The sequence below is a fragment of the Cellulomonas palmilytica genome, assembly GCF_021590045.1.
GTDB classification, from domain to species: domain Bacteria; phylum Actinomycetota; class Actinomycetes; order Actinomycetales; family Cellulomonadaceae; genus Cellulomonas; species Cellulomonas palmilytica.
Genome location: NZ_CP062221.1, coordinates 3,271,534 through 3,502,219 on the forward strand (window position 1 = coordinate 3,271,534; position 230,686 = coordinate 3,502,219).

199 protein-coding genes, 1 tRNA gene and 2 riboswitches (2 of these 202 running past the window's edge) are annotated in these 230,686 nt (G+C 74.8%); of the genes, 105 read left to right on the forward strand and 95 right to left on the reverse strand.

Annotation, left to right across the window (positions count from 1 at the left end):
• The 5 genes in view from F1D97_RS14785 to F1D97_RS14805 are tightly spaced (at most 2 nt apart) and all read right to left on the reverse strand, a layout consistent with a single transcriptional unit that may run on beyond the window.
• On the reverse strand, positions 1–47 hold the beginning of the coding sequence (locus tag F1D97_RS14785) for a sulfate adenylyltransferase subunit 1 (protein ID WP_236121264.1). The gene continues 1,213 nt to the left of window position 1, outside the view; only the first 47 of its 1,260 coding nucleotides appear in the window; its start codon is at positions 45–47; its stop codon lies beyond the left edge, outside the window.
• A gap of 2 nt (positions 48–49) precedes the next feature.
• Positions 50–964 (reverse strand): sulfate adenylyltransferase subunit CysD, encoded by a 915-nt coding sequence (cysD, locus tag F1D97_RS14790; RefSeq protein WP_317618892.1) that lies wholly within the window; start codon positions 962–964, stop codon positions 50–52.
• The gene (locus F1D97_RS14795; protein WP_236121265.1) at positions 961–1,767 is read right to left on the reverse strand and encodes an inositol monophosphatase family protein; all 807 of its coding nucleotides are present in this window, start codon (positions 1,765–1,767) and stop codon (positions 961–963) included. Before F1D97_RS14795 ends, cysD begins: the two co-directional genes overlap by 4 nt.
• Positions 1,764–3,725, reverse strand: a complete 1,962-nt coding sequence (locus tag F1D97_RS14800; RefSeq protein ID WP_236121266.1) for a hypothetical protein — start codon at positions 3,723–3,725, stop codon at positions 1,764–1,766. The genes F1D97_RS14795 and F1D97_RS14800 overlap by 4 nt, the downstream gene beginning before the upstream one ends.
• The gene (locus F1D97_RS14805; protein ID WP_236121267.1) at positions 3,718–4,263 is read right to left on the reverse strand and encodes a hypothetical protein; all 546 of its coding nucleotides are present in this window, start codon (positions 4,261–4,263) and stop codon (positions 3,718–3,720) included. Before F1D97_RS14805 ends, F1D97_RS14800 begins: the two co-directional genes overlap by 8 nt.
• 155 nt (positions 4,264–4,418) lie before the next feature.
• On the opposite strand from F1D97_RS14805, the gene F1D97_RS14810 reads away from it, so the two are divergent.
• Positions 4,419–5,678 carry a polysaccharide pyruvyl transferase family protein gene (locus F1D97_RS14810; RefSeq protein WP_236121268.1) on the forward strand — a complete coding sequence of 420 codons (1,260 nt, stop codon included), beginning with the start codon at positions 4,419–4,421 and terminating at the stop codon, positions 5,676–5,678.
• A gap of 37 nt (positions 5,679–5,715) precedes the next feature.
• Here the strand turns inward: F1D97_RS14810 and cysC are convergent, their stop codons facing one another.
• Both cysC and F1D97_RS14820 read right to left on the reverse strand, forming a co-directional pair.
• On the reverse strand, positions 5,716–7,017 hold the full coding sequence (gene cysC, locus F1D97_RS14815) for an adenylyl-sulfate kinase (protein ID WP_236121269.1): 1,302 nt from the start codon (positions 7,015–7,017) through the stop codon (positions 5,716–5,718).
• A gap of 56 nt (positions 7,018–7,073) precedes the next feature.
• Complete coding sequence (locus F1D97_RS14820) at positions 7,074–9,257, reverse strand: acyltransferase family protein (protein ID WP_236121270.1); 2,184 nt, start codon at positions 9,255–9,257, stop codon at positions 7,074–7,076.
• Between the two features lie 110 nt (positions 9,258–9,367).
• Between F1D97_RS14820 and F1D97_RS14825 the strand changes: the two genes are divergently transcribed.
• Together F1D97_RS14825 and F1D97_RS14830 are read left to right on the forward strand one after the other, a co-directional pair.
• A complete protein-coding gene (locus F1D97_RS14825) occupies positions 9,368–11,224 on the forward strand; it encodes a polysaccharide pyruvyl transferase family protein (RefSeq protein ID WP_236121271.1) in 1,857 nt (618 codons plus the stop codon).
• 15 nt (positions 11,225–11,239) lie between these two features.
• The gene (locus F1D97_RS14830; protein ID WP_236121272.1) at positions 11,240–12,331 is read left to right on the forward strand and encodes a glycosyltransferase family 4 protein; all 1,092 of its coding nucleotides are present in this window, start codon (positions 11,240–11,242) and stop codon (positions 12,329–12,331) included.
• Positions 12,332–12,394: 63 nt separating this feature from the next.
• Here the strand turns inward: F1D97_RS14830 and F1D97_RS14835 are convergent, their stop codons facing one another.
• Genes F1D97_RS14835 through F1D97_RS14845 form a run of 3 tightly spaced genes read right to left on the reverse strand, consistent with a single transcriptional unit; the run spans position 12,395 to position 15,791 of the window.
• On the reverse strand, positions 12,395–14,119 hold the full coding sequence (locus F1D97_RS14835; RefSeq protein WP_236121273.1) for a glycosyltransferase family 2 protein: 1,725 nt from the start codon (positions 14,117–14,119) through the stop codon (positions 12,395–12,397).
• Complete coding sequence (locus F1D97_RS14840) at positions 14,116–14,814, reverse strand: hypothetical protein (protein WP_236121274.1); 699 nt, start codon at positions 14,812–14,814, stop codon at positions 14,116–14,118. The genes F1D97_RS14835 and F1D97_RS14840 overlap by 4 nt, the downstream gene beginning before the upstream one ends.
• Complete coding sequence (locus F1D97_RS14845; protein ID WP_236121275.1) at positions 14,811–15,791, reverse strand: glycosyltransferase family 2 protein; 981 nt, start codon at positions 15,789–15,791, stop codon at positions 14,811–14,813. Before F1D97_RS14845 ends, F1D97_RS14840 begins: the two co-directional genes overlap by 4 nt.
• 333 nt (positions 15,792–16,124) lie before the next feature.
• Here F1D97_RS14845 and F1D97_RS14850 point away from each other — a divergent pair, with 333 nt between their 5' ends.
• The 4 genes from F1D97_RS14850 to F1D97_RS14865 are packed head-to-tail and all read left to right on the forward strand — an operon-like array spanning position 16,125 to position 20,580.
• A complete protein-coding gene (locus F1D97_RS14850) occupies positions 16,125–17,381 on the forward strand; it encodes an acylneuraminate cytidylyltransferase (RefSeq protein WP_236123622.1) in 1,257 nt (418 codons plus the stop codon).
• A 52-nt stretch (positions 17,382–17,433) separates the two neighbouring features.
• Positions 17,434–18,330: an N-acetylneuraminate synthase family protein gene (locus F1D97_RS14855; protein ID WP_236121276.1), complete on the forward strand. Its 897-nt coding sequence runs from the start codon at positions 17,434–17,436 to the stop codon at positions 18,328–18,330.
• Between the two features lie 22 nt (positions 18,331–18,352).
• Positions 18,353–19,348, forward strand: a complete 996-nt coding sequence (locus tag F1D97_RS14860; protein ID WP_236121277.1) for a hypothetical protein — start codon at positions 18,353–18,355, stop codon at positions 19,346–19,348.
• Complete coding sequence (locus F1D97_RS14865) at positions 19,345–20,580, forward strand: DUF6716 putative glycosyltransferase (protein ID WP_236121278.1); 1,236 nt, start codon at positions 19,345–19,347, stop codon at positions 20,578–20,580. The genes F1D97_RS14860 and F1D97_RS14865 overlap by 4 nt, the downstream gene beginning before the upstream one ends.
• Before the next feature lie 54 nt (positions 20,581–20,634).
• Here the strand turns inward: F1D97_RS14865 and purE are convergent, their stop codons facing one another.
• On the reverse strand, positions 20,635–21,174 hold the full coding sequence (gene purE, locus F1D97_RS14870) for a 5-(carboxyamino)imidazole ribonucleotide mutase (RefSeq protein WP_236121279.1): 540 nt from the start codon (positions 21,172–21,174) through the stop codon (positions 20,635–20,637).
• A 2-nt stretch (positions 21,175–21,176) separates the two neighbouring features.
• Positions 21,177–22,430, reverse strand: coding sequence for a 5-(carboxyamino)imidazole ribonucleotide synthase (locus F1D97_RS14875; protein WP_236121280.1), 1,254 nt, complete (start codon positions 22,428–22,430; stop codon positions 21,177–21,179).
• Between the two features lie 73 nt (positions 22,431–22,503).
• Here F1D97_RS14875 and F1D97_RS14880 point away from each other — a divergent pair, with 73 nt between their 5' ends.
• The gene (locus F1D97_RS14880; protein WP_236121281.1) at positions 22,504–23,082 is read left to right on the forward strand and encodes a GtrA family protein; all 579 of its coding nucleotides are present in this window, start codon (positions 22,504–22,506) and stop codon (positions 23,080–23,082) included.
• 48 nt (positions 23,083–23,130) lie between these two features.
• On the opposite strand, the gene manA is transcribed toward F1D97_RS14880, so the two are convergent.
• The 3 genes from manA to F1D97_RS14895 form a co-directional block, all read right to left on the reverse strand.
• On the reverse strand, positions 23,131–24,327 hold the full coding sequence (manA, locus tag F1D97_RS14885) for a mannose-6-phosphate isomerase, class I (RefSeq protein WP_236123623.1): 1,197 nt from the start codon (positions 24,325–24,327) through the stop codon (positions 23,131–23,133).
• A gap of 253 nt (positions 24,328–24,580) precedes the next feature.
• Positions 24,581–25,906 carry a sensor histidine kinase gene (locus F1D97_RS14890; protein ID WP_236121282.1) on the reverse strand — a complete coding sequence of 442 codons (1,326 nt, stop codon included), beginning with the start codon at positions 25,904–25,906 and terminating at the stop codon, positions 24,581–24,583.
• Between the two features lie 12 nt (positions 25,907–25,918).
• Entirely contained in the window at positions 25,919–26,614 is a 696-nt protein-coding gene (locus F1D97_RS14895; RefSeq protein ID WP_236121283.1) for a response regulator transcription factor, read from the reverse strand.
• Positions 26,615–26,904: 290 nt separating this feature from the next.
• Here F1D97_RS14895 and F1D97_RS14900 point away from each other — a divergent pair, with 290 nt between their 5' ends.
• From F1D97_RS14900 to F1D97_RS14915, 4 genes are all read left to right on the forward strand, one after another.
• Entirely contained in the window at positions 26,905–28,155 is a 1,251-nt protein-coding gene (locus F1D97_RS14900; protein ID WP_236121284.1) for a sensor histidine kinase, read from the forward strand.
• A 115-nt stretch (positions 28,156–28,270) separates the two neighbouring features.
• A complete protein-coding gene (locus tag F1D97_RS14905; protein ID WP_236121285.1) occupies positions 28,271–29,008 on the forward strand; it encodes a response regulator in 738 nt (245 codons plus the stop codon).
• A 256-nt stretch (positions 29,009–29,264) separates the two neighbouring features.
• A complete protein-coding gene (locus F1D97_RS14910; RefSeq protein ID WP_236121286.1) occupies positions 29,265–30,053 on the forward strand; it encodes an ABC transporter ATP-binding protein in 789 nt (262 codons plus the stop codon).
• Positions 30,053–32,572: an ABC transporter permease gene (locus F1D97_RS14915; protein WP_236121287.1), complete on the forward strand. Its 2,520-nt coding sequence runs from the start codon at positions 30,053–30,055 to the stop codon at positions 32,570–32,572. Before F1D97_RS14910 ends, F1D97_RS14915 begins: the two co-directional genes overlap by 1 nt.
• A gap of 51 nt (positions 32,573–32,623) precedes the next feature.
• Here F1D97_RS14915 and F1D97_RS14920 read toward each other — a convergent pair whose 3' ends face one another.
• A complete protein-coding gene (locus F1D97_RS14920; RefSeq protein ID WP_236121288.1) occupies positions 32,624–33,175 on the reverse strand; it encodes a hypothetical protein in 552 nt (183 codons plus the stop codon).
• A gap of 422 nt (positions 33,176–33,597) precedes the next feature.
• Between F1D97_RS14920 and F1D97_RS14925 the strand changes: the two genes are divergently transcribed.
• Complete coding sequence (locus F1D97_RS14925) at positions 33,598–33,846, forward strand: WhiB family transcriptional regulator (RefSeq protein ID WP_013883096.1); 249 nt, start codon at positions 33,598–33,600, stop codon at positions 33,844–33,846.
• Positions 33,847–34,132: 286 nt separating this feature from the next.
• Here F1D97_RS14925 and F1D97_RS14930 read toward each other — a convergent pair whose 3' ends face one another.
• Positions 34,133–35,617 (reverse strand): sensor histidine kinase, encoded by a 1,485-nt coding sequence (locus tag F1D97_RS14930; RefSeq protein ID WP_236121289.1) that lies wholly within the window; start codon positions 35,615–35,617, stop codon positions 34,133–34,135.
• Between the two features lie 131 nt (positions 35,618–35,748).
• Here F1D97_RS14930 and F1D97_RS14935 point away from each other — a divergent pair, with 131 nt between their 5' ends.
• The 6 genes from F1D97_RS14935 to F1D97_RS14960 all read left to right on the forward strand — a co-directional run bounded on the left by F1D97_RS14935 (position 35,749) and on the right by F1D97_RS14960 (position 42,625).
• Positions 35,749–36,255, forward strand: coding sequence for a DUF2505 domain-containing protein (locus F1D97_RS14935; protein ID WP_236121290.1), 507 nt, complete (start codon positions 35,749–35,751; stop codon positions 36,253–36,255).
• A gap of 383 nt (positions 36,256–36,638) precedes the next feature.
• Positions 36,639–37,964: an ABC transporter substrate-binding protein gene (locus tag F1D97_RS14940; RefSeq protein ID WP_236121291.1), complete on the forward strand. Its 1,326-nt coding sequence runs from the start codon at positions 36,639–36,641 to the stop codon at positions 37,962–37,964.
• Positions 37,965–38,128: 164 nt separating this feature from the next.
• A complete protein-coding gene (locus tag F1D97_RS14945) occupies positions 38,129–39,166 on the forward strand; it encodes a carbohydrate ABC transporter permease (RefSeq protein WP_236121292.1) in 1,038 nt (345 codons plus the stop codon).
• Positions 39,163–40,077 carry a carbohydrate ABC transporter permease gene (locus F1D97_RS14950; RefSeq protein ID WP_236121293.1) on the forward strand — a complete coding sequence of 305 codons (915 nt, stop codon included), beginning with the start codon at positions 39,163–39,165 and terminating at the stop codon, positions 40,075–40,077. The genes F1D97_RS14945 and F1D97_RS14950 overlap by 4 nt, the downstream gene beginning before the upstream one ends.
• A gap of 113 nt (positions 40,078–40,190) precedes the next feature.
• Positions 40,191–41,240 carry a LacI family DNA-binding transcriptional regulator gene (locus tag F1D97_RS14955; protein WP_236121294.1) on the forward strand — a complete coding sequence of 350 codons (1,050 nt, stop codon included), beginning with the start codon at positions 40,191–40,193 and terminating at the stop codon, positions 41,238–41,240.
• Positions 41,241–41,383: 143 nt separating this feature from the next.
• On the forward strand, positions 41,384–42,625 hold the full coding sequence (locus tag F1D97_RS14960; RefSeq protein ID WP_236121295.1) for a Glu/Leu/Phe/Val family dehydrogenase: 1,242 nt from the start codon (positions 41,384–41,386) through the stop codon (positions 42,623–42,625).
• Between the two features lie 15 nt (positions 42,626–42,640).
• On the opposite strand, the gene F1D97_RS14965 is transcribed toward F1D97_RS14960, so the two are convergent.
• The 5 genes from F1D97_RS14965 to F1D97_RS14985 form a co-directional block, all read right to left on the reverse strand.
• Positions 42,641–43,120 carry an META domain-containing protein gene (locus tag F1D97_RS14965; protein WP_236121296.1) on the reverse strand — a complete coding sequence of 160 codons (480 nt, stop codon included), beginning with the start codon at positions 43,118–43,120 and terminating at the stop codon, positions 42,641–42,643.
• 73 nt (positions 43,121–43,193) lie between these two features.
• Entirely contained in the window at positions 43,194–43,844 is a 651-nt protein-coding gene (gene hemQ, locus F1D97_RS14970; protein ID WP_236123624.1) for a hydrogen peroxide-dependent heme synthase, read from the reverse strand.
• A gap of 127 nt (positions 43,845–43,971) precedes the next feature.
• Positions 43,972–45,120, reverse strand: a complete 1,149-nt coding sequence (locus F1D97_RS14975) for a ferrochelatase (protein ID WP_236121297.1) — start codon at positions 45,118–45,120, stop codon at positions 43,972–43,974.
• An 80-nt stretch (positions 45,121–45,200) separates the two neighbouring features.
• On the reverse strand, positions 45,201–45,716 hold the full coding sequence (locus F1D97_RS14980) for a flavodoxin domain-containing protein (protein WP_236121298.1): 516 nt from the start codon (positions 45,714–45,716) through the stop codon (positions 45,201–45,203).
• A gap of 123 nt (positions 45,717–45,839) precedes the next feature.
• On the reverse strand, positions 45,840–46,304 hold the full coding sequence (locus tag F1D97_RS14985; RefSeq protein ID WP_236121299.1) for a MarR family winged helix-turn-helix transcriptional regulator: 465 nt from the start codon (positions 46,302–46,304) through the stop codon (positions 45,840–45,842).
• A gap of 379 nt (positions 46,305–46,683) precedes the next feature.
• Here F1D97_RS14985 and F1D97_RS14990 point away from each other — a divergent pair, with 379 nt between their 5' ends.
• From F1D97_RS14990 to F1D97_RS15000, 3 genes are all read left to right on the forward strand, one after another.
• A complete protein-coding gene (locus tag F1D97_RS14990) occupies positions 46,684–47,268 on the forward strand; it encodes an NYN domain-containing protein (protein WP_236121300.1) in 585 nt (194 codons plus the stop codon).
• Between the two features lie 194 nt (positions 47,269–47,462).
• The gene (locus F1D97_RS14995; protein ID WP_236121301.1) at positions 47,463–48,173 is read left to right on the forward strand and encodes a hypothetical protein; all 711 of its coding nucleotides are present in this window, start codon (positions 47,463–47,465) and stop codon (positions 48,171–48,173) included.
• A gap of 2 nt (positions 48,174–48,175) precedes the next feature.
• Positions 48,176–50,962: a YhgE/Pip domain-containing protein gene (locus F1D97_RS15000; RefSeq protein WP_236121302.1), complete on the forward strand. Its 2,787-nt coding sequence runs from the start codon at positions 48,176–48,178 to the stop codon at positions 50,960–50,962.
• 142 nt (positions 50,963–51,104) lie between these two features.
• Here the strand turns inward: F1D97_RS15000 and F1D97_RS15005 are convergent, their stop codons facing one another.
• The 5 genes from F1D97_RS15005 to nirB form a co-directional block, all read right to left on the reverse strand.
• Positions 51,105–51,812: a sirohydrochlorin chelatase gene (locus tag F1D97_RS15005; RefSeq protein ID WP_236123625.1), complete on the reverse strand. Its 708-nt coding sequence runs from the start codon at positions 51,810–51,812 to the stop codon at positions 51,105–51,107.
• Between the two features lie 68 nt (positions 51,813–51,880).
• Positions 51,881–53,017 carry a uroporphyrinogen-III synthase gene (locus F1D97_RS15010; protein ID WP_236121303.1) on the reverse strand — a complete coding sequence of 379 codons (1,137 nt, stop codon included), beginning with the start codon at positions 53,015–53,017 and terminating at the stop codon, positions 51,881–51,883.
• The gene (gene cobA, locus F1D97_RS15015; protein ID WP_236121304.1) at positions 53,014–54,294 is read right to left on the reverse strand and encodes a uroporphyrinogen-III C-methyltransferase; all 1,281 of its coding nucleotides are present in this window, start codon (positions 54,292–54,294) and stop codon (positions 53,014–53,016) included. The genes F1D97_RS15010 and cobA overlap by 4 nt, the downstream gene beginning before the upstream one ends.
• Positions 54,291–54,734 (reverse strand): nitrite reductase small subunit NirD, encoded by a 444-nt coding sequence (gene nirD, locus F1D97_RS15020; protein WP_236121305.1) that lies wholly within the window; start codon positions 54,732–54,734, stop codon positions 54,291–54,293. Before nirD ends, cobA begins: the two co-directional genes overlap by 4 nt.
• A complete protein-coding gene (gene nirB, locus F1D97_RS15025; RefSeq protein ID WP_317618987.1) occupies positions 54,731–57,283 on the reverse strand; it encodes a nitrite reductase large subunit NirB in 2,553 nt (850 codons plus the stop codon). The genes nirD and nirB overlap by 4 nt, the downstream gene beginning before the upstream one ends.
• A gap of 230 nt (positions 57,284–57,513) precedes the next feature.
• Here nirB and F1D97_RS15030 point away from each other — a divergent pair, with 230 nt between their 5' ends.
• From F1D97_RS15030 to F1D97_RS15040, 3 genes are all read left to right on the forward strand, one after another.
• A complete protein-coding gene (locus F1D97_RS15030) occupies positions 57,514–59,226 on the forward strand; it encodes an HNH endonuclease signature motif containing protein (RefSeq protein WP_236121307.1) in 1,713 nt (570 codons plus the stop codon).
• A gap of 79 nt (positions 59,227–59,305) precedes the next feature.
• Positions 59,306–59,875 carry a DUF1697 domain-containing protein gene (locus tag F1D97_RS15035; protein WP_236121308.1) on the forward strand — a complete coding sequence of 190 codons (570 nt, stop codon included), beginning with the start codon at positions 59,306–59,308 and terminating at the stop codon, positions 59,873–59,875.
• A 541-nt stretch (positions 59,876–60,416) separates the two neighbouring features.
• Positions 60,417–61,484 carry an ABC transporter ATP-binding protein gene (locus F1D97_RS15040; protein ID WP_236121309.1) on the forward strand — a complete coding sequence of 356 codons (1,068 nt, stop codon included), beginning with the start codon at positions 60,417–60,419 and terminating at the stop codon, positions 61,482–61,484.
• 28 nt (positions 61,485–61,512) lie between these two features.
• Here F1D97_RS15040 and F1D97_RS15045 read toward each other — a convergent pair whose 3' ends face one another.
• Positions 61,513–61,662: a hypothetical protein gene (locus F1D97_RS15045; protein WP_236121310.1), complete on the reverse strand. Its 150-nt coding sequence runs from the start codon at positions 61,660–61,662 to the stop codon at positions 61,513–61,515.
• Here F1D97_RS15045 and F1D97_RS15050 point away from each other — a divergent pair.
• The 3 genes from F1D97_RS15050 (at position 61,655) to F1D97_RS15060 (ending at position 65,561) form a co-directional block, all read left to right on the forward strand.
• Positions 61,655–62,788, forward strand: coding sequence for an ABC transporter permease (locus F1D97_RS15050; RefSeq protein ID WP_236121311.1), 1,134 nt, complete (start codon positions 61,655–61,657; stop codon positions 62,786–62,788). The two genes, F1D97_RS15045 and F1D97_RS15050, sit on opposite strands and share 8 nt — an antisense overlap.
• 291 nt (positions 62,789–63,079) lie before the next feature.
• Positions 63,080–63,526, forward strand: a complete 447-nt coding sequence (locus F1D97_RS15055) for an HIT family protein (RefSeq protein WP_236121312.1) — start codon at positions 63,080–63,082, stop codon at positions 63,524–63,526.
• A gap of 403 nt (positions 63,527–63,929) precedes the next feature.
• Positions 63,930–65,561 (forward strand): molybdopterin-dependent oxidoreductase, encoded by a 1,632-nt coding sequence (locus F1D97_RS15060; protein WP_236121313.1) that lies wholly within the window; start codon positions 63,930–63,932, stop codon positions 65,559–65,561.
• Positions 65,562–65,570: 9 nt separating this feature from the next.
• Here F1D97_RS15060 and F1D97_RS15065 read toward each other — a convergent pair whose 3' ends face one another.
• Both F1D97_RS15065 and F1D97_RS15070 read right to left on the reverse strand, forming a co-directional pair.
• The gene (locus F1D97_RS15065; protein WP_236121314.1) at positions 65,571–69,878 is read right to left on the reverse strand and encodes a bifunctional nitrate reductase/sulfite reductase flavoprotein subunit alpha; all 4,308 of its coding nucleotides are present in this window, start codon (positions 69,876–69,878) and stop codon (positions 65,571–65,573) included.
• Between the two features lie 13 nt (positions 69,879–69,891).
• Positions 69,892–71,283: an MFS transporter gene (locus F1D97_RS15070; RefSeq protein ID WP_236121315.1), complete on the reverse strand. Its 1,392-nt coding sequence runs from the start codon at positions 71,281–71,283 to the stop codon at positions 69,892–69,894.
• Between the two features lie 310 nt (positions 71,284–71,593).
• On the opposite strand from F1D97_RS15070, the gene nhaA reads away from it, so the two are divergent.
• Positions 71,594–72,997: a Na+/H+ antiporter NhaA gene (gene nhaA, locus F1D97_RS15075; RefSeq protein WP_236121316.1), complete on the forward strand. Its 1,404-nt coding sequence runs from the start codon at positions 71,594–71,596 to the stop codon at positions 72,995–72,997.
• Between the two features lie 159 nt (positions 72,998–73,156).
• Complete coding sequence (locus tag F1D97_RS15080) at positions 73,157–73,900, forward strand: FxLYD domain-containing protein (protein ID WP_236121317.1); 744 nt, start codon at positions 73,157–73,159, stop codon at positions 73,898–73,900.
• A gap of 40 nt (positions 73,901–73,940) precedes the next feature.
• On the opposite strand, the gene F1D97_RS15085 is transcribed toward F1D97_RS15080, so the two are convergent.
• Positions 73,941–74,729 (reverse strand): SDR family NAD(P)-dependent oxidoreductase, encoded by a 789-nt coding sequence (locus tag F1D97_RS15085; protein ID WP_236121318.1) that lies wholly within the window; start codon positions 74,727–74,729, stop codon positions 73,941–73,943.
• Between the two features lie 121 nt (positions 74,730–74,850).
• On the opposite strand from F1D97_RS15085, the gene F1D97_RS15090 reads away from it, so the two are divergent.
• A complete protein-coding gene (locus tag F1D97_RS15090; RefSeq protein WP_236121319.1) occupies positions 74,851–75,381 on the forward strand; it encodes a DsbA family protein in 531 nt (176 codons plus the stop codon).
• Between the two features lie 182 nt (positions 75,382–75,563).
• Positions 75,564–76,631 (forward strand): DNA-3-methyladenine glycosylase 2, encoded by a 1,068-nt coding sequence (locus F1D97_RS15095; protein ID WP_236121320.1) that lies wholly within the window; start codon positions 75,564–75,566, stop codon positions 76,629–76,631.
• Here the strand turns inward: F1D97_RS15095 and F1D97_RS15100 are convergent.
• On the reverse strand, positions 76,564–77,001 hold the full coding sequence (locus F1D97_RS15100; RefSeq protein ID WP_236121321.1) for a GNAT family N-acetyltransferase: 438 nt from the start codon (positions 76,999–77,001) through the stop codon (positions 76,564–76,566). The genes F1D97_RS15095 and F1D97_RS15100 overlap by 68 nt on opposite strands.
• 576 nt (positions 77,002–77,577) lie before the next feature.
• On the opposite strand from F1D97_RS15100, the gene F1D97_RS15105 reads away from it, so the two are divergent.
• Positions 77,578–78,543 carry a DUF4349 domain-containing protein gene (locus F1D97_RS15105; RefSeq protein WP_236121322.1) on the forward strand — a complete coding sequence of 322 codons (966 nt, stop codon included), beginning with the start codon at positions 77,578–77,580 and terminating at the stop codon, positions 78,541–78,543.
• Between the two features lie 90 nt (positions 78,544–78,633).
• Positions 78,634–80,181 carry a DUF2079 domain-containing protein gene (locus F1D97_RS15110; RefSeq protein ID WP_236121323.1) on the forward strand — a complete coding sequence of 516 codons (1,548 nt, stop codon included), beginning with the start codon at positions 78,634–78,636 and terminating at the stop codon, positions 80,179–80,181.
• Here F1D97_RS15110 and F1D97_RS15115 read toward each other — a convergent pair whose 3' ends face one another.
• Complete coding sequence (locus F1D97_RS15115; RefSeq protein WP_236121324.1) at positions 80,182–81,084, reverse strand: LysR family transcriptional regulator; 903 nt, start codon at positions 81,082–81,084, stop codon at positions 80,182–80,184.
• Positions 81,085–81,154: 70 nt separating this feature from the next.
• Between F1D97_RS15115 and F1D97_RS15120 the strand changes: the two genes are divergently transcribed.
• The 7 genes from F1D97_RS15120 to F1D97_RS15150 all read left to right on the forward strand — a co-directional run bounded on the left by F1D97_RS15120 (position 81,155) and on the right by F1D97_RS15150 (position 87,990).
• Positions 81,155–82,168 (forward strand): DMT family transporter, encoded by a 1,014-nt coding sequence (locus F1D97_RS15120; protein WP_317618894.1) that lies wholly within the window; start codon positions 81,155–81,157, stop codon positions 82,166–82,168.
• Between the two features lie 25 nt (positions 82,169–82,193).
• Positions 82,194–82,267, forward strand: a tRNA-Met gene (locus tag F1D97_RS15125).
• Positions 82,268–82,464: 197 nt separating this feature from the next.
• Positions 82,465–83,757, forward strand: a complete 1,293-nt coding sequence (locus F1D97_RS15130) for an ABC transporter substrate-binding protein (protein ID WP_236121325.1) — start codon at positions 82,465–82,467, stop codon at positions 83,755–83,757.
• Position 83,758: 1 nt separating this feature from the next.
• A complete protein-coding gene (locus F1D97_RS15135; protein WP_236121326.1) occupies positions 83,759–84,688 on the forward strand; it encodes a carbohydrate ABC transporter permease in 930 nt (309 codons plus the stop codon).
• Positions 84,688–85,602, forward strand: a complete 915-nt coding sequence (locus F1D97_RS15140; protein WP_236121327.1) for a carbohydrate ABC transporter permease — start codon at positions 84,688–84,690, stop codon at positions 85,600–85,602. The genes F1D97_RS15135 and F1D97_RS15140 overlap by 1 nt, the downstream gene beginning before the upstream one ends.
• 35 nt (positions 85,603–85,637) lie before the next feature.
• Positions 85,638–86,573: a PaaX family transcriptional regulator gene (locus F1D97_RS15145; protein ID WP_236121328.1), complete on the forward strand. Its 936-nt coding sequence runs from the start codon at positions 85,638–85,640 to the stop codon at positions 86,571–86,573.
• Positions 86,574–86,742: 169 nt separating this feature from the next.
• Positions 86,743–87,990 (forward strand): cellulose binding domain-containing protein, encoded by a 1,248-nt coding sequence (locus tag F1D97_RS15150; RefSeq protein WP_236121329.1) that lies wholly within the window; start codon positions 86,743–86,745, stop codon positions 87,988–87,990.
• A gap of 113 nt (positions 87,991–88,103) precedes the next feature.
• On the opposite strand, the gene F1D97_RS15155 is transcribed toward F1D97_RS15150, so the two are convergent.
• The 4 genes from F1D97_RS15155 to F1D97_RS15170 form a co-directional block, all read right to left on the reverse strand.
• Positions 88,104–89,279: a hypothetical protein gene (locus F1D97_RS15155; protein WP_236121330.1), complete on the reverse strand. Its 1,176-nt coding sequence runs from the start codon at positions 89,277–89,279 to the stop codon at positions 88,104–88,106.
• 127 nt (positions 89,280–89,406) lie between these two features.
• Entirely contained in the window at positions 89,407–92,052 is a 2,646-nt protein-coding gene (locus F1D97_RS15160; protein WP_236121331.1) for an alpha/beta hydrolase-fold protein, read from the reverse strand.
• Between the two features lie 249 nt (positions 92,053–92,301).
• The gene (locus tag F1D97_RS15165) at positions 92,302–92,892 is read right to left on the reverse strand and encodes a hypothetical protein (RefSeq protein WP_236121332.1); all 591 of its coding nucleotides are present in this window, start codon (positions 92,890–92,892) and stop codon (positions 92,302–92,304) included.
• A 15-nt stretch (positions 92,893–92,907) separates the two neighbouring features.
• Positions 92,908–94,050 carry a zinc-dependent alcohol dehydrogenase gene (locus F1D97_RS15170; protein WP_236121333.1) on the reverse strand — a complete coding sequence of 381 codons (1,143 nt, stop codon included), beginning with the start codon at positions 94,048–94,050 and terminating at the stop codon, positions 92,908–92,910.
• Between the two features lie 205 nt (positions 94,051–94,255).
• Between F1D97_RS15170 and F1D97_RS15175 the strand changes: the two genes are divergently transcribed.
• Genes F1D97_RS15175 through F1D97_RS15185 form a run of 3 tightly spaced genes read left to right on the forward strand, consistent with a single transcriptional unit; the run spans position 94,256 to position 96,254 of the window.
• Entirely contained in the window at positions 94,256–94,951 is a 696-nt protein-coding gene (locus F1D97_RS15175; RefSeq protein WP_236121334.1) for an ANTAR domain-containing protein, read from the forward strand.
• Complete coding sequence (locus tag F1D97_RS15180; RefSeq protein WP_396022526.1) at positions 94,948–96,015, forward strand: iron-containing redox enzyme family protein; 1,068 nt, start codon at positions 94,948–94,950, stop codon at positions 96,013–96,015. The genes F1D97_RS15175 and F1D97_RS15180 overlap by 4 nt, the downstream gene beginning before the upstream one ends.
• Entirely contained in the window at positions 96,012–96,254 is a 243-nt protein-coding gene (locus F1D97_RS15185; RefSeq protein WP_236121335.1) for a CDGSH iron-sulfur domain-containing protein, read from the forward strand. Before F1D97_RS15180 ends, F1D97_RS15185 begins: the two co-directional genes overlap by 4 nt.
• Before the next feature lie 103 nt (positions 96,255–96,357).
• On the opposite strand, the gene F1D97_RS15190 is transcribed toward F1D97_RS15185, so the two are convergent.
• Complete coding sequence (locus F1D97_RS15190) at positions 96,358–97,239, reverse strand: manganese catalase family protein (RefSeq protein WP_236121336.1); 882 nt, start codon at positions 97,237–97,239, stop codon at positions 96,358–96,360.
• Between the two features lie 273 nt (positions 97,240–97,512).
• Here F1D97_RS15190 and F1D97_RS15195 point away from each other — a divergent pair, with 273 nt between their 5' ends.
• Positions 97,513–98,886, forward strand: coding sequence for an APC family permease (locus F1D97_RS15195; RefSeq protein ID WP_236121337.1), 1,374 nt, complete (start codon positions 97,513–97,515; stop codon positions 98,884–98,886).
• A gap of 105 nt (positions 98,887–98,991) precedes the next feature.
• The gene (locus F1D97_RS15200) at positions 98,992–100,059 is read left to right on the forward strand and encodes a DUF808 domain-containing protein (protein WP_236121338.1); all 1,068 of its coding nucleotides are present in this window, start codon (positions 98,992–98,994) and stop codon (positions 100,057–100,059) included.
• A 3-nt stretch (positions 100,060–100,062) separates the two neighbouring features.
• On the opposite strand, the gene F1D97_RS15205 is transcribed toward F1D97_RS15200, so the two are convergent.
• Positions 100,063–100,788 carry a DUF72 domain-containing protein gene (locus F1D97_RS15205; protein WP_236121339.1) on the reverse strand — a complete coding sequence of 242 codons (726 nt, stop codon included), beginning with the start codon at positions 100,786–100,788 and terminating at the stop codon, positions 100,063–100,065.
• 92 nt (positions 100,789–100,880) lie between these two features.
• Here F1D97_RS15205 and F1D97_RS17390 point away from each other — a divergent pair, with 92 nt between their 5' ends.
• The 3 genes from F1D97_RS17390 (at position 100,881) to F1D97_RS15215 (ending at position 102,834) form a co-directional block, all read left to right on the forward strand.
• A complete protein-coding gene (locus F1D97_RS17390; RefSeq protein WP_255701578.1) occupies positions 100,881–101,009 on the forward strand; it encodes a hypothetical protein in 129 nt (42 codons plus the stop codon).
• A 125-nt stretch (positions 101,010–101,134) separates the two neighbouring features.
• A complete protein-coding gene (locus F1D97_RS15210) occupies positions 101,135–101,968 on the forward strand; it encodes a histidine phosphatase family protein (protein ID WP_236121340.1) in 834 nt (277 codons plus the stop codon).
• Positions 101,965–102,834, forward strand: a complete 870-nt coding sequence (locus F1D97_RS15215) for an NAD(P)H-hydrate dehydratase (RefSeq protein WP_236121341.1) — start codon at positions 101,965–101,967, stop codon at positions 102,832–102,834. The genes F1D97_RS15210 and F1D97_RS15215 overlap by 4 nt, the downstream gene beginning before the upstream one ends.
• A gap of 22 nt (positions 102,835–102,856) precedes the next feature.
• Here the strand turns inward: F1D97_RS15215 and F1D97_RS15220 are convergent, their stop codons facing one another.
• Both F1D97_RS15220 and F1D97_RS15225 read right to left on the reverse strand, forming a co-directional pair.
• Positions 102,857–103,192 carry an STAS domain-containing protein gene (locus F1D97_RS15220; RefSeq protein WP_236121342.1) on the reverse strand — a complete coding sequence of 112 codons (336 nt, stop codon included), beginning with the start codon at positions 103,190–103,192 and terminating at the stop codon, positions 102,857–102,859.
• Between the two features lie 164 nt (positions 103,193–103,356).
• Positions 103,357–105,528: a SpoIIE family protein phosphatase gene (locus F1D97_RS15225; protein ID WP_236121343.1), complete on the reverse strand. Its 2,172-nt coding sequence runs from the start codon at positions 105,526–105,528 to the stop codon at positions 103,357–103,359.
• Between the two features lie 277 nt (positions 105,529–105,805).
• Between F1D97_RS15225 and F1D97_RS15230 the strand changes: the two genes are divergently transcribed.
• Positions 105,806–106,084, forward strand: a complete 279-nt coding sequence (locus tag F1D97_RS15230) for a Rossmann-fold NAD(P)-binding domain-containing protein (RefSeq protein WP_236121344.1) — start codon at positions 105,806–105,808, stop codon at positions 106,082–106,084.
• 24 nt (positions 106,085–106,108) lie between these two features.
• Here F1D97_RS15230 and F1D97_RS15235 read toward each other — a convergent pair whose 3' ends face one another.
• Positions 106,109–107,029, reverse strand: a complete 921-nt coding sequence (locus F1D97_RS15235; RefSeq protein ID WP_236121345.1) for a DUF2231 domain-containing protein — start codon at positions 107,027–107,029, stop codon at positions 106,109–106,111.
• Positions 107,030–107,651: 622 nt separating this feature from the next.
• Here F1D97_RS15235 and F1D97_RS15240 point away from each other — a divergent pair.
• The 5 genes from F1D97_RS15240 (at position 107,652) to F1D97_RS15260 (ending at position 111,058) form a co-directional block, all read left to right on the forward strand.
• Positions 107,652–108,515, forward strand: a complete 864-nt coding sequence (locus F1D97_RS15240; RefSeq protein WP_236121346.1) for an SDR family oxidoreductase — start codon at positions 107,652–107,654, stop codon at positions 108,513–108,515.
• Positions 108,516–108,581: 66 nt separating this feature from the next.
• Positions 108,582–109,046, forward strand: a complete 465-nt coding sequence (locus tag F1D97_RS15245) for a hypothetical protein (protein ID WP_236121347.1) — start codon at positions 108,582–108,584, stop codon at positions 109,044–109,046.
• Positions 109,043–110,272 carry an Nramp family divalent metal transporter gene (locus tag F1D97_RS15250; protein ID WP_236121348.1) on the forward strand — a complete coding sequence of 410 codons (1,230 nt, stop codon included), beginning with the start codon at positions 109,043–109,045 and terminating at the stop codon, positions 110,270–110,272. The genes F1D97_RS15245 and F1D97_RS15250 overlap by 4 nt, the downstream gene beginning before the upstream one ends.
• A complete protein-coding gene (locus F1D97_RS15255) occupies positions 110,269–110,682 on the forward strand; it encodes a hypothetical protein (RefSeq protein ID WP_236121349.1) in 414 nt (137 codons plus the stop codon). The genes F1D97_RS15250 and F1D97_RS15255 overlap by 4 nt, the downstream gene beginning before the upstream one ends.
• A complete protein-coding gene (locus F1D97_RS15260; protein WP_236121350.1) occupies positions 110,669–111,058 on the forward strand; it encodes a PRC-barrel domain containing protein in 390 nt (129 codons plus the stop codon). The genes F1D97_RS15255 and F1D97_RS15260 overlap by 14 nt, the downstream gene beginning before the upstream one ends.
• 4 nt (positions 111,059–111,062) lie before the next feature.
• Here the strand turns inward: F1D97_RS15260 and F1D97_RS15265 are convergent, their stop codons facing one another.
• Positions 111,063–113,600 (reverse strand): MMPL family transporter, encoded by a 2,538-nt coding sequence (locus F1D97_RS15265; protein ID WP_236121351.1) that lies wholly within the window; start codon positions 113,598–113,600, stop codon positions 111,063–111,065.
• Positions 113,601–113,777: 177 nt separating this feature from the next.
• Here F1D97_RS15265 and F1D97_RS15270 point away from each other — a divergent pair, with 177 nt between their 5' ends.
• From F1D97_RS15270 to F1D97_RS15280, 3 genes are read left to right on the forward strand one after another with little or no spacing between them, the layout of a single operon-like run.
• The gene (locus F1D97_RS15270; protein ID WP_236121352.1) at positions 113,778–114,464 is read left to right on the forward strand and encodes a TetR/AcrR family transcriptional regulator; all 687 of its coding nucleotides are present in this window, start codon (positions 113,778–113,780) and stop codon (positions 114,462–114,464) included.
• A gap of 50 nt (positions 114,465–114,514) precedes the next feature.
• The gene (locus F1D97_RS15275) at positions 114,515–115,984 is read left to right on the forward strand and encodes a 3' terminal RNA ribose 2'-O-methyltransferase Hen1 (RefSeq protein ID WP_396022527.1); all 1,470 of its coding nucleotides are present in this window, start codon (positions 114,515–114,517) and stop codon (positions 115,982–115,984) included.
• A complete protein-coding gene (locus F1D97_RS15280; protein WP_236121354.1) occupies positions 115,984–118,584 on the forward strand; it encodes a polynucleotide kinase-phosphatase in 2,601 nt (866 codons plus the stop codon). The genes F1D97_RS15275 and F1D97_RS15280 overlap by 1 nt, the downstream gene beginning before the upstream one ends.
• A gap of 51 nt (positions 118,585–118,635) precedes the next feature.
• Here the strand turns inward: F1D97_RS15280 and F1D97_RS15285 are convergent, their stop codons facing one another.
• Complete coding sequence (locus tag F1D97_RS15285) at positions 118,636–119,607, reverse strand: LacI family DNA-binding transcriptional regulator (RefSeq protein ID WP_236121355.1); 972 nt, start codon at positions 119,605–119,607, stop codon at positions 118,636–118,638.
• A gap of 201 nt (positions 119,608–119,808) precedes the next feature.
• On the opposite strand from F1D97_RS15285, the gene manD reads away from it, so the two are divergent.
• A complete protein-coding gene (gene manD / locus F1D97_RS15290) occupies positions 119,809–121,092 on the forward strand; it encodes a D-mannonate dehydratase ManD (RefSeq protein ID WP_396022528.1) in 1,284 nt (427 codons plus the stop codon).
• A gap of 2 nt (positions 121,093–121,094) precedes the next feature.
• On the forward strand, positions 121,095–123,194 hold the full coding sequence (locus F1D97_RS15295; protein WP_236121356.1) for an alpha-glucuronidase: 2,100 nt from the start codon (positions 121,095–121,097) through the stop codon (positions 123,192–123,194).
• Between the two features lie 85 nt (positions 123,195–123,279).
• On the opposite strand, the gene F1D97_RS15300 is transcribed toward F1D97_RS15295, so the two are convergent.
• The 6 genes from F1D97_RS15300 to F1D97_RS15325 form a co-directional block, all read right to left on the reverse strand.
• Positions 123,280–123,999: a DUF624 domain-containing protein gene (locus tag F1D97_RS15300; protein WP_236121357.1), complete on the reverse strand. Its 720-nt coding sequence runs from the start codon at positions 123,997–123,999 to the stop codon at positions 123,280–123,282.
• A gap of 64 nt (positions 124,000–124,063) precedes the next feature.
• A complete protein-coding gene (locus tag F1D97_RS15305) occupies positions 124,064–125,746 on the reverse strand; it encodes an ABC transporter substrate-binding protein (RefSeq protein WP_236121358.1) in 1,683 nt (560 codons plus the stop codon).
• Between the two features lie 107 nt (positions 125,747–125,853).
• Positions 125,854–126,744, reverse strand: a complete 891-nt coding sequence (locus F1D97_RS15310) for a carbohydrate ABC transporter permease (protein ID WP_236123629.1) — start codon at positions 126,742–126,744, stop codon at positions 125,854–125,856.
• Positions 126,745–126,791: 47 nt separating this feature from the next.
• Positions 126,792–127,793 (reverse strand): ABC transporter permease, encoded by a 1,002-nt coding sequence (locus F1D97_RS15315; protein WP_236121359.1) that lies wholly within the window; start codon positions 127,791–127,793, stop codon positions 126,792–126,794.
• A 221-nt stretch (positions 127,794–128,014) separates the two neighbouring features.
• Entirely contained in the window at positions 128,015–129,454 is a 1,440-nt protein-coding gene (gene uxaC / locus F1D97_RS15320) for a glucuronate isomerase (protein WP_236121360.1), read from the reverse strand.
• A gap of 125 nt (positions 129,455–129,579) precedes the next feature.
• On the reverse strand, positions 129,580–130,017 hold the full coding sequence (locus F1D97_RS15325) for a MarR family winged helix-turn-helix transcriptional regulator (RefSeq protein WP_396022529.1): 438 nt from the start codon (positions 130,015–130,017) through the stop codon (positions 129,580–129,582).
• Between the two features lie 72 nt (positions 130,018–130,089).
• Between F1D97_RS15325 and F1D97_RS15330 the strand changes: the two genes are divergently transcribed.
• Complete coding sequence (locus tag F1D97_RS15330) at positions 130,090–130,317, forward strand: hypothetical protein (RefSeq protein WP_236121362.1); 228 nt, start codon at positions 130,090–130,092, stop codon at positions 130,315–130,317.
• Between the two features lie 77 nt (positions 130,318–130,394).
• A complete protein-coding gene (locus F1D97_RS15335) occupies positions 130,395–130,583 on the forward strand; it encodes a CsbD family protein (RefSeq protein ID WP_236121363.1) in 189 nt (62 codons plus the stop codon).
• Positions 130,584–130,653: 70 nt separating this feature from the next.
• Here the strand turns inward: F1D97_RS15335 and F1D97_RS15340 are convergent, their stop codons facing one another.
• Positions 130,654–131,490: an alpha/beta fold hydrolase gene (locus F1D97_RS15340; RefSeq protein WP_236121364.1), complete on the reverse strand. Its 837-nt coding sequence runs from the start codon at positions 131,488–131,490 to the stop codon at positions 130,654–130,656.
• A 121-nt stretch (positions 131,491–131,611) separates the two neighbouring features.
• Positions 131,612–132,487 carry a hypothetical protein gene (locus F1D97_RS15345; RefSeq protein ID WP_236121365.1) on the reverse strand — a complete coding sequence of 292 codons (876 nt, stop codon included), beginning with the start codon at positions 132,485–132,487 and terminating at the stop codon, positions 131,612–131,614.
• Positions 132,488–132,638: 151 nt separating this feature from the next.
• Between F1D97_RS15345 and F1D97_RS15350 the strand changes: the two genes are divergently transcribed.
• Together F1D97_RS15350 and F1D97_RS15355 are read left to right on the forward strand one after the other, a co-directional pair.
• A complete protein-coding gene (locus tag F1D97_RS15350) occupies positions 132,639–133,166 on the forward strand; it encodes a type 1 glutamine amidotransferase domain-containing protein (RefSeq protein WP_236121366.1) in 528 nt (175 codons plus the stop codon).
• 68 nt (positions 133,167–133,234) lie between these two features.
• Complete coding sequence (locus F1D97_RS15355; protein WP_317618896.1) at positions 133,235–133,639, forward strand: Fur family transcriptional regulator; 405 nt, start codon at positions 133,235–133,237, stop codon at positions 133,637–133,639.
• Positions 133,640–133,740: 101 nt separating this feature from the next.
• Here F1D97_RS15355 and F1D97_RS15360 read toward each other — a convergent pair whose 3' ends face one another.
• The 4 genes from F1D97_RS15360 to F1D97_RS15375 all read right to left on the reverse strand — a co-directional run bounded on the left by F1D97_RS15360 (position 133,741) and on the right by F1D97_RS15375 (position 139,735).
• Complete coding sequence (locus tag F1D97_RS15360; RefSeq protein ID WP_396022530.1) at positions 133,741–134,682, reverse strand: metal ABC transporter permease; 942 nt, start codon at positions 134,680–134,682, stop codon at positions 133,741–133,743.
• Complete coding sequence (locus F1D97_RS15365) at positions 134,679–135,476, reverse strand: metal ABC transporter ATP-binding protein (RefSeq protein WP_236121368.1); 798 nt, start codon at positions 135,474–135,476, stop codon at positions 134,679–134,681. The genes F1D97_RS15360 and F1D97_RS15365 overlap by 4 nt, the downstream gene beginning before the upstream one ends.
• The gene (locus F1D97_RS15370; protein ID WP_236121369.1) at positions 135,473–136,504 is read right to left on the reverse strand and encodes a metal ABC transporter solute-binding protein, Zn/Mn family; all 1,032 of its coding nucleotides are present in this window, start codon (positions 136,502–136,504) and stop codon (positions 135,473–135,475) included. Before F1D97_RS15370 ends, F1D97_RS15365 begins: the two co-directional genes overlap by 4 nt.
• 186 nt (positions 136,505–136,690) lie before the next feature.
• Entirely contained in the window at positions 136,691–139,735 is a 3,045-nt protein-coding gene (locus F1D97_RS15375) for a UPF0182 family membrane protein (protein ID WP_236121370.1), read from the reverse strand.
• A 133-nt stretch (positions 139,736–139,868) separates the two neighbouring features.
• Between F1D97_RS15375 and F1D97_RS15380 the strand changes: the two genes are divergently transcribed.
• Entirely contained in the window at positions 139,869–140,456 is a 588-nt protein-coding gene (locus tag F1D97_RS15380) for a PPA1309 family protein (protein WP_236121371.1), read from the forward strand.
• 42 nt (positions 140,457–140,498) lie between these two features.
• Here the strand turns inward: F1D97_RS15380 and F1D97_RS15385 are convergent, their stop codons facing one another.
• The gene (locus tag F1D97_RS15385) at positions 140,499–141,716 is read right to left on the reverse strand and encodes a YlbL family protein (protein ID WP_236121372.1); all 1,218 of its coding nucleotides are present in this window, start codon (positions 141,714–141,716) and stop codon (positions 140,499–140,501) included.
• 45 nt (positions 141,717–141,761) lie between these two features.
• Entirely contained in the window at positions 141,762–142,793 is a 1,032-nt protein-coding gene (locus tag F1D97_RS15390; protein ID WP_236121373.1) for a Rossmann-fold NAD(P)-binding domain-containing protein, read from the reverse strand.
• Between the two features lie 131 nt (positions 142,794–142,924).
• Between F1D97_RS15390 and F1D97_RS15395 the strand changes: the two genes are divergently transcribed.
• Positions 142,925–144,364: a zinc-dependent metalloprotease gene (locus F1D97_RS15395; protein ID WP_396022532.1), complete on the forward strand. Its 1,440-nt coding sequence runs from the start codon at positions 142,925–142,927 to the stop codon at positions 144,362–144,364.
• Here F1D97_RS15395 and F1D97_RS15400 read toward each other — a convergent pair.
• Positions 144,352–145,044 carry a YgjP-like metallopeptidase domain-containing protein gene (locus F1D97_RS15400; RefSeq protein WP_396022533.1) on the reverse strand — a complete coding sequence of 231 codons (693 nt, stop codon included), beginning with the start codon at positions 145,042–145,044 and terminating at the stop codon, positions 144,352–144,354. The two genes, F1D97_RS15395 and F1D97_RS15400, sit on opposite strands and share 13 nt — an antisense overlap.
• A 305-nt stretch (positions 145,045–145,349) precedes the next feature.
• Between F1D97_RS15400 and F1D97_RS15405 the strand changes: the two genes are divergently transcribed.
• Entirely contained in the window at positions 145,350–145,508 is a 159-nt protein-coding gene (locus tag F1D97_RS15405) for a DUF5679 domain-containing protein (protein WP_094180598.1), read from the forward strand.
• A 149-nt stretch (positions 145,509–145,657) separates the two neighbouring features.
• Entirely contained in the window at positions 145,658–146,902 is a 1,245-nt protein-coding gene (locus F1D97_RS15410; RefSeq protein ID WP_236121374.1) for a ThiF family adenylyltransferase, read from the forward strand.
• Here the strand turns inward: F1D97_RS15410 and F1D97_RS15415 are convergent.
• The 3 genes from F1D97_RS15415 to F1D97_RS15425 form a co-directional block, all read right to left on the reverse strand.
• Positions 146,835–147,167, reverse strand: coding sequence for a WhiB family transcriptional regulator (locus F1D97_RS15415; RefSeq protein WP_317618897.1), 333 nt, complete (start codon positions 147,165–147,167; stop codon positions 146,835–146,837). The genes F1D97_RS15410 and F1D97_RS15415 overlap by 68 nt on opposite strands.
• Positions 147,168–147,307: 140 nt before the next feature.
• Positions 147,308–147,505 (reverse strand): hypothetical protein, encoded by a 198-nt coding sequence (locus F1D97_RS15420; protein WP_236121375.1) that lies wholly within the window; start codon positions 147,503–147,505, stop codon positions 147,308–147,310.
• A gap of 226 nt (positions 147,506–147,731) precedes the next feature.
• Positions 147,732–149,747, reverse strand: a complete 2,016-nt coding sequence (locus F1D97_RS15425) for an ATP-dependent helicase (protein WP_236121376.1) — start codon at positions 149,745–149,747, stop codon at positions 147,732–147,734.
• Positions 149,748–149,931: 184 nt separating this feature from the next.
• On the opposite strand from F1D97_RS15425, the gene F1D97_RS15430 reads away from it, so the two are divergent.
• Entirely contained in the window at positions 149,932–150,192 is a 261-nt protein-coding gene (locus tag F1D97_RS15430) for a mycoredoxin (protein ID WP_236121377.1), read from the forward strand.
• Between the two features lie 29 nt (positions 150,193–150,221).
• On the opposite strand, the gene nudC is transcribed toward F1D97_RS15430, so the two are convergent.
• Positions 150,222–151,241: an NAD(+) diphosphatase gene (nudC, locus tag F1D97_RS15435; RefSeq protein WP_236121378.1), complete on the reverse strand. Its 1,020-nt coding sequence runs from the start codon at positions 151,239–151,241 to the stop codon at positions 150,222–150,224.
• A 149-nt stretch (positions 151,242–151,390) separates the two neighbouring features.
• Between nudC and F1D97_RS15440 the strand changes: the two genes are divergently transcribed.
• Positions 151,391–152,374 (forward strand): phosphotransferase, encoded by a 984-nt coding sequence (locus tag F1D97_RS15440; RefSeq protein ID WP_236121379.1) that lies wholly within the window; start codon positions 151,391–151,393, stop codon positions 152,372–152,374.
• Positions 152,375–152,396: 22 nt separating this feature from the next.
• On the opposite strand, the gene F1D97_RS15445 is transcribed toward F1D97_RS15440, so the two are convergent.
• The 3 genes from F1D97_RS15445 to F1D97_RS15455 all read right to left on the reverse strand — a co-directional run bounded on the left by F1D97_RS15445 (position 152,397) and on the right by F1D97_RS15455 (position 160,257).
• Positions 152,397–155,927, reverse strand: a complete 3,531-nt coding sequence (locus tag F1D97_RS15445; RefSeq protein WP_236121380.1) for an ATP-dependent DNA helicase — start codon at positions 155,925–155,927, stop codon at positions 152,397–152,399.
• Positions 155,924–159,217, reverse strand: a complete 3,294-nt coding sequence (locus tag F1D97_RS15450; protein ID WP_396022534.1) for a UrvD/REP family ATP-dependent DNA helicase — start codon at positions 159,215–159,217, stop codon at positions 155,924–155,926. Before F1D97_RS15450 ends, F1D97_RS15445 begins: the two co-directional genes overlap by 4 nt.
• Before the next feature lie 83 nt (positions 159,218–159,300).
• A complete protein-coding gene (locus tag F1D97_RS15455; RefSeq protein ID WP_236121382.1) occupies positions 159,301–160,257 on the reverse strand; it encodes a DUF3152 domain-containing protein in 957 nt (318 codons plus the stop codon).
• A 48-nt stretch (positions 160,258–160,305) separates the two neighbouring features.
• Here F1D97_RS15455 and F1D97_RS15460 point away from each other — a divergent pair, with 48 nt between their 5' ends.
• Positions 160,306–160,971: a TetR/AcrR family transcriptional regulator gene (locus F1D97_RS15460; protein ID WP_236121383.1), complete on the forward strand. Its 666-nt coding sequence runs from the start codon at positions 160,306–160,308 to the stop codon at positions 160,969–160,971.
• Between the two features lie 194 nt (positions 160,972–161,165).
• Positions 161,166–161,390: a DUF3107 domain-containing protein gene (locus F1D97_RS15465; protein WP_236121384.1), complete on the forward strand. Its 225-nt coding sequence runs from the start codon at positions 161,166–161,168 to the stop codon at positions 161,388–161,390.
• 59 nt (positions 161,391–161,449) lie between these two features.
• Here the strand turns inward: F1D97_RS15465 and F1D97_RS15470 are convergent, their stop codons facing one another.
• Positions 161,450–162,196, reverse strand: coding sequence for a ferritin-like fold-containing protein (locus F1D97_RS15470; RefSeq protein WP_236121385.1), 747 nt, complete (start codon positions 162,194–162,196; stop codon positions 161,450–161,452).
• 317 nt (positions 162,197–162,513) lie between these two features.
• On the opposite strand from F1D97_RS15470, the gene F1D97_RS15475 reads away from it, so the two are divergent.
• Positions 162,514–164,286 carry a DEAD/DEAH box helicase gene (locus F1D97_RS15475; protein WP_396022535.1) on the forward strand — a complete coding sequence of 591 codons (1,773 nt, stop codon included), beginning with the start codon at positions 162,514–162,516 and terminating at the stop codon, positions 164,284–164,286.
• Positions 164,287–164,390: 104 nt separating this feature from the next.
• Here F1D97_RS15475 and F1D97_RS15480 read toward each other — a convergent pair whose 3' ends face one another.
• Positions 164,391–165,017 carry a MarC family protein gene (locus F1D97_RS15480; protein WP_236121386.1) on the reverse strand — a complete coding sequence of 209 codons (627 nt, stop codon included), beginning with the start codon at positions 165,015–165,017 and terminating at the stop codon, positions 164,391–164,393.
• 93 nt (positions 165,018–165,110) lie between these two features.
• Positions 165,111–165,950 (reverse strand): PHP domain-containing protein, encoded by an 840-nt coding sequence (locus F1D97_RS15485; RefSeq protein WP_236121387.1) that lies wholly within the window; start codon positions 165,948–165,950, stop codon positions 165,111–165,113.
• Positions 165,951–166,023: 73 nt separating this feature from the next.
• On the opposite strand from F1D97_RS15485, the gene F1D97_RS15490 reads away from it, so the two are divergent.
• Complete coding sequence (locus F1D97_RS15490; RefSeq protein ID WP_236121388.1) at positions 166,024–167,613, forward strand: aminopeptidase P family protein; 1,590 nt, start codon at positions 166,024–166,026, stop codon at positions 167,611–167,613.
• 4 nt (positions 167,614–167,617) lie between these two features.
• Here the strand turns inward: F1D97_RS15490 and F1D97_RS15495 are convergent, their stop codons facing one another.
• Complete coding sequence (locus F1D97_RS15495) at positions 167,618–168,286, reverse strand: stage II sporulation protein M (RefSeq protein WP_236121389.1); 669 nt, start codon at positions 168,284–168,286, stop codon at positions 167,618–167,620.
• A 137-nt stretch (positions 168,287–168,423) separates the two neighbouring features.
• Between F1D97_RS15495 and F1D97_RS15500 the strand changes: the two genes are divergently transcribed.
• From F1D97_RS15500 to F1D97_RS15550, 11 genes are all read left to right on the forward strand, one after another.
• On the forward strand, positions 168,424–169,743 hold the full coding sequence (locus tag F1D97_RS15500; protein ID WP_236121390.1) for a magnesium transporter MgtE N-terminal domain-containing protein: 1,320 nt from the start codon (positions 168,424–168,426) through the stop codon (positions 169,741–169,743).
• The gene (locus F1D97_RS15505) at positions 169,736–170,302 is read left to right on the forward strand and encodes a DUF1003 domain-containing protein (protein ID WP_236121391.1); all 567 of its coding nucleotides are present in this window, start codon (positions 169,736–169,738) and stop codon (positions 170,300–170,302) included. Before F1D97_RS15500 ends, F1D97_RS15505 begins: the two co-directional genes overlap by 8 nt.
• 88 nt (positions 170,303–170,390) lie before the next feature.
• Positions 170,391–171,539 (forward strand): Mrp/NBP35 family ATP-binding protein, encoded by a 1,149-nt coding sequence (locus F1D97_RS15510; RefSeq protein WP_236121392.1) that lies wholly within the window; start codon positions 170,391–170,393, stop codon positions 171,537–171,539.
• A gap of 55 nt (positions 171,540–171,594) precedes the next feature.
• Entirely contained in the window at positions 171,595–172,434 is an 840-nt protein-coding gene (locus tag F1D97_RS15515; RefSeq protein WP_236121393.1) for a DeoR/GlpR family DNA-binding transcription regulator, read from the forward strand.
• Positions 172,431–173,630 (forward strand): galactose-1-phosphate uridylyltransferase, encoded by a 1,200-nt coding sequence (galT, locus tag F1D97_RS15520; RefSeq protein ID WP_236121394.1) that lies wholly within the window; start codon positions 172,431–172,433, stop codon positions 173,628–173,630. Before F1D97_RS15515 ends, galT begins: the two co-directional genes overlap by 4 nt.
• Complete coding sequence (gene galK / locus F1D97_RS15525; protein ID WP_236121395.1) at positions 173,627–174,799, forward strand: galactokinase; 1,173 nt, start codon at positions 173,627–173,629, stop codon at positions 174,797–174,799. The genes galT and galK overlap by 4 nt, the downstream gene beginning before the upstream one ends.
• A gap of 131 nt (positions 174,800–174,930) precedes the next feature.
• The gene (locus tag F1D97_RS15530) at positions 174,931–175,836 is read left to right on the forward strand and encodes a CPBP family intramembrane glutamic endopeptidase (RefSeq protein ID WP_236121396.1); all 906 of its coding nucleotides are present in this window, start codon (positions 174,931–174,933) and stop codon (positions 175,834–175,836) included.
• A 5-nt stretch (positions 175,837–175,841) separates the two neighbouring features.
• Positions 175,842–177,179: a sensor histidine kinase gene (locus F1D97_RS15535; RefSeq protein ID WP_236121397.1), complete on the forward strand. Its 1,338-nt coding sequence runs from the start codon at positions 175,842–175,844 to the stop codon at positions 177,177–177,179.
• Positions 177,176–177,874, forward strand: coding sequence for a response regulator (locus tag F1D97_RS15540; RefSeq protein WP_236121398.1), 699 nt, complete (start codon positions 177,176–177,178; stop codon positions 177,872–177,874). The genes F1D97_RS15535 and F1D97_RS15540 overlap by 4 nt, the downstream gene beginning before the upstream one ends.
• 166 nt (positions 177,875–178,040) lie before the next feature.
• Positions 178,041–178,844: an ABC transporter ATP-binding protein gene (locus F1D97_RS15545; RefSeq protein ID WP_236121399.1), complete on the forward strand. Its 804-nt coding sequence runs from the start codon at positions 178,041–178,043 to the stop codon at positions 178,842–178,844.
• Positions 178,845–178,849: 5 nt separating this feature from the next.
• On the forward strand, positions 178,850–180,748 hold the full coding sequence (locus tag F1D97_RS15550; protein ID WP_236123635.1) for an FtsX-like permease family protein: 1,899 nt from the start codon (positions 178,850–178,852) through the stop codon (positions 180,746–180,748).
• A gap of 45 nt (positions 180,749–180,793) precedes the next feature.
• Here F1D97_RS15550 and F1D97_RS15555 read toward each other — a convergent pair whose 3' ends face one another.
• The gene (locus tag F1D97_RS15555) at positions 180,794–181,357 is read right to left on the reverse strand and encodes an ArsR/SmtB family transcription factor (protein ID WP_236121400.1); all 564 of its coding nucleotides are present in this window, start codon (positions 181,355–181,357) and stop codon (positions 180,794–180,796) included.
• A gap of 54 nt (positions 181,358–181,411) precedes the next feature.
• Here F1D97_RS15555 and F1D97_RS15560 point away from each other — a divergent pair, with 54 nt between their 5' ends.
• Positions 181,412–182,731: an MFS transporter gene (locus F1D97_RS15560; RefSeq protein WP_236121401.1), complete on the forward strand. Its 1,320-nt coding sequence runs from the start codon at positions 181,412–181,414 to the stop codon at positions 182,729–182,731.
• A 16-nt stretch (positions 182,732–182,747) separates the two neighbouring features.
• On the opposite strand, the gene F1D97_RS15565 is transcribed toward F1D97_RS15560, so the two are convergent.
• A complete protein-coding gene (locus F1D97_RS15565; protein ID WP_236121402.1) occupies positions 182,748–183,560 on the reverse strand; it encodes an exodeoxyribonuclease III in 813 nt (270 codons plus the stop codon).
• 236 nt (positions 183,561–183,796) lie between these two features.
• On the opposite strand from F1D97_RS15565, the gene F1D97_RS15570 reads away from it, so the two are divergent.
• Positions 183,797–184,564: a D-Ala-D-Ala carboxypeptidase family metallohydrolase gene (locus tag F1D97_RS15570; RefSeq protein WP_236121403.1), complete on the forward strand. Its 768-nt coding sequence runs from the start codon at positions 183,797–183,799 to the stop codon at positions 184,562–184,564.
• 74 nt (positions 184,565–184,638) lie between these two features.
• Here the strand turns inward: F1D97_RS15570 and F1D97_RS15575 are convergent, their stop codons facing one another.
• The 4 genes from F1D97_RS15575 to F1D97_RS15590 all read right to left on the reverse strand — a co-directional run bounded on the left by F1D97_RS15575 (position 184,639) and on the right by F1D97_RS15590 (position 188,122).
• On the reverse strand, positions 184,639–185,025 hold the full coding sequence (locus F1D97_RS15575) for a hypothetical protein (protein ID WP_236121404.1): 387 nt from the start codon (positions 185,023–185,025) through the stop codon (positions 184,639–184,641).
• Positions 185,026–185,196: 171 nt separating this feature from the next.
• A complete protein-coding gene (locus tag F1D97_RS15580) occupies positions 185,197–186,078 on the reverse strand; it encodes a bifunctional methylenetetrahydrofolate dehydrogenase/methenyltetrahydrofolate cyclohydrolase (protein WP_236121405.1) in 882 nt (293 codons plus the stop codon).
• 2 nt (positions 186,079–186,080) lie between these two features.
• Positions 186,081–187,364, reverse strand: coding sequence for a serine hydroxymethyltransferase (gene glyA / locus F1D97_RS15585; protein ID WP_236121406.1), 1,284 nt, complete (start codon positions 187,362–187,364; stop codon positions 186,081–186,083).
• A gap of 79 nt (positions 187,365–187,443) precedes the next feature.
• Positions 187,444–187,532: riboswitch (ZMP/ZTP riboswitch) on the reverse strand.
• 77 nt (positions 187,533–187,609) lie between these two features.
• Positions 187,610–188,122, reverse strand: a complete 513-nt coding sequence (locus F1D97_RS15590) for a MarR family winged helix-turn-helix transcriptional regulator (protein WP_236121407.1) — start codon at positions 188,120–188,122, stop codon at positions 187,610–187,612.
• A 39-nt stretch (positions 188,123–188,161) separates the two neighbouring features.
• Here F1D97_RS15590 and F1D97_RS15595 point away from each other — a divergent pair, with 39 nt between their 5' ends.
• From F1D97_RS15595 to F1D97_RS15620, 6 genes are all read left to right on the forward strand, one after another.
• A complete protein-coding gene (locus F1D97_RS15595; RefSeq protein WP_236121408.1) occupies positions 188,162–189,124 on the forward strand; it encodes a DMT family transporter in 963 nt (320 codons plus the stop codon).
• Positions 189,125–189,158: 34 nt separating this feature from the next.
• Positions 189,159–189,674 carry an AAA family ATPase gene (locus tag F1D97_RS15600; protein WP_236121409.1) on the forward strand — a complete coding sequence of 172 codons (516 nt, stop codon included), beginning with the start codon at positions 189,159–189,161 and terminating at the stop codon, positions 189,672–189,674.
• Positions 189,675–189,919: 245 nt separating this feature from the next.
• Positions 189,920–190,267 carry an ArsR/SmtB family transcription factor gene (locus F1D97_RS15605; RefSeq protein ID WP_236121410.1) on the forward strand — a complete coding sequence of 116 codons (348 nt, stop codon included), beginning with the start codon at positions 189,920–189,922 and terminating at the stop codon, positions 190,265–190,267.
• Positions 190,264–190,737, forward strand: a complete 474-nt coding sequence (locus F1D97_RS15610) for an SRPBCC family protein (RefSeq protein ID WP_236121411.1) — start codon at positions 190,264–190,266, stop codon at positions 190,735–190,737. The genes F1D97_RS15605 and F1D97_RS15610 overlap by 4 nt, the downstream gene beginning before the upstream one ends.
• A 40-nt stretch (positions 190,738–190,777) precedes the next feature.
• Entirely contained in the window at positions 190,778–191,263 is a 486-nt protein-coding gene (locus tag F1D97_RS15615; RefSeq protein ID WP_236121412.1) for a VOC family protein, read from the forward strand.
• A 96-nt stretch (positions 191,264–191,359) separates the two neighbouring features.
• The gene (locus F1D97_RS15620) at positions 191,360–191,680 is read left to right on the forward strand and encodes a hypothetical protein (RefSeq protein WP_236121413.1); all 321 of its coding nucleotides are present in this window, start codon (positions 191,360–191,362) and stop codon (positions 191,678–191,680) included.
• A 21-nt stretch (positions 191,681–191,701) separates the two neighbouring features.
• Here F1D97_RS15620 and F1D97_RS15625 read toward each other — a convergent pair whose 3' ends face one another.
• A complete protein-coding gene (locus F1D97_RS15625) occupies positions 191,702–192,457 on the reverse strand; it encodes an aminoglycoside 3'-phosphotransferase (protein ID WP_236121414.1) in 756 nt (251 codons plus the stop codon).
• Complete coding sequence (locus F1D97_RS15630; protein WP_236121415.1) at positions 192,454–192,948, reverse strand: GNAT family N-acetyltransferase; 495 nt, start codon at positions 192,946–192,948, stop codon at positions 192,454–192,456. Before F1D97_RS15630 ends, F1D97_RS15625 begins: the two co-directional genes overlap by 4 nt.
• Positions 192,949–192,996: 48 nt before the next feature.
• On the opposite strand from F1D97_RS15630, the gene purU reads away from it, so the two are divergent.
• Positions 192,997–193,872 carry a formyltetrahydrofolate deformylase gene (gene purU, locus F1D97_RS15635; RefSeq protein WP_236121416.1) on the forward strand — a complete coding sequence of 292 codons (876 nt, stop codon included), beginning with the start codon at positions 192,997–192,999 and terminating at the stop codon, positions 193,870–193,872.
• A gap of 147 nt (positions 193,873–194,019) precedes the next feature.
• Positions 194,020–194,598, forward strand: a complete 579-nt coding sequence (locus F1D97_RS15640; protein WP_236121417.1) for a GNAT family N-acetyltransferase — start codon at positions 194,020–194,022, stop codon at positions 194,596–194,598.
• Positions 194,599–194,629: 31 nt separating this feature from the next.
• On the opposite strand, the gene F1D97_RS15645 is transcribed toward F1D97_RS15640, so the two are convergent.
• From F1D97_RS15645 to F1D97_RS15655, 3 genes are all read right to left on the reverse strand, one after another.
• Positions 194,630–194,899, reverse strand: coding sequence for a DUF167 domain-containing protein (locus tag F1D97_RS15645; protein WP_236121418.1), 270 nt, complete (start codon positions 194,897–194,899; stop codon positions 194,630–194,632).
• Between the two features lie 31 nt (positions 194,900–194,930).
• The gene (locus F1D97_RS15650; protein WP_236121419.1) at positions 194,931–195,932 is read right to left on the reverse strand and encodes a malate dehydrogenase; all 1,002 of its coding nucleotides are present in this window, start codon (positions 195,930–195,932) and stop codon (positions 194,931–194,933) included.
• A gap of 170 nt (positions 195,933–196,102) precedes the next feature.
• The gene (locus tag F1D97_RS15655; RefSeq protein WP_236121420.1) at positions 196,103–196,843 is read right to left on the reverse strand and encodes a dienelactone hydrolase family protein; all 741 of its coding nucleotides are present in this window, start codon (positions 196,841–196,843) and stop codon (positions 196,103–196,105) included.
• 184 nt (positions 196,844–197,027) lie between these two features.
• On the opposite strand from F1D97_RS15655, the gene F1D97_RS15660 reads away from it, so the two are divergent.
• Positions 197,028–198,428, forward strand: coding sequence for an extracellular catalytic domain type 1 short-chain-length polyhydroxyalkanoate depolymerase (locus F1D97_RS15660; protein WP_236121421.1), 1,401 nt, complete (start codon positions 197,028–197,030; stop codon positions 198,426–198,428).
• Positions 198,429–198,549: 121 nt separating this feature from the next.
• Here F1D97_RS15660 and pulA read toward each other — a convergent pair whose 3' ends face one another.
• Both pulA and F1D97_RS15670 read right to left on the reverse strand, forming a co-directional pair.
• On the reverse strand, positions 198,550–205,557 hold the full coding sequence (pulA, locus tag F1D97_RS15665) for a pullulanase-type alpha-1,6-glucosidase (RefSeq protein ID WP_236121422.1): 7,008 nt from the start codon (positions 205,555–205,557) through the stop codon (positions 198,550–198,552).
• Between the two features lie 350 nt (positions 205,558–205,907).
• A complete protein-coding gene (locus F1D97_RS15670; RefSeq protein ID WP_236121423.1) occupies positions 205,908–207,125 on the reverse strand; it encodes an NADP-dependent isocitrate dehydrogenase in 1,218 nt (405 codons plus the stop codon).
• A 269-nt stretch (positions 207,126–207,394) separates the two neighbouring features.
• Between F1D97_RS15670 and F1D97_RS15675 the strand changes: the two genes are divergently transcribed.
• Positions 207,395–208,504 carry an MIP family channel protein gene (locus F1D97_RS15675; RefSeq protein ID WP_236121424.1) on the forward strand — a complete coding sequence of 370 codons (1,110 nt, stop codon included), beginning with the start codon at positions 207,395–207,397 and terminating at the stop codon, positions 208,502–208,504.
• Positions 208,505–208,573: 69 nt separating this feature from the next.
• On the opposite strand, the gene F1D97_RS15680 is transcribed toward F1D97_RS15675, so the two are convergent.
• Positions 208,574–209,173, reverse strand: coding sequence for a DUF3017 domain-containing protein (locus tag F1D97_RS15680; RefSeq protein ID WP_236121425.1), 600 nt, complete (start codon positions 209,171–209,173; stop codon positions 208,574–208,576).
• A gap of 34 nt (positions 209,174–209,207) precedes the next feature.
• Here F1D97_RS15680 and F1D97_RS15685 point away from each other — a divergent pair, with 34 nt between their 5' ends.
• A complete protein-coding gene (locus tag F1D97_RS15685) occupies positions 209,208–210,494 on the forward strand; it encodes an NAD(P)/FAD-dependent oxidoreductase (protein WP_236121426.1) in 1,287 nt (428 codons plus the stop codon).
• 84 nt (positions 210,495–210,578) lie between these two features.
• Here F1D97_RS15685 and purH read toward each other — a convergent pair whose 3' ends face one another.
• On the reverse strand, positions 210,579–212,225 hold the full coding sequence (gene purH, locus F1D97_RS15690; protein WP_236121427.1) for a bifunctional phosphoribosylaminoimidazolecarboxamide formyltransferase/IMP cyclohydrolase: 1,647 nt from the start codon (positions 212,223–212,225) through the stop codon (positions 210,579–210,581).
• A gap of 32 nt (positions 212,226–212,257) precedes the next feature.
• A riboswitch (ZMP/ZTP riboswitch) is annotated at positions 212,258–212,345 on the reverse strand.
• A gap of 93 nt (positions 212,346–212,438) precedes the next feature.
• On the opposite strand from purH, the gene F1D97_RS15695 reads away from it, so the two are divergent.
• Positions 212,439–212,972, forward strand: a complete 534-nt coding sequence (locus F1D97_RS15695) for a hypothetical protein (protein WP_236121428.1) — start codon at positions 212,439–212,441, stop codon at positions 212,970–212,972.
• A gap of 23 nt (positions 212,973–212,995) precedes the next feature.
• On the opposite strand, the gene F1D97_RS15700 is transcribed toward F1D97_RS15695, so the two are convergent.
• The 3 genes from F1D97_RS15700 to sucC form a co-directional block, all read right to left on the reverse strand.
• Positions 212,996–214,333 (reverse strand): cell division protein PerM, encoded by a 1,338-nt coding sequence (locus F1D97_RS15700; RefSeq protein WP_236121429.1) that lies wholly within the window; start codon positions 214,331–214,333, stop codon positions 212,996–212,998.
• A gap of 165 nt (positions 214,334–214,498) precedes the next feature.
• Positions 214,499–215,389: a succinate--CoA ligase subunit alpha gene (gene sucD, locus F1D97_RS15705; RefSeq protein WP_236121430.1), complete on the reverse strand. Its 891-nt coding sequence runs from the start codon at positions 215,387–215,389 to the stop codon at positions 214,499–214,501.
• A gap of 23 nt (positions 215,390–215,412) precedes the next feature.
• Positions 215,413–216,588 carry an ADP-forming succinate--CoA ligase subunit beta gene (gene sucC, locus F1D97_RS15710; protein WP_236121431.1) on the reverse strand — a complete coding sequence of 392 codons (1,176 nt, stop codon included), beginning with the start codon at positions 216,586–216,588 and terminating at the stop codon, positions 215,413–215,415.
• A 337-nt stretch (positions 216,589–216,925) separates the two neighbouring features.
• On the opposite strand from sucC, the gene F1D97_RS15715 reads away from it, so the two are divergent.
• The 3 genes from F1D97_RS15715 to F1D97_RS15725 all read left to right on the forward strand — a co-directional run bounded on the left by F1D97_RS15715 (position 216,926) and on the right by F1D97_RS15725 (position 218,969).
• Positions 216,926–217,666, forward strand: coding sequence for a hypothetical protein (locus tag F1D97_RS15715; protein WP_236121432.1), 741 nt, complete (start codon positions 216,926–216,928; stop codon positions 217,664–217,666).
• Positions 217,663–217,977, forward strand: coding sequence for a type VII secretion target (locus F1D97_RS15720; protein ID WP_236121433.1), 315 nt, complete (start codon positions 217,663–217,665; stop codon positions 217,975–217,977). Before F1D97_RS15715 ends, F1D97_RS15720 begins: the two co-directional genes overlap by 4 nt.
• Before the next feature lie 158 nt (positions 217,978–218,135).
• Positions 218,136–218,969 (forward strand): hypothetical protein, encoded by an 834-nt coding sequence (locus tag F1D97_RS15725; RefSeq protein ID WP_236121434.1) that lies wholly within the window; start codon positions 218,136–218,138, stop codon positions 218,967–218,969.
• 9 nt (positions 218,970–218,978) lie between these two features.
• On the opposite strand, the gene F1D97_RS15730 is transcribed toward F1D97_RS15725, so the two are convergent.
• On the reverse strand, positions 218,979–221,069 hold the full coding sequence (locus F1D97_RS15730) for an ABC transporter ATP-binding protein (protein WP_236123636.1): 2,091 nt from the start codon (positions 221,067–221,069) through the stop codon (positions 218,979–218,981).
• A gap of 91 nt (positions 221,070–221,160) precedes the next feature.
• Here F1D97_RS15730 and F1D97_RS15735 point away from each other — a divergent pair, with 91 nt between their 5' ends.
• Together F1D97_RS15735 and F1D97_RS15740 are read left to right on the forward strand one after the other, a co-directional pair.
• Complete coding sequence (locus F1D97_RS15735; RefSeq protein ID WP_236121435.1) at positions 221,161–221,376, forward strand: helix-turn-helix domain-containing protein; 216 nt, start codon at positions 221,161–221,163, stop codon at positions 221,374–221,376.
• A complete protein-coding gene (locus F1D97_RS15740) occupies positions 221,376–221,900 on the forward strand; it encodes a Clp protease N-terminal domain-containing protein (protein WP_236121436.1) in 525 nt (174 codons plus the stop codon). The genes F1D97_RS15735 and F1D97_RS15740 overlap by 1 nt, the downstream gene beginning before the upstream one ends.
• Positions 221,901–221,930: 30 nt before the next feature.
• On the opposite strand, the gene F1D97_RS15745 is transcribed toward F1D97_RS15740, so the two are convergent.
• The 6 genes from F1D97_RS15745 to F1D97_RS15770 all read right to left on the reverse strand — a co-directional run bounded on the left by F1D97_RS15745 (position 221,931) and on the right by F1D97_RS15770 (position 229,927).
• On the reverse strand, positions 221,931–223,985 hold the full coding sequence (locus F1D97_RS15745) for an acyltransferase family protein (protein ID WP_236121437.1): 2,055 nt from the start codon (positions 223,983–223,985) through the stop codon (positions 221,931–221,933).
• A gap of 148 nt (positions 223,986–224,133) precedes the next feature.
• Positions 224,134–226,752, reverse strand: a complete 2,619-nt coding sequence (pcrA, locus tag F1D97_RS15750) for a DNA helicase PcrA (protein ID WP_236121438.1) — start codon at positions 226,750–226,752, stop codon at positions 224,134–224,136.
• 109 nt (positions 226,753–226,861) lie between these two features.
• Positions 226,862–227,344 carry a DUF456 domain-containing protein gene (locus F1D97_RS15755; RefSeq protein ID WP_236121439.1) on the reverse strand — a complete coding sequence of 161 codons (483 nt, stop codon included), beginning with the start codon at positions 227,342–227,344 and terminating at the stop codon, positions 226,862–226,864.
• A gap of 64 nt (positions 227,345–227,408) precedes the next feature.
• Positions 227,409–227,753 (reverse strand): hypothetical protein, encoded by a 345-nt coding sequence (locus tag F1D97_RS15760; protein ID WP_236121440.1) that lies wholly within the window; start codon positions 227,751–227,753, stop codon positions 227,409–227,411.
• A gap of 57 nt (positions 227,754–227,810) precedes the next feature.
• Positions 227,811–228,527: a response regulator gene (locus F1D97_RS15765; RefSeq protein WP_236121441.1), complete on the reverse strand. Its 717-nt coding sequence runs from the start codon at positions 228,525–228,527 to the stop codon at positions 227,811–227,813.
• Complete coding sequence (locus F1D97_RS15770) at positions 228,524–229,927, reverse strand: ATP-binding protein (protein ID WP_396022537.1); 1,404 nt, start codon at positions 229,925–229,927, stop codon at positions 228,524–228,526. The genes F1D97_RS15765 and F1D97_RS15770 overlap by 4 nt, the downstream gene beginning before the upstream one ends.
• A 157-nt stretch (positions 229,928–230,084) precedes the next feature.
• Here F1D97_RS15770 and F1D97_RS15775 point away from each other — a divergent pair, with 157 nt between their 5' ends.
• On the forward strand, positions 230,085–230,686 hold the 5' portion of the coding sequence (locus F1D97_RS15775; protein ID WP_236121442.1) for a PspC domain-containing protein. Its footprint extends 1,129 nt past the window's final position; the window shows 602 of its 1,731 coding nt (coding positions 1–602); the start codon lies at positions 230,085–230,087; the stop codon falls past the right edge of the window.

Below are 230,686 nucleotides of genomic sequence, written 5' to 3' on the forward strand. Positions count from 1 at the left end.
CCGTCGTCGACCGAGCCGGCCGTCGCGAACCTCAGCAGATCGCTCATGTCTAGAAGTACCCCTCGCGCTTGCGGTCCTCCATCGCGGCCTCGCTCACCCGGTCGTCGCCGCGCGTGGCGCCGCGCTCGGTGAGCCGGGCGGCCGCGATCTCGTCGATCACGTCCTGCACCGTCGCGGCGGTCGACTCGACCGCCGCGGTGAGGTTCGCGTCGCCCATCGTGCGGTAGCGCACGCTACGACGCGTGACCGTCTCCCCCGGTCGGGGCTCGACGAACGCGTTGACGGCGTAGAGCATCCCGTCGCGCTCGACGACGTCCCGCTGCGCGGCGAGGTAGAGATCGGGGATCTCGATGTCCTCCGCGCCGATGTACGACCAGATGTCGAGCTCGGTCCAGTTGGACAGCGGGAACACCCGGATCGACTCCCCCGGGTGCACGCGGCCGTTGTAGAGCGACCACAGCTCGGGACGCTGGTTCTTCGGGTCCCACTGGCCGAACTCGTCGCGGAACGAGAACACGCGCTCCTTGGCCCGCGCCTTCTCCTCGTCGCGCCGCGCGCCGCCGAACAGCGCGTCGAAGCCGTTGCGCTCCGCGGCCTCGAGCAGGACCGGCGTCTGGATGCGGTTGCGCGAGCCGCCCTTCTCCTCGCGGACGAGCCCGCGGTCGATCGCGTCCTGCACGGACGCGACGACGAGGCGCAGGCCGAGCCGCTCGACGGTCGCGTCGCGGAACGCGACGACCTCGTCGAAGTTCAGGCCCGTGTCGACGTGCATCACGGGGAACGGGATCCGCGCGGGCGCGAACGCCTTCACCGCCAGGTGCAGCATGACGATCGAGTCCTTGCCGCCCGAGAACAGCAGGCAGGGCTTGCGCATCTCGGCCGCGACCTCGCGCATCACGTGGATGCTCTCGGACTCGAGAGCCTCGAGGTGGCTCAGCTGGTACTGCGGTCGGGTCGTGGTCACGAGACCCCATCCTCCCGGGTCGACGCCTGGGGGCGTGCATCCGCCGCGACGAGCGCCTGCGCCTTCGCGACGAGGTCCAGCAGCTCGGCGCTGCGTCCGGGCTCGCACACCAGCAGGTCGGGCAGCCACGGGTCGCGCCGGTTGTACTCGAGCGCGCGGCCGTCCACGCGCGAGCAGTGCAGCCCCGCGGCGGTCGCGACCGCGACCGGCGCGGCCGAGTCCCACTCGTACTGGCCGCCCGCGTGGACGTACGCGTCGGTCTCGCCCGTCACGACGGACGCGACCTTGACGCCCGCCGAGCCCATGGGCACGAGCTCCACGTCCGCCAGGGTCGCGAGCGCGCCGACGAGCGCCGGCGGACGCGACCTGCTGACGGCGAGCCGCAGCGGGCCGTCGTGCCGGGCGGGCCGTGCGGCGGGTGCGTCGGTCCGCAGCACGACGCCTCGGCCGGGCAGCGCGACCGCGCCCGCGACGAGCCCGTGGCCCCGCTGCCAGAGCGCGACGTGCACCGCCCAGTCGTCGCGCCACGAGCCGTCGTCGTGCCGCTCGGCGTACTCGCGCGTGCCGTCGAGCGGGTCGACGACCCACACGCGCTCCGCGTCCAGCCGGGCGAGGTCGTCGGCCGCCTCCTCCGACAGCACCGCGTCGTACGGCCGCAGGCGCGCGAGCTCGCGCGCGAGGTGGGTCTGGGCCACGGCGTCGCCGCGCGCGCGCAGGTCGGCGACGTCGCCTCGCTCGCGCTCGGCGAGCAGCACCTCGCCCGCTCCCGCCGCGAGCGCGGCGGCCAGCTCGTGGTCGGTCATGCGTCGTCCCTCCGGGAGGTCAGCGTCGTGCGCAGGAGTCGGGCCGCGCCCACGAGCCGCGGCCAGGGTGCGTCGACGACGTCGCCGGGCTCGGCGGTGCGCGGGGGCCGGAGCACGGTCGTCGGCCTGCCGACGACGGCGGCACCCGAGTCCTCGACCCGCTGGACGAGCAGCTCGGCCAGCGCCGCGACCTGCGGCTGCAGGTCCTCCGGGACGCCGAGCGGGACCTCGTCGGGACCCGTGACCCAGCGCGCGAGCGCGGTCCGCACCTGCGCGGGCGTGAGGCCGGACGCGCGGCGGCCGAGCGCGCCGGAGTTGCGCAGGCGGAGCACCGCGGCCTCGCGGTCGCTCAGGGGGCGCGGCGCACGGCCGACGCGGACCACGCCGGTCGGCAGGTCCAGCATGCGCGCGGGCGCGTCGACGAGCAGCGCGCCGTCGGACGGCCGCGGCACGAGGACCGTGACGTCGCCCGCGCCCACGCGGCGCGACCAGACGCCGAGCAGGTCCTCGCCGTCCGCCGCCGCGACCGGCACGCTCCCCGGCCCGCCCGCGGCGAGCGCCGCCGCGAGCCAGGACCGCAGCGTCCGCGTCCCGCCCGCGAGCAGGTGGTCGGCGTAGCAGCCGAGCAGCACGTCGCCCAGCGGGCGCAGCGTCACCAGCACGCGCGCTCCGCGCAGGTCCGCGTCGCGCACCGCGCCCGGGTCCAGCGCCCAGGCGTCGTCGCTCACGAACGTGCGTCGACCCGCGGCGGGCTCGTCGGACGTGAGGTCCACCCCGTGGGCGCGCAGCACGTCGGCGGACCGGGCGAACGCGGCGCGCAGGCGCTGCCCGCCCGCGTGCGGCGGCCCGACGTGGACGAGGCGACCGGACTCGGGCACGAGCCGCACCCCGTCGAGCCGGTGGCGGCGCTCACGGCCCGCCTGCGCGTCGGCGACGACCGTCTCCGCGCGCTCGAGCAGGCTCGCGAGCGCGATCGCGGCGACGTCCATCGGGACGCTCGCCGTCGTGTTCGACGCGGGCAGGTCCGACGGCACGCGCGACAGCTCGTCGAGCGATCCGACGACGCGCACGCCGGACGCGCGGACCTCGTCCGCGACGCGGCGGCCGAGCTCGGCGACGCCCTCGGCGAGCGGCGCCGGGACCGTCGGGCGCGGCGTGCCGGCGGGCGGCACCCAGTCGTGCAGCATGCGCGTCACGGGGCCGCGGTAGAGCAGGGCACGACGGCGCGCGGCGGGCACGCGCATGCCGCGCGTGCGGACGTTGAGCCGCCGCACGACCTCGCTCTCGGGCAGGGTCATGCCGCGGTTGCGCTCGCTCACCGCGAGAGTCCCCGCCGGGATCGCGAGCAGCTGCTCGAACACCGAGAACAGGCGCTCCGGTGCGGAGCGCTGCAGCACCACCACCGTGACGTCCTCCGGCCCGAAGACCTGCGCCCACCGGTGCGTGAGCCAGGAGCCGTCCGTGCGGTGGAACGTGCGCACACGCTCCGGCCGGCGCAGGCGCGCCGCGAGCCAGTCGTCGAACGCCGTGGGCTCGCCGTTGCGGACGGCCTGCTGCCACATCGACGGCAGGAACCCGCCCATGTCGCGCAGCGTGAGGACGACGTGCGAGCGCGGGCCGACGAGCTCGCGCACGCGTCGCGCCTCGTCGAGGTCGGCCCACGTGAGCTCCTCCGAGCTCAGCAGCACGCGGCTCGTCGTGTCCGCCTCGAGCGCCGCCCGCAGGTCGCCGAGCCGGTGCTGCCCGGCCGACTGCGTCTCGGCGCTCGCCCACCCGAACAGCGCGCGGAACGCGAGCGCGTGGTTGACGTCCGTGCCCGGGTACTGCACGCCGCACGCCTGCAGCTGCTCACGCTGGTCGTGGAACGCGCCCTGCACCGACGAGGTGCCCGTCTTGTGCGCACCGATGTGCACGAGCCGCGTGCCCTCCGGCAGCGGCTCGAGGGTGAGGTCAGCCACGGGCCACCTCCGCGCGGGCCTCGTCGACGAGCGCGATCGCGCGCTCGAACACCCCCGCGAGCAGGTCACCGACGAGCGCGGCGTCGACCTCGTCGGTCGCGCCCGTCGCGGCGGGGTCGCGCGGCGCGAGCCGCAGCACGTCGGCGACGACGTCCGCGCGGAGCCGCTCACGCAACGAGCCGGGCTCGCCCACGGGGAGCGCCTGGTTGACGCGGCGGACGAGCTCGAGCGCGGGTGCCGACGCCGGGAGGTCGTCGGACGCGACGTCGTCGGAGGTGACACAGGCCTCCCCGACCGACCCCGCCGACCCGACCGACCCGGAGGACCACGCCTCGAACGTGCGCGCCTCGCCGGCGAGCACGGCACGCACCCAGGCGCGGCGGGCCACGGACTCCTCCGCGAGGGCCTCGCCGGCGACCGGGTCCACCGCGACGGGCTCCTCGGTGAGCCGCGCGGCGCCCTTCGCGTCGTCGTGCTGGTGGTGACCTGCGGTGATGTCAGAACGTTCGGGGGACGTCAGTGCACTGCCTCTCGTCACGGCCCGGCGCACGCGGACCGATGTGCTCGCGGCACCCTCGGGGGACGCCGGTGGACCGGCAGCGGGTACCGACCCATACGGTAGCGTTCAGCCTCGGCCGGGCCGCGCCACGTCTCGTCGTGCCCGGGACCGAAATCCTCAGGAGGACATCCCCCATGGGTCGACTGCGATCGACAGCTGGCCGCGCCAAGCGCTCCCTCAAGCGGAGGGTGCGCAACGTCGTCGCGCCGGGCGTCGCCTCGGACGCCAAGAAGGCCAGCAAGGCCGCGCGCGACGCCGCGGCCTCCGCCGACCTCGCGGAGAGCGCGCTCGCCGAGGTGCGCCGCATCGCGGGCGGCCTGCCCGGCGGCGTCGCCGCCGCGGCTGCCCGCCCCACGACCGCGAAGGTCGCGGGCCGCAAGCCCGTCGTCGGGCTCGCCGGGTTCTTCGGCGACGGCAACTACGGCGACGAGCTGTTCCTCGAGGTGTTCAAGCAGCACCTCGGCCCGCACTTCGAGCTCAAGGTCCTCGCGGACCTGCCGACCTCGCCGTACTTCTCGCGGGACGTCAAGGACGTCGTCGCGGACGTGGACGCGATCGTCATCGGCGGCGGCGACATCCTGCAGCCGTGGAACCAGGACCCGCGCTACTTCAACCACGCGTTCCTGGCCAAGCCGGTGTTCGTCGTCGGCATCGGCGTGCCCCAGTACACGGGCCCCAACGCGCCCGAGGAGAAGGAGCACATCGTCGCGCGGCACCGCCGGTTCATGGCGCACCCGAACGTGCGCCGCATCGGTGTGCGTGACGACCAGGCCGCGCTGTGGATCCGCGAGCGGCTCGACCCGCCGGGCGAGATCCTCGTGGCGCCGGACATCGTCTCGAGCCTCGACCTGCCGCCCGCGACGAAGCCCGAGGGCGCGCCGATCCTCGGCGTCGTGACGCGCTTCCGCCCCAACCGCGCGAAGCCCGACGACTACTCCGAGGTCGTCAAGCTCGCGCAGCACGTGTCCGAGCAGGGCTGGCGCGTGCGCCAGATCATCCTGGGCACGAACAACGTAGGCAAGCGCGACCTGGCGAACGCCGAGGACTTCGTGTTCGAGGGCAAGGAGGTCGTCTACTCCGAGGACCTCGACGACCTGTCGCGCGCGATCGGCGAGTGCACGACGCTCGCGTCGATGAAGTTCCACGGCACGGTGGTCGCGACGATGTACGGCGTGCCGTCGATCGTCATGATCCCGACGAACAAGAACATCAACTTCATGCACCGCATCGGGCTCGACGCGCTCGTCTCGAGCTTCGACTCCCCGAAGCTGATCGAGAAGTTCGAGGGCCGGCCGGAGGTCGCCCCCGCGGACCTCGCGCGGATCCGCCGTCAGGCGACCGAGCACATGCGCGGCCTCGCGAACGCGATCGCCGAGGCGGTCGTCGCGCGCTGACGCCCGCACCCGCAACCCCGCAGCGGGGGTCGACGCCTCAGAGGCCGTCGACCCCCGCTGCGCGTACCGCCTCCAGCACCGTGTCGACGGCGCGGCCGATGTCGTCGTGCGACGTGTCCAGCACGACGTCGGCGTCCTGCGGGACCTCGTACGGCGAGGAGACGCCCGTGAACTCGGGCAGGTCTCCCGCCCGGGCGCGGGCGTACAGGTGCTTGCGGTCCCGCGCCTCGCAGACCTCGAGCGGCGTCGCGACGTGCACGAGCACGAACCCCGCGACGGCCTCGGTGCGGCGGCGCACGTCGGCGCGGTCCTCCTCGAACGGCGCGATCGCCGCGACGAGCACGATGCCGCCCGCGCCCGCGACGAGCGAGGCGACGTAGCCGATGCGCCGCACGTTCTGCGAGCGCGACTCGCGGTCGAAGCCGAGGCCCGCGGACAGCATGTGCCGCACCTCGTCGCCGTCGAGCACGGTGACCTGACGCGACACGGACGCCTGCAGGCGCTGCGCGACGGCCTTGGCGACCGTCGACTTCCCCGAGCCGGACAGGCCCGTGAAGAGCACCACGGCGCCGGGGCCCGAGCCCGAGTCGCGCGTCGAGGCGAGCTCGCGCGCCGCCGCGGGCGGGAACTGCGCCTCGAGCACGGCCGCACGGCGCTGCTCGGCCTCGACGTACGCCGCGCGTGCCGCGCTGGGCGCCTGCGTGAGGTCGAGGACGTCGGTCGCGCCGTACGCGCGCGCGAGCTCGTCGAGCGCGGGCTCGCCGGCCGGCCACGCGAGGCGCTCGAGGCGCGCGTCGTGCGCCCACGGGACGGCCACGACGTCGACCGGGACGGCCGTCCGGCCCGAGCGCGTGAGCTCGTCCCGCACCGCGGTGGCGGCGCGCACGACGCCCGCCGCGGTCACGTCGAGCGCGTGCGCGGGGCGCGGCGGCGCGACGAGGCACAGCAGCAGCACCGCCCCGGCGCCCGCGGCCCGCTCGACGAGCGCGTCGACCTGGTGGAGACCGAGGACGTCGTCGACGAGCACGCCCAGCACCGGTCCCGGCGCCAGGCGGTCCCGCACGTCGCGCGCGGCCAGGCGCGCCCGCGGGTCCGCGTCCTCGCCGCCGCGCAGCCCGCGCGGCCGCAGGGGCGCCAACGCCTCACCGCCGCGCTCCCGGACCGCGACCGGGGTGTTCTCGTCGTCGAGCAGCACGACCGCGCCGTCCGGCGCCGCCGCGACCACGGGGTGCCGCTCGGGCGGGATCGCCCCGCCCAGTGCGAGCTCCACCGCGTCGGCGTCCGTCGCGCCGAGGACCAGCTGGGGTAGGCCGCTCCAGCGGGTCCACTCGTCGCTCATGATCGCCCAGGCTATCTCGACCCCGTGGCTCGACTACGCCACCGCGGCCGGCGTCGTCACCCGTCCGCGGACGCGGTGCTGGGCAGCGGGTCGGGCGTCGTCGTGGTGTCTCGCCCGCCATCGGACGTGCTCGCAGGCGTGCTCGCAGGCGTGCGAGTGGGCTCGTCGTCGGCTCGCTCGTCGAGGCCCGTGGCCGCGAGGATGCGGTCGACGACGAGCGGGCCGAGCGAGCGCGAGTACGTGGCGGTGATGTGCCCCGCGGTGTCGCGGTACGCGAGCACCCCGCCGATGACCACGGGGCACCCGGTGTCCGTGCAGTACAGGTCCTGGATGTCGACGTAACGCGCCCGCGGCACGCGCTCGACGGCGAGCTCGAGCAGGTCGACGACGGCGAAGCCCTCGTTCAGGTCGATGGTGCAGCCCGCCGGGTCCTGCCCGATGCGCGCGACGCACGCGAGCGCCGCCTCGCTGACGATCGGGCCGTCGGAGACCGCGACGACCTTCGACCCGCGGCGTGCGACGTCGCGGATCATCTTCTCCATGCCCGGCACGCGCGAGAGCTTGTCGGCGCCGATCGCCGACCGGCTGCCGGACGTGATCACCAGGTCGTACGGCTCTCCCTCGAGCAGCTTCGACCGGATCTCCGCGGACGTCTCGACGCAGTTGTCGTTGACGTCGCGGCTGAGCGAGCACCCGTTGCCGACCATGACGGTGACGCGCCAGCCACGCTGGTCGGCCTGCTCGAGCAGCCCGGGCAGGAGCGCCGCGGCGTGCGAGTTCCCGACCACCGCGACGCGCAGGGAGCCGTCCGGGTCGCCGTCCTCGCACGTGCGCGCGCCGGACGTGGGCGTCGAGTAGCAGTCGTAGGCACGCTCGGTGTCGCGCTCGGCATCCTGCGGGCTCGGGACCATGCCGGCGAACGTGACGCCCGCGCACGCCTCGCGGTGCTCGAGCGAGAGCGCGCCGCGGCAGTCGGCCTGCACGGCGGGCGGCGCGGTGACGGTCGGCGTGGCGCGCTCCTCGAGCGCGCGCACCGCCGTCGCCGAGCCCGCGACCACGAGCACCGTGATCGCGGTCGCCGCGACGAGCGGCGTGCGCAGCCGCTGCAGCGTCGCGCGCGGGGGCAGCCCGCCCACGTGCCGGACGGGGTTCTCGACGAAGTGGTACGCGGGCAGCGCGAGCGCGACGCCCGCGGCGAGCGCCACGGGCACGAACCACGGCGACTCCTCGGCGAGCAGCGCGGGCAGCAGCACGACGACCGGCCAGTGCCACAGGTACAGCGAGTACGACGCGTCGCCCACGTAGTTCGCGAACCGGTTGGTCAGGGGCCACGGCCCGCGCACGCCCGGGCCCTCGCCCGCGGCGATGACGAGCGCCGTCGAGAGCACCGGCAGGACCGCCCACGGCGCGGGGAAGCCCGCGTCCTCCCGCACGACGAGCAGCGAGACGACGATGCCGGCGAGCCCCACCCACGCGAGGACCGGCCGCGCGCGTCCCAGCGTCATGCCCAGGCGCGCGGCGGCGATCGCGACGAGCGCGCCGATCCCCAGCTCCCACACGCGGGTCAGCGTCGAGAAGAACGCGTACGTCGGCTGCGCGGACGTCTGCACGACCGCCCACACGAACGACGCGCACACGACCGCGCTCATCGCGGCGAACAGCGCCCGACCGTGCCGCGCGTTGCGGTCCCGACCCGCCGCGCGGCGCGCCGTGAGCACCAGGAGGCCGAGCATGAGCCACGGCCAGACGAAGTAGAACTGCTCCTCGACCGACAGCGACCAGAAGTGCTGCACGGGCGAGGGCGGCAGGCCCTGGGCGAAGTAGTCCGTGCCCTCGCGGGCGAACCGCCAGTTCACGACCGTGAGCGCCGCGGCGATCGCGTCGCGCACCGTGCTCGCGAGGCGGCTGCCGCCCACGAGCACCGCGGTGAGCCCCACCGTCACGGCGAGCGTGAGGAGCGCGTTGGGCAGGATGCGGCGCACGCGGCGCGCGTAGAAGCCGCGGAACGAGATGGTGCCGCTGCGCCGGTGCTCGCGCAGCAGGAGCCCTGTGATGAGGTACCCGCTGATGACGAAGAACACGTCGACGCCGACGAACCCGCCGTGCGGCCACCCGATCACGTGGTCGGCCATCACGGCGAGCACGGCCACCGCGCGCAGCCCCTGGACGTCCCGCCGGCGCGCCGCCGGGGTCGGTCGCTCGGCCGAGGCGGCCACGGCCTCCGCGGTCGCCGACGTCATGCGGCCTCGTTCGTCGTGGCCATCGTCCTGGGGGCTCCCTCCCGCACGGCCCGCCTCCTGACGGCGGGCCTGAGCGCTCCGGAAAGATACCGCCAAGTAAGCAGCACCTCATGACGACGCAGGTGGGCGGGCGTCGTCCGGCACGCGCGCACGGCGGCGGTCCGCGCTCCGGTACCCTCGGCCCGGTGGACGAGGCTGGCGACTACCTGCGGCGCGTCGGTGGCGTGCACGCGTTCCAGTGGAACCCGCTGCGCGAGATCGACGGCGAGCCGCAGCTGCTGAACAACTTCGGCGACCTGCTCGGCCCCCTCGTGGTCGAGCTCGTGCTCGAGTCGATCGCGCCGGGCACCCGGCTGGACGAGACCCCCGAGCGGCGCGTCGTGTCCGTCGGCTCGGTCATGCACTTCGCGCGCCCGCGCGACGTGGTGTGGGGCACGGGCATCAACGGCAAGGTGACGAACGCGCGCGTGCACGGCGAGCGCAAGCTCGACGTCCGCGCGGTGCGCGGCCCGCTGTCCGCGGCCTACATGACCGCGCGCGGCATCGAGGTGCCCGAGGTCTACGGCGACCCGGCGATGCTCCTGCCGATGCTCATGCCCGAGCTCGCGCGCTGGGCGCGCCACCCGGTGACCGACCTGCTCGTCGCCCCGAACCTCAACGACCTCCGCTCGGCCGACCTCCCCGGCTCGACCCCCGCGTGGCCCGTGGACCGCGAGGCCGGTCAGCGCCTGCTCGTCCCCACCGACCCGGTGCGCACGGTGCTGCGCACCATCGCACAGTCCCGCTTCGTGGTCGGGTCGTCCCTGCACGCCGTGATCATCGCGGACGCGCTCGGCATCCCCGCGCGGTTCGTCGCGTCCGCGCACGAGTCCGTGTTCAAGTACCGCGACTACCTCGCGGGCACCGGCCGTCCCCTCACCCGCATCGCGGGCTCGGTCGAGCAGGCGCTCGAGCTCGGCCCGCACGAGCCCCCGGTGATCGACCTCGAGCGGCTGCTCGCGGCGTTCCCGCGCGACGTGTGGGCGCTCGGCTCGCGGCCGACCGGCTGGGCGGGGCGCGAGCTCGGCGTCGCGCGCTTCCCGGGCGTCGTCACGAGCGACCTGCTGCGCATGACGCGCGACCAGCTGTCGGCCGACGACCTGCGCGCGCGGTGGCTCGACCAGCTCGTGCCGCGTGCCGTGGCCGCCGCGACCGGCGAGGAGGTCGCCCCGTTCGTCCTCGACCCGACCGACCGCCCCGCGGGAGCACCGCCGGCCGCGGCCGAGCCCGACGACGCCCCCACCGACGAGGCGGAGCCCGACGAGCCACCCGCCGACCCGGCCGACGACGAGGTGCCCGGCGCGGGCCCGTCCGACGAGGAGGGACTCGACGAGGACGCACCCGAGGAGGCCCCCGAGGACCCGCTCGAGGTCGCTGCGACCTACCGCGAGCTCGTCGTGCCCGGGCTCGACACCACGACGCTCGACGACGGCCTGCGCGACCTCGCGGAGCTCGTGCAGCGCCGCGACGCGGCACGGCTCGCGGTCGCGGCGCGCCTGCACGGCCGCCCGGCGGCCGCCGAGCTGCGCGCGCACCGCCCGGCCGCGGGCGGGTGGGTCGTGAGCCTCACCGTGCAGGTGCCGCACGTGCGCGGCGGGATCGACGAGCTCGCGCTCGTGCTGCGCGCGCAGGGCTCGGACGCGACCGTCGTCGTGCCCGTACCGCGCTCGCCGTTCCACGCCCGGCAGTGGCACCTCGACGTCGACGTCCTCGTGCCGAGGCACGCGCTCGAGTCCGCGGCCGCGAGCGCGCCCGGCAGCGACCGCTGGGACGTGCACGTCCTGCTCGTCGAGGGCCACGGCGCACGCTCCGAGGTCCCGCTCGCGCCGCGCGGGACGCTCGGCCTGGTCATGTCCGGCGCGGGCGGCGAGACCCCGCCCCCGACCGCCTGGACGCTCGTCGTCGACCCGACCGCCGTCCCGGCGTGAGCTGAGAGGATCCGCATGCCCACGGTGCTGGCGTTCCCCGCCTGGCGCGACAACCCGTACCTCAACCTGCTGTACCTCGCGACCCGCGGCGCCGGCTGGGACGTGCAGGGCACCACCGCGTTCGACGAGCTCGTGCGCCGCACGCGCGGCCTCGGCTCAGGCGACGTGCTGCACGTGCACTGGACGTCCCCGATCTGCCAGGCCGCGCCGGACGCGAGGACGGCGCGCGAGCGGCTCGACACGTTCGTCGCGACGGTCCGCGCCGCGCGCGCGTCCGGCGTGCGGCTCGTGTGGACGGTGCACAACAAGCTGCCGCACGAGGTCGCGTACCGCGACCTGGAGCTCGAGCTCGCGCAGCACCTGACCGAGCTGGCCGACGTGGTGATCCAGCTCAACGGGCACACGGTCGAGGCCGTCGCCGACGAGTACACGCTCCCCGTGGAGAAGGTCGTCACGCTCCCCCACGCGTCCTACCTCGGCGTCTACCCCGACTCGATGACGCAGGCGCAGGCGCGCACGCGGCTGGACGTGCCGCTGACGTCCCCGACCATCGGCTTCGTCGGCCAGATCCGCCCCTACAAGGGCATCACGACGCTCCTGTCCGCCGCGGGTCGCGTGGCGCAGGAGGTCGAGGACCTCACGCTCCTGCTGGCCGGCAAGACGCGCGAGGACGTGCTGCCGCAGGTGGACGCGGCACTGCCGCGCGGCGTGCGCACGGTCCGGTTCCACGACTTCGTCGCCGACGCGGACATGCAGACGTGGTTCCGCGCCGCGGACGTCATGGTCTTCCCGTACGAGCGCGTCCTGAACTCGGGCTCGGTGCTGCTGTCCGCGACGCTCGGGCGCCCGTGCGTGCTTCCCCGCGAGGCGCACCTCGTCGCGGAGCTCGGCGACGAGCCCTGGGTGACGTTCTACCGCCCGGGCGGGGACGTGGTCGACAACCTGGCTCGCGCGATCCGGGGTGCGCTGCGCTCGGCGCGGCGCACCGCGCACGACGCGGCCGCGTACGCGCTGCGCTACCCGCCGTACGCGATGAGCCGCGACTTCCTGCGGATCCTCGACGGCCAGGCGCCCGTGGGCCCGGCACCGCGCGCACTCGCGGGCTGACCCGACCGGACCCGACGTCCCGACCCGACCGACGTCCCGGCCGGGCGACGCTGCGTTGGCCGCTCAGCGGCGACGGCGCAGCGCGCGCACCACGCGGCGGACCACCGACGGGCGGCGGAACAGCGTCGCGGGCACCGTGCCCGTGCCCTTGCCGCGCACCGTGAGGCGGCCGAGCCGCCCGCCCTGCAGGCGCACCGCGGACCGCTGCACGACGAGCGGCACCTGCACCTCGCCGTCGGGCGCGGTCACGAGCAGCTCCAGCGCCCACGTGCCCTCGCTCGGCAGCGCGCGCGCACCGACGCGCGCGCGCCAGCGGTCGCCGTCCTGCCGGACCCGGCCCACGCTGCGCTGCGTCTCGGGACGCCCGGGCTTGTACGCGCGCAGCTCCAGTGACGCGCCGGTCGCGAGGTCCGCGCGCGGCCGCAGCTCCAGCTCGGCCGAGGTCCGCCCCACGACGACCGCGTCGACGACCTGCGCCTCGCCGCCGAGCGACGCGTCGCGCAGCGCGCGGGTGTCACCGGAGACGAGCGCGGCACGCACCAGGCGGTCCTGCGGCCGCTCGACGGGCGCCACGGACGAGGCGAACCAGTCCGCGTGCGGTGCGGCGAGCGCGACGAGCTCGTCGGCGGCGTCCTGGTCCAGCGGCGTGCTGCGCCCCGCGACGTTCTCGACGACGAGCGCGTACGCGAGCCCACGCTGCGCCCGCTCGTCGAGCAGACCCGTGCCCGCGGCGGCCTGCGTGGCACGCATCGCGCGCACGGGGTCCATGGGCACCGGGTCGGAGCCGCCGTCGCCGATCGCGTCGAGCACCTCGCGCGCGAGGTCGACCTCGCCGAGCGTGCCGAGCGCGTAGACGGCCTGCTTCTCCGGACGCAGGCGCGAGAACGTGTACGCCCGGCGCAGCGACAGCAGCTCGGTGAGCAGGTGCGGGACGGCCGACGCCTCGCCGGGTGTCTGGACGCCGCGCGCGTAGCGGCGCAGGTGCACCCAGCCGTCGGCGTTGAGCACCATCTGCCAGTAGGTCGCGGCGAGCTGGTCGTCCTCCAGCGAGCCGAGCAGGCGCGCGCACAGCAGCTCCTGCGTGAGGTAGGACGCGACCGCCGCGTCGGCGCCGGCCTGCGCGGTCATGGACGTGCCGCCGGGGCGCTCGCGGTAGAGGTAGACGATGTCCGGCACGACGTCGATCGTGCGGGCCGCGACGAGCGCGGTGACCATCGGGACGATGTCGTTCGACCGCGGGACCGACGGGTACGCGATGGCCTGCTCGCGCCAGAACCGCGTGCGGAACAGCCGGTTCCAGCACGCGCGGTTGCGCACGAGCTGCGGGCGGTCCGTGAGCGACAGCCCCTGGGCCCGGTCGGCGAAGCCCGTCCAGCGCTCGGTGGGGCGCCAGGTCGCGAGCGCGGAGAACTTCAGGAAGTCCCCGACGACCATGTCGGAGCCCGACGAGCGGGCCGACGCGAGCATCGCGGCGTACGCGCCGCGCGGCACCAGGTCGTCGCCGTCGGCGAACGCGAGGAACTCCCCGCGCGCCTGCTCGACGCCGAAGTTGCGGGCCTGGCCGCCGCCCACGCCGGGCGCGCGGAACGCCCGCACGCGCGGGTCGGCCGCGGCGCGCGCCGCGACACGCTCCCAGGTGCCGTCACGCGAGTCGTCGTCGACGACGATCACCTCGAGATCCACGTCCTGGTCGTCCAGCATGCTGGTCAGGCAGTCGTCGACCCACTCGACCACGTCGTGCGTCGGCACCACGACCGAGATCGCGGGCGTGCGCTCGCCGTCCGTCAACGTCTCCTCCTCCACCCGGGCGTGGCCGCCACGGCCCGCGCCAGCATAGGCGTCCCGTCGGCGTCGCCCTGCGCGCGCAGCGCGACGAGGTCGCGCGTGGCCCGGGCGAGCACGCGTCGCTCCCACCACGGCCGCAGCGCGCGCTCGACGCGTCGGCGCAGCGCACCGGGGGCGCGACGCGCGGTGCGCAGCACGCGCCCGCGTGCGGCCTGCGCGCGTGCCGGGGTCGGGACGGCGCCGAGCCGGCCCGGCTCGGCGACGACCTCGCGTCCGTCGAGCACGCCGGTGCGCGCGTCGGGCAGGACGAGCGGGAGCACGGGCACCGGCCCCGGCGCGCACCGCACGACGCGATGCACGCCCGCGAGCGCGTCCCTCAGCGCGGGCGCGCCCGCGGCGAGGTCGCGCAGGTCCCAGACGGCCGGGTGCTGCGGTGCGACGAGCGCACCGAGGTCGAGCACGCGCGTGAACACGTCCGCGGCGCGCGCGGACAGGTCCGTCCCCGTGCTCGGTGCCGTGCCGTGGTGGCCGTCGCCGTCGCCGTCGCCCTCGAGCGGCGAGGGTGCCACCTCGGGCACCGGGGCGAGCGACGCGACGAGCAGCAGCACACCGTCGTCGTCGCGCAGCACCCCGGACGCGGCGGCGTCGCACGCGCGCGCGACCTGCCCGGCGTCGGTCGCCAGGACGAGCGTGCTCATGCGGCACCCGCCGCCCGGCCCGCGGCGCGCAGCCCGCGCAGCAGCCGCCGCCCGCCCGCCGGCGCGCCCGCGACCGCGACCTCGAACGCGTCGTCGCCACCGCGCGCGAGCAGCGCCGCCGCACCCGCCAGCAGCCGCCGCTGCAGCGCGCGCGAGAGCCGGTGCCGCTTCGACACGTGGAAGTCGACGATCCGGCACGCGCCGTACAGCGCGCGGCGCTCCACGGCCGGGTCGCCGTCGGCGAGCGCGAGGTCGAGCACCCGGTCGTACGCGAGGAGGAAGTCGAGCAGGCGGTCGGCACCCGCCTGCGTGAGCGAGCCCGAGCCCGCGGACCGCCGGTAGAAGTACCCGGGGCTGTCGACCACCGCGCACGTGAGGTCGTCCGCGAGGTGCAGGCGCCAGAACCACGGCCGGTCCGCGGCGGTGCGCAGGTCCTCGTGGAACCGCAGCAGGCGCGGCTCGACGAGCTCGCGGTCGAACGCCGCCGCCCACAGGTACGGGTAGTCGACGAGCGCGCGCCCGCCCGCGTCGCCGATGCCCTCGCGCGCCGCGAACACGACGTCGCGCGGTCCGTCCCACGGCGCGGGCTCGGCGCTGCGGCGCAGGCCGTCGACGCGCACGTGGTCGGTGCGCACCATCGCGGCCTCCGTGCGCCGCACGGCGTCGAGCATCGCGGGCAGGTGGCCGGGGGCGCACCAGTCGTCGGCGTCCACGAACGTCACGTAGCGCGCGTCCGCGACGTCGAGCGCACGGTTGCGGCTCGCGGCGACGCCGCGGTTCTCGGGGTTGGTCAGCACCTCGAGCGGCAGGGCGCGCGCCGCGTCCGCGAGCAGCCGCGGCGTCTCGTCGGACGACGCGTCGTCCACGACGAGGAACCGGATGCCGGGCGCGAGGTTGCGGCGCACGCTCGCGAGGAACGTCGGCAGGTGACGGGCGCCGTCGTGCACGGCGACGACGACGTCCAGTCGGCCCGCCATGTTCGCCTCCCGTGCCCTTCGACGACCGCGCGGCCGCTGCTCGGCCCGGGTCCTGCCCGGGGCCTCCCCCGGTCCGGCGACACGCCCGACGTCGACGGCACATGTCGGCGACAGCATAGGATGACCAGGCCGACGCGAGTGTCGGCACGGGCGGACACACACGAGCGGACACGCACGAGCGGACGCAGCCGGTCACCAGCAGGACACCACCCGGCGCCCCGTCGGGCGGCTCACGCCGAGCGGCCCCGGCCCACGTCCGGCCACGCGGTGCGCCGAGCACGACGCCCCGCACCGAGCCCCCGCCGCCCGCGGACACGACATCGGAGGACGACCCTGGAGCGCAGCGTCGCGACGAGCCCGCGCTCGGTCGCCGTCATCCCCGCCCGCGGCGGGTCGAAGGGCGTCCCGCTGAAGAACCTGCAGCCCGTCGGCGGGCGCTCGCTCGTCGCGCGCGCGGTCGAGGCCTGCCTGCCCGCCGTCGACCTGGTCGTCGTCAGCACCGACCACGAGCAGATCGCGGCCGAGGCCCGCGCCGCCGGGGCGCGCGTCGTCGAGCGCCCGGCCGCGCTGTCGGGCGACACCGCGACGTCCGAGTCCGCGGTGCTGCACGCGCTCGACACGCTGCTGCCCGAGGGAGTCGACCCGCAGGTCACCGTGCTCGTGCAGGCGACGTCCCCGTTCATCGACGCGACGGCGCTCGCGAACGCGGTGCGCCGCGTGCTCGACGACGAGGACGACTCGGTGCTCGCCGCGGCACCCACGCACGTGTTCACGTGGCGGGTCGAGGACGGCCGCGCGGTCGCCGTCGGCCACGACGCGGCGCACCGCCCGCGCCGCCAGGACCGCGAGCCCCTGTACGCCGAGACGGGCGCGTTCTACGCGATGCGCACGAGCGGGCTGCGCGCGGGCGGGCACCGGTTCTTCGGGCGCACGGGCATCGAGGTCGTCGACGAGGCGACCGCGGTCGAGATCGACACGCCCGCCGACCTCGCGGTGGCCCGGACGCTCGCGGACGAGCACGCCGAGGCCCGCACGGAAGGCGCTGGGGGCACCGGGGCCCTCGGGCTCGACGAGGCGATCGACCTCGACGCGATCGACGTCGACGCGCTCGTCACGGACTTCGACGGTGTGCACACCGACGACGCGGCGCACGTGGACGCCGCCGGGAACGAGTCGGTGCGCGTGCTGCGCGGCGACGGGCTGGGCGTCGCCCGGCTGCGCCGCGCGGGCGTGCCCGTGCTCATCCTGTCGACGGAGACCGACGGCGTCGTGTCCGCACGCGCCCGCAAGCTCCGCGTCGAGTGCCTGCAGGCCGTCGAGGACAAGGCGTCCGCGCTGCGCGCGTGGATGGCCGAGCGCGGGCTCGACCCCGCGCGTGTCGCGTACGTCGGCAACGACGTGAACGACCTGCCCGCGCTCGCGCTCGTCGGTTGGCCGGTCGCGGTCGCCGACGCCCGTCCCGAGGTGCTCGCCGCCGCCCGTGTGGTGCTGCGCTCCGCGGGTGGGCACGGCGCCGTGCGCGAGGTGGCCGACCGGGTGCTGGCCGCCCGGACCGACGACGGACCCGCCCCGGCGGGCGTGGCACGATGACAGCGACGACGACGACGCGCGCGCACGGCGCGCGTCCGAGAAGAGGACAGCGATGACCACCTCCCCCACTGCCGCCCCCGCCGGCGTGCCCTTCGGCGCGCACCGGATCGGTGCCGACGAGCCGGTCTACGTGATCGGTGAGATCGGCCTGAACCACAACGGGGACGTCGAGATCGCGAAGCAGCTCATCGACGTCGCGGCCGAGGCGGGTGCCCAGGCCGTGAAGTTCCAGAAGCGCACGCCGGACATCTCGACGCCGCTCGCCCAGCGCGACCAGATCCGTCAGACGCCGTGGGGCGAGATGACGTACCTGGAGTACCGCTACCGGGTCGAGTTCAACCGCGAGCAGTACCTCGAGGTCGGCGCGCACGCGACCGCGCGCGGCCTCGACTGGTTCGCGTCGCCGTGGGACGTGCCGTCGGTGGAGTTCCTCGAGGAGCTCGACGTCGTCGGCCACAAGGTCGCCTCCGCGTCCGTGACGGACCTCGAGCTGCTGAGCGCGCTCGCCGCGACCGGCAAGCCCGTGATCCTGTCGACCGGCATGTCGACGCTCGAGCAGATCGACGTCGCCGTCGAGACCCTGGGCACCGAGCGCCTCATCCTGCTGCACGCGACCTCCACGTACCCGCTGCCTCCCGAGGAGGCCAACCTGCGCACCATCACGACGCTGCAGGAGCGGTACGGCGTCCCCGTCGGCTACTCCGGCCACGAGCGCGGCCTGCAGATCTCCGTGGCGGCCGTCGCGCTCGGCGCCGTGGCCGTCGAGCGGCACATCACGCTCGACCGCACGATGTGGGGCTCGGACCAGGCGTCGTCGCTCGAGCCCACGGGGCTGAAGAACCTGGTGCGCGACATCCGCATCGTCGAGCAGGCCATGGGTGACGGCGTCAAGCGCGTCTTCCCGGGCGAGCTCGCGCCGCTGTCGCGCCTGCGCCGCGTCGGCGCCTGACCACCGCCGGAGCCCCGCCGTCGTGACGACCTCGAGCACCGCGCGCATGGACCTCGCCCGTGCGTGGGTCGAGTCACCCCTGCAGATGGTGTCCGCCCTCGAGGCGAGCGCGGCGGGGCTCCTGGGCCCGGCGGTGGACGTCGTCTACCGCACGGGCATCACGCCGCTCGCCGAGCTCGCGGCCCGGCTCGGCACGATCGCGCTGCCCGCCGGCACGACCGTGACCGCCGAGAGCACACGCAGCCTGTGGCGGCACGGCCAGCCGGCCGCCGTGGGCGACGCGTTCTCGGGTGCGGTCCAGTCGCGCGGGCTCGTCGGGGTGCGCCGCCCGCTCGTCGTGCTCGACGACGGGCTCGCGACGCTGCACCTGCTGCGGCTGCTCACCGCACCCGACGCGCGCCACCTCGTGCGTGCCCGTGCGCACCCCGGCCTCGCGCGGCGCACGCTCGCGACGGCCGCCCGCGCGCGTCTGCTGTCGCTCGCCGACGCCGGGCTGCTCACCGTGTTCACGGCCCTGCCCGTGCCCGACGACCTCGCGGACGCGTTCCGTGCGACCGGCGGGCAGCTCGTCGGCCACTCGTTCGCGTGGAGCGCGTCGCTGCGCGAGCCCGAGCTGCACGGCGCGGGCGTCGTCGTCGTCGGGTCCGCGATGGCCTCGGACGGCCTCATCGACCCGGCCGCGTACGCGTCCTGGGTGCACCAGGTTGCGGACGCGGGTCACGACGAGGTCGTGTACATCCCCCACCGGCGCGAGACGCCCGCGATCACGGCCCTCGTGGCCGACCGCGACACGATCCGCGTCGAGCGCGGCCCGTGGCCCGTCGAGGTGAGCCTGCGCTGCCTCGCACCCGGTTCGGTGGTGCACTGCCTGCCCTCGACGCCGCTGCTCACGCTGCGCAGCGTGCTGGCGGACGCGGGCGTCGAGCTCGTCGGCTCCACGGTCCCCGAGGCCTGGTGGACGTCGCACGCGAGCTCGCGGTTCCGTGCGTCCGTGCGGGCGATCGCGGGGCCCCGGTGACGGGAGCGGACACGCAGCGGGCGCCTCGCCGGGTCCTCGCCGTCGCCGACTCCGACTCGTACGTCAAGTGGGCGGCCGCGACGCTCGACCGGCTCCCGGACTCCGAGCCGTCGCTCGTCGTCCTCGACAGCCCCGTGCGGCCGTCCCCCGCCCAGGTCAGGGCGGCGGTCGCGGGCACGCGGCTCGCGGACGACGCCCCGCGGCTCCTGCGGCTGCGCGCGCTCGTGCGCACGCTGCGCGCCGCGCCCCCGGACGTGCTGCTCGTCGCGACCACCGGCCCCGCCGCCGAGCTCGTGCTGCGCGCGCTCGCCGGCCTGCCGCACCGTCCTGTCGTCGTGACCGGCCTGCCGGGGATGTCGCTGCCCGCGACCGCGCTCGCGCTGCGCTACCGCGCGAGCGCCGACCTGTTCGTCGTGCACTCGCACCGCGAGGCGCACGAGTTCGACGCGCTCGCCCGCACGCTCGGGACGCGCTCGCGCGTCGTCGTGAACCGCCTGCCGTTCCTCGCGGCGCGCACGGACCGCACGGACGCCGGCGGCGGCCTGCCCGAGCCGGACACCACGCCGCTGCACCGCGTGGTGTTCGCGCCGCAGGCGAAGTTCCCCGAGACGCTCGAGGACCGCGTGCGGCTGCTGCGCGGGCTCGCCGCGCTCGCGCAGGACCGGCCCGACCTCGACGTCGTGGTCAAGCTGCGCGGGCTCGTCGGCGAGGCGCAGACGCACCACGAGGCCTTCCCGTTCGACGCGCTCGCCGCGCGGCACGCCGACGAGCCGGGCGTCGCACGCCTGCGCGTCGCGACCGGCCCGCTCGACGGCTTCCTCACCCCCGGCACCGCGCTCGTCACCGTGAGCTCGACCGCGCTGCTCGAGGCCCTCGCGCTCGGCCTGCGGGCACTCGTGCTGAGCGACTTCGGGATCGGCGAGCACAACCTCACCCAGGCGTACGCGGACAGCGGCCTGGTCGGCTCGCTGGACGACCTCGCCGCCGCTCGGCTGCCCCACGCGGACCCCGCGTGGCTGCGGGAGAACTACCTGCAGGACACGCCCGACGAGCTGCCGGGCGCCGTCGACGAGCTCCTCGCCGCTCCCCTGGCGCCGCTCGCGGCACCGCCGCGCGTCGGCTCGCTGCCCTCGCACCTGCGCCGTCGGCTGCGGCTCGCGGCGCCCGCGGCGTCACGCCGCGTCATGGCGCTCATGCCGAGCGTGCGCGCGACCCGCCGCCTCGCGTCCTGACCCCGACCGCGTCCTGACCCCGACCGCGTCCTGACCCGCTCGGGTCCTGACCGGTCAGGCCGTGAAGCCCGTCGCGGGCCGTCCCGTCGCCTGCGCGCGCAGGCGCTCGCCCTTGGCGTCGGCCTGCTCCCGCAGCCCGTCCTGGAACGTCGCCATCGCGGCGGCCAGGCGCGCGGCCTCGTCGTCCGTGCCCGACGCGAGGATCCGCACCGCGAGCAGGCCCGCGTTGCGCGCGCCGCCGACCGACACGGTCGCGACCGGCACACCGGCGGGCATCTGCACGATCGACAGCAGCGAGTCCAGGCCGTCGAGGTGGCGCAGCGGCACGGGCACGCCGACCACCGGGAGGGTCGTCACGGCCGCGAGCATCCCCGGCAGGTGCGCGGCACCGCCCGCCCCCGCGACGATCACGCGCAGCCCGCGCGCGGCCGCCTCGCGGCCGTAGGCGACCATCTTGTCCGGCTGCCGGTGCGCGGAGACGACGTCGACCTCGACCGGGACGTCGAACTCGGCGAGCGCCTCGGCCGCGGCCTGCATGACCGGCCAGTCCGAGTCGGAACCCATCACGATGCCCACGCGGGCGCCTGCGGTCATGGTCACTCTCCGTCCGTCGGGGTGGGGCCGTCCTGACCGTGCTGGCCATGCTGGCCGTCCTGGCCGTGCTGGCCGTCCTGGCCGGCCTGGCCCGGCTGCTCGCCGCGCAGCAGCGCCGCCGCGGCGAGCGCACGCGCGCGGACCTGCTCCAGGTCGTCGCCGCTCACGTTGACGTGCGCGAGCTTGCGGCCCGGACGCACGTCCTTCCCGTAGAGCTGGACCTTCGCGCCCGGGTCGAGCGCCGCGACGGCCGGCAGGGCGTCGGTCAGGTCGGTGAGCGAGGAACCCAGCACGTTCGCCATGACGGTCCACGGCGCGCGCGGCGTCACGTCACCGAGCGGCAGGTCGAGCACCGCGCGTAGGTGCTGCTCGAACTGGCTGGTCACCGCGCCGTCGATCGTCCAGTGCCCGGAGTTGTGCGGGCGCATCGCGAGCTCGTTGACGAGCACGCGCGGGGCACCGCCGTCCGGGTCGGGCACCTCGAACAGCTCGACCGCGAGCACGCCGACGACGCCGAGCCCCTCGGCGACGCGGACCGCCACGTCGAGCGCCCGGTCGCGCGTCGCGTCGGCCAGGTCGGGTGCCGGGGCGACGACCTCCGCGCACACGCCGTCGCGCTGCACCGACTCGACGACGGGCCACGCGCGGACCTCGCCCGACGGGCGGCGCGCGACGAGCGCCGCGAGCTCGCGCGTGTACGGGACCTTCTCCTCGACGAGGACCGGGACGCCGCCCGGTCGCGCCGCCGCGGCGAGCCAGTCGTCGGCACCGTCGTCGGACGTCACGACGCGCACGCCCTTGCCGTCGTAGCCCCCCCGGGCGGTCTTGACCACCGCCGAGCCGTCGGCCGAACCCGCGAGGAAGTCCGCGAGGTCCTCGCGCGAGGTCACGGGGGCCCACCGGGGGCACGGCACGCCGAGCTCGGTGAGCCGGCGGCGCATCACGATCTTGTCCTGCGCGTGCACGAGCGCGCCCGCTCCCGGCCGCACCGGCACGCCGGCGGCCGCGATGCGGTCCAGCAGCGCGTTGGGCACGTGCTCGTGCTCGAACGTCAGCACGTCGGCGCCGTCGACGAGCGCGGTGATCGCGTCCTCGTCCGACGCGGCGCCCACGGGCGCGTCCACGACCACCTGGGCCGCCGCACCCGTCGCGCTCTCCACGAGCACCCGCAGGTGCACCCCCAGCGCGGTCGCCGCAGGGGCCATCATGCGGGCCAGCTGCCCACCACCGACCACGGCCACCACGGGAGCGCTCACGGGCGCCCACCCTAACCGAGTAGGACCAGGGTCCGACGAGGCGTCCACGGGGGCGCGGGATATCCTCGCGGACGTGACGACTGCCGTGCTGACGCGACTGCTCGGACCGGACCACCGCGCCCGGCTCCTCGAGCTCGCGCGGTTCCTGTCCGTCGGCGGCGTCGCGTTCGTCGTCGACGTGGGCCTGTACAACCTGCTGCGGTTCGGCCCGGGCGAGCTGCTCGCGGAGAAGCCCATCACCGCGAAGGTCGTCGCGACGCTCGTCGCGACGCTCGTGTCGTGGGTCGGCAACCGGCTGTGGACGTTCGCGTCGCAGCGCACGCAGCACCGCGGGCGCGAGCTGTTCCTGTTCGTCGTCGTCAACGGCCTGGGGCTCGCGGTCGGCGCGGCGCCGCTCGCGTTCTCGCAGTACGTGCTGCACCTCGACGGCCCGGTCCCGGACAACGTCGCGAACCTCATCGGCATCGCGCTCGGCACGGTCCTGCGGTACGTCGGGTACAAGCAGTGGGTGTTCACCGGTGCGGACGCGGCGGACGAGGCCGTCGACGAGCACGCGGCGCAGGAGGCGGCCGTGGCGCTCGCCGTGCAGCCCGTGGTCCCGCTCGGGGCCGTGGTCGCGGCCGAGGAGCACCTCGAGCACCACGACGACTGACGCCGCTCGCCCGGGCTCTGCCGGACGAGCGCGTCGGCGTGCCTCAGGTCAGGGCACGTCCGCCTGGACGACGCGGCCCATGCCGCGCGCGGTGAGCAGGCCGTCGGACGCGGGCACGAACGCCGACTGCCCGGCGACGAGCTCGAGCGTCCCGTCGTGCTCGCCGTGCAGCTCGACCGTGCCGTCGAGGCACAGCAGGATGCGCGGGCCACGGCCGGGCAGGCGCACGGTCTCGCCCGCGTCCTGCAGCGTGGTCACCGAGAGCTCGAAGTCGTCGACCGGTGCGTAGTACACCGCGGTCGCGGTGAACACGTGCTCCGGGGCGATGCGGATGGGCGGCGCGGCCACGACGTCGACGTTGTCGAGCAGCTCGGGCAGGTCCACGTGCTTGGCGGTCAGGCCCGCGCGCAGGACGTTGTCGGAATTCGCCATGAGCTCGACCGCGAAGCCCTCGAGGTACGCGTGCACCGCGCCCGCGGGGACGAACAGCGCCTCGCCCGGCTGCAGCGTCACGGGGTTGAGCAGCACGGACGTGACCGCACCCGGGTCGCCGGGGTACTGCGCGTCGAGGCGCACCACCGTGCGGTCGGTGCGCGGCGACGGCGAGCCCGCGTCGAGGCGACGCTGGCACGCCCGCGCGAGCTCGGCGACGTCGTCGGGCTGCGGGCGGGTCGACGGCGCGAGCAGCCACTCGAACGCGGTCCGCACGCCCTGCGGCGTCGGGTCGTCCGCGAGGATCTTGTGCAGCTGCTCGGCGAGCGTCGACTCGAGCCCGACGAGCAGCTCGGCGGCGCGCCGCGGTGCACGGAAGCCGACCATGGCCTCGAACCGCGAGAGGGCGAACACGAGCTCGGGCTTGTGGTTGCGGTCGCGGTAGCTGCGGTGCGGCGCGTCGAGCGGGACGCCCGCGGCGTCCTCGCGCTCGTAGCCGGTGTGCGCGCGCGAGCGCGACGGGTGGACCTGCAACGACAGCGGCGCGGCCGCCGCGATGAGCTTGAGCAGGTAGGGCAGCTGCTGGCCGAACCGCGCGACGACGTCGTCACCGAGCGCGTGGTGCGGGTCCTGCGCGACGAACGCGTCGAGGGTCTCGGTGTCCGTCCCGGTGAGCCGGGCGGGGGCGAGCGGGTGGGCGCCGAACCACGCCTCGGCGACCGGCCGGCCGTCGGGCTCGGTGCCGAGCAGCTGCGGGATCGCGGTCGTCGAACCCCAGGCGTAGTTCTGGGTCGCGGGAGCGAGGCGGTACAACACGCGTCCTTCCGGGCGGGGGCGCAAAGGCTGCCCACACCCTACCGGGCGCCCCTCACGGGCGATTCCGCCGCAGTCGTCCGCAACGCGTCACCCGCGCGGCCCGGACCGGCGGCACCGGGAGCACCTGACCCCGTTTGTCCGGGATCGCCCGTGTGCGGAACGCCACAGCACCGGACCGGGGCCGGACCGGGCGTCGGACCGGGCACCGGACCGTCGTCCGGTACGCACCGGATCCTGCGGGTCCGCCGCCTCAGCGCCGCCGGCGGTCGGGGCGCGACGAGACGACCGCACCGAGCGGGAGGACGACGTCGGGACGCAACGACGCGGGGACGCCCGAGAGGAACAGCGCGAACACCGCGGGCCGGCGCTGCGCCAGCTCGAGGCGCCCGCCGTCGGCGGACGCGAGGTCGCGGGCCAGCGCGAGACCCAGGCCGGTGCCCTTGCCGGACGTGACGTCCCGCTCGAAGATCCGCCCGGCGAGCTCGTCGGGCACACCCTCGCCCTCGTCGGCGACCTCGACCACGACCGTGCCCGACGGACCGCCCGAGCGGGACCGCACGGTCGTCGTGCCGTCACCGTGCCGCAGCGAGTTCTCGATGAGCGTCGCGAGCACCTGCGCGAGCGCCCCGGGCGTCGCGAGCACCTGCGTGGCCGGGTCGACCTCGACGGCGAACCGCCGCCCGACGGCCTCGAACGTCGCGGACCACTCCTCCTCCTGCTGGTGCACGACGTCGACCAGCCGGACCGCCTCGGTCGTGCCGCCCTGCGCGCGCCGCGACGCCATGAGCAGGTCGTCGACGACGCGGACGAGGCGCTCGACCTGCTCGAGGCTGATCCGGGCCTCCTCGCGCACCTCCTCGTCGTCGGACGCGAGCATGATCTCCTCGAGCCGCATCGACAGCGCCGTGAGCGGGGTGCGCAGCTGGTGCGACGCGTCGGACGCGAACTTGCGCTCGGCGGCGAGCCGCCCCGCCATGCGGTCCGCGCTGCGCGCGAGCTCGGAGGCGACGAGGTCGATCTCCTCGACCCCGGACGGCTCGAGCTGCGGGCGCACCTGGCCGGAGCCGAGCTGCTCCGCCGACGCCGCGAGGTACACGAGCGGGGCCGCGAGCCGGTTCGCCTGCCAGATCGCCATCGCGATGCCGGCCGCGAACGCGACGACGGCCGCGACCACGACGAGCGCGATCACGCGCGCGCCGAGCCAGAACAGCTCCCACCAGGACACGTATAGCACGACGACGGCGCCCTGGTCGGACACGGCCTGCACCGACTCGGTGCGGCCCTCGACCCGGTCCCCCGCCTGGTAGACGGTGCCGTCGGGCGCGTGCACCACGACGGACGCGGGCAGGGCGCTGCCGTCACTCGTGGCGTACGGCTCGAACATCTGGTCGTTCAGCTCGATGCCCAGGCCGACGCGGAAGTCCACGGCACGCGCCGCGTTCTGCGCGCGCGTCTCGATGCGCTGCACCTCGTTCTCGCGGACGAGCTGCGCCCCGAGGAACGCCAGGGGGAAGCCGAGCAGCACCACCGCGACGGTGACCGCCGCGATGGTCGCCTGCAGGACGCGACGACGCACGCGCCGGGCGCCTCAGCCGCCGGCGGGCACGGGGCCGGTCTCGAACCGGAAGCCCATGCCTCGCACCGTCGAGATGTAGCGCGGCGCGTTCGCGTCGTCGCCGAGCTTGCGGCGCAGCCACGACACGTGCATGTCGAGGGTCTTGGTCGAGCCCGTCGGGTCCGAGTCCCACACCTCGCGCATGAGTGTGTCCCGCGCCACGACCGTGCCGGCCGACGCGACGAGCACGCGCAGCAGGTCGAACTCCTTGGCGGTCAGGTGCAGCTCGCGCTCGCCCTGGAACGCGCGGTGCGCTGCGACGTCGACGCGCACGTTCTGCGCGTGCAGCTCGTCCTCGTCGCCCGCCTCGACCGCGGTGCGGCGCAGCAGCGCCCGCACGCGCGCGAGCAGCTCGGCGAGCCGGAAGGGCTTGGTCACGTAGTCGTCCGCGCCCGCGTCGAGCCCGACGACGAGGTCGACCTCGTCGGCGCGCGCCGTCAGGACGAGCACGGGCGTCGTGAGGCCCTGGTTGCGGATGGCCCGCGCGACGTCGAGGCCGTCCATGTCCGGGAGCCCCAGGTCGAGCACGACGAGGTCCGCGGAGGCCGCCCCGTCGATCGCCCCTTGACCTGTCCCTTGCACTCGGACGTCGTACCCTTCACGTCCGAGCGCCCGGGCCAAAGGCTCGGCAATAGCGGGGTCGTCCTCCGCCAGAAGCACCTGGGTCATTCCCCCATGCTAGGTCACGCCCTGGTATCCGCCGCCAGGACTCGCGGCCCACGCGTGCACGCCGACGGGTGTGAGATGCGCCCGGGTGTGCGTGCACACACGTGCCGACGAGCGGTCGGGACGCACGACGAGGCCGACGACCGCGCTGCCGACCGGACGCACGACGAGACCGACGACCGTGCGGCCGACCGGGCGGATGACCGACCCGCGACCGTCGTCGTAGCGCCGCACCGCCACGGTCCGCCCGCGGGGGTACGACGAGCGTGCGCGCGCCGCCCTAGGCTCGCGGGGTGAGCACGTGGGACCGGCTGCTGCGCTGGGAGGACTCGCACCGGTTCGTCGTCGACACGATCGGTGCCGTCCTCTTCTTCCTCGCGCTCGGGCCGCTGTCCCTGGTCACGGCGGTCGGGATCGCGACGGTCGACTCGACGTTCGTCTGGTCCGTCCTGCTCACCGCGCCGCTCGCGTGGCGCCGCGTGCGGCCCGTCGGGTCGGCGGCGAGCGTGTACGCCGTCGGCCTCGCCCAGCTCGTCGTCGCCCCCGCCGTCCTGCCCGCGGACCTCGCGGTGCTCGTCGCGCTGTACTCGGTCACGGTGCACGGGCCCGTGTGGGCGCACCGCGCCGCGATCGGGTGCGCGCTGGCCGCGGGCGTGATGCTGCCGCTGCGCCTCGTCGCCGACGTGAACGCGCCCGTCGTGACCGTCGCCGCGCTCCTCATCGGCACGAGCTCGCTCACCGTGTGGGCGTTCGGCCTCGTGCGACGCTCGCGACGCGAGACCCTCGAGGCGCTGGTCGACCGCGCCGTGCGCCTCGAGAAGGAGCGCGACCAGCAGGCGCAGCTCGCCACCCAGGCGGAGCGCTCGCGCATCGCGCGCGAGATGCACGACATCGTCGCCCACTCGCTGTCCGTCGTCATCGCGCAGGCCGACGGCGGCCGCTACGCCGCCGAGTCCGACCCGAGCGCCGCCGGCCGCGCGCTCGAGACGATCGCGGAGACCGGCCGCGCCGCGCTGACCGACATGCGCCGCCTGCTCGGGGTGCTGCGCAGCGAGCCCGACGGGCGGCTGCGCGCCGCCGACGGCCCGGGCGTCCTGCAGGAGGCGCCGCTGACCGAGACCGCGCCGCAGCCCGGCGAGTCCGAGATCCCACGGCTCGTCGACCAGGTCCGGGCGAGCGGCGCGCACGTCTCGCTGGTGCGGATGGGCGAGCCGCGTCCGCTGCCACCGGGCGTCGGGCTCGCGGTGTACCGCATCACCCAGGAGGCGCTGACGAACGTGCTCAAGCACGCCGGGCCCGCGCCGCGCGTCACGGTCGTCGTCCAGTGGCGGCCCGACGCGATCGAGCTCGACGTGACCGACGACGGGCGCGGCGCCTCCGCGGGCACCGACGGGCTCGGCCAGGGCCTGCGCGGGATGCACGAGCGCGCCACGATGTTCGGCGGCTCCGTCACCGCCGGTCCCCGGCCCGGAGGCGGCTACCGTGTGCGCGCGCGCCTCCCGTTCCCCGACCACCGGCCGCGCGGCTCGGCACCCGACGCCTGACACCCACGACCGGCACCCGGCTGAGACACCGACCACGACACCGACTGCGACACCGACCGAGACACCGACTGCGACACCGACTGCGACACCGATCGAGACACCGAGGAGCACGCCCGTGACCGAGCAGCCGAGCGCCCACCCGACCGACGTCGTGCGCGTCGCGCTCGTCGACGACCAGCAGCTCGTGCGCGCGGGCTTCCGCATGGTCATCGACTCGCAGCCCGACCTCGAGGTCGTGCTCGAGGCCGGCGACGGCGCGCAGGCCGTCCGCGCGCTCGACCCCGCGGCCCGCACCGCGCTCGGGCGTGTCGACGTCGTGCTCATGGACGTGCGCATGCCGACCATGGACGGCCTGGAGGCGACCGCGCAGATCATCGCGCGCGGCACGGACGCCGAGCCGGCCCCGCGCGTCATCGTCCTGACGACGTTCGACCTCGACGAGTACGTCATGTCCGCCATCCGCGCGGGCGCGAGCGGCTTCCTGCTCAAGGACGCCCCGCCCGAGGAGATGCTCACGGCGATCCGCACCGTGCACCGCGGTGACGCGGTCATCGCGCCGTCGTCGACGCGCCGGCTCATCGAGCACCTCGTCTCCGCGCTGCCCGAGCCCGTGCCGGACGGCCCGCCCAACCCCGCGCGCGCCGCCGTCGACGACCTCACCGAGCGGGAGCGCGAGGTCCTGCTGCTCATGGCGCGGGGCCGGTCGAACACCGAGATCGGGCACGACCTGTTCGTCGCCGAGGCCACGGTCAAGACGCACGTGGGGCGCATCCTCGCCAAGCTCGGCGCGCGCGACCGCGTGCAGGCGGTCGTCACGGCGTACGAGGCGGGCCTGGTCACCCCCGGCGCCTGAGGCCCACCCTCCCCCACCGCCACCTCCCTCGCCGAGTGCGCACGTCCGTGCCCGAGCGCGCACGCTCGGCGTACGCACCCGGTCCGGGACGTGCGCACTCGGCGTAGGGGCTAGTGCGCCGGGACGGGTGGGGCGCGCCGCGGGTCATGCCACGGGATGACCGCGGCACCGCACGTCGAGACCGCGGGCCGACGAGGTGGGCGCCCCGCGCTGCCTAGCGTGGTCGCGTCATCACCGGAACCTACCGAGGAGCACCGTGACCTCCATCCCCGCCCCGACGCCCGGGAGCGCGACCGCCTCGTCGGCGCGTGGCCTCACCAAGACGTACGGCTCGGGCGCCGCCGCCGTGCGCGCCCTCGACGGTGTCGACGTGGACTTCGCCGCGGGTGCGTTCACCGCGATCATGGGGCCGTCGGGCTCCGGCAAGTCGACGCTCATGCACCTGCTCGCGGGGCTCGACCAGGCCACGACCGGCTCCGTCCGCCTCGGCGAGACCGAGATCACCGCGCTCGACGACGACGCGCTGACCCGGCTGCGGCGCGACCGCGTCGGGTTCGTGTTCCAGTCGTTCAACCTGCTGCCGATGTTCACCGCCGCGCAGAACGTCACGCTCCCGCTCGAGCTCGCGAACCGCAAGGTCGACCCCGACTGGTACGAGCTCCTGACCGCGACGCTCGGCCTCGGGGACCGGCTCACGCACCGCCCGAGCGAGCTGTCCGGCGGTCAGCAGCAGCGCGTCGCGATCGCGCGCGCGCTCATCACGCGGCCCGACGTCGTGTTCGCCGACGAGCCGACCGGCAACCTCGACTCGCGCTCGGGTGCCGAGGTGCTCTCGTTCCTGCGCCGCTCGGTGCGCGAGCTGGGCCGCACGGTCATCATGGTCACGCACGACCCGACCGCCGCGGCGTACGCGGACCGCGTCGTGCTGCTGGCCGACGGGCGCATCGCGGGCGACATCGCGGACCCGACGCCCGAGTCGGTCCTCGCGGGCCTGGACGCCCTGCGCGCGCTCGAGGCTCCCGTCGCCGACGGGGTGGGTGCCTGATGCTGCGCCTCACCCTCGCCCAGATGCGCCGCAGCCTGGGCAGGCTGACCGCGGCCGCGATCGCCACGGCCATCGGCACGGGCTTCGTCGCGGCGACGCTCCTCACGGGCGGCGTCATCACCCGGGCGAGCTACGACTCCGTGACGGCCGAGCTCGCGGACGCGGACCTCGTCGTCGACGGCGACGTGGGCGAGATCCACGACGAGATCCGCGCGACGCCCGGCGTCGTCGCGGCGGACCCCCTGGTCGCGAGCGGCGCCGAGCTCCAGAAGGGCGCGCAGCGCAGCTGGCAGCTGCTGGTCCCCGTGCCGTCGGACCCGCACCTCGGCGCCCTGCGCGTCGAGGAGGGCGCCGCACCCGCGGCCGACGACGAGATCGCGCTCCCCGAGGGCACGGCCGAGCGCCTGCGCGTCCAGGTCGGCGACACGGTCGACGTCCGGTACTGGCAGTGGGACGACGACACGGAGGAGGGCACCGAGAACGTCGTGCCCGCGACCGTGACCGGTCTGACGAGCGACCCCGGTGGCGCGTGGACGCAGTTCGGTGGCGCCTCGCTCGTGACCCTCGACGCCCTGCGGACGTGGGGTGACCTCGACGAGGAGTACCTGTGGAGCGACGGCATGATCGTGCGCGCCCCGAAGGACACGGCGGCCGTCCAGGCCGCGCTGCAGGCCCTGTCCGACGGCGTGCGCGTGCTGACCAAGGACGAGGCGAGCGACGAGCGCATCCGTGAGATCGCCGACGGCGACAACGTCATCGTCGTGATCGTCCTCGGCTTCGCGGCGATCGCGCTCGTCGTCGCCGCGCTCGTCATCTCGAACACGTTCCAGGTGCTCGTCGCGCAGCGTGCGCGGATGCTCGCGCTGCTGCGCTGCGTCGGCGCGGTGCGCGGCCAGCTGCGCCGCGCGGTCCTGCTCGAGGCCGGCATCCTCGGCGTCGCGTCGTCGGTCGCGGGCGTGGTCCTCGGGACCGTGTTCGCGCAGGTGGCGCTGTCCGTGCTGCGCCGGGTGCAGCAACAGGTGCCGCTGCCCGAGTTCGTGCAGGTCACGCCGAGCGTGGTGATCGTCCCCGTGCTCGTCGGCACCGCCGTCACGCTGCTCGCGGCGCTCGTCCCTGCGCGTGCGGCGACCAAGGTGAGCCCGATCGTCGCGCTGCGTCCGATCGACGCACCGGACGTGGGCTCGCGCGCCGGCAGGCTGCGGCTCGCGCTCGCGCTCGTCCTGACCGTCGGCGGTGCGCTGGCGTTCCCGCTCGCGATCGTCGGCGCGCACACCCGCTCGGACGACGCCGTGATCTGGCTCGGGCTCGGGATGCTCGGCGGCGCGATCTCGTTCGTCGGCATCCTCGTCGGCGCCGTGTTCTGGGTCCCCCGCGTGGTCGACCTCATGGGACGGCTGCTCGGCCGGACCGGGCCCGCCGCCCGGCTCGCCGCGGTCAACTCGGTGCGCAACCCGCGCCGGACCGCCGCGACGAGCACCGCGCTGCTGATCGGCGTGACGCTCGTCGCGATGATGTCGACGGGCGCCGCGAGCGCGCGGCTGTCCGCCGCCGCGGAGCTCGACACGCACTACCTGGTCGACATCACGGTCTGGCCCACGGACGGCCAGGCGGTGTCCTCCGAGATCGTCGAGGCCGTCACGGGCGTCAAGGGGGTCGAGCGCGCCACGGTCGTGCGAAGCGCCGAGGTCACGCTGGAGGACGACCGGTGGCTGACGGCGTGGGAGGTCACGCCGGAGGCGTCGAACGTCCTGCGCGACGACCGCGTGCCCGACGCGCTGCGGGACGGCGCCATCGTGCTGCCGTTCGACAACGGCGAGCCGAGCGTCGAGGTCGACCTCGCGGAGGTCGACCCGGCGGACCCCGACGCCCCGACGCGCACGGTGACGCTCGACGCGGACGTCGTCGAGAGCCCGCGCACGGGCGACGCGTACGTCACGCCCGCCACGTTCGACGAGCTGGCGGGCGGCGCCGAGGTGGCCACCACCCTGTGGGCGATGGTCGGCTCCGACGCCTCGGCGGGCGAGGTCGTCGACGCCGTGCGCAGCGCGTTGTCGTCCGAGTCCGTCTCGGTCGAGAGCCCCGCGTCCGAGCGGGCGCAGTACGAGCAGGTCATCAACGTGCTGCTCGCGATCGTCGTCGCCCTGCTCGCGGTCGCCGTGGTGATCGCGCTCATCGGCGTGGCGAACACGCTGTCCCTGTCCGTCATCGAGCGGCGCCGCGAGTCCGCGATCCTGCGGGCCATCGGCCTCACGCGCCGTCAGCTGCGGCTGTCGCTCGCGACGGAGGGGGCGCTCATCGCGGGCGTCGGCGGCCTGTTCGGGGCGCTGCTCGGCCTGCTGTACGGCTGGGCGGGCGCGGCCATCGCGTTCGAGTCGCTGGGTGACGCGCGCCTGACGGTGCCGTGGGTCGACTTCGCCGTGATCATCGCGGTCGCCCTGCTCGCCGGGCTCGCGGCCTCGGTGATCCCGGCCCGGTCCGCCGTGCGCACCCGGCCGGTGGCGGCGCTGAGCGTGGAGTGACCTGAGCGCAGGCCGTGCTCGGCCACGGACGCCGGACCGGCGACGGTCGGGTCAGCGACGCCCCGCGGTACCCCTCGTGGTACCCGGGGCGTCGTCGTCCCCCGGGCGGGCCGTCGTGGCCGCCACGACAGAGGGCAGCAGCAGGCCGACCCCGACGACGAGCGCGACGACGAGCACGCCCCACGCCCACGGCGCCGGGTCCGCGCCGACCCAGCCGAGCGAGAGCACGACGAGCATGATCTGCCAGGTCATGACGGGCGAGCGGGCCCAGCGCCGCCCGCGCCAGAGCCCGCGCGCGGACGCGACGAGCACGAGCGCGACGGTGAGCCCGAACACGACGAGGAAGACGGTCGCGGCCGGACGCACCGACACGCCGCGCACGAGGTCCGACACCCACGCCACCGACAGGCCGACCGCGGCGGCGGCCTCGAGCAGCGTCAGCAGGCACACGACCGCGAGCATCGCGGGCCGTCGGGCCGTCGGGGCCGTGGGGGCCGTCGGGGCGGCGGGCCGGGCGGGAGCGGGGGCTGCGGGCCGGGGTGCGGCGGCGCCCTTCTTCTTGCGGGGCCGGGACGGTGTGGACGGGCGACGGGGCGAGCTCACGCGCCGAGACTACGGGGCGTGCGACGTCGTCACCGGTCCCCGGGGCCGCCGGAGCCGGCGCTCCGAACCGCGTGCGGGCCGCGTGCGGGCCGCGTGCAGGCCGCTTGCGGCGCGGAACGTGACCTGGGTCGCATTACCACATCGGCACCGCTGCCTGATCTGGACAATCGCTCAGGAACGTCGACCGCCACGCCCGAATCGTTCCGACACCGGCGTGTCGAACGGGAACCGGTGTGATGAACGCCTCATCCGTAACTGAGTCGAAACCAACTCGTAACCCCTTGTGCGAAGCGGCGGACGGGTGTGAACCTTGATGCAGCAGGTTCTTCAGCCAGCCCCCCCAGCACCCCCACGACAACGCCATGACGTCGCGTGCGCCCTCATCCAGGCGCCGTCGCTGTCGTGCGCCCAAGGAGAGTTCCATGGATTGGCGCCACCGCGCAGCATGCCTCGACGAGGACCCCGAGCTGTTCTTCCCGATCGGGAACACGGGCCCCGCCCTGCTCCAGATCGAGGAGGCGAAGGCTGTCTGCCGTCGCTGCGACGTCGTCGACACGTGCCTCAAGTGGGCCATCGAGACCGGCCAGGACGCGGGCGTGTGGGGCGGTCTCTCGGAGGACGAGCGCCGCGCGCTCAAGCGCCGCACCGCGCGTCAGCGCCGCGCGGGCTGACCCAGCCCGCCGCGTCCCTCGCCGGGCGCAGCACACGATCTCAGCGCAGGGGTCGGCCGGACGGCCGGCCCCTTCGCCGTCCCCGGGGCCCGCCGTGCCCCAGGCGGTCGTCGCACCGCGGTCGTCGCACCGCGGTCGTCGTACCGCGGTCGTCGTACCGCGGTCGTCGTACCGCGGTCGTCGTACCGCGCTCGTCGCACCGCGCTCGTCGTACCCGACGCCGTGCCGCCCGTGGGCGCGGACCGTCGGACCCCGCCGCCGGCTCACGGCGAGCCCTGCGACGAGCTCAGCCCACCTGGGCCGCGTCCCGGCCCGTGCGCAGCTCGGCGCACACCTCGACCGCGGTGCCCCCCTCGGGGCGCGGCCGCCACTCGATGGAGCCCCGCAGCTCGTTCGTCACGAGCGTCTGCACGATCTGCGTGCCCAGGCCCGAACCCGCACCGCGCCCCTCGGGGATGCCCGAGCCGTCGTCGAGCACCGTGACGCGCAGCGCGTCGTCCTCGCGCTCGACCACGATCTCGACGTTGCCCGACGTGCGCCCCTCGAACCCGTGCTCCACGGCGTTCGTGACGAGCTCGGTGAGCACGAGCGCGAGCGCGGTCGCGTCCTCGGCCGGGACGGAGCCGAACGTGCCCGAGACGGTCGTGCGCACGTGCGCACCGGCCGACGCCGCGTCCGCCGCGAGGCGCAGGCTGCGCCCGACGAGGTCGTCGAACGGCACGCTCTCGTCGATGGTCTGGGACAGCGAGTCGTGCACGAGCGCGATCGTCGCGACCCGGCGCATCGCCTCGGCGAGCGCGTCGCGCGCCTCGGGGGACGTCATGCGCCGCGACTGCAGCCGCAGCAGCGCGGCCACGGTCTGCAGGTTGTTCTTCACGCGGTGGTGGATCTCGCGGATCGTCGCGTCCTTGGTGATGAGCTCGCGCTCGCGCCGGCGCAGCTCGGAGACGTCGCGGCACAGCAGCACCGCGCCGATCCGCTGTCCGCTCTCGGTGAGCGGCACCGCACGCAGCGACAGCACCACGCCGCCGACCTCGACGTCGGTGCGCCACGGCGCACGGCCCATGAGCACGAGCGGCATCGACTCGTCGACGGTCGCGCGCTGCTCGGGGATGAGGTCCGCGGTGACCTCGACGAGCGAGCGGCCGACGAGGTCGCCGAGCGCGCCGAGGCGGTGGAAGCACGACAGCGCGTTGGGGCTCGCGTAGAGCACCTCGCCCTCGGAGTTGAGGCGCACGAGACCGTCCCCGACGCGCGGGGCGCCACGGCGCGGGCCCGTCGGGGCGTCGGGTGCGGGGAACTCGCCGTTGGCGATCATCGCGAAGATGTCGTCGGCCGCCTCGACGTAGTTCAGCTCGAGCCGGCTGGGGGTGCGCGCACCGCCGAGGTTGGTCTGGCGGGCGATGACCGCGATCGCACGACCCTCGCGGACGACCGGCACGGCCTCCTCGCGCACCGCGTACGACCCGAACCACCGCGGCTCGCGCGAGCGCAGCTGGCGCCGCTCGTCGAGCGAGCGCTGCAGCTGCGAGCGCTGCCCCTCGGGCACGCGCGAGCCCACGACGTCGTCGTAGTGCACCGTGGCGCCGGTCGACGGGCGGCACTGCGCGACCGCGACGAAGTCGCCGTCGGTCGTGGGCAGCCACAGCACCAGGTCGGCGAACGCGAGGTCGGAGGCGACCTGCCAGTCCCCCACGAGCAGGTGCAACCACTCGAGGTCCGCACCGGACAGGGATCCGTGACGCTCGACGAGCACGCTCAGGGTCGACACGGCGCTCAGCCTATGCGGCGCGCGGACCGCCGCCGGCCACGCACGGACCGGCGTGCGACGACGAGCACGGCCCCGCTCGCTAGGCTCGACGCGCCGCGCACGCGGCGCGACCGAACGAGAGGGGCCGGCTGGTGCGCCTGACCGAGACGATCGTCCTGCCGACCGACCCGCGCTCGGCCGCGCGACTGCTCGCGGACCCCGCGTTCGTCCGCGAGAAGGTCGTCGCGTCCGGCGCCACGTGCGAGCAGGCCGACGTCACTGGCGAGGTCGCGACCGACCCCGTCGGCGCGTTCACCGTCACGACGCGCCGCGCGCTGCCCGCCGACCAGATCCCCGCGCACCTGCGCGGGTTCGTGGGCGGGCGCATCGAGGTGCGGCAGGTCGAGGCCTGGGAGCAGCCGGACGACGCGGGCGAGCGCGTCGGGACGGTCCTCGTGGAGGTCGCGGGCGCGCCCGTGCGGCTCATGGCGCGCTCGACGCTCGTCGGGCACGGCGCTGGGGCGACCGCGGTGCGCTACGACGGCGAGCTGCACGCCTCGGTACCCCTGTTCGGGGGCGCGATCGAGGAGGCGACGGCGAGCGCGATCCGCGCGGCCCTCGCCGCGGAGGAGACGGCTGCCCGGCACCGTCTGCCGTGAGCGGACGGCCGCGCGCCCGGGGCACCGTTCCCGGGTCACCCGACCGGGTGGCGGGGCTCCGTGCCCTTGCGGTCACGGTACCGCTTCCACGCCGTAACGATTCGGTAACGTGGGAATCGTGGAAGTAGCCTCTGACCTGCGGAAACGGAGGCATGGGATCGCTACCACAGGCATTTCGGACGACGCGCTCCTTGACACCCCGGACCCGTCCGACGAAGGTGTCACCCAGCGCGTGGGAACGCTCCCGCAGACTGCGGAGGGGAGCGCTCCCAGGCGGGGTCTCTCAGACCCACGCCGACGCGGTACCGGAGCCTCGTGCCCGGACGCGGAGGCGACCCCGAGAGGTACGGCACGGCAGCCGTCCGAATGACAAGGGAGTCACAGTGCGCAAGACCACACGGAAGTTCCTGGCCGTCACGGCCAGCGTCGCGAGCATCGCCCTCCTGGCGACGGCCTGCTCGTCGGACGACGACCCCGCTCCCGCCGGGACCGGCGGCGAGGCGACGCCGGACACCAGCAAGCCGATCACGCTGACGGTCGCGACGTTCAACAACTTCGGCTACACCGAGGAGCTCCTCGCCGAGTACTCGAAGACGCACCCGAACGTCACGGTCAAGCAGACGATCGCGGCCAAGTCGGAGGACGCCCGCACCAACCTCACGACCAAGCTCGCCGCCGGTGGCGCGGGCCTGGCGGACGTCGAGGCCATCGAGATCGACTGGCTCCCCGAGCTCGTCCAGTCGTCCGACAAGTTCCTCGACCTGAAGTCCGACGAGGTCGAGGGCCGCTGGCTCGAGTTCAAGACGAAGCCGGCCACGGCGGCCGACGGCAAGCTCATCGGCTACGGCACCGACGTCGGCCCCGAGGCCATCTGCTACCGCTCCGACCTGTTCGAGGCCGCGGGCCTGCCGAGCGACCCGGCCGAGGTGGCCGAGCTCCTCGGTGGCGACGGCGCCACGTGGGACAAGTACTTCGAGGTCGGCAAGACCTTCGTCGACAAGTCGGACAGCGCCTGGTTCGACTCGGCCAACGCCATCTACCAGGGCATGGTCAACCAGCTCGAGGCCGCCTACGAGAACCCGGACGGCACCCCGATCCCGCTCGGCGAGAACGACGCGGTCAAGGGCCTCTACGAGACCGTGACCGGTGCCGACGTGCAGGAGCTGTCCGCGCACCTCGGCCAGTGGTCGGACGACTGGACGGCTGCGTTCCAGAAGAGCGGCTTCGCGACCATGCTCTGCCCGGCGTGGATGACCGGCCCGATCGAGCAGAACTCGGGTGGCATCACCGGCTGGAACATCGCGGACGTCTTCCCCGGCGGCGGCGGCAACTGGGGCGGCTCGTACCTGACGGTCCCGGCGGCGGGCCCGAACGCTGAGGCGGCCAAGGAGCTCGCGGCGTGGCTCACCTCGCCCGAGATCCAGATCAAGGCGTTCCTCAACGCCGGTACGTTCCCGAGCCAGACCGAGGCGCTGTCCGACCCGGCCCTCACGGGTGCGACGAACAAGTTCTTCAACGACGCCCCCGTCGGCACGATCTTCGGCAACCGCTACAAGGCCATCGAGGTGACGCCGTTCAAGGGCCCGAACTACTTCTCGATCCACACGGCCGTGGGCAACGCGATCACGAAGGTCGACGTCGAGAAGTCGGCTGACTCGGCCGCCGCGTGGCAGGGCGCGCTCGACGAGTTCAACGCGCTGGGTCTCTGACCCCGGTCGGGCCGGGCACCTCGGTGCCCGGCCCGATCAGCCGGGTGCCGGGCTGAGGAAGGCCGGCACATCGGATCCGAGCGGCGCCCGGCGGGAGCCCTTGCCCCTGTGGGAGCAGGGCACCCGCCGGGCGCCGTGTCCACTCACGCCGTCATGAGGTGGTCATGTCCGTCCAGTCACCCGTCGAGCCCGAGAGCGATCTCGCGCCGGCACCGCGGCAGCCGCGCCGCGTGGGCTTCTCCCAGACGCTGAGCCGCTGGGACGTCAAGGTCTCGCCCTACCTGTACATCTCGCCGTTCTTCATCCTGTTCTTCATCACGGGCCTGTTCCCGATCCTGTACACGGGCTACGTCTCCGTGCACAAGTGGCAGCTCCTGCAGGGCCAGGGTGACTTCGTCGGCTTCGACAACTACACCCAGGTGTTCCAGCAGAAGGACTTCTGGCTGTCCCTGCGCAACACCCTCTCGATCTTCGTCATCTCGGCCGTCCCCCAGGTCATCGCCGCGATCCTCATCGCCGCGTTCCTCGACCAGAACCTGCGCGCCAAGACGTTCTGGCGCATGGGCGTCCTGCTCCCCTACGTCGTCGCCCCCGTGGCCGTCGGCCTCATCTTCGGTCGCCTCTTCGCCGACCAGTCCGGCCTCATCAACAGCTGGCTCGGGGTGTTCGGGATCGACCCGGTGGGCTGGCACGTCGACCCCCTGGCGAGCCACATCGCGATCGCGACGATGGTCAACTTCCGCTGGACCGGCTACAACGCGCTGATCTTCCTGGCCGCGATGCAGGCCGTGCCCCGCGAGCTCTACGAGGCCGCGATCATCGACGGTGCCGGGCGCGTCCGGAGCTTCTTCTCCGTGACCATCCCGCAGATCCGCGCGACCGTCGTGTTCGTCGTGATCACGTCGACCATCGGTGGTCTGCAGATCTTCGACGAGCCGCGCGTGTTCGACAGCGCGGGTGCCGGTGGCGCCTCGCGCCAGTGGCTCACGACGACGCTGTACCTGTACAACACCGGCTGGAGCGGCCAGTACAACCTCGGTCGCGCCGCCGCCGTCGCATGGCTGCTGTTCCTGCTGATCCTCGCGATCGGTCTCGTCAACTTCGCGCTCACCCAGCGGATCGCCAGTGGATCCTCGTCGGGCCCGGGCAAGAAGGCGAAGAAGCAGTCCAGGCGCTACGACGCGAACAGGAAGTCGGCATGAACTCCATCCCCGCCATCGAGCAGATCGCCGGCCGCGGTGCCGCGCGGGCTGCCGCGCGCCGGACGAACCGCAGGGTGGGTGGCTACGACCGCCGCCCGCACTGGGTGAGCTACGTCCTGCTCGGCATCGTCGTGCTGATCGGCATCCTGCCGATCTACTACACGCTCGTCATCGGGTCCTCCGACCCGGTCGCGATCGCACAGAAGGCTCTGCCCCAGGTCTTCCCGGACGCGAGCCTGTTCGACAACTTCAAGCGGGTCATCGACGCGGACGCCTTCAGCTTCTGGAAGGCCGTCTGGAACTCGGTGGTCATCGCGGTCGTCGTCTCGGCGTCCACGGTGCTGTTCTCCACGCTCGCCGGGTTCGCGTTCGCGAAGCTGCGCTTCCCCGGCCGCCGGGGGCTGCTGGTCTTCGTCATCGCGACGATGGCCATCCCCACGCAGCTCGGCGTCGTCCCGCTGTACATCATCATGACGAAGCTCGGCTGGATCGGGCACCTGCAGGCCATCATCGTCCCGGCCCTGGTCGGCGCGTTCGGTGTGTTCTGGATGACGCAGTACCTCGAGGAGGCTCTCCCCTACGAGCTCATCGAAGCCGCCCGCGTCGACGGTGCCTCCATGTTCCGCACGTTCTGGTCCATCGCCCTCCCGGCCGCACGGCCGGCAGCCGCGATGCTCGCGCTGTTCACGTTCGTCGCCCAGTGGGTCAACTTCTTCTGGCCGTCGATCGTGCTCAACAGCCAGAACCCGACGCTGCCACTGGCGATCCGCCTGCTGCAGCAGAACTACTTCGTCGACTACTCGCTGATCATGGCGGGCGTGTTCCTCATGACGCTCCCGCTGCTCGTCCTGTTCGCGTTCGCCGGCCGCCAGCTGGTGGCAGGCATCATGGCCGGAGCAGTCAAGGGCTGATCCTCCACGGTCGGGCCGGCGACGTCGCCGGCCCGACCCGGTGGTCCACGGGCCGCCAGGCACCAGGCCCCGGGACCCGGACGACTGCCTGGCACACGAAAGGGAACTGACCGATGGTGGTCGAGAACTCTCCCCTCGCCCTCGCCGGCGACGACCGACCCACGGCTCCGACGCTCGAGCAGGTCGCCGAGCGAGCCGGTGTGTCCCGGTCGACCGCGTCGCGGGCGATCAACGGCGGGCTGCGCGTCTCACCCGACGCGCTCGCCGCCGTGGAGGCCGCGGTGGCCGAGCTGGGCTACACGCCCAACCGCGCCGCCCGCTCCCTCGTCACGAAGCGCACCGACTCGATCGCGCTCGTGGTACCCGAACCCGATGAGCGCGTCCTGTCGGACCCGTTCTTCGCCGGCACCCTCAACGGGCTCAGCGCCGCGCTCTCCGACTCCGACATCCAGGTGGTCCTGGTGATCGCCCGCCCCGGCGAGAGCGAGCGCACGGTCCGTTACCTGCGCAACGGCCACGTCGACGGCGCGATCGTCGTGTCGCACCACCGCACCGACGACCTCGACCGTGTGCTCCTGTCCTCCCGTGTGCCGAACGTCTTCGTCGGTCGGCCGCTGTCGGTCGACCCGGACGACGTGCACTACGTCGACACCGACAACGTCGCCGGTGGCGAGCTGGCCGCGCGCCACCTCATCGAGCGCGGGACGCGTCGCATCGCGACGATCGCCGGCCCCGAGGACATGTCCGCCGGTGTCGACCGCCTCGCGGGATGGCGGACGGCGGTGCGCGCGGCCGGGCTGCCGGACGACGCGGTCCTGCACGGCGACTTCACGCTCGCGTCGGGCGCGCGCCTCGCGCGCGAGCTCGTCGAGCGGTTCCCGGACGTCGACGGCGTGTTCATCGCCTCCGACCTGATGGCCGCGGGTGCGCTCGCCGCGTTCTCCGAGCTCGGCAAGGACGTCCCGGGCGACATCAAGGTCGTCGGGTACGACAACATCGGGGTGGCCGCGTCCACGACGCCTCCGCTGACGACCGTCGTGCAGCCGGTCGTGTCCATGGCGCGGGCCGCGGGTCAGCGCCTCCTGGCGCAGCTCCACGGCGAGTCGCTCTCACGCGAGCCGCTGATCTTCGCGCCCGAGCTGATCGTCCGCGCCTCCGCCTGAGTCCCGCCCCGCGCGCGAGGCAGGGGGTCGTGCGCGGGCGGGAGAGAGGTGCACGCCCGCGCAGCGGCGCGACGGCCGTGGCCGCGGCGCGCGACGGTGTGCGCCGCCAGGACGAGCCGCGACGCGGGTGGCAGAGTGGCGGCGTGACGTCACCGTTGACCACCGCCCAGGCCCAGCTCGCGTCCGCCGTCGAGATCCTCGGGTACTCCCCCGGGCTGCACGAGATGCTCGCGACCCCGCGGCGGGAGATGAACGTCGCCGTCCCGCTGCGCCGCGACTCGGGCGAGATCGTGATGTTCCACGGCTACCGCGTGCAGCACAACATCTCGCGCGGCCCCGGCAAGGGCGGGCTGCGCTACGCGGCGTCGGTCGACATCGACGAGGTCCGCGCGCTCGCGATGTGGATGACGTGGAAGTGCGCCGTGGTCGACGTCCCGTACGGCGGCGCCAAGGGCGGGGTGACGATCGAGCCCGCGCACTACTCGACCGCCGAGCTCGAGCGCGTCACGCGGCGCTACACGTCGGAGATCATGCCGATCATCGGCCCCGAGCGGGACATCATGGCGTCTGACATCGGCACCGACGAGCAGACCATGGCGTGGGTGATGGACACGTACTCGGTGAACCTCGGGTACACGATCCCGGGCGTGACGACGGGCAAGCCGTTCGCCGTCGGCGGCTCGCTGGGGCGCGCGACGGCGACGGGCCGCGGTGTGGTGCACGCGGCCGAGGCGGCCCTCGCGGACGACGGCGTGACCCTCCCCGAGGTGACCGCGGCGGTCCAGGGGTTCGGCAAGGTCGGCTCGCACGCGGTGCGCTGGCTCCACGAGGGCGGCGCCCGTGTGGTGGCCGTGACCGACGTGGACGGCGGGACCCGTGCGGACGGCGGGCTGGACGTGCCCGCGCTGCTGGCGCACGCGGCGGCCGGCGGGCGCGTCGCGGACTTCCCCGGCGGGACGCCCGTGTCCAACGCCGAGCTGCTCGCGCTGGACGTGGACCTGCTGGTGCCCGCGGCGGTCGAGGGGGTGCTCGACGAGACCACGGCCGCGGGGGTCAAGGCGCGCTGGGTGGTCGAGGGCGCGAACGGACCGACGACCCCCGAGGGCGACCGGGTGCTCGCCGACCGCGGCATCGTCGTCGTGCCGGACATCCTGGCGAACGCGGGCGGCGTGGTGGTGTCGTACTTCGAGTGGGTGCAGGCGAACCAGGCCTACTGGTGGACCGCGGAGGAGATCGCGGACCGGCTCGCGCTGCGCATGCGGACCGCGTACGACGCGGTGGCCCGCACGGCGCGCGAGCAGTCGCTCACGCTGCGGGACGCGGCGCTGACGATCGGCGTGCAGCGCGTCGCGGAGGCGCACCAGATCCGCGGGCTGTACCCCTGAGCCCGGCGGAGGCCGTCAGCCTTCGCGCGTGAGCGTGAGCCGCTCCCCCGAGGCTGCGACGAGGTCGACCCGCGCCGCGTCGGCCATGGGGTCGGCCGTGGGGTCGGCCGCAGGGCCACCCGCGGGGTCGGGACGGTCGGCGAGCGGCTCGAGCGCGGTGACCGGGGTTCCGTCGGGTGCCCGCAGCTCGAGCGGCTCGTGCAGCAGGCGCAGCAGCTCGGCCTCCTGGTGCATCGCGGCAGGCGGACCCGCCATGAGCGTGGACGCGACGGGCCCGAACGTGAGCGTGTCGCCGTCGACCGACCACGTCCCCCGTAGGCGGTTCACGCCCCCCGTCCCGTACACCTGGCCGTCGCCCTCGAACGTCAGGCTCGCGACGCGCGCGGGCTCGGGCGCGCTGTGGTCGCCGCCGGGCGGCACCGACGGGGCCTCGTCGACGACGGCGGGTGTCTGCGTGCGCACGTCCACCCGCCACTGTCCGACCAGTCGCAGCATGCGTCGATCATGGCACCGGCGCGACCGGCACGCCCGACGCGCGCCGGTCGCGGGGCCGAGGAACGGCGGGCGGTCAGCCGCGCGGCTGGCGCTCCGCCCACGCCTCGAGCGTCGTGCGGGGGCCGGTGTAGAACGGCACCTCCTCGCGCACGTGCAGGCGTGCCTCGGTGTTCCGCAGCTCGCGCATGAGGTCGACGATGCGGTGCAGCTCGGGCGCCTCGAACGCGAGCAGCCACTCGTAGTCACCGAGCGCGAACGCCGACACGGTGTTGGCGCGCACGTCCGCGTAGTCGCGCGCGGCCTGGCCGTGCTCGACGAGCATGCGGCGCCGGTCGTCCTCGGGCAGGACGTACCAGTCGTAGGACCGCACGAACGGGTAGACGCACAGGTACGCGCCGGGTTCCTCACCCGCGAGGAACGCGGGTACGTGGCTGCGGTTGAACTCCGCCGCGCGATGCAGCCCGACCACGGACCACACCGGCAGCAGGTGCCGGCCGAGGTCGCTCGCGCGCAGGCGCTGGTAGGCGCCCTGCACCTGCTCGACGGTCTCGGCGTGCCACCAGACCATGAGGTCCGCGTCGGCCCGGAGCCCGGCGACGTCGTACCAGCCGCGCACGACCAGCTCGGCGTCCTCGCCCACGGCGGCCTGCGCGTCCGCGATCAGCGCGGCGCGCTCGTCGTCGTCGGCGGGCAGCACCTCCTCGAGCGCGAAGACGGACCACATCGTGTAGCGGACGGTGGCGTTGAGGGCCTCGTGGTCGACGTCGGTCACGCGAGGTTCCTTTCCTGGTACGACGAGCGTGCGGCGGGACGACGGCGGCCCGGGGCCGGGACGCCGTGAGGGGAGGAGGTCAGCTCTGCGGGTCGACGGAGCACGCGGCGGGGCGGCCCGAGTCGACCCCGGCCTGCCGGCGGCAGCACCCGGGCGCGCACACGTCGCGCCACGCCGGCAGCGCACCGACCGTGGCGCGCACCGGGGCCTGCTCGCCCGCGGCGAGGGCGCGCTCGGTGGCGGCCCGCTCGAGGATCAGGTCGACGAGGCCGCGTACGAACGGCTCGCGCGTCCCGACCGTGTCCGCGCGCACGGCGGTGAGGCCGAGCGAGTCGGCGGTCTCCAGCGCCTCGGTGTCGAGGTCGTACACGACCTCCATGTGGTCGGAGACGAAGCCGATCGGCGACAGCACGACCGACTGCACCCCCTGACCGGCGAGCGCCGTGAGCAGGTCGTTGACGTCGGGCTCGAGCCACGGCTGGCTCGGCGGGCCGGAGCGCGAGCAGTACGCGAGGTCCCACTCGATCGCACGGCCGAGCCGCTCGCCCACCGCGGCCGCGACGCTCGCGGCGACGTCGAGGTGCTGCGCGGAGTAGGACGCGCCGCTCACGGCGGACGCCTCCTCCATGGTGTCGGGGATCGAGTGCGTCACGAACACCACGCGCGCGTCGTCGGGCACCTTGCCGAGGGCCTCGGCCACGGCGTCCACGTTCGCCTCGACGAAGCCGGGGTGGTTGAAGTAGGCGCGGAGCTTGTCGAGCCGCAGCGGCTGCTCGTCGTCGAACCCGAGCTCGTCGCGCAGCTCCTCGAGCGCCGTCCAGAAGTCCTCGCGGTACTGGCGGCAGCCCGAGTAGGACGCGTACGCGCTGGTCACGAGCGCGAGGATGCGGCGGTGGCCGTCGGCGTGCGCCGCGGCGAGGGCGTCCTTGGTGTAGGGCGTCCAGTTGCGGTTGCCCCACACGACGGGCAGGTCGACGCCGCGCCGCGCGAGCTCGTCGGTGAGCGCGCGCTGCAGCGCGAGGTTCTGGCCGTTGATGGGGCTGGCCCCGCCGAAGTGGTGGTAGTGCTCGGCCACCTCGGCCAGCCGCTCGTCGGGGATCCCCTTGCCCGCCGTCACGTTGCGCAGGAACGGCAGCACGTCGTCGGGGCCGTCCGGGCCGCCGAACGAGGCGAGCAGGAGGGCGTCGTAGGGCGCTGCCGGGCTCAGGGAGGACTCGTCGTGAGGCACCCCTCGATCATGGCACCGGGACTCCGGGACGGCTTCGCGTCACGCGTGCCGACGGGCAGTGAGATCGACCCGACAAGGTGTCAGCAACCGGTCGGCTGGTGCGCGGGCTGCAGCGCCATCGCGTCCGCGAGGGCGTTGGCCCACTCCTCCACGAGCCCGAAGTTGCGGTGGTCGCCCGCGCGCGCCCGTGCACCGGCGATGATCGCGCGCTCCGTGAACGACAGCGCCGCCATGTCGAGCCGGCCGCGGAAGCTGCGGTGACCGCGAGCGCGCAGCGCCGCGCCGAGCGCGGCGAGCTCGTGCGGCGAGTTCGCCGCGGCCGCGGGCTGCGTCGCGAGCCCGGACGAGAACAGCCAGACGAGCGACGGGACGCCACCGGCCTCGACGCGCTCCGCGAACGCACGCGCCGCGGGCAGCCAGTGCCCCGTGTAGACCGCGGAGCCCAGGACGAGCGCGTCGTACCCCTGGGCGTCGACGACGTCCTCGGGTTCCTGGAGCTCGACCGCGTGACCCCGTGCGCGCAGCACCTCGGCCACGCGTTCGCCGATCCCCCACGTCCCGCCGTGCCGGGACGCCACCGCGACGAGCACCCGCATGCGCACCTCCTGGTCCGTTCCACCTGCGTGCTGGCCCGTCCATCGTCCGCTGGACGGACGCGCAGCGGATGGGCCATGAGTCCCGAGACATGACCAGGCACGACGTCCGCGGCGTGAGCCTGCTCACCTGATCGTGGCCTGGCGCTCCCGGAGCCGTTCGGTGAGGCGGCGCAGCGCCGCGAGCTCGTCGGCGTCGAGCGCGCCGCCGACGAGCCGGTGGATCTGGTCGACGTGCCGGCGCCCGATCTCGCGCTGCACGCGGGCACCCTCGTCGGTGAGCGTCACGACGACGCCGCGCCCGTCGTCGGGCGCGGGCGACCGGTGCACGAGGCCCTGGTGCTCGAGCCGCTCGACCATGCGCGACAGGCTCGGCTGCGACAGCAGGCTCTGCGCCCCGAGCTCGCGCAGGCGAGCGGCGCGACCCTCGCAGCCCGACAGCGTGAACAGCACGTCGTACTCGCGGACCGAGAGGTCACCCCAGACGTCCTCGGCGGAGAACCGCCGCATGAGCGCGACCTGCGCGCGGAACAGCGACTCCCACGCCTCCGCGGCCTCGCGCGGGGTAGCACGGCGGGGGCTCGTCGTCATGCGCGCATCCTCCTCGACGGTCGGCGACAGGTCCGGTCAACCTCAACGATTAACCCACTCGTGGCGTGCGACGTCGTCGAGCCACGCTGGGCACGGCACGGCCGTCCAGCACCCCGGCCGCCCGCTCCGTCGTCCGCAGCACCGCCCGCGCCCACTCTGGCACGCCGGCGCGGCGCCGTCGCGACCGGCGCACGCGCGCGGCCCGGCGCACCCCGACGGCCGGCCCGGCCGGCCGACGTCCTCGACCGCGCCCGCGCGCCGGGCCGTCGTGACCCCCACTCCCGTTCCCTCGGGTCACGACGGCCCGGCGGCGCACACGGGGACCGGGGCTGCCCGCACGGGCGAGCCCCTGCCGGTCCCGTGCGTCTAGCCTGGTGCGATGAGCACAGCGAGCGACTCCGGCACGTCCGGGACCACGTACGTCGTCGTCGACGGGGAGAACATCGACGCGACGCTCGGGACCGCGATCCTCCAGGCGCGCCCCGCCCCGGACCAGCGTCCGCGCTGGGAGCGCGTGCTCGCGTTCGCGCAGAAGGAGTGGGGCCAGGACGTCAAGGGCCTGTTCTTCCTCAACGCGTCGAGCGGCTCGCTGCCCATGAGCTTCGTGCAGGCGCTCCTCGCGATCGGCTTCCAGCCGATCCCGCTGTCGGGCGAGTCGTACGAGAAGGTCGTCGACATCGGCATCAAGCGCACGCTCGAGGCCATCGCCGGGCGCGCGGGCGACGTCATGCTCGTCAGCCACGACGGCGACTTCGCGGGCGAGCTCGCGACGCTGGTCGAGGACCCGACGCGGCGCACCGGCCTCATCGCGTTCCGCGAGTTCACGTCGACCGCGCTGTCCGGGCTCATCGGCCAGGGCCTGCAGACGTTCGACCTCGAGCACGACGTCAACGCGTTCAACGTGCAGCTGCCACGCGTCCGGATCATCCCGCTCGACGAGTTCGACCCGACGCGCTACCTCTGACGCCGCCCGGCACCCTCGTCGCGCGGCACCAGGGCCCTTGGTCACCCTCCTGGTCACAGGTCCATAACGGTTACCTGATACTCGCCGGAGATTTACCTAGTACCGGATGGTCACGGTATCCGGACCGCTGGTAGACACCTCGCCACCGGAGGGCGACGGCGACCGCCGGGCCCTGGCTCACGACGAGGTGGTCGATGAAGCGGTACGTCCTGGCGGGGCTGGTCCTCGCCGTACTCACGACGGTGGTCGTCGGCACGTCCCTCCTGGGCGCCGACGGTGCACCGGTGGTCCTCCTCGGTGCCGCACTCGGCGGAGCGCTCGGGCTCGTGCCCGACGGCTCGGTCGCGGCGCGCGCCGGTGGCTTCCTCGCAGGCGCGCTGCTCGCCTGGATCGGCTACGTCCTGCGAGCCGCGGCGCTGCCCGACTCGGCCGCCGGCCGGGCCGTCGCGGCGCTGGTCGTGCTCGGCATCGGCGTCGCGGTGGTCGCCGCAACGCGCGGCCGGATCCCGGCGTGGACGCCGCTGCTCGGCGTCGCCGCCGTCGCCGGCGCCTACGAGCGCGTCTACGCCGCCGACCCGTCGGCCGTCGCGAGCACGTCGGTGGAGACCGTCACGAGCGTCCTGCTCGCGGCCGCGGTCGGCCTGCTCGCCACCGCGTTCCTCGCCCCGGCGGCCGCGCGCGACGAGACGCAGACCGAGGGACGGTCCGCCACGTCGCGCGTCGCGCACACCGACGACACCGCGACGCCCGTGCGCGGCGTCCCGGTCGTCGACCCGCGCGACGAGAGCGCGTCGGTGGCGCACCCCGTGTTCACGTCGGGCGCGCCGACGACGGTGCCCGCCGGACCCCGCACCGCGCCGCCCGCAGCCCCCCACCTGCCCTCGCACCCCCAGCCGGAGGCCTGACCGTGCGTCGTCCCCGTCCCGTCGTCGCGCTCGCGGCGGTTCCCCTGACCCTCCCCCTGCTGCTCTGCGGCACGGCGGCCACCGCCGCCGACGACGCCACCGGTGACGTCGTCGTCGCCAACACCGAGACCGTGCAGGCCCGGCTCGACGCGACCGGCGCACTGCGCGAGGCACGCGTGTACGAGCAACTCGCACTCTCCGGGCACGGCACGGCCCGCATCTCCAACCCGGTCTCGACGAGCGGCCTGCGCAACCTCGACGGCTTCTCGTCGTACTCCGTGTCCGACGGCCGCATGGTCGTCGACGTCGACGTCGACGGCGAGCGTCGCCTGCGCACCGTGAGCGACTTCGACGGCGACCTGCCGATCGGCGTCGAGGTCCGCTACACGCTCGACGGCGAGACGGTGTCGCCGGGCGACGTCGTCGGGCGCTCCGGCCTGCTCGAGGTCCGGTACACGGTCACCAACCTCACGTCCCGCGAGGACGAGGTGACGTACGACGACGGGCGCGGCGGCACCACGACGACGACCGCGACCACGGTCGTGCCGATGATCGGTCAGCTCGTCACCGTGCTGCCCCCGTCCTTCACCGCGGTCGAGTCGGCCGAGGCCGGGATCGCGGGCGACGGACGCGGCGGCACGCGGCTGCAGTTCCAGATGACCCTGTTCCCGCCGATCGGCGCGCCGACCGCCGAGTTCGGGTACTCGGCGCGCATCTCGCGCGGCGTCGTCCCGTCCGCGACGCTCACGTCGATGCCCGTCTCGCCGCTCGACTACCCGTCGTACAAGGGCGGCTCGGCGAGCTACGCGTCGGGCGCGCAGTCCGGCGTCGACCTCACGTCCGGCGCCATCCAGATCGACGACAACCTGCTGCGCCTGCACGACGGCGCGGCGGAGCTGCTCGCGGGGCTCGTGCAGCTGCGCGACGGCGCGGGCACGCTGCGCGACGGGCTCGTCGGCCGGGCCGCCCCCGGTGCCGAGCAGCTCGCCGCGGGCCTCACCGGCTCCGCGGCGCCCGGCGCGCGCACGCTGGCCGACGGGCTGAACGACCAGATCCTGCCCGGCGCGCGGAACCTCAGCCGCGGCCTGAACGGTCAGCTCGTGCCCGGCATGTCCGACCTCAACGACGGGCTGGTCGACCAGCTCGCACCCGGGGCGGCACAGCTCGCCGCGGGCCTGAACGACCAGCTCGCGCCGGGTGCGGCCGAGCTCGCCGAGGGGCTGACCGACTCCGCGGCCCCCGGTGCCGCAGCCCTCGCCGCAGGCCTGAACGACTCGGCCGCGCCCGGCGCCAAGCGCGTCGCGGCCGGGGCCGCCGCGCTCGACGCCGGGATCGCCGAGGCCCTGGCCAAGGCGCCCGCGCTCATCGACGGCCTCACGCAGGTCGACGAGGGCCTTGCCAAGGTCGAGGGCGGTCTGGCGCTGCTGTCCACGCAGATCGGCACGCTGCCGGACAAGGCGCAGCCGCTGCACGACGGGATCGCGGCGATGCGCGCGGGCATCGGCACGACGGCCCCGCCCGCCGCGGGTCAGCGCCCGAGCCTGATGTACGCGGTCAACGCGCTGCGCACGCAGCTGGGCGCGGCGTCCCAGACCGCCACGGAGACCGTCGGGTCGATCGAGGAGCTCGAGGCCGCCGTGACGAGCCCGACGACGGGACTCGCGGCGTTCACCGCGATGCTCCCCGCGGGCGCGCAGCCCTCGTACACCGCGCTGCTCGGCGGCATCAGCGGCGGGCTGGGCGAGCTCGAGGCGGGCATGACCGGCTCGGCCGACCAGCTCGGGACCGCCGCGCAGACGCTCGCGCTCGTGCAGTGCGGCCTGTCCGCCGCGTCGCTGCCGGGCGTGTGCGACACGACGCGCCCCGGGCTGCTCGAGGGTCTCGCGGGCGTCGACGCGGGCATCACCACGCTCACCGACGAGGTCGTCGCCAACGTGCAGGGCGGTGTCGGCACCGCGACCGACACCCCTGACGACGAGACGCTGCGCGGCGGCGTGAACGGCCTGCAGGCCGGCATCGGCCTGCTCCAGGACGGCGGCGACGCGCTCGCCACCGGCCTCGGCCGGCTCGGCGAGGGTGCGTCGCGGCTCAACACCGGTGCCGGCGACCTGTCGGCGGGTATCGCGAGCGCGGCACGCGGCTCGCGCACCCTGTCCACGGGCATCGCGGGCGCGGCGACGGGCGCCGGGCTCCTCGCCGAGGGCCTCGACACCGCGGCGTCGGGCTCCGCGACGCTCTCCACCGGTCTCGCCACGGCGGGCACCGGCTCGCAGCGCCTGCTCGACGGGCTGCGCACCGCCGCGACCGGGTCGAGCACGCTCGCGAACGGGATCGGCACGGCGGCGGACGGCTCGAGCGCCCTCGCCGTGGGGATCGGGACGGCCGCAGCAGGCTCGAGCGACCTCGCGGCGGGTCTGCGGGACGCGGCCGACGGCTCGCAGCGGCTCGCGGACGGCCTCGGTACAGCGACCGACGGCGCCCCGCAGATCGTCGACGGGGCCAAGCAGCTGTCCGAGCAGGGCACGTCGCAGCTCGTCGAGTCCGGAGCGGACACCGCCGCCCGGTTCGGCACGGGATACGCGGTCCTCGCCGCGGGCGCGCAGCGCGCGGCGGCCGAGGGCATGGCGTACGGCGCGCCCGAGGGTGCGTCGGGCTCGACCGCGTACTCGATCGAGATCGCCGGGGTCGACAGCGGCAACGCGACCAACGTCGGCAAGGGTGTCGCGGCGCTCGCGCTGTTCGCCGCCGCGGGCGTGATCGGCACGGTCGTGCGGCGTCGGACCGCCTGACGGCGCCGCGCGGACGCGCCCCCGGGGAGCCTCGGCTCGCCGGGGGCGCGTCGTCGTCCACGGCCCGTGACGACGCCGGTGCGACGGGCGGCCGCCCGCACGGCGCCGCCCGCCGGCCATGCCGACGGGCCGGCCCGAGGGCTCAGGCCGAGGCGGCCAGCGCCTCCTCGAACCGGCGCAGGGCCAGGTGGGCCAGGCGCGGGTCCGGCGCGAGCGGGGCGGCGACCACGTCGGCCCCGGCCTCGCGCACCCGGTCGAGGAAGTAGCCCGGCGCCAGCAGGTAGGACGCGACGACGACCCGTCGGCCGGACCCGGCGCGGACGAGCTCGACCGCCTCGGGCACGCGCGGGCTCGCACCCGCGCCGTACCCGACGACGAGCCCTCCCCCGCGCTCGTCGGGCGGCCCGACGTGCCGGCCGAGCGCGTCGGCGAGCCTGCGGGCGACCTCCTGGACCGCGAGCGCCGCGGCCGGGTCGGTGGAGCCCGCCGCGGCGAGCACGACCGCGTCGTCGGCCGTGAGCCCCGCCTCGTCGAGCCGGTCGACCAGGATCTCGACGAGCGTCGGGTCCGGGCCGAGCGGCGCGGCGGCGCGCGCGCCGGGCACGTCGACCGCCGCCTGCACGTCGACCTTCACGTGGAAGCCCACGGACAGCAGCAGCGGGACGACGACGGCCGGGGCACCGCCCGCGACCGCGTCCGCCACGACGTCGGCGACCTCGGGCGTCTGCACGTCGACGAACGCCTCGCGGACGTCGAGGTCGCCCCGGAGCGCGGCGACGCCCGCGAGGATCGACCGGATCGCGGCGCGGCCGTCGTGGTCGTCGGTGCCGTGCGAGCAGCCGACCAGCACCGGCGGCCTCGTCGTGCCCGTCGGGACGCTCTCGTCGCGCGTCACACCCACCTGCGTGGTCCCCGCGCTCACGGCAGCGCCAGCTCGAGGCGGTAGCCGCGCTTGACGACCGTGCGGATGAGTCCCCGCGAGCCCGTCGCCTCACGCAGGCGCGCGATCGCGACCTCCGCGGCGTGCGGGTCGCGCGAGTCGCCCGGCAGCGCCGTGAGCACCTGGTCCCGCGGCACGACCGAGCCGCGCGCGTGCGCCAGCAGGCGCAGGATCTCCAGGCCGGTCGGCGTCAGCGGCAGCACCCGCCCGTCGAGGACGGCCGCGCCCCGGTAGACCCGCAGGGGGCCCGCGACGGTCTCGAGCGCCTCGAGCCCGCCGTAGTGGTTGACGATGAGCCGCACGAGCGAGCCGAGACGACCGCGGTCCGGCACGAGCGGCTCGATCCCGCGCGCGACCAGCGGTGCGGCCGTCACCGGTCCCACCGCTGCCATGACGACCGACCCCTCGCGGCAGCGCGCGACGACCCGGTCGGTCACGCCCTGCGCGTCGGCCGCGTCGAGCCACGCCGCGGCGCCCGGGGCGGACGTGAACGCGACCGCGTCGACCTCGCCCGCGGCGACCGCACACACCGAAGCGGCGACGGCCGCGGGGTCGGCCGGCGGGCCCCACCGGTACACGACGAGGCTGCGCACGCGCGCACCGGCGAGGCGGAACGCGTCGTCGAGACCGTCGGAGCCGGCGCCGTGGTGCTGGACCACGATGTCGCGGCCCTTCACACCCTCGTCCAGGAGGACCTGCGCGACCTCGGCGCTCGTCTCGGACTCCGCGACCCAGTCGGGCGTGAGGCCCGCGGCCTGGATCGCGCCGCGCGCCTTGGGGCCCCGCGCGACGATCCGGGCACCCCGCAGCGCGGCCAGGAGGTCGTCCGCGATCCCGGCGGCGTCCGCGGCCTCGACCCAGCCGCGGAACCCGATGCCCGTGGTCACGACGACCGTGTCCGGCGGGTCCGCGACCAGGTCGCGCGTCGCGGCGATGAGGGCCGCGTCGTCGATGTGCGGGACCATCCCGAGCGCCGCGGCGTGGCGCACCGTGGCGCCCCGTCGCGTGAGCGCCGCGGTCAGCTCCGCGGAGCGACGGTCGGCGGTGATGAGCACGACGCAGCCCGCGAGGGTCTGGTCGATCCCCTCGTGGGTCGTGCTCGGCGCGATGCTCACCACGCCATTGTGCGGTCTGTGAGGTCCGCGGCGTCACGTCCGTCCGCAACTCGCGGCTCGAGCAGCCCCGGCGCCGCGACCTCGCCCAGCACGAGCACCGCGGGAGCGCGCACGCCCTCCGCGAGCGCGGTGGCCTCGAGCGTCGCGAGCGTCGCCCGCGTGACGCGCTGCGTCGGCGTCGTCGCGCGCTCCACGAGCGCCGCGGGCGTCGTCGGCGCGACGCCCGCCGCGAGCGCACCCGCGGCGAGCTCGCCCAGCGCCGCCACGCCCATCAGCACGACGACCGTGCAGGACGCGTCACGCAGGCCGACGAGCGCCGCGTCCGACCACCCGTCGTGGCCGTTCATCACGTGCAGCGCCCCGACCGTGCCGCGGTGCGTCAGCGGGATGCCCGCCGCGGCCGGCGCCGCGAGCGCGGAGCTCACGCCCGGGACCACCGTCACCGGCACGCCCGCCTCACGGCACGCGAGCACCTCCTCGCCACCGCGCCCGTACACGAACGGGTCGCCGCCCTTGAGCCGCACGACCACCCGGCCGCGCTGCGCGTGCTCGACGAGGATCCGGCCGATCTCGTGCTGCGGCACGGGGTGGTTCCCCGGCGTCTTGCCGACGTCGACCACCTCGACGTCCGCCGCGAGCTCGTCGAGCACCTCGACCGGACCGAGGCGGTCGGTCACCACGACGTCCGCCTCGGCGAGCGCCCGACGTCCCGCGAGCGTCAGCAGCCCGACGTCACCCGGACCCCCACCGACGAGCACGACGCGCCCCTGCCCGCCGCGGCGCCGCGCCCGCACGTCCACACGTCCCTCACGCAGGTGGTCGGCCAGGACGTCACGGACCTTCTCCGCGAGCGCGTCACGCACCACCGTCGTGCGGCCCGGGTCGGGCGTGCCGGTCGAGACGACGCCCACGAGCACGTCGCCGAGGCTCGTCGTCGCCGGTGTACGGGCCGAGCCGCCCGCGGCGCGCGCGGCGTGCACGCAGAACACCCGGCGCTCCGCAGCCCAGCGCGCCACCTCGTCGTCGCACCAGCAGTCGCCCGTCGCCGTGTGCACGAGCCACACGTCGTCCAGGTCACCCTCGAGCACCTCGCGGGCGCGCCACTCCAGCTGACCCCACCGGTGCGCGTCGCGCAGCGGCTCGCACAGCGCGGGCGCCACGACGACCACGCGCGCACCGTCGGCCACCAGCGCTTGCACGCGCCGCGCGGCCACCGGGCCACCGCCGACGACGAGCACGCGCCGACCGGTGAGGTCCAGTCCGAGCATCGTCGTCATCCGGCACTCCCCTCGTCGTCCACGACGGCCGGCGTCGCGTGCGCCGCGACCTCCACGACGCCGTCGACCACGCGCACGCGCCACGTGCGCAGGTCCGCGGGCAGACCCGCCACGGGCGACTTGCCGACCGGGTCGAGGCACACGCCCGTGCGCAGGTCGAACACCTGCTTGTGCATCGGCGACGCGACGGTCGCCACCACCTCGTCGCCCACGTGCCGGGTCCCGACGATGCCGCGCGACAGCACGAACGCGCCGCAGAACGGGTCCTGCTGCTGCACCGCGCGCACCGTGTCGTCGACGAGCCGGAACAGCGCGACCTGCTCGCCGTCGACGAGCGCCGCGGCGCCGCGCTCCGGGGCCAGGTCGACCAGGCGGCAGACCGGCGTCCACGCCGAGGCGTCGGTGTGCTGCTCGTGCTGCGGGATGTCGAGGATGGTCATGCGCGCACCTCCAGGGTGGTGCCGGCGACGAGGACGGGCTCGCCACGCTCGGCGGCGGCACGCTCGTCGGGTGTGGCGGGTCGGGCCTGACCACGCTCGGGGACGTAGGCGAGCGACGGGTCGGGCACCTCGGGGGCGTTGACGAACGACGCGAAGCGCCGCAGCTTCTCGGGGTCGTCGAGCGTCTCGCGCCACTCGTCGGCGTAGTCCTCGACGTGCCGCGCCATCTGCTCGTCGAGGTCGGCGCAGATCCCCAGCGAGTCGTCCATGACGACCGCCCGCACACCGTCGAGACCACCCTCGACGTCGTCGACCCACGGCGCCGTGCGCTGCAAGCGGTCCGCCGTGCGGATGTAGTACAGGAGGAACCGGTCGATCGTGCGGATCAGCGTCTCGGTGTCGAGGTCCTCCGCGAGCAACCGCGCGTGCCGCGGCGTGAAGCCGCCGTTCCCGCCCACGTAGACGTTCCAGCCCTTGTCGGTGGCGATCACGCCGACGTCCTTGCCACGCGCCTCCGCGCACTCGCGTGCGCAGCCCGAGACACCCAGCTTGAGCTTGTGCGGGCTGCGCAGACCCCGGTACCGCAGCTCCAGCAGCACCGCGAGCGCCACCGAGTCCTGCACGCCGAACCGGCACCACGTCGAGCCGACGCACGACTTCACCGTGCGCAGCGACTTGCCGTACGCATGGCCCGACTCGAAGCCCGCGTCGACCAGGCGCTGCCAGATCAGCGGGAGCTGGTCGATGCGTGCGCCGAACATGTCGATGCGCTGGCCGCCTGTGATCTTCGTGTACAGCCCGAAGTCCTTCGCGACCTCGCCGATCGCGATCAGGCCCTCGGGCGTGACCTCGCCGCCGGGGATGCGCGGCACCACCGAGTAGGAGCCGTCCTTCTGGAGGTTCGCCATCACGTGGTCGTTCGTGTCCTGCAACGCCGCACGCTCGCCCTCGAGGACGTGCGCCGGGGCGGTCGTCGCGAGGATCGACGCGACCGCCGGCTTGCAGATGTCGCACCCGCGGCCCGCGGCGTCCGTGCCGAACCGCTCGATGACCTCGGTGAACGACGCGACGCCCGAGACGCGGATCGCGTCGTAGAGCTGCGCGCGGGACAGCGCGAAGTGCTCGCACAGCGCCGAGGACACCGTGATGCCCTGCTTCGCGAGCTCCGTGCCGACCAGCTTCTTGACCAGCGGGAGGCACGAGCCGCAGGACGTGCCCGCGCGCGTGCACGCCTTGACCGCGCCCACGTCCGTGCAGCCGTGCTCCGTGACCGCCTCGCGGATCGCGCCCGCGGTGACGTTGTTGCACGAGCAGACGCCCGCGTCGTCGGGCAGCTCGAGGTCCGGCGCGCCCGCGCCGCCCTCCGGGAGCAGGTACGCGGCCGGGTCGCCCGGCAGCTCGCGGCCCAGCATCGGGCGCAGGCTCGCGTACGCCGACGCGTCGCCGACGAGGACGCCGCCCAGCAGCGTGCGCGCGTCGTCGGACAGGACGAGCTTCTTGTAGACGCCCGCGACCGGGTCAGCCCACACCACCTCGAGCGCGCCGGGCGTCGTGCCGAACGCGTCCCCGAAGCTCGCGACGTCCACGCCCGCGAGCTTGAGCTTCGTCGCGGTGTCCGCGCCCGGGAACTGCGCCGCCCCACCCAGCAGGCGGTCCGCCGTGACCTCCGCCATCGCGTACCCCGGCGCGACGAGCCCGACGCACGCGCCCTGGATGCACGCGACCTCGCCGATCGCCGAGATGGCCGGGTCGTCGGTCAGGCACGTGTCGTCGACGACCACGCCGCCGCGCTCCCCGATCGCCAGGCCGCTGGTGCGGCCCAGCTCGTCGCGCGGACGCACGCCGGCCGCGACCACGACCACGTCCGCGTCCACGCGGCCGCCGTCGGCGAGGTCGAGCCGACCGACACCACCGCGGCGGTGCGGGCGGATGCGCGTCGTCATCGCGTTCAGCCGCACGCCCACACCCAGGTCGTTGATCAGGCGGCGCAGCGCCTCACCGCCACCCAGGTCGACCTGCGTCGACATGAGGTGCGTGCCCACCTGGATCACGGTCGCCTGCGCGCCGAGCGCCTGCAGCGCCCCCGCGGCCTCGAGCCCCAGCAGGCCACCACCGAGCACCGCGCCGCGCACGACGTGCTTGCTCTCGCGGAGCTTCTCGACGTACCCACGCAGCGCCGCGACATCGTCGACCGTGCGGTAGACGAACACGCCCTCGAGGTCCGCACCCTCCATGGGCGGCACCCACGCCGAGGAGCCCGTCGCCAGCACGAGGTGGTCGTAGTGCTCCGTGCGGCCGCGCTCGGTGGTGACCGTGCGCGCCTCGCGGTCGATCGCGACGACCTTGTCGTCGCGGCGCAGCGTCACGAGCGGGTCGTCCCACAGCGCGGGGTCGCCGAGTGCGAGGTCGTCCGCGTCACGGCCGGAGAAGTAGCTGGTCAGGGCCACGCGGTCGTACGGACGACGCGGTTCCTCGGCCAGCACGGTGATGCGCCACGTACCGGCGGTGTCGCGGTCGCGCAGGGCCTCGACGAGGCGCTGCGCCACCATGCCGCCGCCGACGACGACGAGGTGCTTGTTCACGGGGGGCTCCGTCCGACGGGTGACGAGAACACCGCTGACGCTACGAAGCGCGTGTTTCGGGCACGCGTGCGCTCGCGTTTCCCCACCGCAACCTTTCTCGCACATCCGGGGTCGGGGGCGTGTGAGACGTCAGTCCGTACGACCGGCCTGTGGACGGACCTGGCCGGGTCCTGTCCGGATCGCGTAGGATCGAACACATGTTCGAGAATGGCGCCGTGGGCGACGGTGGGACGGTCGGCGACGGCGGTGCGCGCATGCCCTCCGCGTTCGCCGCGCGACCGCCGCACGAGTCAGCGGTGGCAGCGCTCGACCGTGCGACGCAGGCCTTGCGGGCCGTCGTGCCCCAGGCGGCGGACGCCATGGCGTGGGACGCCGCGGCACGGGCACGAGCGATCCGCGTGCTCGACGGTCTCGCCGCGCTCGTCACCGCGGTCCGCGCTCCCCTGCTCGTCGCGCAGCACACGGCCGCCTCGGAGGTGTCCGGCGAGCGGGCGTTCGTCGACACGCGGGCGAGGCTGTCGGGCACGAGCCGGGCGGTCGTGACGCGCGAGCTGGGCGCGGCGCACGCGATGGCAGTCCTGCCTCAGGTCGGGCTGGCGGTGGCCGAGCACGTCGTGCCCGTCGGGCACCTCGACGTGCTCGGGCGCACCCTCGCCGCCTCGGGTCCCCGCGCCGGCGAGGTGCTAGCGCGGCCCGAGACGCAGCGCGAGCTCGTCGAGCTCGCACGTCAGACGGACGCGAGGGAGTTCGCGCGGTCCGTGGAGGCGCTCGTCGGGCGGCACGAGCCGGAGGCGCTCGAGGACGCCCGCGAGTCCGCGCGGCGCGCGCGGTTCCTCACGCTCAGCCACGGCGCGGACGGGACCTTCCTGCGCGGACGGCTCGACCCGCTGTCCGGGCAGGTCCTCGCCCGCGCGCTCGAGGCGACCGGGCACCGGGAGGACGACGACCGCACCGGCGACCAGGCGCGGGCCGACGCGCTCACCGCGCTCGCGCAGCACGCACTCACCGGGGGGCTGCGACCGTCGGCGACGGCCTCAGGGCTCACGGCCGGGTCACCTCGGGCGGGACGGCCGCACGGGAGCAGCGACGACCCGTCACACGGCGCCTCGGTAGGCGGCTCGTCGGTAGGCGGCTCGTCGGTAGGCGGCTCCTCGGTGGGCGGCTCCTCGGTGGGCGGGTTCGGCGCGACCGCCGCGCGCGACGAGAGCCGCGTCCGACACGACGAGGCGTCGCTGCCCGACGGGGCGGTGAGCGCGCCCGCGGCGCACGTCAGCCTGCTCGTGCCCGCCGAGACCTGGCTCGAGGTACGCGAGCACACGCGGCGAGGGCGGACGACCGCTCGCCCACCCGGTGTCGGTGCACGTGCGGCACCCGGGACGCCCCCACCGGCGCCGGTCGCCACGCCGCCGGCCGTGAGTGACGACGGAGTCGTGCTCACGCGTACCGAGCTCGCGGCCGCGCTGTGCGACTGCGCGATGGCGCGGGTCGTCATGAACGCCCAGGGACTTCCCCTCGACGTCGGATGGAGTCGACGCATGTTCACGCCCGCTCAACGCCTCGCGGTCGTCGCCCGGGACAGGCTGTGCGCCTGGAACGGGTGCTCCACGCCCGCGCGGTACAGCCAGGTCCACCACATCCGGTGGTGGCACCGCGACGGTGGGCCGTCGGACCTCGAGAACTCCGTGCTGCTCTGCGGGTTCCACCACCACGAGGTGCACCGGCTCGACCTGGACGTCCGGCGGCTCGCACCGGTGGACGTCGCAGGGTCCGGACGCGATGCTGACGACCGTGACGGGCCGCGCGTCGGTCTCGACATCCCCGCGCGGTACGAGTTCCTGGACCGGTCGGCGCACGTGGTGAACGGACCCGAGCGGGACCCAGGGCGCGGTGACGCGGGGTACGGGCCGTGACCAGGTCGGCCTCGGGCGGAGTCGGGAGCGCGGTGGTGGGTGTGGCTGGACACCTGCCGAGTCGAAGGGGGTGCACGGCATGACGGGCACGGTCGTCGTGGCGTTGCTGCGCGCGGTCAACGTCGGTGGGCGCAAGCTCACGTCGGCGCAGCTGCGCACGGTCGCCGAGGGGCTGGGGTACACGGACGTGAAGACGTACGTGAACTCGGGGAACGTGGTCGTGGTCGCGCCGCACGGCGCGGACGCGGTCGCCGACGCGCTCGGGCCCGCGCTCACCGCCGAGGCCGGGTTCGACGTGCCCGTCGTGGCCCGCACGGCGAGCCGGTGGCACGCCGTGGTCGACGCGTGCCCGTTCCCCGACGAGGCTCGCGACGACCCGTCGCACCTGGTCGTGGTGACGTGGGACGGACCGGTCGACGCGTCGGCGCACGCGTTCGACGCCTCGCGGTACGGCGAGGAGCGGCTCGTCTGGGCGCGCACCGAGCTGTACGCCTACTACCCCGACGGGATCGGGCGGTCGAGGCTCACACTCCCCGTGCTGGAGAAGGCGGCCGGCCGCGGCGGGACGGCACGCAACTGGAACACGGTGCTGGCCCTCGACGCGCTCGCCCGCGAACGCGAGACCACGGCGGCGCACGGGGAGACCTGACGACGCCGGGCTCCGCGGCGGGCGCGGGTTCCAGGGCGGCGCGGCACCAGCGAGGGTTCCAGGGCGGCGAAGGGTTCCAGGGCGACACAGGTACCAGGCGCGGCACAGGGAGGCGCAGGTGCAGGCGCGGCACAGGGACAGGCGCGCGGGGGTGCAGGCGCGGCACAGGGACAGGCGCGCGGGGGTGCAGGCGCGGCACAGGGACAGGCGCGCGGGGGTGCAGGCGCGGCACAGGGACAGGCGCGCGGGGGTGCAGGCGCGGCACAGGGACAGGGCGCGGGGGGTGCAGGCGCGGCGCAGGTTCAGGCGCTGCGCCGTTGCCGGCGTGCACGACCGGCGCCAACGAGGTGGCGAGGGTGCCGCATCGGGGTGGCGAGGGTGGCGCATCGGGGTGGCGAGGGTGGCGCATCGGGGTGGCGAGGGTGGCGCATCGGGGTGGCGAGGGGTGCCGCGAAGGAACGGGTGAGGCCGGTGTCCGCAAGGTCGTTGGTGGGACGATTGCTCTGGTCACATGGGGTGACGGTCTGATCTGATCGTGCGCATGCCTGAGTTGACCATCGACTCCCTGTCCAAGGCCTACGGCTCCGTCCAGGCGTTGCGCGACATGTCGTTCTCGGTGCGCGCCGGCGAGATCTTCGGGTTCGTCGGGTCCAACGGCGCGGGCAAGTCGACGACCATGCGGATCGTGCTCGGCGTGCTCGCCGCCGACGCAGGCGAGGTGCGCTGGGACGGGCGCGCACTCGACCTGCACGTGCGCCGCCGCATCGGGTACATGCCCGAGGAACGCGGCCTCTACCCGAAGATGCGCGTCGGCGAGCACCTCGTGTATCTCGCACGGCTGCACGGCATGTCGAAGACCGACGCGGTGCTGGCCATGGAGCACTGGACGACGGTGCTCGGGATCGATGCGCGCCGCGGCGACGAGGTGCTCAAGCTGTCCCTCGGCAACCAGCAGCGCGTCCAGCTCGCCGCGGCGCTCGTGCACGGACCCGACATCCTCGTGCTCGACGAGCCGTTCTCCGGCCTCGACCCCGTCGCGGTCGACGTCATGAGCCAGGTGCTGCGCGACCAGGCGGCCGCCGGCGTGCCGGTGATGTTCTCCTCCCACCAGCTCGAGCTCGTGGAACGGCTGTGCGACCGCGTCGGCATCGTGCGCGCGGGCTCGATGGTCGCGGTCGGCGGGATCGACGAGCTGCGCTCGACGCCCGAACGGCGCTGGGTGGTCGACGGCCCCGACCCTGCCCGCTGGCTCTCGCGCGTGCCCGCGGCGCGACTGGTGAGCACCGAGCACGGTCAGGACGTCGGCGCGTCCTCGGGAGCGGCGGCGTCCGGCGTGTCGTCCGGGGGGACCGTCCCGGGCAGCGCAGTCGCCGACGGGACGGGCGCCGCGCGGCGGACCGTCGTCGAGGTGGCGGACCCCGGGCTGCGGGACGTCGACCAGGAGCTCCTGTCCGCGGCACTCGACGCCGGGCCGGTGCGGGAGTTCGCGCGCGTGCGCCCCTCGCTCGTCGAGCTGTACCGGCACGTCGTCACCAGCGACGAACCACCCGCGCCCGACGGGGTGTCGACCACCACCGGCGACCGGGCCGGGACGGAGGTGTCCGCGTGAGCAAGGACCGAGGCACGAGCGCCACGCGTCAGCAGAGCTCGAGCACACCGACGTCGAGCACACCGACGTCGAGCACTCCGACGTCGAGCACGAGGCAGACCACGGCCACGAGCGAGCTCGGGACCGCCGCGGCGATCCGGCTCGTCGCGGCGCGGGAGATCACGACCCGCGTGCGCACGCGGTCCTTCATCTGGACCACGGCGCTGTTCGTCGCGGCCGTCGTGCTCGGCGGTGTGCTGCTCGACGTGGTCGGCGGCCAGGAGCCCGACGCGACCGACGTGGGCTTCACCACCGCTGCCGCACCGGCCGCGAGCGCGTTCGAGGCGACCGCGCAGGGCATGGGTCTCACCGTCGAGACGCACGAGGTCGAGCAGGCCGCGATCGACCAGCAGCTGCGCGACGGGGACCTCGACCTCGTCGTGACGTCGGTCGACCCGACGTTCGAGGTGTCGGTGCACGACAGCGTCGGCCCGACCGTCGAGCCGGTGCTCACCGCGTTCGCGCAGCAGCTCGCCCTCGCCTCGGCCGTCACCGAGCTCGGTGGTGACCCGGCCGACGTCTCCGGGCAGATCGCGTCGGCGCAGGCGCAGGTCACCGCGCTCGAACCCGAGCCGGAGCGCGACGGCGCGCAGATCGTCGCCGGCTACATCGCCGGGATCCTGCTGTTCATCTCGCTGATGACCGCGGGGCAGCTCGTCGCGCAGGGCGTCGTCGAGGAGAAGTCCAGCCGGGTCGTCGAGCTGCTGCTCGCGAGCGTCCGGCCCGCGCAGCTCATGGCGGGCAAGGTGCTCGGCATCGGCGTCGTCGGTCTGCTGCAGGTCGCGCTCGTCGTCGGCGCGGGCGCCGGGACGGCCACCGCGCTCGGGCTGCTCGACACGTCCTCGCTGGACATCGGCACCACCGCGCTGTGGGCGCTCGTGTGGTTCGTCGTCGGGTTCGCGATGTACGCGCTCGTGCTCGGCGCCCTCGGCGCTCTCGTGTCGCGTCAGGAGGACGTCGGCTCGGTGATCGGGCCGGTCACGACGCTGATGATCATCCCGTACGTCCTCGGGATCTCGATCCTGCCCTGGGACCCGACGAACCAGCTCGCGACGTGGCTGTCGTTCGTCCCGTTCTGCTCCCCGATGCTCATGCCGATCCGCGTGGCGCTCGGTGCTGCCGAGACGTGGGAGGCGCTGCTCGCGCTCGGGCTGTCGATCGCCGTCATCCCCGTGCTGGTGTGGCTCGCGGGTCGCATCTACTCCGGCGCGATCCTGCACTCCGGGAGCCGCATGAAGATCCGCGACGCGCTGCGCCGCGCGTGAAGGACCGCCGTGCCCGGCAATGCGCCACGTGCCGGGCACGGCGCCACGCTCCCCGTCCACGGCGTCCTCCGGTCACGGCGTCCTCCCGGTCACGGCGCCATGGTGCCCGCACGTGGCCGCCGCGGTTCCGGGCGCGGCCTCGAAGCCCCCTCTCGCACGACGTCATGCTCCCGGCATCGCTGCTCAGGTCGCCGCGGCGCGGGTCGCGGTCCCCGGCCCGACCCGCGCGCGCGGTCCGCGGGGCGCCGGGGTGGCCGCTCAGCCCCTGGCCACGGCGGCTAGGTTGGGCGCATGGCCACGCTGTTCACCAAGATCATCGACGGCGAGATCCCCGGACGGTTCGTCTGGGCCGACGACGTGTGCGTCGCATTCGCGACCATCGCGCCGATCACCGATGGGCACGTCCTCGTCGTCCCGCGCGCCGAGATCCCCGAGCTGACGCAGGCGCCGGACGACGTGGTCGCGCACCTCGCGGTCGTCGCACGCACCATCGGCGCGGTCCAGCAGGCCGAGTGGGGCGCGCCGCGAGCGGCACTGCTCGTCGCGGGGTTCGAGGTCGCGCACCTGCACCTGCATGTCCTGCCGGCGTGGGACGAGTCGAGCCTGACGTTCGCCAACGCGCGCGCCGACGTCCCCGCCGAGGAGCTCGACGCCGCGACCGAGCGCCTGCGTACCGCGCTGCGCGCCGCGGGCCACGGCGACCACGTCCCCGCCGCGCTGGGCTCCCCCGCGCTCTGACCCCCTGACGTCCCGCACCGCCCGAGCTCGGATCGACCTCGGCGCGACGAGCTCGACCGCCGCACCGCCCTCAGTGCGACGACCTCGACCGCTCGCGCCGCCCCCGGTGCGACGACCTCGACCGCTCGCGCCGCTCCGGTGCGACTCGACCTGCGCGGGCGCTCCCCGACGACCGCGCGACCGTGCGGCTGCTCGGCGCCACGCGTCGACGACCACGGCGACGCGCCGTGGTGACCTGGCTCCGGGCGACGACGATCGCGGCGACCCGGCGGTTGCTCCGGCTTCGGGGCGGCACACCCGGAGGAACGACGGGGTCGGCGAGGGGGTGAGCTCGACGCCGAGCACCGCTGGTCGTTCGGCCGCGGGTCTGTTCGTGGGCTGGGCGAGGCCGCAGCATGGAGGGATGGCGGCGGTCGGGACGGCGCAGGAGCGGCCGGCAGGTCGTGAGCGGCGTGCCCGGCGCGAGCGCGCGTGGCTCGGTGCGGTCGCCGGGCTGGCCTCGGGTCTCGTCACCGTGGGGACGGCCGCGCTCGTCGCGATCGTGACCGGGACGTCGAGCGACCCGCTCGTCGCGGTGGGGGCGGCGTTCGTCGACGCGACCCCGACGTGGCTGAAGGAGTTCGCCGCCGAGGCGTTCGGGACGGCGGACAAGGTCGCGCTCGGAGTCGGCGAGGCGCTCGTGCTGGCGGGGCTCGCGGCCCTCGCGGGCGTCCTCGCGGCGCGTCGGTGGGTGTGGGGCGCGGCGGTCGTGGTCGTGCTCGGGCTCGTCGCCGCCGGTGCGGCGCTCGGCCGGCCGGGGGCGTCGGTGGCCGCAGCCCTGCCCGCCGTGGTCGGGACGGCCGTGGGGCTGTGGACGCTGCGCGCGCTCGTCGGACGCCTTCCGGGACCGGAGCGGGTCGGCTCCGCGCACGCCGAACCCGGCGGCGATCCCGCCGCGGGGCAGCTGGTCCGCGGCGTCGACTGGGCCGGGGTCGACCGGCGTGGGTTCCTGCGGGCCGTCGGCGTCGCCGGCGCGCTGGGAGCCGTGGGGATCGTCGTCGGGCGCGCCGCCGGTGCGGCGGGGCGCGCGGTGACGGCGGCCCGCGACGCGATCCGGCTCCCCCGGCCGGGCCGAGCCGCGGCGCCGGTCCCCGCGGACGTCGACGTGGGGGTCGACGGGGTCGGGCCGTGGGCGACGCCGACCGACGCGTTCTACCGGATCGACACCGCGCTCGTCGTGCCGCAGGTCGACCCCGCCACGTGGACGCTGCGCGTGCACGGGCTCGTCGGGCGTGAGGTCGAGCTCACGTGGGAGGAGCTGCTCGCGTCGGACCTGGTCGAGGCGTGGGTGACGCTGTGCTGCGTCTCGAACCCGGTCGGCGGTGACCTCGTCGGGAACCAGCGTTGGCTGGGGCTGCCGGTGCGGGAGGTGCTCGCGCGTGCGGTGCCCGACGCGGACGCGGACATGGTGCTGTCGCGCAGCGCGGACGGCTGGACGGCGTCCACCCCGATCGAGGCGCTCACGGACGACCGGGACGCGCTGCTCGCGGTCGGGATGGACGGTGCGCCGCTGCCGGTGGAGCACGGGTTCCCTGTACGACTCGTGGTTCCCGGTCTGTACGGGTACGTGTCCGCGACGAAGTGGGTCACCGAGCTGGAGGTGACGCGGTTCGCGGACACCCGGGCGTACTGGACGCAGCGCGGCTGGGCACCGCGCGGCCCGGTGAAGACGCAGTCCCGGATCGAGGTGCCGCGCGGTGGCGGCGACGTCGAGGCGGGCGACGTGGTGGTCGCGGGGACCGCGTGGGCGCAGCACCGCGGCGTGACGCGCGTGCAGGTCCGGGCTGACGAGGGCGCGTGGCAGGACGCGACGCTCGCGGCCGACGGGGGCATCGACTCGTGGCGGCAGTGGCGCTGGACGTGGCGCGCCGAGCCGGGCGAGCACGTGCTGCACGTGCGGGCGTTCGACCCCGACGGCCCGCAGACCGGGGCCGCGGCGGGCGTGCTGCCCGACGGCGCGACGGGGTACGACTCGGTGCACGTCACGGTCCGCTGACGGTGGGCGTCAGTACACGTCGCGCACGTAGCGCCTGGTCGTCGTGAGGTCCTTGACGTACGCGTCGGCCGCGTCGCGCGCGAGCCCGCCGTGCGTCATGACGATCTCGCTGAGCGCGGTGTCGACGTCCTTCGCCATGCGCGAGGCGTCCCCGCACACGAACAGCGACGCGCCCGACTCGAGCCACTCCCACAGCCGCCCGCCGTGCTCGCGCATGCGGTCCTGCACGTAGATCTTGGCGCGCTGGTCGCGGGAGAACGCGGTGTCGAGCCGGTCGAGCCGCCCGTCGGCGAGCATCGCGGACAGCTCGTCGCGGTAGTAGAAGTCCGTGGCGACGTGCTGCTCGCCGAAGAACAGCCAGTTCCGGCCGGTGTGGCCGGCGGCGGCGCGGTCGGCGAGGAAGCCGACGAACGGCGCGACGCCCGTCCCGGGACCGACCATGATCGCGGGCACGTCAGCGGCGGGCGGGTGGAAGTGCGCGCTGGTCTGCACGTGCACCGGCACGACTGTGCCGATCGGCGCGTCGGCGAGGAACGTCGAGCAGACCCCGCCGCGTGCTGCGCCCGACGGCGAGGCGTAGCGGACGACCGAGGTCGTGAGCGACACCGAGCCGGGGGTGACGCGCGGGCTCGACGAGATCGAGTACTGCCGCGGCGCGAGCCGGCGGAGCGCGCCGACGAGCGTCGCCGCGGGGATGTCGGGCGCGAGCTCGGCGACCACGTCGACGGCCTGCCGGCACCACGTCCACCGCGCGAGGTCCGTCCCGCCGTCGGGCCGCAGCATGCGCCGCAGCTCGGGGCTGCCGCCGTGCTCGGCGACGACCGTGAGCAGGTCCCGCGAGACGCGCGTGATATCGAGCTCGTCGGTGAGCGCGGTGCGCAGCGCGACCGCCCGGCCGTCGACGACGACGAGCTGCTCGGGGTCCCAGCCGGTGACGACGAACCACTCGTCGACCAGTGCGGTCGCGTTCGTCGGGCGCACGGCGAGCGCGTCGCCGGCACGGTACGTCACCTCGCGCGGGCTGTCCGTCACGTCGAGGACGATCTCGCGCACCTCCTTCGCCGAGCCCGGCAGGGAGAGCAGCCGGTTCCCGACGAGCCGCGCCTCACCCGGGTCCTGCCGCGTGGCGCCGGCGCGGGCGCGGGTCGACGACACGGTCGCGGCGCCCGACGACGAGCCCGTGGCCGGTGTCGTCGGCGCCGGTCCGACGAGCGCCGCCGACGCGGTCGTCACGCCCGTCCCGGCCGAGGCGTCGGGCCCCTCCCCGACGAGCGCCAGGACGACCGCGTCGAGCCAGGCGTGGGCGCGGTCGTCCTCGCCGGGCTCGCAGTCGACGCGGTCGACGAGGCGTGACGCACCGAGCTCCTCGAGCCGGTGGTCGAGGCGCCGCCCGTGCCCGCAGAACCGGTCGTAGCTGGAGTCCCCGAGCGCGAGGACCGCGAACCGCGTGCCGTCGAGCCGGCGCGCGTCGGGTGCGGCGACGGCCTCCCAGAACGCGGTGCCGTTGTCGGGTGCGTCGCCGTCGCCGAACGTGCTGGTGACGACCAGGAGGTCCGCGTCGGTCGGCAGGTCAGCGGGCAGGCAGTCGTCCATCGCGACGCGCCGCGGCGCGAGACCCGCACCCGCGACGCGCTCGGCGACGAGCGCCGCGAGGTCCTCGGCGTTGCCGGTCTGCGACGCCCACAGCACGACGACCTGCCGGGTGCGCACCGCGCCGACGTCGCCCCCACGGTGCGCCCGGGCCGAGTGCGGTTCGGGTGTGCGGGAGAACAGCCCGGCGAGCAGGCCGTCGACCCACAGCGCCTGGTCGGGCGCCAGCGGGGCGGTGCTCGGGAGCACGGGCGTGCCCGGTTCGCCGCCGCCGAGGCCCGCGAGGAACCCGGCGAGGTAGCGCCGCTCGTCGGCGCCGAGCGGCGGCGGTTCGAGCCCGTCGAGCCCGAGCGCGGCCCCGAGCGCCCGGATCGCGACCGCGCCCGGGGTCAGGCCGCCGCGGCTCGTCGTCCCGACCTCGCCCGTGGGACGGCCCGCCGGCTCGTCGGACGCGAGCTCGGACGCGGCCTCGGACGCCACCTCCGACGAGCGCTCGGACGCGCTGTCGCCGAGCCTCCCGACCGGGGCCGCGACGGGTGTGACCGCGACCGCGCAGACCTTGAGCTCGGGCTGGAAGGACAGCGGGTCGACCGCGTCGGACGTCACGGCGTTCACGGCGAGGTACTCCCCGAACAGGTCGTTCCAGTGGAACGGCGCGAACAGCGACCCGGGACGCACGCGGTCGGTCACCACGGCGGGCAGCACGGCCCGCCCGCGCCGCGACGCGACCTCGAGCGACGCGCCGTCGACCACCCCGAGCGCGTCGGCGTCGTCGGGGTGGATCTCGACGAACGGGCCGGGCGCGAGGCGGTTGAGCTTGGCGACCTTTCCGGTCTTGGTGAGCGTGTGCCACTGGTGCTGCACGCGCCCGGTGTTGAGCACGTACGGGTAGTCGTCGTCGGGCAGCTCCGCGGCGGGCAGGTGCGGGCGCGCGTGGAACTGCGCGCGGCCGTTCGGCGTGGCGAACCGCAGGCGCGGTCGCGTGCCGTCCTCGCGCACGAGCTCGGGCTGGCTGACGCCGTCGTTGAGGTAGCGGATCGGGTTGCGGCGCGGCCCGTCGGGCGCGACGGGCCACTGCACGGACCCGCCGCGCAGCCGCTCGTAGGACGCGCCGCGCAGGTCGTAGCCCGTGCGCGGGTTGGCGAACGCCCGCAGCTCGTCGAACACCTCCTGCGAGGAGGAGAAGTCGAACCCGTCGTACCCCATCGCCTGCGCGACGCGCGCGATGAGCAGCCAGTCGGGTAGCGCGTCGCCCGGCGGGCGCAGCGCGGCGCGCGCGAGCGTGAGGTTGCGCTCGGAGTTGATCATCACGCCGTCGGACTCGGACCACAGCGCGCCCGGGAGCACGACGTCGGCGTACTCGTTGGTCTCGGTGTCGGCGAACGCGTCCTGCGTGACGACGAGCTCGGCGCGTTCGAGCCCCTCGATCACGGTGCGCCGGTTGCCGACCGACGCGACGGGGTTGGTGCAGATGACCCAGCACGCGGCGATCTCGCCCGCGGCCATGCGCTCGTACATGTCGACGGTGCCACGACCGGTCGACTCGGCGCGGATCGTCCCCGGCTCGAGCCCCCACACCTGCTCGACGAACGCACGGTCGGCGGGGTCGAGCACCGAGCGCTGGCCCGGGAGGCCGGGACCCATGTAGCCCATCTCGCGCCCGCCCATGGCGTTGGGCTGGCCGGTCAGCGAGAACGGTCCGGACCCCGTGCGGCAGATCGCGCCCGTCGCGAGGTGCAGGTTGACCAGGGCGTTCGTGTTCCACGTGCCGTGCGTGGACTGGTTGAGCCCCATCGTCCAGCACGAGACCCAGTTGTCGGCGCCGGCGATCAGCTCGGCGGCCGCGCGCAGGTCCGCGGCCGGGACGCCCGTGATCCGCTCGACCTCGTCGGCCGGGTAGTCCTCGAGCATCGCCTCGACCGCGTCCCACCCGTCGGTGTGCTCCGCGACGAACTGCTCGTCGAGACCGCCCGCCTCGACGACGAGCCGCAGCAGGCCGTTCATCAGCGCGAGGTCCGTCCCGGGCCTGACCTGCAGGAACAGGTCCGCCTTGTCGGCGGTCGCGGTGCGCCGCGGGTCCACGACGACGAGCTTGGCGCCCGCCTTGACCCGGTCCAGCAGCCGCAGGAACAGGATCGGGTGGCAGTCGGCCATGTTCGCGCCGATCACGAGGAACACGTCCGCGTGGTCGAGGTCGTCGTACGAGCCGGGCGGGCCGTCCGCGCCGAGCGAGAGCTTGTAGCCGGTGCCGGCCGAGGCCATGCACAGCCGCGAGTTCGACTCGATCCACTGCGTGCGGACGTACCCCTTGGCGAGCTTGTTCGCCAGGTACTGCGCCTCGAGGCTCATCTGCCCCGACACGTAGAACGCCACGGCGTCCGGGCCGCGCGTGTCGATCACCTCGCGCAGCCGGCGGGCGACGAGCTCGACCGCCTCGTCGAGGTCGGCGCGCTCGGGTGCCGCGCCGCGCTCGGGGCGGACGAGCGCGTGCGTCGCGCGCCCGCCCGCCGCGAGCATGTCGGCGCTCGTCGCGCCCTTGGTGCACAGACGTCCGGCGTTCGCGGGGTGCGCCTTGTCGCCGCGCGCGCCGCGCGCGACCGGGCGGCCCTCGTCGTCGCACGCGACGTCGAGGACGATCCCGCAGCCGACGCCGCAGTAGGAGCACACCGTCGCCACCTGCTCGAGCGACGGCGTGCTCCCCTGGACCTGCGTGGTGGTGGTCGTCATCGGCTCTCGCGGCTCAGATGACCGTGTCGCCGAAGACGGAGCCGCGGCGGGAGTACACGGCCCACGTCACGGTCGCCATGACCGCGTACAGGCCGACGATGACCCACAGCGCGGCCTGGATGTTGCCCGTGACCGACGTCGAGATCGCGAACCCGCGCGGGATGAGGAACCCGCCGAACGCCCCGACCGCGCCCGCGATGCCGAGGCACCCCGCGGCGGCACGCGCCCGCCGCGCCGAGTCCGCCGCGCCGGTCGCGCCGTGCCGGAACACTGCCGGGATCATCCGGTACACCGAGCCGTTGCCGGCACCCGTCGCGACGAACAGCACGAGGAACGACCCGAGGAACATCCCGAAGCTGTGCGACCGCAGCGCGAAGATCGCGCTGACCACGCCCGCCCCCATGACCGCGAACGACGCGATCGTCACGCGCGCCCCGCCGAGCCGGTCGGCGAGGATGCCGCCGAGCGGCCGGGCGACCGACCCGACGAGCGCGCCGAGGAACGCGACCGTCGCGGTGACCTCGGGGAACGTGCCCTTGAGCAGCGTCGGGAAGGCACCCGCGAAGCCGATGAACGAACCGAACGTGCCGATGTAGATGAACGAGATGATCCACGTGTGCCGGGCCCGCGCCGCCACACCGTACGAGCGGGGGTCGGACTTCGCGTTCGACAGGTTGTCCATCCACCGCCACGCGAGGACCGCGGCGATGATGGCGAGCGGGACGAACATCAGGCCCGCCCGCTCGAGTGCGAGCGCCGCGCCCGAGCCGATGACGAGCGGCACCGCGAGCTGCACGGCCGCGGTCCCGAGGTTGCCGCCCGCGGCGTTCAGGCCGAGCGCACGGCCCTTCTCCTTGTCCGGGTAGAAGAACGAGATGTTCGCCATCGACGACGCGAAGTTGCCGCCGCCGACGCCCGCGAGCGTCGCGACGAGCAGCAGCACGCCGAACGACGTGCTCGGCTCCTGCACGACGATCGACAGCGCGACCGTCGGCAGCAGCAGGAGCAGCGCGGACACGATGGTCCAGTTCCGGCCGCCGAACAGCGGCACCGCGAACGTGTAGGGGATGCGCAGCGTCGCCCCGACGAGGCTCGGCACCGCGATGAGCCAGAACATCTGGTCGACGCTCAGGTCGAAGCCTGCCGCGGGCAGCTGCGGTACGACGATGCTCCACACCGCCCAGACCGCGAAGCCGAGGAACTCGGCGAAGATCGACAGGACCAGGTTGCGGTGGGCGATCCTGCGGCCGACCGCGCTCCACTGCGCCTCGTCCTGCGGGTCCCAGCCGTCGATCCAGCGGCCGCGACGGTGGACGAGTGGTGCTCCCGCGGCAGGCGCGAGGGTCGTGCTGGACGAGGGGGACGACGAGGGCGACTCGTCGACGGTCGCGAGCGGCTGCGCCATGGGGGCCTCCGGGGCTCGGGTGGGGCTCGGACGTCCCCGACGCTAGGAATCGGATGTTTCGTCGTGGGACGCGGGGCTGTTGCGTCCCGGGAACCTTTCGCGCACACGCCCCCCGGGGCGCGCGTGAGAAGTCTGTCCTCCGACGGGCGCGGACGGTGCGCTACCGGTCAGTACCTGTCACGTCCGGTCGAGACCGGACGTGACAGGCGCGAAACGGGTGCGGCACGCCGCGGGCCTGGCGTACGTTCACCGCTATGACAGCGGTCGCCATCCCCCGGGGCCGCACCGCGCGACGCGACCCGGGACGCGCGTGACGAGCGCCCCTGAGCGCACGGGCGTCGGCCCGGCGCTGCGCGTGCGCGTGCCCGCGCTGTCCCCGTCGCTGCGGGACTTCCTGCGCACCGAGGCCGCCTCCGCGCTCGCGCTCCTCGCCGCGACGGTCGTCGCGCTCGGGTGGGTCAACTCCCCCTGGTCCGCCGCGTACGACACGCTCTGGCACACCACCGCCGGGCTCCACCTGGGCTCGTGGTCGCTCGACCTGTCCCTGCACGACTGGGTCAACGACGCCGCGATGGCGGTGTTCTTCGCCGTCATCGGGCTCGAGATCGCCCGTGAGGCGACGCGCGGCGAGCTGCGCGACCGGCGCACCGTCGCGGTCCCCGCGCTCGGGGCGCTCGGCGGGCTCGTCGTGCCCGTGCTGCTGTACCTCGCGATGACCGCCGGGACCGACGTCCAACACGGTTGGGGCGTGGTCATGTCGACCGACACCGCGTTCCTCGTCGGCGTGCTCGCGCTGTTCGGCCCCGCGTGCCCGGACCGGCTGCGCCTGTTCCTGCTGACGCTCGCGATCGTCGACGACATCGGTGCGATCACCGCGATGGCCGTGTTCTACACCGACGACGTCGACCTCGTGGCGCTCGGCGTCGCGGGCGCGCTCGTCGTCACGATGCTCGTGCTGCGCTGGATGCGCGTGTGGCGGCTCCTGCCGTACGCGCTGTGCGGGGTCGCGCTGTGGGTGGCGGTGCACGCGTCGGGCGTGCACGCGACGCTCGCCGGAGTCGCGGTCGGGCTGATCGTGCCCGCGACGGCCGCCCGCCGCGAGGACGTGCAGGCCGTCAAGGGCTTCGCGCGCGACCTCGTCGAGGAGACCACCGCGGAGCGCGAGCGCCTCGCCGAGCTCGCCGCACGCGCCGCGGTCCCCGCGAGCGACCGGCTGCAGCGCATGCTGCACCCGTGGAGCGCGTTCGTCGTCGTCCCGCTGTTCGGCCTCGCGAACGCAGGGGTACGGCTCGACGCCGAGTCGCTCGCCGACGCCGCGCGCTCCCGTCTGACGCTCGCGGTCGTCGTCGGGCTCGTCGTCGGCAACGCCATCGGCATCACGGGCGCCGCGACCCTCGCGATCCGCCTGGGGCTCGGGGACCTGCCCGGGCGCGTGCGCTGGGGTCACCTCATGGGCGGCGCGGTCCTCGCGGGCATCGGGTTCACGATCTCGCTGTTCATCGCCGAGCTCGCGTTCGACGACGAGCAGCACCTGGCCGAGGCGAAGACCGGCATCCTCGTGGGCTCGCTCGTCGCGGCCGTCGTCGGCTCGATCCTCCTGCGCTGGCTGGGCGAGCGCCTCCCCCTGTGCTCCCCGCCCGACGACGTCCCGCCCGCACTCCCCCCGCTCCCCTGGCGCGCCCCGCAGCCCGCCCAGCAGCAGGACGCCGAGTAACCGACGCCACGACACGGGTGAGACCTTGGTCCCACCGCCGCCCCGGATCGACCGACGGTCACCCGTTTCCACCCCGCTCGGGAGCGCCTCGAGCCTCAACTGCCCGACATCGTCCGTCGGCTCACGCCTCAAGGACCCCCGGGTAGTGAGGAGTGCGAGATGAGGACACGAGCGGCTCGAACGGTGGGAGCGCTGGCCGTCATCGCGGCGCTCGGCGCCTGCGGAGTGTCGGAGGACCTCGAGGCGGTCGACCCCGAGGCGACGCGCGCGGCTTCGAGCGCGGCCGCCCAGGCCGACGACGAGGCCTCGGACGCCGAGACCACCGAGGCGGCGCAGGAGCCGGCCGCGGCTGCGGACCTCAAGGTCGTCGAGTCGGCGTTCGGCAAGGACGACGACAGGTGGTGGTACGTCGTCCTGCTCGAGAACCCCAACACGGACGCCGTGTTCGACTTCGCGTCGATCGACATCGAGGCGCTCGACGCCGAGGGCACGATCCTCGACTCCGACTCGTCCTACCTGACCATCCTTCCCGGAAAGACCGCGATCTCCGGCGTCTACTTCGACGTCGCGGACGGCACGGTCTCCGAGCTGAACGTGCGCGGTCCCGACGCCTCGACGGCCGAGAAGGTCGACGAGATCGGCGCATTCACGGTCGCCGACGTCAAGCCGACGTTCGACGACTGGTCGACGGACGTCTCCGGGACCGTCACGTCCTCCTTCGCGAAGGACCAGGAGACCGTCAAGGTCGTCGTGGTCGCCCGCGACGCTGCAGGGAAGATCATCGGCGGCGACTTCACGTACGTCGACCGCCTGCCCGCCGGCGGGAAGGCCCAGTTCAAGGTGACCTTCCTCGGTGAGACCCTGCCGAAGGACGCGACGTTCACGGCGTACGCGCAGGTGTGAGCACGACGGGTGGCCGGTCTCGCCGGCCACCCGTCGCATCTCACCCCAGCGGGTCGTCCGGGCCGTAGGCCGGGACGCGCAGGCGGCGGGCGTCGGAGGACTCGATGCGGTCCGCGGCCACCCGGAGCGTGTCGACGGTGTCCGCTCCCGCGCGCACGAACCGGCCCGAGAGGGCGTCGAGCTCGCCGTCGCCGAACGCCCGCACCAGCGCGACCACCTCGTCGAGCGACGTCCAGCGCGTGCGGTCCGCGTGCACCGGCATCGCGGCGGTCATGTCGGTCGCGACGACGCCCGGCGCGAGGTCGAGCGTCCGGATCCCGCGGTCGCGGTACTGCGCGTCGAGGAGCGTGGTGAGCCGGGCGAGCGCACCCTTGGAGATGCCGTAGCCCGTGTACGCGCCCGCCCGGCTGTAGCCCGAGCCGGAGTTGACCTGCAGGAGCCGACCCTCGCCGCGCGCGAGCATGGCGGGCAGGACCGCGTGCGCGACGAGCATCGGGCCGCGCACGTTCGTCTCGACGACGCGCCACGCGTCCTCGACGTCGTCGGACACGAAGTCGGTCTCAACGCGCTCGATCACGCCCGCGTTGTTCACGACGAGCCCGATCCCGCCCAGGCCGTCCTCGGCGCGCGCGACCGCGTCGTCGACCTCCGTCGGGTCGACGAGGTCCGCCGCCGCGACCACGACGCGCACCTGCGGGCTGCGCTCGCCGACGAGCGCCGCGACCTCGTCGAGGTGGGCGCGGGTGCGCCCGACGAGCGCGACGTCGTACCCCGCGGCCGCCAGGCCGAGCGCGACGCCCCGCCCGATCCCGCGTCCTGCACCTGTCACCAGAGCCGTCCGAGTCACGCCCCCACCCTGCCATCCGCGTCCCGGTTCACGCGCGGTGCCGGGTGCGCGGGTGCGCGCCGCCCCGGTTCACGTGCGCGCTCGTCGGGCCTACGGTGACCTCGTGCCGCCCGACGCCGCCGTGCCGACCTCCATGCCGACCTCCGGTCCGTTCCGCCACGTGTACGGGTCGCCCGACGCGCGCGTGACCGTCGTCGAGTTCGGGGACCTCGAGTGCCCGCACTGCCGCGCGGCCGCGCCCGTGCTGCGTGCGCTCGTCGACGGGTCCGGCGGCGAGGTCCGGCTCGTGTGGCGGCACTTCCCGCTGTTCGAGGTCCACCCGCACGCGCTCACCGCGGCGCTCGCCGCCGAGGCGTTCGCCGCGCACGGGCGGTTCTGGGACCTGCACGACGCGGCGTTCGCGCACCAGGACCGTCTCGCGGACCCGGACCTGCGGCGGTACGCGGTCGAGGCGGGGGTCGATCCCGACGAGGTCGTGGGCGACGCCGCCCAGCGCTGGGCGCCTGCCGTCGAGGCCGACTACCTCGACGGTCTGTCCCACGGCGTGGCCGGGACGCCCACGCTCCTCGTCGACGGCGAGCGTTACCGCGGTCCGCTCACGCTCCCGGCTCTCCGCACCGTCACCGCCACCTGACCCACGCCCCGATCCGACGACCCCGCGGATTCTCCGGCTACGAGGCGCCGAAGCCGGAGCAACCGCAGGGTCGGGGATCACCGCGCCGACGAGCCCGCGGTCGCTCCGGGTATGGGGGCTCGAGGCCGGAGCGACGGCGGGGTCGCGGGTGGCGTGTGGGTCCGGGTGGCTAGGTTGACGCGGTGAGACGAGGCGACGAGGCACGGGACCAGCCGACGGTGCGCGACGAGCACGTGGTACGGGTGCCGTTCGACGCGCGGGCGATGCTGGCCTATCTGGCGGTCCACGTGGTGCCGGGGGTCGAACGTCTCGAGCTCGACCAGGCGCTCGTCGCGTCGGACGAGCAGCCGACGGCGCCGACGCGCGGGCGCGTGGAGCGACTCGTCCGGGCGGCGGACGGGTCCGTGGCGCGGCTCGTCGTGCAGCTCGCACCCGACGAGGTCGTCGCACACGTCCGTCTGGTGTCGCTCGGCGGCGCAGGTCCCTTCGACGGCTCGTCGACGTCGGGGGCGCGCGGCGGGCACGAGGGCCTGGCGCCCGCGGCGGGCGAGGTCGCGGGGTGGCTCGGGCGGTGGTTCGGGCTCGAGGACGACGTGGCGGACGCCGGAGAGCACCTGCGGCACGACGAGGTGCTCGGCCCGCTCGTCGCCGCGCGCCCGCACCTGCGCGTGCCGGGGCACGTGGACGGGTTCGAGGTCGCGGCGCAGACCGTGCTCGGCCAGCAGGTCTCGCTGGCTGCGGCGCGGACGTTCACGGGCCGGCTCGCGGAGGCGCTCGGCACACCCGGGCCCGACGGTCTGACGCTCTTCCCGACGGCGACGGCGGTCGCGGAGGCCGACCCCGACGAGCTGCGCGGCGTGCTGCGCGTCCCGGCGGCCCGGGCGCGCACGCTCGTCGCGGTGGCCCGCGCGTGCGCGGACGGCGTCGACCTGACCCCCGGCGTGGCCGGGCCCGCGGTGCGCGAGCGACTGCTCGCACTGCCGGGTGTCGGGCCGTGGACGGTCGACTACCTGGCGCTGCGCGCGCTGGGCGAGCGGGACGCGTTCCCGGCGGGTGACCTGGTGCTGCGGCAGGCGTTCGCGCTCGTGCCCGCCGCGGAGCTCGCGCGGCGTGCCGAGCCGTGGTCCCCGTGGCGCGCGTTCGCGGCGCAGCACGTGTGGTCGGCGGCTCAGCTCGCGCGGGTCACGCGGGCAGCAGCCACTTCTCCAGCTCGAGGTCGCCGGTCGCGGACGGCGCGTCCACAGGCGTGAACCACCGCTCGCGCAGGAGCGCGAGCGCGTCGGTGCGGGACGGCTCGACGACGACGTGCAGGCGCGAGTAGCCGGCGCGGGCGGCGCTGGCCTCGAGCTCGGCGAGCGCGCGGCGCACGTGGTCGCGGCGGCGCCGACCGGGCAGGACCCACACGCCGGTGAGGTGCGCGACGCGCGCGCCGTCACCCGCGGGTGCGGGCAGCGTCGCGGTGCGGCCGTGGTACGAGCCGCCGGCGACGGCGACGTTGCGGTCGAACACGACGACGACGTCGTCCGCGCTGCGGGTGTCGTCGGCCTCGTCGACGACGAAGCTCGGGTCGTCGCCGACCAGGGTGGTGGGGGTGACGGGAAGGTCCAGGACCTGGGACACGGGTGCTCCTCGGCGACGGGTGGGTCGCTGCGGTGGGACGTTCGGGGTGGCGGCCGGTGGCGGCGCACGCGGTGGGTGCGGTGCCGGGGTGGGCCGGTGCGTCGCGGGGCGACGGGACGTGCTGCGCTCGTCGGACCTGGGACGGTCCCGGGGCGCGTGTTGCGCGGGTGCGATCGCGAGGGGTGCGAGCGGACCGGTGGGTCGACGCTCGGCTCGCCGTGGCTCAGCGGGTGAGGTCAGTGGCGACAGCAACAGCCGCGCGGATAGAGCACGGCGGTCGTCGCCGGGCGCATTCGCGTGGCATGGAGGATGAGCGCGCGCGAGGTCGACGTCGCGGGCTCCACCCGGCGTCCGTCCATCGTGCGCACCTCCGACACGGGCACGTCCGGCCCGTTCGACGCGACGGTACGTCCCGTTCGCACGAGGGTCAACAGACAATCCTCCCGGTCTCACTGTGCGGCGGTGCGGGCTTCTTGCAGCGTCCCCGACGACGATCCGGTGACGGGCTCGTCACGATTGCGGCACGTCCTCCCGGAACGTCCCCGCGCGCCTCGACGCGTCCCTAGCGTCGGGTGCATGGCCACGACGACGCTCCTGCCCCGGATCTCCCGACCCCGCCCGCGCGTGGTCGGCGCGTTGTGCGGGCTCCTCGTCGTCGGCGCCGTGCTGGCGGGGTGCTCGCAGAGCGCGGACTCCGACCAGGTGGCGTCCGGCGACGGCGGCGCCCCCGCCGCCGTCGCCGAGGGCGGGGCGGACACGGCGGCCGACGAGGGGGCGGTGACCCGCGACGACGAGCGCATGGTCGTGCAGACCGGCTCGGTGTACGTCGAGGCGGAGGACCCGATCGCCGCGGCCCGAGCGCTCGCCGAGTACGTGGACCGTCACGGCGGCCGGGTGGAGTCCCGGTCGGAGTCGGCCGCGAGCGCCGACGAGACCGCGACGGCGGTCCTCGTGGTGCGCGTGCCCGCCGACTCGGTGACCGCGACGATCGAGGAGCTGGGCCGGCTCGGCGAGGTCACGGCCGTGGACCTGCAGGTCGAGGACGTCACCGGCACCGCGCAGGACCTCGACGCCCGCATCCACGCGCTCGAGCTGTCGGTGCAGCGCATGGAGACGCTCATGCAGTCGGCGGGGACGACGAAGGACCTGCTGGAGGCGGAGTCGGCGCTCTCGGAACGGCAGGCGGAGCTGGAGAGCCTGCAGTCGCAGCGCGCGCGGCTCGCGGACCAGGTCGCGCTGTCCACCGTCGAGGTCGTCGTCTCGGGTCCGGGCGTGCTGCCGGTGCAGGCGCAGGAGGAGGACGGCACGTTCCTCACGGGGCTCGCGTCGGGCTGGGAGGCGCTCGTCACGACGGTCGGGGTGGTGATGGTCGTGCTCGGCGCGCTGCTGCCGTGGCTCGCGGTGGCGGGGGTCGTGGCGCTCGTCGTCATGGCGGTCCGTCGGCGGCGGCGACCCGCGCCGGCCGCGCAGCCGTCGCCCGAGCCGGTGGGGGTCGGTGCGCGCTCGTCGTCGGACGAGGCCCCGTCGGGCGACGACGCCTGACGGACGGTGACCCGACGACCGACCGGGCCGACGGGCGACCGATCGGCGGCTTTCGCGCCGGGTGACGGCCGAGCCTGCCATGATGCCCCGGTGGCAGTGACGGACGACGCGACCAAGACGCCGGACCCGGCTCCCGCGCCGGCGGACCCGGGGCAGGACACCGAGGCCGAGGCGACCGACGCGACCGACCCCGCCGCGCCCGCCCGTGTCGAGAGCGAGCCGCTGACGCCCGAGCCCGCGCGTGGTGTGGCCGCGTGGGCGGGCCCGCTGGTCGTCGCGCTGCTCGCGGCGGCCACGTACGTCACGTACTCGGTGCTGCAGTGGCGCCGGTTCGAGTCGCCGTCGTGGGACCTGGGCATCTTCACGCAGCTCGCGCGCCGCTACGCGCACCTCGAGGCGCCGGTCGTGACGATCAAGGGCGACGGGTTCAACCTGCTCGGCGACCACTTCCACCCGCTGCTCGTCCTGCTCGGCGCGCCGTACCGGGTCGCGCCGTCGGCGCTCACGCTGCTCGTCGTGCAGGGTCTGCTGTTCGCGTTCTCCGTGTGGGTCGTGGCGCGCGAGGCGGGACGCGTGCTGGGCGCGCTGCAGGGAACGTTCGTCGGCGCGGCGTACGCGGTGAGCTTCGGGCTGGTCGGGGCGGTCGCGGCGCAGTTCCACGAGATCGCGTTCGCCGTCCCGCTGCTCGCCTTGTCGCTGGTCGCGTTCCTGCGCGAGCGGTGGTGGGCGGCCGCGCTGTGGGCGGCGCCGCTCGTGCTCGTCAAGGAGGACCTCGGGCTGACGGTCGCGGCGCTGGGCGCGGTGATGTGGTGGCGCACGCGCCGCCGCCCGGACGTGCGCGAGCCGCTGCTCGGGGCGTGGCTCGCGCTGTGGGGGCTCACGTGGGTCGTCCTGTCGACGACCGTGCTGCTGCCCGCGCTCAACACCCAGGACCAGTACGACTACGGCTCGCGGATCGACTTCGCCGCGATCGTGACGCACCCGTGGACCGCGGTGACGATGCTCGTCGACGACGGGTCGAAGGTCGTCACGCTGCTGATGCTGGTCGCGATCACGGGCTTCGTCGGGCTGCGCTCACCCGTGCTGCTCATCGCGGTGCCGACGATCATGTGGCGGTTCTACGCGGACATCGACTACTACTACGGCCACACGTGGCACTACTCCGCGGTGCTCATGCCGGTGGCGTTCGCGGCGCTGCTGGACGGCGTGCTGCTCGCGCGGCGCTCGCCGCGGCCGTGGCTGCGGCGCTACTCGCTGGCGGCCGCTCCCGTGGCGGTGGCGATCGCGGCGATGCTCGTGCCGCAGCTCGACGTCGCACGGCTGGGCCGCCCCGACGACCTGTGGGCGCCGTCGTCGCGCGGGGTCGAGGCCCGCGCCCTGCTCGACCAGATCCCGGAGGGCTCCGTGGTCGAGACCGACATCGGGCTCATGTCGTACCTCGTCGACGACAACGACGTGTTCTACGTGGGCAACCCCGACAACCCCGCACCGGACTTCCTGGTGATCGACCAGCACGGCGGCGGCTGGAACCCCGCACCGTCGGACATCGCGCAGTACGCGGCGGACCGGCACCCGGGCACGACGTGGCAGCTCGTGTACGACGCGGGCGGCTACCAGCTCGCGAAGCGCACGGGCTGATCAGGCGGGGACACCGACGGCCTCGTCGCCGTGGTCGGACACGTCGACGACGAGCGGGTCGGTCGCGGCGACGAGCGCGCGCACGAGCGGGTGCCAGGGGCGGCGCGCCGGCCCGCTCAGGACGAGGTCGCGGGTCGCGCTGGGCCGCAGCGGCCGCATCACGACGCCCTGCGGCAGCATGACCCCGCCCAGGCTGGGCATGATCGACACGCCGATCCCCTCGGCGACCATCCGGACCATCGTCGCGAGCTCGCGCACGCGCTGGTCGGCCGTGTAGGGCAGGTCGGCCGCGGCGTGCAGCCGGCGGACCTGCGTCTCGCAGCCGCCCCCCGAGCCGAGCAGGCCGTCCTCGAGCAGCTCGGCGAGCGTGATCTCGGGCTCGTCGACGAGCGGGTGGTCCGAGCGGACGACGGCGCGGAAGTCGTCCCGCGCGACGACGACGGCGCCGGCCGGGACGGGGTCCGGGTCGACGAGCACGGCCGCGTCGACGATCCCGCCCTCGAGCCACAGCGGCATCTCGTCGTCGTCGCCCTCGAAGACCTGGACGTGCACGTCGGGCAGCCGCTGCGTCCAGTGCCGCAGCAGCGCTGGCATGAGGCCCTGGCAGACGGTCGGGACGGCCGCGAGTCGCACGGTCCCGCGGTGGCGGCCGGTCTGCGCCTCGGCGGAGAACGCGTCGGCGGAGGCGACGGCGGCGCGCGCGTGCGGCAGGAGGCGCTGGCCGAGCGGGGTCACGACGACGGGCGCGCCGCGGTCGACGAGGCGCGCTCCGGCCTCCTTCTCGAGCGCCGCGATGCCGTGCGAGACCGCGGACTGGCTCACGTCCAGGGCGGCTGCGGCGTCGGTGAAGGAGCCGGTGTCGACGACGGCCGCGAGCATCCGCAGCTGGGGAAGCGTGGGCATGAACGGAGTGTATGACCGCATGAACGACATTCGCTTGCCTCATGCCCGCCCGCCAGGGGATCGTCGTCCCGTGAGCCAGTCCCCCACGCCCACGACGACCGTCGAGGCCCCCACGTCGCCCGCGCCCGGGGCCTCGGTCGGGGCACCCGCCGCCCGCGGCATCGCCGCCAAGTACGTCGTCCTCGCGCTCATCTGGGGCTCGAGCTTCCTGCTCATCAAGGTCGCGCTCGAGGGCCTCGCGCCCGTGCAGGTCGCGCTCGCCCGCACGGTGCTCGGCGCGCTCGCGCTCGTCGTCGTCGCGCTCGTCACCCGACGCCCCTGGCCGCGCGACCCGCGTGCGTGGGGGCACCTCGTCGCGCTCGGCCTGCTGCTGTGCGTGCTGCCGTTCATCGCGTTCGCGTGGGCGGGTCAGCACCTCGCGTCCGGCCTGTCGTCGATCTTCAACGCGACCACGCCGCTCATGACCGCCGCCGCCGCAGCGGCGCTGCTGCCCGCCGAGCGGCTCACCGGCCGGCAGCGCGTCGGGCTCGCGCTCGGCATCGTCGGCGTCGTCGTGATCGTCGGACCCTGGACGTACCTGTCGGACCTCGCGGCGAGCGCGCCCGTCGCCGCGGTGCTCGCGTGCCTCGGCGCGACCGCGTGCTACGGCCTCGGCATGACGTACCTGCGCCGGTTCGTCACGCCCCTGCGCCTGCCCGCCGAGACCGTCGCGGCCGGCCAGGTCGGCAGCGCTGCGGTCGTCATGCTGCTGCTCGCGCCGTTCGTGGCACGCGAACCCGTCACGCTCGCGGCGCCCGTCGTGCTGAGCGTCGTCGCGCTGGGCGTCCTCGGCACCGGCATCGCGTACGTGTGGAACACGCAGGTCGTCGCCGCGTGGGGCGCGCAGCGCGCGTCGACCGTCACCTACCTCACGCCCGTCGTCGGCGTCGCGCTCGGCATGGCGGTGCTCGGCGAGCGGCTGGAGTGGCACGAGCCGGTCGGTGGTGTGCTCGTCGTCGTCGGCGTGGTCGTCGCGCAGGGCGCCGTGCGTCGCGGGTCACGGCCGTGGCGGGGGTCACGTCGGGACGATTTGGCCGCTCGGTAGGTCTGTCGTAAGGTTGTCGAGCCGACGCGGGGTGGAGCAGCTCGGTAGCTCGCTGGGCTCATAACCCAGAGGTCGCAGGTTCAAATCCTGCCCCCGCTACAAAGATCCGAAGGCCCTTTCGCTCAGACGAGCGGAAGGGCCTTCGGCGTTCCTCGGCCGTCCCCTGAGCGCCGCGACGCCCGCTGACCGGCGCCATGTTCGTGGCCGTCGGGACCGCTCACGAGGCGCCACGGGCCGGGGGGTGAGACGTTGAGGGAGGGGCTCAGCCCCTCACCCTCGGCGCAGGGAGGCGCGCGATGAGACCACCCGGGACCCGGCGGTGGCGCCGCACGGCGGCCGCCGTCGTCGTGGCCACCGCCGTCGCGACCACGGGCGCGTGCGCGTCGGACGGGTCCGGCGACGGCGTCACGACGCTCAACTTCTTCCAGTTCAAGGGCGAGGCGCTCGAGGACTTCGACGCGATCATCGCGGCGTTCGAGGACGAGAACCCCGACATCCGGGTGGTGCAGAACCAGGTCGCGGACGCGGACACGATCATCCGCACGCTGCTGGTCAAGGGGAAGGCGCCGGACGTCATCACCCTCAACGCGAACGGCAACTTTGGCCGGCTCGCGGAGGCGGGGGTGTTCCACGACTTCCGCGGCGACCCGGTGCTCGACACGATCAACCCGGCCGTGCAGACGATCCTCACGGACCTGGGCACGAGCGGCGACGAGGTCAACGGGCTCGCGTACGTGAACAACGCGAACGGCGTCATCTACAACGCCGAGATCTTCGAGGAGCAGGGGCTCGAGGTCCCGACGACGTGGGACGAGCTCGTCGCGGTGTGCGACGCGCTGCAGGAGGCGGGGATCACCCCGTTCTACGGCACGCTCGCCGACGCGTGGACGACGCTCCCCTCGTTCAACGGGCTCGGCGCGTACGCCGCGCAGGACGGCTTCTTCGACGACCTGCGCGCGCAGGGCGAGGACGTCGGCCCGGACTCGCCGGTGTCGTTCGAGAAGGACTTCGCGGACGTGCTGGAGCGGCAGGCGCAGCTGTTCGGGTACATGCAGGAGGGCTACCGGGGACGCACGTACGACGACGGCAACGCGGCGTTCGCGAGCGGCGACGCGGCGATGCTCCTGCAGGGCATCTGGGCGCTGAGCCCGATCAAGCAGGCGAACCCGGACCTGCGCGCGGAGATCTTCCCGTACCCGAGCGACGCGCCCGACGACCGTCTGCTCGTCTCGGGTGTCGACGTCGCGGTGACGGTGCCGAAGGACGGCGCGCACCACGAGGAGGCCATGCGGTTCGTGGAGTTCCTGTTCGAGACGCGCGTCGTCGAGGAGTTCGCCGCGTCGCAGAACATGGTGCCGTCGGTCGAGGGTGCGCAGCTCAGCGACGACCCCGCGCTGCAGTCGGTGAAGCCGTACTTCGACGACGGCCGGCTCGCGGGCTTCGTCGACCACCAGATCCCGCCGAGCATCCCGCTCGCGGCGATCGACCAGCAGTTCCTGTTCGACGGCGACGCGCGGTCCGCGCTCGCCACCCTCGACAACGAGTGGCGCAAGGTCGCCGCACGGACGATCCCCGTGACGGAGGACTGACATGGCCGCGCAGACACCGACCGCGGGCGTGCAGGCGCCGCCCCACGAGGACACGCCGCGCACCAGGCGCCCACGCCGGCTCGCGCAGTCGACGTTCTACTGGATGGTGTGGCCCGCGCTGATCCTGTTCGCGGCGTTCCACACGCTCCCCGTGCTGACCGGCATCTTCTACTCGCTGACCAACTACGCGGGCTACGGCGACTGGAACTTCGTCGGCCTCGCGAACTACGGGAACCTGTTCGGCGACGACCGCGTGCTGCAGGCCTACGGGTTCTCGTTCCTGTTCGCGATCGTGGCGACGATCGTCACGAACGTCATCTCGCTCGCGATCGCGATGGGGCTGAACGCGAAGATCGTGGCGCGGAACTTCTTCCGTGGCGTGTACTTCGTGCCGTACGTGCTCGCGATCCTCGTCATCGGCTACGTGTTCCAGTTCTTCTTCTCGAGCTCGCTGCCGAAGATCTTGTCCAGCTGGCCGCTGTTCCGGGACAACATCCTCACGAACGAGACCTGGGCGTGGACGGCGATCGTCGTGCTGGCGGTCTGGCAGGCCTGCGCGTTCTCGATCATCATCTACCTCTCGGGCCTGCAGACGATCCCCCGCGAGCTGTACGAGGCCGCGTCGCTCGACGGCGCGAAGGCGTGGCGGCAGTTCCGCTCGATCACGTTCCCGCTGATCAGCGCGTTCTTCACGATCAACGTCGTGCTGTCGCTCAAGAGCTTCCTGCAGGTGTTCGACCCGATCGTCGCGCTGACGAACGGCGGTCCGGGCACGTCGACCGAGTCGGTGACGCTGCTGATCTTCCGCGGCGGGTTCTCGGGCGGTGAGTTCGCCTACCAGACGGCCAACGCGGTGATCTTCTTCGTCGTCATCACCGTCGTCTCGCTCGTCCAGTTCCGGGTGCTGCAGCGCAGGGAGGCCGATTTCTGATGACCACCTCCACGACCACGGCCGGCCAGGCCGAGCCCGTCCTGCCCGACCGCACCCGTCGCCGTTCCCGTCGGCGCGGCACGGCCGACGACGACCCCCGCCCGATCAACTGGTGGGCGACCGCGCTCGTCGCGGTGTGCTCGCTGACCGTGCTCGTGCCGCTGTACCTCGCGGTCGTCGTCGCCCTCAAGACGCCCGAGCAGCTCGCGTCCGGCACGGGGTTCGAGTGGCCGAGCCCCGTGCGCTGGGACAACTTCGGCGAGGCGTGGGAGCGCACGCGCTTCCCGCAGGCCCTGACGAACACCGCGCTGATCACGGTGGGCTCGGTGGTGCTCACTCTCCTGACGAGCTCGGTGGTCGCGTACGCCATCGCCCGCAACCTGCACCGCCGGTTCTTCAAGGGCGTGTACTTCTACCTGCTCGCGGCGCTGTTCATCCCGTTCCCGATCATCATGCTGCCGCTGGTGAAGCAGACCGCATTCCTCGGGCTGGACAACCAGGCGGGCCTGATCGTGCTCTACACGATCTACGGCCTGTCGCTGAACATCTTCATCTACACCGCGTACATCCGGTCCATCCCGATCGAGCTCGAGGAGGCCGCACGGGTCGACGGCGCGAGCACGTGGCGCGTGTTCTGGCAGGTGATCTTCCCGTTGCTCACGCCCATGAACGCGACCGTCGGGATCCTCACGTGCGTGTGGGCGTGGAACGACTTCATCATGCCGCTCGTGGTGCTGACCGAACCCGGGTCGCGCACGCTGCCGCTCGCGCAGTACGTGTTCCAGGGGCAGTTCAACACCGACTACACGGTCGCGTTCGCGTCCTACCTCATGGCGATGGCGCCGCTGCTGCTGGTGTACGTGTTCTCGCAGCGCTGGGTGATCTCCGGGGTGACACGCGGCTCGATCAAGTAGCGGGTGCCTGGCGGCGGCGGGCCTAGGGTCGTCGCATGGCGAGCCGCGCCGACGACGACCTCGACGCCCCTCGGGCCCGCACGGGCCCCAACCCGCAGCACCTGCTGGCGACGCTCCTCGGCGAGTACCTCGACTCGGCCGACGCGCCGCTGCCGCCGGCTGCGCTCGACGCGGTGCTCGCGGAGTTCGGCTTCAGCGCGGCGAGCGCACGTGCCGCGCTCAACCGGCTCGCGCGGCGGGGGCTGGTCGAGGCGCGCGGGCGCGGCCGGGCGACGGTGTACCACCTGACGAGCGCCTCCCTCGCGCGGCAGACCACGATGCACCGCTTCCTCGCGTACGGGACCCGCGCGGCAGCGCCGGACGACCGCTGGACCGCGGTCTCGTACTCGCTGCCGGAGTCGCGTCACGCGGAGCGGCACGCGGTGCGCAAGGTGCTCTCGTCGGCGGGGTTCGCGCGGCTGTACGACAGCGTGTGGATCAGCCCCGACGGCGTCCGTGAGGAGGTCGTCGGGTCCCTGAGGGACGTGCTCGGCGGCGTCGGGGCCGGCCGCTGGTCGGTGATGCGGGTGCGGTTCGAGGACGTCGCCGGGACGCACGGGCCCGCGACGGCGTACGACCTGGCGGGCATCGCCCGGGAGTTCCGGGCGTTCCTCGACGCGCACGTCCCGCTGCTGCACGACGTGCGGGCGGGCGCCGTGGACGACGCCCGGGCGCTGGTGGCCCGGACGAGCCTGATGGACGTGTGGCGCGCGCTCGTCCTGCGGCACCCGGACCTCCCGGCCGACGTGGTCCCGGCGGACTGGCCCGTGCCCGCGGCGCGGGACCTGCTGGTCGAGGTGCACGCGGCGTTGGGTCCGGCCGCACGACGACGCCTCGTCGAGGTCACTGCGGCGTCGTGGCCCGACGCGGACCGGTGGGTCACGTACTTCGTCGCGGACGACGACCCCGCCAAGCCGCCGCGCCGCGGCTGACGCCCCCTCGTCGGTCCACGGCCCGCCGGCGAACCGGTCGGACGCCGCCCGAATCGTTTCCGCCGCGACCGACCACCCCTCAGGTACTCGACAGTTTTCGTCGCTCCCGCGACGGTTGATGCACATGAAACGCATCGGTGCGTCCGCGCACCTCCGAGGGAGGCCTCCCATGAGACGACGACTGCTGACCCGCGCGGGTCTGACCGCCGCGCTCGCTCTCGGCGCACTGTCCGCAGGACTCGCGCCGGCCGCCGCGGCACCCGGCGGGTCCGGCCCCTACCCGGCCGACTACTCCACGTCCGGCTCGCTGCCGAACCACACGGTCTACCTGCCCGTGAACCTGCCGAACGAGCGCCTGCCCATCGTCGTGTGGGGCAACGGCGGCTGCTCGGGCAACGGCACCTCGCAGGTCAACTTCCTGCGCGAGATCGCCTCGCACGGCTTCCTCGTCATCGCGAACGGCAACCCCAACGGCGGGGGCAGCACGAGCTCGCAGATGCTGACGCAGTCGATCGACTGGGCGTTCTCCGAGAACAGCCGCGGGGGCAGCGCCCTCAACGGGCGGATCAACACGAGCGAGGTCGCGGTCGCGGGCTTCTCGTGCGGCGGGCTCGAGGCGTACGCCGTGGCCGGCGACCCGCGCGTGACGACGACCGCGATCTTCTCCAGCGGCCTGCTCAACGACGGCGACGACTGGCAGCTGCGCCGCCTCGACGACCCGATCGCCTACTTCATCGGCGGGCCGAGCGACATCGCCTACGGCAACGCGATCGACGACTGGGGCAAGCTGCCGTCCACCCTGCCCGCCTTCATGGGCAACCTCAACGTGGGTCACGGCGGCACCTACGACCAGTACAACGGCGGCGAGTTCGCGCGGGTCGGCACGCTGTGGTTCAAGTGGCAGCTCAAGGGCGACGTGCAGGCGGGCCGTGCGTTCGTCGGCCAGAACTGCGGCCTGTGCGGCACCCAGTGGGACGTCCGGCAGAAGAACCTCGTGCTCCAGGAGCCCACGCCGGACCCGACCACGCCCACGCCCGACCCGACGACACCCACGCCGGACCCGACCACGCCCACGCCCGACCCGACGACACCCACGCCCGACCCGACCACGCCCACGCCCGTCGGTGGCGCATGCACCGCGACGTACACGGTCGCGAGCCAGTGGGGCGAGGGCTTCGTCGCGAACGTCGACGTGACCGCCGGGGCCGCGCTGAACGGCTGGGTGGTGCGGGTGACCCTGCCGAACGGCGCCGCCGTGGCGGGCTCGTGGAGCAGCGCGCAGTCCGGCACCACCGGCACCGTGGCCTTCGGCAACGCGCCGTGGAACGGCACGCTGCGCCAGGGCGAGCGGACGAGCTTCGGGTTCCAGGGCACGGGCTCCGGCAGCGGGGCCACGGTCACGTGCGCGGCCGCGTGAGCGGGACCTGATTCGCGCAGGGGGCGCGGACACCGGGGGTGCGGGGTCGACGACGAACCCGCACCCCCGGTCTTGTCGTCCGGACCTTGCGGCGGCCCCGCGCGGACGAGACGTCAGGCTGAGGCGGGGTCGCGGTCCGTGGACTCGCGCGGCGCGACCCCGGCGGCCGCGAGCGCCGCGTCGATCCGTTCCTGCACACGCCGGGCCGAACGGCGCCGCCGGCGCACCACGAGCACCGGGCCGACGACGACGAGCACGAGCAGCACGAGCTGCGCCCACGGCACGGCCCACACCGCGACCGGTACGGTCGACGGCTCGAGCGCCACGTCGACGACGTCGTCCCCGACGACGAGCGGCACCGCCTCGACCCGGCCCGAGGCGCGCACGAGCGGCCACAGCCGGACCGTCGTCTCGACCGTCGCGGACCCCTCCGGCAGCACCTCGCGCACCTGCGAGGTGGCGGTGTTCTCGCCCGCGCCGCCCGGACCCGCCAGCGTGACGTCCGAGCGTGCGCCGAGGCGCACGTCGCCCTCGTTGCGCAGCACGTAGCGCACGTGCGCGGTGCCGGGCGCGAACGGGTTCCACGACGGCTCCCAGCGGACCTCGACGTCGCGAGGCGCCACGACGGCGCGGATGTCGCCCGTCACGCGCAGGTGCAGCCGCACGCCCACCCGCGCCGCGACACGCACGGCCGCGTCGTCGTCGACCAGCTCGGCGACGACCCCGGCGGGGTGGTCGCCCGGCCGCGCGTCGGCCGGCACCGCCACGGTGAGCGGCACGACGACGACCTCCCCGGCGGGCAGCGTCACGCGGAACCCGCCGCCGTCCACGGGTTCGGCACCCTCGGGCGCCCGCAGCGTGACCCACGCACCCGAGTCACGCGGCGCCTCCTCGCTCGGCCGGACGTCGAAGTCGCCGTCCGCGGACACCGTGCCGTCGGCGGCGTAGACGTGGAACGTCGCGGGCCGGTCGCTGAAGTTGGTGACGACGACGTGCTCGTCCACCGACGCGCCTGGGTCGAGCGCGTGGCGGAGCGAGATCCGGCCGTCGGGGCCGTCCGCCGTCCCGGGCTCGACGGTCCACGTCACGGTCCCGCGCGACGAGCCGTTCGTCCCACCGGGCTGCGCCTGCGTGGCGGCGGGTGACGGCGTCTCGGCTGCGGCGTGCGCGCTCGTCGTCGTGAACGTCCCGAGGCCCGCGAGCAGGCCGACGAGCAGCGCGGCGGACGTGGTGCCGGCGCGGCTCGCGGGCCGGTCGACGGGGCGAGCGGTGAGGCGGTTGGTGGGCACTGTTCTCTCCTGCCGCTGCGGCGGCGCGTTCTCGTGCACCGACGAGCACGGCGGGGCGCTGTGGACGCCCCGCCGTGCTCGTCGGGCTGCTCGTCGTGCTGCTGGTCGTGCTCGTGGTCTGCCGGCGTCAGTCGACGGGGAACAGCGAGAGCGTCAGCGCACCCTCGTAGGTCCCGGGCGCGGTGTCGACGGGGACCTCGAGGAACAGGTCCGCGCCCATCGTCGTCGAGCCGAACCGGCCGTGCGGGGTCGCCGACGCGAGCCTGCCGGGGACGATGAGCCCCTCTCCCCCGCCGAGCACGGTCGGACGCAGCGCACCGGCCGCGACGCCCTCGCGCGGGTCGCGCACGAACGGGCGCCAGCCGAGGTGGTCGGCGTCGAGCGTGCGGGAGCCGGACGAGAACGCGTACGCCTGGCCCGCGACCGCCCAGCCGCTCGCACCGGCCTGCGCGACGGAGCGCGAGTCGGTGACCGTGACCGTGGGCAGCCCGCCGGTGAACCGCAGGCGGTCGCCGCGGTTGGCGGCCTGCGCGAGCGTGACGCCCGAGCCGTCGTCGTCGACCGAGAGCGCGAGCACGCCCTGGGCGCCCTCGTGGACCTCGGCGCGCACGGGGATGCCCGGTGCGGACTCGGTGCGGAACAGGCGCGGCAGCAGGTCGATGAGGTTCTTCTGCCACGTGTCGAACCCGTGCGGCCCCTGCGTGACGCCGGCGAACTCGTGGTCGATGCCGTTCGTCTCGAGGAGGTCGAGCAGGTCCATGGTCGCCTGGTAGGTGAAGTCGAAGACGTCACCGGTGTAGATGCGCGCGAACGTGGTGCCCGCGTTGACCGCCTCGGGGTCGAACTGCGGGGTGTTGAAGAACAGCCCGCCCGAGAACGCCGCGATCCAGCCGAACTCGCCGGGGTGCGTGAGCCACGTGTTGAGCGTGTTCATCGCGCCGAGCGAGAGCCCCGCGATCGCCTGCCGGTCGGCGTCGGACGCGATGTTGTACTTCGCGCGCGCCGCCGGGGCGAGGTTCTCCAGGAGCTCGGCCTGGTAGTTCGGCACGTTGCCGTTGCCCATGACCACGACCATCGGGACGATCGCGCCGTCGATCGAGTGGTGGTCGAGGATCTGCGCGGCCCGGCCGACCTCGACCCAGTCACCCCAACTCTGGCCGCCGCCGTGGTTGAGGTAGAGCACGGGGTACGGCTCGGCGCGGTCGGCGTCGTAGCCCGGCGGGGTCCACACGTACGCGGAGCGCTCCTCGCCCGCGACCTTGCTGTCGTACGTGAGCACCGAGAGCTCGCCGCCCTTGCCCGCCGGGACGTCGGAGAGCATGCGGTCCGTGGTCCCGGGGACGAACAGCGGACTGACGCCCGTGAGCGTGTTGACCGTGTCCTGCGGGTCCTTCTCGTCGACGCCGTCGACGACGTACCGGTAGTAGTAGAACCCGTCGAGCGGACCCATCGAGACGCGCCAGCGCTGGCCGATCTTCGTCATCGGGACGCGGAACCACGCGCCGTTCGGCGCCCAGTTCGCCCACACCGTGACGTCCTTGGCGTCGGCCCACTGCGTGCCGGTCTCGAACGTGACGATGCCGTTCTCGCCGATGTGCGGCGTCGTGATCGACCCCGCGGCGGGCGGCGCGTACGGCGCGTCGAGCGGCAGGTGCCCCTCGCGCGGGCCGTGGTCGGCCGGGTCCTGGAACACGCGCGACGCGAAGTCGCGCAGCGCCTCGCGCCACGTGTCCCATGTCGCGCCGGAGTCCGGGTCCACGCCGTCGAACTCGTGCTCGACGCCGGCCCGCTCGAGCGTGCCGAGCAGCGCGTGCGTGCGGTTGTACGACGGGTCGAGCACGTTGCCGACGTAGATGCGCAGCAGGTCGGTGCTCTCGTTGATCGCGTTGGCCACGCCCGCGCTGATGGACCCGTTCAGACCGCCCGAGAACGAGCCGACCGACCCGAACGTGCCGGGGTCGGTGCGCAGCGCGCTCAGCGCGTGGTTGGCGCCGTCGCCGATGCCCGCGACGGCCTGTCCCGCGGTCTCGTCGGTCACGTGGTACTGCGCGCGCGTCGCCTCGACGACGCCGTCGAGCAGCTCGCTGCGCGGGTCGGTGCCACCGGCGTCCGCCATGACGACGACCATCGGGTCGATCCGGCCCTCGGCCACGAGGTTGTCGAGGACCTGCGGCGCGCGGCCCAGCTCGGCCCACTCCTGCGCGGTCTGCGAGCCGTCGGCCAGCAGGTACAGCACCGGGTACGCCTGCTCGCGGTCCGCGTCGTACCCCGGCGGGGCCCAGACGAGGGCCGTGCGCTCGTCCCCGGTGACAGGGCTGGTGTAGGTCAGGTCGGACACGTCGCCGCCCGCGGGCAGGTCCGCCATCCACTGCACGGACGGGCCGGGCACGAACAGCGTGTTCCACGTCGGGTGGGACGTGACGGCCACGGGGCTCGTCGGCTCCCGGAAGGACTTCTTGGTGCGGTCCGCCCACGTCGCCGTGTACTGGTAGTAGTACAGGCCGGGCGCGAGCGGGCCGACCGTCGCCTGGTAGTTCGAGCCGCTCGGGTCGAGCGCGAGGTCCGACCACGTGCCGCTCGGGCCGATGTTGCCCTGCAGCTCCAGCACCTGGGGGCGCGAGCCGAGGATCTCCTCGGCGTCCGCCTGCGGCACGGTGAACCGGTGGTAGCCCTCGGGGATCGTGGACACCCACGCGTCCGGCGCGGGCCGGTCCTCCTCGGCCGCCGCCGCGCTCGTCACCGACGCACCCACCGCGAGCGCCACCCCCGTCATCGTCGCCGCCGCGCGGCGTCCTGCGCCCGGTCCGCGGGCCCCCTGCCGAGTCATCCCCATCGATTCCTCCTCGTCGACCGACCTGCGGGGGCGACGACGAGCGCCGCCCGTTCTACACCGATGTAGAACGCCCGCCACATCCCCCACCTGGGTGAAAGGGATGTCCGCATCGTGTCGGTCTGCCCGGTGTCCGTCAAGCGGTGGGGCGCATCCCGGACGAGCCGGGGCAGCCGGGACCGGGCCCGTGCGTCAGCGGCGCCGGACCACCGCCCGCACCGCGGCCGCGACGCCCAGCCCGGCGACGATCCACGGCCCCGCGACGATCACCGCGTCGAGCGGCTGGTGCCGCACGTCGACCCTCCCCCGCCGCGACGCGACCGGGTGGCGCCTCGGCTCCGCGAGGATCCCGGTCTGGGTGACGGGGTCGTCGGGCCGCGTGGTCGCGAGCGAGCGCCAGTGGGCCGCGGTCGACTCCACCCGGTCCGCCGCGATGAGCAGGAGCCAGTGGGCAGCGCGCCCCTCGCTGAACCGCTCGTACGACCAGCGTCGGATCGCGCCCGCGACGCCGGTCAGCGGCTGCGCGGTGCCGAACACGGGCGTGAGCGTGAGGTGCTCGACGGACCGCTCACGCGGGACGGTCTCCTCCTGGCGCTCCGGGAAGTCCCACCGCGCGCGCGGCAGGTCGGTGCGTTCACGCGGGTACGAGGGCCGGTCGGCCGGGTCGAGGTCCGCGCCCCACCCCGGGATGCGGGCGCGCAGCTGCTCGGGCGTCTCGCGCAGCGGCGGGCGGTCGGCGGTGTACGGGGCGTGCGTCGGCGTGCCGTCGGCGTTCGTCGTCATCTCGGTCACCTCTCGTCAGGCCGGCACGACGAGCGGCTTGATGCAGCCGTCGAGCTTGGCGGACATCACGTGGTACGCCTCGGCGATGTGCTCCAGCGGGAACCGGTGGGTCACGACGTCCGACGGCGTGAGGTAGCCGTTGCGGACGTGCTCCAGCAGCCGTGGCCACTGCCGCTTCACCGGCGCCTGGTTGGTGCGGATCGTCAGGCCCTTGTTCATCGCGTCGCCGAACTTCACGGCGGAGAACAGCGGCCCGTACGCGCCCATGACGGACACCGTGCCGCCCTTGCGCACCGCGTCGATCGCCCAGTTCAGCGCGACCGGCGAGCCGCCCTGGAGCTTGAGCTTGGCGGCCGTCACGTGCTGGACGAGGTTGCCGTCCGCCTCGGCCCCCACGGCCTCGACCACACGGTCGGCGCCCAGGCCGTCGGTCGCCTTCTTGAGCGCCACGACGACGTCGTCGTGCTCGGCGAAGTTCAGCGTCTCCGCGTACGCGAACTCGCGTGCCTTCGCCAGGCGGTGCTCGAGCTGGTCGACGACGAGCACGCGCCCGGCACCCATGAGCCACGCGGACCGCGCCGCGAACAGCCCGACCGGTCCCGCGCCCAGCACGACGACCGTGTCCCCCTCCGCGATGTCCGCCAGCTGCGCGCCGAAGTACCCGGTCGCGAGCGCGTCGGTCATGAGCACCGCGTCCTCGTCGGACAGCCAGTCCGGGATCCGCGACGGTCCGACGTCCGCGAACGGCACGCGCACGTACTGCGCCTGCCCGCCGTCGTAGCCGCCCGTGGTGTGCGAGTAGCCGTAGATGCCGCCGACCGCGGTCGCGTTCGGGTTGACGTTGTGGCAGTTGGAGTACAGGCCGCGCGCGCAGAAGAAGCACGAGCCGCAGAAGATGTTGAACGGCACCATGACCCGGTCGCCGACCTGCAGGTTCTCGACCGACGGACCGACCTGCTCGACCACGCCCACGAACTCGTGCCCGAACGTGTGACCCACCCGGGTGTCGGGCATCATCCCGTGGTAGAGGTGCAGGTCGGAGCCGCAGATCGCCGCGCACGCCACGCGCACCACGGCGTCGTTGGGGTGCTCCACGCGGGGCTCGTCCTTCTCCTCGACGCGGACCTTGTACGGGCCGCGGTAGACCATGGCGCGCATGGGCGTCCTCCTGGTGATGGGGGTCTCCAGGGTGGGCACAGGGTTCCCGGTCCCGCATCCCGGGCGTCCCGACGAGCGCCGCCCGCGCCCCTGCCGACGTCCCCAGAGGCGGGGCACCTCAGGGCGTGACAGCCTGGCGCAGAGCTGGTGTGGATGACGGGTCGGACCACGGGTCGCCGCGTGCTGGCGGAACCGAGGGAGCACCATGACGACGTCCAGCACCACCCGAGGCCCCACCGCCGGGTCACCCGAGAGCGGATCGCGCACCCGGACCCCGGCGGCCCCGACGAGCCCGCGAGGCCGCGCCCGACAGGCGCGCCGGCTGCCGGGCGGTCGCTTCCGGCTCGAGCTCGCCACCGACCGGTGGTGGTGGAGCGAAGGGCTGTACCGCCTGTTCGGCTTCGAACGCGGCGACGTGCTGCCGACGACGTCGCTCGTGCTCGCGCACACCGCGGCGGAGCGCCGCGGCGACTGGACCGGGACGTTCGCGAGCTGGCGCGCGGGCGACGAGCCGGTGCTGACGAGCGCGCTGCTGCGGGACGCGAGCGGCCGGTCGTTCGACGCGGTCGTCGCGGGCGCCGTGGACGCGGACCCGCTCGCGCCCACCGTCGACGGGTACATCGTCGACGACTCGGAGCACGTGCAGGCCGTCGCGCGCGAGGTCGCCGACGAGCAGATCGCCGCCTCCGCGCGGTCCCGCGCGACGATCGAGCAGGCCAAGGGCATCCTCATGGCACTGCTCGGCGGGAACGCGGACACGGCGTTCGAGCGGCTGAGCACGGTCTCGCAGCACCACAACGTCCGGCTGCGGGCGATCGCGGAGCTGCTCGTCGCCGAGACGTCCCGGTCCACCCCGCAGCGCACGCGCTCGCTGCTGCTCGAGCTCGTGGGGCAGCCATGACGACGACGGCCCCGCCGCTGGGCACCCCGCGCGGCGCGATGCGCGCGCCCGGTCCGCGCGGCCCGCTGGGCGCGCGCGTCCTCCGAATCCTCGCGACCGCGCCGGACCGCGTGGGCGACGACGACCGCGCCGCGCTGACGGTCGCCGCGCGCGACGCGCTCGCGTCGAGCGACGACCTGCTGCGCGACGAGGACCTGCAGCTCACGCTGTTCGTCCTGTACGAGCTGCACTACCGCGGCGTCGACGGGGTCGACGACCGCTGGGAGTGGGACCCCGACCTGCTGCGCGCCCGCGCGGTCCTCGAGGACGCGTTCGAGCGTGTGCTGCGCGACCGCGTCGAGGTGCCGGCGAGCGTGCCCGCCGACCGACGCGCGGTCGCGGACGCGCTGTTCGCGATGACGGCCCCCGGCCCGGGGCCGAGCCTCGCGCGGTTCGTCGGGCGCCGCGCGACGCGCGAGCAGCTCGACGAGTTCCTGGTGCACCGCTCGGTGTACCAGCTCAAGGAGGCCGACCCGCACACGTGGGCGATCCCCCGCCTCGAGGGCGTCGCGAAGGCGGCCCTGGTCGAGATCCAGGCCGACGAGTACGGCGGCGGCGCACCCGAGCGCATGCACTGCGAGCTGTTCGCGCTCGCGATGCGCGGGGCCGGGCTCGACCCGTCGTTCGGCGCGTACGTCGACCGGGTGCCCGCCGTCACGCTCGCGTCGGTGAACGCGATGTCGCTGCTCGGGCTGCACCGGCGCCTGCGCGGCGCGGTCACCGGCCACCTCGCGGCGTTCGAGATGACGAGCTCGTTGCCCAACCGTCTGTACGGCGACGGGTTCCGGCGCCACGGTCTCGGCCCGGGCACGACGTGGTACTTCGACGAGCACGTGGAGGCGGACGCGGTGCACGAGCAGATCGCGGGGCGGGAGCTCGCGGGCGGGCTCGCGGAGCAGGAGCCCACGCTCGTACCCGAGATCCTGTTCGGTGCGGCGGTCTGCCTGTACCTCGACGACCTCGTCGGCGCCCACGTCCTCGCGGCGTGGGAGGCCGGTCGGCCCTCGCTGCGGGAGGTGGCATGACGACGCCGCCCGTGCCCACGTCCGACGGCGGCGAGAACCGCCCCGACGGGTTCGCTCCCCCGCGGATCGTCGCGTGCCCCGACGGCCCGATCCTCGTGCGCGGCGACGTCGAGATCGTCGACGACCAGGGCGTGCCGTTGCCCCGCCGACGGCGCACCGTCGCGCTGTGCCGCTGCGGGAGCTCGGCCATCGCGCCCTACTGCGACGGCACGCACAAGGCGATCGGCTTCACCGGCTGACCCGGCGCCCGGCACGTCGTCGTCGGCGAGCACGACGACGTCGCTCGACGCGCGGCGCACGCCCACCGCAGCGGCAGCACGTCGTGCGGCCGCGGGGCGGTCGTCACTCGCGGTGCAGCTTGTCCTGCGCGGCGCCGGCGATCTTCTCGACGGTGTTCGGCAGGTCGGTCGTGCCGTAGAACCGCGCGTCGGGGCGCGTGGGCGGCGGCATCGGGACGCCCTGCGGCGGCTCGGCGACGTACGTGAACTCGCCCTTGCCGTCGGGCGTCGGGCCCGACGCCCAGCTGCCCTCGGCGGCCGCGGCACCGTCGGAGAAGTTGATGTACTGGTAGGACACGTCGCGGTCCTCCTTGCCGAGGGGGAAGTTGCTCGGCACCGGCAGGTCCTCCTGCCCCTCCGCGCGCAGCTCGGCGGCGGCCGCGAGCCACTGGTTCTGGTGCATCGTGTCGCGCGCGAGCAGGAACCCCAGCAGGTCCCGCACGCCGGCGTCGTCGGTCATGTGGTAGAGCCGGGCGACCTGGACGCGTCCCTGCATCTCCGCGTTCGCGTTGGCCGTGAAGTCGGCCAGCAGGTTGCCGCTCGCCGTGATGTAGCTGCCCTGCCACGGGTTGCCCATCGAGTCGACCGGGCGCGCGCCGGCGCCCGCGACGATCGCCTGCTGCAGGTCCGTGCCGCCGATCACCGCGGCGACCGTCGGGTCGTCCTGCATCGCCCCCTCCGTGACGCCGACCGGCGCCTTCTCGAGCAGCTGAGCGATCATCGTCGCGAGCATCTCGACGTGCCCGAACTCCTCCGTGCCGATGCCGTAGAGCAGGTCCCGGTACTTGCCGGGGACGTGGATGTTCCACGACTGGAACGCGTACTGCATCGCGACCGTGATCTCGCCGTACTGGCCGCCCAGGACCTCCTGGAGCTTGCGCGCGTAGACGGCGTCGGGAGCGTCGGGCTTGGCCTGGTGCTGCAGCGTCTGGCGGTGCAGGAACATGGGTGACCTCCGGGCCGCCCGGGGCGGCGGACATGGCCTGGAGGAGCGCGGGTACGCAGAGCTCCGGGGCACCAGGCCGGGAGCCGACGGTCTGCTTCCGCCGGAAGTGCCGCGCATCGCACGGCGACCCTGTCGAGGCTAACCACCCCCCGGGGACCCGCAACCGGTGCGCCGGGGCGTGGCCGGGCCCTGCGCGCCCCGCGCAACGGACGCCCAGGTCAGCGACCCGACCCTCGCCGTGCGAGACCGGCGAGGTGGCCTGACACTCGGACGATGACCTCGGCACCCACCTCCGAGCGGGCGACCGACGAGCGCCCCACCCGCCTGCGGCGCGCCGTGACCGGGCCGCTGCTGTTCCTGTTCATCCTCGGCGACGTGCTCGGCGCCGGCGTGTACGCGCTCGTCGGCGAGCTGTCCGCCGAGGCGGGCGGGATGCTGTGGCTCCCGCTGCTCGTCGCACTGCTGATGGCGATGCTCACCGCGGCGTCGTACGCCGAGCTCGTCACCAAGTACCCGCAGGCCGGCGGGTCCGCGGTCTACGCGCAGCGTGCGTTCGGGCGGCCGCTGCTGTCGTTCCTCGTGGGCTTCAGCATGCTCGCCGCGGGCGTCACGTCGGCCGCCGGGCTGTCCCTCGCGTTCGGCGGCGACTACCTGGGCACGTTCCTCGACGTGCCCGCGGTGCCGACCGCGATCGTGTTCCTCGCGCTCGTCGCGGCGCTCAACGCGCGCGGCATCAAGGAGTCCCTGCGCGCCAACGTCGCGATGACCGCGATCGAGGTCACCGGGCTCGTGCTCGTCGTGGTGCTGGGTGCCGTCGTGCTCGGCCGCGGGGACGGCGACGTCTCGCGCCTGACGCAGCTGCCCGAGGAGACGGGTGTCGCGGCCGCGACGCTGGGCGGCGCGCTCATCGCGTTCTACTCGTTCGTCGGCTTCGAGACCTCGGCGAACATCGCCGAGGAGGTGCGCGGCGTGCGGCGCGTCTACCCGCGCGCGCTGTTCGGGGCGCTCGCGACCGCGGGCGTCGTGTACTTGCTCGTGGGGCTCGTCGCGCCCGCCGTGGTGCCGCTGCAGGAGCTGCGGGAGTCGAGCGGTCCCCTGCTCGAGGTGGTCGAGGTGGCCGGCGGCGTGCCGCTCGAGGTGTTCTCCGCGATCGCGCTCGTCGCGGTCGCCAACGGCGCGCTGCTCACCATGATCATGTCGAGCCGGCTCGCGTACGGCATGGCCGACGAGGGCCTGCTGCCGTCGGTGTTCTCGCGCGTCCTGCCCGGGCGGCGCACGCCGGTCGTCGCGATCGTCGCGACGACCGCGGTCGCAATGGTGCTCACCGCGACCGGCTCGCTCGTCGACCTCGCGTCGACCGTGGTGCTGCTGCTCCTGCTCGTGTTCCTGTCCACGAACGTCGCCGTGCTCGTGCTGCGCCGCGACCGCGTGGACCACGACCACTTCCGTGCGTGGACCGCCCTGCCGGTGCTCGCCGCGGCGACGTGCGTCGGCCTGCTCACGCAGCAACAGGCGCGGCACTGGCTGCTCGCGGGCGTGCTGCTCGCGCTCGGCGTCGTGCTGTACGCCGTGGCGCGGTGGTCCGGACGTCGCGGCGCACCTGCGGAGGACCCCGAGCCGTCGCGCGCGAGCACGGCGCAGGACTGAGGCGCGGCGCGCGGACGCCCCGACGTGTGGACGCGGCCACCCGTCGGGGCGTCCCTGCTGGCAGGATGCGCCTCACCCCGGTAGGCACGACGACGAAGGCGGCACATGGCAGGCGGACTGGCAGCACTGCTCGACGACATCGCGGCGCTCGCGAAGCTCGCGGCCGCGTCGGTCGACGACGTCGGCGCGGCGGCCGGGCGCGCGAGCGCGAAGGCCGCGGGCGTCGTCATCGACGACACCGCGGTCACCCCGCGCTACGTCACGGGCGTCTCCCCGAAGCGCGAGCTGCCGATCATCTGGCGCATCGCCCGCGGGTCGCTGCGCAACAAGCTGCTCTTCATCCTTCCCGCGGCGCTGCTGCTCAGCGAGTTCCTGCCGTGGCTGCTCACCCCGATCCTCATGGTCGGCGGCACGTACCTCGCGTTCGAGGGCGCCGAGAAGCTGTGGGAGGCGGTGACCGGGCACGGCGGCGCGGAGGTGCCCGTCGCCGCGGAGGAGGACAGCGCCACGGCCGAGAAGCGGCTGATCGGCGCCGCGATCCGCACCGACTTCATCCTGTCGGCCGAGATCATGGTCATCTCGCTCAACGAGGTGGCCGACGAGGGGCTGGCCTCGCGGGCAGCCATCCTCGTGGTCGTCGCGATCCTCATGACCGTGCTCGTGTACGGCGTGGTCGCCGTCATCGTGAAGATGGACGACGTGGGCCTGCGGCTCGCGCAGACCCGGTTCGGCGCGACCGCCGCGCTCGGGCGCGGGCTCGTCGCCGCGATGCCCAAGGTCCTGTCCGTGCTGTCCGTCGTCGGCGTCGTCGCGATGCTGTGGGTCGGCGGGCACATCCTGCTGTCGGGCGTCGACGAGCTCGGCTGGCACTGGCCGCACGACGTGGTGCACCACCTCGAGGAGGCCGCGCACGGCGTGCCAGGGGTCGGCGGGGTCCTGGCATGGCTGGCCGGGACGCTCGCCGCGGCACTGGTCGGGGTGATCGTCGGCGCGGTCGTCGTCGGCGTGGTCCACCTGGTCCACCACGTCCGGGGCGGTCACGACGAGACGGGTCACGGCGGGACGGGTCACGGCGAGACGGGTCACGACGAGACCGCGCACGCGAAGGACGCGCACGAGAAGATCGCGCACGACGAGGGCGCGGTCGACGGTGACGCAGGGACGCCCGCCTGACGCTCAGCGCAGCAGGTCCCGGAGCGTGCGCGCGTTGCGCACCGCGTTCCCGGCGCCGTCGTTGTTGAAGTACGCGAGCACGTCGTGCCCCGCCCGCTGCCACTCGCGCACCCGCTCGGCCCACCACGCGAGGTCCTCGTCGGAGTACGAGCCCGCGTACAGGTGGTGGTGGTCCGGGCCGTGCAGCCGCACGTAGACCAGCGGCGCGGTCGCGCGCAGCACGCACGGCAGCCCCGCGCCGCTGAGCACCACGTAGGCCGCGCGGTGGCGCGCCAGCAGGTCGAACACGTCGTCGACCTGCCAGCTCGCGTGCCGCAGCTCGACCGTGACCTCGACCCAGGGCGGGACCCGCGCGAGGAACCAGTCCAGCCGCGCGTCGTCGCGCTCCTGGTCGGGCGGCAGCTGCACGAGCAGCGCGCCGCGCCGGCCGCGCAGCTCGTGCAGGCCGCGCGTCACCCGGGCCAGCCACGTCTCCGGCCCGTACAGGCGCCGCCCGTGCGTGAGGCCGCGCGGCGCCTTGACCGTCATGCGGAACCCCTCGGGCAGCCGGCGCCGCCAGGAGGCGAACGTCGCGTCGCGCGGCCAGCGGTAGAAGGACGCGTTGAGCTCGACCGTGCCGAACTCCGCGACGTACCGGGGCAGGCGGTCCTGCGGGTGCAGGCCCTGTGGGTACAGCACGTCCGCCCAGTGGTCGTACGACCAGCCGGACGTGCCGACGAGGACGCTCACGCCGTGCACCCCACCGCACGCGCGCGGCGCTCGAGATGCCGGACGGCGCGGCCTCCCGCACGATCGAGGGGACCACACCGGAGGAGGACCAGATGTCGGAGCCGCAGGAGCGCGAGCACCCCGTCGAGCCCGCGGAGGGCGCACCGGAGCCGGGCGAGGACGCGCGCGAACCGGACGAGCGCGAGCACCCGCAGGAGCCCGCCGAGGGGCGCGAGCAGTAGCAGCACGGTGACGATCGTCGCCCGGCGGGGCGCGCCCCGCCAGCGGCGACGACCGCCACCGCGCCCGCGGGCGTCGGCGGTCCGCTCCCCGTGCGCGGCGCGGGTCGGGGTGCGAACGTGGACCGGTGCCGACCACACCCACGCGCCCGAGCAGCGGCCCCACCGGTGCCCCCAACCAGGCCCAGGACCATGCCCCGAACCATGACCCGACCCGTGCCCCGACCCGCGCCTCCGCAGGGCTGAGCCGCACGCTCGTCGTGCACGCCGTGCGGCACGGTGAGAGCGCGGGCAACGTCGCCGCGCGCGACGCCGACCGGCTCGGGCTCGAGCGCCTCGAGATCGAGCACCGCGACGCCGACACCCCGCTGTCGCCGCTCGGTGCCGAGCAGGCCGCCGCACTGGGCGTCGCGCTGCGCGACCTCGACCCGGACGAGCGCCCCGTCGCCGTGTGGAGCTCGCCGTACGTGCGCGCCCGGCAGACCGCGCGGCTCGCGCTCGAGCGGGCCGGCCTCGACCTGCCCGTGCGCACCGACGACCGCCTGCGCGACCGCGAGCTCGGCGTGCTGGACCGGCTGACCCGGCTCGGCGTCGAGCGCCTCCACCCGGAGGAGGACGCCGCCCGCCGGCACCTCGGCAAGCTGTACCACCGGCCCGCCGGCGGCGAGTCGTGGCTCGACGTCGCGCTGCGCCTGCGGTCCTGGGTCGCGGACGTGCGCGACGAGACCGGTCCGCTGCTGGTCGTGACGCACGACGCGGTCGTCGTGCTGCTGCGCTACGTCCTGGAGCAGCTCGACGAGGACGGCGTCATGGAGCTCGTCCGCGAGCACGGCGTGCGCAACGCGTCGCTGACCACCCTCGTGCGGCGCGACGGCTCGTGGAGCGCGGCCCGCTTCGACGAGGTCGAGCACCTGCGGGACGTCGGCGCACCCGTCACGGACCACGCGGGAGAGGTGCGATGAGCGCCCCGACGACGCCGATCGACGCCGCGCTGCTCGCACGCCTGCCGCTGCCCCCGGTGACCGGCGCGAAGGACGCGCGCGGCAGGGTCGTGGTCCTGGGCGGCGCCCGCCCGACCGTGGGGGCGGCGCTGCTCGCGGGGATCGCGACGCTGCGCGTGGGCGCCGGGCGGCTCACGCTCGTGGTCGACGAGGCCGCGGCCACGCCCGCCGCGGTCGCGGTGCTCGAGGCCGGCGTGCTGACGTGGTCCCAGGCACGGGGCTGCGACGACGAGGCGCTCGACGAGCTCGCGGGGGCGGACGCGGTCCTCGTCGGACCCGGCCTCGCGGACCCCGAGCACTCGATGCGCCTGCTGCGCCAGGTGGTCGGGACGACCGAGCCGCACGTCCCGCTGCTGCTCGACGCGTTCGCGCTGGGCGTCCTGGCCGACGCCGACGACCTCCAGGAGCACGTCCGCGGGCGCACGGTCCTGACCCCGAACGGAGCCGAGCTCGACCGCCTGCTCGGCGACGACCGTCCGTCCGACGAGCGCGAGGCCGCCGCGCGGCTGGCGTCCGAGCTCGACGCGGTCGTCGTCGCCGCGAGCGCCGTGGCGACCCCGGCGGGCGACGTCCTGGCGGGCGACGCGGCGACCCCCGGGCTCGGCACGTCCGGCAGCGGGGACGTGCTCGCGGGCGCGGTCGCGGGGCTGCTCGCCGCCGGGATGCCGCGCGTCGACGCGGCCGCGTGGGGCGTCGCGCTGCACACCGGCGCGGGCGCGCGGCTCTCGCACGAGTGCGGTGCGGTGGGCTACCTCGCGCGCGAGGTGGCGGACGCGCTGCCCGCCGTGCGGCAGCGGCTCGCGGCCGCCGCGCACGCCGCAGGCTGAGCCGCAGGCTGAGCCTCGCGCGCTACCCGAGGTCGACGAGCCGGTCCACGCCCGCGATCTCGAGGACCGCGAGCGGCGCGCCCGACGCGCCACGCAGCCGCAGCCGCTCGGGGCGCAGGTACGGCGCGATCCCGACGACGAGACCGAGCACCGCGGAGTCGATGAACGTCGCCTCGGACAGGTCGATCTCCCGCACGCCCCGGCCCGCGAGCATCCGACCGACGCCCGCCTGGTCGACGCCGTGCCGGATGCAGAACCGGTCCACGGTGGAGAAGTCCACGTCGCCCGACACCCGCAGGATCGCCGGCACGCCCGGCTCCAGGTCGATCCGGCCCGGTGGCCGGGGTCGCACGCTCATGAGGTCCTCCGCGGTCCACGGGCTGCCTCCTCGCAGCCTCTGCCGGTAGCCACGTCCGGCACCGGGCGCCGGTGTGCGCGGGCCCCCCGCATCGGGCGGGAGGTCCCAGGGAAACCGTCACACGCCACGGCCCCGCGCGCATCCCCGCGCCGGCCCTGGCCCGCCTAGCCGGCGAGCGGGCGGAGCTGGACCGCGAGGACCGCGATGTCGTCGTCCGGCGGGCCCGCCGTCATACGGCCCAGCAGGTCGTCGACGAGCCGCTCGAGGTCGAGCGCCCCCGCCGGTCCGGACGTGCGCGCGAGCGACACCAGGCGCGTGACCTCGTCGACGAGCCGCGTGAGCCCCCGGCGCAGGTGCTCGCCTCGGCGCTCGACGAGCCCGTCGGTGTACAGCAGCAGGGTCGTGCCTCGGGGCACGCTCGTCGTCCGGTCGGTCCGCGTCGTGCCGGGATCCAGCCCCAGGACGAGCTCGGCGCGCTCGGCCTCGAGCAGGGACACCGAGCCGTCGGGGCGCACGAGGATCGGCGGCAGGTGGCCGGCGTTGGTCCACCGCACCGTGGTGAGCCCGGGGTCCTCGTCGGACGTCTCGAACCGGGCGACGACCGCGGTGGCCATGGCGTCGATACGCAGCGCCGAACTCGCCGACTCCAGCGCGGTGAGCACCTCGGCAGGGGTGCCGCTCGTGGTGTGCGCGATGCCTCGCAGCAGCGTGCGCAGCTGGCTCATGGCCGCAGCGGCGGGAGTGTCGTGACCCATGACGTCGCCGATCGCGACGACCGTGTGCCCCGAGGGCTGCACGAACGCGTCGTACCAGTCCCCGCCGACCTGCGCGGCCTCCGCCGCGGCGACGTAGCGCACGACGACGTCGAGGTCCTCGCTCTGCGCGGGCGCGGACAGCAGCGAGCGTTGCAGCGCGACCGCGATCTCCCGCTGACGCTCGTACAGGCGCGCGTTCTCGAGCGCGAGACCGGCCCGGTCCGCGAGCTGGACGAGCAGCGCGAGGTCCTCGGTGCCGAGGTCGGGCCAGCCTTCGTCGAGGAAGATCGTGATCGCACCCACGGTCCGCCCGCGGGAGCGCATCGGGACCGCGTACGCGGTGCGCGGGGCGAGGTCGCGCAGCACGTCACGCGCGCCGCCCGTCAGCACGCGGGTGATGGACTCGGTCGCGTCCGGCACGACGACGGGCTCGCCCGTGCGCAGCGTGCGGAACAGGTAGGCGTCGGGCGCCAGGGAGTCGATGCGCAGCGACGCGTACCGCGTGACCGTGGCGCGGCGCGTCGGGTCCTCGTGCCACGCGGCGATGTCGCGCAGGTGCCGCTGGTCCTCGGACATCGTCACGAGGCACCAGGACCCGAACGTCGGCACGAGGTGCCGCGCCAGGCGGCGGACCGCCTCCTCGGTCTCGAGCGTCGAGCTGAGGTGGTCGCCGACCTCCGACAGCAGCGCGAGGCGTCGCGACGACGCCTGCTCGAGCTCGCGTGCCGCGCGCGCCTCGTCGAGCGCGTGCCGCCGCTCGGAGATGTCGTCGAAGTACACCGACAGCCCGTCGGGGCCGGGCCACGCCCGGACCTCGTACCAGAGGTCGGGGTCGCGCGACGAGCGGACCTCGAACATGCGCGGGTGGCCGTCCCGCACCGCCCCGCGGTAGCTGTCCTCGACCTCGGTCCCGACGACGAACGGGAACAGCTCCCACAGGGTGCCGCCGACCAGCTCGTCGCGCGGGAACCCGAGCATGCGCTCGCCGGAGGAGTTGACGTACCGGAACCGCCACTCGTCGTCGAGCAGGAAGAACGCGCCCGGCATGGTCTCGAGCACGCGGTCCATGCGTGCCTCGGCGTCGCGCTCGCTCGTCGTGTCGTACGCCGCCCCGAGCAGTCGCGTCGCCCGCCCGTCGGGGCCCGCGAGCGCGACGCCGCGTGCCTTGACCCAACGCACCGCGCCGTCGCCGCGCAGCACGCGGTACTCGGCCTCGTACTGCCCGCAGGTCTCCAGCGCCGCCTCGAGCGCCTCGGCGACGCGCGCGTGGTCGTCGGCGACGACGTGCTCGTAGAACGCCTCGATCGCGCCGCTGAACTGCGCGCGGTCCAGGCCGAACACGGCCAGGAGCTGGTCGTCCCAGTCGAGCCGGCCCGTGCGCAGGTCCCAGTCGAAGCTGCCGACCCCGCCGGCGGTCACCGCGAGCTGCCACCGCAGGCGGTCGGCCTCGTACTGCTGGGTGAGAGCCGCGAGCGCCCGCTCGACCTGGGCTCCTCGGCCGACGGCCCCGATGCTGCCGGTCACGTCGTCGGATGCGGCCGGTTCGGAGCCGACCAGGTCGGGGTCGAGCCTGTCCGTCATCGCGAGCCTTCCGCCGACGTGCGCCGTCGCGGGCAGGATACGGCTGACCGCCCCGCCTTCGCGGAAAGCGTCGCAGGCCACCTCGCACGCGGCCCGAAAGTGGGCCGCCTCCCCGACCGTACGGGGCCGCTGCCCGAGGAGCAAGCGACGAGCGTGCCCGCCGAGATGCGCCGGGCACCGGGCGCCTCGATAGTGGGACCTCCACCGACGCCCGGGAGCCGCCGATCGTCGTCGTCGCGTCGTCCGTCGGCGCGTACGCGGGCGTGGTCGACGACGAGTGCGCGCACGCCGCGTCGTCCACCTGCCCGCCCGGGCCGTGCGCGCCGCGCAGGCCGCCGCCTGGCGCGCTCGGCTCGTCGCGGTCGGCCCGGGCTGGCTCGACATGGCGCTCGAGGCGCCGCTGCTCGACACCGGCCGCGCGAGGGCCGAGCTCGGCTGGCGGCCCGTGCACCAGCCCGCCGCGACGCTCGCGGAGCTGCTCGACGGGCTCGCGAGCGGCACGGGGACGCCCAGCCCGCCGCTGCACGCGCGCCGGTCGCTGCTCGCACACCGCTGAGGCGGGCGCGCGCTCGTCGGACCGTCAGGCCTGAGCGAGCTCGAAGAACGGCGGTGCGTCGGTGAGCTGCGCCGGGCGGACGAACGCGAGGCCGCCACGGTCGAACGCGTCGAACCACTCGCCCCACGTCGCGGGGACCGCGCCGTGACCGCTCGGCCCGCTCGGGAAGATCACCGCCGGGACCGGCGGCTCGTGGCGCCCCAGCGGCGGGACCAGCGCGGGCCGCCCGCCCTGCGCCTCGACCCACGTTCGGATCTCGGCGTGGTCGGTCGTCGTGCGCTTCGCCGCGTCCATGGGGACGCCCTCGAACGTCTCCGCTGTCGGCTCGTGGGAGGGGGTGCGGCGCACGCCCGTAGCGACCCGGGCGACGGTCCTGCCCAGCGGGTCGTCGTGCGGTGCACCGCGGACGAGGGCCAGGTGGCCGCCGAGGTAGCCCCCGACCCCGAGGAACGTGCCACCCGCGAGACCGGCGAGGACCCCCGCGGCACGCCGCCCGCGGCGGCGCAGCACCCATGACGTCGTGTAGCACGCGAGCGCGGCGAGGTTCGCGACGCCGTGCACCACGCCGACGCGCCGCACCGCCGGGTCGCTGCGCTCGCTCGTGCCCCAGTCCGCGAGCCCGGTGAGCGCCGTCGGTGCCGCGGCGAGCACCCCCAGGCCGACGAGACGGTCCGCGGCGCGGCGGCCCGCGACGGGCGCGAGCAGGTCGAGCGTGCTCGCCGAGACCCACAGCCCGATCGGGACGTCGGTGAGCGGCGGGTGCGCGGCGTGCCCGGCGGGGACGCCGCGCAGCACGTCGGACAGCGCACGCGGCCGCAGCACCGCGCGCGCGACGGCCCGCACGAGCACCGCGGGTCCGTCGAGCGCCGACGACTCCTCGACCTTCGTCACGGCGCCGCGCGCCGCCCGCCCGGAGCGGTGCAGCACCTCGTCGCCGTCACCCATGGGCACCTCCTCGCCGTCGGCCTCCGCCCATCCTGCGGGGTGCCACCGGCGTCCGCACCTGCAGGGCGGGTCAGCCCTCGATGCCGGTCGACCCGTGGGACTCCGCCGCGGGCTCGGACTCGGGCGACCCGCGTTCGCGCAGGTGGATCGACAGCACGGCAGGAACTCCGACTGCCCGTTCTCGGAGACGTCGGCCGCGGACGACGACGCGCCCGGCTCGAGGTGCGCCCGCGGCCGGGGCGTCCTATGGTCGGACTGCCGACCGGTCGAGGCGTCATGTCCCGACCGGCCGCTCGCAGGTCCGGGCACGCGACGAGGCGTGCGGGGGCAGGACGCGAAGGGGTGAACGAGCATGCGTGTCGTCCGCGCGGCCGACACCTAGGGCCGCGGCGCCAGGCCGTGACGTGAGTCGCGGCGACCTGAGACCCGCGTCGCGAGCGAGAGGCGAGAGCCCCGCCCAGCCGCCCCGGACGCCCTGTGCGGGCGAGCGAGCCGGCCGCGAGCGGGTCTCTTCCTGTGTGCCGACGACTGCGCCCCGAGCGACGACGAACGCTCGACGTGCCGTTCGCGAGGACGTCTGCCTAGCGTGGAGAGACCCCCACCGACCCCCGAGGGAGCCACGATGAGCGACGAGAACGCCGTCCGACCCGCCCAGCAGCAGGAGCCCCCGGGCCTGACCGGACCCATGGAGCCTCAGCCCGACCACGGCGAGCACAGCTACACGGGGCACGGGCTGCTCACCGGCCGACGCGCGCTCGTCACGGGCGGCGACTCCGGGATCGGCCGGGCGGTGGCGATCGCCTTCGCGCGCGAGGGGGCCGACGTCGCGATCGGGTACCTGGAGGAGGAGCGCGAGGACGCCGAGGAGACCGCGCGCTGGGTGCGCGAGGCGGGGCGCACGTGCGTGCTCGCGCCGGGCGACCTGCGCGACGAGCAGACCGCGCGCGGCGTCGTGCGGACCGCCGTCGACGGGCTCGGCGGGCTCGACGTGCTGGTCAACAACGCGGGCTACCAGATGGCGCGCCGCGAGTCGTTCGACGACGTGACGACGGACGACCTGGACCGGGTCATGAAGACCAACCTGTACGCGCTGTTCTGGGTCACGCAGGAGGCGCTCGCGCACCTGGGCGAGGGCTCCGCGATCGTCAACTGCGCGTCGATCCAGGCGTACCAGCCGTCGCAGTCGCTCGTGGACTACGCCTCGACGAAGGCCGCGATCAACAACATCACCGTGAACCTGGCCGCCGAGCTCGGCGAGCGCGGCATCCGCGTCAACGCCGTGGCGCCGGGCCCGATCTGGACGCCGCTGCAGCCCGCGACGCAGCCGCCCGAGAAGGTCGAGGTGTTCGGTCAGGACACGCCGCTCGGCCGCGCCGGTGAGCCCGCCGAGGTCGCGCACGCGTTCGTGTTCCTCGCGTCGTCGACGACGGCGTCGTACGTGTCGGGGACGGTGCTCGGCGTCACGGGCGGCAAGCCGGTGTTCTGACGGGCGCACCCGGGCGGCGCCGCCGCTCGCCGTGCGGGCCGCCCGGGACGGGTCCACGATCGCTGGATGACCACGCGCCGCTCCCCCGGGCGCGCCGCCGCAGCGCTCGCGTGCTCGCTGCTCGTCGGCGGCTGCGCGTACGGTCCCTCGTCGGCCGACACCTCCGCGGTGCTCACGATGACCGCCGCGCTCGACGAGGCGACGTCGGCCGTCGAGGTCGGCCTGCTCGTCGTCGACCTCGTCGCACGGGACCGCACGACGACGCCCGTCGCGGACGGCACGCTGCGCGACGCGCTCGAGGAGGTCGGCTCCGCGCACCGTTCGCTGGCCGACGCGCTGCCCCCGCTCGACCGGCAGGACTCCCGCGCCCGCGCCCTCGACGCCGTCGCGTCCGCGACGACCGCGCTCGCCACGGCACGCGCGTGGGTCGACGACCTGTCGGCGGGCTCGGCACGGGACGTGGCGGCCGCGCTCACCGACGCCGGCGACGCGATCGACGCCGTCACCACCGACCTCGAGGCGGGCGCGTGAAGAAGTTCCTCGCGGTCGCGCTCGGGATCCTCACCGCCATCGGCGGCTTCGTCGACATCGGGGACCTCGTGACCAACGCCGTGGTCGGCGCGCGGTTCGGGATGTCGCTGGTGTGGGTCGTGCTCGTCGGGGTCGTCGGCATCTGCCTGTTCGCGCAGATGTCCGGGCGGGTCGCCGCGGTGAGCGGGCGCGCGACGTTCGAGATCATCCGCGAGCGCCTCGGCCCGCGCGTGAGCGGCGCGAACCTCGTCGCGTCGTTCCTCGTCACGATGCTCACGCTCACCGCGGAGATCGGCGGCATCGCGCTCGCACTCGAGCTCGCGAGCAGCGTCGAACGGCGGCTGTGGATCCCGTTCGCCGGCCTCGCCGTGTGGCTCGTGCTGTGGCGCGTGAAGTTCTCGGTGCTGGAGAACGTCGCCGGACTCCTCGGGCTCACGCTCGTCGTGTTCGCGGTCGCGCTGTTCCAGCTCGGCCCCGACTGGGGCGAGCTCGTCGAGCAGGCGACGCGGCCCCAGGTACCCGCCGGCGAGCCGGTCCCGACGTACTGGTACTACGCGGTGGCGCTGTTCGGGGCCGCGATGACGCCCTACGAGGTGTTCTTCTTCTCCTCCGGCGCGCGCGAGGAGAGGTGGACCGTCAAGGACCTGTCCGTCTCGCGCGCGAACGTGCTGATCGGGTTCCCGCTCGGCGGGCTCCTGTCCGTCGCGATCGCCGGGTGTGCGGCCGTCGTCCTGCTCCCCCGCGGCATCGACGTCTCCACGCTGTCCGAGATCACGCTGCCCGTCGCGCTCGCGGGCGGCAAGCTGCTGCTCGCGCTCGCGATCCTCGGGATCGTCGCCGCGACGTTCGGCGCCGCGCTCGAGACCGCGCTGTCCACCGGCTACACGCTCGCGCAGTTCTTCGGCTGGTCGTGGGGCAAGTACCACCGGCCCGCGCAGGCCGCGCGGTTCCACACGGCGATGATCGTCGCGGTGCTCGTCGGGACCCTCGTGCTCCTGACGAACGTCGACCCGGTCGCCGTCACCGAGTACTCCGTGGTGTTCTCCGCGGTCGCGCTGCCGCTGACGTACCTGCCGATCCTCGTCGTCGCGAACGACCGCGAGTACATGGGTGAGCACGTCAACGGGCGCGCGACGAACGCGCTCGGACTGGTCTACCTGGTCGTCATCCTCGTCGCGTCGCTCGCGGCGATCCCCCTGATGATCGCGACGGGAGCCGGCGGATGAGCCCACGCCTGCGACGCGGTGAGCGTCCCTTCCCGACCGACGAGCACCTGCCCGAGCCGCCGCGGCCCGCGGGACTCGTGCTCGACGCGCGGCTGCACCTGCTGGACCGGCAGGTCGACGACGTGCACGGCGACCCCGTCGCGACGGTCGACGACGTCGAGCTGGCCGAGCGCGAGGGGCTCGTCGTGGTCACGGACCTGCTGTCCGGCCCCGTGCTCGTGACGCGCATCTTCGGCGGGCGCCCGCCGCGCAGCCGGTGGCACCGCATCGCGTGGCGGCACGTCACCGACGTCGACGTGGTCGTGCGCCTGGGCGTGCGCGGCGAGGAGCTCGACGTGCTGTGGGTCGAGCGGTGGCTGCGCGAGCACGTGATCGGGCGCATCCCGGGAGGTCGCCATGCTCCTGAGTGACCTGCTGGACGCACGGGTGGTCGACGACGCCGGGCGTCCGCTCGGCTTCGTCGTCGACGTGCGGCTGGTGCTCGACGGACCGCCGGACGGCGCGCTCGCGGCCCCGCGCCTGCACGGGCTGCTCGTCTCGCCGCGCACGGGCACGTCGTTCCTCGGCTACGAGCGCACGGACGCGACCGCGCCCGCGGTGCTCGCCGGCTGGTTGCGCCGGCGGCACCGCGGCACGTTCCTCGTGCTGTGGGAGGACGTGCTGTCGGAGGACGTGCTGCGGGAGGACGTCGCCGAGCACGGCAGCGACGACGACGAGCGACCCGTCGTGCTGCGTGCGGGCTACCGCCGCTGGGACCCGGCGCTGCCGGCCCGCCGCGGAGCCTGAACCGTCAGTGCTCGGCGGGCTCGACCGGGGCACCGCCGGGCACGCCCGGGTGACGACGCTCGAGCTTGGCGCCCTCGACGTCCACGTCCGGCATGACGCGGTCGATCCAGCTCGGCAGCCACCACGCCTTGTCGCCGGCCAGGTGCAGCACCGCGGGCATGATCAGCAGGCGCACGACGAACGCGTCGAGCAGCACGCCGAAGGCCAGGGCGAACCCGAGCGGCCGGACGAACGACAGGTGGGAGAACACGAACCCGCCGAACACGGAGATCATGATGATCGCCGCGGCCGTGACCACCGCCCGGCCCGCGTGCAGGCCCTCCATGACCGCGCGCCGCGCGGGCACACCGTGCGCGTACGCCTCGCGCATGCCCGAGGTCAGGAACAGCTGGTAGTCCATCGCGAGGCCGAACAGGATGCCGACCAGCAGCGTGGGCAGGAAGCTCAGCACCGGTCCGGGGTTCGACACGCCGAACGCGTCGGACAGCCAGCCCCACTGGTAGACGGCCGTGACGCCACCCATCGACGCGAACAGCGACAGGACGAACCCGCCGGTCGCGACGACCGGGACGAGGAACGAGCGGAACACCGCGACGAGGATGAAGATCGACAGGCCGATGACGACCGCGAGGTAGACCGGCAGGGCGTCCGCGAGCTTCTCGGAGATGTCGATGTCCGCGCTCGCGCTCCCGGCGACCTGGAACGTGCCGGTGCCGCCGTCGACCTCGAGCGCGCGCAGCGCGTGCACGAGCTCCTCGGTCGACTCGCTGCTCGGCCCCTCGGCCGGGACCACCTGGAACACGAGCACCGTGCGCTCGTCGTCGGTGCCGATCGGCGCGACGGCGACCACGTCCTCGTCGGCCATGAGCTGCGCCCCCACGCGCGCCTGCACCGAGGGGAGCTCGTCCTCGGTGACCGCCTCGGGAAGGTCGGCGACGACGACGAGCGGGCCGTTGACACCCGCGCCGAACGCGTCGGACACCGCGGTGTACGCCCGGTACTGGGTCGACTCGGTGGGCTCGTTCGCGCCCGTGGGCAGGCCGAGACGCATCGACAGCGCGGGCAGCGCGACGACGACGAGCACGCCGACGCCCGCGACGATCGACAGCCACGCGCGGCCGTTGCCCATCGGCTGCGCGATCTCGTGCGCGTCGGGCCGCACCTCGTCGCGGTGCTTCTTCGGCAGGATGCGGCGGCCCAGCAGGCCGAGCATCGCCGGGGTGAGCGTGACCGCGACGAGGACGGCGACGAGGATGCTCGCGGCCGCGACCGTACCCATGAGGCCGAGGAAGTCGATGCCCGTGAGGTTCAGGCCGAGCAGCGCGATGAGCACCGTGGTCCCGGCGAACACCACGGCGTTGCCGGACGTGCCGTTGGCGAGCCCGATCGACTCGCGCACGTCCATGCCGATCCGCAGCTGCCGGCGGTGCCGGTTGAGGATGAACAGCGTGTAGTCGATGCCGACCGCGAGGCCGAGCATCGCGCCCAGGACGGGCGTCACGGACGTCATCTCGACCGCGCCGGAGAACGCCATCGCGCCGGCCGCCGCGACGCCCACGCCGACGAGCGCGTTGAGCAGCGGCAGGCCCGCGGCGACGAGCGTGCCGAGCATGACGACGAGCACGATGCCCGCGACGAGCACGCCGAGCGCCTCCGCGGCGCCGCCGAGCTGGATCGAGCCCTGCGCGATCTCGGTGGAGAAGTCCGCCTCGACGCCCTGCGGCAGGCCGTCCTCGACGATGTCGACGACCGCCTCCTTGGTCTCGTCGGGGACCTCGTGCTGCGGCAGCGCGAACGCGACGGTGCCGACCGCGGTCGAGCCGTCGGTCGAGACCATCCGGATCTCGGCGGCCATGTCGAGCAGGGCCTGCGCGTCCGCGAGCCGCGGGGCGGTCGCCTCGAGCTCGGCCTGGCCCGCCTCGAGCTGGGCGCGCTGCTCGTCGACCGTGGCCTGCTGCGCGTCGAGCGCCGCCTTCTGGGCGTCGAGCTCGGCCTGCGCGGCCTGCGTCTGGGGGTTCTCGCCGACCTGCGCGACGGTCGCATCGAGCTCGGCCTGCGCGGCGTCGAGCTGCGCGCGGCCCGCGTCGAGCTGCGCCTGGCCGTCGTCGAGCTGCTGCCGGCCCGCGTCGAGCTCCGCCTGACCGGCGGCGAGCTGGTCCTGGCCCTCGGTGACCTGCTGGGCGGCCTCGGCGCGCTCGGCCTCGGTCGCGAACGGGTCGACGACCTGCACGACACCGTCGACCTCGCCGGCCTTCGCGAGCGCGGCGCCGATCGCCTGCTGCTGCTCGTCGGTCATCGCCGACCCGTCGCTCGTCGTGTAGACGACGCGGCCCGTCCCACCGCTCGCCGAGGGCAGCTCCTTCGCGAGCCGGTCGGTGACCTCGGCGGTCGGGGTGCCGGGGATCGAGATCGCCTCGGTCAGCGTCCCGCCGAACGTGAGGAACGCGCCGACCGCGAGCGCAAGCGCGGCGACCCACGCGCCGACGACGAGCCAGGCGCGGCGCGCCGCGAACATGCCGATCCGGTAGAGCAGCTCTGCCATGAGAAGGGGTGTCCTCCCGCCGGCTCGGCCGGCTGGTCGTCGCGTGCGGCGTCTGCGCCTGCACGTCTTTCCAGGTCGGCATCGTAGGCACACAAGTTGATGCGGGTCATCCGCTTGGCTCCCCGTTGCGCGTGTGAAGTTGATCTCACGTATCCGCTTGCGGGCTACCCTGTCCGGATGGACGAGCGGCAGGAGACCCCGAACGGCGCCGCGCACCGGGCTCCCCTGCGCCGCGACGCCGAGCGCAACCGTGAGCGCATCATCGCCGCGGCCTGCCAGCTCTACGCCGAGCACGGCCTCGGCGTCGGGTTCAACGAGGTCGCGCACCGCGCGGGCGTCGGCGTCGGCACCGTCTACCGCCGGTTCGCCGACCGCCGCGAGCTGCTCCAGGCCGCGCTCGCCGAGCCGCTGCAGGAGCTCTACGCGGTCGCGCGCGCGGCCGCCGCGACGCCCCGCGCCTGGGACGGCCTGACGCTGCTCGTCACGGGCGTCACCGACCTGCTGGTCGAGAACATCGGCCTGCGCGACGCCGCGCTCGGCGGCTACGAGGACCTCGTCCCGCAGGTCACCGGAGGCATCCCCGAGCTCCTCGACGGCCTGTTCGAGCGTGCGCGCGAGCAGGGCGACGTGCGCGAGGGCGTCGACGGGCACGACGTCCTCGTGATGCTCTGGATGGTCACCGAGCTCGCCAAGCACGCGGCCGACGTCCGGCCCGACGCGTACCGGCGCTACACGACCGCGCTGCTGGACGGCCTGCGCGCCTCGTCGAGCCGCGCGCCGCTGCCCGACCCTCTGCACGACGACGAGGTCGCCGCGATCTCCCGCCGGTGGGCGGACGCCTCGAGCCGCGCCCGGACACCCTGACAGGCCCGTCGGGGGAAAACCCCCGACGTGCAGGGTCCCCCCCTGCGAGGATGCCCCGCGTGCTGCTCACGCTGACGACCACCCGACCGGACGCCGCCACACCGGCGTCCGACCTCGGCTACCTGCTGCACAAGCACCCCGCGCGCGTGCAGACGTTCGACGGCGGCGCGGTGCACGTGCTGTACCCCGAGTCCGACGACGAGCGCTGCACCGTCGCGCTCGTGCTCGAGCTCGACCCCGTCGCGCTGGTGCGCGGCACGGGCGGGCACGAGCCGTTCGTGCTCGCCCAGTACGTCAACGACCGCCCCTACACGGCGTCGTCGCAGCTCGTCGTCGCGATGGGGCGCACGTTCCGCTCCGCGCTCGCCGGCCGGTGCGACACGCGTCCCGACCTCGTCGACCGACGGTGGCCGCTCGAGGTCCACGTGCCCGTGGTCGGCTGCACCGGTGGTCCCGCGACCGCGCACCGCCTGCTCGCCCCGCTCGGCTGGGACGTCCAGGCGACGCCCCTCCCGCTCGACCCGCAGGTCCCCGCCTGGGGCGACTCGCGGTACGTCGACCTGCGCCTGCGGGGGACGCACCGCCTCGCGGACGCCCTGCGCCACCTGTACGTCCTGCTGCCCGCGCTCGACGGGTCGAAGCACTACTGGGTCGACGAGGGCGAGGTCGACAAGCTGCTGCGCGCCGGGGGCGACTGGCTCGCGGCGCACCCCGCGCGCGACGAGATCGCCCGCCGCTACCTGGCCCGCAGCCGCGCGCTGGCGGCGTCCGCGCTCGATCGGCTCACCGAGGCCGACGGTCCGGTCGCGGGCGACGACGAGCCCGACGAGGAGGCGACGTCGCCCGTGCCGGACCGGGACGTGCCGCTCGTCCAGCAGCGGCACGAGGCGGTGCTGGCGGCGCTGCGGGAGTCGGGCGCACGCACCGTCGTCGACCTCGGGTGCGGCGAGGGCGCGCTCGTCGGACGACTGCTCGCCGAGGGCTACGAACGCGTGCTCGGGACGGATGTGTCGCTGCGCGCGCTGGCGGCCGCGCGCCGCCGCCTGCACCTCGACACCCTGCCCGAGCGGGCCCGCTCGCGCGTCGAGCTCGTGCAGTCCTCGGTCACCTCCAGCGACGCGCGGGTCGCAGGGTTCGACGCCGCCGTGCTCATGGAGGTCGTCGAGCACCTCGACCTCGCGCGGCTCGGCGCGATGGAGCGTGCCGTCCTCGGCATCGCGCGGCCGCGCACGCTCGTCGTGACGACGCCGAACGCCGAGCACAACGTGCGGTACCCCAGGCTCGCGGCGGGCGCGCTGCGTCACCACGACCACCGCTTCGAGTGGACGCGCGCGCAGTTCCGCGCGTGGGCGCAGCAGGCGGCGGCCGCGCACGGGTACACCGTGTCGTTCGCGCCCGTGGGGCCCGACGACCCCGACGTCGGACCGCCGACCCAGCTCGCGGTGCTCCGCGGGCGGGACGAGGCAGGCCCGTCGAGCACCACCTCGAGCACCACGACCGGCACGGAGGCAGACCGCTGATGACCACGCTCGACGTCCCCGCGCTCTCCCTCGTCGTGCTCGTCGGCGCGTCCGGGTCGGGCAAGTCGACGTTCGCCGCGCGGCACTTCGGGCCGTTCGAGACGCTCTCGTCGGACTGGTGCCGCGGCGTGGTCTCGAACGACCCGGACGACCAGTCCGCGACGGCCGCCGCGTTCGACCTCCTGCACCACGCGGCAGGTCTGCGGCTGCGCGCCGGCCTGCTCACGGTGGTCGACGCGACGAACGTCCAGCCGCACGCGCGTCGCTCGCTCGTCGAGCTGGCCCGAGCGCACGACGTGCTGCCCGTCGCGATCGTCCTCGACCCCCCGCACGAGGTGTGCGTTGAGCGCAACGCGGCCCGCACGGACCGGTCGGTCCCGGAGCGAGTCGTCACGCGCCACCGGGACCAGCTCCGGCGTTCGCTGCGCGGCCTGAGCCGCGAGGGCTTCCGCACCGTGCACGTGCTGCGCGGGGTCGAGGAGATCGACGCCGCGACGGTCGTGCGCTGCCCGCTGCGCAGCGACCGCCGGGGTGAGACGGGTCCGTTCGACGTGATCGGCGACGTGCACGGCTGCCGCAGCGAGCTCGAGACGCTGCTCGGCCGGCTCGGCTACCGGCTCGTCCTGGACGACCGGGCGCGACCGGTGGACGCGGTGCACCCCGAGGGGCGGCGCGCGCTGTTCCTCGGGGACCTGGTGGACCGCGGCCCGGACTCCGCGGGCGTGCTGCGCCTCGTCATGGGCATGGTCGCGGCGGGGCACGCCCTGGCCGTGCCGGGCAACCACGAGGCCAAGCTCGTGCGCGCGCTCGACGGGCGCCCGGTGCAGACCGCGCACGGGCTGGCCGGCACGCTCGCGCAGCTCACGGCCGAGCCGGAGGAGTTCCGCCGCCAGGTGCGGGACTTCTGCGACGGGCTCGTCGCGCACCTCGTGCTCGACGAGGGCCGGCTCGTCGTCGCGCACGCAGGTCTCAAGGAGGAGCTCCACAACCGGGCGTCGGGCCGGGTGCGCGCGTTCGCGCTGTACGGCGACACGACCGGCGAGAGCGACGAGTACGGGCTGCCGGTCCGCCTGCCCTGGGCGCAGGACTACCGCGGCACCGCGACGGTGCTGTACGGCCACACCCCGACGGCCGACGCGGTCTGGGTGAACAACACGATGTGCCTCGACACGGGTTGCGTGTTCGGGGGCCGGCTCAGCGCGCTGCGCTACCCGGAGAAGGAGGTCGTCCAGGTACCGGCCGAACAGGTGTGGTGCGAGCCGGCGCGTCCGTTCCTCGTGGCCGGCCCGGCTGCGGAGGCGACCCGCGACCCCGACGTGCTGGACGTGTCCGACGTCCTCGGCAGGCGTGTCGTCGAGACCGCTCTCGCCGGTCGCGTGACCGTCGGCGAGGAGAACGCCGCCGCGGCGTTCGAGGTGATGAGCCGGTTCGCCGTCGACCCGCGCCACCTGCTGTACCTGCCGCCGACGATGTCGCCCTGCGCGACCGCGCCCGAGGGCAGCGACCTCCTCGAGCACCCCGCGCAGGCGTTCGCGCAGTACGCGTCCGACGGCGTCGACCGCGTGGTGTGCGAGGAGAAGCACATGGGCTCGCGCGCGGTGGTGCTCGTGTGCCGGACGGCCGAGGCGGCGGGCGGTCGGTTCCGCCTGCCCTCCGGCCGCACGGGCGTCGTGCACACGCGCACGGGGCGCCCGTTCTTCGACGACGGCCGCACCGAGGAGCTGCTCGACGTCGTCCGCAGCGCGGCCGACGAGGCCGGCGTCTGGGCATCGCTGGGCACCCTGCTCCCCGGCGACGACCCGGGGCCCGCCGACTGGCTCCTGCTCGACGCCGAGCTCCTCCCCTGGTCGCTCAAGGCGGGCGACCTGCTGCGTGAGCAGTACGCCGCGGTCGGGGCGGCCGCGCGCGCCTCGACGCGTGCCACGGTCGAGGCCCTGACCGCGGCCGCCGCGCGCGGGCTCGACGTGTCCGAGCTGCTGGCACGCACCGCACGGCGCGCTGCTGACGCGGACGCGTTCACCGCCGCGTACCGCCCGTACGTCTGGGAGACCGACGGCCTGCGCGGCGTGCGCCTCGCACCGTTCCAGGTGCTGGCCGCGGGCCGCACCGCGGGCGGCGCGACGTTCGAGCAGCGCGACCACCTGTGGCACCTCGGCGTCGCGGACGCGCTCGTCGCGGCGGACGCTCGCGACGTGCTGCTGACCACGCGCCGGCTCGTCGTCGACCCCGCGGACCCCGACGGCGTCGCGGCCGGGACGCGGTGGTGGACGGAGCTGACCGCGGCGGGCGGCGAGGGCATGGTCGTCAAGCCGCTCGCCAACCTCGTACGCGGCAGGCGGGGCGTGGTGCAGCCGGGCATCAAGGTGCGTGGCCGCGAGTACCTGCGGATCATCTACGGCCCGGAGTACCCGGCGCCCGCGAACCTCGAGCGGCTGCGGTCGCGCAACCTGGGCCGCAAGCGTGCGCTCGCGCTGCGCGAGTACGCGCTCGGCGTCGAGGCGCTGCACCGCGTCGTCGCCGACGAGCCGCTGTGGCGCGTGCACGAGGCGGTCTTCGCGGTCCTCGCCCTGGAGTCGGAGCCGGTCGACCCGCGGTTGTGACGGTCCGCCCCGAGCCGGGCGGTCGTGCGTTCGCAGGTCAGGAGGCGCAGGTCAGGAGGGTGCCGGGCCGGAGGACTCGCGGACGACGAGGTGGGTGGGCAGCTCGACGGGGGCCCCGACACGCGGGTGGACCGGGTCGAGCGACGCGAGCAGGAGCTCAGCGGCGTGGTGGCCGGCCTTCTCGAGCGGGGCGCGGACGGTGGTGAGCGAGGGGCGCACGAGGTCGGCGCCGAACACGTCGTCGCAGCCGATGACGCTCACCTCGTCGGGCACGCGCACGCCGCGGTCCTCGAGGCGCTCGAGCACGCCGAACGCGAGCAGGTCGTTGAACGCGAGCACGGCGGTGGCACCGGACCGGACGACGGCGTCGGCGGCCGCGGGTCCGGCCTCGCGCTGGGGGGCGTAGGGGCCGAGCGCGACGAGCTCGACGCCGAGCCGCCCGGCGGTGTCGGTGAGCGCGGCGCGGCGCCGCCCGTCGGACCAGGAGGTGCGCGGGCCGCCCGCGTACGCGACGCGCCGGTGGCCGAGCGACGCGAGGTGCTCGAGCGCCTGCACGGCACCGCCGGGGGTGTCGATGACGACGCTCGGGCTGTCCAGCGCGGGGAACGTGCGGTTGAGCGTGACGAGCGGGACGTCGGCCGACCAGCGGACGAGGCTGTCGTCGTCGAGACGCGAGGCGGCGAGGATGACGCCGTCGACGGACCGGCGCAGCGAGCGCAGCGCGCGCTCCTCGGCCTCGACGGACTCCTCGGTATCGACGAGCACGTGGGCATAGCCGCCCTCGCGCAGGCGCGACTGGGTGCCGCGGATGACCCCGAAGAAGAACGGGTTGGTGATGTCGGGGACGACGAGCGCGACGGTCCAGGTGCGCCCGGAGCTGAGCGCGCGTCCGGCGGCGGACGCGGAGTAGCCGAGCTCGCGCGCGGCGTCGAGGACGCGCTGGGCGGTCGCCTCGCTGACGCGGCCGGGCTTGGTGAGCGCGCGTGACGCGGTCGACACGGCCACGCCGCTGCGCTCGGCCACGTCGCGGAGCGTCGCTGCTCGTTCTGCCACCTCGGGTGCCTCCGGACTGCGGGGACGGGGGTCTGCCGCGGCTCATCCTCGCAGCCGTCCGCCCGCCTGGGCAACTGTGCGCAAACGATTGCCAAAGGGTGAAAGGGCTGGTTATGGTCGCGGGGTCACACACGTGCGGCACCGGCGCCGCCGACCGAGGAGAGCCCCGACGTGAGCACGACCCCGCTCGCCGAGCCCATCGCCTGCCCCGAGCCCGCCGAGCGCGACGCGATCGCGCGCGCCGAGGTGCTCGTGACGAGCCCGGACCGCAACTTCGTCACGCTGCGCCTCACGACGGGCGACGGGGTCGTCGGCCTCGGCGACGCGACCCTCAACGGCCGCGAGCTCGCCGTCGCGAGCTACCTCGGCGACCACGTCGTCCCGCTCCTGCTGGGCCGGGACGCCCAGCGCATCGAGGACACGTGGCAGTTCCTCTACCGCTCGGCGTACTGGCGCCGCGGGCCGGTGACGATGGCGGCCATCGCAGCGGTCGACACCGCGCTGTGGGACATCAAGGCGCGCCGCGCCGGCATGCCGCTGTACCAGCTGCTGGGCGGGGCGAGCCGCGGCGGCCTGCTCGCGTACGGCCACGCGTCGGGCCACGACGTGCCCGCGCTCCTGGACTCGGTGCGCCGCCATCTCGACGAGGGCTTCCGCGCCATCCGCGTGCAGACGTCCGTGCCGGGTGTGCGCACGGTGTACGGCGTCGCGAGCCAGCCGACGACGAGCGGCACGCGCTACGACTACGAGCCCGCGCAGCGCGCGATCGTCCCCGCCGAGGAGGACTGGGACACGCGCGCCTACCTGCGTCACATCCCGGGCGTGTTCGAGGCGGTCCGCAACGAGTTCGGCCCGGCGCTGCCGCTGCTGCACGACGGCCACCACCGCATGCGTCCGATCGAGGCCGCGCGGCTCGGCAAGGCGCTCGAGCCGTACGACCTGTTCTGGCTCGAGGACTGCACGCCCGCCGAGAACCAGGAGGCGCTGCGCCTCGTCCGGCAGCACACCACCACGCCGCTCGCGATCGGCGAGGTCTTCAACACGGTCTGGGACTACCAGATGCTCCTGCGCGAGCAGCTCATCGACTACGTGCGCGGCTCCGTGACCCACACCGGCGGCGTCACAGCGCTGCGCAAGATCGCCGACCAGGCCGCGACCTACCAGATCCGCACCGGGTTCCACGGGCCCACGGACATCTCCCCCGTCGGTATGGCCGCAGCCCTGCACCTGGGCCTGGCGATCCACAACTTCGGCATCCAGGAGCTCATGCCGCACTCCGCGCGCACACGCGAGGTGTTCCGCACGTCGTACACGTTCACGGGCGGCTACCTGCACCCGGGCGACGAGCCGGGGCTCGGCGTCGGGTACGACGACGAGGCCGCCGCCGCCCACCCGTACGAGCCGGCCTACCTGCCGTTCACGCGCCTGCACGACGGCACGATCCACGACTGGTGACCATGACGACGACGAGCGGCTCGACCGGCACGGCGACCTCCACCTGGCACGCCGCCTGGCTGCCCGACGAGGTGCTGCGCCCACCCGGGCGGCGTCGCGTGCGCCTGCTGGCGACGGGCGACGACCCGGTCCTGTCCACCCTGCGCGACGAGGTCGCGCGGGCCACCCGTCTCCACGGCGGCGCCGTGGTCGACGACGAGCGCACCCACCTGGTCCTCGCGCTCGCGTCCGAGGCGCGCGTCCTGCCTGCGTGGCGCACCGCGGCAGGACGCGCGCTGGACCTGGCCCGACGACCCGGGCTCGACGGCGAGCTCGGGCGCCAGGGGTTCGTCGTGGCGCGGGTCGACGACTCGCTCGTCGTCGTCGCGGCGACTCCCGTCGGTCTGCTGGCGGGCTGGCACCACCTGCTGCGCAGCGGCGAGCAGGTGTTCGACGGGGCTTCCGGGCTCGTCGAGCACCTGCCCGCCGTCGCGGTCCGCAAGCTCGACCACTGGGACAACCTCGCCGCGGACTCCCCCATGGGCCCGGTCGAGCGCGGCTACGCGGGCGCCTCCCTGTGGTTCGCCGACGGCCGCGTGCGCGACGACCTCACCCGCGTGGCCGACTACGCGCGCCTGCTCGCGCACGTCGGCGTCAACGCGGTGTGCCTGAACAACGTCAACGTGCACGAGCGCGAGTCGGCGCTGCTGACCACGGGGCTGGACCAGGTCGCGCGGCTCGCCTCGGTGTTCCGTGCGCAGGGCGTCCGCACGTACCTCGCGGTGGACTTCGCGGCGCCCCTCACGTCGGGGGCGCTGACGACGAGCGACCCCCTCGACGACGACGTGCGCGCCTGGTGGCGGCGCGCCACCGCCGCGGTCTACGCCGCCGTCCCGGACTTCGGCGGCTTCGTCGTGAAGGCGGACTCCGAGGGCCGGCCCGGGCCGTTCGCGTACGGCCGCACGCACGCCGACGGGGCGAACCTCCTGGCCCGCGCCCTCGCGCCCCACGGCGGCACGGTGTTCTGGCGCGCGTTCGTCTACGACCACCGCCAGGACTGGCGCGACCGGTCCACCGACCGGGCCCGCGCGGCGTACGACCACTTCACGCCGCTCGACGGCGAGTTCGACGCGAACGTCGTCGTGCAGGTCAAGCTCGGCCCGATCGACTTCCAGGTGCGCGAGCCGGTGTCCCCGCTGCTGGCCGCGATGCCCCGCACGCGCCTGGCGATGGAGCTCCAGGTCACCCAGGAGTACACGGGCCAGCAGCAGCACGCGTGCTACCTCGCCCCGCTGTGGCGCGAGGCGCTCGACTTCCGCCCGTGGGGCCCGCTCGACCTCGCGGAGCCGGGCCGCACCGTCGCGGACGTCCTGCGGGGCGCTGACGACCTGCCCGGAGCGCTGACCGCGGTGTCCAACGTCGGCGACGACCCGTTCTGGACCGGCCACCCCCTCGCGCAGGCCAACCTCTACGCGTACGGCCGCCTCGCGTGGGACCCGACCCTCGACCCGTCGGCGCTGCTCGACGAGTGGCTCGGCCTCACGTTCCCCGGCGCCGACGAGCGCGTGGCCGCGACCGTGCACGCGGTCCTCGACGACTCGTGGCACGTGTACGAGAGCTACACCGCGCCGCTCGGCGTGGGTTTCATGGTGAAGCCGGGCCACCACTACGGCCCCGACGTCGACGGGTACGAGTACACCCCGTGGGGCACCTACCACTTCGCCGACCGCGACGGCATCGGCGTCGACCGCACCCGCGCTACCGGCACGGGCTTCACCGGCCAGTACCCCGCGCCATGGCGCGACGTGTACGAGTCCCCCGACACCTGCCCCGACGCGCTCCTGCTGTTCTTCCACCACGTGCCGTACACGCACGTCCTGCACTCCGGCTCGACGGTCGTCCAGCACGTGTACGACACGCACGTCGCGGGCGCCGAGGCGACCGAGCGCATGCGCGAGGCGTGGCGCTCGGTGCGCGGCCTGGTCCCCGACGACGTGTTCGACCGCGTGGCGTCCCGCCTCGACGAGCAGGTCCGCTCGGCCGCCGAGTGGCGCGACCAGGTCAACACCTACTTCCTCCGCAAGTCCGGCATCCCCGACCCCGCCGACCGCGTCATCCCCTGACCCGGTCCCAGACCGGTCCCCCGTGCCCAGCGCGCACGTTCCGGACCGAGTGCGGGCGTGCGGCGTGCGCACTCGGTCAGGAACGTCAGCAGTCGGCGGGGTGGGGGCTGGTGAAGCGGGTGGTGACGTCTGCGATCACCGGGGTCGCGGTGCGGGTCAGAGAGGCGATCGCGAGGGTGGCGAGGGCCAGGAGGAGGCGGTCGGTGGTGACGATCGCCAGGGTCGCGCCCAGGACGACGAGCGTGAGGTTGCCGAGCGCCGCGACGGGCCGCGCGGCGAGGTAGTACGCCGCGAGGCGCACCACGTCGCGGGTGCGGAACGCGAACAGCGCCGAGAGCACGAGCGCGTTGCCGGCCCACACGAGCAGCGCGACGGCCACGACGAGCGACGCGATCGCCCACACCTGCCCGACGACGGCGCCGGCGTGCAGGACGTTCACGGCCAGGAGCGCGAGCACGACGAGCGTCGGCACCCACCACGCGAGCACGTCGCGCCACGACAGGCGGTAGCCGCGCCAGAACCGCGACGCGGGTGCGAGGTCGCGCTGGTCGGGGGTCGCGACGAGGTAGGCGCGCCACGCGTACGTCGCGGCGCCCAGCGCCGGGCCGAGCGGGACGAGGCACAGCGCGGCGAGCGGCACGTCGGAGACCGAGCGGTCGAGGAGGAACAGCGCCAGCAGCCCGGGCAGGGACGTGAGCAGGATCAGCAGCTCGATCACCAACGCCCAGTACACCGTCGCCGACCATCGCGACAGCGGCCCGCGACCGATCTCGGAGGCCGGAGCGCTGCGGTCCGTCACGGTCACGGTCCCTCCCACGAGAGTGCCGGCGGCGGCCCGGGGCACGCACCCGGACCGCCGCCGGACGTCATCAGCCCTGCGCGCGCTCGAGCGCCGTGTTGAACGTGGCCACGTACTGGTCCATGTTCAGGCCCTTGAGCTCGCTGACGAACGCGTCCCACTCGGACATGGGCCGCTTGCCGAGGATGAACGCGGCCGTGGCCTGCGTGACGGCGTCGTTGAGCGACGTCTGCCACAGGTTCACCTGCTCCTGCTCCATCTCCTCGAGCGGCGCGGCCGGCGCGAGCGGCAGCTCGGTCTTGGTCGACATCTCCTCGACGAACTGCTTGACCTCGTCGGACGACGTGGACGCGACGAGCTCGTCGGACGAGCCGTTGGTGAACATGAACACGCCGTTGCTGAACCCGAAGTCCGCGTTGAGCAGCTTCGGAGCGCCCGGGTTCAGGCCGTTCCAGTCGACGTCCTCGGCGATGGTGCGGACGTCGCCGTCCTTCGTGTACGTCGTGCCCTCGACGCCCCACTTGGCGAACTCGATGCCCTCGTCCGAGTAGTACAGCCAGTCGGCGAACTGCAGCAGCGCGAGGAAGTTCGGGTTCTCCGCCGCCTTCGCCGACAGCATGAAGCCCGGCCCGGTGCGGCTGCCCGCCGCGACGTTGTCACCCGCGGGGCCCGACGGCACGCGCAGCAGCCGCAGGGTGGCGTCCGTGCCCGCGTCCGCGAACGACGTGCGGTACGTGGTGATCTCCTGCGTGTTCCCGGAGATCGTCAGCGACTCGCCGGACGTGAACTTCTGGATCGCGGTCTCGTCGTCCTGCGTCACCGACTCCGGGTCGAGCAGCCCGTCCGCGACGAGGCCCGCGAAGTACTCCACGAGCTGCTTGTAGCCCTCGGTCGCCGGGGCGTACTCGTAGGTGCCGGACGCCTCGTCGTACCACAGGCCGTTGCCGAAGCCCCAGCCGGCGACCGTGCCGAAGTTGGGCGCGGCGATCTGCAGCGTCGCGCCGAGCGGCACGTTGTTCGTCGTCGACCAACGGTCCGACATGGGCCACAGGTCGGGGTTCTTCTCCTTGAGCGTCGCGAGGTCCGCCTTGAAGTCGTCCCAGGTCTCGGGCGCGTCGGTGATCCCCGCGGCGTCCCACTGGTCCTGCCGCGTGACGATCGAGTACTGCGGCTGCGGCGACTCGTACAGGCCGGGGAGCATGTAGTACTTGCCGTCCACCTGACGCAGGTTCTCGATGGCCTGCTCGAGGCCCCAGTCGGCGACCTTCTTCTGGAAGTTCGGCATGTACTGCACGTAGTCGCTGATGGGCAGCAGCGCGCCGCCCGCGACGAACTGCGTCTCCTGGCCCGGGTACGTCACCGGGATCAGGTCGGGCGCGTCGCCCGCCGAGATGATGAGCGACTTCTTCGCGTCCCAGTCGGACAGCGGCGCGCTCGTGATGTCGAACGACACCTGGTTGTTCGCCGCGAGCTCGCTGAAGATCAGCCAGTCCTTCTTCAGCGGGTAGTTCGGGTGGTCGCGGTACAGCAGGGAGAACGTCACCGGCTCGGTCGCGACGAACGTCGTGCCGGCCTCGAAGTCCGGCATCGCACCGACGCTGTGCGCCTCGTCGATCGTCACACCGCTGCTCGTCGGCTGCTCGCCGCCGGTGGCCTGGGGCTCGGGGTCGTCCGACGAGCACGCGGTGGTGAGCGTCAGCACGAGCGCGGCCGCGGACCCGAACGCGACTACGCTCTTCTTCGTCGATCTCATGACCTTCTCCTTCTCCGGTGGAACTTCGTCGTCCTGCTCGGTGCTGGAAATGCGAACGGGGTCGATAGGGCGCACGCCGGGATGACGGCCCGGCGTGCGCCCGCTCGTCATTGCTTGACCGCGCCGAGCATGACGCCCGACACGAAGTACCTCTGGATGAACGGGTAGAGGCACACGATCGGCAGGACCGTGAGCAGCATCGTCACGGACTGCACGTTGGAGGCGATCTGCGTCGCGTTGTCGAGGTTCCCGCCGGTCACCGTGGTCCCGGACGTCACGCCCGCCATGAGGTTGCGCAGGTACACCGTGACCGGGTAGTTGTGCGGGTCCGTCATGTAGAGGTAGGCGGAGAACCAGCTGTTCCAGAACGCCACGGCGTAGAACAGCACCATGGTCGCGAGCACGGCCTTCGACAGCGGGATCACGATCCGGAAGAAGATGCCGTACGTCGACATGCCGTCGATCGCGGCGGCCTCCTCGAGCTCGTCGGGGAAGTTCTCGAAGAACGACTTCATGACGAGCAGGTTGAACACGCTGATCGCGTTCGGGAGCACGATCGCCCAGATCGTGTCCTTGAACCCGAGGGTGTTGATGAGGACGTAGTTCGGGATCAGGCCGCCGTTGAAGAACATCGTGAGCACGGCGACGCCGATGAAGAACGTGCGGCCCTTGAGGTGCTTCTTCGACAGCGCGTACGCGTACGTCGTCGTGAGCGCCATGGCGATCACGGTGCCGACGACCGTGTAGACGACCGTGTTCTTGTAGTTGACCCAGAACATGTCGTCCGACAGCACGACGTGGAACGTCGTGAGGTTGAACCCACGCGGGACCAGGTTGACCTGGCCCGAGTTGATGTAGCCCTCGGAGCTGAACGCCTGCGCGACGATGTTGACGAACGGGTACAGCACGAGCGCGCACATCGCGAGCAGAAGCGCGGCGTTGACGACGCGGAACGCGGTGTAGCCCGCGGAGTCGCGGGGCCGCACGCCGCGGGTCATGACGACGCGCGGGCGGGTCGGGTCGACCTCGGGCGAGGTCACGTCGGTCACCACAGCGAGGCCCCCACGGTGCGCTTGGAGATGGCGTTGGCCGACAGGATCAGCGTGAGGCCGATCAACGCCTCGAACAGCCCGATGGCGGTCGCGTAGGACACGCTGTTCGAGACGATGCCGACGCGGTACAGGTACGTCGAGATCACGTCGGCCGTCGAGTAGATGACGGGGTTCTGCAGCAGCAGGACCTTCTCGAATCCCACGGCCATGAACGAGCCGATGTTGAGGATGAGCAGCACGATCATGGTGGGGCGGATGCCCGGCAGCGTGATGTGCCAGGTCTGCCGCCACCGGTTGGCGCCGTCGATGCGCGCGGCCTCGTAGAGCTGCTCGTCGATCGTCGTGAGGGCCGCGAGGTAGAGGATCGTCCCCCACCCGACGGTCTGCCAGACCTCGGACGTCAGGTAGATCGGCCGGAACCAGTCGGGGTCCTGGAAGAACGCGATCGCGTTCCCGCCGAGCGACGTGATGACCTGGTTGACCGTGCCCTTGGCCGCGGTGAGCTGGAAGACCATGCCGGCGACGATGACGATCGACATGAAGTGCGGCAGGTAGCTGATCGTCTGCACGGTCCGCTTGAACCGCCGCGAGCGCAGCTCGTTGAGCATGAGCGCGAGCACGATCGGCAGCGGGAACACCACGACGAGCGTGAGGCCGCCGAGGATCACGGTGTTCCAGAACGCCGACCAGAACGCGGGGTCCTGGATGAACATCCGCACGTAGTACAGGCCCACCCACTCGTCGCCGAAGATGCTCGAGCCGGGCCGGAAGCGCCGGAACGCGACGACGTTGCCGAGGATCGGCAGGTACCGGAACACCGCGAAGAAGATCAGCGGGAGCACCAGGAACGAGTACAGCCGCCAGTCCCGCGCGAGCGCCTGGCGCCACGTGCGGCGGACCGGCCGGTCGAGGCGGGGCGTCGAGCGCGTGCTCGGCCGCGCCGACGGCACGGGCGGCTCGACGACGCTCGTCGCGCCTGCGGTGTCGCTGGCCATGGGGCGAAGCTCCTCTCACCTCGTCGTGAGCCGGCAGGTCCCGTGTCGCCGGTCGGTGTGCCGCTGGTGCCCGGGCGGGCACCTCCGCGCAGTGCGGGGACAAATCGGATGGCTAACGGTTGCCAGTCATGTTGCCACAGGGGGCGTGGCGTGTACACCGTGCTGATCTCACGTCTTGATATCGAAGGGCGGGGCGAGACGACCGCCCGGCCCGCGCCTGGTCAGGCGGGACGCGCGTAGGACGCGAGGGGCAGCCGGTACGCGAGGTCCACGGCCGTCTCGTGCGCCTCGTCGAGCTCCAGGCGGTGCTCCGCGACGAGCCGCGCGAGGAACCCCGCGTCGATGCGCCGCGACAGGTCGTGCCGCGCCGGGATCGAGCAGAACGCGCGCGTGTCGTCCACGAACCCGGTCGTGTTGTAGAAGCCCGCGGCGTCCGTCACCGACTCCCGGAACCGCCGCAACGAGTCGGGCGTGTCCAGGAACCACCACGGCGCCCCGAGCCGCATCGCCGGGAACACGCCCGCGAGCGGAGCGAGCTCGCGCGAGTACACGTCCTCGTCGACCGTGAACACCACGAGCCGGAACCCCGGGTGGTGCCCGAACGCCTCGAGCACCGGCCGCAGCGCGTGCACGAAGTCGGTCGCGACCGGGATGTCGTAGCCGACGTCCGGGCCCCGCAGCGCGGCGACCTGCGTGTCGTACCCGCGCAGCACGCCCGGGTGCAGCTGCATCACGAGCCCGTCCTCGCACGACAGCCGCGCCATCTCGAACAGCAGGTGCCCCGCGAGCGCGTCGGCGTCGGGCACGTCCAGCGTCCGTCCAGCCTCCGCGGCACGCAGCGCGGTCACGACGAGACGGTCGGCCTCCCCCGCGTCGAGCGGCCGCGTGCTCAGCGACCGCATGCCGTGGTCGGTGGCGAGCGCGCCGCGCTCGACGAAGTGCGCCCGGCGGACGGCGAGCGCCTCGACGAGCGTGCGCGCGTCGCGCACCGGAACGCCCGTGAGCTCGCCGAGCCGCGCCACGCGCTGCCCCCACCCGGGAGCGGTCGCGTCCAGCAGCGCGTCGGGCCGGAACGTCGGCACGACCCGGCCGGGCAGCCCGGACGTCTCGAGCGCGGCGTGCGCGTCGAGCGACGCGGTCGCGTCGTCGGTCGTCGCGAGCACCTCGAGCTGGAACCGGTCGAACAGCGCGCGCGGCCGCGTCTGCGGCTTGCTGAGCGCCTCGACCATCTGGTCGTACGTCTCGTCGGCCGTCTGCGCCGAGGGCCGCAGCGTCACACCGAGGACGTCCACGAGCTCGCGCTCGAGCCAGAACCGCGTCGGCGTGCCGCGCAGCACGTGCCAGCGGGACGCGACCTGCCGCCAGATCTCGCGCGGGTCGCGCTCGACCTCGCCGCCGTCGCGGCGCGGGACGCCGAGCGCGTCGAGGCTCACGCCCTGCGAGACGAGCAGGCGCAGCAGGTAGTGGTCGGGCGTGACGAGCAGCGCGGCCGGGTCGGCGAACGGCTCGTCGGCCAGGAGCAGGCCGGCCTCGACGTGGCCGTGCATCGACACGAGCGGCAGGTCCTGCGTGCCGGCGAGGATCTCGCGCGCGATCGTCCGGACGGTGGGGTCGGTCGGCAGGGCCCGGTCGGGATGGAGGGTCAGGACGGGGCGCGTCACCGCGGTTCCTTCCGGTCGCGGCCGGACGTCGTCGTCCGAACCTGTGGCGCAAACGTTTGCCATGCGAGTTTGCCACTTTCGGCAACCCCTGCGCAACCGCGCGGCCCCGCAGCGTCTGACGCCCCTCAGAGCGCCCGTTCGCACGCCGCGAGCATGAGCTGCGCCGCGTCGCGGACCCGAGCGACCTCGTCGGCGTCCAGACCCAGGCGGTCGAGCATCGCCCCCGGCACGCCCACCGCCTGCTCGCGCATCGCCGCACCCGCGTCCGTGAGCTCGATGAGCAGCGCGCGCTCGTCGCGCGCGTCCGTCCGCCGCGCGACGAGTCCGCGCGCCTCGAGCCGGCGCACGAGCGGCGATGCCGTCGCGGGCTCCAGGTGCAGGCGCCCGGCGAGACCGGCGAGCGACATCGGCCCGTCCTGCCACAGCGCGAGCATCGCGAGGTACTGCGGGTGCGTGAGGCCGAGCGGCTCGAGCAGCGTGCGGTACGTCCCGACGAGCGCGCGGGCGGCGGCGGACAGCGCGAGGCAGACCTGCGCCTCGAGCGCGAGGGGGTCGTCGGTCACGCGCGTCATCCTAGGTGGATCGTGAGGGCACTTATAGTGAGGGCACTCATCACCGTCCGTCTGGAGGCCCGCATGTCCCGCTCGCCGCGCACCGGTCGCACGCTGACCGACTGGCTCGCGCGCCACCTCCTCGGCCCCGCGCAGGTCGGCGACAGCCGCGAGCCCGCGCGCCCGACGACCGAGCAGGAGCAGGCCCGCGAGCACGAGCTGCGCAGCACGCTCGTGCGCGTGCAGGACGCCAACGGCCGCACCTACCTGGTCGAACGCCCCGACGCGGGGACCGACGAGCTCCGGGGCTGACGCCTCCTCGCCGCTCGCCATGCGCCCTGGGTGCCGCCGGGTTACGTTCGAGAGGACACCGACGGAAGGACGACTCGATGGGCCTCGACGACAAGATCAAGCACCAGGGCGAGGAGCTCGCGGGCAAGGCCAAGGAAGGCCTCGGCAAGGCCACGGGCGACGAGGAGACCGAGCGCGAGGGTCGCGCCCAGCAGACCGAGGCGGGCGTCAAGCAGGCCGGTGACCACGTGAAGGACGCCGCGAAGGACCTCAAGGACTCCTTCTGACGCCTGCGCGCACGACGCACGAGGGCGGGACCCGGCGGTCCCGCCCTCGTCACGTCCGGGTGCCGGACGGTCAGGCCGCTCCCGACGGTCGGCCGCCACCCGCGAGCTCCGCCCGCAGCAGCGCGGCGGTCGCCTCGACGGCGATGCCGTGCCCCGCACCGCCCGGCACCTCGACGTACCGCGCGCTCGCGAGCTCTGCGGTCAGCGCGGCGCCGGCCGCACGCAGCCCGGGCCACGTCTGCTCGCCGCACACGACGAGCGTCGGCACGTCGACGGCGCGCATCGCGGGCGTCGGGACGTTCGGCGCGGCCGTGATCGTCGCGTCGTACACGCAGGTCTGCGCGAGCTCCTCCAGGTCGTGCCAGACCGGCGACTGCCGCGCCTGCTCGACCATCGCCGCCGGGAGCCCGATCACCTCGCGCTGCATGGTCGCGACCGCGTCGCCCAGGTGTCCCTCCGCGACGAGGGCGGCGAGCCGGCGCGGCACGTCGGGCGCCGCCGCCGGCAGCCCCGCGAGCGAGAACGGCGCCTCGTACAGCACGAGCGCGGTGACGGGCAGCCCCGCCGCGGCCGCGTGCAGCGCGAGGTTCGCGCCCGACGAGAAGCCCAGGACGGCCGCGCTGCCGCCCTCGGCCGCGACCACCGCCTCGAGGTCCTCGACCTCGCGGTCGACCGTGTAGGCGAACGCCTCGTGCGGCACGATCGCGTCGCCGCTGTCCCCCCGGCCCCGGCGGTCCACGAGCACGGTCGTGAACGCGTCGCCCAGCTGCTCCGCGAGCGGCCGGAAGACCTCGCGCGTGTTGAACGCGCCCCCGACCATCACGAGCGGCGGCCCGCTGCCCGCCCGTTCGTACGCGATCGTCGTCCCGTCGCCGGATCGAGCCGTGCAGAGCTCACCCGCGGTCATGGCGCTTCCCCTTCGCCCCCGGGACGCCGCTGTCCCGGTCCCACCGTCCACCGTAGGACGCACGGGACGGGACGACGAGGTCCTGGCACCCGCCTGTGGACGACGAGGCGTCAGCGACGTGTCAGGAGCCGGGCCGGGGGTCGGGGCGGGCGTCGAGCCCCAGCAGGTGCCGCCACGCCCGGTGGTGCTCCACGCACACGCACCGCGGAGCCTCGAACGCCCGCGCGACCAGCGCCGCCTCGCGCTCGAGCACGGCCTCACCCTCGTCGTAGAACGTGAACTGCGCTCCCCCGGCGACCGCGGGCGTGTCCGTCTCGACCCCGACGCTCCACGCGACGCCCGCGGCGCGCGCCGCCGCGACCGCCGGGCCCGCGAGCGCCACGATCCCGTCCTCGCCGCCCGCGTGGTCCGCGAACGCGACGACGAGCGCGCGGTCCACCCGCCGCAGGACCGCGTCGAGCAGCGTGCCCGGCTCGTCGGGGGCCGGCACCGTCGTGAGCCACCACGGCGTGTCCGCCCCCAGCACGACGCCCGGGGGCAGCGCCGCCCGCGTCGCGTCGAGCACCCCGAGCCACGCGCGTGCGCCCGGCGCGGGGTCCGTCTGCCACGCGGGCAGCGTCCACGGCTCGACGTCCAGCTGCACGGCGTCGAGCGCCCCGCCCGCCGAGCGGAGCGCGGCGCCCGCCCACGTCGCGGCGAGCGCGGGCTGGTCGAGCCAGCCCGGGTCGCCGCCGAGCGCCCCCACCGCGACCCCCGCGGCGCGCAGCGCCCGCGCCGCGTCACCGAACCAGGTCCCGACCGGACCCTCGTCGGCCGCCCACGGCGCCGCGAGGTGCACCCGCTCCAGGGCGCGCCGGGTCGCGAACGCCGCGAGCGGTGCGGGGGCCGCGGGCGCGTACCCGCGTCCGCGCGCGTCGTCCTGCTGCGGTACGGGGTTGTCCCACGCCCACATCGACCCCAGCGCGCTCGTCGCGCCGTCACCCACGCCGTCACCCATGTCGACCCCCTTGCCCGCCCCCATGCCGGCCCCCATGCCGGCCCCGATGCCGACACCGTGGCACGGGCCGGCACACCCCGCACGCGCGCTCGACGTGCCGACCGCGACGGGGCGTGCCTAGCCTGGCCGGACCCGACCACGAGGAGGAGCCATGTCGCTCGAGGACCGCACCGTCGCCTTCCTGCTCACCGACGGGTTCGAGGACAGCGAGCTCACGAGCCCCTGGGCGGCGCTGACGGACGCCGGTGCCCGCGCGTCGCTCGTCTCGCCCACGGACGTGAAGGTCGTCGGGAAGAACGGCTACGAGCAGAACGTCGACCTCCCGGTCGCGACGGCCGACGCCGCCGACTTCGACGCGCTCGTCCTCCCCGGCGGGGTCGTGAACGCGGACGACCTGCGCCTCTCGCAGGACGCCGTGCGGTTCGTGCGCGCGTTCGTCGACGCGGGCAAGCCCGTCGGTGTCATCTGCCACGGCGCGTGGGTCCTCGTCGAGGCGGACGCGGTGCGCGGGCGGCGGCTGACGAGCTACCCGTCGCTGCGCACCGACCTCACCAACGCGGGGGCGGACTGGGTGGACGAGCAGGTCGTCGTCGACGGGCCGTTCGTCTCGAGCCGCACGCCCGACGACCTGCCCGCGTTCGACGAGGCGCTCGTCGAGGCCGTCGGCGCGGCGGGCTGACCGGACGGCGTCCGAGCCCGCGTGCACCGCCGCGCCACGTAGACTCGGGCGACCCCCGGGAGGTGCACGTGATCGGTCAGCGCACGACGCGGCAGCGACGCGCGATCGGCCAGCTGATGGGCGAGCTCGCGGACTTCCGCAGCGCGCAGCAGATCCACCAGCTCCTCGCGCAGCGCGGCGAGGACATCGGGCTCGCGACCGTCTACCGCACGCTCGGCGCGATGGCCGCGAGCGGCGAGTTCGACGTCCTGCGCACCGCGACGGGCGAGACGCTCTACCGCCGGTGCGAGCGGCAGGGGCACCACCACCACCTGGTGTGCCGCAGCTGCGGGCGCACGGTCGAGGTGCAGGCGGCGGCGTTCGAGACGCTCGTCGCGTCGCTGTCCGACGAGACGGGCTTCGTCGACGTGTCGCACACGCTCGAGCTGTTCGGCACGTGCGCCACGTGCGCCGAGGAGCTCGCGACCTCCTGACGTCCCGACGAACGCGCCGGGGTCGGGCGACTCGGACGACGCGGCTCGGACGACGCGACTCGGACGACGCGACTCGGACGACGTGACTCGGACGGCGCGGCTCAGGCTGCCGCGACAGGGGTTCGCCGCGCCCAGCCGCGCCGCGTGCGCGCCCGGCCGACGAGCCGGCACACGACGTAGATGGCGAACGAGATCGTCGTGACGTACGGGCTGATCGGTACCGAGCCGCCGAGCGCGAGCAGGATCCCGCCGACCGCGCTCGTCACCGCGAACACCACCGACAGCACCGGCACCACGACCGGCGACGCCGACACGCGCGTCGCGGCCGCCGCGGGCGTGATGAGCAGCGACAGCACGAGCAGCGCCCCGACGACCTGCACCGCGAGCGCGACCGCGAGGCCGAGGAGCAGCATGAACGCGAGACCGAGCGCACGCGTCGGCACGCCGCGCGCCGCGGCGACGTCCGGGTCGACGCTCGCGAACGTCAACGGGCGCCACATCGCGAGCAGCCCCGCGACGACGAGCGCGGCGACCACCAGGAACACCGACAGCCGCGTCGAGTCGACCGCCACGACCTGCCCCGTGAGCAGCCCGAACTTGTTCGCCGCGCGCCCCGGGTACAGCGCGAGGAACAGCACGCCGAGGCCCAGGCCGAACGGCATGAGCACGCCGATGATCGAGTTCCGGTCGCGCGCACGCGTCCCCAGCAGGCCGATCACGACCGCCGCGACCACCGAGCCGAGCACCGCGCCGAGCATGACGTCGACCGACAGCAGGAGCGCCGCGGCCGCGCCGGCGAACGAGAGCTCGCTGATCCCGTGCACCGCGAACGCGAGGTCGCGCTGCATGACGAACACGCCGACGAGCCCGCCGACGAGCCCGAGCACCGCGGCCGCGACGAGCGAGTTCTGCACCAGGCCCAGCAGCGCGCCGTAGTCGCTGAAGTCGAACACGCGCCGCCACCAGTCGTCGGCGACCTCGGTCCGCAGGCCGGCGGCGGTCGTCGTCACGGGCGCGAGGGTCGTCGTCGCGAGCGCGCTCATGCGTCGGCCTCCTCGACGTGGTGGTGCTCGTCGTCGCCGCCGACGATGACGACGCGCCCGTGCGAGCGCAGGACGTCGACGGGCGTGCCGTACAGCGCGGTCAGGCGGCTGGAGGTGAGGACCTCGTCCGGCGTGCCGATCGCGTGGCCGGCGGGCCCGAGGTACAGGACCCGGTCGGTGTACGGGAGCACCGGGTTGATCTCGTGGGTCACGAACACGACCGCGGTGCCGCGGTCGCGGCGCATCGCGTCGATGAGCGCCGTGACCTCGTGCTGGTGGCGCAGGTCGAGGGACAGCAGCGGCTCGTCGCACAGGAGCAGCGCGGGCTCGGTGCCGAGCGCCTGCGCGATGCGCACGCGCTGCTGCTCACCGCCCGAGAGCATGCCGAGCGGCACGTCCGCGTACGACGTCGCGCCGACGGCCGCGAGCAGCTCGTCGACCCGGTGACGCGTGCGACGCCCGCCGATGCCCCAGCGGTCGCCGTCGAGGCCGAGCCGCACCAGGTCGCGCGCCCGCACGGGCGTCGACGGGTCGATTAGCCGCTGCTGCGGGATGTACCCGACCGCGCGGCTGCCCCGGCGCGGCGGCCGGCCGAGGATCGTCAGGTGCCCGCCGGCGAGCGGCGCGAGGCCGAGGACCACGCGCAGCAGGCTCGTCTTGCCCGACCCGTTGGGGCCGAGCACCGTGAGGAACTCCCCCGGCCGCACGACGAGGTCGAGGTCCGACCAGACGACGCGCGGTCCGTACGCGAGGCGCGCGCCCGCGAGCTCGAGCGGCGCCGCCGGGGCGCTCACGCGAGCGCCTGGGCGAACGCGTCCAGGTTCCCCGCCATCCACGACACGTAGTCCTCGCCCTCCGGCAGCGTCTCGGTCACGTCCACGACGGGCAGCCCCGCGTCCTGCGCGGCCTCGAGCACCTGGTCGGTCTGCGGGCCCGTCGTCTGCTCGTTGTACACGAGGAACGCGACGTCGGGCGACGACACGAGGTCGAGCATCTCGCTCATCGCGCCCGGCGGGACGTCGATCTCCTCCTCGACGGCCTCCGAGAACTGCGCGGGCGTGCGGTCGACGAACCCGGCGGCCTCGACCAGGAGCAGCGGCACCGGCTCGGTCACGAGCACCCCGACGCCGCCGTGCCGCCCGGCGAGCTCCGCGGCCCGCTGCTCGAGCTCCGCGACGCGTTCGACGAACGCGTCCGCGTTGGCCTGCAGCGTCGCCGCGTCCTCGGGAGCGAGCGCGGCGAGCTCGTCCGCGACCTGGTGGGCGACCGCCTGCGCGGTGGGCAGGTCGTACCAGACGTGCTCGTTGCCCTCCCCGTGCGCGTGGCCGTCCTCGTGCGTGCCGTCCTCGTCGTGCGTCCCGTCGGCGTCGTCGCGATCGGCGTCGTCGTGATCGGCGTCGTCGGCGTCCTCGTGGGCCGGGTCGGTCGCGTCGACGGGCGCGGGCTCGTCGTGCGCGTCGACCGCGACGACCACGGGCGGCGCCTGGTCGAGCGCGTCCACGAGCTGCGTCGCGAAGTCGTCGTAGCCACCACCGTTGACGACGACGAGGTCGGCGCGCGAGATCGCGAGCTCGACGCGCGCGTTCGCCTCGAACGAGTGCGGGTCGACGGACGGGTCGTCGATGATCGAGGTCACCTCGGCGAGGTCGCCCGCCACCTGCCGCACGACGTCGCCCCAGACGTTCGTGGACGCGACCACCGAGAGCGTCGCGTCGGACGGGCCGTCCGGCACGGTGTCCGACGAGCACGCGCCGAGCGTCAGGGCCAGGCCCAGGGCGCCCGTCAGGCAGCAGGCGAGGGAGGTGGCGGCGCGGGCACGCATCGGGGACCCCTTTCACGGTGCCGCACCGTGCGGCCTGGCGATAACGATAGCAGTTCCCAATAAGAGCGGACGCCATCCCGAACGCTCCCCGCGCTGGTCACGCGCCCACGTCACCCGACCGGACGCCCCGGCACGGCCGAGGGGGCCCGCGCCGCACCGGCACGAGCCCCCTCGGGTGTCGATCCGTCAGCTGCCGGCCGTGGCCGTCGGCGCCGGAGTCGCCGTGGACGTGGGCGTCGGCGTCACGGCCGAGCCGCCCTCGAGCCGCGCCTCCGCGTCGAGCGCGTCCGCGATCGCCTGGTCGAGCGCGTCCTGCGACTCGCCGTAGGCCGCGAAGTCGCCCTCCGCGAGCGCCGCCTGACCCTCCTGGATCGCGACGCGCGCCCGCTCGAGCGCGTCCGCGAGGTCCGCACGCGCCTGCGCGTCCTCGCCGCCCGGCTCCTCGCCCGCCCCCGGCTCCTCGGGCGCCTCGCCACCCGTGCCGGGGTCCGGCTCCTCGCCGCCCGGCTCGGTACCCGGGTCGGTCTCCACGCCCGAGTCGCCGTCGAAGACGTCGTTGAGCGCGCCGTCGAGCGTCTCGGAGATCGCCACGTCGTCGCCGAACGCGACGATCACGCGCTGCAGCAGCGGGAACGTCGTGCCGGTCTCGGCCTGCAGGTACACGGGCTGGACGTAGAGCATGCCGTCACCCACCGGGAGCGCGAGCAGGTTGGCGCGCACGATGTTCGCGCCACCGCGCCCGAGCAGCGTGAACTCCTCGGCGACCGTCGAGTCGGTCGTCATGTTGTTGTTCACCTGGCCCGGACCGGGCACCGAGCCGTCTCTCGGCAGCTCGAGCATCCGGATCTTGCCGTACCCGGCGGCCTTCGTGCCGTCCTGCGCGCCCGCGTCCGCGTCGACCGCGATGTACCCGCGCATGACGTTGCGGGCCTGCTGACCGAACGGGATGAACGTCGACGTCAGCGAGAAGCTCGCGGCCTTCTCGTTCGGCATCCGCAGCGTCATGTAGTACGGCGGCTGCGCCACGTTGCCCGCGGTGTTCGGGTCGTCCGGCACCGCCCAGAAGTCCGTCCCGGTGAAGAACTGCTTCGGGTCGGTCACGTGGTAGCGCGCGAGCAGCTCACGCTGCACCTTGAACAGGTCCTCGGGGTAGCGCAGGTGAGCCATGAGCTCGCCCTCGATCTCGCTCAGCGGCTGCAGCGACGTCGGGAAGATCTCCTGCCACGCGCGCAGGATCGGGTCCTCGTCGTCCCACGCGTACAGCGTCACCGTGCCGTCGTACGCGTCGACCGTCGCCTTGACCGAGTTGCGGATGTAGTTCGCGGTCTTCGACTGCAGCGCCTGGACGGTCTGCGACGACTGCGTGAGCGAGTCGACCGTCGCGTCGTCGAGCGTGACCTGCGCGGCGTACGGGTACTGGCTGCTCGTCGTGTAGCCGTCGACGATCCACACCACGCGCCCGCCGACGACCGCCGGGTAGACGCGCCCGTCGAGCGTCAGGTACGGCGCGACCTTCTCCACGCGGTCCCGCGGGCTGCGGTCGTACAGGATCTGCGAGTGCTCGTTCACGCGGTCCGAGAACAGGATCTGCTCCGAGCCGAACTTCACCGCGTACAGCAGCTTGTTCCACGCGTTGCCGACGCTCGGGCCGGCCGAGACGTCCTGCGTCGGGAAGCGCGTGTTGACCGAGCCGCCGCCGTCGTTCGTCGGACGGTCCAGCTCCCACTCCGAGCCCTCGGGGCCACCGACGATCGAGTACTGCGGCGAGCCCGGGCTGAAGTAGATGCGCGGCTCGTACTCGCCGAGCACACCCTTCGACGGGATCCCGCTCTCGAGGAACGACGGGGCGCCGCGCGCCGCGGTGCGGTTGCCCGCCGCCGCGACCACGCCGTACCCGTGCGTGTACACGGTCACGTCGTTGGTCCAGTTGCGCTGCGACGCCTCGAGGCCGGACAGGTTGAGCTCACGCGCGGCGATGACCGTGTCCTGGCTCTCGCCGTCGATCTGGTACCGGTCGACCGACAGCGTGTCCGGGAAGCTGTAGAACGTCGTGACCTGCTGCAGCTGCTTGAACGACGGGCTGACGACCTGCGGGTCGAGCAGACGGATCGACGCCGCGGTCTCCGCGTCGTCGCGCAGGGCCTGCGGCTCCGCCGTCACCTTCGCGTCGTACTCCTGCACGTCCACGTCGTCGATGCCGTACGCCTGACGCGTCGCGTCGATGTTGCGCTTGATGTACTCCGACTCGGCGTCCTGCTGGTTGGGCTGCACCTGGAAGCGCTGCACGACCGCCGGGTAGATGCCGCCGACCGCGATCGCGGCGACGACCATGAGGCCCACGCCGATGAGCGGCACGCGCCAGTTCCCGCGCACCGCGGTCACGACGAACGTGACGGCGACGAACACCGCGATGCCCGCGAGGATCGCCTTCGACGGGATGACCGCGTGCACGTCGGTGTACGCGGCGCCGTCGAACTTCTCGGCGGTCTTCGTGAGGATCGAGTAGCGGTCGAGCCAGTAGTTCGCGGCCACCAGCAGCATGAGCACCGCGGCGATCACCGACAGCTGGATGCGCGCGGCGCGCGTCGTGCGCGGCGTGTCGTTGCTGCCGCCGATGCGCAGGCCCCCGTACAGGTACTGCGTCGCGAGCGCCGCGACGCCCGAGAGCACCGTGACCGCGATCAGGAACGACACCACGAACCGGATGCCCGGCAGCACGAACAGGTAGAAGCCCAGGTCGATCCCGTACTGCGGGTCGGACGTCCCGACGTGCTGGGAGTGCATCCACAGCTGGACCGTGTCCCAGCGCTGCGACACCGCGGCACCGGCGAACAGGCCGAGCAGCGCGGGCGCGACGATCATGACGAGGCGGCGCAGCGGCTCGATGGCCTCGCGGTACTGGTCGAGGCTCGCCTGCTCGGGCGTCGACGGCGCGTACACCGGCCGCGAGCGGTACGCGTACCGCATGGTCAGCCCGACCGCGACGGCCATCACCAGGAACCCGACCACGAACAGCACGGCGCGCGTGCCCCACTCGGTGCGCAGCACCTCGAGGAAGCCGAGCTGGTCGAACCACAGCCACTCGGTCCACACCTGGGCCAGGATCAGGACGAGCACGACGATCGCGCCGAGCACGATCAGCGTCGGGACGAGCGCTCCGCGCCGCCTCTCGCTCGGACGGCCGGCTGGTCGGCCGGCGCTCGGGTTGCGGGGTGTGCTGGCGAAGCTCACGTCGGTGCGGTCCTCGTCGTCTCGGTGTCGTGTTCTCGTCCAGCCCAACGCGGGCGGACCGGCCCAGGTTCCCACACGCCCGGCGGCTCGTGTCAGGTCTCGTCGCAGGTGCGCCGGGTGCGACGATGGCCCGGTGAACCCCAGCACGCCGCCGCCCGCCGACGTCCCCGCGCAGGGGCCCGCCCCCGACGCCGCCACCCGCGCGCTCGCCGACGCCGTGCGCGAGATCGAGCACCACGTCGCCGCCGCGGGCTGGGACGCCCCGGTGCGCGTGTTCGCCCTGGTCCGCACGCAGGCCGCGCTCGCCGCCGAGCCGTCGCTCGCCGAGCAGCTCACGCCCACGACGCTCGCCGCCGCGCAGGCCGAGCCGTGGCACCTGACGTCGGTCGAGCAGGAGGGGCTGCCCGACGCGCCGGACCTCGAGACGCTGCTCGCGGGCCTGTCCTGGCCCGAGACGGTCGACGGCGTGGCGGTGACCGCCGAGCGCGTCGTGCTGCCCCCGGCCGCCGAGGCTCAGATGCCCGCGGACCCCGACGAGGCGCTGCCGTGGCTGCTCGCGCACCCCGACCGTCAGGACGTGCGCCTCGCGGTGGGCGTGCTGCGCCAGGGCGCGACCTGGTGCGCCGTGCGCCAGCGCGCGCACGACAGCGACGACCAGGTCGGTCAGGGCGCCGACGTGGTGCCCGGGCTGCTCGAGGCGCTGCGCGCGACCCTCGCCTGAGCCCGCGGGGCGCCGCCCGGGGCCGCGCCGGCGCGGACGACGTCAGGAGCCCGCGGGCTCCGCCGTGCACGTCGGCAGCGAGTCGCCCTCGCCCTTGCCGATCGCGACGAGGTCCGTGTACGCCTCGTGCAGCGTCGCGACACGCACGACGCGCAGCCCGTCCGGCACGTGCCCGACGACCTCGCGGCAGTTCGCCTCGGGCGCGAGGAACCACCGCGCACCGTCGCGGTGCGCACCCGCGAGCTTCTGCCGGATCCCGCCGATCGCCCCGACCCGCCCGACGACGTCGATCGTCCCCGTGCCCGCGACCACCTGGCCGTTCGCCTCGTCCTGCGGCGTGAGCCTGTCGATGATCCCGAGCGCGAACATGGTCCCCGCGCTCGGGCCGCCGATCCGGCCCGCCTCGATCGTCACGTCGACCGGCATGTCGAAGTCCGGGTCGATGTAGACGCCCATCTGCGCGCGGCCGTCGTCGCCCTTCGTCGTCGTCACGGTGACGTCCCGCTCCTCGCCCTGCCGGCGCACCGTGACCGTGACGTCGGCGCCCGACCGCACCGCCGCCATCGTCGTGACGAGGCTCTGGTAGTCCGGCAGGGGCGTGCCGTCGATCGCGGTGATGACGTCGCCCTCCTCGAACTTCCCGTCCGCGCCCGTGCCCGGCACGGTGCCGGCGACCAGCAGCGTCGCGGGGACCTCGTGCCCGAGCTCGGTCAGGGCCGCGACGGCCGCGTTCTCCTGCGAGGACACCATCTGCGCGGTGTTCTCGCGGTCGATGTCCTCCTGCGACTCGTCGGCGTCGGGGAACAGGATCTCGCGCGGCTGCACGACCGACCACGGCGAGAACCAGCCGCGCAGCACCCGCAGCGTGCTCGACGGGTACCCCGGGCCGCCCGTCGCGGAGACGGTCGTCAGGCGCAGCTCGCCCGTCGAGTCGTACGTCGGCGCACCCTCGATGGTGATGAGCGGCTTGTCGTCGAGCGTGCCCAGCACGTCCTCGGTCGGCCCCGGGCTGCTCACCGAGTACGGCGCGGGCAGCACCGCGACCGCCGCGAGCAGCACCGCGGTCGCGAGCATCGAGACCGACAGCGTGACCGCGCGCCGGCTGGGTCGCTCGGCGACGACGGGTGCGGGCGCGCCGAGCGCGTCGCCGCCCGCGACGCCGCCTGCGCCGGGCGCCGTGCCGTCGGCGGGGACGGCCGGGTCGCCGGGGCGGGGGTCCGGCTGCGCGGGCTGCTCGGGGGTGACGTTCTCGTCGGGCACCTCGGCATCATGCCGCACGCAGGTGTGCGCGACACGCGCGGGGCGTCAGCCGCGGCGGCGTGCCTGCCGCCAGATCGCCGCGGTGCCGAGCAGCGCGACCGCCGCACCCGCGGCACCCAGCGCGGCCGCGTCCCGCCGCTCGACCCGGCGGCCGCCGAGCGCGAGCCGCCCGCGCACGCCCTCGAGCAGCACGTCCAGCGCCTGCGCGCTCGACCACCGCGGCTCGAAGCCCGCCGCCGTCAGCCGGTCCGCGGCGACGGTCCACGGGTAGACCACGTACGCGAGCTCGGCCGCGGGCGCGGGCAGCACCCCGACCCGGTGCAGCCGCTCGGCCGTGCCGAACGCGGTGGCGGGCGCGAGCGCCACGGTCCGCATCCCCGCCGCGGCGCTGACCTGCTCGGGGGTGAGCGTGTCCGGCGGCCCGACCGTGAGGGCACCGGTGAGGCCGTGCTCCACCGCGAACACCGTCGCGGCACCCACGTCGTCGACGTGCACGAGCTGCCACGGCCGCTCGACGCCGCGCACCACGAGCAGGCGCGGCGCCTCGAAGTGCCGCGTGACGAACGTGTCCGTGCCCCGCCCGACCATCGCCGCGGGTCGCACGACCGTCACGCGGGGCGAGCGGCGGCGGGACGCGCGCGCCACGACCGCCTCGACCGCGAGCAGGTGCCCGACGAGGCCGTCGGGCACCGCCCGCGCACCCGTGAGCACGGGCTCGTCGTCGTGCACGACGGGCCGGTCCGGGTGCGCGCCGTGCACGAGGGCGGAGGTCACGACGACGACGTGCTCGGCACGCACCTCGCGCGCCGCCGCGAACGTGCGCTGCGCGTGCGCGACCGCCGCGGCGTGCCCCTCGGGCCCGCGTCGCCCGGCGACCGACCGCAGGTCGCCGGGGTGCGCGACGAGCACGACGACGCGCGCTCCCGCGAGCACCGACGCGGGTTCCGCCGCAGGGACCTCGTCCACGCCGCGGGCACGCTCGCCCCAGGCCGCGAGCACTCCCGCCGCGACAGGCCCCGTGCCCACGACGACGACGTCGCGCGCGCTGCGCCCTGAGCGAACCTCACGACCCGCCATCGACGTACTCCTCGGTCACGTGGTTACCGTGGGGCCAGCCCGGCCAGACCGTCCGACCCCGGCCCGTCCGACCACCGTCGCCCCGTCGGCCGTCGGCGGTGTCCCCGCAGTCATCCTCGCAGGAGGCGCACGTGAGCCCGGACCACAGCGACCCGACTCCCGACCAGACCCCTCCGTGGGAGCAGATGCTGCGCGCGCTCCTGGGCGACCGGGCCGACGAGGCCATCGCCGAGATGCGGGCGCGCGGGATCGACCCGGAGGCGCTCGGCTCCGCGGGTGCGCTGCCCACCGACCCGGCCGCGATGCAGCAGGTGCTCGCGCAGGTGCAGAGCCTGTTCGCGAGCGGCGGCGACGAACCCGTGAACTGGCAGATGGCGCACGACCTCGCGCGCCGGCAGGCATCCGTCGGCGGCGACCCGTCGCTCACGCCGGCCCGCACGCGCCAGGTGCTCGACGCGCTCACGGTCGCGGAGCTATGGCTCGACGCCGCGACCGAGCTGCCGCCCGCGACCGCCCCCGCCCGCGCCTGGAGCCGCGCCGAGTGGGTCGAGGCGACCCTGCCCACGTGGCGCACGCTCACCGAGCCCGTCGCGTCGTCGCTGTCGACCGCGCTCGTCGACGCGCTCGGCGGCCAGCTGCCCGACCTCGAGCCGGGCGAGGACCTCGACGAGCAGATGCGCGCGCTCGGGCTGCCCGGCGGCGCGCTGCCCGCGGGCCTCGCCCCCGGCCAGCTCCTGCGGCGCCTCGGCTCCGCGGTGTTCGGGCTGCAGGTCGGCCAGGCGGCCGGGACCCTCGCGCGCGACGTGTTCGGCACGACCGACATCGGGCTGCCGCTCCTCGAGGTGCCCGCGCCCGTGCTCGTCGCCGCGAACGTCGACGCGTTCGCCGAGGGCCTCGACGCCCCCGTCGACGAGGTCCGGCTGTTCCTCGCGCTGCGCGAGGCCGCCGCGACCCGCCTGTTCACGCACGTGCCGTGGCTGCGCGCGCACCTGCTCGCCCTGGTCGAGACGTACGCGCGCGAGATCACCATCGACGTCGAGCAGCTCGAGCAGGCGGTCGGCTCGATCGACCCCACGGACGCCGAGGCGCTGCAGAGCGCGCTGTCCAGCGGCGTGTTCGCACCGCAGACCACGCCCGCGCAGCAGGCCGCGCTCGAACGGCTGGAGACCGCGCTCGCGCTCGTCGAGGGCTGGGTCGACGAGGTGAGCGCCGCCGCCGCGCTCCCCCACCTGCCGCACTCCGTCGCGCTGCGCGAGATGATCCGCCGCCGCCGTGCCGCGGGCGGCCCCGCCGAGCAGACGTTCGCCACGCTCGTCGGGCTCGAGCTGCGGCCGCGCCGGCTGCGCGAGGCCGCAGCGCTGTGGGCGCACATCGGCCGCACCGAGGGCGGGTCCGCCGCGCGCGACGCCGTGTGGGACCACCCGGACCTCATGCCGACCGCGGAGGACCTCGACGACCCGACCGGCTACGCGCGCCGGCGCACCGCGGCGGCCGACGAGTCCGCCGATCTCGACAAGGCGCTCGCCGAGATCCTCGGCGAGGAGCCGCCGGCGGAGCCTCAGGACTCCTGAGCCGCCTGGCCACTCTCGAGATCGGCCTCGAGATCGGCGTCGAGATCGGCCTCGCGGTCGGGCTCGAGGTCGGCGACCTCGTCGACGTCGACCTCGGCCTCGACCTCGCCGGACTCCCCCGCGTCGTCGGGCGTCGTCCCCTGCGGTCCGCGCTCCTCGCGGTACGCGTATCCCTCGAGGAACCCCCGCGCGCGCTGCGTGCGCGGGTACGCCTCGAGCTCCGCCCAGAACTCCGGGCCGTGCCCCGCGTGCAGCAGGTGGACCAGCTCGTGCAGGAGCACGTAGTCGATCACCCAGCGCGGCATGCCGCGCACGCGGTCGGAGATCCGGATCGAGCCGTCCGACGGCGTGCACGAGCCCCAGCGCCGCCCCTGGTTCGCCGACCAGCGCACGCTCGTCGGGACCGCGCGCCCCTGCAGGTAGCGGGCCGACAGCTCCGCGGCACGCGACACGAGCTCGTCGTCGGACGGACGGCGCCGGCGCTCCTGCGTCGCGAGGCGCGTGAGCATGCGGCGCACCCACTCCTTCTCCTGGGCGCGCGTGAACCGGGCGGGGATCGCCACCACCGTCCGGCCATCCTCGCGCCAGGCCGTGACGGTCCGCACGCGCCTGCGCGAGCGACGGACCTCGACCTCGTGGTCGACCCCGTCGATCGTCGACAGGTCGTACGTCGGGTGCACAGCCGCACGCTAGCGTGCCGGGCCCACACGGACAGCCGCGCACGCCGAGGGCGCGGCGGGCGGGCACCGAACGGCCCAGCGGACGTCGCGACATCGGTGCGACATCGGTGCGACATCGGGTGCGACGTCACCCGGTCGGTGGAACGGGGACCTCCGAGTGCACCAACACCGGGCCGCGACACGCGCACATCGGCAGGACGACGCGGATCGGCCACTACTGTGGAGGGCGCTCGGGCAGGTCACCGCTCTGCCCGGCCATCGCCGCGGGACGTCGGCGGTGCACCGGACACCGCGAGGAGGACCACATGGCCGAGACCTATGCAGGCGAGTTCTACTGTGTGAAGTGCAAGGAGAAGCGCGAGGCCGAGGGTGACGTCGTCGTCTCCGAGTCGGGCCGCAAGATGGCCAAGGCCGTCTGCCCCGTCTGCGGCACCAAGCTGAACCGCATCCTCGGCAAGGCCTGAGCACACAGCTCGAACCGCCGAGAAGCTGCGAGGGGCGTCGTCCGCCGGACGACGCCCCTCGTCGTACCGACGGACCAGGCTCCAGACCGGCTCCCGGGTCCTGTGGATGACGCGATCGCCGTGACGGCACGCGGTGGCAGCCTGGCGCCATGCTGCGGACCGGGTTGCGCGTGGTACGTCGGGCACCGGGTGAGGTGCAGGTCGGCACCGACCCCCGCTGGGCCGTGCGGGTCGACGACCTGACACCCGACGAGGTGCGCGCGCTCGTCGCGCTGAGCCAGGGGGTCCCGCTCTCGCTGCTCGCCGCCGGCCTCGACCCGCGTCGCCTCGCGGACCTCGCTGCCCAGCTCGACGCGGCGGGCCTCACCGCGCCCGGCGGCACGCGTGCGCTCACGGGACCCGCCGGCGACGACGCTCGCGTGCTGTCCCTGCTCGACCCCGACGCCGCGGGGACGGCTCGCGTCGTGCGCCGCGCGCAGCGGACCGTGGGCGTCGTGGGGCTCGGGGCGACCGGCCTGGGCGTCGCGGTCACGCTCGCCGCCGCCGGGGTCGGACGCCTCCTGCTCGACGACGACCGCCCCGTGCGCTCGGGGGACGTCGGACCCGGCGGCTACCGGTTCCAGGACGTGGGGTACGCACGCGTGGCCGCCGCGGTCGGCGTCCTCGCCGCCGTCGCCCCCGCGACCGCCGCGGCGGCGGTGACCGGCGGCGTGTCGGCGCCCCCGGCCGCCGGCCCGACCGGCGCGGGGACCTGCACCGGCACCTGCACCGGGACAGAGGCGGACCTCGTCGTCGTCGTGAGCGACGACGTCGTCGAGCCCACGCTCGGCGCGCTGCTCCTCAACCGCGGGACGCCGCACCTCAGCGTCGTGCTGCGCGAGGCGGACACGGTCGTCGGGCCGCTCGTCGTCCCCGGCGAGGGCCCGTGCCTGCGGTGCCTCGACCTGCACCGCACCGACGTGGACCCCGGCTGGCCCGTCGTCGCGGCCGCGCTCGGCACGCGCGCGGCGCGGCCCGCCGCGACCGGCCGGCCCGGGACGCGCCTGCCCCCTCCGGAGCCGCCGGCGGTCGTGGCGGTCGCGTCCGGGACGGCCGCGGCCGCGGCCCTCGCGTTCCTCGACACGGGCGCGTCGGCGCTGGCGGGGACGACCGTCGAGATCGGCCTGCCCGACGCGCTGCCCCGCAGACGCCGATGGGCGGTGCACCCGGCCTGCGGGTGCACCGCCCATCGGTGCGTGGTCGACGTCGCCACGTCGCGGGCCGCCCGGGAGGCTCCGGCCGACCTGTCGGTCGACGAACCTCCGGGCGGTCCCGCTGACGCGCGCGTCAGGCCGCCGGGTTCTTGCGCGGACGGCCTCGCCCACGCTTCGTCGGGACGACCACGCCGCCGATGAACACCTCGCCGCCCCACACGCCCCACGGCTCCTCACGCTCGAGCGCGCCGGCGAGGCAGCCCGACATGATCGGGCACTCGCGGCAGAGCGCCTTCGCCTGCTCGACGCGAGCGGTCTGCTCGGCGAACCAGAGCTCGGGGTCGTGGTTGCGGCACGGGATGAGCCCTGCGACCAGCTGGTCGAAGGTGCCGTCGTCGGTGGTCGCGGTGCTGCCGGTGGGCCAGGGGCCTGATCCGCTGGTGTCGAGCAGCGTCGTGAGCCGCACGATGTCCTCCTGGGGTCCTGCGGGTGAGCGGTGGTGGTTCGGCGTCCACGTCCCGACTCGCCCACCGGGATCACCGGGGGGGAAAGACGAAGGCCGCGGAGCCTGTGGGACTCCGCGGCCTTGATGACCAGAGAACTGGTCTAGACCAACGAAGCCCTGAGGGGGTCGAGTGCCGTCCCGTAGACGGTCACGCGGTGACGGTTGATGGCCACGTCATCGGACGTACGCCACGCAGCAGGCACACCTCGCCCCTGGGAGCCGCCGAAGATGGGCGCGAGGAGGAGCGTCGGGAGCTGCATGCTCGACCGGTCGACCGGGGTGAACTGGATCTTCTTCACCGCTTGCCCACCTCCTCTCTCGACTCTGACCGCACTGTCGCGACGACTGCCGCGACACAGGTCTGCTACCAGGACGGGCTCCACCCTAGGCGCGCTCGCGCGGGGCGGACAACAGAATTAACGAACGAGTTTGAAAGAGTTCGCGACGCGGTCCGAAATGCCGCTTCGGCAGTGCCGTCCAGCCCCTGAGCGGGCCCCTCACGGCAGGTTTCCCCGCCTGCGGAGGTCAGGCGTGGACCGACCGCGCGAGCACCGCGAGCACGTCGTCGCCGACCGTCGCGAGCGTCTGCGCACCGATGCCCGGCACGAGCGCGAGCTCCTCGCGCGACGACGGCCGTCGCGCCGCGAGCGTGTGCAGCGCGTGCGTCGCGAGCACTCGGCCCGGGCTCACCCCGAGGTCACGCGCACGCTCGTCGCGCCACCGCGTGAGCGCCGCGAGCACGGCCGACGCCCGCGGGTCGTCGTCGCCGGGCGCCTGGCCGGCACCCGGGCGACGCGTCGACCCCGACGCCCCCGGCCACAGCGCGTCCAGGAACCGCGACGGTCGTCTCGAGGCGCGCCCGCCGGGCAGCCGCGAGCGCGCGTACGACAGCTGCAGGTGCTCGCGGGCACGCGTCACGCCCACGTACAGCAGCCGGCGCTCCTCCTCGATCGCCTCGGGCGTCTCGGCGAGGGACGTCGGCAGCAGCCCGTCGCTCAGCCCCGCGAGGAACACCGCGTCCCACTCGAGACCCTTCGCGGCGTGCAGCGACGCGAGCGTCACGCCCTGCACGGTCGGCGCGTGCTGCGCCGCGGCGCGTTCGTCGAGCTCCGCCACCAGGTCCGCGACGCTCGCGTGCCGCCCCTCGCTCGTCGCGCGCGCCTCGACCTCGTCCGCGAGCCGGGCGAGCGCGTCGAGCGCCTCCCAGCGGTCGCGGGCCGCGCCGCGGGTCGTCGGCGCCTGCTCCGTCCAGCCCGCGTTGCGCAGCAGGTCGCGCGCGGCCTGACCGAGCGGGACGTCCGGGTCCGCCGCGCGCGCACCGCCGCGCAGGAAGACCAGCGCCTCGCGCACGTCCCGCCGCGCGAAGAACCGCTCGCCCCCGCGCACCTGGTACGCGACGCCCGCGCTCGCGAGCGCCTCCTCGAACGCCTCGGCCTGCGCGTTCGTCCGGTACAGCACCGCGATCTGCGACGCCGGCACGCCGTCCGCCACGAGCCGCGCCGCGGCCGCCGCGATGCCCGCGGCCTCCGCCTCGTCGTCCGCGTACGCCGCCCATCGCACCGCGGGACCGTCGGGGCGCTGCGCGCGCAGCTCGAGCGGCGCGGGCGCCGACGCGCCCGTGCCCCGGCCCGCGTGCGCGATGACCCGGTTGGCGAGCTCGACCACCTGCGGCGTCGAGCGGTAGTCGCGCACGAGCCGGACGACCTGCGCACCCGGGTGGGCGCGCGCGAACGTCAGCAGGTGGTGCGGCGTCGCGCCCGCGAACGAGTAGATGGTCTGCGACGGGTCGCCGACCACGCACAGCTCGTCGCGGCCGCCGAGCCACTGGTCCAGCAGGTACTGCTGCAGAGGGCTGACGTCCTGGTACTCGTCGACGACGAAGTGCCGGTACTGCCCGCGCACCTCGCGGCCCACGTCCGGGCGCTCGGCGAGCATCGCCGCGAGCAGCAGCAGCACGTCCTCGAAGTCGATGACCCCACGCTCGTCCTTGACCTGCTCGTACGCCGTCATCAGGCGCGCGACCGCCGCCGCGTCGTGCCCGCCCGGCACCACCCGGTCGACCGCGGCGACCGCGACCGCGTACTCGTCGGGCACCACCAGGCTGACCTTCGCCCACTCGACCTCGGCCGCGAGGTCGCGCACGCCGGTGCGGTCCGCGGGCAGTCCCACCCTGCGGGCGGCCTCCGCGACGAGCTGCGCCTTCGCCTCCGCGATGCGCGGCGGGGCGCCGCCGACGACCTTGGGCCAGAAGTACGTGAGCTGCCGCAGCGCCGCGGCGTGGAACGTGCGCGCCTGCACGCCCGAGGCGCCCAGCTCGCGCAGCCGCGTGCGCATCTCACCCGCGGCGCGGGCCGTGAACGTCACCGCGAGCACGTGGTCCGCGCGGAACACCCCCGTGCGGATGCCGTACGCGATGCGGTGCGTGATCGCGCGCGTCTTGCCCGTCCCCGCACCCGCGAGCACGCACACCGGGCCGCGCAGCGCGGTCGCGACGGCACGCTGCTCGGGGTCGAGCGCAGCCAGCAGGTCGTCGGGAGACATCGCCGGACAGTCTCTCAGGCCCTGCCGACACCGCGGGCGGGCCGTGCACACCACCCGTCGCTCGCGACGTGACGGATCCGACCCCTCGACCCGGAATCACCGCGGACTCGTCGTGGTTGGCAGTGTCGGACCTGGCAGTCGGACCTGCCGGACCTGCTGGCACCCCACGAGAACGCGAGGACCGATGAGCACGCAGACCCTCCCCGAGCCCGGCACCATCACGATGTACTCCACGACGTGGTGCGGGTACTGCCGCCGCCTCAAGACGCAGCTGGACTCGGTCGGGATCGGCTACACCGAGGTCGACATCGAGGAGCACCCCGACGCCGCCGAGCTCGTCGCGTCGCTCAACGGCGGCAACCAGACCGTCCCGACGGTCGTGTTCCCCGACGGCTCGGCCGCGACCAACCCGTCCCTCGTCGAGGTCCGCAGCCGGCTCTCCTGAGCCGCCGCCCGCCCCGCCGGCGGCGCAGCTCAGCGCGCCGCCGGCTGCGGCAGCGGGCCGCCGAACCAGTCCTCGACGAGCGCCCGCGCGATCGACGAGCGCGTCGGCGGCACGACGTCGCCTGCGACGACCGCACGCGCGAGCTCGTCGCGCGTGAACCACGCGGCGTGCTCCACCTCGACCGCGTCGACCTCGACGTCGGTCGTCAGCGCGCGCGCCACGAACGCGACCATGAGCGACGCCGGGAACGGCCACGGCTGGCTGCCGGCGTAGGTGACGTCGCCGACGACGACGTGCGTCTCCTCCGCGACCTCGCGCCGCACCGCGTGCTCGAGCGACTCCCCCGGCTCGACGAAGCCCGCCAACGTCGACCAGCGCCCCGCCGGCCACGCGGCGGCGTGCGCGAGCAGCAGGCGGTCGGCCTCGTCGACCACCGCCATGATCACCGCGGGGTCCGTGCGCGGGTAGTGCTCCGAGCCGTCGACGGTGCACGTGCGGACCCACCCCGCCTGCGTCACCCGCGTCGCCGCGCCGCAGCGCGGGCACCGTGGGTGCCGCTCGTGCCACGCGTCGAGCGCCACAGCCGTCGCGACCAGGCCCGCGTCGCGCGCGTCGAGGTGCGCGCCGACCTCACGCAGCGACGCCCAGCGCACCGCGTCCTCGTCGGCCACGTCCCGTGTCGGGGCGACGGGCGGGGCGGACGACGACGCGGGCGCGTGCACGTCACGGTCCGCCGCCGAGCCACGGCGCGGGAGATCGGCGAGGTCGTCGGGACCGCCCGGTGAGCGCCGCGCCACGTACGCGCCGTCGTCGTCGGCCCCGAGCAGGAGCCACGGGTCCTCGCCGCCGTCACCCGGGGACTCCTTGCTCGCCCGCTCCACCGTGGTCAGGACGAGCGCGCCGCGCGCGTCGACCGGCACGCGGCCGTCCCGCAGCAGCACGACGCGCGTCGTCGGATCGGCGAGCACACGCGCCTCCTCGTCGACGGTGCGCAGGTGCGCGGCGCGGTCCACGACCGCACGGGACAGGGGCAGCTCGTCGGACCTCACGGGCGCCACCGTACGCGGCGACGACGAGCACGCCGCGCCCGGTCCGCGACCCGCACGCGCGCCGCGCCGACCAGGCGGGACGGGACGAATGGGACGGACACGCCGGGGGCCTGGCGCCCGCCCGGCGCGTGCACGCCTACTCTGGGCCCGTGCCTCGATCCCCGCTCGCCCTCGCCGCACTGGCCACCGTGGCCGTGCCGGGTCTGGACGCCTACGACGTGCGGCGGCCCGCGCACCCCGGCACCGACTTCGACATCGCGGTCGTCGTGGACGCCGCCCGCCGGCGCTGGGTGGTGCGCGCACCCGTGCACCCGGCCGCGGGCGCGGCCCTCGAGGCCGAGGTCGAGCTGCTCGCCGGCCTCGACGCGTTCTGCACCGACGGCACCCTGCCGTTCGCCGTCCCCGCGCCCGTCGGGTTCGCGCACCTGCCCGAGGGCGGCCGCGCCGCGGTGCACGAGGAGATCCCCGGTCGCGCCCTCGACGTCGCCGAGCTCGAGCCCGGGCCCGGGCTGGGCGCGTCGCTCGGCCGCGCCATCGCCGCCGTCCACGAGCTCCCGACGAGCGTCGTCGAGAACGCCGGTCTGCCCGTGTACGACGCGGGTGCCTACCGGGCGCGCCGCCAGGCGGAGGTCGACGAGGCCGCCGCGACCGGCAAGGTCCCGCCCACGCTGCTGCGGCGCTGGGAGGAGCGGCTCGAGGACGTCGCCCTGTGGCGCTTCGTGCCGACCGTCGTGCACGGCGACCTGACGAACGAGCGCATCCTCGTCCGCGACGGCGCCGTGAGCGGCATCCTGCACTGGGGTGACGCGAGCGTCGCCGACCCGGCCGACGACCTGTCGTGGCTGCTGGTCGCGGCACCGCCGGACGCGGCCGACTCGATCATGGAGGCGTACCAGCTGCGCCGCACCGAGCTCATCGACCCGCACCTGACCGATCGCGCGCTGCTCGCGGGTGAGCTCGCGCTCGCGCGCTGGCTGCTGTACGGCGTGCGTTCGGGCAACGCGGACGTCGTCGCCGACGCGGTCGCCATGCTCGAGGACCTCGACGAGCACACCCGCACCTCGCCGACCGGCGAGGCCTGGGGCTCCGACGTGCCGACCGCCCCGGTCGCCGCGGTCTCGTCGTACGCCTGACCGCGCGCTCGCCCGGCCCGCGTCACGCCCGGCGCACGTCGACCGCCCCGTCGTCGGTGACGCGCTCGAGGAGCGCGGCGATCTCGTCCTCACCCAGCAGTCGCTGCGGCCACACGGTCTCACCGCCCGCGACGTAGTGGAACGCCGCCGCGACGCGCTCGAGCGGCACCCCCGAGAACCGCGACCACGCGAGCCGGTACACCGCGAGCTGGATCTCGCGCGCCTCGCGCGTCGCCGCGTCGCGCGGCGCCGAGCCCGTCTTCCAGTCGACGACGACCACGCCCTCGCCGTCGGGCACCGGGTCGCCCGGCGCGGCCGGGAACACCGCGTCGATGCGGGAGCGCAGCACGTATCCCGCGACGTGCGTCTCGACGTCCGCCTCGACCTGCAGCGGGCGGCGGTCCGCCCACGCGGACGCGAGGAACGCGGCACGCAGCCGCGCCTCGTCGACGTCGACCTGGTCCGGCCCCGACAGGTCCTCGTCCTCGGCGCCCGGCAGCGCGTCGAGGTCGACGAGTGTCGCGGCGCCGTAGTAGCCCTCGACCCACGCGTGGAACCGCGTGCCGAGCCGCGCCCGGCCCGACGGCTCCGCGGGCACCGGACGACGCAGGCCCCGCGCGAACTCCGTCGCGTCGGCGCCGAGCCGCACCAGCGCGGACGCCGACAGGTGCGAGGGCAGGTCGACCGCGCCCGTCGACTCGCGGGCCGCGCGCTGCTCCTCGAGCAGCGTGCGTGCGAGCACCTCCCACCGGCTCTCCCCCGCCCGGCTCTCCTCCGCACAGTCGTCGTCCGGCCGCGCGTCGGGGCGGGCCGACGCCGCGCGCACCCACGCGGCGGCCTGCTCGACCGCGGGCCGTCGCCCGGGTCCGTCCTCGACCGCGAACGGGTCGGCGGGCCACACGGCCGTCGCGGCCTCGCTCGACGCGGGGTTCTCGTCGTCGGGCGCGGGCTCGCCCGCCCACTGCGCGGCGTCCACGAGCCCCGCCTCCGCGAGCTCGACCAGGAACGTCGACGGCGGGCGCGGCTTCTTGCCGTCGCCCCACCACGACCCGGTGAGCAGCAGGCGGTGCCGGGCACGGGTCAGCGCGACGTACGCGAGGCGGCGCTCCTCGGCGACCTCGTGCTCGCCCGCGTCAAGCCGGAGCCCGTGCACCCGGTCGCGCAGCTCCTTCGGGTCCTGCGCGCCCGCGTACTCCAGGCGCGGCAGGTCGTCGGCGTCGCCGCGCAGCGGGTAGGGCAGCTCGCCGAGACCCGTGAGCCACGCCGAGTCCTTGGGGCCGTCCTTACCCTGCGTCGCGGTGGTCGGGAACACGCCGTCGACCAGGCCCGCGACCGCGACGACGTCCCACTCGAGGCCCTTCGCGGCGTGCACGGTGATGAGCTGGACCGCGTCCGGGTCGGGGTCGGTCACGGGCAGCTCGAGGCCGTTCTCGCGCGCGTCGGCCGCCTCGAGCCACGACAGGAAGCCGCCGAGCGTCGGGGTGTCGACGGACCGCGCGAAGTCGACCGCGACGTCCCGGAACGCGTCGAGCTGCGCTCGCGCCCGACCCGCGCCGACGCCGGCCCGCGCGGCGACCTCGATGTCGAGGCCGAGCAGGCGCTCCGCCTCGGCGACCAGGTCCGGCACCGCGAGGTACGAGTGCGCGCGCAACGTGCGCAGGAGGCCGGCGAGGTCGGCGAGCCGGGCGCGGCCCTCGTCGCTCAGGGCACGTCCGCCGGGGCTGCGCCACCCGGGGCGCGGCAGCTCGTCGAGCGCGTCGACGATGCTGCGCTCGTCGATCACGTCCAGCTCGACCCCGGCGTCGCGTCCCGTGCGCTGCCCGACGAGCTCGCCGGCCCAGGCCGCGAGCGCGTGCAGGTCCGCAGCGCCCAGGCGCGTGCGCGCGCCCGTCATGAGCCGCACGAGCGCGTCCCCGCGCAGCGGGTCGTACGCGGCCTGCAGCGCGGCGACGACGTCGACCACCTCGGGCGTCGAGAGCAGACCGCCCAGGCCGACGACCTCGACCGGCAGCCCGCGGGCACGCAGCGCGCGGCGCAGCGCCGCGAACTGCGACCGCTTGCGGCACAGCACCGCCGCGCTCACGCGACCGCCGTCGGTTCCCTGCCCCGCGGGCCGCCAGTGCGCCGCGACGAACTCGGCGACCGCCTCGGCCTCCTCGGCCGCGGTCGACGCCAGGAACGCGTCGACGTGCCCCGGTCCCGCCACCGGGCTCGCGACGAGCTGCGGCACGGGCACCCGGGTCGTGCGGGAGCGCAGCGGGCCGGCCACGTGGTTGGCCGCGTCCAGAACCTTCACGTCGTTGCGCCACGACGTCGTGAGCGCGAGCACCTGCGCGGGACCGCCGCCCTCGGCCGCCGGGCGGCGGAACGTCGTCGGGAACCGCTCGAGCCCGCCCGCGCTCGCGCCGCGCCACCCGTAGATCGACTGGTGCGGGTCACCCACGGCGATCACCGGGTGCCCGTCGCCGAACAACGCCGCGAGCAGCGTGAGCTGCGCGAACGACGTGTCCTGGTACTCGTCGAGCAGCACCACCGCGAACCGCTCGCGCTCGCCCGCGCCCACCTCGGGGACCTCGCGCGCGAGCCGCGCCGCGAGCGCGACCTGGTCGCCGAAGTCGATCGCGTCGCTCGCGCGCTTGCGGGCCCGGTACGCCGCGACGACGTCGAGCAGCCGCTCACGCTCGCGCAGCGAGCCCAGCAGGGCCACCACCTCGGCGTAGTGCGCGCGCGTGGGCGTCGGCGTCGCCTCGATGTCCGCGCAGATCGCCGCGATGCCGTCCCGCGCGGCCGCCGGGTCGAGCAGGTGCTCGTCGAGCGCGCCGGACAGCCGGAGGACGGCCTCCACCACGGTGGAGACCGCGGCGTCGACGCCCAGGTCCTCCTGCCATGCCTCGACGACCTCGCTCGCGAGCTGCCACTGCGCGGCCTCGCCGAGCAGCCGCGCGCTCGGGTCGATGCCCAGGCGCAGCGCGTGGTCGCGCACCAGGGACGCGGCGTAGGAGTTGTACGTCGCGATGGTCGGGCGTCCGCCGAGGACGTCGTCCTCGAGGTGCGCGCGGCCCGGCAGCACCACGCCCTGCTCGGCCGCGGCGCGCGCGAGCCGCCGCAGCCGCAGCCGCACGCGCTCCGCGAGCTCGCCCGCGGCCTTGCGCGTGAACGTCAGGCCGAGCACCTGCTGCGGCTCGACGAGCCCGTTCGCGACGAGCCACACGACGCGCCCCGCCATCGTCTCGGTCTTGCCCGAGCCCGCACCCGCGACGACGAGCGCGGGGCCGAGCGGAGCCTCGATGATGCGGCGCTGCTCGAGCGTCGGCAGGTCGCGCCCGAGCAGCCGCGCGATGTCCTCGGCGCTGACCGGCTCGACAGCCCGCTGCTCGCCGGCCCGCTGCTCGCCGGCCAGCTGATCGCCGGCCCGCTGCTCGGCGGCGGGCCGCGCGTCGGCGAGCTGCCCGTCCGCCGGGTGCCGCCCCTGCGAGGGCACCTCCGTCGTCGTGCTCGCGGGCGGCACCCCGGGGACCCCGGGCGCTCCGGGCGCGACCGTGCGCTCGCTCATGCCACCACCTGCCCGCCCTCGGGTCGCACGGGGCACGAGCGGCGCACCGGGCAGCGGTTGCACAGGTCGTTCGCGGACGCCGTGAACGCGGACGCCGCCATCGTCCCGGCGACCTCGTCGACGAGCACGCGCGCCCACGAGGGCCCGTCGTCCTCGGGTCCGAGCGCGGGCTGGTCGCGCACCGTGCCGGCCTTGCCCGTGCCGAGGTAGACGAGCTGCGCGCCCGCGCTCGTCGTCCCCTCGGGCAGGTCGAACGCGCCCGCGTCGACGGCGAGCTGGTACGCGCCGAGCTGCGGGTTGACGCGCGCCTCCTCACGCGCAGGCGGGCGGGCGCCGGTCTTGAGGTCCACGACGCGCACCTGGTCCGGGTGCTCGAGGTCGCGCTCGATGCGGTCGGCCGAGCCGCGCAGCAGCGCACGGTCGGTGCGGGCCGCGAAGTCGGCCTCCACGAGCAGCGCGTCGCCCGCGCCCTGGAGGTAGCCCGCGAGGCGCTCGACCATCGCGTCGGCCTTGGCGCGCGCGGCGCGCGCGGGCCAGCCGGTGCCCAGACCGAGGGAGTCCCAGCGCTCGTCGAGCGCGGCCGCGAGCTCGGCACGCGTGCCGTGCGGGTGCTCCTGCGCGATCGCGTGCACGAGCGTGCCGAGCGACTGCCCGTTGCTCGTGGCGGCGGTCCCGCCCGCGGCCTCGAGCGCCCAGCGCAGCGCGCACCGGTGCGCGGTCTCGAGCTTCGACGGCGAGACGCGCACGGGCTCGTCCGGCCCGTACAGCGGCGCATCGGTGCTCGGCTCCGCGAGCCCGTGCCACTCGGCCGGGTCCGCTCCCGGCACGCCGCGCGCTGCGAGGTCCGCGAGCGCGCGCACCGCGCCCGGGTCCGGCTGCTCGCCCGCCGCGGCGGCGGCCTCGAGCGTCGCGCGCAGCTGCGCGACGAGCCCGCGCAGGTCGAGCGCGGGCTCGACCTGCGTGCGCCGCTGGTCCCGCTCGCCGTCTGGCGGCTCGACGAGGTCGACGAACGGCGACGGCTGGTGGTCGGAGTCCGCGACCGCGGTCACGACGAGCACGCGGCGTGCGCGCGACACCGCGACCGCGAACGAGCGCAGCTCGTCGGCCAGCACCGCGGCGCGTGCGTCCTGCGCCGCGGCGGCACCCTGCGCAGCAGCACGCCCGGACAAGGCGGCACCCTGCGCGCCCGCAGCACGGCCGGACACGACGTCGACGAGCGCCTGCGCGCCGAGCAGCGAGTCGCGCAGCCGCAGGTCGGGCCACACGCCCTCCTGGACGCCGCAGACGGCGACCACGTCCCACTCGCCGCCGGCCGCGCCAGCGGGCGTGAGGACGGACACCGCGGCCCGCCGGGCGCGCGGCGCGAGCGAGTCGGACGGCAGGTCCTGCGCGCGCAGCCAGTCGACGAACGCCTCGGGCGGCGTGCGCGGCATGCGCTCGACGAACGTCTCCGCGGCGCGGAACAGCGCGACCACCGCGTCGAGGTCGCGGTCCGCGCGCTCGCCCGCGGCACCTCCCGCGAGCGCGGCACGGCGCCACGGCTCGGCGAGCCCCGCGGCGTCCCACAGCGCCCACAGCACGCCCTGGGCGTCGGCACCCGGTGTCGCGGCGGCCACGCGGCCGGCCTCGACGACACGCGCGAGCCGCTCGACCGGTGCCGCGACGGTGGGCGGCAGCGTCCCGGCCCGGCCGGGCGCGTCGAGCACCTCGACGAGCAGCGCGTCGCTCGAGCGTCCGCCGCCGCCCGCGAGCTCCTCGGCCCGCAGCGCGCGTCGCACGCGGCGCAGTCCCACGGGGTCGAGGCCGCCCAGCGGCGAGCAGGCGAGGCGCGCGGCGAGCACCGCGTCGAGCTCGGCGGTGCCGCACGCGACCGCCATCGCGTCGAGCAGCGGGCGAACCGCGGGCTCGTCGCGCAACGGGACGTCGCTGCCCAGCACCGTGACGGGCACCGACGCGCTCGCGAGCGCGCGGCGCAGCGCGGTGACCTGCGCACCGGCGCGTGCCACGACCGCCATGCGCTCCCACGCCACGCCGTCCTCGAGGTGCGCGCGGCGCAGCTCGCGTGCGACGAACGCGGCCTCCTGCGCCCCGCTCGGGAGGATCGCGACGCGCGCGTGCCCCCGCGGCGCATCCTCGGGGGGCGCCGCGCGCCGGTGCACCGCCGCGCCGAGGGTCCCGACCCGCTGCGTGACGCGCTCGACGACGCCGCGCACGTGCGTTCCGTGCCGCCACACGGTCGGCAGCACCAGGCGGGCCGCTCCGAGGGCCCCGCCGGCCTCGTGCGCCGCACCGACCGCCGCACCGTCCGCCCGGCCCGCGGGGCGGGGCGCGGTCGCGCGCGCGACGAGCGCGGGCTCGGCACCGCGGAACGTCTGCACGGCCGCGTCGGGATCGGCGGTGAGCAGCACGCGCGCGCCGCGCGCCGCGACCACGCCCAGCAAGGAGGCCGTCGCCGAGGTGCTCTCCTGGTGGTCGTCGACCACGACGAGCCGCCACGCGGGCGGGCGCGCCCCTGGCACGTCCCGCTCCCACGACGCGAGCGCACGCGCCGCCTCGGCGACGACGACGGCCGGGTCGAGCCGCGGACCGGCGTCGGGCGTCGCGGCCCGCAGGTCGAGGACGTCGAGGTACTCGCTGTACACGCGCGCGGCGGCGCACCACTCGGCGCGCCCGTGGGCGCGGCCCAGCGCGTCGAGGTCGGCCGGGCCGAGCCCCCGCTCCGCGGCGCGCATGAGCAGGTCACGCAGCTCGTCGCGGAACGCACGCACGCCGAGCGCCTCGCCCCGCACGCGCTCGGGCCAGTCCACGGGCAGGCCTTCGCCCGCGGCGTGACCCGCGAGCAGCTCGGCGAGCACGAGGTCCTGCTCGGGGCCGGACACGAGCGTGGGCGGCACCTCGCCGCGCGCGACGGCCTGCGCGCGCAGCACGGCGAACGCCGCCGCGGCGGGCGTCTGGACGAGCGGGCGGCTGGACGTCACGGGCAGCCGTGCCGCGAGCCGGTCGCGCAGGTCGGACGCGCCGCGCCGGGTCGCCGACAGCACGAGCAGGTGCTCGGGAGCGAGCCCCGCGCGCACGGCCGCCACCGCGGCCTCGAGCGCGACGGTCGTCTTGCCGGTCCCGGGTGCGCCGAGGACGAGCAGCGCGGGCTCGTCGGACCCCGCGCCCGCGGCCCACGCGACGGCCGACGCCTGCGCGTCGTCGAGGACCACCGGGGACCCCGGCCCCTGCACGGGTGCGTCGGCGAGCGCGGGCCGGCGCAGCACGGGAGCGGGGGTCGTCACGGCGTGCATCCCATCACGACCGACCGACACCCACCGACTCCGGCCCGCACGGGTCCGACGACGGGAGGCACGGGCCGCGGACGCGCGCCCGGTCAGCCCTCCGGGAACGGCCAGGGGTTGGGCAGGCAGGGCTTGACCGCGTACGACTGCTGCTGCATCACGTGCGCCACGGCGCCCGCGGTCGTGCACGGGCGGTGCGGCTGCCCGAGCAGGTGGCCGACCTCGTGGTTGACCAGGTACTGCCGGTACGCCGTGCGGTCGTCGCCGTAGTCCTCGACGGCCTCGACCCAGCGCCGGAAGTTCAGCGCGGCGTGGCCGTAACGCCCGCACGAGACCTGCCCCGCGGTCTGCAGGGGTGCGCACATCTCGTCGACCAGGTCGGGCGACGCGAGCACGACGCGCACGTCCGGCTTCCCGTCCGTGACCTCGAACGCCAGCGAGCCGTCACCGCCCCAGCCGCGGTCGTCGGTGAGCGTCGTCATGACGAACGCGGCGAACGCCTCGGCGTCGACCGGCAGCCCCTTCTCGACCTCGACGCGCACGCGCACCACCCGCTCGACGTCGGCGTCGGCCGCGTCCGCCGTGGCGCGCTGCGCGGCGGCCACGACGGCGAGCTCGCCCGACGCGCGCTCCGGCACGTCCGCCGCGAGCAGCCCGGCCTCGACGTCCGCCGCCGTCAGGCCGGGCGGGAGGGTCGGGGTGGGGCTGGGGGCGACGCTCGCAGCGGGGCTCGACGTCGGGGCCGGGTCGACCGCGGCGCGCGTGGGCGGCGCGTACGGGCGCTGCCCGCCCCCGCCGCGCGCGGCCGCGTCGGGGCGCTCGCGCACCAGCGCGTCGAGCGTCGCGGCCGGCTGGCTGACCGGCTCGGGCACGCTCGTCGTCCCCGGTCCCGCCACCACCCACCCGGTCCCCGCGCCCGCGAGGAGGGCGCCCAGGACGACCGACGCGGCGCGTGCGCGCGTGCGCCGCGCGACCGCGCGACCGGCGTCCGCCGGCACGCGTGCGGGCGCGGACGCGTCACTCGTCCGGAGCACTCGGGGCGACGTCACGGGCATATCGTCGCATCCCGGAAACGTTCGGTGGCTAGCATTCGCGCCATGGCCGAGCCCGAGAGCGAGCTGACGCCTCGTCCCCGCACCGTCCGGATGTCGGGGGGCGAGCGGCGTGCGCAGGTGCTCGAGATCGCGCAGGAGCTCTTCGCGAGCGAGGGTTTCCACCACGTCTCGATGGACGACATCGCGGACCGCGCCCTGGTGAGCAAGCCGGTGCTGTACCGCCACTTCCCCTCGAAGCTCGACCTGTACCTCGCGGTCGTGGACCGCTGCGGCGCGGACCTCATCGCGGCGGTCGAGCGGGCCGTCGCGCCCATCGAGCAGGGTCCCGTGCACCGCGGCGACGGGCAGGCCGTGATCGCGGCGATCGTCCGCGCGTACATGACGTTCGTCGAGGTCGCGGGCGAGTCGTCCGGCCTGCTGTTCGAGTCCGACGTGACGCGCGACGCGGACGTGCGCAAGCGCGTCGAGCACGCGTCGTCGGTCGCGGCGGCGCGGTGCGCGGCCGTGCTCGAGCCCGTCACGGGCCTGCCGCCCGCGGACTGCGAGGTGATCGCGGTGTCGCTCATCTCGCTCGCGCAGGGCGCCGCGACGCACCGGCTGCGGGGCACGGACCCGCTCGCGTCCGAGCACGCGGCCGACCTGGTGACGCGCCTCGCGTGGGCGGGCGTGCAAGGCCTCGTGCGCGCGGACTTCTCGTACGACGAGTAGCGCCGACGACCCGGCGCCCGCACCCGCGCCGGGGCTCCGGGGCCGGTCCCCGTCGGTGCGGTTTCGCTGGTCGCGGACACGGCGTGACCGCGCGCGGCAGCCGCCTAGGATCGTCGCGAGACCAGCAGGCCGGGTCCGGGCGACCGGGCGGCGGCGACGTGTCGCGCACGTGGTGGCGACGGAGGGAGACGGGCGTGGAGATCACGATCGGCGTGCAGAACGTGGCGCGGGAGATCGTCCTGGAGAGCGACCAGACCTCCGACGAGGTGTCGGCCGCCGTCGCGGCAGCGCTCGCCGGCAAGCCCGCGCTCGAGCTCACGGACAGCAAGGGCCGCCGGGTGATCGTGCCGACGGCGACGCTCGCGTACGTCGAGGTCGGCGTCGAGGCCAAGCCGCGCGTGGGCTTCGGCTCGATCTGACGCGCTCCTGGCCGCAGCCGGCCGGTCCGGCGCGGCGAACCCGTCAGGCCGTGAGACGGTCAGGCGGTCAGGCCCAGGCGGCTCATGCGGCGCGTGTGCTGCGCGGTGAGCTCGCCGAACACCTTCGCGGGCGCGTTGGGCGTCGCCGTGCCCGCAGCCGGCGCGTTGCCGCCGTCGGCGGTCGCGTCCCCGGCTTCGGCGGGCTCGGCGGCCGCGGCAGTCACGAGCCGCTCCAGGGCCGGACGCTGCGCGATGAGCCGCTGGACCGTGCCGAGCGCCTCCCCCACGAGCCGGCGGCCCCACAGCGCGAGCCGCGAGGACAGCACGCCGTCGCGCGACCCCGCGGCGTCGAGCTCGGCGACCGCGAGCTCGGCGTGCGACGCGTCGTCGAGCACCTCGAGCACGACCGCGCGCGAGCGCTCGTCGAGCCCCTGCGCGGCGATCCGGCAGAAGTCGTCCGCGACGCCGTAGCCGACGTACGCCTTGAGCAGCCGCTCCCACCAGGAGCTCGGCTGCGTGCGCTCGTCGAACTCGGTGAGCACGTCGTCGAACTGGCGCATGGTCGCGGCCGGGTCCGCGCCCAGCTCCGCGACGCGTGCGAGGACACGGTCGCGACGCTCGACGGCCGCCGCGGCGAACCGCGAGAGCGCGAGCCGCTGCTCGACGTCGGGCGCGATCGCGCAGTCGCCCGCGAGCCGGACGAACGCGGTGTGCTCGAGCTGGGCGACCAGGCCCAGGAGCTCGAGGGCGTCCGCCGTCGACGGCGACGAGGCCGAGGGCGAGGGGGTCGGCGCGGCGTTGCTCATCCGAGGATCGTAGAACGCCCCGCGCCCCGGCGGTTGAGACGCTGATCACGCGATCGCGTGAGACCGCGCCGACCGCACCCGGACGGTCGTCGGCTACCCTGGACGGGTACATCGGTTGCCCGGTCGGCCACGACCATCTCGCACGTCTCTCCCGCACGCTCCCGCGCACGCGACGAGACGTAGCCCGCGAGTTCGACATCCGCGATCGGCTGCCGGCCACCCGTGGTGCCCCCGCTGCGCCCGGCGCGCGACCCGTCCCCCGACGGCGACGCCCGACCGGACGGCGCGCGGCCGCCACCCTGCACCGAAGAGCACACGTGACCCAGACGCAGACGAACCTGCCCGCCGACGACCTCGGCGCCCCCGACACCACGAGCGAGCACGCCTCGGCCCTCGCCGCCCCCTCGACCCGCCCCCTGGTGAGCACGGCCGCGTCCGTGCAGGCCGTGGACGCCTCGTTCGCCGACTTCGAGGTCCGGCCCGAGATCGTCCAGGCGCTCGCCGACGCGGGCATCACGCGCCCGTTCCCGATCCAGGCCATGACGCTGCCCGTCGCGCTGTCGGGCCACGACATCATCGGCCAGGCCAAGACCGGTACCGGCAAGACGCTCGGCTTCGGTGTGCCGCTGCTCAACCGCATCGTCGCCCCCGGCGAGGAGGGCTACGACGCGCTGCGCGCGCCGGGCAAGCCCCAGGCGCTCGTCGTCGTCCCGACGCGTGAGCTCGCCGTGCAGGTCGCGGGCGACCTCGCGACCGCGTCCGCGCGCCGTGCGGTGCGGGTCGTGCAGGTCTACGGCGGCCGCGCGTACGAGCCGCAGATCGACGCGCTCAACAAGGGCGTCGACGTGGTCGTCGGCACGCCGGGCCGCATGATCGACATGCTCAAGCAGCGTCACCTGGACCTGTCGCACGTGCGCACGGTCGTGCTCGACGAGGCCGACGAGATGCTCGACCTGGGCTTCCTGCCGGACGTCGAGACGCTGCTCGCGGCCACGCCCGCGTCGCGCCACACCATGCTGTTCTCGGCGACCATGCCCGGGCCGGTCGTCGCGATGGCCCGCCGCTACATGTCGCAGCCGACGCACATCCGCGCGCAGGACCCCGACGACGACGGCAGCCAGACCGTCAAGAACATCAAGCAGGTCGTCTACCGCGCGCACGCGCTGGACAAGGTCGAGCTGCTCTCGCGCATCCTGCAGGCGCGCGGCCGCGGCCTGACGATCGTGTTCGCGCGCACCAAGCGCACGGCCGCGAAGGTCGCCGACGAGCTCGTCGAGCGCGGGTTCGCGGCGGGCGCGCTGCACGGCGACCTGGGCCAGGGCGCACGCGAGCAGGCGCTGCGCGCGTTCCGCCACGGCAAGGTCGACGTGCTCGTCGCGACGGACGTCGCGGCGCGCGGCATCGACGTCGAGGACGTCACGCACGTCATCAACTACCAGTGCCCCGAGGACGAGAAGACGTACCTGCACCGCACGGGCCGCACCGGCCGCGCGGGCAACAAGGGCACGGCCGTGACGTTCGTCGACTGGGACGACATGCCGCGCTGGGGCCTGATCGACAAGGCGCTCGGCCTGGGCAACCCCGAGCCGGCGGAGACGTACTCGAGCTCGGCGCACGTGTACTCCGACCTCGACATCCCCGAGGGCGTCAAGGGTCGCCTGCCCAAGGACAAGCAGACGCGCGAGGGTCTCGCCGCCGAGGCGATCGAGGACCTGGGCGAGACCGGCAAGCGCACGCGCCAGGGTGCGTCGGGCGGGCGTGACCCGCGCGGCGGCCAGGGCGGCGCGCGCGGCCGGTCCGACGAGCGTCCGGCCCGTGACGCCGGCGGTGACGCGGGCGAGGGCGGTCGTCGCCGTCGTCGTGGCGGCCGTGGCCGGGGCGCCGGTGGCGAGGGCGGCGCGACGGAGGCGCGGCCCACCGAGGCCGGCGCGAGCCAGGCTCCGCAGTCCGCTCCCGGCGCGGGCGTGCCGGGAGCCGACGAGGGCGGCGAGCCCCGCGCGCGACGGTCGCGCAACCGCCGTCGCACGCGCGGCGGGCGCCCCGCGGGCGAGTCCGGCGCGACCGAGGCGAGCGAGCCCGCCGGCGCCTGACCGGCCTCCGACGACCCGCACCACGACGAAGGCCCCCGTGCTCCACGGGGGCCTTCGTCGTGCGTCCGACGCCGCTCGTCGGCGGGGTCGTCGTCAGCGCGGCGTCAGGACGCGTCCTGCACGAACGCGACCACCGCGTCCGCGATGAGCTGCACCGCGATCGCGGCGAGCAGGAGACCCGCGATGCGGGTCACGAGGATCGTGCCGGAGTCCTTGAGCACGCGGTGGATGACGTTCGCGAACCGCATCGCGAGGTAGAGGGACACGTGCACCGCGACGACCGCGAGCGCGATCGCTGTCCAGTCCCCGACGGTGCCGTCGGCCTGCTTGACGAACACCATGGTCGCGACGATCGCGCCGGGGCCGGCGAGCAGCGGCGTGCCGAGCGGCACGAGCGCGACGTTGACCTTGGCGTTCGGTGAGGCCTGCTGCTCCTCCATCTTCCCGGTGAGCAGCTCCATCGCGATGAGCAGCAGCAGGAGCCCGCCGGACGCCTGCAGCGCCGCGAGCGAGATGTGCATGTACGACAGGATCGACTGGCCGAAGATCGCGAACGACACGATGACGCCGAGCGCGACGGCGACGGCCTGCCACGCGGCCTTGTTGCGCTGCTTGCGGGTCATGGCGCCCGTGAGGCCGAGGAAGATCGGCACGGTCCCGGGCGGGTCCATGATGACGAACAACGTGATGAAGACCGACGCGAACAGGCGCGGGTCGAAGACGTCGGTCACCTCGCCGCCTCGTCCCGGACCGCGCGGGTCGTCCTCACACGGGCCGTGCCCGCACGGCCGGTGGGGCCGCTCGTCGTCGTCGCTGCGCCGGGGTCACCGGACCACATCACTCGTGCCTCGTTCCTCGATCACGGCCAGGATCTCCGGCCGGGTCAGATTCTCCCCCAGCGCGTTGACCTTCCCCGCACCGTGGTAGTCGCTGCCCCCGGTGACGAGCAGCCCGAGCCGGTCGGCGATCGCGCGCAGCCGCTCGCGCTGCGCGGGTGAGTGGTCGCGGTGGTCGACCTCAAGCCCGGCCAGACCGGCGGCGGCGAGCTCGTCGAACGTCTCGTCGGGCACGATGCGCCCGCGCGCGTCGGCCCCGGGGTGCGCGAACACCGCGACTCCCCCGGCGGCGACGATCGCGCGCACCGCGTCGGCGGCCGCGGGCGCGTAGTGCGGCACGTGGTACGGGCCGTCGGCGCGCAGCAGGTGCGCGAACGCGGCGTCCCGGTCGGGCACGACGCCGTTCGCGACGAGCGCGTCGGCGACGTGCGGCCGGCCGACGGTCACGGCGTCACCGGCCTGCGCGAGCACGTCGTCCCACGTGATCGGCACGTCCGCGGCGAGCAGGTCGACCATGCGCTCCGCGCGCGTGAGCCGCGCGTGGCGTGTGGCCTCGAGCTCGGCGACGAGCGCGGGGTGCGTCGGGTCCTGCAGGTAGGACAGCAGGTGGACGCTCACGCCGCGCCACCGGGCGGACACCTCGGTGCCGCGCACGAGCGCGACGCCGTGCTCGGCCGCCGCGAGCGCCGCGGGCGCCCAGCCGACGGTCGTGTCGTGGTCGGTGAGGGCGAGGACGTCGAGCCCGGCGCGCGCGGCGGCCGCGACGAGCTCGGCGGGGCTCTGCGTGCCGTCGGACGCCGACGAGTGGGCGTGCAGGTCGATGCGCACCCCGGAACCGTATCGAGCCTCGTCGGCGGCTCGCACGCCTCGTGCGTCCGGCGCACGGTGGGAAGATGGCGGGATGAGCGACGACACCGCAGCCCCCGACGCCACGACGAGCGCTCCCACGGCTGCCGGTCCCGGCGACCCGGGCTGGCAGGAGGGGCAGCCGCTCGAGGAGCGCGGCGCGAACCGTTCGCAGCGCCCCGGGTCGGCGACGTTCCTGGAGTTCGTGACGTCCGGCTGGGCCCCGCGCCCGGCGTCCGAGGTGACGCGCAGCCCCGCGGCGGACTTCACGGCCGCGCGGCGCAGCGCGCTGTCGGGCAAGTTCCCGGGCCGTCGGCTCGTCGTGCCCGCGGGCACGTTCAAGGTGCGCTCGAACGACACGGACTACCGGTTCCGCCCGCACTCCGCGTTCGCGCACCTCACGGGGCTGGGCGTCGAGCAGGAGCCCGACGCGGTGCTCGTCCTGCACCCCGTGGACGACGGCACGGGCGACGACGGAAGCGGCCACCACGCGGTGCTGTACCTGCGGCCGCTCGCGGGCCGGGACACCACCGAGTTCTTCTCGGACTCGCGCTACGGCGAGTTCTGGGTGGGTGCGCGCCCGACGCTCGAGGACATGGAGACGCTCACGGGCATCACCACCGCGCACCTCGACGACCTGCGCGACGCGCTCGCGAAGGACGTCGGCGAGGGCGGCGTGCAGGTGCTCGTCGTGCCGGAGGTCGACCCCGCGGTCGAGGCCGTGGTGGAGGAGATCCGCCGGCAGGAGGCCGAGCGCACGGCGCAGCAGGAGGAGCGCGACGAGCACCTCGTCGAGGCGCTGTCCGAGCTGCGGCTCGTGAAGGACGCGTACGAGGTCGAGCAGATGCGGCTCGCGGTCGCGACGACGATCGAGGGCTTCGAGAAGGTCGTGCGCGCACTGCCCGCGGCCCAGGAGCACGCGCGCGGCGAGCGCGTCGTCGAGGGCACGTTCGTCGGCCACGCACGCCAGGAGGGCAACGCGGTCGGCTACGAGACGATCGCCGCGGCCGGCGAGCACGCGACGACGCTGCACTGGATCGACAACGACGGCCAGGTCCGCGCGGGCGAGCTGCTGCTGCTCGACGCGGGTGTCGAGGTCGACTCGCTGTACACCGCGGACCTCACGCGCACGATCCCGGTGGACGGCACGTACACCGAGGTCCAGCGCCGCGTGTACCAGGCGGTGCTGGACGCGGCCGACGCCGCGTTCGCCGCGGCCGTGCCGGGCGCGCGGTTCCGGGACGTGCACGCTGCGGCGATGGAGGTCATCGCGGCGCGCCTCGAGGAGTGGGGCCTGCTGCCGGTGACGGCCGAGGAGTCCTTGCACGCGGACAACCAGCACCACCGCCGCTGGATGGTGCACGGCACGAGCCACCACCTCGGCATCGACGTGCACGACTGCGCGCAGGCGCGCGCCGAGCTCTACCTCGACGGCGTGCTCGAGCCGGGCATGGTGTTCACGATCGAGCCGGGCCTGTACTTCAAGTCCGACGACCTGCTGATCCCGGCCGAGTACCGGGGCATCGGCGTGCGCATCGAGGACGACGTGCTCATCACCGTCGACGGCAACGAGAACCTCTCGGCGGCACTGCCGCGCGACCCCGACGCCGTCGAGGCGTGGATGGCGGGGCTGCTCGGGCGCTGACGCGCTACGCGGTGGGGCCGGTGGTCGTCGGGCCGGCCTCACCGGACGCGGCGGGCGGGCGGTCGGGCGACTGGTCGACGGGCTGGTCGACGGGCTGGTCGACAGGCTGGTCGGCGGGCTGGTCGGCGGACGGCTGGTCGGCGGGCTGGACGGGCGCGGGCTGGGCCGGGCGCGCGGGCCAGCCCGACACGACTCCGCCGACCTCGCTCAGGAGGTTGCGCGCCTGGTTGGCCTTCTCGGCGTGGCACAGCACTGCGTAGGAGGCGGCGACGATCTGGCTCGCGGACGTGAAGTCGCGTCGCCCGCGCGTGAGCGAGTACGTCAGCACCGAGAACAGCAGGCCGAACGCGCCACCGATGAGGATCGCGGGCAGGAACGGGCTGCTCCCGCCGGGCTCGGAGAACAGCGACAGCAGGATGCCGACGAACAGGCCGAACCACGCGCCGGAGACGAACCCGCCGGACGCGGCGCGCGAGTAGGACAGCCGCCCGGTGACGCGCTCGACCATCTGCAGGTCGGTGCCGACGATCGTGACCATCTGCACGGGGAACGCCTTGTCGGCGAGCAGGTCGACGGCCTTCTGCGCCTGCGCGTACGTGTCGTACCGCGCGACGGTCTCGCCCTGCGGGGGTGTCGGGGTACGCGGGATGCGGGCCTGGCCTGGGAACGACATGGCCCGATCCTCCCCCGCCGAGCTGGGCCCGCGCCAGCACGCGCCGCGACGATCTCTCGGCGACCAGCGGGAACGCGACGCGCGCCCGCGGCGCGGGCGTGACGTGCGGGCGGGGCCCCGGCGTCTAGGCTGGCCGCGTGAGCAGCGTGGGCACCCGGGTGTTCGTCGCGCGCCTGGCCGGCACCACGGTCTTCGACCCGCTCGGTGACCAGGTCGGGCGCGTGCGCGACGTCGTCGTGCTCGTGCGCCCCAAGGGTGCGCCGCGCGCCGTCGGGCTCGTCGTCGAGGTCCCCGGCAAGCGCCGGGTCTTCCTGCCCCTGACGCGCGTCACCGCGATGGACCCCGGGCAGGTCATCTCGACCGGCCTGGTGAACATGCGCCGCTTCGAGCAGCGCGCGTTCGAGACGCTCGTCGTGAGCGAGCTGCTCGACCGCACGGTCGACCTCGCCGACGGCAGCGGGTCCGCGACCATCGAGGACGTCGCGATCGAGCTGCAGCGCAACAACGACTGGGTGGTCACCAAGCTGTTCGTGCGGCGGGTCGTGCCCGGGCACCGCGGGCTGCTGCGCCGGCGCGGCGAGACGCAGCTCGTCTCGATGGGTGAGGTCACCGGCCTCGCGCGCGCCGCGGGTCAGCAGGGCGCGGAGCTGCTGCTCGCGCAGTACGAGGACCTCAAGCCCGCCGACCTGGCCGACGTGCTGCACGACCTGGGCACCACGCGGCGGCTCGAGGTCGCCTCCGCGCTCGACAACGACCGCCTCGCCGACGTGCTCGAGGAGCTGCCCGAGGACGACCAGGTCGCGATCCTGCAGGGGCTCGAGCTGGGCCGCGCGGCCGACGTCCTGGAGGCCATGGAGCCCGACGACGCCGCCGACCTGCTGGGCGAGCTGCCCGACGAGCAGGCCGCCGAGCTCCTCGAGCTCATGGAGCCCGAGGAGGCGAAGGACGTCCGGCGCCTGCTCGCGTACGAGGACAACACCGCGGGCGGTCTCATGACCACCGAGCCCGTGATCCTCGGCCCCGAGACGCCGATCGCCGCCGCTCTCGCGCACGTGCGCCGCCAGGACCTCACGCCCGCGCTCGCGTCCATGGTGTTCGTCGTGCGCCCGCCGCTCGAGACGCCCACCGGCCGGTACATCGGGGTCGTGCACCTGCAGCGCATGCTGCGCGAGCCCCCGCACGAGGCGATCGGGTCGATCGTCGACACCGACATCGAGCCCATCGAGGCCGGCGCTCCCCTGATGTCCGTGACGCGCCAGCTCGCGACCTACAACCTGCTCGCGCTGCCGGTCGTGGACGCCGACAAGCGCCTGCTGGGCGCGGTCTCGGTCGACGACGTGCTCGACCACCTGCTGCCCGAGGACTGGCGCGAGCAGGACGACGAACCGGGCGGGGCGAGGGTCGTGAGCGCACCCGGTCCGCGGCACGCGGCCAAGCCGGCGGTGGGCCGTGGCTGAGCGTCTCGACCAGCCGCGCGAGTCGCGGCGCTCGCTGCTGCCGCGCCCGTCGACCGACCAGGACGCCGCGGGTCGCGTCTCGGAGAGCATCGCGCGCTTCCTGGGCACGCCGTCGTTCATCTTCTGGCTGACGATCTTCTGCGTCGTGTGGCTCGGCTGGAACTCGTGGGGGCCGGAGGAGCTGCGGTTCGACAAGGCGTCGAACGGCTTCACCGCGCTCACCCTGATGCTCTCGCTGCAGGCCTCCTACGCCGCTCCCCTGATCCTGCTCGCCGCCAACCGGCAGACCGACCGCGACCGCGTGCAGGCCGAGCAGGACCGGCAGCGCGCCGAGCGGAACCTCGCCGACACCGAGTACCTGGCGCGCGAGATGGCGGCGCTGCGCATCGCGCTGGGCGAGGTCGCGACGCGCGACTTCGTGCGCTCCGAGCTGCGCAACCTCCTGGAGGACCTCGCGGAGCACGACGACGAGGACGGCGACGACGGCGAGGCGGCGGACAGGCCCGACCCGCGCCCACGCACCGACCGCAAGACCGACCGACGACGCGCGGGCACCTAGACGACCGTCGTCGCCGTGACGCGACCTGCGGGCCGGTCACGGACCAGGGCCGGACGGCCCGCGCTCGTCGCGCCGTGGCCGACCTAGCATGGTCGCCGTGCCCCCGACTGACGAGACCCTGACCCAGGCCGTCCACACCGCGCTCGCGTCCGTGCAGGACCCCGAGATCCGGCGCCCGATCACCGAGCTCGGCATGGTCCGCTCGGTGACGGTGGACGCCGGGCGCGTGGTCGTCGGCCTCGACCTGACGACCCCGGGCTGCCCGCTCAAGGACACGCTGACGCGCGACGTCACGGCCGCGGTGACGCAGGTCGACGGGGTCGACGAGGTGAGCGTCCAGCTGGGGGTCATGACCGCCGAGCAGCGCGCGGACCTGCGCCGGCTGCTGCGCGGCACGGACGCGGAGCCGACGATCCCGTTCGCGCAGGCGTCGTCGCTGACGAAGGTGTTCGCGATCGCGTCGGGCAAGGGCGGCGTGGGCAAGTCGTCCGTGACGGCGAACCTCGCGGTCGCGATGGCGGCCGACGGCCTGCGGGTCGGGGTGGTCGACGCCGACATCTACGGCTTCTCGATCCCGCGCATGCTGGGCGTGGACCGGCCGCCGACGAAGGTCGACGACATGCTGCTGCCGCCGGTGGCGCACGACGTGAAGGTCGTCTCGATCGGCATGTTCGTGCCGCCGGGCCAGCCGGTGGTGTGGCGCGGGCCGATGCTGCACCGCGCGCTGCAGCAGTTCCTCGCGGACGTGTTCTGGGGCGACCTGGACGTGCTGCTGCTCGACCTGCCGCCCGGGACGGGCGACATCGCGATCTCGGTCGCGCAGCTGCTGCCGGGCTCGCAGATCGTCGTCGTGACGACGCCGCAGGCCGCAGCGGCGGAGGTCGCGGAGCGGGCGGGGTCGGTCGCGGTGCAGACGCGTCAGCAGGTCGTGGGCGTGGTGGAGAACATGTCGTGGCTCGAGCAGCCCGACGGCTCGCGCCTCGAGCTGTTCGGCTCGGGCGGGGGCGAGAAGGTCGCGGCGCGCCTGACGCAGCTCACGGGTGGGACCGTCCCCGTGCTGGGTCAGGTGCCGATCGACGTGACGCTGCGCGAGGGCGGCGACGTGGGCGAGCCCGTGGTGCTGAGCCACCCGGACTCCCCTGCTGCGGTCGCGCTGCGCGAGGTCGCGCGCACCTTGGGTGCGCGCCAGCGGGGTCTCGCGGGGCGCTCGTTGGGCCTCTCTCCCGCAGGGCGGTGACCGCGACACCCGTCCGGGTGTTTGTTTCTGTTGGGTCATGTGTGACGATGTTCGAGTGCTGGCGACCCAACGACAAGAAATGATCCTCGCGGCCGTGCGTGAGCACGGCGCGGCCCGCGTCTCCGACCTCGTGGTCGACCTCGGCGTCTCGGACATGACGATCCGTCGCGACATCGCCGAGCTCGCCCGTGCGGGGCTCGTGCGCCGGGTGCACGGCGGGGCGGTCGCCCCCGAGGGCACGCGCGCGTCCGACGAGCCCGGCTTCGAGGTCAAGGTCGAGCACGCCGGGCCGCAGAAGGCCGCGATCGCGCGCGCCGCGCACGCCGACCTCGAACCCGGCCAGACCGTCGCGCTCTCCGCGGGGTCCACGACGTACCGGCTCGCCGAGCTCGTCGCGCAGGACGCGACGCTGCGCCCGTTCACGGTCGTGACCAACGGCCTGCGGATCGCCGACGCGCTGCACCGCGCGGTCGCGCCGCGCGACCTGGAGGTCGTCCTCACCGGCGGGGTGCGCACCCCGTCCGACGCGCTCGTCGGCCGGGTCGCGGACGCGTCGCTCGCGCTGCTGCGCGTCGACCGCGCGTTCCTCGGCGTGCACGGGCTCGACGAGTCCGGCCTCACCACCCCGAACCTCGCCGAGGCCGCGACCGACCGCGCGCTCATGGGCTGTGCGGCCGCGACGACCGTGCTGGCCGACCACACCAAGTGGGGCACCGTCGGGCTCGCGAAGATCGCCGACCTCGACGAGGTGGACCTCGTCGTCATGGACGACGACGCCCCCGCCGCGGCCCGCCGCCTGCTCACCGACCGCCTGCAGACCGTCGCAGACGCATCCCCGACCCCCGGCGCGGACGCCTCCCGCACCCCCACCCCGCACCAGGAAGACGAGGCATGAGCACCCCCACCAGCACCAGCACCGGCACCAGCACCGCAGCCGTGCGCGTCACGAGCACCACGCTCGCCGACGGCCGCGACCTGTTCTACTTCGACGACTCCGAGCCGTACGTCTCGGGCGCCGCGACCCGCCGGCTCGACGACCCGCGCCCCCTGCCCGACCGGTTCGCGCCCGACGAGCACGGGGACCTCCCCGCGGGCCCCGAGCTGCGCCGCGACCCGCTCACGGGCGAGTGGGTCGCCATGGCCGCGCACCGCATGAACCGCACGTTCCTGCCGCCCGCGGACGCGAACCCGCTCGCGCCCGCGAAGCCCGGCGCCGCGTACCAGGACGGCGAGATCCCCGCCGAGGACTACGACGTCGTCGTGTTCGAGAACCGCTTCCCGTCGCTGCTGCGCGTCCCGGGCGTCACCGACGAGGTGACGCTGCGCGGCGACGAGCCGCTGTGGCAGACACGCCCTGCGGCGGGTCGGTGCGAGGTCATCTGCTTCTCGGCGGACCCGACCGCGTCGCTGCGCACGGTGAGCCCGCGCCGCATGCGCACGATCATCGAGGCGTGGGCGCACCGCACGCTGGCGCTCCACGCGACCGAGGGCATCGAGCAGGTGTTCGTGTTCGAGAACCGCGGCAAGGAGATCGGCGTCACGCTGCACCACCCGCACGGCCAGATCTACGCGCTGCCGTACCTCGCGCCCCGCACCGCGACGATGCTCGCGACCGCGGCCGAGCACCGTGCGCGCACCGGGCGGCTGCTGGGCCGCGACGTGCTCGACGCGGAGCTGCGGGCCGGCACGCGCGTCGTGCTCGAGTCGGAGCACTGGGTCGCGTACGTGCCGTTCGCGGCGCGCTGGCCCGTCGAGGTGCACCTGGTCCCGCGCCGCGACGTCCCCGACCTGCCCGCGCTGACCGACGACGAGCGTGCCGACCTCGCGACGACGTACCTCGAGCTGCTGCGGCGCCTCGACCTGTTCTTCGTCGACGACGAGACCGCGATCCCGCTGCCCTACATCTCGGGCTGGCACCAGGCGCCCGCGCGGCAGGGCCGCGACGACTGGCGGCTGTCGCTCCAGCTGTTCTCGGTGCTGCGCGCACCGGGCAAGCTCAAGTACCTCGCGGGCGTCGAGTCGGGCGTCGCCGCGTGGGTGTCGGACACGACGCCCGAGCGCATCGCGACGCGCCTGCAGGAGCTCGCATGACGACGTGGGTGCCCGCGTGGGACACCACGACGGGCGAGCAGCGTGCCCGCGCGGTGTTCGACCGCGCGTTCGGCATCGCGCCCGACGGCGTGTGGTCGGCACCCGGGCGCGTCAACCTCATCGGCGAGCACACCGACTACAACGGCGGCCTGTGCCTGCCGGTCGCGCTCGCGCACCGCACGTTCGCGGCCGTGCGGCGCCGCGGCGACGACACCGCGCGCATGGTCTCCGCGTGGGACGCGAGCGTCGTCACCGCGCTCGAGCTCGCGTCGGTCGCACCCGGGGCGGTGGACGGCTGGACCGCGTACGTCGCGGGGGTCGCGTGGGCGCTGCGCGAGCGCGGGCGGCCGGTCGCGGGGTTCGACGTCGCGGTCGACTCGTGCGTCCCGGTCGGGTCCGGGCTGTCGTCGTCCGCCGCGCTGTCCTGCTCGGTCGCGCTCGCGCTCGATGCGGTCAACGCGCTCGCGCAGGACCGCGCGGCGCTCGCCGCCGACTGCGTGCGCGCCGAGAACGAGATCGCGGGCGCCCCGACGGGCGGCATGGACCAGGCCGCTGCGCTGCGCACCACGGCCGGGCACGCGCTTCTGCTCGACTGCCGCGACCTGTCGGTGCGGCACGTCCCGTTCGACCCGGCCGCCGAGGGGCTCGCGCTGCTCGTCATCGACACGCGCGCCGAGCACGCGCTCGTCGACGGGCAGTACGCGCAGCGCCGGGCGACGTGCGAGCAGGCGGCGCGCCTGCTCGGCGTGACGACGCTGCGTGACGTCACGGACTCCCCCGCCGACGCGGAGCGCGCCCTGCGGACGCTGACCGACGGCACGCCCGAGGGCGACCTGCGGGTGCGCCGCGTGCGGCACGTGCTCTCGGAGATCGCGCGCGTGGGCGAGTTCGTCGCGCTGCTCGACGCGGGACGCCTGCGCGAGACCGGCCCGCTGCTCGACGCCTCGCACGCCTCGCTGCGCGACGACTACGAGGTGTCGTGCCGCGAGCTCGACGTCGCGGTCGAGGCCGCGCGTGCCGCGGGCGCGCTCGGTGCGCGCATGACGGGCGGCGGGTTCGGCGGCTCCGCGATCGCGCTCGTCGAGGCGGACGCGCTGGTCACCGTCGCGGACGCGGTCGACGCGGCGTTCGCGCGCGAGGGGCTGCGCCCTCCGGCGTTCGTCGTCTGAGCCCGGCACCCGGGGCTTGCATCCTGCGATGCAAGCCCCGGATCTCCGTCGCCCGCCCGGCGCGGCCGGCACGGCCCCGTTCCTAGCGTCTCGTCACGTCAGACCCACGACGACGACCAGGGGGGACTCCCGTGACCACCACCGTTCTCGAACCACCCGCACCGACCACGCAGCGCGGCTTCACCGCGTTCGTCCGGCGCAGCCCGCTGCTCGCGTTCTTCGTGCTCGCCAACCTGGCGAGCTGGGTGGCCTGGCTGCCGTACATCCTGTCCCGGCACGGCCTCGGCGTCTGGGACTTCTCCTTCCCGGGCGGTGAGGGCGGCGGGCAGCTGCTCGGCATGCTGCCGGGTGCGTACCTCGGGCCCATCGGCTCGGCACTGCTCGTGACCGCGCTGTGCGACGGGCGCGCCGGGCTGCGCCGGTGGGCACGTCGCCTGTGGCGCTGGCGCGTCGGGTGGCGCTGGTACGCGGGCGTGCTGCTCGGCGTCCCGGCCGTCACGATCGCCTCGCTCCTGGTGGTCACCGGCGGCGACGTGCACGCACCCTCGGCGGCCGTCCTCCTCGCGTACGTCCCGGGGCTGGTCGCGCAGATGGTGACCACGGGCCTCGCCGAGGAGCCGGGCTGGCGCGACTTCGCGCTCCCCCGCGCGCAGCGCCGGTTCGGGCCGCTGCCCGCCGTGCTGCTCGTGGGCGTCCTGTGGGGCGTGTGGCACCTGCCGCTGTTCCTCACCGAGTGGGGCGGGTACCCCGACGTGCCGTGGCACCGGCCGCTCGCGTTCGTGCTGTTCTGCGTCGTGTTCAACGTCGTCATGGCCTGGGTGTTCAACAGCACCCACGAGAGCCTGCCGATGGCGATGCTGCTGCACGTCGGCGTCAACACCTACGCCTCGCTCGCGGGCGAGCAGATGTTCCCGACGGTCGACCGCGACTCCTTCCAGCTCGCGCTGATCCTCGGCTCCGTCGTCGTCGGCGGCGTCCTGCTCGCCCGGACCCGCGGGCGGCTCGGGTACCGCGGCGGGGCCGCACCCCTATCGTGACCAGCGTGACCAGCGAGACCAGCGAGACCGGCGTGACCAGCCGGCGCCCGCGCCCCGCACGGTTCGTCGTCCCGGCGACGTGCGGGGCGCTCGCGCTCGCGCTGCACGTGGTCGCCGCCGTGCTGCACGCCGCCGAGCCCACCGCCGTCCGGGGCATGCCCGCGCTCGGCTCGCCGACGTGGTGGTGGGGTGCGGCGGTCCTCGTCGCGCAGGGGGTCGTGCTCGCGCTGCGGCCCCGCGCGACGCCGTGGCTGCTCGTCGCCGTGGCGGTCGGGGTGCCCGCGCTGTCCGTCCTGGGCGAGGGCGTGGGCGTCGGGCTGCTCGCGGTCGTCGTCGCGGCGTACGAGGCGACGATCGGGGTGCTCACGACGGCGTCGTCGGACGTGGCACGACGAGCCCCGCGGCTGCGCACGCTCGCCGGGTTCGCCGCAGCCGCGCTGCTCGTCGGCGCCGGGGTCGCCGCGAGCGAGCTGCGCCTCGGCAACGCCGCGTCCCTCGCGGTCGTCGGCGGGCTGCTGCAGGCCCTCGGCACGGTCGGGCTGCCCGTGCTCGCCGCGACCGTCGTCGGCTCGCGGCGCGACGCCCGCGCCGCGCACGCCGACTCCGCCGCCGCCCGCGCGCGCGAGCACGACGCGCTCGTCCGGGTCGCCGTCGAGCGCGAGCGGACCGCGATGGCCCGCGAGCTGCACGACATCGCCGCGCACCACCTGTCCGGCATCGCCGTGATGAGCGGCGCGATCGGGCGGCAGATCGACGTCGACCCCGAGGGCGCCAAGGCCGCGGTCGCGCAGGTCCGCGAGCAGAGCACCGCGATGCTGCGGGACCTGCGCCACCTCGTCGTGCTGCTGCGCGACGACGACCGTGCCGTCGCAGATGGCGACGGACGGGCCGACGGGGGCAACGGGGGCATGGACGGACGCGACGGCGTCGTGCGCATGGAGACGCTCGCAGGCGTCGCCGAGCTCGTCGAACGCGCGCCCGGCGCGACGCTGCGCCGGTCCGGTCCGCTCGACGCGCTCGTCGAGGACGGCGCGCTCGGGCCGCTCGCGCAGCTCGTCGTCTACCGGACGGTGCAGGAGGCGCTCGCCAACGCGAGCCGCCACTCGCCCGGCGCGACCTGCGAGGTGCACCTCGACGCGACCGACGGCACCCGGCTCGAGGTCGGTGTCCGCAACGGGGCGCCGACGACGCGAGACCTGCCGCCGCACGAGCCGGGCTACGGGCTCGTCGGCATGCGTGAACGCGCCGAGGTCACCGGCGCCACGCTCCGGTACGGTCCCACCGCGGAGGGCGGCTGGGTGGTGCACCTGACCGTCCCCACGACGACGGGGGGACGCGCATGACGACCGAGGTGGACGGATCGGCGACGGGCGACGTGCGCGTCGTCGTCGCGGACGACCAGGCACTCGTGCGTCTCGGGCTCGCGACGATGCTCGACACCGAGCCCGGCATCACCGTCGTCGGGCAGGCCGCCGACGGCGCGACCGCGGTCGAGCTCGCACGCACGCTGCGGCCGGACGTGGTGTGCATGGACATCCGCATGCCCGGCACCGACGGCATCACCGCGACGCGCGAGCTGTGCGGACCCGACGTCGAGGACCCGGTCCCGGTGCTCGTGCTCACCACGTTCGACGTCGACGAGTACCTGTTCGGCGCGCTCGAGGCCGGCGCGTCCGGGTTCCTGCTCAAGGACGCCGAGCCCGCGACGATCGTCGACGCCGTGCGCTCGGTCGCGGCCGGGCAGGGCATGCTCGCCAACGCGCTGACCAAGCGCGTGCTGCGCGAGGTCGTCACGCGCCGGCGCACGCAGCCCGTCGTCGCGGCGCGCGCCACCGAGCTGCTCACGCCGCGCGAGCTCGACATCCTGCTGCTCCTCGCGCAGGGCATGTCCAACGAGGAGATCGCCCGCACGCTCGTGCTCGAGGTCTCGACCGTGAAGTCCCACCTGGCGCGCGCGATGCCGAAGCTCGGCGTCAGGTCGCGCCTGCAGGCCGTCGTGTGGGCGTACCAGAACGGCATCGTGGAGCTCGGCGGCTGACGGCGCGCCACCCGGGCGGGCCGTCCGAGCAGGCCATCCGAGCGGGCCGTCCGAGCAGGCCCTGCATCGAAGGATGCAACCCGCGCGGTGCCGCCGTCGGAGGCTCGTGGCGGCACGCCCCCGATTCCTAGCGTGATCAGCGACATCGACCACGCAGGAGGACCCCGTGACCACCACCACGACCACCACGACACGCACCGACGTGTCCGTCCGGCTCACCGACGTCCACAAGACGTACCGCGGGAGCACGACCGAGGTGCACGCGCTGCGCGGCGTCTCGATGGAGCTGCGCAAGGGCTCGCTCACCGCCGTCGTCGGCCAGTCCGGCTCCGGCAAGTCGACCCTGCTCAACTGCGCGGCGGGGCTCGACGTCCCGACGAGCGGGCGCGTCGTCGTCGGCGAGCAGGACCTCACCGGCCTGTCCCCCGACGCGCTCACGCAGTTCCGCCGCGACCGCATCGGGTTCGTCTTCCAGGCGTACAACCTCATCGGCCACCTCACGGTCGCCGAGAACATCCAGCTCCCGCTGCTGCTCGGCGGCCGCACGCCCGACCTCGGCTGGCAGGCCCAGCTGCTCACGGCGCTCGGCCTGCGCGGCCTCGAGGACCGCCTGCCCGGGCACCTGTCGGGCGGGCAGGCGCAGCGTGTCGCGATCGCCCGCGCGCTGTTCACGCGGCCCGAGGTCGTGTTCGCCGACGAGCCGACGGGCGCGCTGGACTCGCGCAGCGGCGAGCAGGTGCTCACGCTGCTGCGCGACACCGCGGCCTCGCTCGGGCAGACCGTGGTGCTCGTGACGCACGACAGCCGCGTCGCCGCGACCGCCGAGCGCGTGCTGCTCATCGCCGACGGCGTCATCGCCGACACGCTGGACGCGCCCACGGCCGAGAGCGTCAACGCGCTCATGCTCGGCCTGGGCCACGGTGCCGGACCCGGTGCCGGTGCCGGGTCCGTCTCGGGTGCGGGGCGGTGAGCGGCATGTGGTTCCTCGCCCGGCGCGGTGCGCGCGCCCACCGCGGCAGCCTCGTCGCGACGTCGCTCGTGCTCGTGCTCGCCGGCGCGCTGCTGTCCATGACCGGCTGGCTCCTGGTCGCCGGTGTGACGGGCGGCGACGACGACGGGAGGGCCTCCGAGCTCGTCGCGCTGTCCACGTCCTTCGCCGGGACGGCCCTGTCCCTCGTCGTGCTCGTCGTCGCCGCGACCGTCACGCTCGCGCTGCGCCGGCGCCGCGGTGAGCTCGCGCTGCTGCGCGCCGTCGGCGCGACGGGGCGCCAGGTCCGCGCGCTGGTGCGCGGCGAGGTGCTCACGACGACGCTCACCGCCGCACCCCTGGGAGCGGTCGGCGGCCTGGGGCTCGCGTGGCTGCTGCGACCCGTGCTCGAGGACGCGGGCTTCCTCGTCCCGCACGTGCCCGCGGCACTCCTGCCGCTGCCCGTGCTCGGCGCGACGTTCCTGCTCGTGCCGACCGCGCTCGTCGCCGCGCGGATCGCCGCGCGGGAGTCGCTGCGCCTGTCCCCGACCGCGGCCGTCGGCGGCAGCCGCGTCGAGTCGCGCGAGGTCGGGCGCGTGCGTCGGGCCTGCGCGCTCGTCCTCGCGCTGGGTGGCGTCGCCGTCGCGTGCGCGCCGTTGCTCGTCCCGGGCGCGTTGGGCGCCGCGACGGCCGCCGTCTCGGCGTTCCTGCTCGTCGCCGCGGCCGCGCTGGCCGGACCGCTGCTCGTCGCGTGGACGTTCGACCGCGTGGCCCGCTACGCCGGGCGGGGTCCGCGCGGCCGCGCCACCACGCGGCTCGCGGTGGCGAACGTGCGCGGCTTCTCGCGGCGCCTCACGACGGTCGTCGTGCCGCTCGCGCTGCTGCTGGCCGTCGGGACCGTTCAGACGAGCGTGAACCGCGCCGTGGCGGTCGCCGCCGACACGCAGCTGACCGAGGCGGTCGGGACGGACCTCGTCGTGACCGACCCGTCCGGCCCGGTCGATCCGACCGTGCTGCGGGGCATCGAGGGCGTCGCCTCGGTGACCCCGCTGGCCGTACAGCCGGCACAGGTCCGTGTCGAGGGCGACTCCGCGTTCGGCGAGGGGTTCGCGTGGGAGTCGACGGCGATGCGCGTGATGCCGGCCGGGACCGGGCCGGACGTGCTCGACCCGGGCGTCACCGCGGGGTCGCTCGCCGAGCTCGGCGAGCCCGGGACCGTCGCGGTCAGCACCGACGCGCGTCTCGAGCTGGGCGCGCGGCTCGGCGGGACCCTGACCTGGCGGCACGACGACCGCGAGATCACGTCGCGCGTCGTGGCGGAGTACGACCGCGGCCTCGCGCTCGGCCCGCTGCTCGTCTCGGCCGAGGCGCTGGCGGCCGAGGGCGTCACGGCGGCGCCCGACACGCTCCTGGCCGAGACGACGGGCGCCGGGGTGGCCTCGGCGGTGACGTCAGCGGGCCTCGTCGCGCAGGACGTCGACGCGTACGTCGACGCCGTCGCGCAGACCGCGGCGGACGGTCAGGACCTGTCCACCGTGCTCGTCCTGCTCCTGCTCGGGTTCGCGGGGATCGGCGCGGCCAACGCGGTGGTGCTCGCGACCGCCGGGCGCCGCGACGAGCTGCTGCTCCTGCGCCGCACCGGCGCGACGCGTCGCCAGCTGCTGACGACGACGTTCACCGAGGCGCTCGTGACCGGCGCGAGCGCGTGGACCATCGGCGTCCTCGCGGTGCTGCCCGCGGTGCTGGGCGTGACGTTCGGGCTGCTCGGCCCCACGCTCCCGGTGGTGGACCTGCCGGCCGCGGCGGCGCTCACGGTCGCGGTGCTCGCGGTGCCGGTGGTGTGCACGCACGTGACCGTGAGCCGGGCGGACCGGGCGGCGTCGCTCGCGGGCGGCCGCAACGCGTGACGTGGCCCGTGCGTCGCGGAGCACACGCGACGGGACCCCGTCCGCTCAGGGGGGCGGGGCCTCGTCCCGCCGGCGCTGGACGTCCTCGTGCATCGAGAAGAACAGCGAGTACGGCGTCCCGTCGGGCTCGGGAGCGCGGTCGGCGTACTCCTGGAACAGCGCGCCCAGGCGGTCGTGCAGCTCGCGGTACGACTCCTCGCGCAGGCGCAGGCCGAGGCGGACCATCGGCTGCGCGTCGAGGTCGTCGACGAGCGCGAGCTCCTCGAGGAACGCGTCGACGAGCACGCGCGCCTGGCCCGGCCGCGAGGGTGAGCGCCACGACTTGCGGGTCGCGCGGTACGGCACCTCCCGGGCGCCGCGGGCGCCCCGCCGCACGGGCTCGGCCGCGAGGAAGCCGCGGTCGACGAGCGTGCGCACGTGGTGCAGCACGGTGGCCGGGTTGCGGCCCAGGCGCTGCGCGATCTCCCGGTTGGTGAGCGGCTCGTCGAGGCACAGCCGCAGGATCCGGATGCGCAGCGTGGACGCGAGCGCGCGGGCGTCGGCGTCCGGGTCGTGCGGCACGTCCGGCGCCGTGGCGTGCGCCGGGTCGGCGGCCTCGTCGTCGGTCATGCCACCATCCTGCCACTGATTGACTTTTCCCAATCACTTGCGGACCCTGGTGCTGTGACCACGCAGCCCCCCGTCGACGCCGCGCCGCCCGACACCGCCACGAGGGCGACGCCCGCGCGCCGATCGCTCGTGCACCACCGCGACTTCCGGTGGCTGTGGGCCGGCGACGCGCTCGGCCAGCTCGGCGCGCAGCTCACGCTCCTCGCGCTGCCGATCTACGCGGTCGAGCACCTGCTCGCGACCGAGTGGCAGATGGGCGTGCTCACCGCGACCGAGACCGCCGCGTTCCTCGTCATCGGCCTGCCCGCCGGCGCGTGGGTCGACCGCATGCGCAAGCGCCGCGTGCTCGTGACCGCGGACCTCGTGCGCGCCGCCGCGCTCGCGGTCGTCGTCGCCGCCGCGCTCACCGGCCGCGCGAGCATGGCGCTGCTCGTCGCCGCCGCCGCCGTCGTCTCCGTCGCGAGCGTGTTCTTCGACGTCGCGCACCAGAGCTACGTGCCGGGGCTCGTCGGCCTCGAGCACGTCGTCGAGGGGAACTCCAAGCTCCAGGCCACGCAGTCCGTCGCGCAGGTCGCCGCACCCGCGATCGGCGGCGCGCTGCTGCGCGTCGTCAGCGCCCCCGCGCTCGTCGCCGTCACCGTGGTGACGTACCTGTTCTCCGCGTTCGGCGTCGGACGCATCGCCGCACGCGAGGACCTGCCGCCCCGCGAGGACCGGCGCCCGCTGCGCGCCGAGATCGCCGAGGGCCTGCGGTTCGTCGTGCACCAGCCGCTGCTGCGGCGCATCGTCGCCACCACGTCGATCTCCAACTTCGGCAGCGCGGTGACGGGCGCGGTCCTCGCGATCTACGCGCTGCGCGTCCTGGGGTTCGACACCGCGACGTACGGCGCGATCGCGTCGGCGTCCGCCGCGGGCGGCCTGGCCGGCGCGTTCGCCGCCGACCGGCTCGCGCGGCTCGTCGGCGAGTCCCGGGTCATCCCGCTGTCGGCGATCCTGTTCGGCGTCGCCGGGATCGCGACGCCGCTCGCCGGCGTGCTGCCCGGGCCCGCAGCGCCCGTGCTCATCGCCGGGCTCGCGGTGATGTTCTTCGGCGTCGTCGTCTACAACGTCACGCAGGTGAGCTTCCGGCAGCGCCTGTGCCCGCCCGCGCTGCTCGGCCGCATGAACGCGTCCGTGCGGTTCATCGTGTGGGGCTCGATGCCGCTCGGCGGTCTGCTCGGCGGGTGGCTCGGGCACGCCACCAGCGTCATGACGACGCTGTGGGTGGCCGCCGCGATCGGCATCGTCGCGACTCTCCCCGTCGTCCTCTCCCCGCTCCTGCGCGCCCGCGACCTGCCGCCGACGCCCGTGCACGACGCGCCGACGGTGGCCTGACCGCCGGCTGCGGGGCCTACAGGTCGTACTCGACGACGAGCGGCGCGTGGTCGGAGAACCGCGCGTCGTACGAGGCGGCACGGTCGACGGTCGCCGAGACCGCGCGGTCCGCGAGCGCCGGCGTCGCGACCTGGTAGTCGATCCGCCAGCCCGCGTCGTTGTCGAACGCCTTGCCGCGCCACGACCACCACGTGAACGGCCCCGGACCCTCGCCGCCGAGCTCGCGGCCCAGGTCGCGCCAGCCGAGCTCGTCGAACCACCGGTCCAGGTACGCGCGTTCCTGCGGCAGGAACCCCGCCGACTTGAGGTTCCCCTTCCAGTTCCTGATGTCCGCCTCGCGGTGCGCGATGTTCACGTCGCCCGCGACCACGGCCATGCCGCCCTCCTGCGCGATCTGCGCCATGCGTGCGGTCACGACCTCGAGGAACGCGTACTTCTCGTCCATCGACGGCGTGCCGAGCGTGCCCGAGTGGACGTACGTCGAGACGACCGTCACGGTGCGCGGGCCCGTCCCGTCGTGCGCGTCGACCTCGAGGTCCGCCTCGACCCACCGGCCCGAGTCGCCGGGCACACCCGTGCCGAGCCCGATGCGCACCGCCGTCATCGGCAGGCGCGTCGCGATCGCGACGCCCGAGCGCCCCTTCGTCGTGGACTCCTCGTGCGCGAGGTGCCACTCGCCGGGCGACAGGTGGTCGGCGAGGATGTCGTCGGTCGCGCGGACCTCCTGCAGCAGCAGCACGTCGGGCTTGCGCGTGTCGAGCCACTCGCCCATCCCGCGGCGGAACGCCGCCCGGATGCCGTTGACGTTGACGGTCGCGATCGTGAGCACAGCAGTCCTTCCTCCTCGCGCGGGCCGGTCCCCCGCGCGGTCGTCCGGGACGATCCTGCCTCATCCGGCGGACGAGCCCGGTCGACGTCCGCCCCGCCTCGCCTCCACCCCACCGGGCACGAGCGACGCGTATCAGGGCGCAGCACGCACGGCTCCTTGCCCTCGTACGCTGCCGCGAGCCCCGACCCGACCCGCGACGCCCACGACTGGTCCCGCACCCGCGGTCCGGAGGCGACATGGTCACGATGAACGGGTGGCCCGACGCCCGCACCGCCGACGTCACGCGCATCCACGTCGGCGACGACCACGACGGAGCCGAGGTGCGCACGGGCGACGTCGCCCGCGCGTTCGTCTGGCTCCTCGAGCAGCTCGACGCGCGGGTCGAGAAGGTCACCGTCGTGAACGGGCACCGCACCCGCGCGCGGAACGCGCAGGTGGGTGGCGCCCCCAGCTCGAACCACATCTCCGGCACGGCGGTCGACGTCAACGGCCGGACGCACCCGTTCGAGGCGCACCTGCACGGCGCGCCGTTCACGTCCGGGTTCACCGCGGCCCAGGAGCGCGAGATCCGCAAGATCTTGGGCGAGGCCGGCGGGCTGTTCCGGTGGGGCCTCGACTTCCCGCGCGGCCGCCGGGACGCGATGCACTTCGAGCTCGCCGGGGGCACCACCCCGGCGACCGTCCGCGCGTTCGTCGAACGCGTCACCACGAAAGGCAAGCAGCTGGCGGACCAGGTCCAGGTCCCGGAGGAGGACGACATGCCGACCGTCGACGAGATCGCCCGTGCGGTCTGGGGGTACAAGAACAGGGAGCTCGAGCGCATCGACACGTACGCGCTCCTGCGCCGCACCAACGCGAACGCGCAGGCCGCAGCGAAGGGCGTCATCGACGTCAAGCTGCTCGCCGAGGCGATCGCGCGCGCCCTGCCGGACGGGGCCCTGACGAAGGCCCAGGTCAGCCGCGTCGCCCGCCTGGCCGCCAAGGACGTCCTGAGCAAGGCATGACGACGGGCACGGGCGTCGGCCCGGGTGTCGGCCCGGGTATCGGCCCGGGTATCGGCACGGCCGGGCCCGACGCCTCAGTCCTCGCGCCCGGCCTCGTCCGCGAGCCGGTCCTTCCAGCGCTCCTCGACCTCGCGTGCGGCCTCGGCGTACGAACGCTCCGCCCGCTGATGGTCACGTTCCTGGTCACGCTCGACCTGGGCCGCGGGCTCCTGCGCGGCGAGCGCGGCGATGTCGACGTTCGTCGCGAGCTGCCAGACGCCGACGAGCGTGAGGACCAGCCCGATCAGCGCGGCGATGATGCCGAGCACGACGAGCGCGGGCGCCCCGTCGGTGTCGCCCACCCCGAGGGTCGCGTCCTCGATCGCTGACAGCCAGCCCCAGATGCTCGCCAACGCACCCACCAGGAGCGTGCCCACGCCCCACACGAGGATCCCGGCCGACGGGCCGAACTTCCGCGCCATCGCACACCCCTTCGCCCGTGCCCGCGACCCGGGCGGCTGGTCCGCAGCCTAGGGCCGCGGACCGGACCGCGGGGGCGTTCCGGCGGATCTGGTGGGCGCCGTCGGCGACTCGTCGACGCAGACGCGACGAGGCCCCGACCGCGCGTCCGGTCGGGGCCTCGTCGTGGGTCGTCAGCCGGCGAGCCGCTCGGCGGTGTCGACGACGTTGCTCAGCAGCATCGCGCGCGTCATGGGGCCGACCCCGCCGGGGTTCGGCGAGACCCACGCGGCGATCTCCTTCACGCCCGGGTCGACGTCGCCCACGACGCGCGACCTGCCCGTCTCCGGGTCGGTCGCACGCGAGACGCCCACGTCGACGACGATCGCGCCGGGCTTGACGATGTCCGGCGTGATGATCCCGGGGACGCCCGCGGCGGCGACGACGACGTCGGCGTTGCGTGTGTGCTCCGCGAGGTCGTCGGTGCCGGTGTGCGTGAGGGTGACGGTCGCGTTGATCGCGCGTCGCGTGAGCAGCAGGCCGATGGACCGGCCGACCGTGACGCCGCGCCCGACGACGACCACGTCCGCGCCCTGCAGCGAGATCCCGTGCCGCTCGACGAGCTCCACGATGCCGCGCGGCGTGCACGGCAGCGGGCTCGTGACCGGCTCGTTGACGCGCAGCACGAGGCGTCCGAGGTTCGTCGGGTGCAGGCCGTCCGCGTCCTTCTCCGGGTCGATGAGCTCGAGCACGCGGTGCGTGTCGATGCCCTTCGGCAGCGGGAGCTGCACGATGAAGCCGGTGCACGCGGGGTTCTCGTTGAGCCGGCGCACGGCCGCCTCGATGTCCTCCTGCGTCGCGTCGCCCGGCAGCTCCTCCTGGATGGAGGCGATGCCGACCTCGGCGCAGTCGCGGTGCTTGCCCGCGACGTACCACCGGCTACCGGGGTCGTCGCCGACGAGCAGCGTGCCGAGGCCGGGGGTCACGCCGCGCGCGGCGAGCGCCGCGACGCGCTGCGTGAGCTCCGCCTTGATCGTCGCCGCCGTGGCGGTCCCGTCGAGGATCTGGGCCGTCATGCTCAGTACTGCTTGAGCGTCGGGTACAGGGGGAACTCGGCGGTCAGCTTGGCGACGCGCGCCTGCAGGGCCGCCACGTCGGCCTGCTCGCCGCCGACCAGCGCGGTCGCGATGATGTCCGCGACCTCGGTGAACTCGGCGTCGCCGAAGCCGCGCGTCGCCAGCGCCGGGGTGCCGATGCGCAGGCCCGAGGTGACCATCGGCGGGCGGGGGTCGTTCGGGACCGCGTTGCGGTTCACGGTGATGCCGGCCTCGTGCAGCAGGTCCTCGGCCTGCTTGCCGTCGATCGCGGCGTCGCGCAGGTCGACGAGCACGAGGTGCACGTCGGTGCCGCCCGAGCGGACGGTGATGCCCGCCTCGGCGACGTCCGCCTGCGTGAGCCGGTCCGCGATGATCGCCGCGCCGCGCACCGTGCGCTCCTGACGGTCGCGGAACTCGGGCGTGCCGGCGACCTTGAACGCCACGGCCTTGGCGGCGATGACGTGCATGAGCGGGCCGCCCTGCTGGCCCGGGAACACCGCGGAGTTGATCTTCTTCGCGATGTCCGGGTCGTTGGTCAGGATGAAGCCCGAGCGGGGGCCGCCGATGGTCTTGTGCACCGTGGAGGACACGACGTGCGCGTGCGGCACCGGGGACGGGTGCACGCCCGCGGCGACGAGGCCGGCGAAGTGCGCCATGTCGACCCACAGGTACGCGCCGACCTCGTCGGCGATCGCGCGGAACGCGGCGAAGTCGAGCTGACGCGGGTACGCCGACCAGCCGGCGATGATGACCTTGGGCTTGTGCTCGATCGCGAGGCGGCGGACCTCGTCCATGTCGACCAGCGAGGTCTGCTCGTCGACGCCGTAGGCCACGACGTCGTACAGCCGGCCGGAGAAGTTGATCTTCATGCCGTGCGTGAGGTGGCCGCCCTGGTCGAGCGCGAGGCCCAGGATCGTGTCGCCGGGGCGCGCGATGGCGTGCAGCACGGCCGCGTTCGCGGTGGCGCCGGAGTGCGGCTGGACGTTCGCGAACTGCGCGCCGAACAGCTCCTTGGCGCGCTCGATCGCGATCGTCTCCGCGACGTCGACCTGCTCGCAGCCGCCGTAGTAGCGGCGGCCGGGGTAGCCCTCGGCGTACTTGTTGGTGAGCACGGAGCCCTGCGCCTGCAGGACGGCGAGCGGGACGAAGTTCTCGCTCGCGATCATCTCGAGCGTGCCCTGCTGGCGCGCGAGCTCGCCGTCGAGGACGGCGGCGATCTCCGGGTCGAGGTCGGCGATGTTCTGGTCGAGCACGTTGTCGCTCATGCGGCTGCTCCTGTCGCAGTCAGGTACGAGCGGGGGCGCGATCGGCGCCCACGCACACGGATGGTCCGGTGATGAGGCGACCGAGGGCCCAGGCGTCCGACCCCGTGGTCCAGCTGCTGCGTCGCTCCCCGGTGGTGACCCACCTCTGCGCCAGTCGCGACGCGCTCACCCTACCAAGCCCACCCCGAGCGCCCTTCCCCTTTCCGGTCTCGAGCGCCCGGCACGAGCGGGGCCCGCGGCGCCGGTCAGGCCGTGGACGGCGGGGTCTCCAGCTGGGCGAGCCAGCGTCGCAGGATGCCCTCGAGCGCCGCGACGTCCTGCGGGTCGAGGGCCGCGAGCAGGCGGTGCTCGTTGGCGAGGTGGTCGGTGAACGCCGCGTCGATGAGCTCTCGCCCGGCCGCCGTGAGCGCGACGAGCCGCGAGCGCGCGTCGTCGTCGGCCACGCGTCGCACGACCAGGCCCGCGCGCTCGAGGCGGTCGATGCGCTTGGTCATCCCGCCCGACGTGACGAGCGTGTGCGCCGCGAGGTCACCCGCGGTGCGCTCGTACGGCTCCCCGGCGCGGCGCAGCGTCGCGAGCACGTCGAAGTCGCCCTCCGAGAGCCCGTGCCTGCCGTACACGGCCACGAGCTCGTCCGTGACGTGCCCCGCGACGCGGTGCAGCCGGCCGATGACGCCCTGCGGTGACGGGTCGAGGTCGGGGCGCTCACGCCGCCAGGCGGCCTGGACGAGGTCGAGACGGTCGGGTGTGGCGGACATCTCGCCACAATATCTTCCGAGCAAGATAGATTGTCTTCCATGGAAGGCAATCTGCGGCACATGGCGCTCACCGCGTACGCACCCCTGACCTGGGGCGCGAGCTACTACGTCACGCGGCACCTGCTGCCCGCGGACTCGCCGCTGTGGGGCTCCGCGCTGCGCGCACTGCCCGCGGGCCTCGTGCTCCTGCTCGTCGCGCGCCGCATGCCGCACGGCTCGTGGTGGTGGCGCTCGCTCGTGCTCGGCACGCTCAACATGGGCGCGTTCTTCGTCCTCGTGTACGTCGCGGCGCAGCTGCTCCCGACGAGCGTCGCGGCGACCGTCATGGCGACCTCGCCGCTCGTCATGATGCTCATCGCGTGGGCGCTCGTCGCGCAGCGCCCCGCACTGCCCGCCGTCGCGGGCGGCCTGCTCGGGCTCGTCGGGGTCGGCGCGATGGTGCTCACGGGAGGCACGTCGCTCGACCCGCGCGGGCTCGTCGCGTCCGTGTCCGCGATGCTCATGTCGAGCGTCGGGTTCGTGCTCGCGCAGCGCTGGCACGACGACCGGGTGGACGTCGTCTCCTCGACCGCGTGGCAGCTCGTCGCCGGCGGGACCACGCTGCTCGTCGCGGCGCTCGTCGTCGAGGGCGCTCCCCCGCGTCTCGACGGCCCGGCCAGGGCCGGCATGGCGTTCCTGTCCCTGGCCGCGACCGCGCTCGCCTACCTCGCCTGGTTCGCCGGTCTGCGCCGGCTGCCCGCCGGGACCGTCGGGCTCGTCGGGTTGCTCAACCCCGTGGCGGGGCTCGCGCTCGGGCTCCTCGTCGCGCACGAGCGGCTCACGCTGCAGCAGGCTGCGGGCGCGCTCGTCGTGCTCGCGGGCGTCGCGCTGGGCCACCCGACCCTCGCACGCCGCACCCGCAGCGAGAGCACCCCGGCAGCACCCGCCGACGCACCCGTCGAGACGCGCACCGCCTCGAGGGACCCGCGCCGACCCGTCACGACCGGCGCCGGAGCCGCGTGACCTAATCCCCACCGGACCACTAGCGTCGGTCGCCATGATCCTGTGGCTCAACGGAGCGTTCGGCGTGGGCAAGACGACCTGCGCGACGCAGCTCGCCGCGCGGCGGCCGCACACCCGGACGCACGACCCCGAGGCGCTCGGCTGGTGGCTGAGCCGTACCGTGGGCCGCGTCACCGGCGTGAGCGACTACCAGGACCTGCGCGCGTGGCGCCGCGGGACCGTGCGGGCGACGTCCCGACGAGCCGACGGCACGGACCTCGTCGTCGTCCCGATGTCGCTGCTCGACGCGGCGCACGCCGACGAGGTGCTCGGCGGCCTGGCAGCGCGCGGGCACGAGGTCCGGCACGTCACGCTGCACGCGTCGCCCGACGAGCTGCTCCGCCGCATCGACGCCGACACCACCGACCCCGGCGCACGCGCATGGCGGCGCACGCAGGTCGCGCGGTACTCGGCCGCGGCGGACCACCTCGCCGCGCGCGGCCCGGTCGTCGCGACCGACGGCCGCACCCCCGACGAGGTGGCCCGGGCCGTCCTGGCCCACCTGCCCTGACACGAGCAAGCGCACTGCTCGAGAGGTCGTGAGCGGCCCGGGAGGTCGTGACTCGCTCGGGAGGTCGTGACTCGCTTGGTGAGTCGTGCGGAGGACTGCGCGACTCACCGAGGAACGCACGACTCAGCGAGGAATGGCCGACATCCCGCGAGGCCTTGCGGTCCGGGCGGGGCGGGCGTAGCGTCGTATTCAACGTTCAGGTTGAATACAAGAACGGCCGGCACACCCCGGCCCGGAGGACACCCGTGGTGGAGGACGACGAACGGCTCGACCGGGCTTTCCTGGCCCTGGCCGACCCCGTGCGTCGCCAGATCGTCGCTCGCCTGTCGCGCGGCCCCGCCACCGTCAACGAGCTCGCCGAACCGCACGCCATCTCACTGCAGGCGGTCTCCAAGCACATCCACGTGCTGGAGCAGGCGGGCCTCGTCACCCGCACGCGCGACGCGCAGCGCCGCCCCGTGCACCTCGCCCCCGAGGCGCTCGAGCGCCTCACCGCGTGGATCGACCGCTACCGGCTGATCCACGAGAGCCGCTTCCGGTCCCTCGACGCGCTCCTCGCGCAGGACCACCCCCAGCAGGAGGACCCGTCATGACCAACCCCGTGCAGATCGACGCGCCGGCCGGCGTCCCGTTCATCGACATCACCCGCGAGTTCGACGCGCCGGTGGCGCGCGTGTTCGCCGCGCACGCCGACCCGACCCTCCTCGCGAAGTGGGTGGGCCCGCAGGGGCTGTCCACCGAGATCGCCGAGTGGGACTTCGTCTCCGGCGGGCGGTGGAGCTTCGAGCAGACCGAACCGAGCGGCGAGACGTACGGCTTCCGCGGCACGTTCCACACCGTGCGGACCGACGAGCTCGCGATCCAGACCTTCGAGTTCCTCGGCTTCCCCGACGTCGTGGCCATCGAGACGCAGCGCTTCGTCGACCTCGGCGACGGCCGCACGCGCCTCGAGATCCACTCCGTCTACCCCACGCTCGAGTCGCGCGACGGCATGGTCGCGAGCGGCATGGAGCGTGGCGTCACCGAGGGCTACGCGCGCCTCGACGCGATCGTCGCGGCCTGACAGGCCACCCCCACCCCACCGACGAAGAAGGAGCACGACGATGGGCATCGTCCGCCCGCACCTCTGGTTCTCCGACGACGCGCTCGAGGCCGCCCAGTTCTACGTCTCGGTGATCCCCAACTCCCGCATCCTCAACGTCTTCGAGGCCCCGACCGACATGCCGGGCGTCACCAAGGGGCAGCCGTTCATCGTCCAGTACGAGCTCGACGGCCAACGCGTCGAGGCGCTCAACGGCGGCCCGACGCTCCAGCTGAACGCGGCGTTCTCGTTCATCGTGGACTGCGCCGACCAGGCCGAGGTCGACCACTACTGGGACGCGCTGCTGGCCGACGGCGGCGAACCCGTCGCGTGCGGCTGGCTCACCGACCGGTTCGGCGTCTCGTGGCAGGTCGTGCCGATGGCGCTCATGGAGCTCACGCTGGGCGCTGACGCCGACCCCGACGGCAAGGCGCGGGCGACCGAGGTCATGCTCACGCAGACCAAGATCGAGATCGCCCCGATCGAGGCCGCCTACCGCGGCGAGTGACGGCCATGAGCCCGATCGGGTCGATCTGCGCGGCGGGGCGGGCCGTCCGCTCGGAACCGCACCTCCGCGCCGCGGCGCGGCGGTAGGTTCGCCGCCATGCGCAGGTCGTCCGCCCGGGTTCGCGCCCTCGTCGTCATCCCCACCGTGCTCGTCCTGGGTGCGTGCTCGTCGGGGGTCTCCGGCGGCGAGGCGGACGCGTGCAACCACGTGCACGCGTGGAGCACCGGCGGGCAGGTCCCGGACGAGTTCGAGGAGACCGTCGCCACGTCGCGCGACCGGCTCGGCGAGGCGCAGGACGGCCCGGTCGCCGACGCGCTCGAGGCGCTGGCGGCCACACCCGACGACGCGCAGGCGGCCGGCGCGGACGCGTTCCTGGCGGTCTGCGCCGACGAGGGCTGGGACCTGCCCGAGGGCTGAGACGACCTCGCGGGTCGCGTCTCAGCCGAGGTCCCACAGCGCGCGGTAGTACGCCGTGCGCTCCGGGTCAGGGTCGATTCCGTACGCCTCGAGCAGGGCCTCCTCGTAGCCCGGCCCGTAGTTCCACTCGGTGCTCCAGGTCGCCACGGCCAGGTCGGCCCAGCGGTCCGCGACGCCCAGTCGGCCGAGGTCGACGTGCGCTACCCACTCCCCCGCATCGTCGAGCAGCGTGTTGGGGACGCACGGGTCGCCGTGGCACACGACGAGCCGGTCCACGGGCGGCGGCGGCCCGAGCCGGCGGGCGGCGTCCCGGTCGGCGACCCGGGCGAGCCGCTCGTCGACCGACCAGGTGAACGGGCAGTCGGCCACCGGCAGCGCGTCGTGCAGCGCGCGCAGTCCCCACCCGACCGCCCGGACCGCGTCGAGCGGACGCGCGAGCCACACCGGGTCCACCGCGCTGCGGCCCGGCACCGCGCGCGTCACGAGCCACGAGCCCTCGTCGTCGCCGCCGTGCTGCACGACGGGCGGCACGGACGTGTACGCCGCGGCCCAGCGCAGGCGCTCCGCCTCGGCCGCGAGGTCGAGCGGCGTCCCGGCGGGCGCCCACTTGACGTACAGGCCGTGCACGGGCGCGACGAACGTCGTCCCGCCGTCCTCGTTGCGCCACACCGCGCGCACGGGCGGGTCCGCCACGAACGGCGCGTCACCGACGAGCGCGTACACCTGGTCCGGGACCTCGACGGGTCCCGTCGGCGCCCCGGCGAGCGCGCGGCTCACTCGTCGTCGGCGGGGGTGTCGACGAGCGACTTGCGCAGGAACGCGTACGTCAGGTCCCCCGCGGTCTGGTCGTGCTGGTGCTCGTAGCCGTGCTTGGCGTACAGCGCGATGTTCTGCACCGAGTCGCGGCCGGTGAAGACCCAGACCTCCTCGATGCCGTCCGGCAGGTACGGCAGGATCGCGAGCAGCAGCTGCGTGCCGAAGCCCTTGCCCTGCAGGTCGGGCGCGACCGCGAACCGGCCGAGCGTCGCCTTCTTGTCCTCGATGAGCACGCGGATCGAGCCGACGAGGCGGTGGCCGTGCCAGCCGCCGAGCGTCACGACGTCCTCGCGCTGCAGGTCCTCGACGAGCTCCTCGATGGTCTGCGTGAGCGGCGGGATGTTCGGGTCGCCGTACTGCTGGGCCTCGGTGACGAACGCGGCGCGCCGCAGCGTGAGCAGCTCGCCGGCGTCGTCGGTGGTCACCGGGCGGATGTCGAGGTCGGCCGTCATGCGGCCATCGTGTCAGCCGCGCGGCGCGGCGCACTACTCTCGGGACTCGTGTCCCACACTGCGAGCCCGACGACGCCCGGCGAGACCCACTGGGTCCTGACCCTCTCGTGCCCGGACCGCCCCGGGATCGTCCACGCGGTCGCGGGGCTGCTCGCGGACCACGGCGGCAACATCACCGAGTCGCAGCAGTTCGGGGACCCGCTCACGGGCCTGTTCTTCATGCGCGTGCAGGTCACGTCCGCGGTCACGTACGACGAGCTCGCGGGCGCGCTCGAGCGCATCGCCGCCTCGTTCGACATGACGTGGTCGCTCGACGTCGCGGGCCGGCCGGTGCGCACGCTCGTCATGGGCTCGACCGCGGCGCACTGCCTCAACGACCTCGCGTTCCGGCAGCGCTCGGAGAAGCTGCCGGTCGACCTCGTCGCCGTCGTCTCGAACCACACCGTCCTGGAGCCGCTCGCGGACTTCTACGGCATCCCGTTCCACCACGTCCCGGTGACGGCCGCGACCAAGGCCGAGGCGGAGGCGCGGCTCCTGGAGCTGGTCGAGGAGCTCGACGTCGAGCTCGTCGTCCTCGCGCGGTACATGCAGATCCTGTCCGACGACCTGTGCCGCCGCCTCGAGGGCCGCGTCATCAACATCCACCACTCGTTCCTGCCGTCGTTCAAGGGCGCCCGCCCGTACGCGCAGGCGCACGACCGCGGCGTCAAGCTCATCGGCGCGACCGCGCACTACGTGACGGGCGACCTCGACGAGGGGCCGATCATCGAGCAGGACGTCGAGCGCGTGGACCACACGCAGTCGGTCGACGACCTCGTCGCGCTCGGGCAGGACGTCGAGCGCCGGGCGCTGGCCCGCGCGGTGCGCTGGCACGCCGAGCACCGTGTCCTGCTGGACGGCCACCGCACCATCGTCTTCCGCTGACCCGTGAGGTCGTGCGTTCCTCGCGAAGTCGTGCGTTCGTCTGCACGACTTGGCGAGAAACTCGCGACTTCGCGACGGAGCCGCGACCGGCGGCGACCTGTCGGCGGTGGGCGTTAGCGTCGGGGCGTGGCGCGCAGGCTTCCTCCCGTGAGCGACGACGAGGTCGTGGTGCGGTCCGCCGTGGGGCGGTTCGAGGACTTCGCCGAGGTCGTCGGCGTCAAGAAGCCCGGCGGTGCCGGGTGCTGGTGCGTGTCCTACCGGGACTCGCGGGTCGCCAACGAGGACCGGCCCGCGTACATGCGTGACGCGTGCTCGCGCGAGCCCGGGCCCGGCGTGCTGGCGTACGTCGACGACGAGCCCGTGGCGTGGTGCTCGGTCGCGCCGCGCAGCTCGTACCGGCGACTCATGGCGTCCCGCACCATCCCGTTCGTCGACGAGCGCGACGCGTGGAGCGTCGTGTGCTTCGTCGTGCGCGGCGGCCACCGCGGCCGCGGGCTCATGGCGCCGCTGCTGCGCGGCGCCGTCGAGCACGCCGCTGCCCACGGCGCCGGGGTGGTCGAGGGCTACCCGGTGCAGGTCGCGCCCGGCGAGCGCGTCGACGTGATCTCCGGGTACGTCGGGACGACGCGCCTGTTCGAGCGCGCGGGGTTCACGGTCGTCGCGCCGACGACCGGACGCAGCGGCGGCCGCCCGCGCGTCGTCGTGCGCAAGGAGCTCATGGACTGACCCGCGGCGGGTGCCGGGCTCCGACCGAGCGTCAGCCGCCCAGGAGCGCCGCGAGGCGGGTGGGCCCGTCGTCGAGCGCGTCGTCGTCGACGTCCACGACCTTGTCGCGGCTCGTCACGCCCGTCACGAGCGCGACGTGCCGGCGCCGCACGCCGAACGCGTCCGCGACGGCCGAGAGCGCCGCCTCGGTCGCGGCGCCGTCCACGGCGCGTGCGGACACGGCGACGACGAGCGCGTCACCGTGTGCACCACCGACGCGCGTGCGCGACGCGCCCGGCTTGACCCGGATCGCGACCCGCACGGCTCAGCCCCGCTCCCGCACGCCGAGGCGGTCAGACGAGACCGAGCGCGCGCACCGCCTCGCGCTCCTCGACGAGTTCCGCGACGGACGCGTCGAGCCGGGCGCGCGAGTCGGCGTCGAGCTCGAGGTCGGGCACGATCGACCAGGACGAGCCGTCGGACGTCACCGGGAACGACGAGATGAGCCCCTCGGGCACGCCGTAGGACCCGTCGGACACGACGCCCGCGGACGTCCAGTCGTCGGCGGGCGTGCCGTCGACCCACGTGCGCACGTGGTCGATCGCGGCGTTCGCCGCCGACGCGGCCGACGACGCACCGCGCGCCTCGATGATCGCCGCGCCGCGCTTGGCGACGGTCGGGATGAACGTGTCGGACACCCAGGCGGCGTCGACGAGGTCCGTCGCGGGCGTGCCGGCGACGGTCGCGCGCGTGAGGTCGGGGAACTGCGTCGCGGAGTGGTTGCCCCAGATCGTGAGGTGGCGGATCTCGTCGACGTGGCGACCGGTCTTCGCGGCGAGCTGCGCGAGCGCGCGGTTGTGGTCGAGCCGCGTCATCGCGGTGAACCGCTCGGCGGGCACGTCGGGCGCGTGCGACGCGGCGATGAACGCGTTGGTGTTGGCGGGGTTGCCGACGACGAGCACCTTGACGTCGTCCGCGGCGCCCGCGTTGATCGCGGCGCCCTGCGGCGCGAAGATCCCGCCGTTCGCGGACAGCAGGTCGCCGCGCTCCATGCCCTTGGTCCGGGGGCGGGCGCCGACGAGCAGCGCGACGTTCGTGCCGTCGAACGCCGCGTTCACGTCGTCGGTGATGTCGATGCCCGCGAGCAGCGGGAACGCGCAGTCGTCGAGCTCCATCGCCGTGCCCTCCGCGGCGCGCACGGCCTGCGGGATCTCGAGCAGGCGCAGCCGCACGGGCGTGTCCGGTCCGAGGAGCTGCCCCGACGCGATGCGGAACAGCAGGGCGTACCCGATCTGCCCGGCGGCACCGGTGACGGTGACGACGGCAGGGGTCTTCTCGGCGTGGGGTGCGGACACGGGCGGGCTCCTTCGGTCGACCGGGCGTGCGGCTCGCCGGAGCCTCGTGGGCGGTCCGACGGCCTGCGCCGAACCTATCGCGCGCAGTCGTCGCCGGGGCAGGTACGCCGCGCGCGACGCGCGGCGGATCGACCGCGGCGCTGTGCATCGCTAGCCGGGCGGGGCGGACCTCACCGCAGGTGGCGGTCGAGGAACCGGCCGGAGTCCTCGAGCTCGAACACCGGCGTGCCCAGGTGCCCGCCCGCGTTGGCGTGCAGCGTCTTCTCCGCTCCGCCCCAGGCGTCGAACAGGTCGAGGGCGTCCGCGCGGGGGTTGCCCTCGTCGTCCCACTGCAGCAGCAGGAGCAGCGGCACGGTGAGGTCCCGCACCTGCTCGCGCTGCGGCCGGGGCACGTGTCCGCCGGCGAACAGGGCGACGGCCTCGATGCGCGGCTCGGCCGCGGCCAGCGCGATCCCCAGCGCGGCCCAGCCGGAGTAGCCGACCGGCCCGGTGACCTCGGGCAGCTCGACCAGCACGGCGAGCGCGGTGCGCCAGTCCGGGACGGCGCCTGCGACGAGCGCGGTGACCATGGGTTCGAGGACCGGGCCGAGCGGTTCCCCGGCCTGCGCGGCGCGGCGCAGGTCGGCGCGGGCGCGGTCGACCGCGGGCGGGCGCGGGCGGTCCCCGCAGCCCGTCGCGTCGACCGTCGCCACGACGTAGCCGTGCGTGGTCGCGGTCCAGCGGGCGCGGGCGACGAGCCGCGCGTCGGTCCGGGGCAGCCCGTTGTTGTGGGCCATGAGGACCAGCGGCGCGGGCGTCGACGGGGGCACCCAGAGGGCGCCGGGGACGTCGCCGATCATGACGTCGCGCTCGACGACGCCGCCGTCGAGGCCCTGCTCGTCGACGACGGTCAGTGCGGGGGTGGCGGGCATGGTCCCGGCACCGTACGAGTCCCCACGCCGGGCCACAAGGCGAATACCCGGGCGGCACGCCGCCCCCTCGGACGGCAGGCGAATCGGTTCATCGCCCGCGGCCGAGTTGTCGCTGGTCACGCGGCGGGACGACGCTTCCCGAGCGGGCGTGCGCACGCGGGCCCGCCCGACGGAAGGGTCATCGATGACGACGTCCTCGTCCCGGCGCCTGCGCGCCCTGGCCGGCACCGCGCTGGCCGCCCTCAGCCTCGCGACGGTGGGTGCCCTGGTCACCACGACCACCACCGCACCACCCGCGCAGGCCGCGTCCCTCACCCGGGTGTCAGGTTTCGGCGAGAACCCCGGCGGGCTCGGCATGTACCTGTACGTCCCGGACTCGGTGAAGCCGAACGCGCCCGTGCTGGTCGTCGTGCACTACTGCACCGGCACCGCGCAGGCGATGTTCTCCGGCGCGCAGTTCGACGAGCTCGCCGACCGGTACGGCTACATCGCGGTCTACCCGCAGGCCGACCGGCCCGGCGCGTGCTTCGACGTGTCGTCCGCGGCGGCGCTGCGGCACGACGGCGGCAGCGACCCGACGAGCATCGCGAACATGGTCCGGTACGTGCAGCGCACCTACTCGACGGACACGTCGCGCGTGTTCGTCACGGGCACCTCGTCGGGCGCGATGACGACGCAGGTGATGCTCGCGACGTACCCCGACCTGTTCGCGGCGGGCGCGGCGTTCGCGGGCGTCCCCGCGACGTGCTTCTCGACGTCGCAGCCGGCGCCCGGCTCGTCGAACCAGGCGCCCTGGAACAGCGACTGCGCGCAGGGGCGGATCGACCGCACCGCGGCGCAGTGGGGCGACCTGGCACGCGCGGCGTACCCCGGGTACAGCGGCCCGCGCCCACGCGTGCAGCTCTGGCACGGGACGCAGGACACGACGCTCGCGTACGCGAACCACCGCGAGGCGATCGAGCAGTGGACGAACGTGCTCGGCGTGTCCGCGACGCCCGCCGCGACGTCCGTGAGCGGCAACGACACCCGCACGCGGTACGGCGCGACGGGCGACCAGGCACCGGTCGAGGCGCACAGCCTCGGGAACACCGGGCACAACCTGCCCGTGGACGCGGCGGCCGCGATCCACTTCTTCGGCCTCGACGGCCCCGCGCCCACCCAGTCGCCGACGAGCAGCCCGCACCCGACGGACAGCGCGTCGCCGACCCCGACGCCCACCCCGACGCCGACACCCACGTCGACGCCCACCGCGACCCCGACGACGACCGTGCCGTCCGGCTGCCGGGTCGAGTTCAAGGTCAACGCGTGGAACACCGGCTACACCGCGAACGTGACCGTCACGAACGCGGGCGCCAACCCCGTGAACGGCTGGACGCTGCGGTTCACGCTGCCCGCCGGCCAGCGCGTCGAGCAGGCGTGGAGCTCGCAGCTCAGCCAGTCCGGCCAGTCCGTGACGCTCACCAACGCGCCGTGGAACGGCACCATCCCGATCGGCGGCAACGTGCAGATCGGCTTCAACGCGAGCCACTCCGGCTCGGCGACGCCGCCGTCGTCATTCACGCTGAACGGCACGCTCTGCGGCTGAGCACGGCTGAGCACGGCCGAGCACGGCTGAGCACGGCTGAGCACGGCCGACGCAGGAGGGGCCCGGTCGTCGGACCGGGCCCCTCCTGCGTGCTCGGGGCGGGCTCACCCGCCCGCTCGGGTCACCCCTCGCGTCGCCGTCGCACGACGAGCACGAGCACGACACCGGCGACGAGCGCAGCGGCCGCGAGCGCGGCCAGCCCCGCGTCGAAGCCCGTGACCCCGAGCTCCGCGTCGGCCGCCACGACCTGGACGGCGGCGGACCCGCTGAGCCCGGAGGTCAGCCCGCGCACCTCGAGCGTGTGCTCACCGAGCGCCGCGTCCACGGGGATGGTCACGGTCAGGTCGACCGCACCCGTCGCCGAGGCCGTGCCGCCGAGCAGCAGGACCGGCGTGGAGTGCAGCCACACCTGGACCTTCTCGCCCGCCGTGAAGCCCGACGCGCGCACCTGGACCGTGCTCCCCCGCCGGACCTCGCCCGCGGACAGCTGCACCCGCGGCTTCGGGCCGGGCTTGGCCGTCGGCTCCGGGCGCGGCTTCGCCGTGCGCGTGGGGTGCGGCTTCGGCGTGGGCTGCGGCTTCGCCGTGCGCGTGGGGTGCGGCTTCGGCGTCGGGTGCGGCTTGGGCGTCGTCGTCGGCGCGGGCGTCGGGGTGGCCGTGCCCGTCGGGCCGGGCGTCGGGGTCGCCGTGCCGGTCGGCGTGGGCGTGGGCGTCGGCGTGGGTCCGCCGTCCTCCTGCACCTCGACGAGCACCGCGACCGTGCGTGCCGGGACGCTCACCGTGCCGGTCGCCGTGTCCCACGTGGTCGCCTTGACGACCTCGTCGGACCCCGCGGCCTGCACCGGGGACAGCGCGTACTCGCGCCCCGCGAGCTCGGTGACGACCTGCGTGGTCGCCTCCGTCCCGGCGTTGAGCACGACGAGCACGCCGTCGAGCGCGGGGTCCGCGTCCTCGCCGAGCGTGTCGTCGATGCTCATGACGATCACGCCGGGCGTCGCGTCGGGGCCGCTGTTCGGGAACGTCAGCTTGGTCTCGATCGCGTCCGCGGAGCCGAGGCGCAGCAGGCGGGTCGAGGAGCGCAGGCGCAGCAGGTCGAGCGCGGCGTCGGACGCCGTGGCGACGTCGTCGGCCGACGGCTTGAGCGCCGGGTCCGCGAGCAGCGGGGCCATGTACGGCCACTTGGCCTCGTTGTCGGGCCGCGGCGGCAGGCCCTTGCCGAACCCGTTCTCCTGGCCGGTCCAGTCGATCGCGTTGAACCAGTCGCCCGAGTTGTAGCTGTTGCGGTCGAGCGACTTGCTGCGCAGCCGGTCCGCGCCCGCGTGCCAGAACGACGGCGTCTGGGCGAGCGCGGTCGTCGCGAGCGACAGCGTGTTCATGCGGATGCGGTCGTCCATCGAGGTCGCCTGCGGGAGCTTCATGGTGAGCGAGTCCCACAGCGTCTCGTTGTCGTGCGCGTCGACGTACGTGACGACCTCGTCGGGCTCGGTCGCGTACCCGGCCGGCTGGCCGTTGTAGTCGAGCTGCGCGCCCGTGCGCACGGTCCCGTCGGCCGCGAGGAGCTTGAAGTCCGCGAGGTTGCCCGCCATGCCGAGCCGCACGAGGTCCGCCTGGTGCGCCAGGGACGCCTCCTGCGCCGCGGCGTCGCCGTTGACCGCGGCGCCGTTCGGGTCGGTGAACTGACCCGAGCCGAAGCCCTGGACGCGGGGGTCCTCGTCGAACGGGCCGCCGCCGCGCACCGCGTCGCGCAGCCGGTCGGAGAACGTCCCGATGCCGGTGCCGCCGAGGTTGCCCTGGCGGGCCTGCTCGAACAGCGCGTCGTCGGCGACCTCGCCGAAGTTCCAGCCCTCGCCGTACAGGTAGATGCGCGAGCCGTCGACGCCGTCCTCGGCGAGCGTCAGCTCGTCGAGCGCCGCCCGCACGGCCTGCATGTTGGCGACCGAGTGGTGCCCCATGAGGTCGAACCGGAAGCCGTCGACCTTGTAGTCGCGCGCCCACAGGACGACGGAGTCCACCATGAGCTTGCCCGCGAGCGCGTGCTCCGTCGCGATGTTCGAGCAGCACGTGCTCGTCTGGACCGCGCCCGCCGCGTCGAGGCGGTGGTAGTAGCCCGGCACGACCTTGTCGAGCACCGAGGTGTCGGCCTGGCCGGCCGCCGAGGTGTGGTTGTAGACCTCGTCGAGCACGACCTCGAGACCCGTCGCGTGCAGCGCCCCGACCATCGTGCGGAACTCGCTGACCCGCGCGTCGGGGTCGACCGCGTACGAGCCCTCGGGCACCTGGTAGTGGAACGGGTCGTAGCCCCAGTTGAAGCCGTCGGCGTCGGCCACCGCGGTGACGCACGCCTGCTGCTGCTCGGAGTCCGGCGCGTACGACGCGAGGTCGCACGCCGGGCTCTCCTGCTGCGTGCGGTCCTCCTCGATGGTCGCGATGTCGAACGTCGGCAGCAGGTGGACCGTCGTCAGGCCCGCGCCCGCGAGCGCGGCGAGGTGCCGCGTGCCGTCGCTGTCCCGCGCGAACGCGAGGTACGTCCCGCGCTCGGCCTCGGGCACCGTCTCGTCGGCGATCGAGAAGTCGCGCACGTGCAGCTCGTAGATCGCCCGGTCGACGGCCTGCTCCACCGTCGGGGACGGCGTGTCGGCCCAGATCGCCGGCCGCGTGGCCGGTTCGGCCAGGTCGACGACGACCGAGTGGGTCGAGTTCGTCGTGAGCGCGACCGAGTACGGGTCGGTCACGTCGTTCACGACGACGCGCCGCAGGCTCGGGGCGTACACCGTGACCGCGTACCGGTAGGCGGCACCCGTCCAGTCGGCGTCGCCCTCGACGTGCCACACGCCGTCGTCGCCGCGCTCGGCGGCGACCCGCGTGGGCTCGGCCGAGGTGTCGCCGGTCCAGACCAGCAGGTCGACGTCCTGCGCGGTCGGCGCCCACAGCGCGAACGACGGCGTGCCGTCGTCCCACGTCAGGCCCAGGTCCGCGTCGGCCGCCGCGTCGGCGTACAGGTCGTCGAGCACGCCCGGGACCTGCACCCCCGTGAACGCCGCCGGGGCGTCGTCGCCCGCGGCGAGCACACGGAGCTCACCCTCGAGCAGCTCGGCGGCGCGTGCCGCGTCGGGAGCGGACAGGTGCAGCGCCGCGTAGCCCGCGAGCGCCGGGAACGTCGTCGTGACGTCCGCGGGCAGCCCCGCCGGGTCGTACGTCAGGGCGAGCGACTCGCCGCCCTCGACCGCGCCGTCGGCGAGCTCGAGGCCGCCCGTGGGCGACGCGTGCAGCGACCACGTCAGGTCGGCGGCGTCGAGGTCACCGAGCAGGTCACGCGGGAACGCGAGCGTGTCGGCCGTGACCCAGTGGGCACGGGCCTGCCCGGTGCCGGGCAGCGGCGGGTCCTGGACGGTCACGGTGAGCACCTTCGTCTCGGAGTCGAACGTGAAGAGCACCTGCTTGCCCTGGCTGGCGGAGAAGGTGATGTTCGCACCTCCCGGGATACCGCCCTCGCCCCAGTTGAGGTCCCAGGACCGGTCCTGCGTGACCTTCACCTGGTACGAGCCTGTCGGCAGCGCCGTCGTCGAGAACGTGAACGTCCCGTCGCCGTCGCCGTCCTGCAGGAGCGCGGCGAGGCAGTCGGGCTGCCAGTCGCCCGGGCAGCCGAGCTCGGACTGGAAGTCGCCCGCGAGCGTGAACAGCGGGCCCTGCGCGGTCGACGTGAACAGGTGCGAGACGGGGTCGTAGACGAACGTCACGTCGGACTGCTCGGCGAGCGTGTAGGCGACGTTCGCGCCGTCCCGCACGCCGCCGGCGCCGTAGTTCTCGCTCCACGAGCCGCCGATCGCGACCTTGTACTCGTACGCGCCCGCGGGGATCGTGAACGTCCCGGCGTAGACGCCGCCGGGCTGCAGCTCGAGGCGCGCGTCGGCGCAGTCGGGCGCCCAGTCACCCGGGCAGCCCATCTCGCTGTTGTGGCTGCCGGGCACGCTCACGACGAGGTCGCCCGGGCCGGGCTCGGTCGGCGTTCCCGCGTCGATCGTCAGCACGCCCGCCGCGGTGTCGAGGTGGAACGTCACCGTCGGGGTCTCCGCGGTCACGGCGAACGCGACGTTGCCGCCGCCGGCCGTGCCGTAGCTCGTCGCCCAGTCGAAACCGCGCACGGCCTTGGCCTCGTACGTCCCCGCGGGGATCGCGGACGTCGTGTAGGTCCACTCGCCGTCCCGGTCGGGGTCGGCCAGCACGCCCGTCAGGCACGTGGCACTCCAGTCGCCCGAGCAGCCGAGCTCGGACTGGAAGTCGCCCGCGACCGTGTAGACGGCGCCCGCGGCGTCGTTGACCACGCGGTGCGTCGACGGGTCGTACCAGAACGTCACGGGACGGTCCGGATCCGTCACGGTGTACGTGATGTTGCCGGACGGCGAGTTCTTCACGCCGTCCTCGCCGTAGTTCTCGTGCCAGCCGCCGTTCTCGGCGCCCTGCGCCTCGTGGTACGCGGCGCCGACGGCGACCTTGTACTGGTACGTGCCCGCGGGCAGCGTGAACGTGCCGGACCAGCGGCCGTCCGGCTGCTGCGTGAGCTCGGCGGCCGCGCAGGTCGGCTGCCAGTCGGCGGCGCAGCCCATCTCGGAGTTGTGCTCGCCCGGGATCGTCACGACGCTCTCGGCGTCCGCGACCACCGGCGTGCCCGGACCGTATCCCTCGCCGACCGTCGCGAACGTCGTCGTGACCGACGTGTTGCCGCTCGCGTCCCGCACCACCGCGCGGTACTCGACGAGCGCACCGGGGGCCAGGCCTGCGGTCGTGTGGAACACGCGCGGCCGGCCCGTGTCGCTCGTGCCGAGCGTCGTCCAGTCGTCGTCGCCCGCGACGCGCCACGAGAACGTCGTCTCGGCGTACGCCTCCTCGCCGAGCGTCACCGCGAGCTCCTCGAGCGCCGTGACCGGCAGGCCCGGCGTGCCGGCGAACTGCGCGTCGACCGCCTCGGCGCGCGCGGGCAGCGGGCTCGTCGCGCGGTACACCACCGCGGACAGCGCCGGGACCTCGAGCGTGACCTCGTCGTCCGCGGTCACCGAGCCCGTCGCGCCGTACAGCGCCTCGAACGTCGCGTCCGGGGACAGCGGCGTGAACGTCGCCGAGCGCGTCGCCGTCGCGTTGTTGACCGCGACGAGGTACTCGACCTTCTCGTCGCGGTCGACGCGGCTGAACGCGTACACGCCCGTGCCGTCGGCGACGAGCTGCTCGACCTGCGCGCCCTGGGACAGCGCGTCGTGCCCGCCGCGCAGCGCACCGAGCTCGGCGATCGCCTCGTACAGCGCCGAACCGGTGTCGAAGTGGTCGTCGGTGCCCATCGTCGTGCCGTCGACGAGCGGCTGGTCCGCGTACGAGTCGACCTGCGTGCCGAACATCGACTGGCGCGCGTCCTTGTCGCCGCCCGTGCCCGCGAAGCCCTGCTCGTCGCCGTAGTAGACGACCGGCTGACCGCGCGTGAGGAACATGAGCTGGTGCGCGAGCACGTCCCGCTGCTGCGCGGAGTCCTTGCCGGCCAGGAAGTAGCCGATGCGCCCCATGTCGTGGTTGCCGAGGAACGTGGGCAGCGCGTACGCGCTCGAGTCCGGCATCGTGTACAGGTCGTCGGACGCGAACAGGCCCGCGAGGCTCCGCGCCGAGCCGCCGCCGGCGTACCCCGACGCGGCGGACTGGAACGCGAAGTCCAGCACCGCGCTCATGTCGGTCTGCCGCACGTACGGGCTGGTCTTCGCCGCGTCGGCGTCGTACACCTCGCCGAACATGAAGAAGTCGTCCTTGCCCGTCGCACGCGCGTGGTCCATGACCTGCGTCGTCCACGACTCCCAGAACTCCATGTTCACGTGCTTGACCGTGTCGATCCGGAAGCCGTCGACGCCCCGGTCGACCCAGTCCGAGAAGATCTGCGCCATGCCGTCGACGACCACCGGGTTCTCGGTCATGAGGTCGTCGAGCGCGCCGAAGTCACCGAGCGTCGAGGACTCCCCCGCATAGGTCGAGCTGCCGCGGTTGTGGTACAGCGTCGGGTCGTTGAGCCACGCGGGCACCTTGACGTCCGCCTCGTCGTCCGGGACGACGGGCGTGTACGGGAACGACGTCTCCGGGTCGAGCTCGGGGAACGTGCCCCCGACGACGTCGGCGAGCTGGAACGCGTCGCCGTCCGCGTCGGTGTACGGCCGGTCCGCCTGCGAGACGTACGGGTACGGGGTGTCGCCGGACGCCGGCGCCTCCTCGTACTGGATCACGTCGGCCGTGTGGTTGGCGATGATGTCGAAGTAGACCTTCATGCCGCGGTCGTGCGCGGCGTCCACCAGCGCGTCGAGCTCGGCCATCGTGCCGTAGTGCGGGTCGAGCGTCGTGAAGTCCGTGACCCAGTACCCGTGGTAGCCGGCCGAGACGTCGTCGGTGCCGGCGCCCTGCACGTACTTGTTGGTGAACGACGGCGTCAGCCAGATCGCGGTGGTGCCCAGACCCTGCACGTAGTCGAGGTTGTCGACCAGGCCGGCGAGGTCGCCGCCCTGGTAGAACCCCTTGTCCGTCGGGTCGAAGCCGGTGACCAGGCGGTCGCCCGTGACGCCGCCACGGTCGTTCGACGCGTCGCCGTTGGCGAACCGGTCGGTCATGACGAAGTAGTACTGCTGGCCCGAGCCCGGCTGGCGGACGGGCGCGAGCGCGACCGCGTCCTGCTCGGCCTCGTCCTGCAGGTCGACCGGCGTCAGGGACGTGCGCCCCGTCGCGACGTCGAAGTCGACGAGCAGGCGCGTGGTGCCCGCGAGCACGAGCGGCACGTCCGGCGCACCCGCGTCGCTCGACCCGCCGAACCCGTACGCCGTGTCCCACGCGTGGTCGGCGACGACCTTGAAGCCGTAGCTGCCCGCGGGCAGCGTCACGGTCGTCGCGTAGTGGCCGTCGCGGCCGTCGACCGGAGCGAGGTCACCGTCGGTGCAGGGGGGTTCCCAGTCGTCGGCGCACCCGATCTCGGTCTGCAGCGACCCGACGAGCGTGTACGTCGGGTCGGCGGCGGTGGCCGTCCCCTGCGTCACGACGGCGCCGCCGACCAGCGCGAGCGCGGCGGCGGTCAGGAGCGACAGGGGACGGCGGGCTCGCGCGAGGGCGCTGGACATGCGGCGACTCCTTCGTCTCCGCGCCGGGGCGACGCGGGCATGCGGGCTTGCGCGCCCCGCGGCGGTGTCGGCAGGCGGCCGCTCGGCCGTGCTGCGGACGAGCCGCGGGGCGTCCGACGACGACGGCGTCGACGGCTGGCGGCAACGTACCGGCTTGCCGCAACTTGCAGCAAGAGTTTGCGGAGGCCGTTGCCGACCCGTGACCAAGCGCCACGAACCACCCCACTCCACCACCTGCGACGACACGGCGCGCGCCCACACCGACCGTCCTCGGAGCGCGGGACGGTCACCCGGGACGACGAACGGCGCCCACCCCGCAGGGTGGACGCCGTTCGAGGGACACGAGGGGCTCAGCCCAGGCGCGCCGCCAGGTTCTCGTCGAGGGCCGCGAGGAACTCCTCGGTCGTCAGCCACGGCTGCTCCGGGCCGATGAGCAGCGCGAGGTCCTTCGTCATCTTGCCGCTCTCGACGGTCGCGATGACGACGTCCTCGAGCGTCTCGGCGAAGCGCGTGACCTCGGGGGTGCCGTCGAGCTTGCCGCGGTGCTTGAGGCCGCCCGTCCACGCGAAGATCGAGGCGATCGGGTTCGTCGACGTCGGCTTGCCCGCCTGGTGCTGGCGGTAGTGACGCGTCACCGTGCCGTGCGCCGCCTCGGCCTCGACGGTCTTGCCGTCGGGCGTCATGAGGACCGACGTCATCAGACCCAGCGAGCCGAAACCCTGCGCGACCGTGTCGGACTGCACGTCACCGTCGTAGTTCTTGCACGCCCAGACGTAGCCGCCCTCCCACTTCATCGCGGCGGCGACCATGTCGTCGATCAGACGGTGCTCGTACGTCAGGCCCGCGGCGTCGAACTGCTCCTTGAACTCGGTGTCGAACACCTCCTGGAAGATGTCCTTGAACGCACCGTCGTACGCCTTGAGGATCGTGTTCTTCGTCGAGAGGTACACCGGGTAGCCGCGCTGCAGGCCGTACGCGAACGAGGCGCGCGCGAAGTCGCGGATCGACTCGTTGAAGTTGTACATGCCCATCGCGACGCCGCCCGCCTCCGGGTACGTCACGACCTGCTGCTTGATGGGCTCCGAGCCGTCCGCCGGCTCGAACGTCAGGGTGAGCGTGCCCGCACCCGGGACCTTGAAGTTGGTCGCCTTGTACTGGTCGCCGTGCGCGTGACGGCCGATGATGATCGGCTTGTTCCAGCCCGGCACGAGGCGCGGGATGTTGCTGATGATGATCGGCTCGCGGAACACGACGCCGCCCAGGATGTTGCGGATCGTGCCGTTCGGCGACAGCCACATCTTCTTGAGGCCGAACTCCTCCACGCGCGCCTCGTCCGGCGTGATCGTGGCGCACTTGACGCCGACGCCGTGCTCCTTGATCGCGTGGGCCGCGTCGATCGTCACCTGGTCGTCGGTCGCGTCGCGGTTCTCGATCGACAGGTCGTAGTACCGCAGGTCGATGTCGAGGTACGGGTGGATCAGGCGGTCCTTGATGAACTGCCAGATGATGCGCGTCATCTCGTCGCCGTCGAGCTCGACGACCGGGCCGACGACCTTGATCTTCGCCATGCGGGACTCCTTGCTGGGGACTGGGCCGACCCAAGATTACTCGACATCGAGAGATCTCAGCCGGGCCGCGGGCGCGAGCCTGGTCACGTCCCACGGGGCGTTCGCGGCGGCCGTGACGGCCGGAGGACGGCGAGAAACCGCCGGAGCTCCGCGGGAACCGCGCCCGAACGACGCGCAGCACCGATTTTGGTGCCCGTCACCAGCCGCGGTCCACGGTCAGTGCTGGCATATTGGCCCGCGAACCACTCGAATCTACCGAACGGACCGCCATGTCCCAGGACCCCACCGCCGGCGCGCCCGAGCCCGAGGGCACCCAGCCCGCGGACCCGACGCCCGCCGAGCAGACCGCGGCGACCCCCGAGCCGGCCGCCGAGCCGGTCACCGAGACCGTCTCCGAGCCGGTCGTCGAGACCGTCGCCGAGCCGATCGTCGAGCCGGTCGTCGAGCCCGACGCCCAGCCGACCCCGGAGCCCGCGCCGGGTCCTGAGGCCGACGAGACCGAGTACGACGCCTACGTCGTGCCGGCGGGCACCGTCATCGTCGACGGCCCCGGCCTGCCCGCGCGCCTCGGCGCCGAGGTGCTCGGCACGTTCTTCCTGGTGTTCGCGGGCCTCGCGGTCGCGCTGTTCTCGTCGTCGCAGTTCGCGATCCTCGGCGGCGGGTCCGGCGCGCTCGGCGTCGCGCTGGCGTTCGGCCTCGCGCTCGCCGCGGGCGCCGCCGCGTTCGGCCACGTCTCCGGCGGCCACTTCAACCCTGCCGTCACGCTCGGCGCCGCGCTCGGCGGCCGCACGTCCTGGAAGGACGTGCTCCCCTACTGGCTCGCGCAGCTCGTCGGCGGCGCGCTCGGTGCCGCGGTCGCGTTCATCGCGATCCCGTCGGACCTGCCGAACCTCGTGCAGTCCGAGTCGGCGCGCGCGTTCTTCTCGGCCGTCGCCAACGGCTACGGCGAGCACACCGCGCTCAGCACCGCGACGGGCGGTCAGGCGCAGACGTCGCTGTTCACCGCGATCGTCATCGAGCTCGTCGTCACGGGCATCTTCGTCGCCGTGATCCTCGGCTCGACCGACCGCCGCGCCAACACGCGCGTCGCGCCGTTCGCGATCGGCCTCACGCTCGCCGTGGGCCTGCTCATCACCATCCCGCTCACCAACGGTGCGCTCAACCCCGCCCGCGCCACGGCCGCCGCGATCTTCTCCGAGACGTGGGCGTGGAAGCAGCTGTGGGTCTTCTGGGCCGCGCCGCTCGTGGGTGCCGCGCTCGCGGGCATCGTCTACCGGGCGTTCGCCGCGGAGCCCCCGCTCGAGGACAACCTCCTCGAGGAGGACGACGTGTACGTCACCGGTGAGGACGTCGTCGTCGTGGAGGAGCAGCAGCGCTGACGCTCCCGACCGGCCGGAGGGGTCCGTGGCGCGCACCGCGCCCGGACCCCTTCGTCGTCCTGTCGCGTCTCAGCCCTCGGGGGTCGGGAGGATGACCGCGAGGACCGCGATCGAGACCGCGAGGAACGTCATCACCGTGACGTCCAGGGCACGTCCGCGCACGGTCCACGCGACCGGGCCGGGCTCGGGGCGCACCGCGCGCACGCCGGCACCGGCCGCGAGCAGCGCGGACAACGTCCACGCGCCCGCCGGCGTCCCGGCGACGAGCGCGACCACGCACGCGAGCGCGACGCCGGCCGCCGTCCACCACAACGACGCGTTGCGCGAGGCCTCGAGCGACGCGCGGGCGATGGCGCGCGGGTCGAGCGGGCGCTCGGCAGGCGGCACGTCCTCGGGCACCGCCGGCGCGGTCGACGGCCGCGGGGTCGCGGCGTCCGGGGCGGACGCGTGCGGCGCGGGCGCCGACGACGGGCGCGCGTGGTGCGGGGGCTGCGCGGGCTCGTGCCGGCTCGCCTGCGGACCGGTCGACGAGGCCACCTGGCCGGACGGGGCGGACGGGGTCGCCGGGGTCGCCGGACCGAGCGACCACCCGGCCGGGGCGCCGGGCAGCGCCGCACCGTGCGTCGTCGTCGTCCGTGCCGGTTGCCCGGGCACGCGCTCGTGAACCATCCCGCCTCCCGACGGGTGAGACTACCGTTGCCGGGTGAGCCTGACGCCCGACCGACCGCGCGCACGCACGACGAGCATCCCGGGCGGCCGAGCGCGCGGGCCCGCGTCCGTGCTCGTCGCGGGTGCCGGGCTCGCCGCGACGCAGACCGTCGCCGCGCTGCGCGAGTCCGGCTTCACGGGCCGGGTCACGGTCCTCGGGGCCGAGGGCGTCGCCCCGTACGACCGCCCTCCGCTGTCGAAGCACCTGCTCGACCACGTGTCCCCCGCGTGGCTCGCCGACGAGGTGGGCACCGACATCACGTCGCTCGCCGACGAGGTGCACCTCGAACGCCCGGCCCGCGGCCTCGCCGTGACGCCCGACGACGTGACCGTGCGCACCGACGCGGGTGACGTGACCGCCGACGCGCTCGTCGTCGCGACCGGCGCGCACGCGGTCCTCCCGCCGGCCTGGACGGGTGCGCGCACGCTGCACACGTGGGCCGACGCCCAGGCGTTGCGTGCCGCGCTGCGGCCGGGAGACCGTCTCGTCGTCGTCGGGGCGGGCTGGATCGGCGCGGAGGTCGCGGGCGTCGCGGCGCGCGCGGGCGTGCAGGTGACGGTGGTCGAGGCCGCGACCGCGCCCCTCGCGGGTGCGCTCGGGACCCGGGTGGGGGCGCTCACGGTGCCCTGGTACGACGAGGCCGGGGTGCGGCTCGTCGTCGGGCACCACGTCGCCGCGGTCGACGCGCGCGGTGTGCGGCTCTCCGACGGCGCGCACCTGCCCGCGGACGTCGTCCTCGCGGCCGTGGGCGCCCGGCCCGCGACCGCCTGGCTGGGCGACGCGCTGCCGCGCGAGGCAGACGGGGCGCTCCGCGTCGACGAGGGTTTCACGGTGCTCGGGGCGCCCGGGCGGCACGTGCGCGCGGTCGGCGACGTCACGCTGCGGCGCTCACGGCGGCACGGCTGGGTGCCCGGCGGGCACTGGGACGGCGCGCTGCGCGACCCGGCCGAGCTCGTGGCGGACCTCCTCGAGCCGGGCGACGTGCCCTCGCCGGGGCGCGGGGACCGCGCGCCGTACGTGTTCTCGACGCAGCTCGGGCACGACCTGACCCTGTTCGGGCAACCCTCGCCCGCGCACGACGTCGTGCTGCGGGGCGACCCGGCCGCGGGCGACGGCTGGACCGCTCTGTGGTACCGGCCGGGCGGTGACGCGCTGACCGCCGTCCTCACGGTCGACCGGCCGCGGGACGTGGGCGCCGCGCGCCGCCTGTTCACCTCGCCGGCGCTGCCCGAGCTCGCGCGCCCGCTCGCCGCCGACCCGGCCCGCCCGCTGCGCCCCTGACCCGACACCCGGCGCGTCCACCCACCGATGCGGGACGGCCCCCGTGCGCTGCCGCGCCGGGGGCCGTCCGCGCCGAGAACGGCGTCAGTGCGCGAAGTGGCGCGTCCCCGTGAGGTACAGGGTGACGCCCGCGGCCTGCGCCGCCGCGACGACCTCCTCGTCGCGCACCGACCCGCCCGGCTGGACGACCGCGCGCACACCGGCGTCGAGCAGCACCTGCAGGCCGTCCGCGAACGGGAAGAACGCGTCGGACGCCGCGACGGCACCCTGCGCGCGCGGGGTGTCCCCCGTGTTCGCGCGCTCGACCGCGAGGCGGCACGAGTCGACGCGGTTGACCTGGCCCATGCCCACGCCGACCGACGCGCCGTCGTGCGCGAGCAGGATCGCGTTGGACTTCACCGCGCGCACCGCGCGCCACGCGAACGCGAGGTCCGCGAGCGTCGCGTCGTCGGCCGCCTCGCCCGCGGCGAGCGTCCACGTCGTCGGGTCGTCGCCCGCGGCGTCGATCCGGTCGACGTGCTGCACGAGCAGCCCGCCGGAGACCGCGCGCAGCTCGACCTGCGCCGCGGGCGGCGCGTCCACGACGAGCAGGCGGATGTTCTTCTTCTGCGTGAGCAGCGCGAGCGCGTCGTCGTCGAACCCGGGCGCCACGACGACCTCGGTGAACACCGGCGCGATCTGCTCGGCCGCCGCGAGCGTGACCCGCTGGTTCGTCGCGATGACCCCGCCGAACGCCGAGACCGGGTCGCACGCGTGCGCCTTCGCGTGCGCGTCCGCGACGTCGGCGCCGACCGCGATGCCGCACGGGTTGGCGTGCTTGATGATCGCGACCGTCGGCGCGTCGCCGTGGTCGTGCGCCGCGCGCCACGCGGCGTCCGCGTCGACGTAGTTGTTGTAGCTCATGGCCTTGCCGTGCAGCTGCGTCGCGCCCGCCAGGCCGTGCCCCGCACGACCCTCGTCGGACAGGTACAGCGCGGCGGACTGGTGCGGGTTCTCGCCGTAGCGCAGCACCTCGCCGCGGGTCCACTGGGCGCCGACGACCGCGCCGAAGCCCGACCCGGTCGCCGTCTCGTCGGGCGCGTACGCGTTCGCGAACCAGCCCGCGACCGCCGTGTCGTACGCCGCGGTGTGCGCGAACGCCTGCGCGGCGAGCGTGCGGCGCTGCGCGAGCGTGAACCCGCCCGCGGCGACCGCCGCGCCGACCTCGTCGTACCGCGCCGGGTCGACGACGATCGCGACGCTCGGGTGGTTCTTCGCGGCCGCGCGGACCATCGACGGACCGCCGATGTCGATCTGCTCGACGCACTCGTCCGGCCCCGCGCCCGACGCGACGGTCTGCGTGAACGGGTACAGGTTCACGACGACGAGCTCGAACGGCGCGACACCCAGCTCGTCGAGCTGCGCGAGGTGCTCGGGCCGGCGGGTGTCGGCGAGGATCCCGGCGTGCACGCGCGGGTGCAGGGTCTTGACGCGCCCGTCGAGGCACTCGGGGAACCCGGTGAGCTCCTCGACTCGCGTGACCGGCACGCCGGCACCGGCGATCGTCGACGCGGTCGAGCCGGTCGAGACGAGCTCGACGCCCGCGGCGTGCAGCGCGGTGGCGAGCTCGACGAGACCGGTCTTGTCGTAGACCGAGACGAGGGCCCGGCGGACCGGGCGGCGCGTGGCGTCGGAGGCCGGGTCGAGTGCCGGGTCGAGGGTGGGGGCGGGAACGGGCGGGACGGCGCTCATGAGCACACTCCTGGGTCGGCATCGCGGTGGGACCCAGGCACCCAGGCGGGCGGTGCGCTGCAGGGACGTTCAGCCGCTCCCCGGTGGTCGGTCCCACCCTCGCCAGTCACGGCCGGGGTCAGTCTAGCCCGCGCCCCGGCCCGAGAGGGCCCGCAGCGGCCGGTGGTGACCGGCCGGGGCTCGGGCGTGGGTGCGGTGGGCGAGAATGCCGGGGTGAGCAACCCGTACGCGCCGCCCGACGACCGCCCGGGGGCGGACACGCCGGAGCGCCGCACGCCGCCGCACGCCCCCGAGCCCGGGTGGGGCGTGCCGCCGGCGCAGCAGCCCGTCGCGCCGCCGCCGCGCGAGACACCGCCGCCGTCCCCCGAGACCGTCAAGGACGTCGCGCGGCAGGTGCGCCTGTTCGCGGTGCTCATGCTCGCGACGCTGCTCACCGGCACGTTCCCCGTCCCGTGGCAGGCCGCGAGCCTCGTCTTCTGCGTGCTGGCGCTCGTCGTCGGGATCCGTGCGCTCGTGCGGGCCGTGCGCGGTCGCGTGCGCGGCGCGATGACGGGGCTGCTCGCCGGCGGGACGGGCCTGGCGGCGTTCTGGCTCGTCGTGTCCGGCGGGATGATCCTCATGTGGCCGCTCTACCTGGACCGGCAGGAGTGCCTCGCGGGCGCGCTGACCGTGAGCGCGCGGCACGAGTGCGAGGCGACGTTCGAGAAGTCGGTTCAGGACTGGCTCGACGAGCGCACGGGCCGCTGAGGCCCGCGGTCGTGCTCGGCGGCTCAGCGCGCGCCGCGCGCGCGGTCCCACCCGCCGACGAGCGCGGCGGCTGACGCCCGGCGCAGCCTGGCGTCAGCCGGCAGCGCGACGAGCACGGCACCGAACAGCACCTCGAGCGCGACCGCGGCGCCCACCGCGACGGCCGACGCCCCGACGTGCGCCATGCGCCCGGGCCCGACCGCGCCCGTCGCCGGCAGGACGAGCAGCGCGGCGACGAGTCCCGCACCGGCCGAGGCCACCACGCACGCGACCGCCGTGCTCCACGCCCGCAGGCCGTCGCGCGCGCGCAGACCGCGGTGCAGGTACCAGCCCGTGAGCGCACCGCAGCCGACGAGCAGCGCGGGCGCCAGCAGCGACGGGCCGCCCGCGACGTCCGCGCCCGGCAGCGCGCCGAGCATCGGCACCGCGGGCAACGTCCCGCCCGTCACGGCATCGGTCGCGAAGTGCGTCCCCTCGCCCACCCAGAAGCCCGGTCCGGCCGCCCACGCGACGGCCCACACGACGAGCACGGGCGCGAACGCGAGCTCGGCGAACGCGAGCACCGCTCCCCCGAGCGTGTCGAGGTCGAGGCCCTCCGCGATCGCGACGACGGTGGTCCGCCCGGCGAGCACCCAGCTCAGCACGACGACGGCGCCCGCGACGACGACCGCGCACGCCGCGACGGTCGCGCCCTCGACCCCGACCGCGACCACGACGGGCAGCCGCCCGTGCCACGGCCGGGTGACCTCGCGCCACGTCGGTGCCTCGGGACGCGCGAGCAGCCCCGCGGCGAGCCCCGCGCCGCCGACGAGCGCGCCGCCCGCGAGCCCGCGGACAGCCCCCACGGGCCCGGCCGTCGCCAGGCCCAGCACGCCCACGAGCACGGCGTACGCGAGCGTCCCGCCCAGCAGGGCCGTGCGGTCCGCGACCCCCGAGCGTCGGGCGGACGCCCAGCCGGTGAACAGCGCGAGCAGCGTCACGCCGAGCGGCACGAGCGTGATCGGCACGCCCCCGACGTCCGGCGCCACGCCGTGCCCCGCGAGCCAGACGCCCGCACCGACCGTGACCGACCGGAACCACTCGACGCCCTCGTTCGCGGGGTCCGCCGACGTCGCGACGTACGCGGCGACCGCTGGCAGCACGACGACGAGCAAGGACAGCAGCGCGCCCTGCATCGCGGCCAGCGCACCCGTGAGCCAGTGCGGCGAGCCGTCGAGCGCGCTCACGAAGAACGGCGACGTGCGTCCGCTGCGCGGGGTCGTCGTACGCCCGGGCGCCACCGGCGAGCGTCGCTCGTCGGGCCGCGTCGACGTCCCGCGGGCGGGTCTCGTGCGGCGGCGCGATCCGGTCGGGGCACTCACCGCCCCATCGTCACCGCCCGGGCGCGGGGATCCGCGCACGCCGCCCGGCGAGTCCCCGCATTCCGGTCCATGGCCCCGCGCGTGGCGACGTCGCGCGTCCGGAGACGGCGACGCCCCGCACGGAGGGTGCCGTGCGGGGCGTCGTCCTGCGCCGAGGGATCAGGTTCAGCGCGAGAGCAGCTCCCGGGCCAGCGCGGCCGTCTCGGACGGCGTCTTGCCGACCTTCACGCCCGCGGCCTCCAGGGCCTCCTTCTTGGCCTGCGCCGTGCCCGACGAGCCCGAGACGATCGCGCCGGCGTGGCCCATCGTCTTGCCCTCGGGGGCGGTGAAGCCCGCGACGTAGCCGACGACCGGCTTCGTCACGTTGTCCTTGATGAACGCCGCGGCACGCTCCTCGGCGTCGCCGCCGATCTCGCCGATCATCACGATGACGTCGGTCTCGGGGTCCGCCTCGAACGCCGCGAGCGCGTCGATGTGCGTGGTCCCGATGATCGGGTCACCGCCGATGCCGACGGCCGACGAGAACCCGAAGTCCCGCAGCTCGAACATCATCTGGTACGTCAGCGTGCCGGACTTCGAGACGAGACCCACGCGGCCCGGGCCCGTGATGTCGGCCGGGATGATGCCGACGTTCGACTTCCCGGGGCTGATCAGGCCCGGGCAGTTCGGGCCGATGAGGCGCACGCCCTTGTCCTGCGCGTACGCGAAGAACTCGGCGGTGTCCGCGACCGGGACGCCCTCCGTGATGATGACGACGAGCGGGACGCCCGCGTCGACGGCCTCGACGACCGCGCCCTTGGTGTGGGCCGGCGGCACGAAGATCACGGACACGTCGGCGCCCGTGGCCTCGACGGCCTCGGTGACGGAGCCGAACACCGGCACGTCGACCGTGCCGCCGCCCTTCGGGAAGGACACGCTCGTGCCGGCCTTGCGCGGGTTCACGCCGCCGACCACGTCCGTGCCCGACGCGAGCATGCGCGTCGTGTGCTTGGTGCCCTCGGAGCCGGTCATGCCCTGGACGATGACCTTGCTGGCCTCGGTGAGGAAGATCGCCATGTCAGTTGTTCTCTCTCGTCGTCTCAGGCGTTCGCGAGCTCGGCGGCCTTGTCCGCTCCGCCGTCCATCGTGTCGGCGAGCGTGACCAGCGGGTGGTTCGCGTCGGCGAGGATCTGGCGGCCCTCGACGACGTTGTTGCCGTCGAGACGGACGACGAGCGGCTTGCTCGCCTCGTCGCCGAGGATCTCCAGCGCGGCGACGATGCCGTTGGCGACCGCGTCGCACGCGGTGATGCCGCCGAAGACGTTGACGAACACCGACTTGACCTGCGGGTCCGTGAGGATGATGTCGAGACCCGCGGCCATGACCTCGGCCGAGGCACCGCCGCCGATGTCGAGGAAGTTCGCGGGCTTCACGCCGCCGTGCGCCTCACCGGCGTACGCGACCACGTCGAGCGTGCTCATGACGAGACCCGCGCCGTTGCCGATGATGCCGACCTCGCCGTCGAGCTTGACGTAGTTGAGGTCCTTGGCCTTGGCGCGCGCCTCGAGCGGGTCGGCGGCCGCCTTGTCCTCGAGCTCGGCGTGGTCCGCGTGGCGGAAGTCCGCGTTCGCGTCGAGCGACACCTTGCCGTCGAGCGCGACGATCTCGCCGTCCTCGGTCAGCACGAGCGGGTTGACCTCGACGAGGGTCGCGTCCTCGTCGCGGTACACCACCCACAGCTTCTGCAGGACGTCGGCGACCTTGCCCGCGATGCTCGCGTCGAAGCCCGCGGCGGCGACGATCTCGTCGGCCTTCGCCTGGTCGATGCCCACGCGCGGGTCGACCGCGACCTTCGCGAGCGCCTCGGGACGCTCGACCGCGAGCTGCTCGATCTCCATGCCGCCCTCGACCGAGCACATCGCCAGGTAGCGACGCTCGGCGCGGTCCAGCAGCAGCGAGAAGTAGAACTCCTGCGCGATCTTCGCGCCCGCGGCGATCATCACGCGGTGGACCGTGTGGCCCTTGATGTCCATGCCGAGGATCTCGCCGGCGCGCTCGGCCGCCTCGTCCGCGGAACGCGCGAGCTTCACGCCGCCCGCCTTGCCGCGGCCGCCCGTCTTCACCTGCGCCTTCACGACGACCACGCCCGGCTGGTCGCGGAGCAGCGTCGTCGCCGCCGCGCGGGCCTCGTCCGGCGTGGTGGCGACGATGCCGCCGAGCACCGGTACGCCGTGCTTCTCGAAGATGTCCCGTGCCTGGTACTCGAACAGGTCCACTGTGGTCCAGTTCCTCTCGTCGACCGCGCGTCGGCGGCCTCGGTGCGGCCGTGTGCGCCGGACCGATGCTAGACCGTCGCACCCAGATCTCTTCATGTCGAGAGATGTGGATCTCTTCACATCGAGATTCCTTGCGGCGTCACGCCGGTGCGTGCGACCCGGGTATCGCCCGCACGTCCACAACCTCCGCCGAACACCTGCGCGACGTCCGTATCGCCCTCTAGTGTCCGTTCCTGACGTCGGCGGGGCGACCCGAGGACGTCGCGACCAGCACCTGCACGTGCACGACCCGTGCCCGCGCCAGCGCGCGCACGACAGACGGCGAGGAGGCCACCTGATGCCCCAGCAGAGCACCCACCGGGACCACCCCCACGCACCCGGGGCCTGGGCACCGGCGGGCGACGAGGCGGCGTCCGGACGCGAGGCGACGACGACCACGGCGTGGGACTCCCACCGCCTCGCCCGCGTGACCCTCGACGCGCAGGGCTCCCCCGCGGCCGTCCAGGTCGTCGACGGGTGGGAGCAGCGGGCCGGCGCCGACGCCCTCGCCGCCGCGGTCCTCGAGGCCGCGCGTGCGGCCGCACGGGCGCTCGACGAGCAGGCGTGGGCCGCGCTGGCCGACGACGCCGACCGGCGCCGGGGCGCGGGGCGCACGACGAGCACCCCCGCCTCCCCCGCGCCGTCTCCCGGCACCACCCCCGCGTTCACCGGCACGCCGCGCCCGCTCGACGAGCTCGCGGAGATCGCCATCACGTCGCTGTCCGCGGCGTCGCAGGCCTCCGCGGCCGACGACGCGGCCGCCGTCGGCACCGGCAGCGCGCTCGACCACGAGATCGAGGTCCGCGTCGTGCGCGGCGGGGTCGCGGGCGTCACGCTGCGCGGCCCGCGCATCGCCCGCACGAGCGGCACGCAGCTGTCCCGGCTGCTCACCGGCGCGGTACGCGCGGCCGTCGCCGACCTGGAGCGCCGGATCGCCGCGCAGACGCCCGCCGTGAGCGACGAGCTCCTCGCCGAGGTCCTCGCGCACCTGCGGGCGCTCACCGCCGACCCGACCTCGGCCGCCGCGGACCGCACGTGAGCGCCGACCCCGACGTCCGGCTGGACGTCGTCCTCGGCGCGCTGCGGCGCGAGGCGACCACGTGGGACGAGCAGGCCGCGGCCGTCCGGCTGGTGGCCGACGCCGCCGGGCGGCTGAGCCTCTCGACGCTCGAGAGCGGGGTGTTCGCGCTCATGCACGGCGCGCACGCCGACGCGGTCGAGCACGTCGTGGGGCGCTGCCGGGAGGGCGGCGAGGCGATGGCCGACGTCGCCACGGCGCTGCGGACGACGGCCGACGCGTACGAGCGCCGGGACGCCGCCGTCGCCGAGCTCGTCGCCGGCACCTTCTGAGCCCCCTTCTCCGTCCCTGAGCGTGCCGCATCCGCCGCGGGCTCGCTCCGCACCGTCCACCCATCCACGACCCGACCGGCCCGACCCGACGCACGCGCTCGACCACGCCCCGCACCGCCGCCCTGCAGCCAGCACCGCCGACACCGCGAGGAGCCGTCATGAGCCCTGCCGTCCCTGCCACCGCCGTCCCTGCCACCGCCGTCCATGCCACCGCCGTCCATGCCACCCCTGGTGCCGTCGCCGGCGTGCTCGGTCGGGCGGGTTTCAGCCCGTCGACCTACGAGGCGACGGTCGAGAGCCTGCGCGCCGGGGTGCGCGCGCTGTCCGACCGCGTCGCGGACCTCCCGCGCGCGGCTGGCGACGCGGTGGGCCATGCGTGGGTCCCGGACTGGTTAGCCGACGCCGTGCGCGCGTGCGCCGACCGGCTCGCGGCGCTCGGTCGCGGCCTCGTCGCCCGCGTCGGTGAGCTCCTCGAGGGCGCCGCGGCGCCCGTGCTGTTCTTCCTGCGCGCGCACGACTGGATCACGCAGGTCGGGGCACCCGCGTCCGGGGTCGCGGGCGCCGTGCAGCCGTCCGCGTTGCGCGCGACGCGGACCTGGGACGGCGCGACCGCGAGCGCCTACCGTGCGGCGGTCGTCGGCCAGGCGCCCGCGGCGGCGCAGGTGCACCGCGTCGCGGCGACCGTCGCCTCGTCGCTGACCGCGTGCGCTGTCGCGGGGCTCGCGTTCTACGTCGCGCTCGCGGTGATCGTCGCGAAGGTCGTGGCGGCGTTCGTGGCGGCGGTCGCGGCGTTCGGCTCCGGGGTGCTCTCGTGGGCCGGGCTGCTGATCGTCGTCGAGGAGGCCGCGGTCACGAGCGGGATGGTCGTGTCCGCGGTCGCCGGGCTCGTCGCCGTGCAGGGTGCGGCCGCGGTCGCGACGGTGAACGTCACGGACGCGGCGCGCCACGCGTCCGCCTTCCCGCACGGGCACTGGCCGACGGCGACCGTGTGAGGGCGTGGGTCAGTCGCGACCCTGGGGCCACGGCGGCGGCCCGAGCGGGTCGACGATCGCGTCGATACCACCGGCGGCCGTGGCGGTCCCGCGCGCGGGTTCGTCGACGAGGCCGGCGCCGCCGTCGGCGGGCCGGTCCGCGGGCTCGTCGTCCATGACCTCGTCGTCGGGAGCGCGGTCGGCGCGGCGCGCGGGGTGGTCGGCGGGCGGGTCGTCGGGCTCGTCCGCCAGGACCCGCGAGGTCGCGAGCTGCTGGGCGGCGAGCTCGGCGTACAGTCCACCGGCCGCGACGAGCTCGGCATGCGTCCCCGACTCGACGATGCGCCCGGCGTCGACCACGTGGATCACGTCGGCGTCGAGCACGGTCGACAGCCGGTGCGCGATGGTCAGGGTGGTGCGTCCGTGCGCCGCGGCGTCGAGGGCCTCCTGCACGACCCGCTCGGAGACGGTGTCGAGCGCGGACGTCGCCTCGTCGAGCAGCAGCACGGGCGGGTCCTTGAGCAGCACGCGGGCGATCGCGATGCGTTGCTTCTCGCCACCCGAGAGCCGGTAGCCGCGCTCGCCGACGACGGTGTCGTAGCCCTTCTCGAAGCCCGCGATCACGTGGTGGACGTTCGCCGCGCGGCATGCGGCCTCGATCTCGGCATCGGTCGCGTCGGGCTTGGCGTACGCGAGGTTCTCGCGGATCGTCGCGTGGAACAGGTAGGTCTCCTGGGAGACGATCCCGACCGACGCGATGATCGAGCGCTGCGTGAGCTCGCGGACGTCCTGGCCGGCGAACAGCACGGTCCCGCCCGACACCTCGTAGAGCCGGGGCGCGAGGTACAGCACGGTCGTCTTGCCGGCGCCGGACGGGCCGACGAACGCGACGTGCTGCCCGGGCTCCGCGACGAAGCTCACGCCCTGGAGCGTGGCGCGGGACCCGGGCGCGGCGTCGGGGTACCGGAACACCACGTCGCGGAACTCGACGCGGCCGAGCGGGCCGGGTGCGTGCGCGGCGTCGATCGCGCCGGGCGCGTCGCGGATGACGGGGCGCAGGTCGAGGTACTCGAAGATGCGCGCGAACAGCGCGCCAGACGTCTGCAGGTCCAGCGCGACGCGCATGAGGCCGAGCAGCGGCCCGAGCAGGCGCGCCTGGACGGTCGTGAACGCGACGATGGTGCCCGCGGTGATGGTGGGGCTCGCCGGGTCGCGCATGAGCAGGCCGGACACGAGGTACACGACGGCGGGCACGCTCGCCATGAGCACCTGGACGACCGCGAAGAACCCTTGCCCGCTCATGGCCCGCCGCACCTGCAGGCGCACCTGGTTGTCGTTCTCCGCGCGGTACCGCGCGGACTCGGACTCCTGCCGGTTGAACGCCTTGGACAGCAGGACGCCGCTCACGCTGAGCGTCTCCTGCGTGATCGACGTGAGCTCGGACAGCGACTCCTGCGTCTCGCCAGCGATCCGTGCGCGCACCTGCCCGACGCGCCGCTGCACGACGACGAGGCCGGGCATGAGCACCACGGCGACGAGCGTGAGGCGCCAGTCGATGAGCACCATCGCGACGAGCGAGGCGACGACGGTGACGGCGTTGCCGAGGATCGTCGTGACGGTGTTGGTCAGGACGCCAGCGACGCCGCCGACGTCGTTCTGCAGGCGGGACTGGATGACGCCGGTCTTGGTGCGCGTGAAGAAGCCGAGCTCCATCGACTGCAGGTGCTCGAACAGCCGCACCCGCAGGTCGCCCGTGACGCGGTTGCCGACGGTCGAGGTGAGCCACGTCTGCGTGACGGAGAGCGCGGCGGACGCGAGGAACAGCGCGACCATGCCGACGACGAGCCGGACCAGCAGCGGGACGTCCGGCCCTGAGCCGTCGACGGGGAACAGCGCGTCGTCGAAGATGCGCTGCACGACGAGCGGCGGGACGACGGCGATGCCGGCGGCGACCACGACGATGACGCCGGTCAGGGTGATGCGGGCGCGGTAGGGCCGGAACAGGGTGACGACGCGTCGGCCCAGGTGGGGCACGCGGGGCGCCTGCGCGTTGAGGCGCCGCTGCGCGGCCTCGTCGAGCGGTCGACCCGCTCCGTGTCCTCGGCCACCCGGCCCGCCCATGCTCACCGGGACACGGTAGGTCCACGGCGACCGGGGCGCGCGCCGTCAACCGATGTTGACAATCAGACGAGTGTCAACTTATGTTGACGCCATGACCGGGAACGACTCGTTGCTCACCGCGGCGGGCGCCGCCGAGCCCGCCGAGGGGCTGCGGGCCGTGCGCTCGCTGCGCACGCTCGCGGACCGGCTCGAGGCCCTCCAGGTCGAGCGCGCCCGCCGTCAGGGCTGGTCCTGGCAGCAGATCGCCGACTGCCTGGGCGTCACGCGCCAGGCGGTCCACAAGAAGTACGGGAAGGTGGTGCCCTGATGTTCGAGAGGTTCGCCCGCGACGCCCGCGCCGCGGTCACCCTGGCCCAGGACGAGGCCGGCGCGCTCGGCGCGCCGCGCATCGACTCCGAGCACGTGCTGCTCGCGGCCGTGCGGACCGACGGCGCCGCGCAGCGCGCGCTGTCGACGCTCGGCGTCCGCCCCGACGACGTGGCAGCCGCGGTCCACGCACGGCAGGGGCTCGACGACGACGCGCTCGCGTCCATCGGCGTCGACCTGACCGCGGTCCGCGCGCAGGTCGAGTCCACGTTCGGGTCCGGAGCGCTCGACGCCGGCCCGCCGACGCACCCGAAGACGTTCACACCCGGGGCCAAGAAGCTCCTCGAGGTCGCGCTGCGCGAGGCCGTGCGGACGCGGCGCCGGACCATCGACACCGGTCACCTGCTGCTCGCCGCCGTCCGGCTCGACGACACCGGCGCCCACGCCGCGCTCAGCTCGCTCGGCCTCGCCGACGACGCGGTCCGCGACGCGGTCACCGCCGCGTGGGCGGCAGGGGCCGCCTGACGGACCGCGCCGCCCGTCGTCGCCGTCGGGTCAGGCGTCGAGCTTCTCGAGCGACTCGCGCAGCAGGTCGGCGAACTCGACGATGCCCTTCATGTTGGGGTGCGTCTTGTCGCTGTGCAGCAGGCCCGGGTGCTCCGCGACGTACGCGTGCCAGTCGACGACGTGCACGTTCGGGCGGCTCGACGCGAGCTCGACGAGCTTCGCGTTGGCGTCGTCGACCCAGTAGCTGATCCCCACGACCGTGAGCACGAGCACCTGGCGGTCGGGCCCGATGACGTCGAGCGTCTCCTCGAACGCCTCCACGGAGCCGTCGAACTTGAAGCCGCCGTTCGTGCCGAAGTTGAGCACCACGACCGGGCGCAGGCCGCCCGCGTCCTTCGCCTTGCGCACGATCTCGGGCGCGTCGAGCCACTTGCGGATGGGCTTGGCGTCGATCGAGATCTGCGGGAACGCGTCGAAGAGCGCGGGCGCCGCGCCGGAGAGCACCGAGTCGCCGAACCCGACGACGCCCGACCCGTCGATCGCGCCCTGCGCGTCACGGCCCGGACCGGCCGGATCGGCCTGGCCGCCGCCCGTGCCCGCCTCGGGGTCCTTCGCGTCGGGGTCCTGCTCGGGGTCCTTCGCCGGGTCCTCGGCCTCGGGGTCCTTCGCGTCCGGGTCCTTCGGCTCGGTCGCCTTCGGGTCGCCGTCCTGCTCGCCGGTGTCCCCCGAGCCGTCGCCGGCCTCCGCCTGCTCCTGGGCGCGCCGCTCGATCTCGCGCTGCGCCGCCTCGATGGCCTTCTGCGTCGAGGTCACGGCGGGTGCGGTCGCGACCGAGACGACCGCGCCGAGGACGAGCACGCTCGCGAGCACACCGGCGAGCCGGGCACCCGGCCGCGGCCCCCGCAGCGCGGCGCCCGCGCGGGCCACGACGGCCCGGAAGCCGTCGCGACGCACCGGCATCTCGACGAACCGGTGGCTCAGGTGCGCGAGCACGAACGTGAGGGCGAGCGAGACGACCGGCACGCGCCACCACAGCGGCGAGCCCGGCGCGTCACCGAACGCGGCCCCGACGACGAGGATCACGGGCCAGTGCCACAGGTACAGCCCGTACGACCGGTCGCCGACCCACACCACGGGCCGCAGCTCGAGCACGCGCAGCAGTCCGCTCGGCTGCTCCGCGGCGCAGCCCGCGACGAGCGCGAGCGCGGCGAGCGACCCGAGCACGATGCCGCCGCGGTACGTGAACGGGTCGTCGTCGCGCAGCAGCGCGACGAGCACGCCGAGCACGAGCAGCCCGAGCACGGGCAGCGCGCGAGCGGCGCCCGACGCGCGGGCGGGGCCACCGCCCGCCGCACCCGTGTGCGGGCGGCCCGTCACCGCGATCGCGAGCGCGGCTCCCGCGAGGAGACCGAACGCGTGCGTCGGGGTGCCGTAGTAGACGCGCGTCGGGTCGTCGCCCGGGGTGTACATGACGGCCATGGCGACCGCCGAGGCCACCGCCGCCGCACCGACCGCGAACGCGACGGCGCGCGCGCCGTCGCGTCGGTGCAGGGCAGCGACGCCGAGCACCAGCCCGGCGAGCACGAGGGGCCACAGGACGTAGAACTGCTCCTCGATGGCGAGCGACCAGAACGGCTGGAACAGCTCGGGCTGCGTCGAGTCGAAGTAGCTGGACCCCGCGGCGATCTCGAGCCAGTTGGTGGAGAACGTCCAGGCTCCGAGCCACTGGCGCCGGACGCCGACGAGCAGGTCGGGCTCGACGAGGCGTGCGGCGAGCGTCCCGACGACGAGCACGAGCCCGAGCGCGGGCAGCAGGCGACGCGCGCGCCGGACCCAGAAGTCGCGCAGCGCGAGCCCGCTCCCGCCGCCCATGCGCCGGAGCAGCAGCGTGGTGATGAGGAAGCCGCTGACGACGAAGAACACGTCGACGCCCAGGAAGCCCCCGGGGACCGTGGCGGGCCAGAGGTGGTAGGCGATGACGACGACCACGGCGATCGCCCGCAGTCCGTCGAGCCCGCGGATGTGCCCGCTCGTGCGGCGGCGCGTGGTCGGCTCGGGAGCGGTCTGCTCGCCGGACTCCGGACGCGACGTCGTGGTGGTCACCAGCACCTCGCTTGCTCGCTGCTGAAGGCCACGGTAGGGGCCGTCAGGTGGACAGGGACGCGGACACTCCGGTCCGCGGCGAACCGCCGCACAGGACCGTTCACCCGGAGACTGTCGCCAGACCCCTGGATCACGGCAAACCCGCAGGTTACAGCTTTGTCACGGGCGAGAACCGCAGCAGCAGCCGCTTGGTCCCCTCGGTGCCGAAGTCGACCTTCACGACCGCGTTGTGACCGGATCCCTCGAGCGCGACGACCGTCCCGAGGCCGTACGCGTCGTGCGTCACGCGGTCGCCGATGTCGAGCGACGGGATCGCCGCCGCGGGGCGCGGGGTCGCGGAGCCGAACGTCGCGCCGGTGGAGGGCAGCGCGGGGCGCTCCTCGCGCTTGGTGGACGTGTAGCCGCCCGATCCGGCCCGGCCCGAGCCGTACCCGGACCCCGAGCCGGAGCCCGAGCCGTAGCCGCCGGAGCGCCCGCCGGCGCCGAAGCCCGAGCCCCAGCCGCCGCGCAGCGCGGACGTCGAGGACTCGCGCCGCCGCCAGTCGATGAGCTCCTCGGGCAGGTCCGCGAGGAACCGGCTGGGCGGGAACTCGTTCGGCACGCCCCAGGCCGTACGGATCGCTGCACGCGAGATGTACAACCGCTCGCGCGCCCGGGTCAGGCCGACGTACGCGAGCCGCCGCTCCTCCGCGAGCTGGTCCGGGTCGGACAGCGAGCGCATGTGCGGGAACGTCCCGTCCTCCATCCCCGTGAGGAAAACGACCGGGAACTCGAGGCCCTTGGCGGTGTGCAGCGTCATGAGCGTGACGACGCCGGGCTCGGGCTCGTCGTCCGCGACCTCGTCGCCACCGTCGGGGGTCGGGATCTGGTCGGAGTCCGCGACGAGGGACACGCGCTCGAGGAAGTCCGCGAGGTCGCCGTCGGGGTCGCTCTGCTCGAACTCGGTCGCCACGGCGTGCAGCTCGGCGAGGTTCTCGACGCGGGACGCGTCCTGCGGGTCCTCGCTGCCCCGCAGCTCGGCGAGGTAGCCCGAGCGGTCGAGCACCGCACCGAGCACCTCGGCCGGCCCCGCGGCCGCCGCGAGCGCGCGCAGCCCCGCCATGAGCTCGACGAACGCACGCAGCCCGGTGACCGCGCGCGTCCCGAGCCCGGGCACCTCGTCGAGCCGCTCGAGCGCGGCCCCGAACGACATCCGCTCGCGCTCCGCGAACGACGCGACCATCGCCTCCGACCGCTCCCCCAGCCCGCGCTTGGGCACGTTGAGGATCCGCCGCAGGTTCACGTCGTCGTCGGGGTTCGCGACCGCGCGCAGGTACGCGATCGCGTCCTTGATCTCGCGGCGCTCGTAGAACCGCGTGCCGCCGACGAGCTTGTACGGCAGCCCGACGCGCACGAGCGCGTCCTCGATCACGCGGGACTGGGCGTTCGCCCGGTAGAAGATCGCGACGTCGCCCGGCCGCACACCCGCGGAGTCCCCGAGGCGGTCGATCTCCTCGACGACGAACCGGGCCTCCTCGCGCTCGTCGTCGGCGACGTACGCGACGATCTGCGCGCCCGCGCCCGAGTCGGTCCACAGCCGCTTGGGCTTGCGGCCCGGGTTCTTGCTGATGACGGCGTTCGCGGCGGACAGGATCGTCTGCGTCGAGCGGTAGTTCTGCTCGAGCAGGATCGTGCGCGCGTCCGGGTAGTCCGCCTCGAACTCGAGGATGTTGCGGATGTTCGCGCCGCGGAACGCGTAGATCGACTGGTCCGCGTCACCGACGACGGTGAGCTCGCCGCGCTCGAGCCCGTCCTCGGCGCCCGTGCCGACGAGCTCGCGCACCAGCACGTACTGCGCGTGGTTGGTGTCCTGGTACTCGTCGACGAGGACGTGCCGGAACCGGCGGCGGTAGTGCTCGGCGACCGCCGGGAACGCCTGCAGCAGGTGCACGGTCGTCATGATGAGGTCGTCGAAGTCGAGCGCGTGCGCCTGGCGCAGCCGCGCCTGGTAGCGCGTGTAGACCTGCGCGAGCGCGGAGTCGAAGTCGTTCGCGGCTCCCCCGCCCGACGTCGCCGCGAACGTCTCCGGGTCGACGAGCTCGTCCTTGAGCGACGAGATCTTGGACGCGAGCGCCTTGGCCGGGTACTTCTTCGGGTCCAGGTCGAGCTCGCGCGCCACCAGGGTCAGCAGGCGCTGGGAGTCCGCGGAGTCGTAGATCGAGAAGCTCGAGCGCAGGCCGAGGGTCTGCGCCTCGCGCCGCAGGATCCGCACGCACGCGGAGTGGAACGTCGAGACCCACATGCGCCCCGCGGCCGGGCCGATCAGCGCGCCGACGCGCTCGCGCATCTCCGCGGCGGCCTTGTTGGTGAACGTGATCGCGAGGACCTCGCCCGCGCGCGCCCGGCGCGTGGCGAGCAGGTACGCGATGCGGTGCGTGAGGACGCGCGTCTTGCCCGAGCCGGCACCGGCCACGATGAGGAGCGGACCGCCGTGGTGGGTCACGGCCTCCTTCTGCTGCGGGTTGAGGCCCTCGAGCAGCGCCTGCGCGCGGGCCTCGCGCGCCTGTGCGTCGTGCGCGCGCCGCTCGTCGGCCGACGCGTCCGCCGACGCGTCCGGTGCCCCGTCCGGCGCTCCGTCCGACGACCCGTCGACGGAGTCGCCGCGCGGCGGCACGACCAGCGGGAGCCCGGACGACTCACCCGCGTGCGAGCGCGAGGCGGCCGCCGCGACGGCCGACCGGAAGGAGCTGCCGAGCGAGTCGGGGAGGTGTTCGAAGAGCGACGTCATGGCGCGACAAGCCTAGGCGCCGCCACCGACACCCGGGGACGCCCCGCCGCCCACCGGACGGCCCGCACGCAGTGACTCACCGGTGACTCACCAGTGACTCACCAGCGACTCACGAGGTCGCGAGGCCGAGGAGCCACGCGAGCGTGACGAGCATCGCACCGGCGAGCTCGACGAGGATCGTCAGGCCGGTCGCCTGCATCGCGGCGACGGTCGCGCGCCACGCGGGCCGCGGCTCGCGCACGCGCACCCACTCCGCGAGGTACACGGCGCCGACGAACCCGACCGGGAGCCCGACGACCGGGATGACGAAGAACAGCACGGCACCGGCGACCCCGCCCCACAGCAGCGTGGAGCCGGGCACTCCGGCGCGCTTGAGGTGCCGCCCGGCGAGCAGGTACTTGGCGACCATCGCGACGCCGGTGACCAGCACCGCGACCACCGCGACCGTCCACCCGACGAACCCGCCCGTGACGACGCCCCAGACGACGACGGCACCCGCGACGAGCAGCGCGCCGGGCAGCACCTGCACGACCACGCCGAACAGCCCGACGAGCACGACGAGTCCGACGGCGACCTCTCCCCAGCCCGGCACGAGGCCCGAGGCTACCGGTCGGGCGCGCTCCCCGCGGCCGGTCGCCGCGGGGAGCAGTGACGCATCAGCGCCAGAGCGCCGCCACGGCGACGTTGACGACGGTCAGCCCAGCGATCGCGCCGAGGTACCCGGTGGTCACCTTCTCGGGCTTGCGCACCCCGACGACGACGAGCGCCGTGACGGCGAGCGCGACGACGAGCTTGACGGCGATCTTCACGTGGTTCGGGTCGTACAGGTCACCCATCTCGACCACGCCGACCATGAGGATCCCGGTCACGAGGGCCGTGAGGGCGCCGTGCAGCGCGCCGTTCGGGATCTTGGGCTCGCGCATGGTGACGAGCACGCCGCCGAGGACGACGGCCCAGCCCAGCAGGTGCAGGACGAGCAGCAGGTTCTTCAGGAGCTCCATGCGGCAAGGATACGCAGGGCGCCCCCAGCGATCTGACGCGACGTCATGAAGTATCGGTCACAGCAGGCGGCGTGCCGCAGCCCACCGCGTGAGCTCGTTCCGGTTCGAGAGCTGGAGCTTGCGCAGCACGGCCGAGACGTGGGTCTCGACGGTCTTGATCGAGATGAACAGCTCCCCGGCGACCTCGCGGTACGTGTAGCCGCGCGCGATGAGCCGCATGACCTCCCGCTCGCGCGCGGACAGCCGGTCGAGCTCGTCGTCGCCCGTCGCGACGTCCCCCGCCGCCGCGCCGAACGCGTCGAGCACGAACCCCGCGAGCCGCGGCGAGAACACCGCGTCACCGTCCGCGACGCGCCGCACGGCGTCGCTCAGCGCGCTCCCGTCGATCGCCTTCGTGACGTACCCGCGGGCACCCGCGCGGATCACGGCGACCACGTCCTCCGAGGCGTCCGAGACGGACAGCGCGAGGAACCGCGTCCCGGGCACGTCGGCGCACGCGCGGATGACCTCCGCACCGCCTCCCCCGTCGCCGCCCGGCAGGTGCACGTCGAGCAGGACGACCGGCGGGCGCACCTCGTGCACCACGCGCACCGCCTCGTCGACGCTCGCGGCCTCCCCGACGACGCGCACGCGCTCGTCGAGCGACGCGCGCACGCCCGTGCGGAACAGGTGGTGGTCGTCCACCAGGACGACGTCGACCGCACCCCCGCCCGGCCCGGTGGCCTGACCCGCCGCGGCGATCCGGTCCGGCACCTGCGGGACGTCCTGCGTCATGACTCCTCCTCGGTCGGGGCCGGGGCACCGGCCTGCGTGGCGACGGCGGGTGCGCCCGGCGGCTCCGCCTGCGCGACGGGGGCGAACGGCATCGCGAGATGGACCTCGGTGCCCTGGCCGGGCCGGCTCGTCACGGTCGCGGTCCCGCCCCGGCGCCGCACCCGCCCGAGGATCGACTCGCGCACCCCGAACCGGTCGGGCGACACCGCGTCCAGGTCGAACCCGTCGCCGCGGTCCTTGACGAACACCTCGACCTCGGCCGCACCCACCTCGAGGTAGAGCGACACGGGCGGCCGCCCGTGCACGACCGCGTTGACGAGCGCCTCGCGCGTCGCCTGCAGCAGCGCGGCGGTCGCCTCGTCCGGCACGCGGTCCCCGACGACGACCGTGTCGACCGCCACCGGCTCGCCGCCCGGACCCGAGCGCGAGTCCTCGACCTCGGCGACGACGTCCCGCAGCGCGGCCGCGAGCGACGTGCCGGGCGCCGGGCGGTCGTCGTACAGCCACTCGCGCAGCTCGCGCTCCTGCGCGCGCGCCATGCGCGCGACCTCGGCCGGGTCGTCGGCCCGGGCGCGGATGAGCGCGAGGGTCTGCAGCACCGAGTCGTGCAGGTGCGCGGCGATGTCGGCGCGCTCGGACTCGCGCGCCCGCGCCGCCCGCTCGTCGGCGAGCGCCCGCCACAGCCGCAGCCACCACGGCGCGACGACGAGCGCGACGCCCGCCAGCACCGCGAGCGACGCCACGACGGACTGCACGAACGTCGCCGCGTCCACGCCGGGCCCGGTCGCGCGCCCGACGAGGAGCAGCACACCCACGCCCGCCAGCACGACACCGCCGAGCAGGCGCACCACGGACACGGGGGTGCGACCGCCCGCGCGACTGCGCCACCGTCCGCGGGCGACCTCGTCGAGCTGGCTCCAGGCGAGCGCGGCACCCGCGAGGACGACGAGCATCGGCAGCACCCAGCCCGCGTCGAGCCGGTCGTAGCGCACCGCGACCAGCACCCCCGCGACCGTCACCAGCAGGGCGCCGACCGCGATGTCCGTCACCGGCCACCGGCGGCGGCGCGGGTGCTCGTCGTCGCAGACCGGCCGGCCCGCGAGGCGCGCGAGGTTGCTCGGCCGTGACGCCGCCGCGACGTCCCACGGGTCGCCCGGCGGCACGGTGAGCCACCAGAACCCGTACAGCACGACCCCCACGCCGCCCACGAGCGTCGCGACGACGAACGCCACGCGCACCCCGCCCAGCGGCAGGCCCAGGTGCGCCGCGACGCCCGATGCGACACCGCCGACCCACCGCCCGCGCTCGGGGCGCCGCAGCGCACCGCGCGGCGTGCGGGGGCGCGGCACGGCGCTCGCAGCGGCGGGCGGCCCGGGGGTCGGTCCGGCGGTGAGGTCCACACGGGAATCGTCACACGTCACGGGGCCGCACGGGGCCCGCCGAGGCACCCTGCGGCACGGATCAGGGCTCAGATCCGGGGTCCGGCGCCCGCGGTTCAGGGTCCGGTCAGGGGTGCACCCGATGTCGCGCGGGCACCGGGACGGCCACGATCGTCGTATGAGCTCGACCACCCCCGGCACGCCACCGCCTGCTGCCTCCCCCCACCCCACCGACGGCCCCACGCCCGGCGGAGCGCCCCGCCCCGAGGGCGGCGGCTTCTTCGGTGCCGTGCGCCGGCTCGGCGTCCAGCGCGCCGACGACCGCTGGGTCGCCGGCGTGTGCTCCGGCGTCGCCGACCGGCTCGGCATCGACCCGCTCGTCGTGCGCGGCCTGTTCGTCGTGACGTTCCTGCTGTCCGGCGTCGGCGCGGTCGCCTACGCGATCGCGTGGGCGCTGCTGCCCGAGCGCCGCGACGGCCGCATCCACGCCGAGGAGCTCGTCGCCGGACGCTTCGACATCGCGGTCCTGGGCGCGGCCGCGCTGCTCGTCATCGGGATGGGCCGCGGCGACAACGGCTGGTGGAACGCCGGCCCGCAGTGGGCGCACGGGCTGTTCGGCGTGCTGTCGGGCCTGCTGTGGCTCGCGTTCGTGGTCGCCGTCGCCATCACCGTCCTCGTGCTGGTGACGCGCCACCGGCCGCCGCGCGGCCCCGTGCCGCCGTGGGCCGGGCAGCCGCCGCGCCCGCCGTACGGCCCCTACGGCTCGTACGGCCCCACCGC

Bases quoted from the DNA above. Each gene is read 5' to 3' on its own strand.
- F1D97_RS14795 (WP_236121265.1), bottom strand. From the start codon at position 1,767: ATGACCGACCACGAGCTGGCCGCCGCGCTCGCGGCGGGAGCGGGCGAG.
- F1D97_RS14810 (WP_236121268.1), top strand. From the start codon at position 4,419: ATGGGTCGACTGCGATCGACAGCTGGCCGCGCCAAGCGCTCCCTCAAG.
- cysC (WP_236121269.1), bottom strand. From the start codon at position 7,017: ATGAGCGACGAGTGGACCCGCTGGAGCGGCCTACCCCAGCTGGTCCTC.
- F1D97_RS14820 (WP_236121270.1), bottom strand. From the start codon at position 9,257: ATGACGTCGGCGACCGCGGAGGCCGTGGCCGCCTCGGCCGAGCGACCG.
- F1D97_RS14825 (WP_236121271.1), top strand. From the start codon at position 9,368: ATGACGACGCAGGTGGGCGGGCGTCGTCCGGCACGCGCGCACGGCGGC.
- F1D97_RS14830 (WP_236121272.1), top strand. From the start codon at position 11,240: ATGCCCACGGTGCTGGCGTTCCCCGCCTGGCGCGACAACCCGTACCTC.
- F1D97_RS14840 (WP_236121274.1), bottom strand. From the start codon at position 14,814: ATGAGCACGCTCGTCCTGGCGACCGACGCCGGGCAGGTCGCGCGCGCG.
- F1D97_RS14845 (WP_236121275.1), bottom strand. From the start codon at position 15,791: ATGGCGGGCCGACTGGACGTCGTCGTCGCCGTGCACGACGGCGCCCGT.
- F1D97_RS14855 (WP_236121276.1), top strand. From the start codon at position 17,434: ATGACCACCTCCCCCACTGCCGCCCCCGCCGGCGTGCCCTTCGGCGCG.
- purE (WP_236121279.1), bottom strand. From the start codon at position 21,174: ATGACCGCAGGCGCCCGCGTGGGCATCGTGATGGGTTCCGACTCGGAC.
- F1D97_RS14895 (WP_236121283.1), bottom strand. From the start codon at position 26,614: ATGACCCAGGTGCTTCTGGCGGAGGACGACCCCGCTATTGCCGAGCCT.
- F1D97_RS14915 (WP_236121287.1), top strand. From the start codon at position 30,053: ATGCTGCGCCTCACCCTCGCCCAGATGCGCCGCAGCCTGGGCAGGCTG.
- F1D97_RS14925 (WP_013883096.1), top strand. From the start codon at position 33,598: ATGGATTGGCGCCACCGCGCAGCATGCCTCGACGAGGACCCCGAGCTG.
- F1D97_RS14945 (WP_236121292.1), top strand. From the start codon at position 38,129: ATGTCCGTCCAGTCACCCGTCGAGCCCGAGAGCGATCTCGCGCCGGCA.
- F1D97_RS14950 (WP_236121293.1), top strand. From the start codon at position 39,163: ATGAACTCCATCCCCGCCATCGAGCAGATCGCCGGCCGCGGTGCCGCG.
- F1D97_RS14955 (WP_236121294.1), top strand. From the start codon at position 40,191: ATGGTGGTCGAGAACTCTCCCCTCGCCCTCGCCGGCGACGACCGACCC.
- F1D97_RS14965 (WP_236121296.1), bottom strand. From the start codon at position 43,120: ATGCTGCGACTGGTCGGACAGTGGCGGGTGGACGTGCGCACGCAGACA.
- hemQ (WP_236123624.1), bottom strand. From the start codon at position 43,844: ATGTGGTCCGTCTTCGCGCTCGAGGAGGTGCTGCCCGCCGACGACGAC.
- F1D97_RS14980 (WP_236121298.1), bottom strand. From the start codon at position 45,716: ATGCGGGTGCTCGTCGCGGTGGCGTCCCGGCACGGCGGGACGTGGGGG.
- F1D97_RS14985 (WP_236121299.1), bottom strand. From the start codon at position 46,304: ATGACGACGAGCCCCCGCCGTGCTACCCCGCGCGAGGCCGCGGAGGCG.
- F1D97_RS14990 (WP_236121300.1), top strand. From the start codon at position 46,684: ATGAGCACAGCGAGCGACTCCGGCACGTCCGGGACCACGTACGTCGTC.
- F1D97_RS14995 (WP_236121301.1), top strand. From the start codon at position 47,463: ATGAAGCGGTACGTCCTGGCGGGGCTGGTCCTCGCCGTACTCACGACG.
- cobA (WP_236121304.1), bottom strand. From the start codon at position 54,294: ATGACGACGATGCTCGGACTGGACCTCACCGGTCGGCGCGTGCTCGTC.
- nirD (WP_236121305.1), bottom strand. From the start codon at position 54,734: ATGACCATCCTCGACATCCCGCAGCACGAGCAGCACACCGACGCCTCG.
- nirB (WP_317618987.1), bottom strand. From the start codon at position 57,283: ATGGTGGCGCAGCGCCTCGTCGAGGCCCTGCGCGACCGCGACACCGCC.
- F1D97_RS15030 (WP_236121307.1), top strand. From the start codon at position 57,514: ATGTTCGAGAATGGCGCCGTGGGCGACGGTGGGACGGTCGGCGACGGC.
- F1D97_RS15035 (WP_236121308.1), top strand. From the start codon at position 59,306: ATGACGGGCACGGTCGTCGTGGCGTTGCTGCGCGCGGTCAACGTCGGT.
- F1D97_RS15040 (WP_236121309.1), top strand. From the start codon at position 60,417: ATGCCTGAGTTGACCATCGACTCCCTGTCCAAGGCCTACGGCTCCGTC.
- F1D97_RS15055 (WP_236121312.1), top strand. From the start codon at position 63,080: ATGGCCACGCTGTTCACCAAGATCATCGACGGCGAGATCCCCGGACGG.
- F1D97_RS15060 (WP_236121313.1), top strand. From the start codon at position 63,930: ATGGCGGCGGTCGGGACGGCGCAGGAGCGGCCGGCAGGTCGTGAGCGG.
- F1D97_RS15065 (WP_236121314.1), bottom strand. From the start codon at position 69,878: ATGACGACCACCACCACGCAGGTCCAGGGGAGCACGCCGTCGCTCGAG.
- F1D97_RS15070 (WP_236121315.1), bottom strand. From the start codon at position 71,283: ATGGCGCAGCCGCTCGCGACCGTCGACGAGTCGCCCTCGTCGTCCCCC.
- F1D97_RS15080 (WP_236121317.1), top strand. From the start codon at position 73,157: ATGAGGACACGAGCGGCTCGAACGGTGGGAGCGCTGGCCGTCATCGCG.
- F1D97_RS15105 (WP_236121322.1), top strand. From the start codon at position 77,578: ATGGCCACGACGACGCTCCTGCCCCGGATCTCCCGACCCCGCCCGCGC.
- F1D97_RS15115 (WP_236121324.1), bottom strand. From the start codon at position 81,084: ATGCCCACGCTTCCCCAGCTGCGGATGCTCGCGGCCGTCGTCGACACC.
- F1D97_RS15130 (WP_236121325.1), top strand. From the start codon at position 82,465: ATGAGACCACCCGGGACCCGGCGGTGGCGCCGCACGGCGGCCGCCGTC.
- F1D97_RS15135 (WP_236121326.1), top strand. From the start codon at position 83,759: ATGGCCGCGCAGACACCGACCGCGGGCGTGCAGGCGCCGCCCCACGAG.
- F1D97_RS15140 (WP_236121327.1), top strand. From the start codon at position 84,688: ATGACCACCTCCACGACCACGGCCGGCCAGGCCGAGCCCGTCCTGCCC.
- F1D97_RS15145 (WP_236121328.1), top strand. From the start codon at position 85,638: ATGGCGAGCCGCGCCGACGACGACCTCGACGCCCCTCGGGCCCGCACG.
- F1D97_RS15150 (WP_236121329.1), top strand. From the start codon at position 86,743: ATGAGACGACGACTGCTGACCCGCGCGGGTCTGACCGCCGCGCTCGCT.
- F1D97_RS15160 (WP_236121331.1), bottom strand. From the start codon at position 92,052: ATGACGGGGGTGGCGCTCGCGGTGGGTGCGTCGGTGACGAGCGCGGCG.
- F1D97_RS15165 (WP_236121332.1), bottom strand. From the start codon at position 92,892: ATGACGACGAACGCCGACGGCACGCCGACGCACGCCCCGTACACCGCC.
- F1D97_RS15170 (WP_236121333.1), bottom strand. From the start codon at position 94,050: ATGCGCGCCATGGTCTACCGCGGCCCGTACAAGGTCCGCGTCGAGGAG.
- F1D97_RS15175 (WP_236121334.1), top strand. From the start codon at position 94,256: ATGACGACGTCCAGCACCACCCGAGGCCCCACCGCCGGGTCACCCGAG.
- F1D97_RS15180 (WP_396022526.1), top strand. From the start codon at position 94,948: ATGACGACGACGGCCCCGCCGCTGGGCACCCCGCGCGGCGCGATGCGC.
- F1D97_RS15185 (WP_236121335.1), top strand. From the start codon at position 96,012: ATGACGACGCCGCCCGTGCCCACGTCCGACGGCGGCGAGAACCGCCCC.
- F1D97_RS15190 (WP_236121336.1), bottom strand. From the start codon at position 97,239: ATGTTCCTGCACCGCCAGACGCTGCAGCACCAGGCCAAGCCCGACGCT.
- F1D97_RS15195 (WP_236121337.1), top strand. From the start codon at position 97,513: ATGACCTCGGCACCCACCTCCGAGCGGGCGACCGACGAGCGCCCCACC.
- F1D97_RS15200 (WP_236121338.1), top strand. From the start codon at position 98,992: ATGGCAGGCGGACTGGCAGCACTGCTCGACGACATCGCGGCGCTCGCG.
- F1D97_RS17390 (WP_255701578.1), top strand. From the start codon at position 100,881: ATGTCGGAGCCGCAGGAGCGCGAGCACCCCGTCGAGCCCGCGGAGGGC.
- F1D97_RS15215 (WP_236121341.1), top strand. From the start codon at position 101,965: ATGAGCGCCCCGACGACGCCGATCGACGCCGCGCTGCTCGCACGCCTG.
- F1D97_RS15220 (WP_236121342.1), bottom strand. From the start codon at position 103,192: ATGAGCGTGCGACCCCGGCCACCGGGCCGGATCGACCTGGAGCCGGGC.
- F1D97_RS15225 (WP_236121343.1), bottom strand. From the start codon at position 105,528: ATGACGGACAGGCTCGACCCCGACCTGGTCGGCTCCGAACCGGCCGCA.
- F1D97_RS15235 (WP_236121345.1), bottom strand. From the start codon at position 107,029: ATGGGTGACGGCGACGAGGTGCTGCACCGCTCCGGGCGGGCGGCGCGC.
- F1D97_RS15240 (WP_236121346.1), top strand. From the start codon at position 107,652: ATGAGCGACGAGAACGCCGTCCGACCCGCCCAGCAGCAGGAGCCCCCG.
- F1D97_RS15245 (WP_236121347.1), top strand. From the start codon at position 108,582: ATGACCACGCGCCGCTCCCCCGGGCGCGCCGCCGCAGCGCTCGCGTGC.
- F1D97_RS15255 (WP_236121349.1), top strand. From the start codon at position 110,269: ATGAGCCCACGCCTGCGACGCGGTGAGCGTCCCTTCCCGACCGACGAG.
- F1D97_RS15260 (WP_236121350.1), top strand. From the start codon at position 110,669: ATGCTCCTGAGTGACCTGCTGGACGCACGGGTGGTCGACGACGCCGGG.
- F1D97_RS15265 (WP_236121351.1), bottom strand. From the start codon at position 113,600: ATGGCAGAGCTGCTCTACCGGATCGGCATGTTCGCGGCGCGCCGCGCC.
- F1D97_RS15270 (WP_236121352.1), top strand. From the start codon at position 113,778: ATGGACGAGCGGCAGGAGACCCCGAACGGCGCCGCGCACCGGGCTCCC.
- F1D97_RS15275 (WP_396022527.1), top strand. From the start codon at position 114,515: ATGCCCCGCGTGCTGCTCACGCTGACGACCACCCGACCGGACGCCGCC.
- F1D97_RS15280 (WP_236121354.1), top strand. From the start codon at position 115,984: ATGACCACGCTCGACGTCCCCGCGCTCTCCCTCGTCGTGCTCGTCGGC.
- F1D97_RS15295 (WP_236121356.1), top strand. From the start codon at position 121,095: ATGACGACGACGAGCGGCTCGACCGGCACGGCGACCTCCACCTGGCAC.
- F1D97_RS15305 (WP_236121358.1), bottom strand. From the start codon at position 125,746: ATGAGATCGACGAAGAAGAGCGTAGTCGCGTTCGGGTCCGCGGCCGCG.
- F1D97_RS15310 (WP_236123629.1), bottom strand. From the start codon at position 126,744: ATGACCCGCGGCGTGCGGCCCCGCGACTCCGCGGGCTACACCGCGTTC.
- F1D97_RS15315 (WP_236121359.1), bottom strand. From the start codon at position 127,793: ATGGCCAGCGACACCGCAGGCGCGACGAGCGTCGTCGAGCCGCCCGTG.
- F1D97_RS15330 (WP_236121362.1), top strand. From the start codon at position 130,090: ATGTCCCGCTCGCCGCGCACCGGTCGCACGCTGACCGACTGGCTCGCG.
- F1D97_RS15335 (WP_236121363.1), top strand. From the start codon at position 130,395: ATGGGCCTCGACGACAAGATCAAGCACCAGGGCGAGGAGCTCGCGGGC.
- F1D97_RS15340 (WP_236121364.1), bottom strand. From the start codon at position 131,490: ATGACCGCGGGTGAGCTCTGCACGGCTCGATCCGGCGACGGGACGACG.
- F1D97_RS15345 (WP_236121365.1), bottom strand. From the start codon at position 132,487: ATGGGTGACGGCGTGGGTGACGGCGCGACGAGCGCGCTGGGGTCGATG.
- F1D97_RS15350 (WP_236121366.1), top strand. From the start codon at position 132,639: ATGTCGCTCGAGGACCGCACCGTCGCCTTCCTGCTCACCGACGGGTTC.
- F1D97_RS15360 (WP_396022530.1), bottom strand. From the start codon at position 134,682: ATGAGCGCGCTCGCGACGACGACCCTCGCGCCCGTGACGACGACCGCC.
- F1D97_RS15370 (WP_236121369.1), bottom strand. From the start codon at position 136,504: ATGCGTGCCCGCGCCGCCACCTCCCTCGCCTGCTGCCTGACGGGCGCC.
- F1D97_RS15390 (WP_236121373.1), bottom strand. From the start codon at position 142,793: ATGGCGGGTCGTGAGGTTCGCTCAGGGCGCAGCGCGCGCGACGTCGTC.
- F1D97_RS15405 (WP_094180598.1), top strand. From the start codon at position 145,350: ATGGCCGAGACCTATGCAGGCGAGTTCTACTGTGTGAAGTGCAAGGAG.
- F1D97_RS15410 (WP_236121374.1), top strand. From the start codon at position 145,658: ATGCTGCGGACCGGGTTGCGCGTGGTACGTCGGGCACCGGGTGAGGTG.
- F1D97_RS15425 (WP_236121376.1), bottom strand. From the start codon at position 149,747: ATGTCTCCCGACGACCTGCTGGCTGCGCTCGACCCCGAGCAGCGTGCC.
- F1D97_RS15430 (WP_236121377.1), top strand. From the start codon at position 149,932: ATGAGCACGCAGACCCTCCCCGAGCCCGGCACCATCACGATGTACTCC.
- F1D97_RS15445 (WP_236121380.1), bottom strand. From the start codon at position 155,927: ATGAGCGAGCGCACGGTCGCGCCCGGAGCGCCCGGGGTCCCCGGGGTG.
- F1D97_RS15450 (WP_396022534.1), bottom strand. From the start codon at position 159,217: ATGCACGCCGTGACGACCCCCGCTCCCGTGCTGCGCCGGCCCGCGCTC.
- F1D97_RS15460 (WP_236121383.1), top strand. From the start codon at position 160,306: ATGGCCGAGCCCGAGAGCGAGCTGACGCCTCGTCCCCGCACCGTCCGG.
- F1D97_RS15470 (WP_236121385.1), bottom strand. From the start codon at position 162,196: ATGAGCAACGCCGCGCCGACCCCCTCGCCCTCGGCCTCGTCGCCGTCG.
- F1D97_RS15490 (WP_236121388.1), top strand. From the start codon at position 166,024: ATGAGCGACGACACCGCAGCCCCCGACGCCACGACGAGCGCTCCCACG.
- F1D97_RS15495 (WP_236121389.1), bottom strand. From the start codon at position 168,286: ATGTCGTTCCCAGGCCAGGCCCGCATCCCGCGTACCCCGACACCCCCG.
- F1D97_RS15510 (WP_236121392.1), top strand. From the start codon at position 170,391: ATGGTCGCCGTGCCCCCGACTGACGAGACCCTGACCCAGGCCGTCCAC.
- galT (WP_236121394.1), top strand. From the start codon at position 172,431: ATGAGCACCCCCACCAGCACCAGCACCGGCACCAGCACCGCAGCCGTG.
- galK (WP_236121395.1), top strand. From the start codon at position 173,627: ATGACGACGTGGGTGCCCGCGTGGGACACCACGACGGGCGAGCAGCGT.
- F1D97_RS15540 (WP_236121398.1), top strand. From the start codon at position 177,176: ATGACGACCGAGGTGGACGGATCGGCGACGGGCGACGTGCGCGTCGTC.
- F1D97_RS15550 (WP_236123635.1), top strand. From the start codon at position 178,850: ATGTGGTTCCTCGCCCGGCGCGGTGCGCGCGCCCACCGCGGCAGCCTC.
- F1D97_RS15555 (WP_236121400.1), bottom strand. From the start codon at position 181,357: ATGACCGACGACGAGGCCGCCGACCCGGCGCACGCCACGGCGCCGGAC.
- F1D97_RS15570 (WP_236121403.1), top strand. From the start codon at position 183,797: ATGGTCACGATGAACGGGTGGCCCGACGCCCGCACCGCCGACGTCACG.
- F1D97_RS15575 (WP_236121404.1), bottom strand. From the start codon at position 185,025: ATGGCGCGGAAGTTCGGCCCGTCGGCCGGGATCCTCGTGTGGGGCGTG.
- F1D97_RS15580 (WP_236121405.1), bottom strand. From the start codon at position 186,078: ATGACGGCCCAGATCCTCGACGGGACCGCCACGGCGGCGACGATCAAG.
- glyA (WP_236121406.1), bottom strand. From the start codon at position 187,364: ATGAGCGACAACGTGCTCGACCAGAACATCGCCGACCTCGACCCGGAG.
- F1D97_RS15590 (WP_236121407.1), bottom strand. From the start codon at position 188,122: ATGTCCGCCACACCCGACCGTCTCGACCTCGTCCAGGCCGCCTGGCGG.
- F1D97_RS15595 (WP_236121408.1), top strand. From the start codon at position 188,162: ATGGAAGGCAATCTGCGGCACATGGCGCTCACCGCGTACGCACCCCTG.
- F1D97_RS15600 (WP_236121409.1), top strand. From the start codon at position 189,159: ATGATCCTGTGGCTCAACGGAGCGTTCGGCGTGGGCAAGACGACCTGC.
- F1D97_RS15610 (WP_236121411.1), top strand. From the start codon at position 190,264: ATGACCAACCCCGTGCAGATCGACGCGCCGGCCGGCGTCCCGTTCATC.
- F1D97_RS15615 (WP_236121412.1), top strand. From the start codon at position 190,778: ATGGGCATCGTCCGCCCGCACCTCTGGTTCTCCGACGACGCGCTCGAG.
- F1D97_RS15620 (WP_236121413.1), top strand. From the start codon at position 191,360: ATGCGCAGGTCGTCCGCCCGGGTTCGCGCCCTCGTCGTCATCCCCACC.
- F1D97_RS15630 (WP_236121415.1), bottom strand. From the start codon at position 192,948: ATGACGGCCGACCTCGACATCCGCCCGGTGACCACCGACGACGCCGGC.
- F1D97_RS15655 (WP_236121420.1), bottom strand. From the start codon at position 196,843: ATGCCCGCCACCCCCGCACTGACCGTCGTCGACGAGCAGGGCCTCGAC.
- F1D97_RS15660 (WP_236121421.1), top strand. From the start codon at position 197,028: ATGACGACGTCCTCGTCCCGGCGCCTGCGCGCCCTGGCCGGCACCGCG.
- pulA (WP_236121422.1), bottom strand. From the start codon at position 205,557: ATGTCCAGCGCCCTCGCGCGAGCCCGCCGTCCCCTGTCGCTCCTGACC.
- F1D97_RS15670 (WP_236121423.1), bottom strand. From the start codon at position 207,125: ATGGCGAAGATCAAGGTCGTCGGCCCGGTCGTCGAGCTCGACGGCGAC.
- F1D97_RS15675 (WP_236121424.1), top strand. From the start codon at position 207,395: ATGTCCCAGGACCCCACCGCCGGCGCGCCCGAGCCCGAGGGCACCCAG.
- F1D97_RS15680 (WP_236121425.1), bottom strand. From the start codon at position 209,173: ATGGTTCACGAGCGCGTGCCCGGGCAACCGGCACGGACGACGACGACG.
- purH (WP_236121427.1), bottom strand. From the start codon at position 212,225: ATGAGCGCCGTCCCGCCCGTTCCCGCCCCCACCCTCGACCCGGCACTC.
- sucD (WP_236121430.1), bottom strand. From the start codon at position 215,389: ATGGCGATCTTCCTCACCGAGGCCAGCAAGGTCATCGTCCAGGGCATG.
- F1D97_RS15715 (WP_236121432.1), top strand. From the start codon at position 216,926: ATGCCCCAGCAGAGCACCCACCGGGACCACCCCCACGCACCCGGGGCC.
- F1D97_RS15725 (WP_236121434.1), top strand. From the start codon at position 218,136: ATGAGCCCTGCCGTCCCTGCCACCGCCGTCCCTGCCACCGCCGTCCAT.
- F1D97_RS15730 (WP_236123636.1), bottom strand. From the start codon at position 221,069: ATGGGCGGGCCGGGTGGCCGAGGACACGGAGCGGGTCGACCGCTCGAC.
- F1D97_RS15735 (WP_236121435.1), top strand. From the start codon at position 221,161: ATGACCGGGAACGACTCGTTGCTCACCGCGGCGGGCGCCGCCGAGCCC.
- F1D97_RS15740 (WP_236121436.1), top strand. From the start codon at position 221,376: ATGTTCGAGAGGTTCGCCCGCGACGCCCGCGCCGCGGTCACCCTGGCC.
- pcrA (WP_236121438.1), bottom strand. From the start codon at position 226,752: ATGACGTCGCTCTTCGAACACCTCCCCGACTCGCTCGGCAGCTCCTTC.
- F1D97_RS15760 (WP_236121440.1), bottom strand. From the start codon at position 227,753: ATGGAGCTCCTGAAGAACCTGCTGCTCGTCCTGCACCTGCTGGGCTGG.
- F1D97_RS15765 (WP_236121441.1), bottom strand. From the start codon at position 228,527: ATGACGCAGGACGTCCCGCAGGTGCCGGACCGGATCGCCGCGGCGGGT.